Origin of the sequence: Paenibacillus contaminans, from assembly GCF_003285015.1 — a bacterium.
GTDB classification, from domain to species: domain Bacteria; phylum Bacillota; class Bacilli; order Paenibacillales; family NBRC-103111; genus Paenibacillus_V; species Paenibacillus_V contaminans.
In genome coordinates this window covers 114,562-321,617 of sequence record NZ_QMFB01000008.1, presented here as the reverse complement: position 1 = coordinate 321,617, position 207,056 = coordinate 114,562, and the positions used below count along the sequence as shown (strand labels likewise).

The following is a 207,056-nucleotide window of genomic DNA, read 5'->3' as shown; positions in this document are numbered from 1 at the left end:
GGCCGCAGGCGCTGCTGCGCTAGCCGCGGGCCGCCGCTGTGCCGCGGCCGCGACAGCGCTCGCAACGCGCGGTGCAGATCGCTGCACTGCCGCGCCGGCGCTCGGCGGCATAACGCCCGCCGCTGCTCCGCTTGTACCGCCGCTTTCGCCGCCCTGCCGCTGCGCCGGGGCTGAGGCCGCTGCCTGCGGCCGGCCTACGGCCGCAGCGCTCAGCCTTCCTGTGCTGCGAAGCTCCATCGGTTGAACGGCTTGTCCGGCCGCCCTCCCGACAACTGCTTCCATTGCAGCGCTGTCCGGATCGCTTTTAGGTGAAGCTGCGGCGCTCAACGGCCTTGAACTCCTGCCTGCAGCAGGCGAACCAGGGGGAACTGTTCTCGCCGCTATATCGCTGTTACCGGCGATCCGCTCCCGCTCGTTCCCTATCTCCATGCCGGAAGTAATACTGCTTTTCCTGCGTGCATTCAAAATGATCGGCATACTCTGCGAGCTGGATTTTAACCTGGCTTGCGCCGAATCATTACTTACTTGAGCTCTATCATGATGAACGGCGTCCATATCCGAGCTTAACCGGTTTGCGCCGCCCATCCTTGTCAGACGCTTGCCCGGTATCAATCCTTGAACCGTTTGCAGGTACCGCTGACCGTCTGTTCCCCCGTTACCCCGTCCAATATCGGTAACCGGCCTACCGGAAACAATCGTCTCTTCTGTTCTCGAAGCGTCATGCATCGATTGTCGCCCGACCGGCTGCCGATTGCTTGACGAAGCCGGGCTTCCCTCACGTTTCGACGCCGTATTCGACGAACTTGCTGGCGGAACCTCGGGAAACGCTTTGTGCCCGGCATTGTCCGTTCTTAGCTGCAGTGCAGCACCGGAAACGCCGGCAGCCCTCGCACTTTGCGCAGACATGTCTCTAGAGACCGTTCTTGCCTGGATTCCCGAATCATCCGTTAAAGCCGGACTGGACGGCACACCCCTAGCTGGTGCAAATGCCTCCGAACTCGAATCGCTGCGAAGCTCCGCTTTCGAAAACAGCCGTTGCATCGGCACCGACGATTTCCCGATTTCAGAAATCGCACGCTCTCTTTTGACAACTGTACTTACAAAACTGAACGGCTCCGCATCCGTTTCACCCGCAACATTCAACGAGCGTTTTCCGCTAATCGGCTCCTTGACTTTATCGCCCGAACCGGCGGCACGCTTGCCTTGAATCGGCTTAAGCTCTCCTTCAACGCCGTCTGCGGCTTCCGCAGTCGAGCTTCGTAGTAACGCTAGTGAGCTGCGATGCAAAATTCCAAAACTGGCGGACACAGAAGCATGATCACCTGACCGCTTAAACCGTACGGGAGTATCAACTTCTGCGGCAGAAAACGGATGACGCCTTGTAGTTAGCGAATTCGGAGCAAAAACACTGCTTATTCCGGCATCTCGCTCAGGCGCTAGTCGAATCATGCTCTCGTTCGGCCGCTGCTTAATCCCGGCTTTCGACGTTCGGTTAACGTCCGTGACGCTTGCCCCTCCGCTATTCCGATCAAATCGGGCATGAAGAAGCGTCTCCGCCCCCCCAGAATTGCTAGGGAACATTCCACCTTCGCCGCGAATCGCCCGCCGCGCCACGATTCCTGCACCTTGTGCCATCGGTGGAACAGGTGAGCCGATTTGCCGCCCGAGCTGTTTCTTCTTCTCATGGAGCACCAAAGATTGACCCGTCTTCAGCTCCGCTTCGGCCATTGGCTCTCGAGACTGAACGAGAGGAATTCCGTTTCGTCTTAAGACTGCAGCCGGAGAAGCCGAATCACCCTGAAGCCGGCGAAAAGATTCATTTTGGACAACCGCAGCCGTATCCTGGTTTTGACTGGATCTGAGGTCAGCCGTCCCCAGCCCGTTCATTCTCTTCCGTCTCGCAGGCTCGGAGCGAAAAGCATTCGATTGCATGGAAAGGATCGTTGTATCCGCTGAGGAATTTCGTGTTGCCTGAGCAGCAGCAAACTTGCCGCGACTGCCGGTTTCCGCAGTCGTCAGCTCCGGATTCCGCTCGCCTGACCGTCTTTTTTCGGACTGCCGAAAAATAGCTTCAACATTGCCCGGACGCAATAGCGTCTGTTCTCCAAAGCTTCCCGAAGGCCGCTTTTTCCAAGAAACAGTCTCCAAGCGAGGATTCGACATTCCGCCAAAACCGCCCGCAACCGTAAAAAGCGATCGTTCCGCCACATCCATCAAAAACGGCCTGCGATGCCCCGCGGTAATCCCTTTTCCGGTATGAAACGGTTGCCTTGTGTTATTCGGCAGCGGATCATTCCCGATCGATTCTCCTGCATTTTGGCGAGGAGCGACATCCTCCTCCATCGTATCTAAGGACGAAACTCCAAAACGTTTTGCTGCTGCCGCAGAACGTGAAAAACGATCTTTCGGCGGATTGGCCGTAGTTGGCCCGTCCGGGATATGCTTCTCCTCAGTTGCGGGAACCGTAAGTCCATCGTTAGCTTGCTCTGCCGCCGACTTGCTTGACGGAACGGTACGCACATCACTGGAATCGTCCGCAGATATTGCCCTAACACTAACGTTTGCGGGATTGCCGGGCAGCGCCCGTCCGACTGCGGAAGCATTTTGTACAGAAGGCTCGCCGACCTGATGATTGTCGCGTTGAACGCCTTGTTTTGCCTGTAAACGCTCTTGTCTAAGCTGGAAACGGATCGCCGTCCATGTGCTTGGGACGTTCCAAAGGCTAGCCCTGACAGGGGGCTGCGTTTGTTCTTCTCCATCAACAGCGGATGTCAGGAAAGCTTTTCGCCTTTGAACGGCTTTCAAGCCCATGACTGCCGGAATGGGGGAGTTCTCCCCAGTTCCGCTAAAAGCTTGACTCGTGCGGTTTTTACCCGTTGCTGCGTTTATGAAAAGATTATCGAAAGCTTGATCCGGTCCCTGGCTGCGAAGAGCCCTTGCTTCCGTTCCGGGCTTTCGATCCCGAATCCTGCCGGTTTCAGGAACAAGCTCATTTGCTGCCGGTGATGCGGGTGAGGCCGATCGAGGCCGGTCATCTTCCCCATCAACCGGTATGTTCCGGGCTTGAAAAGCCGGATTTGTTTTTCTATGTATAAATATATGTGGAAGAATGACACCGAAATCCGATTGCACAGTCGTCGGCTGCTTGGCTTTCAGCACTGCGGGAATATCGATCGAATTCGTTTGTTTCGAAGCCGAAGAAAGCAAATCGCCGGCAGCATCTTCTCTTGATAAGCTGGCGGAAGGCAGCGGGTGTACCGCGCCATCCTCCAAGCCGCCAGATCTTTTCCTGATAAGTTGCGCGACTGACAGCTTATCTCGAGTCGATAAAGAAGACGGTGTTTCCGCCTGCGCATCCGGCCATTCCGGCGTCATACCGATTTTTCTTCTAGTAGCGTTATCACGAGCTTGAGCTTGTCCGGACGCGACCGACCGCCTAGTATCCAAGGATCGGTTCGGATCGTAAACAATTTCTCCCTCGTTAGATGTACCTTTGCGTCCGGTTGTGAAGTTTCCTTCTCTCCCGCTTTTGGATGCCGATAAAAGCTTGCGATTATTTCCCCTTGCCGCACTGCTTGTGCCGGGCAAAGCTTCGCGCCCTTTTCGGGCAGCTTCCGTCTTTGCGCCTTGATTCCGTTTGCTATGTACAGCCGAGCCTTTAGCGGTTCCATCCCGATTATCGGCGGCCTGCTTATCAGGTCCGACTTGCTTTATGATTGTTGCAGCGGCCGAATTAACGGTTTTGGCAGTGCCGCCCGTTCCTCTGCCGTTCATTTTGCCTAACTGTTCCAACAAAAATCGTTTGCTGGCAAGCAAGCCCGCTTGTTCGCTTTGCAGCGTCTTCAGTTGGGCTTCCAGACTCGACCATATCGTATCAAACTCGCCTTCCCCGTCGCCTTGCTCTTCGGAGTTTCGAAAGACGAGCTCCAATCTGCCCAAAAAAGCATTTCTGTAAAAACCGTATTTGCCCATGATGCGCTCGGCAAATTTGCGATTCCCACCTGTCGCCATAACGGCAGGCGGCTTCGTTTCCTTCACCTGCACCATCGTGCGCGCTCCACGCTTACGCTTCGCTCCCGCCTCCGGCTTCGACGCGCTTGCTTCGCTCTCGTCCACGCCTTCGCGTGACGCTCCGCGCTTCCGCTTCGCTGCTCCCGCCTCCGGCTTCGACGCGCTTGCTTCGCTCTCGTCCACGCCTTCGCGTGACGCTCCGCGCTTCCGCTTCGCTGCTCCCGCCTCCGGCTTCGACGCGTTTGCTTCGCTCTCGCCCACGCCTTCGCGTGACGCTCCGCGCTTTCGCTTCGCTGCCCCCGCCTCCGGCTTCGATGCGCCTGCTTCGCTCTCGACCGCGACTTCGCGTGACGCTCCGCGCTTTCGCTTCGCTGCTCCCGCCTCCGGCTTCGACGCGCCTGCTTCGCTCTCGCCCACGCCTTCGCGTGCAGCTCCACGCTTACGTTTCGCCCCCGCCTCCGGCTTCGACGCGTTTGCTTCGCTCTCGTCCACGCCTTCGCGTGACGCTCCGCGCTTCCGCTTCGCTGCTCCCGCCTCCGGCTTCGACGCGCTTGCTTCGCTCTCGTCCACGCCTTCGCGTGACGCTCCGCGCTTCCGCTTCGCTCCCGCCTCCGGCTTCACCGCGCTTGCTTCGCTCTCGCTCACGCCTTCGCGCGACGCTCCGCGCTTTCGCTTCGCTCCCGCCTCCGGCTTCGACGCGCTTGCTTCGCTCTCGACCGCGACTTCGCGTGACGCTCCGCGCTTCCGCTTCGCTGCTCCCGCCTCCGGCTTCGCCGCGCTTGCTTCGCTCTCGACCGCGACTTCGCGTGACGCTCCGCGCTTCCGCTTCGCTGCTCCCGCCTCCGGCTTCACCGTGCTTGCTTCGCTTTCGCCCGCGACTTCGCGTGACGCTCCGCGCTTACGCTTCGCTGCTCCCGCCTCCGGCTTCGACGCGCTTGCTTCGCTCTCGCCCACGCCTTCGCGTGACGCTCCGCGCTTACGCTTCGCTCCCGCATCAGGCTTCGACGCACCTGCTTCGCTCTCGACCGCGACTTCGCTTGACGCTCCGCGCTTCCGCTTCGCTGCTCCCGCCTCCGGCTTCGACGCGTTTGCTTCGCTCTCGTCCACGCCTTCGCGTGACGCTCCGCGCTTTCGCTTCGCTCCCGCATCAGGCTTCGACGCGCCTGCTTCGCTCTCGCCCGCGCCTTCGCGTGACGCTCCGCGCTTCCGCTTCGCTCCCGCCTCCGGCTTCACCGCGCTTGTTTCGCTCTCGCCCACGCCTTCGCGTGACGCTCCGCGCTTTCGCTTCGCTGCTCCCGCCTCCGGCTTCGATGCGCTTGCTTCGCTCTCGCCAACGCCTTCGCGTGACGCTCCGCGCTTTCGCTTCGCTCCCGCAACCGACTTCGACGCACCTGCTTCGCTCTCGACCGCGACTTCGCTTGACGCTCCGCGCTTCCGCTTCGCTGCTCCCGCCTCCGGCTTCGACGCGTTTGCTTCGCTCTCGTCCACGCCTTCGCGTGACGCTCCGCGCTTCCGCTTCGCTCCCGCCTCCGGCTTCACCGCGCTTGTTTCGCTCTCGACCGCGACTTCGCGTGACGCTCCGCGCTTCCGCTTCGCTGCTCCCGCCTCCGGCTTCGCTTTATTCGCACTGCTGTCGATGCGCCGCGAATCGCCCTTGTTCATTCCAACAACCCCATTACCTTCCACATCTTGCTGTGAATCGTCTTCAAGCCATTGTGCACAAGGTCAATGGATTCGATTGCGACGTTGTTGTTGGTCGCGTTAAAATCCGGACCGGCCCATTTGACCGGGTACGCGTCGAAAAAATTCCACCGGCAAACCTCGTGCCCCGAACGGCTGTACATAATTATGGAACCGTTCTTACGCTTCACTTTGCCTGCAATGACGCTCTCGTACCATTCCCATAGGTCGCCGGATCCCGTCAAGCCGCGCTTCAACACAATTTTGGGAAACTTCGTCTGCTTGGGAAACTGATGCACGTAGTTGTTGACGCCGCCCTCCTGATATTCTTGAAGGGCAGTTTCCGCCTGCAGCCCCGTCACTTCGGAAAATCCGCCGACAAGTAGTCCGTCCAGCTCGACTTTGAAACGAAATGCGCCGTTAATATTATGAAGCCTTCCATCTAACATTTACATCGTCACCTCTTGCCGAACACGTCGAACGGATTGTCCGGCCTGTTTCCATCGTCGTTCAGGTTACGGTTTATTCTTGATATTTCCTCACACCATTTGCGGCGGTCGCGATGCTCCATTGACATGATTTCATCGTGCGGCCAGTGATAGTAATATGCGATAAAACCGGCTTCCTCGTAAATCTTATCAACGGGGTATCCGACTAAACCACCGCTGTTTCGGTTAAAAAAGGCAGCTCAACCTCGTGCTCATGCTCGCATTTCGGACACATGACATGAGCTTTTAGCGGCTCGATGTCGTTAATATGCCGGTAGAAGTTTTGCAAGAACGCCAGATCCGCCGTAAACAAACGCTCGATCACGCGCGTATCGATCGCCCGCAAATCGCCGAGCTTCGTAATGACGCGGGCAAGCAAAATAATCGTCAAGTAACCGGGATTTTGCTGCACGCGCTGATCCCGCATCGGCAAAATTTCGTCCGCCGCCGTCGCCAAACGCATAACGCCGCGCTTGTGCAGCGTGCCGTTCTCGTCCACGTACCCTCTTGGAAGCTCAAATTCATACTCTGTCGTAAATGCCATTATGAATCCTCCCTGCGCGCTGATTAACAAGTAACATAAAAGTTCCGAGCGATAATCCTTGTTTATAAAGATAATGAGGAAAATGTGATTAGTAGTGAGTCAAACCTCACTGTTTCTCGCCGAAAACTCATGTTCCGAACGGTTAATAAGGCAAACGAAACAAATAGTGAGGAAAGCGCAATTATTAGTTTCGTTTCCCTCATTAGTTGCTGAAATCCTGCCGTTTACCGGCTGAATAATGAGGGCAGCCTCATTATCAGTGAGTTTTTCTTCATTAAAAGTGCACGGTCAAGTCATCAATTGTAGATCTGACTTGAAGTTATCCCGCTTACCTTCACTTATTCCGCACTTTCTGCGCACTAACTCCAACGTTTACCAGAAACGGGCGACATAAGACGAAAACAAGAGCCGCGAATGGAGATAACCCCTGATCCGTCTCTTGTTTTCAGTCTTCTCGCGGAACGCTACTTCGTACGGGTCATGCCCTCATGCGCCAGTTCGAGCACCTCGATGGCCACTTCGGAGCCGGTTCCGTTGAAGTTAGGAGCCGTATATTTGGTCGGCCACGCCTCGATGACTTGCCAAGTCGCGACGTCCGAGCCTTCCTCGTTGATTGCGATAATCGTTACGGTTTTTCTTTGGATTTTGCCTTGAACCGCCTCCGCAAGCCAGTTGTACATATCCATCGAGTCCGTTACGCCCCATTTGAGCGTAATGTTGCCGTACTTCGTAAGACCGGGCAGCTTTCGCGGCGTCGTCGTTTCGTTGCCTTCACGATATTCGATGACGGATACGGAAGCGTCAAAGCCCGAAATTTCGCTAAAGCCCGCTTGTTGAATGCCTTCTACCTCAACCCGGAATCTAAAATTTCTATATGGATCTCTACGTTCGCCAGGCATACTATTCCCCTTCCTTTAAATCGTTCAAAGGGTTCTTGCTGCACGCATATCCCGGCCGGCAAACGCACCGCGCCTCCGGCGCCGCTGCCGATCCCTCGGCTCCGGCCCTCTTTCCCGACCGACCGTCAGAAGATTCCCCTTGAACACGAATGTTATATCAAAAAGTGCTATTCTTCGCGTGTTTTCTGCGTGATGCGGAAGATGACGAACTCGGCCGGTTTGACCGGCGATACGCCGATTACGCAAATAAGGCGGCCATTGTCGATATCGTCCTGCGTCATCGTGCTGCGTCCGATATTGATATAGAAAGCCTCGCCCGGGCTTCCGCCCATGAGCGCGCCGTCGCGCCATACGCGAGTCAGGAAAGCGTCGATCGTCCGGTGAACGCGCGCCCATAGCTGCTCGTCGTTCGGCTCGAATACGACCCAGTTCGTACCGTTCTTGATCGATTCTTCAAGGAAAATGAACAAGCGGCGGACGTTGACGTATTTCCACAAGCCGTTCGAGGAAAGCGTCCTTGCGCCCCATACGCGAATGCCTTGTCCCGCGAAGAAGCGGATCAAGTTGACGCCGAGCGGGTTCAAAATGTCCTGCTCGCCTTTGTTATACTGCACGTCCAGGCCTACGCAGCCGCGCACGACTTCGTTAGCCGGCGCTTTATGTACGCCGCGGGACTGGTCGGAACGCGCATAAATGCCTGCAATCGAACCGGACGGCGGGATGAAAATATTCCGTTTATCAAGCGGATCGAACACCGAAAGCCATGGATTGTACATAGCCGCATATTGCGAGTCGAAAATGTTGCGATGCGTCAACACGTCCTGCACCTTCGTCTTCTCGCGCGGAATGTCGAGAATGGCAAAACGGCTGCCGAGGTTTTCGCAATGCGCGACAAGAGCAAGCTGCACGTTCGGATCCGTTACGCCCGGAATCGCCATGATGCTGACGACGTCGTTGTCGATGAACGACTGGATGCCGGTTCTTCTGCCCGGACCGCGGTCGACGCCCATAAAATCGCTTGCCGCCAAATTGGCTATGGAGCCGTCGCTGCCGCCCGAAAGCGCGATTTGGAATTTCCCTTCGGACTCGTTTAATCCGGATAACGATTCGAATGGCGCAACCGATCCGAGATCGCTTCCTCTGCTTATGTCTTCGACCTTGATAATATTGGAGCGCGAAACGATTTTATCGATATGGTTTGCCGCCGAAACGTTAAGCGAAAGCTTCTCGAACGATTCCGCTTCGTCGCCGTAGAAAACGTGCATCGTAAATTCGCAGGTCGTCAGAACCTTTGCAGGCAGCAGGTTCGTATCGATCACATCGGCTTCGCCCTCAAGCGGAGCTGCAAGCTCGATGATATTGTCCTGCGAGGAGACGATTTTGTTATACTGCTTGACGCCGCCCGCTTCGAAAGCAACGACGTCGCCTACGTTGAAGCCTGCATTGTTTTTCACTTTGTATTGCTTCGCTTCGCCCGGCGTTCCGAGAATTTCGTAAATTTGCGTTTTGGCTTTGCTTGCCGGTACGAGTACGGCGCGAATTTGATTGCCCCATGCTCCCGGGTTTTTAGCGGTAATGCGAAGCAGCTCGGACTCCTTGTTTCCGGCGTTAGCCGCAGGCTTCGCATCGGAAGGCGCAACACGCATAATAAAAGCGCGGGATCCTCCGTTCAAGAAAAAGTGCTCGACTGCATAAGAGAGAAACCGATAATCACCAAAAGCGTTTTCCGACAGGTAGCTGCCGAACAAGCGATGAAAATCGGCAACGCTGGTAACAAGCTGCGGAACGCCCTCCACTTCGCCGCGCTGTGCAAGGCCGATAAAACCCGCCGTGCTGGTGCTCGCTCCCTCGAGCGGCTGCGCGCCGCTGTCAAACTCTTCGACATACACTCCAGGCGATAAGTATTCAGCCATTATTCCCCGGTTCCATCGTTTACGCTCGGCATCGTTTAGAAGCAATTATGTATGCGTAAAGGAAACCAGTTCTCTCCTTTCTGGTAAAAAAATATTATGTAGACGCCCATAATGCGGCGTTCTGCCCTAACGAACCGGATCCGGTCGCCGCGACATCGGCACCGGCTTTCACATACCATCGGCATAAGTATATTCGCCTAAAATGAATACAGCGTTTTCATAATCCGGAGCCGTTTGGCATACAGCATTCATGCTCCGAAGATTCGAGTTATTCCGACAAGAACATTCCGGCTTTTGTCTTTAAATTGACGGGAAAAACAGGGAATACTGTAAAAAGGCGCATTACTGAAACTATTATACTTGCAAAAGCAAACCATGACTATAAGAGTATAATAAAATTACCTAAAAGTTTGTTAAAATTTCGCGAAAACGAAAGTTTATGTCGAGAATCGGTCACATTTTGTTAACATTTGCCGAAATGCAAAAAAAGGTCTATACCGTCTAGGACGGAAGACCTCTTTGCTTGCTTCCCGAATTATTTCGGTACGTCCTCCCGATAAATGGCTTGGAACGGCTGTTCGGGGTAAAGATTCGTCTTGCGCTGCTGCGGAAAGGCGACCCACCGTTTCTTATCGGGATCGTACAGCTTCCACGTTCCGTCCGCTTCCTCCGTCGTCAGCAGGCTGCCGAACGGCACGATCCGGCCGGAGGTTTCCGGAAGAACGCTCCTCCCCTTCCCCGGCGTCCATTCGAACCACTTGGGCTTATCGCTTGCCGGCCGTTCGGAAACGTATATCTTTTGGCCCGCTGCCGCAACCGTCGCCCCTGTCGTCTCGAGCTTTCGTCCGTCCCGCATAACGAACTCCGTTACCGCTTTGCCGTCTCGCGTTTTTGTCCAAAACACCCCGTCCGGCCGCGGGATAATAGGCAGCTTCAACGCCTGATATTTATCCGCCAAAACAGTCGTCGCAAAGTCCCGGATAACGGCCGTTTTTCCTTCCCCGTCCATACTCCAGCGATCGATCCGGATCGTTTCGGCCGCTTCATCGTACCTTTGCGTCAGCAAATAAAGCGTGCGTTCATGCGCATCGAAAGCCATCGCGTTGAAATAGCCGCCAAGCTCGCTTGCGGCGACCAGCGTCTTCGTCCGGCCGGACGGAATATCGTACAGCTTCAATCCCTGATAGTCGACATAAGCAATTCGCTCGTCGTCCAGCCAAGCAAGAGGCAGATTCATAAGCACATCCGGAAAATGCATCGGACTGCGAACTACCGCAGGCGGCTGTCCCGGCCGATCGAGCACAACCGCATAATAACGTCCGCCTTCATCCGCGTTAGGACCGCCCATCTCGATCATTCCGAGCGCCCTTCTATTATCTGGCGAGAAGAGGATGAAATCGTAATATTTCGCGTATGCCGATTCCAGAACCGGTTCGCCTGAAGGGAATTGCCGCCATTTCCGCTCCGGAACCTTACTCAGTCTGACGCTTCCATCCCAATGCTCTCCAAAATAGCTGCCGGAAACGGAAAATATATTTTCCAAATTCACATGCCACTCTGTAGCGCCGTCCGGAACGGTTATCGATAAACGGCGATCATCAAGCCATTTGCCCGCCGGCCCCCTCACCGACGGATCGTTGCCGTATACGGCGATATTCGCCCTATCCGTTCTTATCGGCTCGGAAAACACAAGCACCGCTTCCTTCTCCCTTTCGGGCATCAGAAGCTTCGTGCTAAGCTCGTTTCCCTGCAGAAGCAGCATGTCTTTGCCGGCAACCAAATCAGGCTCTACTTCGTAAACAAGCTTCCGATCGCTGCGCTTCAGCGTGATTGGCGGAATATCGCCGAAGAAGATCACGGCTTCCTCCCGTATACCAGTAACGCTCCCTTTGTATCGAATATTGGATCGGTCCAGCTGCGTCTGTTCCTTTTCCAACTTTAGCGTTCCGCCTTCCGCCTTAATTTGCCTTGTCAATCGTTCCAGCGTCATCTCGTCGCTCGTCCCGAACTTCACGAAGAAATAGATCTCTTCCATGTAGAGCGCGTACGTTTCCGGCTTTTCGGGCAATGACAAGGGCGGCAACATGGGCAGAGGCTCGGTGCCGAAATTGACGATGCAAGCGGAAGCGCCGCCGAACTCCCCTCCGTCCTCTCCCCGGTTCAATTGACAGATCGAAAGCTCCGTCAACGATTCCGCAACTCCTCGTTCCTTCCCGGGCGAAGCTGGCGGCGTCGAATAAGGCGTTGCATTTGCAGCGGACGGACTGGCGCTGCCCGGAGAAGCGCTCGAAGGCGAGGGACTTGCGGATTCAGCGCCCGTTTCGCCGCCGCGATTTTCGCATGCCGCCATGATTGCGAACAGCGACGTAAGCAGAACCGCATACATCAACCTTTTTAGCCAGCCGTCTATTTTTCCGTCCGTATAACGAGATCCGGCTAAGCCTTTCTCAAACCTCTCTCCCATTACATCCCGCCTTTCCGTTCCCCTTTCCGTTCGAGGGATATCGCCTTTCTTAATAAGACGCCATGCGGGTAATTAGGTTGCAGTACATCGGCCTAGTTTTTGTAAAATCCATCCCGAACCATTTTCCAGGAAGCAAGCCGTATTCCCTCCGTCTCAAGCAGCCGTTTAATATCCGGATCGATTAAGAGAGCATACTCCATTTCCCGTTTCCGGTAATGAGGGGTTACGGCTATCAACTCCTCCGAAACATATGAAGGATGCGTCGTCAGCTGCGTGATGCCGGGCTTCAAGCCCGTCAATTTGCCGATAAGCTGTTTCTTGACATCGTCATAGCTCTCCCCGGCGTTATACGGATAGGGAAGCCCGATCAAATCGTCTATCAACGGAACGCCCCGTCCTTTCGCAAACTCAATTCTCTCGCAAAACACCCGCTATTGGCTATCGCTGAAAGACGGCTCCTCTACGATTTTCAATGGCAGATTAAAAGGCACGCCGTACTTCCCGCATAATTCGAGAGCGATTTCCAAAAAATCGCGTCCGGCGAACAGCCCGAACAAACTTCCCGCATGGCTGTCGGCATGCGTCGGCTGGATGCCTGACGAGATGACGGCTTGCAGCTGGGCCTCCAATTCCAGCCAAACTTCCTCGGTGTCGGCATTTTTTTCTAAAAGCTCTGTGTCTTGATGAAAATAACCGTTCGCATCGGTCAAGCTGTGCAAACGCCTTTCTCGATAAACGGGCATATACGCATTGCCGGTCAGCGTAAAATGAACGCCGATATCCGTTATCCCGTTCCGCACGCACAAATCCGCCGCTTCTCTCGCCGACTCGCACGGCATCATAATCGATGCGGAGGTTATCGCTCCTTTTTGAAACAGCTCGCAAATCGCCCTATTTGTCGATTGTGTAATTCCCAAGTCGTCCGCATTAACGATCAACAGCCGCTCATTCGGACCGTCGCTTAATTTTTCATTCACGTGTTTTCCCCCTTGATCGGAAATGAAAAACCGGGACTATCGCGTCCCGGCCTCATTTTTAGCTATTCGTTTTCTACAATACCGATGGTATTAATGATCGATCCAAATCCGTTACAGGCAAATAAATCTCATTTGTACAGAGCAGACTCAATAGGATCCCTCCGAGCGATTGCACAGGAAATAATTTCCTTTCCATTGTAGCGCACATCATCCGTTTCGATCAATGATCGGATTCATAAAATTATCCCAGCATCGCCACCTGCCGCTTGTAATGATCCTCCAAAACGATGCACGCCATCGCTTCTACGACCGGAACGATTCTCGGGCAAATGCACGGATCATGCCTGCCCTCAGTCACGATAATCGTTTCTTCGCCGTTTACCCCTATCGTTTGTTGCGGCACGGATATGGAAGAGGTCGGCTTTACTGCCACCCGAAAAACGATTTCCGCTCCGCTGCTTATCCCTCCGATAATGCCGCCCGAGTGATTCGTAATAAAGCCGGAAGCGTCCATTTCATCGTTGTGCTCGCTGCCCAGCATGCCGGATGCGGCAAATCCCGCTCCGAATTCGATCCCTTTAACCGCGCCGATCGACAGCATCGCTTTGGCCAGCTCCGCATCCAGCTTGTCGAATACCGGCTCGCCCAAGCCGGGCTTCACTCCGCGAATGATGCATTCCACAACCCCTCCGCAGCTATCGCCGATCGATGACAGATGCTCGATTTTTTCGATCATTTCGGCCGCCGCTTCCGGATCGGAGGCGCGGACCGCATTTTTCTCGATTTCGTTCTCGTCGAAGGTCCGGCAGCGAATCCCAGCCGCTTCTTTGGTGTAGGCCAGCACTTGAACCCCGCGACGCTCCAGCAGCTTCCGCGCCACTGCGCCGCCGGCCACTCGGCCCGCCGTTTCCCTGCCTGACGCCCTGCCGCTTCCTCGGTGATCGCGAATGCCGTATTTTTGCAAATAGGTGAAATCCGCATGACCCGGGCGGAACGAATGCTGAATATCCGTATACGCCTCCGGTCTCATGTCTTGATTGTGCAAGATGATAAATAACGGCGTCCCCGTCGTTTGTCCCTCAAACATTCCGGACAGGATGTGAACGACATCGTACTCTTTACGAGGAGAAGTGACGGAAGACTGGCCCGGCTTTCTTCTGTCCATCTGCGCTTGAATATACGCTTCGTTCAGCTCCACGCCTGGCGTTACTCCGTCGACGATGACGCCGACAGCCGCTCCATGGGATTCGCCGAAGGTCGTAATTTTAAATGATTCACCAAAACTATTTCCCGCCATCTCTTATCCCTCCCGTCTTTTGCTAAATACCGTTCCGACGCCTAACTCCGCTATCCGATCGAAAAAGTCCGGGCATGTTTTGGATACGCAGCCGGGGTCGGCGATGCGAATGCCGTCGCTTTTCATGCCGATCAAAGAGAGGGCCATAGCCATACGATGGTCGTCATAAGTATCGAGAAGCGCGGCTTGCGGCCGGCCGGGATATACCGTCAAGCCGTCGGGATGCTCGTCTACCCGAATGCCCAGCTTGCGAAGCTCCGTGCAAATGGCCGCAATCCGGTCGCATTCATGGTGCCGTATGTGGGCGGCCCCCGTTAACGTGATCGGCGCATCGGCAAATGGAGCCAAGGCGGCGATCGTCAACGTTTGATCCGACCATTTTTGCATATTTAGAACAAATCCTCCGCGAAGCCGATCGGTTCCGGACACCTCGACAAAACTTTCGCCGCGCCGGATCGAGCACCCCATACGTTCAAGGACGTTAACGATCTCAATATCCGGCTGCGAAGCTTTGACGGTAACGCCGTCGATTCGTATACGGCCGTTCGTTATGGCGGCAAGCGCCCAGAAGTAGCAGCAAGTCGAGACGTCGGGCTCGAGCGCAAGCGAACGTCCTTGATACCTGCCGCGCGGCACCGAAATCGTTTGTCCGTCAGGGAGCGCTGAAGCCGAAATGCCGAATGTTTCCATCATCCGAAGCGTCATCTCGACATAATCGCGCTGCACGATCCCCCCTTCGATTTGTACGGTTACAGGCGTTTTCGCGTAAGGCGCAGCGATCAGAAGCCCGCTCACGAACTGACTGGAGAGCGAGCCCGGAAGGATGCAGCTTCCTCCGTCGAGACCTTTCGTTTGCATGGTAAGAGGCAAGCAGCCCTCCGCGTTTTCATAGCGGATATCCGCCCCCATCCCCGTCAATGTATGAAGCAGCGGGGCTAGCGGCCTTTCACTCAGCCTTTTGCTGCCCGTCATTTTCCACCTGCCGGATCCTGCTGCGAGCGCAGAGGGCAAAAATCGCGCAATCGTCCCGGCCGCCCCTACATAAAGCTCGGCATACTTATTCGGCCAATCCCCTCCACCCCCTTGAACGATAGCCGTTTCTCCCTCCACTTCAATATCGATACCGAGCTGGCGCAAGCTGTTCAAGCACCAATAAGAGTCGTCGCTCTTCAAAATGCCGACCAGCCGCGAAGTCCCTTCCGCTAAAGCGGCGATTATGAGCGCCCGGTTCGTGAGGCTTTTGCTGCCCGGCATCGTGATCGTTCCGTCCACTGCGCGCTTCGGCGGTATAATCGAAACCTCTTGCCACTCGCCGTACCGGGACCATGGCGATCGCGTTTCAAAATTCGGTTCGTGCATGGCTTTGTCGTTCATCCCAAACACCCTCTCCGTTTGTGATCATGTTTGCTCTTGATTATAATGAGGGAGATGGAATAAGTGAAATCGCAATAATCACACTTTGACATAGAGGTGCTCTATATCATGATCAATATGGATTGGTACCGCATCTTTCTGTACACGGCCCGCAACGGGAATTTGACGAAAGCCGCACAAGAGCTGTATATCACGCAGCCGTCGGTAAGTTATGCGATCAAACAAATGGAAGAGGCGCTTGGGCTGAAGCTTTTCAACCGGCTGTCGAAGGGAGTGGAGCTGACTCCGGAGGGGCGCGCGCTGCTGAATTACGTGGAGCAATCATTCTCGTTGCTTGATGCGGGGGAGAAAAAGATGCACGCGCTCAAACATTTGGCGGGAGGAGAGCTTCGCATCGGCGCGAGCGACTCTTTGTTCAAGCATGTTTTGCTGCCGGAGCTGAACAGATTCCGGACCGAATATCCGCAAGTCAGAATACGGCTGTCGCACGGCAAAACGACGGACATCGTCCAGCGTCTGGAGGACGGACAAATCGATTGCGGTATCGTTCATTTTCCGATCGCGTCGCCGCAGCTCGATATTACGCCGCTCGCCGCCATTCAGGATTGTTTTGTCGCAGGCAGCTCGTATCGGGAGCTTTCGGGCCGCTCGCTTTCCGCCGGGGAAATGGCCGATTTGCCCTTGCTGCTCTTGTCCCAGGGAAGCAGTACGCGCCGCTTCGTCGAACAGTGGTTTCATTCGCAGGGCTTTGCCGTCGAACCGGATATCGAGCTGGGCAGCATCGATCTTCTCATCGAGTTCGCCGGCTTGGGGTTTGGCGTGGCGTTCGTTACACGTTCTTTTGTGGAAAAACAATTGAGGAGCCGAAAATTGTTCGAGCTGCAGCCGGCTGAGCCGATCCCCGCCCGAACCATCGGAGTCGCGGTGCGCCGCGATCTGTCTTTATCCTTGCCGGCCGAACGGTTCGTTCGGGCGCTGATCGACGCGTTCCGGTAACGCACCGTTCGAAGCTCCGCAGCGCAAAGCGCTTCGCCGCCAGCCTCCAGAAGCACGAACGCTGCGGCTTGTTACAGCCGCAGCGTCCCCAAGTTCAATTCGGTTCCTTCCAGGAGCTGCAGCTTCCGAACGTCATGCCGTTTGCCGGCTTCGATGCGCAGCTCGGCCTCGAAGGCCTTGACCCGGCCGGACGGAAAAGCAACGGCAACCTCACCGCGTTCGTCGCTTCGCGTACGAAAAACCGGCAGCAGCATAGCGCCGCGCTTGTGGCTGCTGCCGAGCGGCGTCACCAGCTTAAATCGCCCTTGCGTCTTCAGCTCGGAGGCGATTTCGCAAAGCTCGGTTCCTTTTGCGTTTACTCCTTGAAGCAGGAAGATGTCGCCGGGATGAATCGGTGCGGATAAATTGCCTACGGCAATTTCATCTTTTCCTTTGTCCGCCGCTTCCTCCGCCAACCGGGCTCGGCAGCAATCCTCCGACAGCAAGCTTGCCGTCACTTGGACGCCTGCCAACGGACGGTTCAACTCATCCCGCAAGCAAGCCCGTATCAGGGTGACGCCGGACGGAAACGGATATTGCGGCAGCGGCTTGAGCGGCAAAATATGAATGCTGCCCGAACTGCCGGAGGATATTTGTACGGTAACTCCGAAATAAATGTCCGATGTTACAAGCAGCGTGTAATCGCCTTCGGCGATATCCGTAAAAACGAACAAGCCGCCTTCCTTTCGGACCGGCTTGCGAAGCGTTCCCATAAGCGCCACCTCGGTCCCGCCCCCAAGAGGCGCACCACCCGTAAACGAGTCGATCAGCCTCACGGCAAGCGAGAAACCCGAACGAATTTTGACGATTCGTTGCAGCTCCATCAAAAATCCTCCTTATCCCTTCGATCAAGACACACTCCAAAACGGTTACCCTTCAATTCGAATATCCCGTTCAAGCACCGGCTTCGCCGTTTTGATCCGGTTGGAGTCGATGTTTACCGGCCCGACCGTGTAGCTGACGGAAAGCCTGTACGGATTGTCCGCAAAGTTCCACATCCGCGTGAGCGTCTCGGCCGGTATGCTGTCCATCACGATGCGCACTTCCTCGTTTTTCTCCGCCAGCGAGCCCTGCAGCATGGAACCGCGCAGGATGGCGTTATCGTAAATGACCTGCATCGCGCGGCCCAAAATCCGATGCTCGTCAAGCGCGCGAACCTGCAGCTCCGCCGTCGAATGCGGCGTCAGCAAATAACACAGATCAACCGTCATCGGCGGATACTGAATCGCGTCCTGGCTGCGTTTGATCATATGGGTTTGCCGGTGCTCGCCGTTCTCTTTGATATTGTACAAGTAAAGCGACAGCGACAAGTCCCCCTTGTCCGCCGGCGAAGCGAGACCGATCAGCTCCGGCTGCCGGATCGGCTCCGGCGTCATCTGTTCACGCAGCAGCTTAAGCAGCGATGCGCCTACGTCGGCAATTACCGTAAAATCGGCCATGTCAGCCCCTCCGTTCTATTCCACAAGCAAATCATTGTATACGCCGAGCTGCTCCTTCAGCACCATCGCTCCGGATTTGGCGATTTCGTGAATCGCCGCTTTCAAAATATGCTTCATCCCGATCGGCTCCCTGCGCTCCGCAGCGAGAAAAGCGGCCGAAACGACCGTGTTTTTGATGTTCCCGCCTGCAATCTGAAACGTGCGGCCCAAAAAGCGAAAGTCGACGTCGTCCGATAGCGGAGCTTCCTTCGGAAACATGGAGCGCCAAATTTGCTCGCGGTAATCGGCATCCGGAAAAGGATACTTGATCACATAGTTCAGCCGGCGCATGAACGCCTCGTCGATGTTTTGCAAATAGTTCGTGGCAAGCACGGAAATCCCCTCGTACTCCTCCATCTTTTGCAGCAAAAAGGCGACTTCCACGTTCGCGTACTTATCATGCGAGCTTTTCACCTCGGAGCGTTTGCCGAACAAGGCGTCCGTCTCGTCGAAAAACAAAATCGCATTACTGAGCTGCGCTTCCTGAAATACTTCCTGCAGGTTTTTTTCCGTCTCGCCTATGTACTTGCTGATGACCTGCGACAGATCGATTTTGTATATTTCCAGCCGAAGCTCGCTTGCGATCACTTCCGCCGACATCGTTTTGCCCGTTCCCGGAGGCCCCGCAAAAAGCATGCTCAACCCTTTGCCGTACGACAGCTTGCGGTCGAAGCCCCACTCCCCGTATACGACATGGCGGAACTTCATCTGATTGCAGGCGTTCTTCAGCTGCTCCTTCTGCTCCGGCGGCAAAATGACGTCATCCCACGTGTACCGCGGCGTCAATCGGGTCGCCCTTTTCTCCAGACGATGCTGAACCTGCATGTAGCATGCACGATAAAGCTCGTCCTCGCCGATCGCAGAGCCGGCTCCGTTCGTCCAATCCGCGACATCGCGGGCGGTCGCAAGCGCCGCACGAATTTTGCCGGGCGTCAGCCGAAACTTCCCCGCTGTGACTCCCCAATCCACATTCGACGCTACGCGATGCGAGGCGCCGAACGTTTCCCACAGCGCCTTCCGAGCCAAGTTGTCCGGAATAGCGAAGGATACCTCGATAAAGGCCCCTCTACCTGTTAACGCAGCCGGCCGCCAGGCTTTTTCCGATAAGAGAAAAATGACGCCATGAAAGCTTCGTATTCCGCTGATCAGCTCATCCAAACGCGCCCATGAACCGCGTCCCTGCAAAGCCTCCTGCTCCTCCGGCAGTACGCTCTCCTCGGGGATAAACGTATGTACGTTCGTAAATGCGATGACCGCCTGCAGCAAAATCGCTTCGCGAAACACATGCTCGAGCCATAAGTGAAACGATTTGCTTTTGCCGGATTCATCAGACAGTAACTTAAGATCGACTAACAAAAGCGGCTGTTCGTAGTGCCTGCAAAAGTGCATGATCTGCAGCTTTTTGCCGGCTCCTTCGGGCCCGTGCAGCAGGAAAACGACATCCCGCTCCTCGTCCGTCTTCCGGCGTGACGCATCCATAAAGGTCCTCATCCGCTCCTGGATGTCGAAATCGAGCAGCAGACCGGGAACCGAATCCGAAGGATAACGCATGCTAGCGAAGGCAGCCATCGTTTCGTCCAAGCTTTCCTGCTGCGTCAGAAATCGCACGATCCGTTCGTCCAGCTGAAGCGGCCGTGTCAGAACGGGTCTCGACTCCGCATCCGCACTCGCCCTAAACATATAGCGCATCAATGGACGCTTCGGCGAAAACAGGCTGCGCGAGTCAAGCTTTTGCTCCTCCGTAAGATCCAGCAGCTTGAATATCAGATCGATGGTCGGAAACCTGCACGTCACATCGTCCTGCAGAAACCCGAACAGCTTCTCGTACTTCCTGTCCAGCTCCACCGCCAAGCAGAAAACGATCGCCTGCGCCTCAAGTCCGGACAAGTCGAACATTTCCGCCAAATAAGGAAGAGGCAAATAAACCCCGGCCCTTGCGCTTATCCCGATTTTGCGTTCGATGGTCTCGTCGAGAATAGCCAGCCGCAGCTCCAATTGTTTATCGGCTTCGTTCGCCTCCACCCGCCCGGTCCGGCCTCCCTCCGCCTGAAGAAGCCCCGCGACTTCATCCTCGGTAATGACAAGCCCGCGAAAAGGATCCATCGCCCGGTCGCGCTCGCCCCCGTTCTGCCTGCCCCATGCCAGCCGAATCAGCAAGTCGACGCGCTTCAGCTCATCCGCCAAGTGTTCCCAGCCGCCGGCATATCCTTGCCGTTCCGGAATACCGCTCCCGACCTCAAACGATTCCGTAAGTTGTTTAGCCATATCATCCCGCCCGCCTCGCAAGGATAAACGCCTGTCGGCGTCTTTGACGCCATACGTTTACCGTAGAAATATAAGCAATTATCATGTGAAACCTATAAAGCTTATATTTTAAGGATAAACGGCTTCACCGTCCTTTTAAGGACTGGTGCGTTTACCGGTGAAATATCAGGCTTAAGTAGTTGTGAAACAAATAAATTCTGATATTTTAAAAAAGCCCAGACCTAGTCCGGACTTTCATAACCGATGTTCATTGCTTTTATCGTATCGCCCCGTCACACCCGCGTCAAGAATTTTTCCAGATGGGGGTCAGGCTGGAAATCCCCTTTCGGCTGCGCAAAGAAAAAGCATCCTCCGCCAACAGCTGCGAAGAGATGCTTGACTCTTATCCGCGTTTAACGCGGGAAAACACTTTGCGCTGGGCAGGCTCGCCGTCGTTTTTATTGCTTCTAAGCAATGCCGCGGCATGTACTTGATGCGACGCGTCCGCTTTGCGCTGGGCGCTTTCCGCGAGCGGCGCCACCGTGAAGGAGGCCGCCTTCCTGCCCATATCGTCCGCTTCCTGCTCCAGGCCGCGGTCGTCGTTCACAGGCACGCCGTTCACCATCGTATTCGCCCTCACTCTGCCCTGCCGCTGCTGAACGACATGCGCCAGCTCGTGGCCAAGCAGCTCTTGACCCGACTGCGAGAACGGGTCGTATTTGCCGGGAGCAAAATGAACGTCGCTGCCCTTCGTATACGCCAACGCGCCTATGTCCGACGCTTCGCTGCCCTCGTGGATTCTGACACCCGAAAAATCCGCCCCCATCGACGATTCCATTTTCATCCGGATGTCGTCCGGCATCCCGCCGCTCGGGCTCTTGCGCTGCGAAGGCTGCTCGCGCTTCATCTGAAGCTCCTCTTCTTCACCCTCGGAGCCTTCCAGATCCATCCGCTGCACAGCCGCATCGCGCTTCATCTGAAGCTCCTCTTCTTCACCCTCGGAGCCTTCCAGATCCATCCGCTGCACAGCCGCATCGCGCTTCATCTGAAGCTCCTCTTCTTCGCCCTCGGAGCCTTCCAGATCCATCCGCTGCACAGCCGTGCTCTTCATCTGCAGCTCCTCTTCTTCACCCTCGGAGCCTTCCAGATCCATCCGCTGCACAGCTGCGCTCTTCATCTGCAGCTCCTCTTCTTCACCCTCGGAGCCTTCCAGATCCATCCGCTGCACAGCCGCGCTCTTCATCTGCAGCTCCTCTTCTTCGCCCTCGGAGCCTTCCAGATCCATCCGCTGCACAGCCGCATCGCGCTTCATCTGCAGCTCCTCTTCCTCGCCCTCTGAGCCTTCCAGATCCATCCGCTGTACCGGTTGGTGCAGCGAGCTTGCCAGCATCCGCTGTACAGCCCGGTTGCCGGCCGCTTGCTGAAGCTGAGCGAACGAGGCGCCCGGACCGCCGCTTACATCCGTACGGACCGTATCCGGACTCTTAGCGTTCGCCGTGGACGGGGCGCGATAAGTACGGGCCTTTTTGCGATCATATTGATGCACGAGTATATCCTCCTGAACGCGGGCTCAGCCTTTTGCGGGACATGGAGCAGTCAATCCAAAGCATGGATTTTCCGATTATCAGCCACTTCGCCGCCATCATCATCCAAATGTTTCCGCCGCATCGATTTTCTTTCATCGTAGCCCGTACAATGCCGTACGTCAAGAGCCAACTCCACGTTACCGAAGACAAGGAAAACGCGCAAACAGGAGCTATTGAAGACAAGATATCATCCTTTCGCTTAAACTCCTACGGTCTGAACGCCGACTTCATGTAAAGCACCGGCAAAGACTCGCCTATTATCGCATCTACATGATTATATGGAAGCTACACCGCATCTATTTATGTTATGTTACCTAACACAATTTGGCGCGATATTATTAATTCCCCGCATTTTTATCGACAACCCCAGGATTTTGTGTTATGTTTTATAACATCTTCTTTCAACAAACAGACTATGACGGAGGACAAAAAGCATGATCCGATCTCTTCTGCTTATTCAACCGCCTGCGGCGAACGATACGAACCCCGCTCACGCGCTGCTCGGAACCGGCATTCAAGTTCGAACCCAAGACATTCCCGCACCGATTCCGCAGCAAGCCGAACGATACGATGCCGTTGTTCTGAACGTTGCCCCCAGCCAGCTTAAGGCCTATCTGTATCCCAGAGTAAAAACGCCCGTGCTTTGGTGGTGCGAGGATCACGATCCCGATTCCCCTCCATTCCAGCCGGAGATCGAAATCGACGGGATTCTTTGCCCGCAGATGACCTCTTCCGAGTACAAATGGCTGCTATACCTGGCAGTCGGGCATTATCGGCAGCGCGAGCAGCTGCTTTTCAAGCTGGAAGAACGCAAATGGATCGAGCAGGCCAAAAAAATCGTCTGTGAAATCAAACATTTGAATGAAGCGGAAGCGTATGAATTTTTGCGAAAACAAGCGATGAACGAACGCAAAAAAATCGCCGACGTCGCCATTTCCATCGTCAACGTATACCAGCTGCTGCGTAAGAGCAAATAAACCGGCTAGAAACAAAGGACTCTCCCGTAAAAAAAGAGTCCTCTACTCCCTCATTTTGCGAGCGTGGTATTTTCCGAAAACAAGCATTCCCCCGCACGCCCCGCATAAAGCGTTCAACATATCCCACTGCGAATCCCAAATATCTCCTTGAGCGCCAAGCATCCGATCCGGATCTTTGTCCATCATCGCCGTAGCGGCAAATTCCAATATTTCATAAAATGCGCTGTTGGCCAGCGATATAAGAATCGCTATGGCAATCAGCCATTTTTGTTTCGTGACGATATGAAATCTGGCGAGCACTTCCCTGGCCAGAAACACTACAACGATGCCCTGAACGATATGACCTAACCTGTCAAAATGATTTCTGCTCAAATGTAATGCTTCCTTAATGGTGTCAAACGGCGGAAAATGCTCGTACGAATAGTGACCGCCCATCGACATGATAATGCCGCTCAGCCAAATGAATTCGTAAACCGGGCTCGAAAACCGGAATTTTCGGTACGTAAAAACCAAGATGGTTACCCCGATTATTGCGGGTCCGACCTCCGCCCCCCACGTCCCCCAGTTAGTCGGTTTAACGGCGGACCATATTACCGCGCAAACGAAGCTGATCAGCAGCCACACATGCAGCGCGCTTTTGTTTTTTCTTTCGCTTATATATTTCATTGCCGACTCCCTCGCAACCAGTTTTATTTAGTTATTTCCAAGCCCGCAGCCAATTCGAGACGACTTACCAAGGCAACAAGGATAAACAAAAGATAAGTTCGATACATGCATTCCCTGCAGGTTTTGAGCCGCTTGCAAGATATTATTACCAATTAACGATAAACGACTCAACGAAAAAGGGACTGCCTCTGCAGTCCCTTGACGGTTTTCACATACTATTCAACTGCCGAACGATACCCGTATATCGAGAACCTCCGACCGGCTGCCGAGCCGAAGCGGCGGCCCCCAGCTGCCGAAGCCGGAAGAGACGATGGCATGCATCGCTTCCTTGCGCAGGTAGCCCCAATCGAGCTCGAACAAACGCCCCGTAATAAAATGATTCGGCACCATCTGCCCTCTATGCGTATGGCCGGACAACATCAAATCGACACCCGCCTGTGCAGCGATTCCAAGCTTATGCGGCTGATGGTCCAGTACGATTACAGGAAGCGTCCGGTCGACATCGGCGAGCAGCTCGTCCAGCCCCAGCCGTCCCTGCTTCGTAAAACGTTCCGCCGCATAATCTTTGCGTCCGACGACATAAAAACTGTCCGCCACATGCACCGACCGGTCGACTAGCACCTCGATGTCGATCGCCTTCATCCGCTCGACATATTCCTCAATATGGCCGCCGATATACTCATGGTTGCCGAGCGAGGCGTAAACGCCCAGCGGAGCTTGAAGACGCCCGAGCACCTCCGCCATATTTTCACGGACGAACGGTTCGATGCTGTCGTCAAGAACATCGCCAGGAAGCAAAATAAGATCGGGCTTCATCTCCTCGATCCGCTCGACCAAACGGCCGAGATGCCGTTTGCCGACGATCGTGCCGAGATGCAAGTCGGAAGCGACCGCAATGCGCAGCTCGCGCATGGATCCGGCCTGCTTCTCGATCTCGATATCGTAACGGCGGATGACCGGGCTCCATGCATTCCACGAGCCGCGCAGCAGCAGAAGCAGCAGCAAAACGACGACTCCGACCCCTATGCCTTTAACGACGGTGTCATAATCGGCGCCTCCCGCCACTAACAGCCATCCCGCAATATCCGCAACCGGCAAAAGAAGAATACAAAAGAACAAAACGCCAAGCCCGTATGAGCCGACCAGCTTGATCAACGTGTACACGCGGTAAGGCAGCGCTCTTCGCAGAAGCATCGCCAGCAAGTAGCCGAGCGCGACGAACAAATAAACCGCCCAGAACAGGCCTGCGGGCAAATCCGGGAAAAACGCATGCCACAGCATGCTGCCGTTCCAGCCGATATACCAAATAAAGCCGGCGAACAAACCCAAGAACAATGCGATCATTAGCAACGTGCGTATTTTCATCGTAGGGCGCTCCTTGAGGAAGATAAGTATGCAATCGAAGCAAAGCGGCAAACAATAATCGCATTACTTGGCATAAAGATGGATGCTGCGTATATACTCCCCTACCATCGTTTGAAGGGCGGAAATCGCATCTTCGATGGACGCCTTGCCGGACAGCTTCTCCATCACAAGCCGGATATAACGGTCGCAGTTTTCCTTGAGCGACGGCTGCACGCCGCGGAAATCCTCCAAATAAGCCGGAATGAAATAGCAATCCAGCGAGCTCATCGCATAGGCGAACGGAACCTCCCGATCGTCGCCCTCCTGCCATGCCTTCAATATATCGTACAAATTGCTTAAGGCAATCATGCCGAGTCTGTACGTCCTTCTTGCATATTCGTATTGCGCTTGATCGATCAATTCCTTCTCGAAGCGCTTCTTATTGGTTTCATCGAGTAAATAAAGCGCGCCGCCCCATTCGGAAGCGAATTTCAACCAAAACGCCGCATCCGCCGGCAAAATATCGATCCGAATCCGTTCATCGAAAACGAGATCGGGATTCGCCGCCAGCAATCGTCTCGCCTCTTCCGCCAGCGCTTGTTTATTTTTCACATCTTCGCTCATTCATCGTTCTCCTTAGCTTAAGCTTAGCCGTACAGCTTGTCTTGATAAAAATAATTAGGCGTCGCCATCGTATCCGTGTAATTCTTATGAAAAATATGCGTCGTCGCGGGAGATACCGGAGGGATCAGCCATGTCCATTCTCCCGAAACCGGGCGGCCGCAAGCGCGCTCCTTGTCCTCGAACCTGGCGAATTGCTGGGCGGCCGTATGATGGTCGACGATCGAGACCCCGTTCAGCTTATACGAATGCAGCACCGCCACATTCAGCTCAACCAGCGCTTTGTCCCGCCATAACGACGATTCCCGGCTCGTATCCAGCCCCATGAGCGAAGCCACCTTCGGCAGCATATCGTAGCGGTCCGCATCCGCCAAATTGCGCGCTCCGATTTCCGTTCCCATATACCAGCCGTTAAACGGCGCCGCCTTGTACGAAATCCCGCCGATTTCAAGACGCATGTCGGATACCATCGGCACGCCGTACCACTTTAGCTTCATCTCCGCAAAAGCCGGCATATCCGGATGCTCGAGCGGAACCTCCAGCACCAATCGCTCCGGGATGTCAAAAAGCTGCGGCTCGCGGCCGTCGACGCTCAAGACGAGCGGAAGCACGTCAAAAAGCGTACCCGCCCCCTCCCAGCCGAGCGACATGCATAGCTTCGTGAAGGCAAGCGAAGCCGGGTCGCCGAGAACGCCGTCCGCCGTCTCGTATCCGGCGTATCGGATAAGCTGATGATTCCATATGCGCAGCTGCCGGTCTTCATGATGCGCGGGTTTGAAAATCGTGATGACCGGACGTATTTTCCCGTCATTCGTAGCCGTTTCGATATGCTTGAGCAGCGCTTCCGCCGCTTCGGCTTCCGTTTCGATATGCCGCGCATCGCAAACGTACAGCGATTCCCAGAACAACCGGCCGATGCACCGGCTGCTGTTGCGCCATGCCATCCGGGCGCCGTGCTGAAGCTCTTCCGCCGTATGCTCGTAATATCCATTGTCGCCGATCGCCCTTTTAACCTCGGCAAGCCGTTTCTCGATTGCGCCGGCAGGCTTTCCGAGCTCCTCATAACACACGCGAATGAATGCTTCCGCTTCTTGAACGAATGTCTCCGTTTCTTTCAACTTATATGGAATGGTTTTCATGTTGTCCGTGCTCCCGTCCCTGCAGCAGATCATGTAATAAGTCCTTAAGCCCTATTATAACATGCGTCAATAGATAGAAGACAAATGAGGCGGAATCGTCGAAATATTGTGCGGAATTCGAACGACAGCGTTAAGATAAACATTTACACCCTTCCGTCGGCCGGGTCACAGGCTATTATGAGAAACTCGGCACGGAGTCGCGCATTTTCGTTAAAAAACGCCCGACGTATGTCCGGTGCCGCTGCCGCGTTACGATATGCAATCGCAAAAAACCGCCGGACGCGAAGTCCGGCGGTTTTCTCCCTTACACGATTACAGGTTGTTGAAGGTGTCGGTCAGAATCGGCACGATTTGCGATTTCCGCGATACGACGCCTTTCAGAACGGCTTTGTTATCGGCCAGCGTAACGTTGTACGCTTTCTCTACGGCGCTTGCCTTGCCGCCAAGAGCCAAACCGATGGAATCGTTGTTCAGGATATCCGTTACGACGAACAGGAACAGATCCAGTCCTTTTTGCTCGATGATTGCGTTCAGCGCCGCTTCGACTTCCGCTTGACGGGACAACACGTCGTTCGTATCGACCGCGTTCACTTGCGCGATTTCCACTTTGTAGCTGCCCATCGTAAATTCCTTTGAGTCGAGCGAAATGAGCTGCGCGATCGTTTTGTCGCTCAGATCCGCGCCTGCCTTCAGCATGTCCAGACCGTAGGTTTCCGCGTTCACGCCGGCGATTTCCGCAAGCTCGCGCGCAGCGGCTACGTCTTCCGCCGTGCAAGTCGGCGATTTGAACAGCAGGGAGTCCGAAATGATCGCGGACAACATCAAGCCGGCTACCTCTTTCGAGATGGCGACGCCGTTTTCTTTATACATTTTATTTAAGATCGTCGCTGTGCAGCCTACCGGCTCGGCGCGGTAATAGAGCGGATGGCTCGTCTCGAAGTTGGCGATACGGTGATGGTCGATAACTTCCAGCACGCGTACTTGATCGATGTCGGCGGCGCTTTGCTGACGCTCGTTATGGTCGACCAGGATGACGCCTTCCGCTTCGTTCGAAACGGTTTCAACCTGGCGGGGTGCCGCCGTTTGGAACGTATCCAGCGCAAATTGAGTTTCCCCGTTCACGCTGCCCAAACGGACTGCTTCAACGTCCGCGCCCAGCTTCGTTTTCAGATCGGCATAAGCAAGTGCGGAACAAATCGAATCGGTATCCGGATTTTTATGTCCGAAAATAAGTACTTTTCCCATCAAAATTACTCCTTTGTCGTCTATTAATCGGGTGGCTACCCTTTTTACATTGTACTGCAAAATATTATAACGTTAAATTCTATTTATTCCAATCCCTATACTGTGAATAATTTGCAAAGTTATTCCTGCCGAAGCTTCCGAATAAACAAAAAAAGAGGGTTGCCCCTCTCCCTCTTTCGCTCCTTATGTCTGCTCGCGCCCCCATGATCCTACTGCGCCGTGTAACCGCCATCCACCATCAAGCTGGAGCCCGTCATGAACGATGCGTCGTCGCTGGCGAGAAACAATACCGTTCTGGCCACTTCCTCCGGCTTGCCTAGACGCCCCATCGGATGCAAGCTTATCAGATGCTCGTTGATCGCTTCGCTGCGTCCGGCAATAAGCGGCGTATCGATATAACCCGGACAAACGGCGTTGACGCGGATGCCCGATTTGGCGTACGTGATGCCAAGCGTTTGCGTCAGCAGCTTCACGCCGCCCTTGGCTGCGGAATAAGCCGTAACGCCGGCTTTGCCCACGTGGCTGTGGATCGATCCGCAGTTGACGATGGCTCCGCCCGTGCCTTGCTTGAGCATTTGCTCGATCACGTACTTGTCGCAAAGGAAAACGCCGGTCAAGTTTATATCGATCGTCCGCTGCCAAGCGTCGCTGCTTAACTCATGCGCAGGCCCGTCTTTAGCGATACCGGCATTGGCGAACAAAATGTCAAGCTTGCCGTATTTGCCGACCGTCCCTGCGATCATCGCTTTCACTTCGTCTTCCTTCGTAACGTCGGTCTTGACGAATAACGTATCGTTGCCCTCCGCATTCAAACGGTCGGACAACTCTTTTCCCCGCTCCGAGAAGTCGGCAATGACCACCTTCGCCCCTTCCGCAGCAAAAAGCCGCACGGTAACCTCGCCGATACCGCTTGCTCCTCCCGTAACGATCGCTACTTTGTCTTTGAATCTCACAGCAATCTCTCCTTTTCCATTAATCATTTCGCCCCCGGTATTGTCTGCATATCCGCATGAATTTATTTATTCGTCAAACGCTCGGAACCCATGCAAAAGCTTCGGCCGATTACAACCTTTTATCGGACCGAAAACAACCCTTTATCGGGAGTTGCCGTCTTATGATGGTATGATGAAGAGGAAATAAGACAAAGGAAGTGCTTGGCTCGTGGACTTTTCCTGGAAACGGAATTTATTCATTTTGTGGGTCGGATGCTTTCTGGTCAGCATGGCGTATTCGGTTTCCATTCCGTTCATGTCCATCTTCCTTCAGGACGATTTGGGCGTCGACAATCATTTGGAGGCTTGGACCGGAGTTATTTTCGCCATTACCTTTTTGGCAGGGGCTTTGATCGCGCCTTTCTGGGGTTCGCTCGCCGACAAATACGGACGTAAACCGATGATGCTGCGGGCGGGCATTTGTTTGTCGGCCTGTTATTTTTTGTACTATGTAGTGAGCAATCCGTATGAGCTGATCGCCGTAAGAATTGTGGAAGGCTTGCTTGCTGGTTATATTCCTTCAGCGGTTGCAATGGTGGCGACGAATACGCCGGAGAAGCATCTCGGTTACGCGCTCGGCACCATCTCGACGGCCAGCGCCGCGGCAACCATCATCGGACCGCTGCTAGGCGGCGTGGTCAGCCACTACGTCGGGCCCCGCGATACGTTCATGCTGTCCGGCTGTATGGTTTTCGTCGCATTCGTAATCGCGTTGTTGTGGGTAAAAGAGCCTTCACTCAAGAAATCGGAAGCCAAACGTTCTTCGGTTTTCCAGGATTTCAAAGTGGCGGCTGCCAACCGCACCTTGATGGGCGCGCTGCTTATCGTATTCATTACGTCGACATCGATCATGATAATCGAGCCGCTTCTGACGATCTACGTGCTGAAGCTCGGCTCCAGTCAGTCGTCGGCTTCGCTGCATGCCGGCATTATTTTCTCGGCGGTCGGTTTTGCCACCTTGATTGCCGCTCCCCGCTGGGGAAGGCTCGGCACGCGAATCGGCTACGAAAAAGTGCTGTTCATCGGTCTTATCGGCGGCGGAGTCGGAAACCTGCTGCAAATTTTGTTCCACGACCTGGTCGGCTTCGGCTCGCTGCGCTTCGCTTACGGCCTGTTCTTCGCCGCCGTTTTCCCGGCGCTGAACGCCTTTATCGCGAAAAATACCGATCCGGACTTCCGCAGCCGCGCCTTCAGCTTGAACCAGTCGGCCAATCAAATGGGGCTGCTACTCGGCCCGTTAATCGGCGGGGTTGCCGCCACTCAAATCCCGATCCCGATCGTATTTGTCATTACCGGGATCATGCTGCTCGCGGTCGCCGCGCTTTTGAAAATGCCGAGATTTTCAATCTCCAAAAACAGATCCGCCGCAAAAGAAACTTCAATCTGACCATCCATAACGGGAGCGTGTTTTTATGATTCCTTCCTTATTCATTTCACATAGCTGGCCGATGCTGGCATTGGAGCAAAACCGGTACACCGGCTTCCTCGAAGGCTTGGCAGCCCAATACCCGGCTCCGAAAGCCGTCGTCCTATTTTCCGCGCATTGGGAAAGCGAGGTCGTGACCGTCGGTTCAACCGATGATAGCTTTGAGACAATATACGACTTCGGGGGCTTCGCTCCCGAGTTGTATACGCTCAAGTATCCCGCCAAAGGCTCGACGACCATAGCCGCAGCGGTCCAAAGCGCGTTCGAGCGCAATGGAATCGCGGCGCAATCGGATTCGCAAAGAGGATTGGATCATGGCGCATGGATTATTTTGAAGCGGATGTTTCCTGCCGCCGACATCCCGGTCATTCCCGTATCGGTCAACCCTTTCCTGCCGCCGGAGCGGCAGCTTGAAATCGGGGAAGCGCTCCGCGGCTTCGGCGGCGAAGACATCATGGTGATCGGCAGCGGCTCGATCGCGCATCAATTCGGCTTCGGCATGGATCCCGCAATGGTCAGACGCAAATCGATGGAGTTCGAGGCATGGATCGTGGAGACGGCGGAACGTCGCGACGTCCCTGCTTTGCTGAATTACCGGCAGCAAGCGCCTCACGCCGCCTTTACGGTACCGCGGCCCGAGCATTTTGTTCCTCTGCTCATTGCCCTCGGAAGCGGCGCCGGCAGCGCCGAACCGAAGACGCTGTACCGCGAGCAAGGCGACGAATGGTTCGGCCGCGTTGCGATTGAGTTTTAACTTGGATGTGTTCAAAGAAATTAAAGTCTTAGACTCGTCTAGCGAATTAAGATCCAATTGCTTTGAACACATTATCCTTATTGGCTGCAATCCAAAACATACCCGAAATGTTTAAACGGACGAGATTTTGATCGCCATTATGAAAGTAGGCAATAAAAATGAGTTGAATCCCAATAAGCAGATAAAAGAAGGCATTCATTTCGTCTGCCGTAAAGCGTTCTACGTTTTGATATCCAGCGACAAGGTTCTCTAGTAGGGTAAACCAATGATTGCGAAAGCCATTATTAAGAAAATCGCTCATTAGGATACCTGTTGAACAATAACCGATATCAAAGATGCGCAACCCAATTGTCGCTATCTCAAAATCAATGAATCCAACCTCTTCGTTACTGGTTAAAAGCATATTGCCTGGATGAGGGTCTCGATGGATAAGTTGCTTAGGAAGTGAATTGCATTTTTCTAAAAAATTCTCATTGCATTGTGCCAATATTTCATCAAATTTTTCGAGTTCCTTCTCGTCTAAAATTGATTTCACTGTCGGGATGGCCCAAGTGTTAAGTTGATGTTTAATATCCATCTCATGAAAGTGATCATAAGTATCCAATCGTTTTAGTGCCTTGTGTAGGAGTGCAATACCTTTACCATATTGATAGGCAATGGGTCCATCGATAGAAGTAGCAATTGCCCCAGGCAAGGGCTTATATAGGCAGTAAAACTCATTGCTATTCTGAGCATAATATTTGTTCCTGAGAGTAGCGATTGGACTTGAGGAATGGATCCTTTCCTTAGACAAGACTTCGGAAATAAGTAGTTCTTGCTCGATCTTATTCTCATTCTCTTTTCTCTTTAGAAAATATGGTTGTGCCCTCGTATCCTCAAACCCAATTACCCAATCGCTCATGTTTTGAATTTCGCCGCTAACCGTAATGCCCCAATTCTCCGAAAGCACTTTATTTATTTGCTCTTTCGATAATTGCTTCATAGTTTTGCCTCCTTCATTAGAAGCCCGAATATCGTTTGCCTACATTTTAGCTAACTCATTTAGGTAAGTTCCGCTAATTGCTTAAACGACGTCTCTACATTCATGTTCGTATATCCCATTACAAAGGTGTTGGCATAAAGCTCCCCCCCATATTAGAAATCATTCCTGAAAAGTACGTCATGATCAAACCTATTTATCCCAATTTATCTTTTATTCATTCTGTAAAAAAGGGAAACATTACTTTTACATAAAAAAGCCATTTTGAAAAGATTACCGGAATACTTTCCGACAATTTAAAAATGGAGTGCCGAAACCGTTCTCCGGTCGGCACTCCATTTTGTATATTCAGAGGACTAGCAAATGCAAGTCTTTTTCTTGATTCCCGCTCTTCCCGACTCTTCGATCTTGCGAATGTAGTCATAGGCCATCGGGACTTTACACGCCGTATTTCCTACGTCGACATGAACTTTGCCGACTTCTTCCGCCGTGTCCTTCGCTTCTACTCGCAGCGCATCGTAATAAGCGCCTACGGAGATAACGAAGTTGTTCATTACATAGCGGACACGGTTTCTTTCGGAGTGGATCGTCCGGCGAACGCGTTCCAGCAGCCCGCGAATTTCCTCCAAATCAAGCTCTTCGTCCGGCGCCATCGAAACGTAATTCGCATAAACGTTCCAGCCGCAGGCAGCGATAATTTCGTCCGGCGATTCGATCCATTCCACAGCCAATTCATGCGCATACGGACTTTCTGCCGCCACACCCGCAACCGTATATTCGGCAAGCGCATGCCAGTAAGCTTTTCGAACCCAGTCCTGAAGCCGTTCCTTCGTCATCGTCCGCGGGTTAACCGTAAGCCCGGCCAAATACATGGCGTCGTGATTTCCGGATTCGTAAAGCGACAATGCCAAGTCTTGATCCTTCTTGACCGTCTTGACCAGCTTCTTCATGTCGCCGATCTTCACGCCGAAAAACGGCTCCTGCGCACCGTGACGCAAGTATGTTTTCTTCGTTTGTTCGGTTCCCATTTCCTCCAAGCTTCGCATCACTTCTTCATATGTCACAAGATCACCTTCCCGTTGCCGTAAGTATTCGTTAGCGCAAACTTAAGATCCTCGCATGATATCATTATACAGAAACCGCGGCGGGCTCCGCCATTCCTTTTCTTTCAAGAGCTTGTCCGCGTTCCCCCGAAAAAAGAGAGCGAAAGCCGTCCCGCCAAAACGGAGGTCTTCGCCTCAGGAATTGCCGTCCTTGGACCCCGGCGGACGCAGCACCTTGTTCTGCATTTGCCCGGCGCCTGCCGAAACCAAGAACGCGTTTGCAAAAGCGAGCCCGTACACGCGCCAATCATACGGATCCGCACCAACCGCCATTTGCGCCATAATGAGAATGAAAAACGCCACGACGACCGCGTACAAATCGGTAGGCAGCCAGCGCGCGACCCGATCCATCAAGTTTTTCGTATATTGAACGATAAAAAAGGTAAGCAAGGAAGCTCCCCCCATAGCGGAGAGAGCTTCCCACGTGAATAATTGTCCTTCCATAGGGATCACCCTTTCCACTATCATCATATGACGCGGAGGCGATCGCCGAAAGGTTCAAACATCTACTCTTTTTCCGATAACCTGATAAAATACAAGGATAAACGGCTGCAGGCGTCCATCAAGAGCTGGCGCGTTTACCGAGAAAATCGAACAATCAGCAAGATTTCCTTCCTTGTGTGAGATTTTAAAAAATCTTTAAAATTCTTGTTAGGTTTCTCCACTTTCCGAAGTCTATTTAGAAGGTCGCGATCCTGCATGATCACGGAGGGTTATCTTGCTCAGGGAAAATATGCGCTCATTGAATGAAAATACGCTGGAGGAACGGTCCGACGCCGATTTAATCGCGCAAGCGCAAAACGGAGAAAGAGAGGCGTTCGGCGAACTGTTCAGAAGGCACCACGCCAAGGCGCACGGATGGGCGCGGTCGCTCGTCCGCGACACCCATACTGCCGACGACATCGTCCAAGAGGCGCTGATCAAAGCATTTCTCCATCTTGGAACGCTGATGAACGCCGAGCGATTCCTGCCTTGGCTGCATCGGATCGTAAAAAACCAGGCTTACGACAAGCTGAAATCGTCGCAACGGGAGCTCCCTTTTTCCATCCTGCTTCCTCATGACGGAGGTCGGGAAGAAGATGCGAATTGGCGCAGCATCGATCGTATTTTGTACCGGCTGCATAAACGCAATAAGCTGGACTCCCCGGACGGCGACCCTGCCGTAAGACTCGTTCGAAACGAATGGTACGAGACGATGCTGCACCTTCTCCAGTGCCTTACGAAACGGGAACGCGACATTTTCGAATCGTATTTTTTCGAGCAGCTGACGCCTAAGGAAATCGCCGAGCTGTTTCGAACGACAACCGACAATGTGTACATGGTCCTTTCCCGGTCCAAAAAGAAGATAACCCTGGAACGGATTCGCAGCGATCTGAACCTATACCTTTCACAAAGAAGGCTGGGTGAAAAAATGGCACGGCAAATGTTGAAGAAGCCGAGAGTGCTTCATTGGAAATCGCCTGTTTATTGGTCCCACGAGCCCTGGACGACAGCGGGCTTTAACTTGTACGGCCTGCTCGAAGCTACCGGAAAAAGCGAATTACCCGTATCGACGGTGCTCGGTCTGACGGGTCAATCGTTTCGCCTGAATATCGTGAAGGAAACGATCCATACAGCCGGAGCGACGCTGTACGATTGGAATCGCGTCATTCCTTCCGCGATGAGAAACTTGGGCTTCTCCTGTTCGACGGTCGGAGGCCCTTCCGGGCAAAGCTTTCCCCGGGCCGCGGCGGCCGCGCCTTCCGGCGAAGCCTTGACGGAAGCTTTGGCTTTCATCCAAAGCACACTGGACCAAGGACATTACGTAATGTCCTTCGATCTAACGCTGCCGGAATTCGGCATCATATACGGCTATAACGATGACCGCCGAGAGCTGTATGTCGGCGACGTCAACGTAAGCTTCCACCGCAAGCCCGAGGAAGATGAAGGCATGCCTTACGAACGGCTCGGCAGAATGACGACAAATACATTGTTTGCGCTGTCCATTACCGGACAGGAAGATTTGACGCAGGAAGAAGCGCTCGCGGGAGCGATCCGTTCGATTACGGAACACGCGAACGGCAGCGAGCCCGCCTTCGAAAATTGCGCCAACGGTTTGCAAGCCTATGAGGCGTGGATCGCCGCCTTCGAAGGGGGCGCGGTCGACGATGCCGGCAATTCCTACACGACGGAGCTTGTGCATGATGCAAGGAAATACGCCGCGTTATTTTTAAGGGAAACGGCCAATGATTGGAGCGGCCTCGAAAAAGCAAAGATTTCGGCGCTTCTGTCCGAAGCCGCCAGCAGCTACGAAAGCTGCGCACAGTCGTTCAGGGAGCTGTGCCGGATGTTCCCATTTGCGGGCAACCGCCTGCCGCCTAACGACCGCTCAAACGCCTCGGCTGCGATCAAGCTGCTGCGGGAGGCAAAGGCCGCCGAGGAGGAAGGACTGACGGCCCTGCAGGAAATCGGCGTTATTTTATCCAGCACGTAGCGAGCAAGAAGTTGTACGGGCATCTCCCGTACCAGTCCGCTCCACTCTATTTGCAAGCACTCCGGTTCATGCTGCTGTTTGACGAACATATGGGAACTATCGGGAGAATCTCTCGTTAGTTCCCTTTTTATTTTGATAAAATTTAACTGACTATTGTCAGCCGGGTGATTGATTTTGACAATAAAAGGTGATATTATACTCTTCGTCACTACCTGACTGCGGTAAGGTAAATAACGAAATAGGTTGGCGGGGGACAAGATGAGCCGGAGAGAGGAAATCAAAAAAATCGCGGTCGAGCATCTGCTGCAATACGGATACGAGGGTACGAAGCTGGCGGACATCGCCCATGAAGTGGGCATCAAGAAGCAATCGATTTACGCGCACTTCAAGGACAAGAAGGAATTGGTCGTCGAAATCCACGAGGAAGCGACCAAGCAGGAAATTGCGTTTCTGACCTCGTTCTTCAGCGATCATAAGGGAGAGCCCCTGCAGAAGCTTCTTCATACGTTCGTCATCGAGATGGGGAAGCGTTACGCCGACAACCGAAACGTCAAATTAATGTTTCTTATGGCGTTTATGCCGCCGGATCAGCTTAAGGAGCTGTTCCTGACGATGTACGAACTGTATTCGCATCATCTGCTTCATTTGCTTGAGCTGGCCTTCCAGCAGGATCGCAAGATCAAGGTGAAAGCGAAGGACGGCGCGCTTGCCGTCCATACGATATACGAAGGTCTGACCGCCAAGCTCATTTTCGACAGTCCGGAATATTTCATTCATGCTGCGGAAACGACTTTCTCCTTGCTGTGGCAGGGGCTAATTCATAAAGAGGAAGGGTAAACAATTGTTATGCTTGCAGAAAATAAAAAGCTGTCAGCCATGGAATCCGATTCCGTTGGAAAAGTATTCGTCCGTTATTTGATCCCTTCGCTTATCGGCATGTTTATGATGTCCATCAACGTCGTCGTCGACGGTATATTTGTCGGTCATCGTTATGGAGAAGTCGCGCTGGCGGGTGTCAACGTCGCGGTTCCCGTCTTCTCGATTTACTTCGCCGTGTCCCTCTGGATCGGCATGGGCGGCGCCGTGTTATATTCCAGACATCTCGGCGCCAAGCAGGTCAAGGAAGCGCGTTCCGTGTTTACCCATTCGCTTGCGCTTATTTTCGGCTTGACCTTGCTGCTGGCCGGAACCGCTTATATGTTCCGCGAGCAGCTCGCGCTGTTCCTCGGAGCCAATGACGAAACGATGCCTTACGTCATGGAATTTATGACCGTGCTGCTCGGGTTCGGCTTCATTGTTACCGTACAAAATACGTTCAGCATTTTTGTCCGCAACGACGGCAATCCGAACCTGGCGATGATTTCCCTGCTCGTTACCGCCGCTTGCAATATCGTCATCAATTACGTGCTGCTGTTCGTCCTGGACTTCGGCGTGTCGGGCTCGGCTTGGGCATTGATCGGTGCGGCTGCAATCGGCACTTGCGTATTGTTGACGCATTTCCTGCGCAAGGACAGCATGCTTCGTTTCGTGAAGTTCCGCTTCTCCTGGGAGCTGATCAGGAACACGTTTACGATCGGGCTTCCCAGCTTCGTTGCGGAGCTCGGCATCTCGGTATTCACGGCCGGTTACAATATGGCCATGGTTCGCTGGGCCGGAACGGTCGGCGTATCGGCCTTCTCGATGCTCAATTACGTGCACAGCGTCATGCTGATGCTGTTCATCGGCATGGGGGCCGGCATCCAGCCGCTGCTCAGCTACTATCGCGGAGCGAAGCTGCGTTCCCGCGAGCGGGAAACGATCCGGCTTGCCGTCAAAACGGCGATAGGCATCGGTCTGGGGGTTTATCTTGTCGGTTTGCTGGCCGCCGACGGCATCGTCTCGATGTTCGGCTCGTTCTCGGCGGAGGTTCGCCAAATGGCGGCGACCGGCATTCGTTTGTTTTTCCTCGCTTACTTATTCATGGGCGTCAACTTTGTTATGATGACCTATTTTCAGTCGACCGAGCAGGTCAAGATGGCGACTTGGATTACCGTGGCGCGCGAAATGCTGCTGATGGTCGCCATTCTGCTGACGCTGCCGCATCTGATCGGCACGACGGGCATATGGCTTGCGATTCCGATCTCGGAGCTGGTCGTCGTCGTTACCGTTTATGCCTACATCCGCAGACGTACGCGCAGCGTGCCCGAGGCAAGAGCGGTGTCGTAGCTTTATGGGGGGATGCTTGCCGGTTTTAGCATTCCCCTTCCTGCGCACCGATGATCGCCCTGACCACCTGCTTTACGCCGCGTTCCAAGCCGTCGATTTTATGCAGCAGCTCGGGCTCCCTTTCGTAAGCGTCGATCGCGCGAAGAAATCCGTCCTTATCGATGCCGTATTTGGCCGCAAGGTCATAGGCGGATTTTCTTAAGAGCCTGCAATGCTCATCGCGAGTTATTTGCTTTTGCATCTAATCCGCTCACCCCTCCAAACGGAACGTTTGTTCGTATATTTACTTTATTATATGCGAACAACACGGAAACAATCAAAAGAAAAGATCAGGGAATTTTACCCTGATCCGATACATGCTCATTTACCCGGGATTGGAACAATCAGCGGAGGATATACTTTCTGACAAATAAATAAAGGACTCCTTTCGGAGTCCTAACGGTGAATTGATTTGGTCAATCTGTCCTGAACCTTACTTTGAATCTTAGGCTTTGCCTTCATTGACGCTATGCAGTGCTAGACTACATAATAGTCTCTGCGGCACATCCCCTCGCTTCTTTTTAGATTCAACAACAACTTTCCTCGGTTGTATTCGTTAGGTAGCCCAACGGAACCACACCTCTCTTTTCACCGTTGAAAATAGGATGTCCCTGAATCGCAAACGTTATTCAAGTTTTTTCAATGGTTTCTTCTCTTTACTTAGGAAGCGTCATTTGCAGGAAATGCGGGAACGTTTCGACGACTGCAGCCCCGCTGTATGTCTGAAATGCCGCGCTAAACGCGCTGATGGGCGCCAAGTGAACCGCATCCAGCGGAATCCGATATTCGATGGCCGCAGTGGATGCGGAATACCCGGTCGGCTGAACCGGAATGTCCGGGTAGCGCACGACAGACTTCCAATTCCAGTCGCTGCCGCTTCCCGCGTATTCGAACAATGCCCCGTCTTCCACCATGAAGTCCGCGCCCGTCGATACAGCCGGTCCCCATGACGCCGATTGATAGCCGGTACCCTCATTATTGTCTGTATTTAGCAGCAGCCTTCCCTTATTGCCGGTCAACCCCGTTCCTTCTATTAGAACGTTCAAATGGTGTCCGTCACCGACCGCGTTGATCCGATGAATATTGCCGGTACCCGTTGCCGATGAAGCCGCGCCGAGTCCGGACCAGTCCGCCGTCGAGCCGTCCGCTTTGATGAGTCCTCCCCGGAAATCCATGTGCAGCAAGCTTTCGGTAGCTCCCGGAAGTACTTTAGGCAATGTCTCCGTTGTCGTTGCCCCGGAATACTTCATGTAGGCAGCGGTAATTTGACTGAACGGATAAAGCTTATTTCCGCCGACGGATGTCAGAAGCTCCAGCGGAATCGACGCTTCCAAAACGGTTCCCGCACCGTTAACCGCATATTGAATCGGATCGGCGGCCTGCTCCCACGCCCAAACCGTCCAACCGGCGCTGCTCCACGGATCGCCTAGATGCTTCAGCAGCGTCCCGTTTTCAATGATAAAGTCTGTGCCCGTCTGGGCGTTGCCGGACCATTCCGGGAACTGGTATCCGGAAAACGCGTTATTGTCCGTATTCAAAATGATGCGTTGTCCCGGCGTATGTAATCCCGTTCCTTCAACAAGCACATTGAGGTTCGTTCCGTCAACGGCCATGCTCAGCTTCGTAATCGAGCCCGTTCCCGTAACGGATAACGCGGCCGTCCCGCTCCACTCCGAGCCGTCCCCGTCAACCGTAACGGGTACGTATTTCATCAAATCGTACGATTTCCCGAAATTTGCCGCGCTAAATGCCGTTGACGGCTGGAACGGCAAGTAACCACTCATCGTTCTCCAATCGTATGCCGGCGGGAAATACAGCAGCTTCATGCCGAATGAAGGGAGAAAACCGTCCGACCATGCCTGCTCGGCCGAATAACGAATCAGCTCCGGCTGAAATGGTGTATTGTAATCCAGCGTAAACACATGGAAATTCGTGTTGGGCTGATTCACAGTTTTGCCGGAGCCGTCGCGAACAAGCGTGCCGTCTGTGTTGAATTGGAAGCGCGCCTTGTTGATCACATCGCGCTTGCTTGCGTAATCCATTTTTCTCGGATGGTCATAAGGCGTGTAAACGCCGTACATTTCCGCGTTGCCTACGGGAACTTGCCCCGTTTCGTCCCACATCATATCGCCGACCCATGTGTTTACGTAGCTCTCGAACAGCACGGCATCGACGGAGGAGCGAATATCGTAATCCCCGCCGCGCATGAGATGCACGCCGCCGCCGGAAAATACGATTTTGTCCGGATACTTTTGCTTGATTTTTTGCACAAGCTGTCCCATGCCCCAAGCTTTGTCCTTATGAATGACTTCCGTCACTTCCACGGTATCCAGATAAAATCCGTCGAAACCGCGCGCCACCAAACCGGGAAGCAGCTCGTCGAGCACTTTCTTCTGCCAGTTCTGGTTCGTCGGATCGATGAAGCAGGACGGCCAGTTCAAATCGCATTCCGGATTGCCTTCGCTATCCTTGAAGAAGATGTCCGGCGAATTTCCTTCCCTTGCATCTTGACCGACCGAAATATAACCCACGATAAAAATGTCGGGATTGATCGCTTTAATTTCGTTCAGCTTCTCGGGGGAAACCGCACCGGAGAGCGCCAGCAGGTCATAACTCGCAAACTCCGCGGCATCGATCGAATCCTCCACCGTATAGTTAAACAACAAATCGGTAACGGCGTTCCAGTCGCCTGTCGATGCCGGAACGGAGGGATAAGCCGTCGTCGAACCCGTCACGGCAAGGCTCGGACCCGAGCTGTAGCCATCCGTATCGAAAGCTTCCACCTTATACGTATACGTCTTCGAAGGCTCCAGCCAGCCGTCGGTGTAGGAGGCTGACGTCGTCCATCCCGCATATTCGATCTGATCTCCTTTGACGCGGTATACCTTATAGCCCTTAATCCCGTTATTGTCCGCAGACGGCGTCCAATTGATCTGCAGCTTGGTGCTATGCTGATTGGACACGTTTAATCCGGTCGGCACGGACGGACGCTCCGCATTGGCCGCCTTTATCGTATATGCGGCGAATGCGCCCGTTTTGGCCGGGAGCCGCTCCGATTTCGAGTAATAATTGACGAAGCCGATCTTAACGGAATTTCCTGACGACAAGCCGAGATCGCTGAGCGGAATTCGCGCCTCGATAACGTTGTCCGTCTTCACGATCTGCCCGCTCCCGACATATTCGGCTTCCTGATTCCAGCTCCAATCGGTCCCCGTCCCCGTATAGCTCAGCAGGCTCGCTTTGTCCTTCTTCGCATTGCGTACCTGACCTCCGACAGTGACCGGCTCCAAATGGACGCTTGTTTCCAAAAGGAAATCCGCCCCGCTGTCCTCGTCCCAGTTCGGCTCCCGATAACCTGTGGCAGCGTTCCCGTCCGTATTCAAATAGAAATCGGAAGTCAAAGCCGAAAGCCCGATGCCCTCGACCAAAACATATAAATAAGAAGCGTCGTTTGCCACCTTTAGCGTATGTACGGTCGTTTGCTTGCCGCGGATCAGCGGAACGGTATCGTTCCACTCGTCCTTGCGTCCGTCTGCCTGGATCGAAGGATACCAAGCGGCTTCCGCCCGATGAACGGGAATTCCTCCCGTCAATAACAACAGGGCAAGCATGCCGGTCAACCATTTTTTCCACATTCGCAATTGCCTCCTTTTCATTTGGCTCGCTTTTTGGTCAATTTCTATATGAAAATCCGCTTAACAGTAAGCGCTTACAGACAAAAGGAAAAAACGAGACGCAAGGTGCAACCCTTACTTTCCACGCTGCCCCCATGCGCCTCCGTCCTCATCGCTATCCGTCACGGAATCATATTCCCGAGTACGTCACCCCGTTCTACCGTGCCAGTTTACCCTGCTGCCTTCCGTGCTGCCTTACCGTTCCCACCCGATCGTTTGAAACGTATTCGTTACCGCCGATTCATTCGCTTTCAAACAAGTCAGCGCGCTAAGCAAACCGTCTTCCAGCGGTGTTTTGGATTGTTCCTTGCCCTTCATGATTTGAATGAAGTTATGAAGCAGCTTCGCGTCGCCGCCCCCATGCCCGTCGTAAGCGTTCACGTCAAGCCGGTGCGTGACGGCGCGCGGCTCATGATGCATATGCACCTTCAGCTCGCCGGTGTACCAGTCGAATTCCAGCGTTCCCTTGTATCCGATCAGCCGCGCCCCTCGCTTCCCGGCATCCCGCCGGACAAAAAAGTTTTGCGAGTAAGCCACATGCATGCCCGACTCGTAACGAATCAGCGCGCTTCCCGAATCCTCGTTGCCTGTATCCTCCGCAAAGCAGCAGTATTCGCCAATTCCATTTACGATCGTGCTTTCCGGACAAGTATGTTTTTCTTCACATTCCGTACATTTTAAACCCGCCTTGCGGTCGCCCTTGAATATCCGTTTCGACTTCATCGCGCACACCGTTTCCGGCTTCAGACCGACCAAATAGTTGATATAGTTGAAATCATGAGTCGCCTTCTGCAGAAAAAGACCGCCGGTAATACGCTCGTCCCGATACCAGTTGTGGTAATAAACGCCGCCGTACGGAACGTTGTTTACCGCTTGAACATGCTCGACCGTGCCGATCTGTCCCGAGTCGACGATCTGCTTGGCCAGCTCCGCGAGAGGCGTGTTTCGCAGCGGAAACGATACGACCACTTGCGAACGGGAAGCCTCGTAGCCTTGCTTCAACCGGTATAAATCCTCAAACGTCGTCGCTACGGGCTTTTCGAGAAATAGCGGCAAATGGCGCGTTAGCACCTTTAGCGCCATCTCGGTATGCAGGTTGCAGCGGGTGCCGATGACGACGCCGTCCAGCGCCTCGCGCTCCAGCATGTCATCCGCATGTTCATACCACGCGATTTCTCCTGCCCCGACCGCCCTCTCCGTTCGCAATTCCTCCCAGCGCGGATCGGCGACAGCCGTTATCCGGCAGTCCGGATCTGCCTTGTGCAGTTCTTCAAAAACGTGACGGACCCGCAGTCCGTATCCGATGATGCCGATTTTCATTATGCGTTCATCCTATTCTCTTTATCGATTGCGGAATGCCCTATCATGATGGAAGCGACTATTCCTTGACGGAACCGAGTATGATGCCATGTACGAAATATTTTTGCAGGAAAGGGTACACGATCAAGATCGGTACGATGGAAACGACGATCTTGGCCGCATTAAGCGTCTGATTCGACATCTTCGTCAGCAAATCCATTTTGGTATGATCGATTTTCTGCGCGCTGATCTGCACGACCAGCTGCTGGATGTATGTTTGGAGCGGATACTGCTCGGGCGTCCTCATAAAAATCAATCCGTCAAAAAACGAGTTCCAATGCGTAACTATGCTGAATAACGTAATCGTCGCCAAAGCCGGCGCGGACAAAGGAATGAAAATTCTTAGCGCCATGTACCAAGGCCCCGCTCCGTCCATATACCCCGCTTCGCTTAGCTCGTTTGGCAGGCTGCGGAAAAAATTCATCAGCAAAATCACGTTAAACACAGGCACCGCACCGGGCAGAACGAGAGCCCATATGGAATTGAACAGCCCGAGCGATTTCATCAGAATATATAACGGAATGATGCCGCCGCTAAACAGCATGCAGAAAATAAGAAACCACATATACGAGTTGCGGAACCGGAATTCCCGGGGCGCCCGGGACAAGGGATAAGCCATCAGCACGCAAAGCGCAAAATTGACCGCTCCGCCGAGCGCCACCCTTTTGAGCGACACGATAAACGCCTTGATAAAAGAAGAATCCGACAAAATGATATAGTAGGAGCTAATATTAAACCCGACCGGCCAGAACGTAACCCGTCCCGCCGCGGCAAACGCCTTGTCGCTGAGAGAAACCGCAACCGTATGCCAGATCGGCCCTAGAGACATGCACGCAACCAGCGTCATGAGGATAATTAACGCCGCATCCGCCAAGCGCGAAGCCATCGTTCGGCTCTCAACCAATCTGCTCACCTGCTTTTCTGTTGTAAAGTACGGAATCATTGGAGTCCTATATGTTATAAAAATTAGAAAATTCGATAGTTGGCGAAACGGTAAGCCAGCCCGTAGGAGAAAATAATAAGCACGAATGAAATGAGCGATTTCATCAGCCCGACGGCGGTAGCAAGACCGTACTGCGCCTGCAGCAGCCCCGCTCTGTACACGTACGTATCGATAATATCCGCCGATTCGTATACCATCGGATTGTACAAATTAAAGATTTGATCGAAGCCCGCGTTCAAAATATTGCTGATGCTCAGCGTCCCCATCAAAATAACGGTAGGCAGCAGCCCCGGAAGCGTAATATACAGCATGCGCTGCCCCCGTGTCGCGCCGTCGATCGCCGCGGCTTCATATAACGAAGGATTGATGCCCGTAAGCGCAGCCAAATAAATAATGGCGCCGAAGCCGAATTCCTTCCATACGTCGCTCGTTACGAGAAGCGCGGGAAACCACTTATTGCTTGCCAGGAAGAGTATCCCTTCTCCTCCGAACAAACGGATGACCCGGTTTACAATGCCGTCCAAAGACAGCATCTCCACGAGAATCCCCGCCAGAATAACCCAGGACAGAAAATGCGGAATGTACACGATCGTTTGCACCCAGCGCTTGAAAAGCCTCAGGCGCAGCTCATTCAAAAGGATTGCGAACACTAATGGCACGAGCAGATTCATGACGATTTTCATGCTTGCCAGAAAGATCGTGTTGTAAAAAATAATCCGGCTGTCCGTCATCTCTAGCATATACTGAAAATTTTCAAGTCCGATCCACGGCGAATCCCAAATGCCGAACCCGAGCTTGAAGTCTTGAAACGCGATAACGAGCCCGAACATCGGTATGACGCTGAATATGAACAGCAGGACGGTACCGGGCAGCAGCATCAGATGGTAATGTTTCTCGAAAGAACGGTATCTCACGGCTCCCACCCCATTTTTGGCATTGCGGGGCGGCGCATCGGCACAAGCTTAAGCTTCGACAGGCTGACGGCTCATATCTTATTGCTCATTGCCCGTCTCCATGCTCGCACTTTTGCTTTTTGCTCATGCTCATACGCCTGCCCCGGCATTTTCGTTCTATTTTTGCTTCTTCAGCTCGGCTTCGATTTCCGTGATGATTTCGCTGCCGCCTTGGCTTTTCCACTTCGTGACGAAATCATCGAAAGCTTCGATCGGCTCCTCGCCCATAATGATTTTGTACATCGTCTCGGTTTCCAGCTTAATCAGATTCGCCCATTTGCGCTGCATCGTTTTGGTCGTTGCCGTAAATTCGTTGAACACCTTCCGGTCCACGGGCTGCATAACCGCATCTCCGCCGTTTAAGTAAGCATACGGCGGCGGCCAGTCAGCCGCGTTGCTTTTCGGCTTGGCGTTATCGCGCTGCCACTGCTCGAATACGACCCGGTCGCCGGGTTCCATATCCTCAGGCTTCACTTCGCCTTTAATGGCCTTCTTCAGCTTGATGTTCGTCTTCTCCACCACATCGGTGTCCACGTAAGTCGTGTACAACGGATACAGAGCCGCAATGAGAGACGGGTCCAGCTTCGTAAAATCGTCCAGCCGCTCCTGAGCGAGCGCTCTTTCCTTCTCGTCGGCGCTCTTCAGGCTGTAACCGCCCGTATACCAGTTAATGTACGTCATAACCGCGTCCGGATACTTGAAGCCTTTCTTCACGACGACGAAATGCGAGCTGATCGGCACCATGTGCGTATTCAGCTTGCCGTCCGCATCGGCGATCCAGTATGGCTTCCAATTCGCCGAAGGATCGTTCGTGACGGATTCGGCCAAGTTCCACGGCGCCCACCAAGGACCGAAAAACATACCCGCTTCCCCGTTCGATACGAGCTGATTCGGATCCTTGCGCAGCGCAAACTCCTTATCGATCAAGCCGTTCGCATACATGTCGCGCAGCTTGGCGATCGCAGCCCTCGCCTCCGCCGTCGTCGAGCCGTAGGCAACCGCACCGTTTTCCCCTTTCACCCAAAGGCCGGGATACGCGTTATAAGCGGCGAACAGTCCCGTGAAATCGTGCATCCCTGCATAGGCGTTCGAGTACAGCGAAGCGCCTGAACCGGTCAAGCCTATCGTATCCGCTTTGTTGTTACCGTTCGGATCACGCTGGACGAAAGCCTTTGCAATCGCTTCCACATCAGCCATCGATTTCGGTGCCGGAATATTGAGCTTATCGAGCCAATCCTGTCTGACCCACAGCAAGCTGATCGATTCGGCCAATCCGCTCAAATTGGGAAGCGCCATCAATTTGCCGTCATAGGTCGCTTTGGCTAACGCTACGCCTTTGGTCGCTTCGTACTTGCTCTTCAAATTCGGCTGCGCGTATTTGTTGTAAACCTCGGTCAAATCCTCAAGCTGTCCCGCTGCGGCAAGCTGGCGGAACGTCGTTTCGTCGACGAGCATGACGTCCGGGATGTCGTTGCTGGCGATTGCGAGCTGCTGCTTCTGCACGAAATCTTGTCCCGTCGCATACCATGCCACTTTAAAGTCGATATTCGTATGTTTTTTGACGAAACGCGAGAACGAATTGTCTTCGATCGTTTCCCCCTCAGGCAGCTTCAATCCCGGCGGCACGTCCTTGGCGATCGTAATTTGAACCGGTTCTTTGTACTTGTAATAATTGAAATCCTGCTTTTCTTCCTTTACGGCCGCCTTTCCGCTTCCTTCGTCCGTCTTTGCCGGCGACTGGACCGGCTTCTCTCCGGGTTCTTTGCCCCCGCTGCATGCCGCAGCAGTCGTGACGACAAGCAGTCCGGCTATTACCGATCCGACTCGTTTCCCCCATCTGCTCCCCTTCATGTTCTCGCCCTCTCTTCTGATGTTTTGGCTGTAAATCTATTATTAGTATAGGGTAAACGCTTTCGCTCAAGGGACCACATCGGTCTTCACTTTCCGCCATTATTGTCTCCACTGCAAAAAAGGCGCAATCCGGTAGACAAGATTGCACCTGTTTTCGTATCATTTGTGACCTGTCTCTTGTTTGCGATAGACGCTTGGCAGCATGCCGGTCGCGCCGCGAAACACTTTGGCGAAATATTTGACGTTCGGGTACCCCGATTGGGCTGCAATCCAGCCGATCGATTTGTCCGACTGCCGAAGCAGCTCCTTCGCCCGCTCGATCCGCAAATCCCGGATGTAATCGTTGAACGTAGACCCCGTAAAATCATGAAAGCAGCGGCTGAAGTAGCTTCGGCTCATTCCTACCAGCTTCGCGATTTGCGGCATCTGCAGCTCTTCCTCCAGATGCGTTCGGATATAGTCCTGCGCCTTCAGAATGCAACCGACCACTTCGGACGAATACGGCAGCGTCCGCGCCGATTCACAGGCGGCATGGCGCAGCCGCTCCAGCCACTCCGTCCATTGCCGCCAGGTAGCCGGCCCGTCCGTATCCATATACGAGCGTAGCTCCGGCATAAACAGCAGCCACCGGGACACCGCCGCTTCGAACAACATCTCGATCCGTTCGGGCGCAAGCCGCCGCTCAAGCATTTCCTCTAGCAGCATGGCGAACCTTTCGTCATCGACCATCCAATCGACCGAGCACCATTTTTCCTTCAGCTCCTGCAGCTCCTTCTTCCCGGTTTCGAACGATCCGCTCCTGCCGGTAGACTCCAGGCCTTCATAGAAATCGTTAGCGGCCGGACTTTGCGCCTCGCCCGCCTGATCGTCCTCGGCAATCCGCTGCGTAATTCGCTGCAGCACTTCATCCATGCGGTCCTCTTCCAGCTCCACCTTCGTAATATAGTCGAGCGCGCCGAGGCGGATCGCTTCCTGCGCGTATTCGAATTCATGATGAAACGTCAGCACCACCATGCGGAGCTTCGGAAACATCCGTTTGGCCTCTCGCATAAGCTCGATTCCCGACATGACCGGCATGGCCAGATCCGTAATTAATAAATCTACCGGATTGTTCTGCAGGAAAGCCAGCGCCTTCTCCCCGTTGTTGACGTCCCCCACTACCCTCAGCCCATGCCGGCTCCACGGCATAATCGTAATAAATCCGTTGCGCACCAAATGATCGTCATCCACCACAAGCACGTTAAGCACCGCCGTCCACCTCCTGTAGTATAGGCAGCCGGAGCGTAATGACCGTTCCCGTATCCGGCATGCTTTCGATTGTCAGCTTGGCGTTCTCTCCGAATCGAAGGCCGACGACCTTCCTCACATAATTCAAGCCGATGCCGAATCCGGCGCTTGAAGTTTGCTCCGAATCCGTATCCCTCAGCTTCCGAAGCTGCTCCTCCGTCATCCCGATGCCGTCGTCCCTTACCTCGATCAGCGCATCCGAGCCTTCCTCCGTAATGCGGATCCCGATCCGCCCGTCTTCCTTCAAGCCGTGCAGAATCGCGTTCTCGACAAGCGGCTGCAAAATAAACCGGGGGATCACCCAATCCAGCATCCGTTCTTCGGCCTCGATATCGATCTCGTATTGAAAATGGAACCGGACGGCCTGCACCGCCATATAATTTTGGAGCGCTTCCAGCTCGTCGCGTATTTTCGCGGTTTCGCCCTTGTTGAGATTATAGTGAAGAATTTTATTTAACGTCGAAACAAGCTTGTCGATCTCCTTTTGTCCGCGCATTCTGGCAAGCCACCGGACCGTATCGAGCGCATTATACAGAAAATGGGGATTAATTTGATGCAGCAGCTTTTCTACCTCCAGACGCGCTTTGCGCTGTTCCCTTTGCTCCGCTTCCTGCAGCAGCTCCTCGATCCGTAAACGCATGGATTCGAAGCTGTTATGAATGCGGTCGAATTCCATAATCGAAGCCGCCTGTCCGCCGCTTTCCGGCTTCGCATACGGAACAAGCCTCATATCCTGCGACAGCTTCTTCAGCGGCTCATACACCGACCGCCACAAAATCCAGGCTACCAGACAACCTGCCGCCAGCGAAAGGATCGTCAGCACGACGAATTGCAGCAGCCAGCTTCGTAGCTCGCTGTCATAGGAAGCTTTGGGGATGGCGGCGACCAATTTCCAGCTCTGCTTGTCGTTCGTTTCCTCGAAAAAATAATGTCCTGCGTACCGGTCCCGATCGCCGTCACCGGATGCATAAAGACTTCCGGAAGGAAACGACGCTTCATCCTCGCTGAACAGAATCCGCCCTTCGGCATCGACAATCAGATGCGCGGTATCGGCCGCCGATTGCTCCATGTTCATAAGCGATTCAGCCAGTTTAAAGCTCGTTTCTATGTAGACATATACCGAATCATCGTTGGACAAATCGATCGTGCGAACGATGGAGAACACCTGATGACCGTCCCACGGATTCAGGGAAAGATGCGGCCCGTTATACGATATCGAGCCGAATTTGGACAGAACGGGCAGCTTAAGAATATCGGCATTTTTCTTGATGCTGTAATTTTCGAACATAACTTGTCCGGAATCCGCAAAATAATAAAAAGCGAGGCCCATGGAAGGGTTCGTAAACGTAACGAGACTGAGCTCGTTTTTGATTTCATCGTGAAGCTGTTTCTTTTCATACACGTCCGCTTCCAAATAGCGGTCGAGATTTTTGCCGATCCGCCCGTCCAAGGCAAGCTGCTGGGAGGCATGATTAAGCTGATCCAGCGTGCTCTCCAGCGAGAGCATGACTTGATGCAGATTGCTTCGTACGCCTCGTTCGGCTTTATTCTCCAGAACCGAGTATATCGAAGCATAAGATACGGCGCCAATCAGCCCAAGCGGCACCATGATCGCCACAATCAGCAGAATCGTAAGCCGGTTTTTAAACGAATACGGCATAAAACGTTTGATCGGCACCATCGTTTCATCCTCCCACAGCCCATTGCTTTTGCCAACCTCATACTCCGGTTCAAGGAAAGCGGACGGAGCGATTTTACGGATACTCCTCGCAGACCGAATTATAATCGATAGGTCAAAAGACGATCAAGAAGCAAAATGCAAACGGACAAAAGGAAAGGCGAAAGCTTATTTATATTGTTTTTGATATGACAGCGTTTACAAAAGGCGACGGATCCTTGAAATGACGGGCTCGTGCGTGATACACGAGCAGGCTTTATTAGCCCTTAAAAGTCCAAAAGAAAGAAAGGCGGTTTATTGGCCGCCTTCTCGTTTAATCCCAATCGTATCTTTCTTCTTTCCAGGGATCGCCGTACATATGATAGCCGTTTCTTTCCCAGAAGCCCGGTTTATCCTTGGCCAAAAATTCGATACCGCGAAGCCATTTGGCGCTCTTCCAGAAATACAGATGAGGCACGACCATGCGCACCGGATACCCGTGCTCGGGCGACAAAAGCTCGCCGTTATGCTTAATGCCGAAAAACGACGTCTCCGCCATAAAATCCTCCAGCGGCAAATTCGTCGACCAGCCTCCCTCCGCATGCAGCATGACGAACTTCGCATCGGGCTTCAGCTTGATTTTATCCATAATCGTGGCGACCGCCACGCCTTCCCAAACGTTATCGAGCTTCGACCATGTCGTCACGCAATGAATGTCGTTATGAAACAACTTCCGCGGAAGCGCCATAAACGTTTTATACGATATCGCCGCTTCTTCCTCCACTAGACCGAAAATGCGGAGATCCCATTTGCTCATATCTCTGTAGTACGGCACATCCCCGTAATGAAGCACCGGAAAGCTTTCCGTTTGCTTCTGCCCCGGCGGTACACGGTCCTTGTGCTGCTGCACGTTCGTTTCGCTCATGGCCGCCCTCCCGTTTCAAAAATCGTATATTGACGATAGTATAACCGATTTTGGCTGGCTGCACTTACATTTTTCAAGACTTTTCGACACAATATTTGCTATTTCGACATCGATAATGCTCAAATGACAACATTCAACACTTACAAACCATCCGAAGCTTGTGCTAAAATAATCATATTGTACATTCAAGCAGTTGTACTATTGGAGGAACGATCATGAAACGAAAACCCGTTTACCCTATATTCCTGTTGCTGTTCATTTTCGTCTCGCTCATCGGCCTTGCCATCTGGCAGCAATCCGCTTATCTGCTGTATGCGGCAAGCGCAATACCGTTTATTATCGTGCCCTTCCTGCCGGATATGAGCTCCATTCAGAAGCTGAAGGCTTCCGCGAAAAATAACGACGTTCAAATCTATAAGCTGGCTACCATTGAAGGAGCGCCGGCCAATCATTTGATCGTTCAGTTTCAGCCCGGTATCGTAAACTGGAACCGCAAAATGCTGTATATCAACCTGAAAAATATTCCTACCGTATCCAAGGATTTATTCGCTCCGGATTCCGCATCCGTACCGGTTCTTACGTTCGATTTGGAGCTTAACAAGCGCAAGCCGGACTTAATCGGCATCCGGCTTCAGAATATTAAAGAGCGGACTTCCAGCTTTTCGTTTACAACCGATGAAATAACGAGATTCGTCGTTCGCTTGGACGATTTGACGGAGCATGCCGCTCCTTCCTTGCCCATTTCCGCTCCGCATACGACAGGCAACCGCATGCAAGCATAGGACTTCATCCATCCATTAACTTTCCCGAAGCCCCGGATTACGATCCGGGGCTTTTCGCATTTTCCGCTCCTATTGAAAATACCCTGAAGCCTCCTGCACGACACGCTGCATCGGCAAATGATACGGGCATTTCTCCTCGCACAGCGGTTTCTCCCGGCAAGGCTCGTACTCCGCGCACGACAGCAATTTGCCTTTATGCTTTTGGTAGAAAGCGTCGCCCTTCGGCAGCAAGCCGAACGTTTGGCGCACTTGGCTTGATATCATCATATCCGGAATGGGGATTTCCAAAGGACATGAGCAGTAATTGCACCTCCGGCAATTATGCTCGCCAAGCTGTTCCGCCAGAAGCTCAAGCTCGCGCTTTTCTTCGTCTCCGACCTCTAACTCGAGCGCGGCCAAATTTTGCTTCACTTCATCCACGCTTATCATCCCCGATATCATGACGTGCACGTCCTGACTGTACGGGTAACGAAGCGCTTTGTCGACCGGCTGGATGAATCCTCCCGACAACGGCTTCATCGCAACGCGGCCCATGTCGAGCTCTGCGAGCTTCGGAATCAACTCCTTGAGCGCGAACGGCTGAGCCAGATTCAAATGGAACAGCACCTGATCGAACTTGCCGGACGTTATCCACTTGGCGAGCAGCTCCGGTCGATGACCTGTAATGCCGATATGGCGAACCTTGCCCTGCCGTTTCGCTTCAAGCGCAGCCTCGTAGGCGCCTTCCGATTCCATCGCTTGTTTAAATTCATTTACATAGTTCACGTAGTGAATCTGCAGCAAATCAAGCGTATCGGTCTGCAGCCGGTTCAGGCTCCGCTCGATTTCCTCCTTGGCGGAGGCGTAATCGCGTTTGCCCGTTTTGGTAGCCAAAAAGAACTCGTTCCGCCGCTTTCCGATGCAAGCACCGACGATTTCCTCGCTCTTGCCGTATGCAGCAGCCGTATCGATGTAATTGATTCCCCGATCGAGCGCGTAATTAAGCGCAGCGTGCGCCTGCTCGAAAGGCACATGCGGCAGGTTCATCGCACCGAAGCCGAGCGCGGAAACCTTATAACCGATTTTGCCGAATTGTCTATAACGCAAAAAAGCTCCCTCCCTTTGCCGCCGATTGTCGATTGTCATGGCTGGTCAGCTTCCTATGTATGGCCTAAAGCGCAAAAACGCCGTCTCGCCTATTATATCACGGGCCGCCGCCCTAGACGACGCTTATCCGCCTGCGTACGACGCAGACAGCAAAACCCCGCCTTCCAAATAGGCGGGGCCGCGCAAAACGGCTATCAGCTTCTGCGTTCGTTTTCTTTATCGCCGTTATCTCGATTCCGGTCGTCATATCGCCGATTGTCGTCATCATCCTTCTTCCTGTCGTCTTCCTTTTTCTTGTCTTCTGTTTTCTTCCGTTCGTCTTCCTTCTTCTGCTCTTCGGAATTTTTTCGTTCCTCTTCTTTCCTCTTCTCTTCGGCCTTTTTCTTCTCTTCAGCCTTTTTCCGCTCTTCTTCCTTCTTCTTCTCTTCCTCTTTCTTTTTCTCCTCTAGTTCCTTCTTTTTCTGCTCTTCTCTCTTTTTCTGTTCTTCCTGTTCTTTCTTTTTGTCTACCCCTCTGCTCTTATCATCCTGCTTTTTTTCATCGTCATTATCCTTTTTGTTCCGGTCGTCGTTATCGTCTTTCCGTTTATCGTCCTGATTCTTCTTGTTGTCGGTTTGTTTCTTCGGATCGAACGTGGGACGTTGAAGCGCCTGCTTGAAGGATGGAGACGGCGTCGGAGTAGGCTTTGCGGTTTGCTTGCCCGGTGTTGCACTCGGCTTTGGCTTCGGCGTAGGCGATGCTTTTCCGTTCTTCTTGTCGTCGTCTTTCTCTTTCTTTTTCTCTTCCTTCTTCTGCTCGTATTTTTTGTTCAGTTCTCCCGATTTTTCTTCGGTCACGAGCGTTTTCAGGTTTTCCTTGCTCAGCTTGTTCGTATTGATCAGCTCGTTCAGACCGCCGGCTTCTTTGGCGATTTCATGGACGGACGTCTTCTTGAGCGTATCGATGCTCACGTCCTTCCCGTTTTCTTTGGCGCTCAAGTATACGGAATATTTTCCCGGCGACAAATCCGCTTCTTTGGCAGTCTCGCGCAGCTCCTTCGGAACGGGGAACGATTTGACCTCATACTTCTCCGCATCGTCCGGATGCGTTTGTTTAATGTGCTCGGTAACCTCGCGGCGCATTTGCTCGCTAATAATCGAATCGTTCAGCTTCGTCGTTTCGCTGATCAGCGCGCTCGTTATGATGATGTCGCCTTCCCCCTGCTTCATGACCTCCAGAGTTTCGGCTTTCGTTAGAACGGCATCCGCAACCTTATCGAGCTTTAAACCATCAAAAGCAATTCCTTCTATCAGCTTTGACCCGTCTTCGTTCAAGCCCCTCATTTCGCGCACCTTCTGCTTTTCATCGATGCCGAGCTCGATACTGGGGTTAATGTCCATGGATACGTACGCTACAACCGATTTATCCGCGAACCAATCCGACCACCCAGCAAACAACACAAGGCAAAATACGACTGCAGCAGCCGCTGTGGAAGACAGCGCGATAATCGGTTTTTTGGCGCCTAATTCTCGCCTGGCAAAAATAATTTCTTCGCCGACTTGGCATTTCCGACCATTGCGCCGAATTTTCTCGAACGACCCTTCCGGCGTCATCACGATCAGACTGTCGTCCGTCAGCTCCATGACGACTCCCCTATTCATCCCGTTCACTCCTGTTCACTACGATGTCATCGATATGTAAGTATTCCCGTAAATACGGATACGGGCCGTTGATGATGAGCGCTACGGCGATGATAAACTTCCGGTTTCGCTCCAGCGTTTTGCGGGACACCCCCGCAATTTCCATCAACTCCTTTATCGGCATCATCCGTTTGCTGAGCAGCGACCGCATCATCAGCGAATCCTGCGCCAGCATAAAGCCGATAGCCATAAGCATTTGGCGGGAATCCGAATGCTTCGGGGACATTTCGACCAAATCGGCAAAACGGATGTCAAACTCGGAAAGCACACCGCTCAAATCGGTAATTTCGCTCTGCCGTTCTTCCATTCCTTTCTGTTTCTCGAACTGTTCGATTGCCTGATGGATCTCCACCGGGTTGACGATATTGTCCTCGTCGTCGTAAGCGTCGAACGAGCTGTAAGGCACATTCTGCGCAAAACGCTGTTCCTTGCGGACATAATCGATCAATCGCCTTCGGATGACCGTTTCGGCAAAGCTTAGGAACGATCTGCCAGCGCTCGAGGAAAACTGGTTAACCGCTTCGTTGAAGGCAACAAGCGCAATGCTGAACTCATCGTCTCTTGCGGGATCGATGTATCGTTTACAGAAGCGGCTGGTTACTTTCGCCACATAAGGCTGGTAATCGGTAATAAATTGGTTGCGCAAGCGCAAATCGCCCTCTTGAATGCGTTCAACCTGCTGTTCAGGCGTCATCGCATTCGTTAATTCCGGACGGTGAGACTGGCTTCTTCCCAGAAATCGTTTAAATAAGACCAGTAACAAAAAATCCACCTCACACTATAGGTTTCGCGACTCAGTAGCAAGTTGCGGGGGTACGGAAACCGTCAGACAAAATATGTTCACATAGGTCTAAAGTCTCAATCTATCGTTTTCGTCTCAATCATGCCATTCGCAGCTAAAAATACCCGTTTGTTAGGGTTGTTGTTAAGCTTTACATTGCACATTTTCAGCTTGTGTTCTTCCACCTCGACAAGCTCCCATTCCGACGAATCCGTCAATCCGCGTTCCTTCAAAAATTCCGCATATGTATCCGCAGCTTCCGTAAGCTCTTCCCAGCTCTTCGTCCCGTAAAACGGGATGTCGTAGCGGTTAATCAGCATGCATGTATATAGTTCCGATGTTTGTTTATGCTTCAGCACGAATGGCATACATTCCCCATCCTTCATCACGCGATTTGGATGACTCTATCGTTTCTCCTGGCGACAACCTCTATCATTATAGCATATCCATGCAAGCATCCGTACTTTTCGGCGTAATAGCATGGCGCTTCCGTATCTTCAGACGAATACACAGGTCAAAATGTTCACTATTTTTTTCCTTTGCGGCATTTATTTTTTCTATGCGGAAAGCCGGCCTCGCAAGCGGTTGCACGGAGCGGCGGATTGAAAAAAAGAAAACGTCCCGCTTGGGACGTTCCCGATATATTCGGCTTGCCCGCCGCCGCTTCGGCCATTAATTGCCGCGAGCGGAAGCATTCCGCTGAAGCAGCTTGCTTTGCCTTCTGCCCAGCACATGCAGCCGCTTCTTAAGCTGTTCTTCCCATTCGGCATCCTCGATCTGCTTGGCGACCATCATCAGGTCGAGCGCCATGTCGATCTGATTCCGCACGATGTCGAGCGGATCCTGATCTTCATTGTTTACGCAATTTTCAAAAAGCTGATTGCCGTCCTTACGGTCCGCGTACTCGTGGAAATCGACTTCCGACGCTCCATCGCCGTGCGCGTATTCCGCCAATATTTCGAACTCGGGCTCCACCAGATGGTGAACCTCGATACGGTGACAAACCGGGCAAAGCAATATCGGCACGTTATGGATGTGCGTCCGGATATGCTTGAGCGTTCCTTTCGTTCCTATCATGCTTGCTCCGCAGCAAAAACTCATCACACAACCTCCCCGTCAGTAGACGTTCATGTCTACATACTTCTCCTCCGGGGACGCAAATTCCTCTTTTTTCAGCGCATACATCCGTTGAAAGTTCATTCCTGCGTTAACAAATCTATACAGTCCTTCCGTGCGGGAAAGTACGGAATACCGGCTGGTCGAACCCTTTTAAGGCGTTTCGCCTGCTGCGGAGTTTGTCACATAAGAAGCAAATTCGCCCGGCAGCAGCTTGACGTTATTGTCGTGCCAATAATAGCGAAGGCCGTCATAGTAGATGATGTTCCAATAGCCTATCGCATCCCCGGTGTCCAACACAAAAGGATATGCCGTCGGATCGCCGTTTCTTGTGGCAGGCGAATAGTCTTGCCGCTCTTCGCTCCGTTTCAGCATAGCTACGAATATCGAAGCGCTGTCCGCTTTCAGCTCCTTTAGCAGCTTAAAATCCGTATAGCCTTCATAGAGCCGCGCAGACGATACCTTCCGCTCGTCCGGCTCAAGCGACGCCGCAAGCTCCCGGATTTTCCGGTCGTCCGCGTACAAACGGTAGCCGTTATATGCTTCCGGATCTTGAACGGCGACGAACGAGCGGTCGGGATAACCGTTCACCTCGTAAACGACCGTCCCCTTGGGCAGGAATGCAGCATCTCCTTCTTTCGTCTTGTAACCCGAATGATGAACGTTATCCGCGACGTTGAATTTCACTTTGCCTATTTCGCCGCCTATTTGTGCAGGATCCGTAACGACTGCGCTCCATTGGCCGGTATACGAAATCCCGTTCAGCTTGAGGAAATCGACCCAATCGATGATCGTCTGACCGCCGATGCTTCGGCAGCCTGACAGCATCGCAAGCGTCAGCAGCAATGCGAGAAACGCAATGATCGGCTTTTTGATAAGCGCCACCCTCCGATTCTTGTTCTGCTAACTTAGACGGGAAATACGGCAAAAGGTTACGGCGGCATAACAATATTGCCGTCTCGCCCGTTACATTTCATTTCCACTTTCCTAAAGGCCGAGGTATTGTTTGCGGCAGCAACACGACCTCCAAAGGCGGCCGTTATCGCTTCACGATGCCGCATAAAAATGTCCCGCAAGCCATCTTTAAAGTAACGCCACCTGACTTTAGTTTCCATGCAAAAAGCCCTCCGGCTCGTTTAGGCGAGCTGAAGGGCTTTTATGTAAAGTGCAATTAATTACTTAGCTACAAGCGTGCTTTCGCCCGGTTTCCAGTTCGCTGGGCAAAGACCGCCGGATTGCAGAGCTTGCAGAACGCGAAGCGTTTCGTCAACGCTGCGGCCTACGTCGTTGTGGTTAACGACTTGGTATTTCAGTTCGCCTTCCGGATCGATGATGAACAGACCGCGCAGGGCGATGCCTTCTTCTTCGATCAGAACGCCGTAATCGCGTGCTACGGATTTCGTCAGGTCGGCTGCAAGCGGGAAGTTCAGCTGGCCGAGACCGTTTTGCTCCTTCGGCGTGTTGATCCAAGCGCGGTGGGAGTGTTTGCTGTCTGTGCTGACGCCGAGAATTTCCGTGTCCAGACGTTCGAAGTCGTTCGCCGCATCGCTAAGAGCGGTAATTTCAGTAGGACAAACAAATGTGAAATCGAGCGGGTAGAAGAACAGAACCAGCCATTTTCCTTTGTAATCGGACAAAGATACCGTACCAAAGTCTTGTCCAGTTCCATAAGCTACGTCCATTTTGAAATCGGGAGCCGGTTTACCAACCAAACGTTCTGCCATGATTCATTTCCTCCTTTAAATGTAGCTGCCTGAACGGCAACAAATATCTCTGGTGAAAAACTCACAAGTAAAATCGTATCATCCAAAAAAATGAAAGTCAATGATTTAACTAATTTCTTTCTTAAAATTATTATAAATAACTTTGAGAAGTAAAAATGGTCATGTTCCGCCGGGTCACCGTCCGCGATCAACATGGCTGACTGCCCTGTTATCCGATTTTGCCCGACTATTTGTAAGCTTTGCCGGGCGTCTGCCGCAGCAATTCGAGTTTGCCTGCTTATGGGCGGATATAGGCGACGGGCATGTAAAAATCCCGGCCTGATACGGACCGGGATAGGTAAACCAGTATTATTTGCGGATTGCAGCGACGATCAGATCGCCCATCGCCGTCGTGCCGATAGCCTTGCTCTTATCGACCGCGATGTCACCGGTACGGTGGCCGGCATCAAGCACTTCTTTGACTGCGCGCTCGATTGCGGCAGCCGCATCGTGATAGCCGAACGTCAAACGGAACATGAGCGCAACGGACAAGATGGTTGCGATCGGGTTGGCGATGCCTTGTCCGGCAATGTCAGGCGCGGAGCCGTGCACCGGCTCGTACAAGCCGAAGCTGCCTTCGCCCAGCGAAGCGGAGGAAAGCATGCCGATCGAACCGGTCAGCATTGCCGCTTCGTCGCTCAGAATATCGCCGAACATATTCTCCGTCACGATAACGTCGAAGCTGGAAGGACGGCGAAGCAATTGCATCGCGCAGTTGTCGACGAGCACGTGATCCAGCTCGACATCCGGGTAGTCCGCAGCTACGCGGATTACCGTTTCGCGCCACAGGCGGGACGTTTCCAGTACGTTGGCTTTGTCTACGGAAGTAAGCTTTTTGCGGCGCGTTCTAGCGATTTCGAAGCCTTGACGCGCAATGCGCTCGACTTCGTTTACATTATAAACGCAAGTATCTACCGCTTCTTGGCCGTTAGCCGTTTCGCGGCGGAATTTCTCGCCGAAGTAGATACCGCCCGTAAGCTCGCGCACGACGATCAGGTCGGTTCCGTCGAGAACTTCAGGCTTCAGCGTGGAAGCGTCCTTCAGGCAATCGAAAATGACAGCCGGACGAATGTTCGAGAACAAGCCGAGTGCTTTACGGATGCCGAGCAAGCCGGTTTCCGGACGCGTCTCCTTCGGATTGTTATCCCATTTCGGTCCGCCAACGGCTCCAAGCAGAACCGCATCGGCTTTCTTACAAATATCGAGCGTTTCTTGCGGCAGCGGCGTTCCTTTCTCATCGATCGCGATCCCGCCGAACAAGCCGTGCTCGGTTTCGAATTTGTAGCCGAATACTTCTTCGGTTTTCGTAAGTACCTTCTGCGCCTCGGCAATCACTTCCGGGCCGATTCCGTCGCCGGAAATGACGGCGATTTTTTTCACTTCTGCCATGTGTCGTTCACCTCTCCAATTCAATTACTTTTGTTTTATCATAAACACTATCATTTTACAAAGATATAAAAGCTATCGAACTGATAGCCTATACCTATCACTCATGGTATGGAACGTTTCCATCGCCGCCCCGTAAGTAACGGTATCGTTATCCGATCCGATTACCACCTTAATGATGGAGGCGTACGTATGCAAACCGTCAAATCCGTTTTTATTGTCGCAGGCAAAATATTGTTGTCGGCGGCAATCATCATTTTGCTTGTGCTCATCGGTTTTTTGATTTACGCCGCAGTGCAGCTGATGGCCGGCCGCAGCGCCGACGATGTTCTCTCCTATACGTCCATAAGCCTGTCGCAAATGTCGATTCAGGGGTTCGCGTTTATTATCGGCACACTGATTATGTACGCGGCCTTCGACCGCAAGCATGGCTGGAGCCTCGGGCTGAAGCAACAAAAACCGTTCCGGCTCGCGGTCGAAGGTTTGGCCGCAGGCATTCTGCTCATGACCGTTTCCGCTCTGCTGATTTGGTTGTGCGGAGGCGTTTCCTTCAACAGCGTCACCTTCGATAATACCGTATTGGCCTCGATGTCGAGCGGCGTATTGTTGTTTACGATCGTATCCGTTAATGAGGAGCTGTTCTCAAGAGGTTATTTGCAAGGGCTGATCAAGCATCATTTCGGCGGAACGGCTGCGATCATCGTTCCTTCCCTGCTGTTCGCCGCGCTTCATCTGCAGAACAACAACGTCCTCGACAATCCGCTGCCGCTGCTTAATTTGTTTCTGGCCGGCATCGTTCTGGCCGTCAGCCGCGAATGGAGCGGCGGCTTGTGGATGCCGATCGGCCTGCATCTGACCTGGAACTATTTTCAAGGTTATGTTTACGGCTTCGAGGTATCCGGCAACAAGGTGGACTCACTTATTCATTTGACGCGTGAAGGCAGCGATACGATTTCCGGCGGCGCGTTCGGGGCGGAAGGCAGCTTGCTGACCACGCTTGTACTGCTTGCCGGCACATTTGCAATCATGCGGTACTACCGTACGCCCAAACTGCCGGTAAGCGGTGAGCCTAAGCGGCAATAAAACGTTTCGCAGGCTGCTAGAGAGCGAGTTCATTTTCCGCACCGCTTAATCCGACAAACGTCGATTTCTTTTGCAAACGAACGGAAGCGAGTGGTAAAATGATAGGAAATCACACATCCATTTCCGAATAAGGAGAACCGACATGAACTATACATTTTCCAGTACCATGCAGGCGTTTCAATCCAGCGCCGTCCGGGAAATTTTGAAGCTGACGCAAGGCAAGTCGATCATTTCCTTTGCCGGAGGACTTCCCGCGGAGGAGCTCTTCCCGATGAGCGCGATGCAGGCGGCGTTTAACCGCGTATTCGAGATGGGCAATCATTCGCTGCAGTACGGCCTGACGGAAGGTTTTATCCCGCTGCGCGAAGCGATCGCGGAACGGATGCGGCGCAAAGGCATGAACGTGACGAAGGATGAAATGCTCCTCACCACCGGCTCCCAGCAAGCGATCGATTTGCTGACCCGCGTTTACATCGATCCGGGCGACGTCATTCTCGTTCAGCAGCCGACTTACTTAGCCGCACTGCAGGTGTTTCAAGCCCGCGGCGCGAAGGTCGTTTCGGTAAGCGGGGACGAGGAAGGCATGGATCTCGACGATGCCGCCCGCAAAATTGCCGAATACAAGCCAAAGCTGCTTTACGTTTGCCCTACGTTCTCCAACCCAACCGGCTACGTCTGGAGCGGGGAACGCCGTCAAGGCCTGCTTAAGCTGTGCCGCGACAACAATGTGCTTATTCTTGAGGACGATCCGTACGGCGAGCTGAAGTACGACAGCGGCGAATCCTACCCTTCGATTTTCTCCTATGAGGACAAAGCGGAAGGCTCAGCGGTCGTATACACGAGCACTTTCTCGAAGACGGCGGCTCCCGCCCTTCGCACCGGCTGGGTGATGGGCGATTCCGAGGTGATCCGCAGCATGGCCAAGGCGAAGCAGGCTTGCGATCTTCACTCCAGCACGATGGACCAAATGGCGCTGTATCAACTGCTAAGCGGCTTCGATCTGGACGGGCATATCGAAACGATTCGCGGCCATTATCACGGCCGCATGAAGCTGATGACCGAGCTTCTGGAAGGGCTGCGCAAATACGGACTCAAGTGGAACGCGCCTAAGGGCGGCATGTTCCTGTGGCTCGAACTGCCTGAAGGGCTGAAAGCTGAGGAGCTGCTGAAGGAAGCGGTCCAGCAGGGCGTCGCCTTCGTACCGGGCTCCAGCTTTTATGCCGGCGAGCCGAAGTACAACACGATGCGAATGAACTTTACGCACGCCGACCGCGATACGATGACGCTGGGCATGCAGCGTTTTGCAGCCGCGCTTGAGCTCGTTCAGAGCAAGCAGGTTTAGCTTAGCGAGTTCTAGTGAAACGGCAGCGTCTTTGATACCACGGTGCAACAGCGTATATGGAGCCGCTCATGCGAAACCCTTTGCCATAAACGACAGGAACCTTCGGTGCCGCCTTTTAGCGGTTTCGAAGGTTCTTTTGCATGAACCTATTTATTCATCGAACTCCAGCACGGAATCGCCGCTGATCATCGTTCCGTTATTTTTCCCTTCGCAAATCTCTCTCATCGAGCCGGGTTTATCGAAATTAAACACATGGATCGGCAGGCTGTAATCCCGGGCAAGGATGAAGGCCGACTGGTCCATAATTTTCAAATTATGCCGGATGACATCGTTATAATGAAGCGATTTATATTTTCTCGTCTCCTTGACGTATTTCGGGTCGGCGCTGAGCACGCCGTCAACTCCCTGCTTTGCGACAAGCAGCGCTTGGCAGTTCACTTCGATCGCCCGCTGCACGGAAGGATAGTCCGTCGTTACGTAAGGCTGCCCGTTGCCGCCGGCAAAGATGACGATGTAGCCTTTCTCGAGATGATGAATCGCCCTTAGCCGAATGAATGGCTCCGCGACCGAGGCGAGCGGGATTGCGGTCATGACGCGAACCTCTTTGTTCGTCTTCGCTTTCATGGCCCCCCTCAGCATCAGACTGTTGATTACCGTTGCCAGCGTGCCGATATTATCCGCCTCCGCCCGCTCGATTCCCCAGCTCTCCGCCATGCTCCCGCGAAAAATATTGCCGCCGCCGATCACAAGCGCCACCTCTACGCCCATATTAACGACCGACATAATTTCGGTCGTGATGTGGTCGAGCTTGCCGGGCTCGAAGCCGAATTCGCCGCTTCCCGCAACCGCGCCTCCGCTTAGCTTGATGAGGACCCGCCTGTACCGTTTCATCCGCACACCTCCATTATTAATACTGCCGGGATCGCAAGAAGTTATGTTTACCGTGATTTAAGCCGCTTCCATGATATACAGATAAATAAAAAAACACTAAAGCCATAAATAACTTTAGTGTCCGGAGCAATGAAAATATGAATAATGGAACCGGCCTTCATCAGCTGTCCCGATCCCCGGCTTCCGCTTCATTTTCATTCCCCCTCATTTGAACGGCAAATTAGAACTATTGTACTTCTACATCCTTCCAAATACAACCGGCGTCGTGCGCGAAGCTCAACTTTATTTTTGAATCCGCTCTTGATCGGGTCCTGTGCATAATTCCATCCGTTTCCGTAAACCGTATAACTGTTTTCATCATTAATTGGAGGTACGATCGATGAACACTTTTCGCGCCAAAGAAATCGCCGCTTCGCCCGTAATGGCTAACGTTACGTACGACGGAAAGCAATGCTACATTCAGCATGTAAACGAAACGGATGAAACGGCCCGCATTTATCCGCTCGACCAGCCGGAAAACGAATTCGACGTCGCGGTCAGCAGCCTGATCGAACATTAAGCGGAATATGCAGCGGAGGCCACAAGGATAAACGGCTTCGCCGTCTTGTAAGGACTGGCGTGTTTACCGGAAAATTTAAACATTCAACGAAAGATTTCAAAAAAAACCTCCAATTAACGCTACTATTTAGCGAATTGGAGGTCTTATTTTTAATCCTCGGACAAGCTGCTTTCCTTCAAAATAACGTCGTGCGCGCCGCCCTCTACGAGGCTTGTTGCGGACACGAGCGTAATTCTGGCCGTACGCTGCAGCTCTTCGATCGACTTGGCGCCGCAGTTGCACAGCGTCGACTTGATTTTGCCGATCGTTTTGTCGAGGTTTTCCCTCAAGCTGCCCGCATAAGGAACATACGAATCGACGCCTTCCTCAAAAAGAAGCCCCGACTTCCCGCCCGTGTCATACCGCTGCCAGTTGCGCGCGCGATTGGAGCCCTCGCCCCAAAACTCTTTAACGAAATTGCTGCCTACCTTCAGCTTCCGGGTAGGACTTTCGTCGAAGCGTGCGAAGTAACGGCCCATCATGACGAAATCCGCGCCCATTGCCAGCGCAAGCGTGATATGGTAATCGTGGACGATGCCGCCGTCGGAGCAAATTGGAACGTAAACACCGGTTTTTTCAAAGTATTCGTCCCTGGCCGCCGCCACTTCGATAAGCGCCGACGCTTGCCCTCTGCCGATCCCTTTTTGCTCTCTCGTAATGCAGATGGAGCCGCCGCCGATCCCGACCTTGATGAAATCCGCTCCCGCTTCAACCAGGTAAAGAAAGCCTTCGCGATCGACGACGTTCCCCGCTCCGATCTTGACGTCGAAATTCGCTTTTACATATTGAACGGTTTCGCTTTGCCATTCGCTATAGCCGTCCGACGAGTCGATGACAAGCACGTCGACACCCGCCTCGACCAATGCAGGCACGCGTTCCTTATAGTCCTTCGTGTTTATGCCGGCGCCGACCAAATAGCTTTTATTACCATCAAGCAGCTCGTAAGGATATTCTTTATGCGCCTCATAGTCCTTTCGGAACACGAGATACTCCAAATTTTGATCCGCATCTACGATCGGCAAGCAATTCAGCTTATGCTCCCAAATCAAATCGTTCGCTTCCGACAGCGTAATCCCCGAATTCCCGTAAATCAGCTTCGAGAAAGGCGTCATAAAATCGCTGACCTTTTTGTCCATCGCGTCGCGGCTCATTCTGTAGTCGCGGCTCGTTACGATTCCGAGCAGCCTTCCGTTAGCCGTACCGTCGTCGGTAACCGCAACCGTCGAGTGGCCTGTCTGTTCTTTCAATGCCAAAACGTCCTTGAGCGTATTATCCGGCGTAAGATTGGAACGGCTGACGACAAAGCCGGCTTTGTAGCCTTTGACCTTGCGAACCATCGCCGCCTGGTTAGCTGTCGTTTGCGAACCGAAGATGAACGAAATGCCGCCGCAGCGCGCAAGCGCAACCGCCATCCCATCGTCGGAGACGGATTGCATGACGGCCGATGAGAACGGAATATTAAGCGATATTGCCGCCTCCTCGCCTTTCTTGAACTTGGTAATAGGCGTGCGCAGCGTCACATTTGCCGGCGTGCAGTCTTTGGTCGTAAGATTGGGCAGCAGTAAAAACTCACTGAATGTTCGCGACGGTTCCGTGTAATAAAATGCCATTTTGGTTTTCGTCCTCCTCTGTAATAGAAATTGCCTGGTTACGACTAGTGTCAAGTCCCAAATCCGATGAAGCCGATCCTCTAGATTTGGGTAAATTTTTACGATCATACACCGATGCCGGAAGGAAGTCAACCATTTTTTGCACAAGGATAAACGGCTACCGGCGTCTTTGACGCTGGCGTTTACCGAGATTTAGAGCCGCTTCCACGATATACTTTCTGATAAATCAAGGATAAACGGTTATGCCGTCTTTTAAGGGCAGGCGCGTTTATCGGGAAATTGAACAATCAGCAGAGCTATACTTTAAAAACAAAAGCGGAGCACCCGTCAGCCGGGTCTCCGCTTTCCTTCGAACAATTGCACTCGGTTTTATGCTACCAGCACTTGAATGTCCATCGCGCCGATCCCATCCATAATAAGAGGAATCGTGAGCGCCTTCCGCGGACCGTCCGTCATATCCGCCCATTGAATCACCTTCGGCGGCGTGATGTCCACGCGCACGCCTTGATTGAACAGCATGGTGCTTGCATTACCGGAGATCATATTGCCAAGCTCCGATATCGCACTGCGGCCCATGTCGTCCATTTCGTTCAGCACAAAGCCCCCCATCATTGCCGATACTAGTTTGAGCGCTACCTCTTCATGAAGCTCGAACATGATAACGCCGTTCATTTGACCGGTTAATCCGATTTCAATCCACAAATATTTTTCGGCAAATTTCACTTCCCTCACGCCCAGTTGGCCGGTTGTCGGACGAACCGCGATCATCTGCTCGATCACGATTCTGGCAGATTCCAAAAAAGGATTGATGTACTCCGCTTTCATGTCTCCGGTCCCCTTCTCGACAATATCCCATTAATGGAAAACTCACTTCTCCCATTATAAACGAAACAATTAGGTCTCGTATACTGGTTTACTCGGATTTTGACGAATAACCGCGAAAAACGTCCCTAGTTCTCTCGTTACATAAAGAATACTTGCGATCATCGGGCTAGGCCGTTATGTCTGCAAAGTCTGATTTTCCTCCGTCACATCCGCATGCCGATTGCATTGCCGGAGCTGTACCGCCGAAGACCCCGGTAAAAAAATGCCGTACCGGCAACCGCCAGTCCTACTGCCGCCCCGACTGCGCCTAATGCGAACGCCGGCTGAAACTCGCGGATCCAGCCGATCGGCAAATAGCTGATGAAGCCTGCCGGCACGGCAGTAAACAGGAGCAGCCTGGCAAAGCCGCGGAAAATATCGGTCGGGTACGTCGAAAACGTAATGAACGTAATAAACAACTGCTGCCCTAGTCCCTCCGCGTTGCCGATGTAAAAGGCGAGCGACTGCGTAGCCACCATAAAAAAGACGAATATCACCGTGCTGATCAGCATTGCGGAAACGAAGCGAAGCAGGCCCGGCAGCGAAACATCCCCGAAGATGCCGAATAAAAGAAGGCCGAACACAAGATCGCCGATCGCCGTGACCGACATCCGGCTGACCAGAACGTTAAGCAGCACCGGCTTCGGCTGGGATAAATAAAGATCGAGCTGGCCGGTCGCCACGATATTCGCGATTCGCGTCATGTTGCCGAAGAAGATGGCGGCGAGGCCGTAGCCTGCGGTACCAATGGCCCACATGATCATGACGTCATCCTGCTCCCAGCCGTTGACGATCGGAAATTGCTTGAAATAAATGCTCCAGAAAAATATCCATACCAGATTATTAATAAACATCATGCCCGCCGTCATAATGAAACTCATCCGAAATTCCATCGCACCTGCGGCATTCAGCTTCCAGGACGTCCAGCAAAACTTCAGCCAGCCCATTTTTCGTTTATCCGCCGTTGACATTAAGCCTCTTCGCTCCTTTCCGGTAAATGAACGCCAGAAGCGCCGCCAAAACCGCTCCCCACACAAGCTGTACGCCAATCATATGCTGCAGTGCGCCCGCATCGAAGCGAACGGCCGTTTTGGCCGGAAAATAGACGATCGTCTGAAAAGGCAGCCATTCGCAAATACGGCGCAATGCTTCCGGAAAAAGCTCGAGCGGCAGCAGCATGCCCCCGATCGTAAACAGCAGTTTATCGTACACGAGTGTCAAGCCTTGCGTCTCCTCCACCCAGAAAGCAGCCAAGGCAAGGCACATTCTGATGATAAAATTAACCGTATACGCCAATGCCGCGACCGGCCAAAAAGCAAGCGAGCCCCAGCCCAAGTCGGGCGGGCCGATTAGGGCGAGCCCCAGCAGGCTGCCCAGCGTCAGGTTGATCAGCAGCTTGACGGACGCCTCCCCCATATACGTGGCGTATTGATAGCCGATATAGCTGAACGGCCGGGTCATCAGATAGGCGATAGCTCCCGTTTTCACCTCTTCCTCTACCGTCGTCGTAACGCGGGGAGAAGCCATGATGATCGATTCCGACACAATTAAATACCAAATCATTTGTCCGAACGTATAACCTGCGATCCGCTCCGTTCCCATCCCCCCGTAAGTCACCTTCCAGAGCTGGATCAAAATATAGAGAATGACAAGCAAAAATAAGGACCGCAACAACGCGTCGAAAATATAAGCGAACTGGTTGCGGACGGTCACTTTGCCGATCGCCGCATATTTGGCCAGCTTAAGCCGGTTCATTTGACCGACGCCTCCTTCCGTTCCGCCGTTTCTTCCTTCTCCGCCGCATACAGCTTGGCGATCGTTTCTTCCAGCGGCGGATCTTGAATCGTCACATCGTCGATCCGGCATCTGGCCGTCAGGAAGCCCAGCACCTCTTCGATCGAAACGGCCGTCGTGTCTACGGAAAGCTTAAGCGACGTCCCGTTTTCGATGACCCGGACGCCTTGAAAATCGATGCCCTCAACCGGCTCCTTCAGCTTAAGCTCGACGGTTTTATATTTCAGGAAGCTCGACTTCATGCTGGCAACCGAGTCGTCAACCGCGATTTTCCCGTGGTTGATGACGATCGCTCTATCGCACATTTGCTCGATATCCCCCGCATCATGCGTCGTCAGAAAAATCGTGCAGCCTTCGCGACGGTTCATTTCGAGAATGACCTCACGGATCGTCTGCTTCACGACGACGTCGAGCCCGATCGTCGGCTCGTCGAGAAACACGACTTGCGGCCTGTGCAGAAGCGCCGCAGCTATTTCGCAGCGCATGCGCTCGCCCAGCGACAGCTTCCGCACCGGAATCGGCAGGAACGGCTCCAGCCCGAACCGGTGGATGAGTTCGTCTCTGCGGTTAAGGAAATTCGTTTTGCCCAGCTCGTAGATGCTGCCCATCAGCTCGAAGGAATCGGTCACCGGCAGATGGTACCACAGCTGCGATTTTTGGCCGAAAACGGAACCGATCCGGTACGCGAGCCTGCCGCGGTCCTTCCATGGGCAAAGTCCGAGAACGTCGGCATAACCGCTTGTCGGATGCAGAATGCCGGTCAGCATTTTGATCGTAGTCGACTTGCCCGCGCCGTTCGGGCCGAGAAAGGCGACCTTCTCCCCTTCGTTTACTTGGAACTCGATGCCTTCGACAGCCCGCTTCTCGGCATATACGGGGCGAAGCAGCGATTGCACGCTGCCCCGCAAGCCGGGCGGCTTCTTTTTGATTGCGAAAGACTTGCAAAGCCCTTCGACCTTGATGACAGCCATGTGTTCCTCCCCCTTTCCGATAAAAAACAAAAAAACCCGCACAGCTTCGCCCCTAAAGGCGGAACTTGCGCGAGGTCTTTTATCCCTACGGTGTAGCGCCGCTATCGCTGCGCCGGCTTCGCTTGGTTCGGCGCCGCTCGCGCCGGATCCCTAGAAGCCCTTCCACTTAATTGCTATATGCTACCACATGGGGTAAGCCGTTCGCAACCGTTTTTTTACATCGAATGCCGGTAAATCGGAATAACGTCAGCCTAACAGATTTCGAACAGACGGATTTTATCCGATCCGCTCCGCACGCATTGCCGAATGAGGAAGCACAATGTTATCGGATTCCGTCCACAGTACGGCGTCGAGCGATTTCATTTGATCGATCGCAGCAATCCATTTCCTTTGATCGCGTACCTTAAGGTTAAAGGTAAGCTCGATTACGGATTTTCCTTCATGCTCGTTTGAAATTTTGACATCGGACATACATGAAATATTTATGATTTGGATGCCATGCTCGTCGAATATCGATGCGATCTTTCCGATCACACCCGGGTAATCCAGCGTCTTCACCGTCATATCGCGATATCTCCGGTGCCGCATCAAATGCTTCTCCCATTTATTAAGCAGCAGGAGGCTGGCCAGCACCAATAAAGTTGCGAACAATGCCGCATATATAAAACCGGATCCGATGCACAAGCCTATTGCGGCTACCACCCAAACGGAAGCTGCCGTCGTTAATCCGCTGATCACGGAGCCGTTGCGGAGAATCGCCCCCGCCCCGAGAAAGCCGATGCCGCTAATCACTTGGGCCGCCAAACGCGCCGGATCGATCCGCACGTTCGGCTCGTTCACGAAATCGGAAAAGCCGTACATCGACAGCAGCATGATGGTTGCGGACCCGAGGCATACGAGAATATGCGTGCGAAAACCGGCGGCATGATTGCTAAACTCCCGTTCCAAGCCGATCAATCCGCCGAGTATGACGGCACTCAGCATTCTGAACAGCAGCTCTAGATGTGTTATGTGCCAAATATCCGTTACCTGGGGCACGCTCAACACTTCCTCCGTAAGTCATAAAATGAATCGCATGACACATCGGTACAGGCAACCGTCCGCATCTTCCAACGGAATTGACCGGCCTCCCCGAACGACAATTTTTTCTATCAATCGAAGTTCGCAAAAATACCTTGTTTGCTGATCGGCAGCCCGGAAGCATGCAAATGCGACGTATCGCCAAGCGCCAATAAACGAGGAACCGCCCATTGTTCCGAACGTTCGTCCATCAGCAGGGTCGTAACGGAGCTCGGCGCTTTCCAAAAGCCCGTCCATACGGTCGGAACCGGCAGCCCCAGCAAATGCGAGATCCACGTAAGGCCGAATCCGAGATGGCAGAAAACGGCGATCTTGTCCCCATTCCGCTTGATGATCCGGTAGCGTCCTCCCTCTCTTGCATAACCAAGCGATTGCATAAACCGATCCGAATTATCCGTCAGAAGCGCGTTCTTCGAGTGGAAATCTCCGCCAGCAAAGGGCCCGAACCGGTGCCATTCATCGACTTGCCGACGCTCAAGCCCGCGGACGATCTCTCCGTCGACATTCCATGCCGCTCTGCTTTGGCCATCCTCTCCGGTTACGTGCCAGCCTTCCAGCTCGGCCATCCACGGCTCGAAGACAGGCTCGATCTCCAGCAGCCGTGACGTATACTGCATCGTATGCACGGCTCTTGGCACGGGAGAGCTAAAGATGCGGTCGATACCCTCCAGCTTCAGCCGCTCGGCCAGCGCCTTCGCTTCCTTATGTCCGGCCGCCGTTATCGTATGATTGGCGTAGTCCGGATCCGCATGACGAATGATGTAAATGCGCATCGAATGGAACTCCTTATCTGGTTTGATTTACTCCGGGTACGGATACTTGACTTCCTTGGAGCCGATATGCAGCGTCCCGTCTTTTTGTATCGTCAGGACGTTAACCGCAGAGCATGTTCCGGCAATCATGGCAACGCCGTTCACAAACGTATAATGCGGCAGCACTTGCTTCACCTCCGGATGAGGATGCACATGGTGGTGACCGGCCAAGTTATACAGCTTTTTGCCATTTGTTGTGACGCGGCGGGCCAGCTCGCGGAATTGCGCGGCATGCCGCCGGTCGAAATACTCCTCCGGCCCCTCGATCCCGTTATGGGAGAACAGCAGGATGACCGATTCCGGGCATGCCGTCATTTCTTGCTCCAGCCATTCAAAAGCTTGTGCTCCGATCGTGCCTTCACAAGTCCCATAACGATGCTTGCCGTCTTCGCCGACGTACGTATCCAGAACGATGCAGCGGATGCCGAATTCGTCGTTGCGCAAGACGAACGAACAGTTGAACCGGCTTCCGGCGATTTCAAGTCTGTCCTGATAGCCCATCTCGTTCACGACCGCATCATAACCCGCTTCCAAGTCGTGATTCCCCAGAACGAACGCTTTAGGCGCTTCCATTCGATCCCATTGCTCTACGAACGAACCCAGAGACTGCTTGACTTCGATTACATCGCCCGTACAAACGACGAGATCCGGCTTCTCTATGTTGACAATATCGACGCTTTGCCGCAGCTTGTCGAGCGACGCATAAAAATGGCGCTCTCCGTAAACGGCTCCCTCAGCTTCCGGCCGCCCGGTTACATGGTCCTTCAAATGCACGTCCGTTATCCAATACACGGACATATCGGTTTGCTTCAACATTGTTCTCCACTCCTCATGGCTATTCTTTTACCGATCCCAGCACGATGCCATGTATGAAGAAACGCTGCAGGATCGGATATAACAGCAAGAGCGGCAGCATGCTCAGCATCACTTTAGCGGCGTTCAAGCCTTGGTCCGACATTCGCAGCATAAGCTCCATCTGCTCCGGATCGATGCTCTCGGTTTGCATATTTTGCACCATAAACAGGTTGATGTACGTTTGCAGCGGCAGCTTCTCCGTGCTGTGAATAAGCAGAAGCCCGTCGAAAAAGGCGTTCCAGTGGCCGACGAAGCTGAACAGCGTGACGGTCGCAAGCGCCGGAAGCGACAGCGGAATATAAAGCATGATCATCTTATACCAGGGGCCGGCTCCGTCCATCTCTGCGGCTTCATCCAGCTCCTTAGGCAAGTTTCGCATGAAATTCATAAGCAGGATGACGTTAAACACCGGAACCGCTTTCGGCAGCACCAACGCCCACATCGTATCGAGCAGCCCGACCGACTTCACCGTTATATACCATGGGATCAAACCGCCGTTAAACAGCATCGCGATAACGAGCGCCCACATGTAGATATCCCGTCCTTTGAACCTGGCCCTCTCCCTCGATAAAGGATAGGCGAGCATAACCGTCAGAACGAATTGAAGCAGCCCGCCGAGCAGCACCCTTTGAATCGAAACGCCGAAGGAAACGAAAAACTGCTTGTCTTCCATAATCGCCTTATAGTTGGAAAGCGTGAAATCGATCGGAAAAACGGTCACTTTCATCGCTCCAACCGCCGCTCTGCCGCTGAACGAACTCGCAAACGCGTTCAATATAGGAAACAGCGACATAAAGGCAATGGCGATAAGCACAAGATGAATGAGAAGATCGGTCATTCTGGTTGTTTTACTTTTGCCGTAAACGTGCAAATCCGTTACCTCCCCTTTAGAAAATCCGGTAGTTCGCAAAGCGCGCTGCGAGTTGGTAAGAAATGACGATCAGGACAAAGCTGACAACCGATTTCATCAAGCCGACCGCACTGGCAATGCCATATTGCGACTGAACCAATCCGACGCGGTAAACGTAAGTATCGATTACATCTCCCGATTGATAGACAAGCGGATTGTACAGATTCAAAATTTGTTCGAAGCCGGCGTCAAGGATATGACCGAGACCGAGCGTGGATAAGAGAACGATTGTCGGCAAAATGCTCGGCAATGTGATGTTCGTCAGTTTGATCCATCTGGAGGCGCCGTCGATCTCCGCGGCTTCGTACAAGGAAGGGTTTATAGCCGTTAGTGCGGCCAAATAAATGATGGCGGCGAAGCCGAATTCCTTCCAGATGTCGCTGACGACAAGAACGGCCGGGAACCATTGGTTGCTGCCGAGAAACAAGATCGGCTCGATGCCGAACAAACCTAAAAATTGATTGACAACGCCTTTAAGCGAAAGAATGTTCAGCATAATGACCGAGAGCAGCACCCAGGACATGAAATGCGGCAAGTATACGATCGTCTGCACCCACCGCTTGATGATTCGCACTCTGGCTTCATTGAGCAGCAGCGCGAAGGCGAGCGGAACGATAATGTTGGCGATCATTTTCAAAACTGCGATGAAAAGCGTATTGTACAAAATGATTTTGCTGTCGGATATTTGAAACAAATAGCTGACATTGTCGAGTCCTACCCAAGGCGAGCCCCAGATGCCTTTGGCAGGCAAATACTTCTTGAAAGCGATGACCGATCCGAGCATCGGGTAAAAGCTGAATACGGCAAGGATGATCATCCCCGGCAGCATCATCAGGTGATAATTAATTTGGGTACCTTTATTGTTCATGCGCCTCTCTCCGTTCCAGCCGTCACTTGCCGCTTAGGCGCTTGATTTCTTCGGCAACTTCCTTCGTGATTTGGTCGCCGCCCTGTTTTTTCCACTCGTCGACGAACGTTTCGAAATAATCGAGCGGCTTGTCACCGATGATGATGCGCATGAACGCTTCATTCTCAAGCTTGGTCAAATTCGCCCATTTCGTCTCCATTCCCTTAGTGATTCCGTAGTACTCGTTATACACTTCCATCGTAAGAGGACTCAAGACGACTTTGCCGCCGTTAAACATGTAGATGACGAACGCCCATGCGGACGGCTGGGCTTTTAACGCCTCGTAGCCTTTCTTGTAATTATCGAATATGTCGATGTCGTTCGGCGGCAAATCCTCCCGCTTGTAAGTGCCGGCGGCGGTCGCCTGCAAGTTTTTAATCCGATCGCTGAATGTCGACCGCTCGCGTATTTGCACTTGAATCGGACGAACGGTCCAAGTGAAGCCTGTCTTATTCGTATATACGGCAGGAGCTCCCTGCTTGCGATTGTCCATCTCCGCCATCAGGTTGACCACTTTAACGACGGCTTCCGGGTTTTTCACGCCTTTTTTGATAGCGATGACTTTCCCTAGCGGGTTAGGCTGCCTGGAATAATACTTGCCGTCGGAGGCGACGAGAATATGCGCGTTCCAATCCGTTTTGGGATCGTTCTTAACCGAATCGGGGAATGCGATAGGCGCATACGATTGCCCGAATACGATGCCGGCTTTGCCGGCGTATATGTCTTTGGTGAATTGCTCGGGTTTGATCGTGCCGAACTCTTTATCGATCAAGCCTTTTGCATACAAGTCGCGGATATTGGCCAGCGCTTGTTTCGTTTCCGGCTGCAGCGAGCCGTATACGATGTTGCCGCTTGCATCTTTCCGCCAAATTTTCGGAAACGATTGATTTGCGGCAAACAGCAAGTCGAGCGAGTTATAAGCCATCGAATTCGTCACAAAGTTAGAGGTGCTCTGAATGCCGTAAGTATCTTTTTTCCCGTTCTGGTCGGGATCGTTCTCGATGAACGCCTTGGCTGCTTTCTCCAAGTCGGCCATCGTAATGACATCGGGCAGCTCCATGTTAACGTTCTTCAACCAATCGCGGCGAATCCAGACGACGCTGTCGTTATCGCGCGCGGGTACGGTTGACGGCAGGGCAAGCAGTTTATTGTTATACGTAACCTTCCGCATGAATTCCGGACCGAAATCGCCATACAGTTTCTTTAACGTGGGAGAAGCGTAGTCCTCATATACTTTCGTCAAATCTTCCAGCATATCCGATTCGGCAAGAAGCTTGTATTGCGCTTCGTTGACGAGTAGCACGTCGGGAATGTCATTGCTGGAAATAAGCAAATTCACCTTCTGCTCATACCCGGCGCTCGGCACTTCGAAAGCATGCTTGAACTTGATATTGAACTTCTCTTCGTATAACTTGGTATACTCGTTGTCCACCAGCTCGCCCTCCGGCCACTTGATCCCATCGGGTATGGAATAACCGATATTCAATGTGACCGGTGACTCGTATTTGCCGAACGGATCCTTGGCGCTAGCTTGAGAACCCTGTTTCGCTCCGTCCGGCGTCTCCGGGGATGCGGCTTCCTTGTTCCCGCTGCACGCTGTGAGGACGAGAAGTACGCCGGCAAGCATGATGACCAGACTGCCTTTCCGTTTCTTCATGTAAAACACCCCTCCGATATCGCAATGTATGATGTACGCTCCTATTATAAAGGCCTTGTTTTGCGACCCGTGAGGGAGAAACGGTTTCAGCAATGTAGAAAATTGTTTTAATTTTTACGCCAATTTCCTAACCTGCCGGCAGCAATTTTCACCCTCTATCTTTTGCAGAGCACCGGTTCCCGTTTCCTTACAGAGGACGGCTTCGAAACTCCGACGGGAGCAATCCCGTTTCCTCGCGGAACTGCCTGCTGAAATAACGATGGTCCAGGAAGCCGCATTCTTCGGCGATGGCCGCGATCGGCTTCGCCGTCCGAGCCAGCAGCTCCTTCGCCCGAGCGATACGCAGCGCCTTCAAATAGTCGTTGAATTGCTCGCCCACAATATCCTTGAAGGCTTTGCCGAAATACCCCCTGCTCATCTTCAGTTCTATAGCGAAGTAGCTTTGCGATATTTTGGCGTCCATCTCGCTTTCCATCGTTTCCTTCGCTTGCAATATTCGAACAATGACGTCCTCGGGATATTTGGCAATCGGCATCGATTGACGAAGCAATAAGCGAAAATCGGCTATGAACGACTCCCAATCGTCCCAGGATTGAATCCGTTCGGCCTTTTTCGTCCATTCGCGCAGCTGGAAAACCTCCGCTTTCCGATTCCATTCCGCCAGCAAATCGAGCAGCGTTTGGCGCAAAGCCGGTATCGGCGGGTTTATATCCTCCAATTGTCCGCATAAATCGGCATACTCCGCCTCGCTAGCGACCCAATGGAGGGGAAGCCAATTGCTTGCATGCCGCTGCAGCCTCCGCTCGTCTTCCTCATCCCATTCGACGGATTCGGCCGCAGACGAACGGTTCGCTCCGCTGATTTTCCGGATATTCTGCAGGATTCGCCGCAGCGATTCCTGCATATTGTCGCCTTCGATTTCCGTTTTCACAATGTAATCCAGCGCGCCGCAGCGCATGGCGTCTTGAATGTATTTAAAATCTTCATGACAAGTCAGCACCACAAGATGCACATTCGGATAATGCTCCCGCACATGCCGCATAAGATCGAATCCGTTCATGACGGGCATTGCCAGATCGGTAATGACAAGATCGACCTCCATCTGCTCCAGCAATTCGATCGCTTTCTTCCCGTTGCCGGCCTCGCCGACGATCCGAATGTCGAATTGCTCCCACGGCATCGCGGCTATAAAACCGACTCGGACAAAATATTCGTCCTCAACGACGATTGCGTTTATCATATTACGCCTCCTTCAACCTCATCGGGATAAGGAACCGGATTGTCGTTCCTTCATGCGGGCGGCTCTCAACCTGAAGTCTCGCCTCTTCCCCGTAATGCATCCGCAGCATCGTGTTCACGTAAGACAGTCCGATGCCCATGCCGACTTTTTCCCGCTCCGGAATTTGCCGGAACAGCTTCTCGATCTGCTCCTCGCTTATGCCGGGGCCGTTATCCTGCACTTGTACAAGAATCGAGCCGTTTTCGACGATCGTTATCGAAAGCCGGATCGAGCTGCCTGCCTCCGACTGTCCGTGATAAAGCGCATTTTCAATAAGCGGCTGCAGCAGGAATCTCGGAACCGGCACGTCCAATGCAGCCGGATCGGCATGAATGTCGACCGTAAACTCGTAGTTATAGCGAATTTGCTGCAGCTTCACATAATCCTTGAGCGCATCGATCTCATTGCTCAGCTTCACCAGTCCGCCTTCTTTGCCGAGATTGTACCGCATCAGACGCGTAAATACGGCAATTAAATTGACGATCTCCTCTTGGCCGTTCGATTTGGCCAGCCACTGTACCGTATTAAGCGTATTGTATAGAAAATGGGGATTGATCTGCGCCACCAGCTTTTCAACCTCCAAATACCGCTTGTCCTCCTCTTTCTGCATAAGCTCCGTCAGCAGCATGCTGATCCGAACCCGCATGTCCTGAAACTGCAGCAAGACCTCGTCAAACTCCGATATTCGCGTCAGTACGATTTTTCGCCCGTTCGGCACATCCTCATGGCTGCGGCTTGCTTTCACTTTGTGAATTTCGCCGTTCAGTTTGGCAAGCGGCTTGTAAACCATTTTCCAAATCGACCAGCCGAGCACCCCGCTAAAAAGCAGCGAAACGACCGCAATCATCATACTGATCAAGAGCCAGCTTTTCATCTCGGCGCGAAACGCTTGCTGATCGACCAGCGAATACACAAACCACCCCTGCTCCTCGCTGTATTCGCGAAACATATAATAGCCGTTTGCCTGTGTATACTCACGTCCGCCGAAATCGACAGGCAGCACCGTTCCGCCCGGAAACACCGTCTCATCCTGACTGAAAACGACCTTTCCCTTGGCGTCCGCGAGCAAGTGGAACATTTTCAACCCATACTGCTCGCTGTTTAGCAGCCTTCCATAAAGCTCGTTATTCGTCTCCACGTAGCTATATACATTCGACCGCTTCGGAATGTTTATAGGGCGGGACAAGGAAAACACATAGCCGCTTCGACCGGAGAGCGACGCATGCGGCCCATAAAATGCAACCCCTTTTACATAAGATAATTCCGGCAACTGCTCAACGCCTTGGTTCGGCAAAACCGACTGATTTTGAAAATAAATGTCATTGCCCGGCTGCGTGTAATAATAAAACAATCCTGTATCGGGATTTGTAAAATTGACAAGATCGAGGGTTTTAAACACGGTCTGACTGAGCATGTAACGTTCCATCGTATCCTCGGATTGAAAGTACAGCTGCAGATCGTTGGAGGAAAGCTGTTGCGACACGTAATTGAGGTTTGCGTACGTTTTCTCGATATTCGAACGGACTTGACGCAGCGTGCTTTGAACGCCGTTCGCTATTTTATTGTCCAGTATGGAATAGATGACATAATAGGAGCCGATGCCCATTAGCACGATGGGGACAACCGTACTAAGCAGCAAAACGACCGTCAAGCTTTTTTTCAGCGAACGCGGTTTCTTGTAAAAGAACCTTTTGAATACGCGGGCATATCCGGCATCCACCTTCTAATCTCCTCCCGGACGATCATTTGATTTTGTATCCATGGTACAATCCGAATGTAACACCGTCAATCATCCGATCGATACCCGATTTGCGCAAATGATATTCGATTCCGGAGGTACGTCGGTCATTAATCCTGCTTCTATGCAACCCTCATAAGGTTAGGCATGAAGCTTTTGCAAGCAACTCCGCTGATTTTTGCTTCCAGTTTCCCATAAAGTATGGAGTTCCTTGCGCGCTTCGTGTAAAATGCTGTTCATGCAGCCATGTCAAGCTTCATGAGGGGAGGAGCGGTTTGATGCCGGGATTTTTGATCGATTTGGACGGAACGATGTACGCGGGGACAAGGCAAATACCCCATGCGGCATCTTTCATAAAAGCTTTGGAGGAACGCGGCTGGCCTTATCTGTACGTTACGAACAATTCGTCCCGGACGCCGGAGCAGGTAGCGGCGCATATTCGCGATATCGTCGGTATTGACGCCGATGCCGAATATGTACTGAGCTCCGCACAAGCGGCCGCATCTTACATAGCGGAGCGGCAGGATGGCAGCCGCGTGTTTGCGATCGGCGAAGCCGGTCTGCGGCAGGCGCTGACCGAAGTCGGACTCGAGCTTGTCGAGCGCGATCCGGACTTCGTCGTGCAGGGCATCGACCGCGAGTTTACGTACGCCAAGCTGGAAGCCGCCGTACGCCACATTGCGGCTGGAGCCGGATTTATCATGACGAATCCCGATCACCTGCTTCCGGGCGCGCATGGCTTAAGCCCCGGCGCAGGCTCTTTGGGCGCGGCCATTCGCATGGCGACGCAGATCGAGCCCGTCGTCATCGGCAAGCCGTCCCCGATCATTATGCGCTACGCCGTCGAACGGCTCGGATTGCCTGCCGGCGATATTTGGGCGGTCGGCGATAATTTGCGCACCGATATCGGAGGAGGCATTGCGGCCGGATGCCGAACCGCGCTTGTGCAAACCGGCGTAGCCACATCCGCCAACGTCGATGCGCAGATCGCAGAAACCGGATTCCGGCCGGAGCTCGTTTGCCGCGACCTTGCCGAGCTGCTGGAACGGCTTGACGGCTAGACCGATGCCGCAAACAGGCCTCTGCAGCACCATGAATAACTTTATTGCCGTACTGATCGGCGATTGATCGAGGAGGAGCAATCCTTGAAGAAGCTATTGTTTGTATTGCTTGTCGCCATGCTCGTTACGGCTTGCGAAAGCAGCCCCGGCGATACGGATAAGCAAGAGCCTGGACCCTGGGAAATCAGCGAAAAACTGCTTGAGTTAGCGTCCGAATCCAATATCGCGGAGGCTCATAACGTTCTGGAGTCGATAGGGGCGCAGGAGATAAACGAGGTTTTAATCGGCGTATTGGGCCAGTGGCATATTTATCATTTTCCCCACAAGGAAGATCTTGAACTAGTCCAAATGCTGCTCAAGCAAGGAGCCGATCCGAATACGCTCGACGACACCGGTCAAGCCGCCGTTTTTTTGGCCAGAAGCTCGGATATGCTGGAAGTATTCGGGGAGGACAGCCGGACAAGCCTTCATGTAAAAACGCGGGACGGCGCTACGCTGCTCGTACAGGCGATCGGCGCTAGAAATGACAAGAAGGTGGAATACCTGCTGGGGAAAGGCGCGAATCCGAACGAAAAAGCGGAAATCGCGGGAGGCGATGTCGTCAGCCCCATTCATTTTGCGATTCAGTATGATGACGACCTGAACATCGTGAGGCTTCTGCTTGATCATCCCGATATCGATCTGAACCAGAAGAACGAAGAGCATATGACGCCGGCCGAGTGGGCGAAATACCTGGACAAGAAGGTAGCTGCCGCATGGATTCGGGAAAAGGAGACCGCCTTGCGGCATTCCTGACTTCGANGTGGGCGAAATACCTGGACAAGAAGGTAGCTGCCGCATGGATTCGGGAAAAGGAGACCGCCTTGCGGCATTCCTGACTTCGACGAACGAACGTTTTTAATACACGCGGATTCGTGTACTCGCATGAAGAGCTCGTTTTTCGGGAATTGGATGGGTCGGCGAATTATGGCACGCCAAGGATAAACGGCTTCGCCGTCCCTTTAAGGACTGGCGCGTTTACCGAGGTTGAGAGCTGCTTCCACGATATACTTTCTGCCCTGAAATAACGATATTTTCGTTTATCAGCGGTGCCGCGAAACGACATGAAAGTCTGATAAACGAAAAAAAGGACAGCCGAGATCATCTGGTGATCTGGCTGCCCTTTTTTTATTATTTCGCTTTTTTCGTCAAGGCGACCAGCAATGCCAGTGCCCCGAGCACAAGTCCGGCGATCGATAAGTAAAGCGGCAATGACGACGCTTCTTTATCCTCCGTTCCGCCTGCAGAAGCCGACGTCGTGTTGCCGTGGCTGTCCGTCGCCCCGTTCGCCGGCTTCGCTTTTACAGCAGTAACCGATGCAGGCGTTTTGGCATCCGGCGCTCCCGTCCATTCGACGACCGTTCCGTTCTTGTACGTTTGGTAGGCTTTCCACGTAATTTGAGCCGCCGCATCTTCAACTTTGCCTTGCATATTGAACTCGACGAACTCAGTCGGCATAATGCCCGTATCCGTCGCCGTCCATGTAATGCCGGTGACTTTGCCTTCCCCGTCCTTCGCCATCTCATACTTCCAGCCCGGCTTCGGTTCTACTCGCGAAATCGCCACGTCCGTCGTTGCAAATTTCACTTCAACCTTCGTCGTCGGGCTTTCCTTGTCCTCGCTCGGCACGCGGACCGTAAACTTCTCGTACGCTCCCTGCGTCGCTTCCTTCGGAAACACCGTAACGTGCGCGCTCGCGGCGCCCGCCATCAGCATGATTGCCAGCAAGCCGGCAAACACTAAAATAGACATCTTTTTCATCTTGCATCAGACCCTTCTTTACCTGGAGTTTGTTGTCGATTTTCTCTGTACGATATTGGCTAAAAACAGCTTAATCGAAAACCGGCGTTTGCGGCATGACTCGAAAGGGCTATTTGTGCTACAAAATTGTGAACATTTCCTTCTATTCCACTCGGAATTTACATTAAGATAAGTTTAAGAATTCCCTCTCCCATTTATTAAGAACTGCAAGTTATACTAGACCATATCGCTTCAAAAGGACGGCAAGCATAATTGCGAGTCTTTAGCATTTTCAACACGTGCTTCTCCCGGAGCGCGTTGCGGCGCTGCATGGCGACGGTCAGACCCCAATGTCCTTGGCGTAGACGGGCAGCCGGCCCGCCGCATAAGCATTATAGGTCTAATGGCGATAAGCGTTTAATCTGCGCACATAACGGACATCAGATTTTCGGAACGAAAGCGAGTGTGAGCATCCTTTGGCTAACGAAACGGTTTTGCTTGTAGACGACGAGAAGGAAATCCTCGATCTGCTCGACATCTATTTGAAAAACGACGGCTATCGCACGTTACGGGCCCTCAACGGCTTGGAGGCGCTCGATATTTTGCAGAAGCAGGAAGTCGATTTGATTATTCTGGATATTATGATGCCCCGGATGGACGGCATTCAGGCGTGCCTGAAAATTCGCGAGCAGAAAAATATGCCGATCATTATGCTCTCCGCGAAAAGCGAGGATATGGACAAAATTTTGGGGCTCAGCACGGGTGCCGACGATTATATGACCAAGCCTTTTAATCCGCTTGAGCTGATGGCGCGCGTCAAATCCCAGCTTAGAAGATATACGAGGCTGAACGTACCCGTTCCCCACAAGGAGCATGAGATCGAAATCGACGAGCTGACGATTAACACCGCCACGCATGAGGTGAAGGTCGACGGCCGGGACGTCAAGCTGACGCCTCGGGAATTTGCGATCCTGGAGCTGCTGGCCCGCAACCGCGGCATCGTATTCAGCATCGAGCGCATCTACGAGAGCGTGTGGGGCGAATCTTTTTTCGAGTCGGACAATACCGTCATGGTGCACATCCGCAAAATCCGCGAGAAAATCGAAGAGTTTCCGCGCAAGCCTAAATATATAAAAACCGTCTGGGGGGTCGGCTACAAAATTGAAACTTAATTTTTTTCCATTCAACATGTTCGGTGACCTTACCCGGTTTGCCGCACGCATGACCAAAGCAGCGAGAATCAACATGCAGCGAAGCATTCGGCTGCAGCTCATTTTTACTTTTTCCGTATGCGTCGCTGCGACGATGCTTACCTACTCGATCAGCAATTCCTTCCTGCGCCAATTCAATCAGACTGCAACAATTCAATACAATACATCCGACATCGAAAATACGGGGCGCGAGCTTGCGGATTTCATTCGCTGGAACGACCGTACGGCGCAGGACCTGCAGGAATATATCAACGAGCCGCGCTTCGGCGACCAGTACAAAATCATGTTCATCGATCCAGAGGGAAGGGTCATCTTCAAAAACAGCAAGGTGACGGAAACCCAAGTCGACGTGCACTCGCTCGTCCGCAATGCGATGGATCGCAGCAATTACGGCGTCTGGACGAAGGGTAAAGAAGTGACAAGCTTCTATCCCGTCGAAGTGCAGGGCCAAAAAGGCTATATGGTCATAAGCGGCGTCCCCGAACCGTATTTGTCCTACTATTACAGCGATTCTTCGCTTGCCATGTTCGCAGCTGCCGCCGCTTTCATCTTCTTATTTTATTGGATGACCAAACGCAAAATGCGCTACATCGAGGAGCTCGCCCAAGGGCTTATGGAAATATCGCGCGGCAATTTGAATTATCGGGTCGAGCAAAGAAGCAAAGACGAGCTCGGCACGCTCGCCAGCCATATTAACCATATGACGGAAGAGCTTCAGCGGACGATCGAAGAGGAGCGGCGGGCCGAACGGACGAAAAACGAGCTGATCACGAACGTCTCGCACGACCTTCGTACGCCGTTAACGCTTATCATGGGGTATTTGCGGCTCCTGAAGGACAAAAACTTCGAAAACGAGCAGCAAGCCGAGACCTACATGAACATCGCCTTCAGCAAATCCGAAAAGCTTAAAGGCCTTATCGACGACTTGTTCGATTATACGAAGCTGTCCAATCACGACATCCGGATGCACCAGGAGAAGGTTTGCCTGAACGAGCTGCTTGAGCAGCTATCGGAGGAGCTTGTGGGTTATGCGGAGGAGAACGAGCTGAAGCTGCGCCGTATTTTGCCGCCTGAGAAGCTGATGGTGACGATCGATGCGGATAAAATGATCCGCGTCTTCGAAAATTTGCTGACGAACGCGGTCAAATACAGCCTGAAGCCCGGCGTCGTCACGGTCGCCATGACGCGCGAAAACGATCATGTGCGAGTATGCGTCACCAACTTCGGCGATCCGATCGCCAAAGAGGAGCTGCCCAAACTGTTCGACCGCTTCTACCGGGTCGACGCCTCCCGCTCCTCCGCCAGCGGCGGGACGGGCTTGGGCCTCGCCATCGCCAAAAGCATCGTCGATGCCCATAACGGCGAAATTTGGGCGGAAAGCGAAGAAAGCGAAATCCGCTTCTGCGTCAAGCTGAAGCTGGCGTAACGCGTCTGGCTGAGGCGGACGCGAGGCTTGGAGCAGAAGCTCGCGCGATGCGTAAAAGCTGAGGCTAGCGCCATGCTTCGGGCTGACGCGGGCGCGATGCGTCAAACTGCAGCTGGCGCGATGCGTAAAAGCCCCAATCGGCACTTTTGTGTCGGTCGGGGCTTTTTGCTTTCTCCCTTGATCGTTTTCATCTGTTCAAGATAAATATCAATCGTCGACGGGCTTCGATGCGACCTTTGCTTTGCCGTTCCCGTCCCCTGATGCGGCCCTCTAACGGTCGACATGCCTTGCCTCGAGCATACTGAGCAGAAACGCCAGATCCTCCGGAAAGCTGAGCGGCAATATCTGCAGTTCCTCCGATGATTTCCAGGCGATTTCGTGAATGAGCCCGTCCGGATCCTGGATCGTCGGGGTGCCTCCAATGATTTCGCACTCGAAGTACTGAACGGCGTACGCCGTCCCGAATGCCGTCCCTTTTTTCTCTAGCAGCCGCTTGCCTACCGCGACATGGTAGCCGGTTTCCTCCCATACTTCGCGTGCGCAGCACTGCTCGATCGTTTCCCCTTCTTCCATGCCGCCTGACGGAACCGACCAGCTTTTGGTCTCTTCCGGCTTCCCCTGCAGTACCATTAGCACTTTCCTTTGTTCATTTATGCATACGGCAGCAGCACCTTCCCATTTCATCAGCGTTCCTCCCTCCAACAAAGTCAACCATGCCATTTAGCACTATGCTGATTGACGTAAATCGTCAGTAATTTAAGGGCTGCCTAAATCTGTAGATAGCCTATACCCATTCGTTCGTCTGACCAGTATAGGGGGAGTTTTAACGGAAGCTAGCGCCGTTAACTTGCTTGAAACGGGCATGTCCCAACTCTAACGGAAATGCCTACAAGCCGCGCAAAAAGCTCAGCGACGCTCTTCCCTTGTCGCGCAGTTCGTTCAAATCGGCGTACATGCATTCCACGGACAGCCGGCCTTCATAGCCAGCATCGCGAAGCGTCGCAAGCAGCGACGCAAAGTCGACGCCAGGCGGGGCTTCTTCGCCTTCCACATCCATGTTCCGTCCGTCTGTTTCGCCAGGAAAAAGCCGGTCGCGATCAGCCAAATGAACATGAGCGAGCAAATCCATTTCGACCGCTTCCGTTAGGCTGTCATATTCCTCCCGTTCAACGAACATATGGTACGAGTCGGCAAGCGCCTTTACATGCGGCGAATACTGCTTGGCCGCCAGCTCCGTCGCCTCCTCAAGGGTCCTTACTATGTTCGTCTCCTTGCGGCTGATATGCTCGACGGCCACGACGATGCCGTTGTCCGCCGCATGGCGCTCGCTCAGCTGCACGAAGCGCTCGAACTTCTCCAGCGCCGTATCGCGCGCGAAGCCCTTCGGCGCCAAACGCTGCTTCGCGCCGCCGAGCACCGCCGCTTCGCCGCCGAAGTCGCGGATCGCACGCATGGTCAATTCGAGATGCGCATCCAGCGCTTCCGGATCGGCATCCGGGCCGACCAGCATCACGTCAGGCGGAACGATGCTGTTGAACACCGGAACCGGCAGCCCGCTTGCCGCAATAAGCGCTTTCGCCCGAACCGCGTCAGCTGGCGTAAGCCTCGAAACGGCCCAAGACGGCAATTCGATGAAGTCAAAGCCCGCATCCGCCGCCGCCGCGAGCCCTTCCTCAAGCTGTCGCAGCAGAATCGCGCTCTCTTTCGCATCTCCATCCGCTCTCCTCATCAGCAAGCAGCAACCAATTTCCATCCGCAAGCCCTCCCCATCCGAATCTATGTCTATAGCATGTGTTAAAAAAATAAAAAAGCGGTCATCAGCATCCGCCTTCTGTATGCGATAAAACGTCAACTTAAAATCGCTTTGTTTTCAAATGCTTTCCAATATAGCCGATGCAACATTTTTTATTCGCCTTATTCGGCAAAAAATGTATCCTTCCGCAATAATTTCCCGTAAAGCCGATGTGATCGAAGAAATACTCGGTTTCACCGCTGGGCATACGGAACTTTCGCAGCTTCTTTAATTCTGGGTTCTGCTGCACGGTTTCCGACTCTGTACGGGCGTTAAAGCCTAGTTTTTGCGGGTTATAATCCGTATCATCGTCCCCAAAATATACGTTCATACGCTGAAGTCTGATCAACACCTGTACCAAGTGAAATTTCCGGGAGTCCTCTATTAACTGATCCTTAACACTGTCTTTATTATCCCATAAGTCTTGTCCGGAGGAAATATGCTGAAAGAATGTGCTCGATAGTCTCGCTTTGCAAGAGCGCAATCTGATCAACATTCGAAATATTATTCAATTGAACTTCGGTGCTGATTTTGTCTTCTATATCCGGATCAAGCACTATATAGATTCCATTGAGTAAATATTCCTTCCACATTTTATCCATTTTGATGTCAATCTTGCTAGGGTCGAACGGTTTGATACTGCTATCGGATTCCAAGGTTTCCGGGGGTTCCGGGCTATCCGGCTCGACATCGGAAACGATAACTTCTATGTCATTCTCGCTGAAATACTCCAGGATACTTGGAATTTCATCATCCGTCCGGTTCTGGATTGTAATAAGAATAAAGAAAGGTTGATCTGATTCCCTTGTTCCAGCGCTATTTTCTTTAGTTGTTCGAGATCGTTCTGATGTTTTTGGAGCAACATATCGTGTATATCCTCCTCATATGGTAAAGAATAGTGCTAAAGGAAGGAGTGCCAGCCATGCAACAACCCACTTACAAAATCGAAATCGGAGTAACGCCCAGCGAGAGAGATAATCATATGCAGCCTTATTACTGAGTCTTGTATGCCTACTACGACACTTGGTGCAATGAAGCAGCCGGTTGGGCCGGAACGCCGGAGTCAGCCTGGGAGGAAGCCTATCATTTTTTTATCCGGTACAAGAAACCCAATCAATAGTATTGTAACCCGGCAATACCCAATCATCCAGTACTTTGTTGCGCGAGTGCATGTACAGCCTGAGAGCTCTCAGCATGAGGCAGGGTACGCTTAGCCGCCGTTTTGTGATAAAATCTCGTTGTGGAACTCAATGACAATAGAAGTCCTATTCCTGAACGAAATGACGGTGCTAAACGTGGCGGAACATAATGAACAAGCCGGAAGCTGTCCGCTATGCGGAAAGGATAACGGCTGTGCGGTTCTCACCGGCAAGCCGATCGAAGCGTGCTGGTGCAGCACAGCGGGCTTCCCTCGCGAAATTTTCGCGCTTATCCCTCCCGAAGAACGGGGCAAAGCCTGCATCTGCAGCGAATGCCTCCGCGCCTTTAAGGAGAACCAGACGTTCTAATAATCCTTCCAGCCGAATACTTGCTCATATTGCCGGAGCTCCCTCGCAGGCAGCCAACGTATGCTAATTTTACAGCTATTCGTCATGCCGATCGTGAAATCGCTGCCTGCTCATCGAAACAAGCCGTTCTCCGCATGGCCAAAAGGGAAAAGGGCGTCCCGCGATAAACGGAACACCCTCCCCCGCATGTAATTCGCTCACCCCGCTAGGACGCAAAATGAACTTCTTTCACCAACGCGACTTTGCGAATCAGTTCCCCGGCATCCTCGTAAGGATTCCACAAGCTTTCGGCGCATAGCGCAGCGGGGAACCACATGTGCTTCTCCCAGAGGCCATGCTCGACCAGAGCTTCTGCCGATACGCGTCCGGCTCCGCTCTCCAAAGCCACTTTTAACGTGTCCAGCAGTTGCGGCAAATTTTTCATCCAGTAAGCCTGCTGATGCTTCCACTGCCGATTCGCCCGGTCTTGCTGTCCGGACATCGTTTCGATGAAGGAAGGTTTCGCTTCTCCAAGCACAATAACGCCCTTCTGATGTTCGAAAGCAAACCAGTTCAAGAACGTGCAGCCTTTAATCACAAGTCCGAAATCTTCCTCCCGCCCCCGCAATCCGCTTATAGTAGACGTATATTGCAATGTTTCCGCGATCGTCTCGGAATCGGCCGCTTCGTAATGATACGGGAATGCCCCCGCATCCTCCCACGTAATATTAACCCGCGGATCAAGCTTCTCCAGGTAGGTATAATTTTCCCGGATCGAAGTCGCATGCAGACCGAATTTGATCCATAGGTCAGGATGCTTCTCCAGCATTTTGCCCGAAATATGATTGACCCACTTGACCACCAGCTCCGCAATCGGCTTATCCCCAATGTGCTTGTCATTCGTTTCCGTAAACGTCTGAAAATAAATGCCGTCCCCGCCAAGATGCGCATATTGCGTTTCATACGTTTGCAGCACGCGCTCCGTCCACTTGTCCAGATCCTCCGGATCGTCAGGGTTGCATGTCTCTCCCCAGCTCCACGAAAAGCCCCAGATCACCTTGATACCCCGCGAATGGGCGTAATCCGTTACCTCTTTGGCATTGATCGGCGCAAAATCGTTCCAGATCGTAATAAAATTCAATTTCCACTTCGCCATGTTGTCGATGTAGGCACGATAATCGTAAATGACATGCCCCCAAGTCCAAAAGCCTCTGTCCGCGATGGCTGGAGCGCTCGACGCTTCGTAGGCCGGCATCTCTGCCGTAAAGTTTTTTTTCTGCTGAAAAATGTCGTCGTCGTTGGCATCCAAATAGTAGTGTTCGAAATCATTTACCGCGTACAAAGCGCCGTTCTCGTCCGTGCCGGCCAGAACGATCATTTGCCGCTCCGGGTTTAACGGGCTTTGCGTTACTTTGATCTTATATCCTTCCGCTTTGGGATGCGGCCGGATCGTTCCGTTGTCCGCCAGTTCCCTGATCCATTCGCTGGAATGAACGGTACCCAGTACGATCAGATTGTAGTCCTGAAGCGTTTCCCGCTCCTCGCTGTCCGAGTGCAAGGTCATCAAATAAGGGACATACGGCTGAACGATATTGTACAGCACATGCAGCGCATGTTTTTCGACTCCGTCATACTTGCCGTGAACAATCGTCCAACGGGTTCCTTCGTGCGTGATCTTATCCACAAGAACGCCTCCTCATACTCGCTTTTCTCAATCGAATCGTATCAGGAAGCGCCTGCACTGTCTTTGACCATAACGGCTAATCCGTTGTTCCTTTTTTGCGATTGCCGATCATTTGCCGATAGTCCGTGGGAGATAACCCGAAGCTTTTGCGAAACGCCTTGCTGAACGTATGGATCGACTGGTAGCCCAGCTTGTCCGATATTTCCGTCACGCTGCAATCCGGCGCCTTCAGCCATTCGACGGCTTTCTCGAACCGTTTGCGATTGAAATACTGCTTGATCGTAAGCCCCGTCTTCTGAGAAAAAAGATGCGATAAATGGGAATAGCTGTAACCAAGAGCTTCGCCAAGCTGCGAAAGCTTAAAGATCGCGCCGTTCTCCAGGTTGCTGTCGATGCGATGAATAATTTCGTACACGACGTCTTGATTCGCATCCGCGCCGGTCTGACGGGAATACTGCTTCTCCCAGCTGTCGAAAAAACTCCGGTAAACGAAAAAAATAATTTGATGCACATACGTTTTGATCAGTTCGTCCGAATGTTCCTTCAGATTGATCAGCTCGTTGAAAATACCGAGAAACGGCGTTTCCAGCCCGCATTTATCCGCCGCAACCGGAAACTTTACCTGATCGAGCATCCGCTGAATATGGGCAAAACGGCTGTACCCGCCGTGCGAATCGTCGAAGCCGAAACCGATATAGTAATAGCGGAACGGGTCACTGTCATCCGCATGGCCGTTGTGAATGTCTCCAGGCAAGCTTAAATAAATGTCGCCGGCTTTGACTGGATACTGGCTATAGTCGCTGCTGTAATGCCCGCGGCCCGAAGTGAAATACGTGATTTCATAGCAGAATTGAAAATGACCGCCGATCGAAAAACCGGAGCCGGTGCTCAGATCGCCCACCTGGTACAGCAGAATAGCGTCGTATGGCCGCGGATCGTTGTAGTACACGTTATCGAAATGAAATTTGGTCAATCTGCCCGCAGCTTTCCACTTGTCTGGCATATGGTCTGGACTCCTTGTCATTGTGCTGCTCGCGGCAACAAAGCGCGTTACAACCATTGTACCCTTACGGCCCGAAGGCCGCCACTGCCGATGCGCAGAATGAAGATCGTTTCGTGCAAAAACCGCATACGTTGGCCCTCCCCGTTTGGAGCCGCTCACTCGAACATAAAAAGAAACCGGCCAATACGATTTCGCAAAATCGTACTCGCAGGTTTCTTTCGATTCGCCGCTAATGGATATCCTTCTTCTTGAACCGTCCGCCCTTGACGTCATGGATATTGCCGACCGCCATAAACGCCGCAGGGTCGATGTCGTCGACGATCGATTTCAGCTTCGCTTCCTCGAGCCGGGTAATTACGCAGAAAATAACCCGCTTGCTGTCTCCCGAGAAACCGCCTTCACCGTGAAAATACGTAACGCCGCGTCCGAGCCTTGCAACCAGCGCGTCGCCGATATCCTTAAAACGTTCGCTGATGATCCAAACGGCCTTCGATTCGTCGAAGCCCTCGATCGTCAAGTCGATCATTTTGAAAGCAATGTAATAGGCGATAAGCGAATACATCGCATGATCCCATCCGAACACGAAGCCTGCGCTGCCCAGGATGAAGAAGTTAAAAAACATGACCACTTCGCCTACGGAGAACGGCGTCTTCTTATTGACCAGAATCGCGACGATTTCCGTACCGTCCAGCGATCCCCCGAAACGTATGACCATCCCTACGCCGATACCGAGAATAACGCCGCCGAACACGGCCGCAAGCAGAGGGTCGATCGTTAACGGCGCAACCGGATGAAGCAAGGTCGTGCCTATCGACATAATCGCAACGCCGAACAGCGTTGAAAGCGCGAAGGTTTTACCGATTTGTTTGTAACCGAGAAATAAAAACGGCAAGTTGAGTAAAAATAAAAAGATGCCGAGCGGCAAGCCGCTTACATGCGATACGATGATTGAAATGCCGACAACGCCGCCGTCGATAATGTTATTGGGAACCAGAAAAATTTCCAGACCGACCGCCATGAGGGCCGCCCCCAACATGATAAAAAACGCCCGTCTTGCAACTTGGGCAAGCCCCATTCTTTGGTGCTGCAGCGGTTTATTCTTCTTCATTTGCAACGAGTTCGATGTCATGCTCCCGCTTCCCTTCCTCTTCCGAATTCACTCCGCACAAGCCGAACTCCGCCTTCAATTCTTTGATAATGAGCTCGTTTGCGGATATTTGTCCAAGCAGAAATTGCCGCACCTCCTTCAATTCGGCTAGTTCCGATTGCTGGCAATATGCTTTGCTGCGTACTCGCAGCCGCTCCAAATAATGCTCGATTTTCGCCTTGCTATAGGTTTGAGCCAAGACATTCATCCTTTATAACATGATAATTATATAGTTACCTATATATTATTATATAATAACACATCCATAATTACAAAAACTTTTCCCTCTATCCCCATCGCCTTTCATCTAAACGCCCGATCGGGTAAAATTGGAACTAAGCAAGCCAAACGCTGCGAAAGGAATGTTGACCTATGCTTAAAACGATCGGCTTTTTGCATGCCCATCATTCCAACGCCGGTTTTTTCGAGGCGGCCGCTTCCGGTCCCGTCCGCTTCCTTCACTTCGCGGAGCCGGGCATCGCCGAACGCCTCGCCAATGATCCCGCCTTCGATAGCCGTCATGCGAGAGCCAAGCTGAGCGAGCTTATTCATTGGATCGCCGATTGCGGCGCAGACGCGCTGCTCGTAACCTGTACCGAATATTGTGCGCTGCTTCCGGATTCCGATTTCTTCCGCATCCCCGTCTTGCGTTTGGACGAGCTGTTTTTCGAATCGCTCCATGCCGCCGGACGTCCGGTGCACCTGCTGTTTACGAATCCCGGCACCGTCGAGCCGACAATGGCCGCCCTGCGCCGCTGGAATGCCGACCGGAATCTGGAGCCGGACGTCGCCTGCAGTCTCATTCCCGATGCGTTCAAACTGCTGATGAACGGCGAGCGCGATGCTTATCTGGAACGTCTGGCGGAAGGCATTCGTACTGCATCTGCAGAACTGCCGGGCGATGATAAAAGCCGAGGAACCCGAATACTTGCCGTCGCGCAGCTTTCCATGTCCGGTGCGGGACAAGCCTTTGAACAGGAATCCGGTATCCCCGTGCTCGATCCGCTGCAAGCGGCGCTTGACGCGCTGCTTGCAGCGCCACATCCGGAAGGCGAAGGTGAATCGCGATGAATATAACGATGAATACCGATTTATGCCGATTGCTTGCGATCCGGCATCCCATTATCCAAGCGGGCATGGCCGGCGGACCGACGACGCCCGGCCTTGTCGCCGCCGTCTCGGAAGCAGGCGGGCTCGGCACTTTGGGTGCCGCCTATATGAAGCCTTCCGATATCCGCGAAGCGATCGCGGCGATTCGGAAGCTTACAGACCGTCCGTTCGGCGTCAATCTGTTCGTCACGTCAATGAAGGACGATTGGAGCCGCAACGGCGAGGTTCAGCCTGTGCTGGACTCCATGCGGCGCAAGCTATCGCTCGATCCGGCAGGCAGCTCCGCCCCGCCGGCAACTCCCGACTGGGTGGACGCCCAAATCGCCCTTCTGCTTGAAGAGCGTGTTCCGGTCATCAGCACCGCTTTCGGCGTTCTGCCCGAGAGGGAAGCCTTGGAGGCCCAGCGCCTCGGCATCCGGAACATCGCCATGGCGACCACGGTGAAGGAAGCCCGTCAGGCCGAGCTTGCCGGCGCCGATGCCATCGTCGCTCAGGGCGCGGAAGCGGGCGGGCACCGCGGCACGTTCGACGTTTCCGCCAATCCGCTCGGCGCGAACATCGGCACGTTGGCGCTCGTGCCGCAAATCGCCGATGCCGTCCGCATACCCGTCATCGCTGCCGGCGGCATTATGGACGGACGCGGACTTGTCGCTGCGCTTGCGCTTGGCGCACAGGGCGCGCAGCTTGGCACCCGCTTCCTTACCGCCGCCGAAGCCGGCACGCATGCGGCTTACAGGGAGTCGCTGCTCGGCAGCGATGCGGAAAGCACAGCGATTACGACCGCTTTTTCCGGCAGGCCCGCACGCGGCATACGCAATTCGTTCGTCCGCGACTTCGAGCAAGCCGGCTTGCCGCCTCTGCCCTTCCCGTCGCAAAACACCGCAACCCGCGATATACGCAACGCCGCAGCCGCTCAGCATAACGCCGAATATATGTCGCTATGGGCCGGACAAGGAACGTCGCTCTTGACAAACGGCCAAGATGCCGGGCAAATCATCCGGGAAATCGTACGGCAGGCCGAAGCAATCATCGGCTGAAGCGCATCTTCGAAGCGATATTCCGCAAAAAAGATGCTCCGTATCGTTGCCTGCCCTTATCGCATGTCATATAATGATCTACAACATTACCGCGTTAACGGAATCCTATCGTGAAAGGAGGCAACGGCGAATGAACATCAATCAGCTGGAAACATTCATTACCCTTTCCAAAACCATGAGCTTCCGGAAAGCGGGCGAGCTGCTCAATTTGACGCAGCCTGCCGTATCGGCGCAAATCAAAAGCCTGGAGGATGAATTCCAGACGACGCTGATCGACCGCAATCAGCCGGTTACGCTTACGGACAGCGGCCGCGTTTTTCTCGAACATGCCTATAAAGTCGTCCGTACGGTCGAAGATATGCGGCAGCGGCTGGCGGATCTGGAAAATACGCCGCAAGGCCATATACATCTCGGAACGACGACGTCGATTGCGATGCAAATATTGCCGCGTGTGCTGTCTTATTTTCAAAATCAGTTTCCGATGATCAAGACGACGATCCACTCCATGCCTTCTTCGCAAATCATGACGAGCGTCGAGAACGGCTCCATCGACATGGGCATCGGGTATTTATTCGAGAAACACCCCGGCCTGGAAACGTCCGTCCTCTATTTCGATACGTTCGAGCTTGTCGTATCGACCAACCACCCCCTCGCCCGTTACTCGCATACGACTGTGGAGGAGCTGCGCTATATTCCATTCATCATGCTGTCCCCGGATACGGCAGGAAGAAGATTCGTCGATCAAATTTTTCAACGGCTCAACATCGTTCCGCAGGTTGTCATGGAGCTGTCCAGCAGCGAGGAAGTCAAAAGGATGGTCGAGCTGAACCTTGGCGCGGCAATCATCTCCAAAATGTCGGCGGCCAACGAAGTTCGTCTCGGCACGCTCAAAATGATTCATGTAAGCGAGCTTGAAATCAGCCATCCGGTCGGCGTCATTTATAAGTCGGGCCGTTATTTGAATTCGGCGATGCAGCAATTTTTAAGTGACTTGAAGGGAATGCCCGAAACCCACTTTATCGGCTCCGAGTAGACGTCCAAGGCCGGCGGTTGCAGCACGTGAAAACGGTTATACTATCCCGGTACGAAAACGACGCGGAGTTTTTACTTTTCGAACAGCGGAGGCTACACTATGAAATTTGATCTTCATACGCACCACGAACGCTGCGGCCATGCCGTCGACACGATACGCGACTATGTAGAAGCAGGCATCAAGCACGGGCTGCAGGTGATCGGCATTTCCGATCATTCTCCTTTTTTCGCCCGCAAGGAAGATCATGCCGAGCCGTATATCGCAATGGCCAAAAGCGAGTTTTCCAACTATGTGGAAGAAGTTTTGCGGCTTAAGGAAACGTACAAAAATAAAATCGAGGTGCTGCTCGGCGTCGAGTCCGATTTTTTTCCGGAGCATGCCGACGTATACCGCGCCGTTTACGACAAGTACCCGTTCGATTACATTATCGGCTCCGTCCATCAAACGAACGGTGTCAGCATATTCAATAAAAATCGCTGGAAGGGGCTCTCCGAGGCGGAAAAGGTTGCGGTCAAGGAAACGTATTACGACCAGATCAGACAATCCGCGCAATCCGGCATGTTTCAAATTCTCGGGCATATCGACGCGATGAAAGGGTTTTATCCTTCCTTTTCATCCATACAGACGAAAGCGGTCGAGGATACGCTGAAAATGATCGGCGAATGCGGCCTGGCGATTGAAATCAATACGTCGGGCAATACGAAGGATTGCGGCGGCTGGTATCCGTCGGACGATATCCTCGAGCTTGCGCTTCACTACGGCGTCGAGGTTACGTTCGGCTCCGATGCGCATAAGCCGAGCCGTGTCGGCGACGAATGGGAGCAGGTTAACAAGCGGCTTAAAGAAATCGGCTACCGGGAATGGGTCTTTTTCCGGCAAAAGCAAAAGGTAGTCGTACCGTTATAACAAAACATACGCATAAAGCCAGCCGACCTTTGAGGGTCAAGCTGGCTTTATTTGCGTTCCTTGAGCTGTTTGCTGGAGCACACCCTATTCCGCCCCAGCCTCTTGGCTTCGTATAACGCGGCGTCGGCCTCCGATAACAGCTCGCCTGCAGGCGTGTCCGGGAAAGATGCCGCGCCGACGGATACGGTAGCCGTCAGACGGTTGCCGTTCGGCAGCCGGTAAACGTAAGATTCCGCTGCTTGCCGGATTCTTTCGGCGATTTCGAGAGCCCGTTCATGCGGACAGTCCGGTAAAATAATCGAGAACTCCTCGCCGCCGATGCGCGATATCGTGTCCTGGCTGCGCATCATGCCCGAAAGCATACGTCCGAATTGGGCCAGCACCGCATCGCCGGCGCCATGGCCGTAAGTATCGTTGATCTGCTTGAAATGATCGATGTCGAGAAGCAACAGAGACAGCGGCCGCTCCTGTGCATATACTCTCGTCAAGGCGGCTTGATAAGCGGTATTGAACGATCGCCGATTATTCAGTCCGGTTAAAAAATCTTTAACCGACGCGTCCTTCAGCTTCATCAGAGTCGCAGTCGATCGATTCAAATGACTGACCAAATAGGCGGTAAAATACCCTCCGCTGATGCCTACGCCCAAATAAATCGGGAGATATTCCAAGCTTCGCATTCCGAACGAATACAACATGCCTGCGCTTGAAATAACGGAAAAAGACAGTAAAAAAATCGTCCAGCGCGGCCACAGCGATGCGATGCGTTCCGCGGCCATCCCTGCGACCGCACCGAAGATGATAATGCTGACGCTGCCGGTAATGGACGCATGATTAAAGCCGCCAAAAAAAAGTACCCTGCCCAGCGCCACGATAAGACCGGCAGGCAGCGCTGCGGTCAACCCGCCGTACTGCGCGGCGACCATCACGGCCAAATAGCGCAGGTCAAGACGAGTCAGCTCGTCCAGCACCAAGCTGTAGCTCATCAGCACGATGCCGAAGCCGCCGCTTAATGTGCCGAAGAGCAGCTTGCGTCTGTTCGACGCGCGGATATCGACAGGCCGGTTTCGGAACAGCTGAGTGACCACGAACAAATACGCTGTGAGCAAGGCCATATTTGCAATTAAATTTTTGAGCACGTTCCACCTGCCTGTTCAATCGCTTAAGCTTATGACTGACTCGTTAGCAGAATTCACAAAACCGCTTAAGCAGCCGGCTTTTGCGAATGAAAAACCCAAAACCGGCTTCCCGCAAAGCTCACGGCAAGCGTGCACACCGTAGCAACAACCTTTCCTAATGCTTCGGATAGTCCCATTACCGAGACGAATACGTACAGCAGTACGATCGACAGCAGCAGCGTCACGCCGTTCAGGACGACGAATCTGACGATTTGCTTCCGCTCCGATTTCGGCCGGCTGCCCGCCTCCGCGGCGGCAGGGCGGAACGTCCAATTCCGGTTCCACAAATAACTGTTCAGCATCCCGCTCATAAATGACAACACTTGAGCCGGTACGTATCCCAGGCCGACGCCGGTCAGCGCAAAAAAAACGGCCATATCGATCCCTGTATTGAGCAGCCCTACAAGGTTGAATTTGATAAACTGCAGCAGTCCCTGCGACTTGGTCATGTGATTAACGCCCCGTTTGCGTTTGGTCTCGATCGGTCCCTTTGTTTCGGGTGACCTCACCTAATCTTATCGGAAACGATGCTCCAGAGCAAACGGCGGATAAACGCGGAGCATGCAGTTTTCCAAGCAAAATTCTTACCGCCGCGAAATTGATAAAAAATGACATGCAGCACCCCAATGTCTTTGGTAAAATATACATAATTGTTATCCTGCCGGCAGCGATGTATACGGGGATTTATTTCTTAGAGGATACCAAAAAACGATGCGAGGAGAATCGTCTTGCTTACTTCCCTTGAACACATGCAAATTCCGGTTCGTCAGATGGACCGGGCCATCTCATGGTATACCGAGTTTTTGGGCTTTCGATTGAGCAGCCGCGACGGCGACCGAATCGCCTTCCTTACTTTGCCGGAAGGGCCTCTTCTGATGTTATGGCAGACGCAAGACGATTCGACATATGCGCACTATACGGTGAACGGTACCGACTTTCCGGTGCTGTTGTACCGAACGGCCAGAATTCACGAGCTTCATGAAACGCTCGTAAAACACGATACGCGGATCCAACTGTACCAGAATGACGGATTTGGCTGGGTCCTTAAATTTTATGATCCGGAAGGAAACCTTTGGGGCGCCCTTCAGTTTCATGCGCCTCCCGGCAAACCCGAAAACGAAGCTTCGTAGATTAGGCTCCATAACATGCATAAGGGTACTGTCTCAATGGTCCCTTCCCCGCTCGTCGCTTGCATATACTGGAGTCCGAATTTGCCCGCTTGGAATCGAGTCCGGCTTCTTTTCCTCGCATGGAGTCCGAAAATGCCCGCTTGCAGCGGCTATTCGGCACTGCAGGCCGGAAAATCCTTGCTCCAAGCAGGCCAATTCGGACTAGAGCGCAGGGGGAAGCTTGATGCCCTGCTCCAAGTCGGCAGATTCGGACTACAGCCTGCGGAGCTGTTTCGATGGCAGCAGGTCTCGAATTCAGGCGAGCAAAAAAGCTTCCTTACCGCCCTAGGAGCGGTCTGGAAGCTTTTTTTGTATAAATATTAGGACGGGCTCATAGAGTCGTTCTCCGGACGAAACAAGGATAAACGACTTCGCCGTCCTAAACGCTTTCGAAGAAAGCGACTTCGTAAGCATAAGCTAAGGACAAATCGCGTTTACCGGGAAATGGAACAATCCGCCGAGGATAACCTTTCTGACATTCAAGAATAAACGGCTCCGCCGTACTTTGGGACGTGCGCGTTTACCGTTGAAATATAACCGCCCCTCGCGCAGCAGCGCGGGAGCGGCCTTGCAGCTGCGCCTTTTCCGGCGGTCAGCTGTAGAAAAACCATGTAGGGAACCAGCGAAGCACATACATGACGTACGACTTGCTGACGATCATTCCCGATAAAATCGGGTAAAACAGGACGAACAGTGCGATCGAGACGCCTACGTACGCATATGCTGCCTTTTTCCAGCCCGGCTTACGCTCGATCAGCGTCTTCAATCCGTACGTGATGCACAAGATCATGAAAGGCACCATCGCAAAATAATGGTAAATGAACGTCAGCCGCGTTACGAGCATCCACGGAACATACTGGGAGAAGTATGCGACGAGCACGACGATCATCCCTTTGTCGCGGCTGCGCGAGACGAGCCAAATCGTAACCGGCACGGCCAGCAGCCCAACCCACCAGACAGCCGGGTTGCCCATCGAAACGATACTGGATACCATGCCTTCTGGCAGCAAAGCCTGACCGCCGAAGTACCAGATCGGCTTGACGATAACCGGCCATTCCCACCAAGGAGAGCCGAACGAATGCGTCGCAACCAGCTTGCTGTGGTAATCGAACATGCTCTTCTGCGCGTCGATCAGCCCTTTAAGCGTATAATGTCCGCCGTCGCCCGTCAGCCACGGGATGAAAGACAGCGCATAGATGACGATAGGGATCGCGCCGAAAAACAGACAGCACCAGCCAAGCGTCGCTATCGTGCGGCGCGGGAACTGCTTGACCATCTCGCGGCACTGCTCCAGCATCGATTCCCCGTTTGCAGCGCCTTGGCCTTTAGCCGCAGCAAGCGCCCCTTTGGCCGCCTCGTATTCCCGATACCTTTCGTACAGGGACAGAAACAGCAAGAAAGCCAGTCCTGCGCCGCCATAGATGACGATCCATTTGGATGCCGCTCCGATCCCGAAAAACAATCCCGCCCAGAACAGCGGCACCAGCGTTTTACGGAACGGAACGCGGTAAAAATTCAACGTGAAATACCGGTACATGAAATAATACATCAGCATGATGAAAAAGACGCCGTACACGTCGATCGTGGCAATTCTCGTTTGCGCAAAATGCATAAAATCGGCTGCCAGCAGCGTCGTCGCGATTATCGCATAAGGCGTGCGCCGGAATATCCGCTTCGCGAATGCATACATAAGCGGCAGCATCGCGATGCCGATGACCGTTCCGACGATCCGCCAGCCGAACGGGTTCATCCCGAACAGCCAAATGCCGACCGAAATGAGCAGCTTGCCGAGCGGCGGATGCGTGTTCTCGTACGTTTGCAGACCGTGCAAATGCTCGAATGCGGTACGCGCGTGATAAATCTCGTCAAAATACGTGCCGTCGAGATAAGACGGCTTGTATTTCACCTTTTCCTGCTCGTCGAACCCTTTTAACGCATTTTCGTCAGCCGCTTCCCCTTGATTGACAATCGTAAACGGCAATGCCGCTTGACCGTCCTTTTCGAAGAAAGCCAGCTCATACAGCTCGAGCCCGGAGGTCTCGACGGTCAGCTTGGCATAACGCGCTTCCTGGCGGATTTGCAGGCTAGTCCAGGCAAATACCTTGACGTAGCTGATTTCCGCCGTTTGCGCTCCCTTTTCGGGCCAAGCGTTAAGCGAAGGTGCAAATTCCACCTTCAGCTTGCCGTCGCCGATGCCCGTATACAGATTGACGCGCTCGATCGACTTTGGCGCGCCGAAATCGAAGACGATCGTCTGGCCGCTCTTATCGGTCTTCCATGCCGTGGCGGGCGCAGTAGCCGAGCCGAGATTGACGAACGCGACTATCGCATAAATGAGCGTAATAACGCCCATCCAGAGCCCGTCTTTGCGGGATAAGCGGATATCGCCGCCGGTTCGGCTTCCTTCATCCGCTGCGGCTCCGCGATCCTCGAGCCCTGCCGCGCTTTCGCCGCCGACGCTTGCAGGCAGCGGACCGGACTTCTTCTTCTCGCCTTTGCGCTTGCGTTGTCCGGCAGCCAAGGCGCGTCCTTTGCCCGTTTCGCTCAATTGCAGATCGCCTGCCGCTTTGGCCGCCCAGCCGTCCTCCGCCGGCACCAGCTGCAGCGGCTGGACGATGCGAATGCGGCCCTTGACATAAATGTCGATGCAGACGTAAATCAGATAAGCATAAAGCAGCACGTTCGCGAGCGAGCTGATCATCAAAATCCCGTTCAGCTTATCGATCGCGGTTTGCTTCTGCATGCTCGCTTCCAGCACGTACGCCACATTGACGAAGTGGGTAAGCCCGAAGCCAAGAAACAGCTGCAGCATACGGCGATCCCGCGTGAACGCATAAACCGCCGGCAGCAAAATCAGCACGGGGAACATATAGCGCTCATGCATGCGGACACCGAGCACGAACATCGTAACGATCAGAAGCAGCGCTCCGGCGAACAGAACGGAACGGTCCTTCTCCAGCGCGCGTCCGCGGTACGTAACGTACAGCGTAACCGCAAGCGCCACGGCGATCGCGAAGTAGCCCCAGGTTTGGTAAGGCAGGAACAGCAGCTTGACGTCTTGATCGACCCAGTTGCCGCCCGTCAACGCGAATAAATTAAACGCGTTCAGCGTCGCATACGGATAAGAGCTTAGCGTTTCGCCGTACAGCTTGAATATCCAGCTTGCCGGCATATTGATTGCGAACGGCAGCGCCAGCAGCACGAACGTCACGAGCGATAGCAGCGCGCTGCGAATGATTTTAACGACCGAATGACGCAGCTCGTACCAGCCGAACAGCAGCACCGGCGTAAAGATAAGCGCCTGCGGCTTGACCAGGACGGCTAAAGCGAACAAAATCGATGCCCGCTCATAACGCTTGTCGAATATATCTTTGATGGTCATCAAGAGGAACATCGCAAAGAAGGAATCGACCTGCCCCCACACGGCGGAATTGACCCCGACGGCCGGAGCGAACGCATAGAGGAGCGCCAAGCCGAAGCCTATTCCTGCGGATAAGCGGCCGCGCGCGATCCGGTACAGCATATAAGCGGATACGATATCCGCAAAAATTGCCGGCAGCTTGATGAGCAGCAAATATGCCGGCGCGTCGAAGCCGAAGCCGAAAGCTTGCCGGATCGTCCCGATTAAGTAAAGCACGTACATATAACCGGGCGGATAATCGGAAAACTGATCCCCGGTATAAAAATGCATGATGCCGACGTCCGCAAGCCTGTCCGCCCAAGCGCGGAACGTCATCGTATCCGTCGCATACCCGGTCGTGGTCGGCGCGATCAGCAGACGGATTATGAAAGCCGCTGCGAGCGAAACCAGCACGATGCCGTGAATACGGTTCGGCGAAAGCGTTTCGAAGCCTTTGCGTCTGATCAGATAAATATAAACGAAGCCGAATAAGACCGTAAACAAGATGGAGAACAAGATGATCGGCGTCAGCGATACGGAAACATGGTCGTTCGGTCCCGTTTGCGAAACGGCGACCTCTTGCGGCTCGAACGAGACGGCTTTGAAGCCTGACGGCACGCTGCGAACTTCCTCCAGCGAAATATCGTCGAACCATGCGGTGCCGGTATTCAAGCTTCCGTAGCCCCCGAGCCTGACCGCAACCTGCAGCTCCGTCTGCTTAGGGCCGGTTTTGCCGTACAAGGTCAGCTGCTGCCACGCGCCGTTCGTGTCCTTCACGTCGGCGGACGTATCGAGAATGCCTAATACCGAGACGTTAGCGCCTTTGGCTGAAGCGCCCGCTTGCGATACCTTCGTCCAGGCGGACAGCTTGTATTTCGTATCGGGCTTTACGGCAAGCTTCTGCACAAGCTTGGCATCGTTCGGCCTGACGTTCTCGATTACGGCGGAACGAGTCCCGGTCCGGCCCTGTTCGGCGTCCATGCGAAATTTCGTTACTTCCGTTCCTTTGTCCCAAACATCCTGCTCCCAGCCCTGCGGAGTCGAAACATCCGCCGCTCCTTCCTCGAAGCCGGCGTTTTGCACCATATTTGCCGCAGCTTCCGCAGCCGCCGCATACTTGGCCCCCGGTACGCCCGCCCCCGTCCCCGAGCCGAATGCCAGAGCAGAAGTCAGCAAAGCCGAGAGTAAAATCCGTTTGCCGAATGTCATTGTCACGTTTCCCTCTCAATGATCCCGTATATGATCGGTATATTTTTTGGTGTTGCCGCGTACAACGCAAGGCGCGTCATTCCCTATTATGCCAAATTCCTCCGCCTCAGGATAGTAGCGGTTGCAACAAAATGCAAAAGGTTAAGACTTGCACTCCTTCTGACGGCTTTAGCCGCTCAATTGTTTCACAAAGGAACGAAATGGACGGAATCGCGAAGAGTAAAAACTGCGGGTTAAAAGGCTTTGTGCGGCCGCTTCGCATCATGCCTAAGGGGCTGCTCCATTGGAACAGCCCCTTGTCCGGCAATGATTATGGATGAATCCTGTTTAACAACCTGTCCATAAAGACAGCGACTTCCGCTCTTGTCGCAAGGCCTTCGGGATTCAGCATGCCTGCGTCGCCTTCGATCAAGCCTAGCTCGACCAAAGCGGCGATGCTGCCGGCCGCATATGCGGCGACTATTCCGCTGTCCGCGAAACCGCTCAGCCTTCCGGCATCTCCATTCGTTTGGAGCTCATTCATTTGGCTTAAAGCTCTAGCCGCAATCGTAAACAGTTCTTGGCGCGTGATCGCATGCTTCGGATTGAATGCATCGTCTCCTACGCCTTGTATAACGCCAAGCTGCTTGGCGATCCCAACCGCATCGTAGTAGTAGTCGCCGGCCTTAACATCTTCGAAATTCCCTTTGAACGCTGTCTTCAGCTCAAGCGTCCTGACCAAAAGCGTAACGAAATCCGCTCTCGTAATGTTCGCTTCTGGAGCGTATGTGTTCACATCCGTGCCTTGGATGATATCCCTCGCCGCCAAAGCTTCAATCGAAGCTTTCGCCCATGCATGGCTTCCGATATCGGCGAACGTTTTATTCGCGAACGCTACGGCAAATCGGCTGAAATGCTTGACTGAAAACGTTACCGTTCCCGTCGCCTTATCGTATTTTCCGTTCGGTACGGCAACGGCTTTTCCCGCTCCGTCGACGTACCAAATGACGATGGCGTGCGGGTTATTCATCTCTTCCGCCGACGGCTCGTAAGGAATGGCTACTTGAACCGGCGCATCCGGATTGCTCCATTCATGCACGTTGCCATTCACCTTAATATCCAGATCGATAACCGGACGATCACCGATCTGCTGACGTACTTGCTGCGGCAATCCTTCTTTGTCAGCAGCCCCGATTACCAGGCTTACCGTTTTGGCGGATTTCGCAGCCGCATCCTGGAGCATATTCGAAGGCAAAATCACAACCGCATGCGCGGAGACGATTTCGATTTTGGTATCCAAGCCGTTCTTCGTCAAGGCCTGCACAGGCAGCGAAATTTCAAGCTGCTTCGCGGCCGAATCGCCTTTAACTTCGATTTTGACCTTCTTCATGCCGCTAGCGTCGGCAGCAATGTCCTTTAATGCTTCTTCAAGCGCTTCTTCGCCGATCTCCGCTTTTACGGTCGAGCTCGAAGCATCCGGCTTGACGGTTACCGTCACTTTTCCTTTTTCCACTTTTGGAGCTTCAGGTTTATCCGTCGGTTCCGGAGGCTGGGCCGTACCGCCGTCATGGTCGCCCGATCCGGCAGGTTCTTCAGGATCGGTCGGCTTAACCGTTTCTTTTACCGTTATAATAATATCCGCAAATTTGGTAGCATCCGCCATGCTGGTTGCCCGTATCGTAGCGATTCCCTGCTTCAGCGCCCGTACGAAACCCGCATTCGAAACTTCCGCCACGCCTTTCGATCCCGTATCGATAACCGACCAGGTAACCGATTTGTTCGTTACATTTTCCGGAAGCACGGTTGCCGTCAACTGGAGCGTTTCTCCAGCCTTCAATTCAGCCTCCGTTTTGCCGAGCCTGACTTCCGCTACTTTCGGCTCAGCCGGCGTATCCTCCACTACGGTTAGCGTAAAGTCCGCATACTTGGTCAAATCGTACTTGCTATATGCGCGGATCGTCGCGGTTCCCGGCATAAGAGCCTCAACCATTCCCGTTTCCGACACTTTCGCCACCTTCGATGAATGCTCTCCGTATACGGACCAGATGACCGTTCGGTCGCTAACATGATCCGGCAGCACCTCTGCCTTCAATTGAAGCGTCTCGCCTGCTTTCAGCTGTCCGGATGTCCGATCGAGACGGACTTCGTCGACCTTCACTTCGGAAAGCTTGTCTACCGTAATGACGCTGTCGGCATATACCGATTCGATCACGGATTGCGCGCGAACGATTGCCTTCCCCACCTTATGTGCCGTTACGATGCCGTCTTCGCCGACGGTTACTACCCCTTCCGACGAAGCGTCATATACCGACCATGTCACGCTCTTGTTAAAAGCATTGTCCGGCTTTACCGTCGCATTCAGCTTTTCGCTTTCCCCGACCGTTAAGCTGACGCTCGGCTTATCGATCGTCACGGCTTCAGGAGGAAACTTCATGAGCTTAAACTGATCCACAATCCGATCGTTGATCGTTTTCACGACGAATCTCATTTCGTCTCCGTCGATTTCCGCGGCGACATACATTTGCACTTTTTCGCCGTCGGTTACTTTTTGCCAGCTCCGCTCGACAACCTGATAAAATTTCGGTCCGCTCGAGCCCCCGACAATATAAGTCGTGCCTTCGCCTTCGCCGACGACTTCATTGCCTTTCATCGGGTATGTGCGCAAATAAATATGATCGTGACCGTTCATGACAAGATCGACGTTAAACTCGTCGAAAATCGGTGTCCAGACGTTCCGGATATGCTCGGAATCATACATGCTTCCGTAAGGACCGCGATGGAACGCGACCAGCTTCCACTTCTTGTCCGTATTGGCCAAATCGTTACGCAGCCACTCCTTCTGCAGCTCGAAGTCGTATTCACTGTTTAGGACAACAAAATGCGCATCCTTATAATCGAATGAGAAATTCGTTCCTTTCAAGCTGTCGATGCCGTTCTGAGGATGATTGAAGTGCGCCAGAAAATCCTCGTTTTTCCTTGTCCCCGTCACTTCGTGGTTGCCGACTACGGGTACGACCGTCGTTTTCATCAGCTCTCCTTGAGCGGCATTGAACCACATATTCCATTCGTTCTCCCTGAAGCCGTCTTCCACAAGATCGCCGCCCTGCACGACAAACTCGGCATCAGGGTTATCGGCCATCGCTTTCTTCAAAATATCGCCCCAGAGCTTAAAATCAGCTTCCTTCGTCGCCTGGGAATCGCCCAGGAAAATGAACTTGGTACGCTCTCCCGTTGCCGCAGCCGTTTGGAAGAAGCCTTGTGGACTGTAATTGCCGGCGCCGTCGCCGACGCGGTACACGTAATGCGTTCCCGGCTCGAGACCTTCCGCAACCGACTTGTGGACTCTGACCGTTCCGATATCGAATGTGTTGAACATATAGCTGCCGCCGGTAAATTTCATCACGTTCGGCTGGCTGAAATCGGCGAACTCGGATGCTTTGACTACCTCGACTACGGTTCCTTCCGTCCCCGGATTCGTATGCCATGTAAATGCGCGGGATACCGTCGGATCCGCCCCCATCGTGACACTGACATTGTTAGGTACCGGACTTCCCGCCAGCTTCGATACTTTAAATTTCTCGATCGCGCTGTACATGGTTCCTTTTACCGCCTGAAGCAGATACGGGGTCTCATTCACCTCCGCGGTAAGCGCGCTTGTTTGCAGCACCCCGTCTGCATTCGTCAATCCCACTGTCGTTCCATCGGCGTACTGAACGGTCACGCCTTCGACAGACGCGCCGTTTTCGTCCGTAACCTTAAAGGTCGTTTTCATTCCCTCTACGATGCCAAACTCGTCCCAGGTCAGCTTCAGATGGTTTTTAACCGCAGCGACTGCGGGCAATCCGTAAAAGCCGAATTGCGTATCGCCCTTATCCGTAAACGTAATCGAACCGTTTTTGAATGCGGTGCTCAACTCGCCGGCAGCATCCGATTTGACGCTGAAACGGATCTGCCCCATGATATCCTGATCGGTTAAGCCGGCTTGATAGAGATTGCTGAACTGAACGCGAACCGTTCCCGATACCGGATCGATAACGGAAGACAGCTGATTTTCAGCAAGCTTGCCGCCTTTTACGACTTGCAGCGCCTCCACCTTCGAAGGATCGAAGCCGAACTCGATATGCCCGTCACGAATGGCGGACGCTTTTACCGCCTTCAGATCAAGCGAATACGTGTTGCCGGCATACACTTCATTCGGGCTCTCGTATACGATTTTCGAAGATCCCGTATCGACCGTAAATGTCCATTCCTTTTCCGTCCGGTTGCCGGACAAGTCTCTGATTTTGAGCTTCGCCTGATGTACGCCGTCCGCCAGCGGCACGTTCGGCGTATAGTGAATCTGTCCTTTCGGCGGGTAAAGCGTATGCTGCACGATTACGCCGTCGACATAAAGCCGGATTTTGTCCGGATCGATCAGCGTAGTTCCCGGATGGACGGCGGGATCGTACCCGAAATCCTCGCCGATCGCCTGAATTTTCGGCGTGCTCGTATGAACCGTACTGCCTTCGGCAGGGGTGAACTCTTTGAGAATCGGCGCATCCATGTCGTCGTCAACCGGCCCGTAGACCGCCCGGAGCTGATCGATATAAAGAACGCCGTCCGTCTTGTTGTCGTTCTTCGTTTCCATATACCGGATCGGCTGGTCCATACGCAGCGGGAGCGGTCTGCCTTGCGGCACGACGGCCTCCAAGTAACGCCAGCCGGTGAAGTCTACGCCCACGGTCTGGTCGACGAAGTCGATCCCGACCGCGGCTCCGTTACCGTCGCGGATTTGTCCGCGAAGCCAGTGCTTTTTGCCGTCTCCGTAAACCCAGACGCTTATTTTTTCCGGGTACCCTGGAATTTGGATATTCGTGGATAAGTCCTGTGCCGTAATATAGGCGCCTGACGTGCCGATCGTTTCCCGGAAATCGTACTCCAGCTTAGCGGCCTTATTGCCGAAACGGACAAAATCCTCGTTCGTTTCTTCGCTGACTTTGACGGATTGGAATCTCGCTCCGTCGCTCGGCTTGTAATTGCCTACGCCGTTTTCGAAATCTTCCAAGACTACCGGAGGAAGTCCGATGTTGACGTCCATCGACGTCTCGACGTTGTTATGCGTCACGTAAATTTTACCGCTCTTTTCCGTTTCGCCGGTCGCGGTAAACTCGCCGTTCGCATCGATCGAGCCGATCGGCCCTTCGACGCGCCAGCCGAATTTGCCATTGTCCGCCACAACGACTTGGCCGTCACGCAATGCCGCTACCGAAAGCTTTACCTTCTCCCCGACCGCAAAGGTTTTCACCTTATCCGGAAACTTCAGCTCCGTAAGCGCATCGACGACTTCGACTTTGCCGTTTCCCGTCAAGCCGTTAGCCGTAACGGTAATATCGGCGGTTCCAGCCGTAGTGCCTGCCGTAAACTTGCCGGACGGCTCAATCGTCCCCAGAGCAGGGGCAACCGCCCAATTCGGCGTTCCTTCGAAAACAGCCGGGTGCCCGTTCGCATCGACTGCAGCCGTTTGGAGCGCTATGGAAGATCCGGCAAGAACGCGTTCCATATTCGGCTGAACGACAAGCTTCGATGCCGGACCTTCAGGCGATTTATTGACCAGCAGCATACCATTGGCCGTTTTGCGCTCGCTTCCGTCCGAAGGCCGGTTCAGCACTTTCCGCTTAACCTCGCCGGGAAGCTTCGCCACGAAGGTTGCGGAGCCGCCGCCGTCCAAGCAAAGCGCATTGACGACGCCCATTTCCTTCATGATTTTGCCGAGATCGTCGTACGAAACGCCCTCGCTGAAGCCCGGCGCTCTGCCGTCGATTTCGATCATGACGACCGACCCGTCGGCTTTCGTGCCGATCCCGACCCGCGGATACAACGCTTTGTCTTCATGCGTTTGCGCAACGCCGTCTTTGACGAGCATGAAGACGCCGCCGATCGCCATTTTGACGTCCTTCCATTTGTCTTCCAGCTCAAATTTGGCCGACAGCTCGTCGCCGATCTGAAGACCGGCCAGCTCCGCACGGTACTTCCCGGATGCGGACAGGACGACTTGACCTGGCGCGAGCGTCGTGTTCCCTTTATCCTTATGAATGGCGGAAACCTTCAGCTTCATCGTTTGCCCGCTCTTCACTTCGCCTTCCAGGACGTCAAGCACCACCTCATCGCCCAAGTCGTTCGTCATCGTCGACGTATGGAAAGACGATGTATACAGCATCAACGCTTCCGAATTTTCACGCATCCGGTTGATGTGCGATATATTCAACGTTTTCGCGCCGATCGTAAGCGTTCTTTGCAAAACCGGGCTTAACCCGTAAACGGTCGTGCCGTCATTTTTCAAGCCGAAAGCAAGCCAATCCGTCGGCGCAGGAGGACTCGTCAAAATTTCGCCGTCCCCCATAAACAAGCCTAAAGGCACGCCCGTCGACATATCGTAAAAGTCGCCGTTGATCGCGGCAATAACCCGATTGCCTTCTTTATCGGCATCGTCCGCCATCTTCGTAACGCCTGTCATACCGTAAACCTTGCCGTCCGTTTTGCCGGGCTGCAAATCGAGCGACGTATTTTGCGGATCGAATTCGAGTACGTGCACCTTCTCCAAGCCCTGCGACAGCTTCATATCGTACCAGGAATAGTTCGCACCCGGCCCGATCTCCATCTTGCGCTCGTCCAACACTTGCCCGAATGCAGGCTGTGCGCCGGCAGTCGAAGCACCGCCGAGGGGAGCCGCGATCGTAAAGATCATCAATAATGAAAAAAATAAGGCCAACCTGCGCTGTGTTCGTTTCATTTTCGTTTCTTAGCCTCCTGCCTGGAATATGCGTGTGCGGGATGCCCGTAAAAAGCGAAATACCGGCATCCGCCACCTGCAACATGTCCAGTATACAAACGGATAGAGTCCAAGTAATGGAACGATATTACTTTTTATTCGCCGATCTTCTTCTTAACGAAATCTTATAATAATCCCCGGTATAAAGGTCTATCAGCGTCTTGGGATTTGCAAAAAAACGCGCTGCCTCCCTTTAAGCAGGGAAGTGCGCGTTTTAAAACTGTACGGCCTGAAAACCCGAGCCGATACCCTATAAAGAGGAACATTCAGTACACGCCGAGCTTTTTACGAAACTCGTTGGGCGTCATGCGGACGGCGCTTTTAAACGACTTGTTAAAATATTGCACTGTCGCAAACCCGACCTCATGAGCGACTTCATAAATCATCACATTCGGCCGCAGCAGAAGCTCCTTCGCCTTTCGAATCCTTACCGAATTCACATATTCGATAAACGAATAACCGGTCGTCCGTTTAAACTGGGCGCTAAAATACGATACGCTCATCCCGAAGCGTTCGCTGATTTCAGTCAGCGTGAACGATTTTCCGTAATTCTCTTGTATGTAGCCGCAAGCCATCTTGATGACAAGCTTTCCGTTATTGTCGGCAAGCGCTGCCGAACGGGCAATCCAAAGCTCCGCCAATCTCTGAAAATAGGCATCGACGCCTTCATCCGAACGACGCCTGAAGCATGGTTCGTACGGATAGCCGTTCCGCTCGAACCATTCGTGCCATTTCCGAGCAAACATGCGCAGCATGCCAAGTCCGGCTCCTCGCCTTCCTTCCTGCGGATCGCGCATCGCACGAACGATGTCCGCCTGCTCCCGCATGATGTCGGCCGGACTCCTGCCATTCAAATCGGCAAAAAACTTCTCCACTCGCTGAAACAGTCTCATGGAGCTTCGCACATATTCAAGCCGCCTGGCTGCGAGCCGAAGCGCATAAGCCAGTTCATTTCCGTTTATCGGCTTCGGCAAAAAGTCGACAGCACCGTGCCGCATCGCTTGCCGTATGAGCTCGGGATCCGAACAATCGCCGACGGCTATCGCGGCAATCGGTAAGTTTTGCTCGTCGATATGCCGAAGCAGCGACATTCCGTCCAAATTGCTTGATCCCGTATCGGTTATGAGAACGGCAGGCCAGCCCTTATCGATTTCCATGCGCGCGTTTTCTGCGTCCTCCGCTTCTCCTACAATTGCATGTCCGAATGCCCTCGCCATCTGTCCAACCGCTTCCCGTACCGACATTTCGCTACTTGCGATCATAATATGAAGCATAACGTCCCCCTCCATGCTCCGAACTTAGCATAAATCGAAAGCAGCGGGTACCCGGGAACGAGAAACTTATTAATTTCTTTATATTAGCGAAACAATAACAACGTAAGACTTTACCGCATAAAATGGCGCCGCGATTGTCCCGCTGCCTTACGGCAGCTCTTTCGTCTGAAATGACAGCGCGACATCCAATACGCCGCTTTTCCCGCCGAGCAGGCCCAGATCGCTTTTGCCGTTGCCGTCGAAGTCGCGGACGATCAGCCCGGCTCCCGGTTCTCCCCAAGGACCGAACCGCGGCGTCTTGCGGTATTTGCCGTCTTCGCCCTTTAACATGACGGTCGCCGTCATCTCGCCGCCGTCCCAGAACAACAGATCCTCTTTGCCGTCTCCGTTGAAATCGCCCAAGCGCAGCTCGCCGTCGGCTTCCGGAGCGTCGAGCCGGAACCGGCTCGCTTTCCACTGCAGCGTTGCCGGATCGAACAACAGATCGATGCAGCTGTTCGAAGCAAGCTTCGGAATCCAAAGATGCTCTGCGGTGCCTGTTCCGCCTGCTCTGCTGATCAGCCATCTTTTGTCAGATACGGACCGCACCTTCATCGGCACCGTCGGCTTAAGCTCGCCGCTTTTCAAGTAAAACCCTTGCAGCTCGCTTTTTTCCTTGGATGTACCTGCGATGACCCAGCTTCCGTCAGCTTGCCTCAGCGGATATATATCCTGCCAGTCGAACGCCGCCGCTGTTTTCCAGGTGCGGTCCAATACGAAAGCCGTGCCGTTCGAGCGGTATGCCTCGACCTTGCCGGAAGTCCGCAGCAGCCATAAATCGCTCTTGCCGTCGTTGTCGTAGTCGAACATCGCTGCTTTATCTCCTGCATCGAAGGAAGCGTCCAGCCACTTTTCCCCGGCTTGCCTAGGGAAGTTCCGCAATCCGCTATAGCTGCCCCGGATCACATTAAAACCGCCTTTCGCGGAATCGCGCACGACGATATCGGTTACCCCGTCACCGTTCGCGTCGCCTAGCCGAACGAACGTTTCGTTAGCGTCGAACCGGACGCTATACTCAGGCGTAAAGGGCACAAAATCCTGCAGCGAATAAAACGAATAACCTTTATCGCGTACGCCGGCGATCAGCTTTTGCAGGATCGACTTGCCGTTTGATGCGTAGGCGAATTCCGGCAGCCCGTCCCGCAGTACGGGATTTCCATCATTGTCGAGCACAGGCTGCAAATGACTGAATTCCAGAAAAGGATGATAGAAAAACGAAGCCAAACGCTGCCTTTTGCCGAGCTGATTCAGAATCAGCTTCTCGTCTTTATTGTACGGAATGTAGGAAAACGGAGTCGGCACATATACCGCCCCTAACGTTGCGGAACCCGCTCCCTTATTGCGGACGTTATGGTAAAAAACGTTTTTCTGACTAGGCATGCTTCTTTCGTTCTCGTAAACGATGCCGAAAAAAGAGCGGAACACGTCATCCTGCGCAGCTGCCGAGTGATAATGCGGCACTTCCCAAAACTTCGGCGTAATCCCAGCGGCTTGCAGGATTCGAACCCCGGCTTCCAAACGTCCCTCGGCAAAGGCGGGCAGGCTCGTTTCCGGTATTCCCGCCACATCGAATTCATTGCCGATCCCCGATTCGTGATGCCCGTCATCGCGTCTCGTTTGGCCGAACTGATGCGTATAACCGTGCATGCCGATGACCGCGCCGCTGCGTTCGGCATTTTTCAGTACGTTCGTAAAGGAGCGGATATAAGGATTGTCCTGGCTGTCAAGCGAGCGGTCGTACACCGACTGATCCGGCATAAAATTAAGCCAGCGCGGAATGACGCCTATCTGATAGCGCACATTGTTCCCGCTCAAGTATTCCAGCACGGTTCGCAGCTTTCCCAACTGCTCGGGAGATTCGTATTGTCCGCCCGGCCCGATATCCTCCAAGCGCATCAAAACGACCTTTGGTTCGCCGGATTCGCCGGCTGCTGTAAACAAACGGTCATAATAACCGAATAATGCCGTCACCAATAACAGGGCCATGCCGTAACGGACCCAAGCACGTTTCTTCATACGTTCGAGACAACCTCCACAAAATCCATATAAGTCCGCTTTGATCTACCTATTATTTCGTTATTCCCCCTCGAGCCATTCCTGCACGATAATACGTTTCCAGGGATAACCCCGGTTAGACGATAGCCGTTCATCGTTCAATCGCTTGGGAGCAGTCGATATAAAACGCTTTCATTAGAAGAGCAATGCGACTTTATTTTATCATTTCAAATGCGCTGTGCATACTTGAACATAATTACCTCCACTGGATAAAAATGGGTCAAAAAAGAGCACCCGACGGATCGTGTCGAATGCTCGGCGCTTATTTATTTACAACGTATAAGTACGGAAAAGACTCTCCTGCCTCAGGTCGCATCAAGCTTGCAGCTCGGATAATGCGATTTTGCGAACCTTCAGCCTCGAAAGACAAATGCCGTCTTCCTCTTCCCCTGCGCAGTAAGCAAGAAGCACCGCCTCGCCTGTAAAATGAATAGCCGTATAGCAGCAGCCGTTGCCGTCTTCTTCCCGTTCGACGGCGAAGTGGCCGCACCATGTCCTGCCGTCGTCCTTGCTGACCGCCCCGATCAGCGGCGTCCGGCCCCAGCTGTGCTTCTCGATCTTGCGCGTATTGTATGCCGGAATCGGGTTCCAAATCGCGAGCAAATCGCCGTTAAGCGGATTGCGCTTCATCGATAACGGCGAGCATGGCGATGTGAACGCAGACGGCGCAGGGGTGCTCCACGATTCCCCTCCGTCACTGGAGAACGTCTCGTACTGGCAGCCGAGGTCGGTTCGCGCCCATCCCCAAAGCGTTCCGTTCGCAAGCTCGATGACGCCCGGCTCCTGCATGTCGCTCTGCGAATGCGGCGATCCGATCGAGCAGAAGTTGCGGGCCTCGCGCCAAGTCGCGCCGTCGTCGTCGGACAAGAAGAAAAACGTGACCGCTCTGCCGTCAAACTTGCCCCACTCGCTATCGCTCGTCTTCATGCGGTGAAAGCCGGCAGGGACGACAAGTCTTCCGGACGACAACCGGACGACCCTGTCGTTGTTCGTCACGTAGTATCCTGCAGCCGGCACGCAGCATACCGGCTCGCCCCAGGTCAAGCCTTCGTCGGAGGAACGCCGCAGATGAAGCCGCATATCCTGGAAGCCGTAGCGAAGCAGGTAAAACAAGCCGATGTCGCCGTTCGTCATCCGCAGCAGCGATACGCTCATTATGTTAAGCGCATCATGATCTTCGGGCTGAGCGATGACGGAATCGCCGCTCCAAGTATCTCCTCCGTCGGACGAGAAACGGGCCGCGATGCATGCCTTCGCGATGTCGTCCGCCGAATCGCCGGTAAATCTGCTGTAGGCGAACATAAGCCGCCCGTCATATAAATCGAGAAACGCGCCTTCGCTATTTCTCGGGTTTCCCTCGACGGGACGCAAATCCAGTACGATCGTTCCTTTTTGCTCCACGCTCTCCACTCCCTGCTATAGGTTACAAAATATTAAGATGCGATTGCTTTATCTGCAAAATGGTATAACCATAATATCTTTCTTTCATAATGTAAGAGTAGCCTATCCTTAAGCAGGAATCAACCCGGAATTTTGCGAAATATTCCCCGGAACCGGAAGCCCCAAAACATTCAATCGCTTCAAATGCACAAGGATAAACGACTTCGAAGAAAGCGACTTCGTAAGCATACGCTAAGGGATGAGCGCGTTTACCGGGAATTGGAACTATCAGCGGAGGATATACTTCCTGACAATTAAAAAAAACCGGCCATTTCTGACCGGTTTTCTTTGATAACGCGCAAACTATTTCTTCGCTGCCAGCCAGTCGCCCAGCGCCTGGATTTCATCGTCCTTCAGCTTGCCTTTGTAAGCCGGCATGCCGCCTCCGCCGTTCTGGATTTTGGCCGCAATTTTATCCTTGTCCAGTTTGCCGCCGACCTTTTGCAGGTTCGGCCCCATTTTGCCGGCGAGATCCGCGCCGTGACAGGATACGCAGTTCTGCTTATAGATCGATTCCGCATTCGCCGCAGTCGTCGTAGCCGCAGGCGATCCGCTTGCCGGTGCCGATGGAGACGGCGACGCTTCCTTGCTTCCTCCGCCGCATGCGGTAAGCGCAACGGCCAAAGCCGCAGCCGATACGAGCATAGCCAATTTCTTCTTCATAATGTTAGCCTCCTTCAGAGTGCTTGATCGATACATAGATTGGTTACAACGATTGGATGATAAACCCAGTCCGCTCCCTTATAGGGTACACTTCGTAGGGTTGGCAAGCAAGTGACAAATCGATGAACCGCCTTTTACTCGCCGGCTCGCTCGTATACCCGGTCGTTCTCATCCTTGGAAACCAGCTTGTACGCTCCAGATACGGTCTCTCCGTCAATCTTGCGGCAGACCGCAGGATAAATAACGGGCTTCTGCGTCAGAAAACGGCGATCAATGGCCCCGTCGTTGCGGATCAGCAGCTCGCATATGATTCTTGCACTCTGTACGCCTTCGCGCAAATAGCGGGTTACCGCCTCTTGCTGGCGTTCGGTAAGCTTGTCGCCGGTTTGGGCGGAAGACGACGGCGCCGCTTCGCCATATATGTCGGCAGTGAAGCCTCGCTGCACGCCTGGCGTCTCCGCAGCCGCCGAAGGCTTAGGAGCAGCCGGCGGTTCGCCGAACAGATCGAACGTCAGCTGATCGCTGCTGTCCGCGAACAGATCGAGCTGCTCCATGCCGAAGCCGGGATGCCCGCCCGATAAGACAGGCTCAGGCCGCCCGACAGCGCTTGAGCCTGTCTGGCCGATCTGCTCGCGCGCCGAATCGTCCCAGCCGCCGCTTCGCGTTCCGGAAACGCCTGGAGCCGGTCGCGGCAACCGGTCAAGATGTTCGCGGACAAGCGCCTTGAGCTTGGCCGTTTGCCGTTCCAGCAGCGGCAGTCCGAGCTTGATATGCTCGGCAATGTCCGGGGGTAGCTCAAGATCTGCCGGAATATCCCTGACGGCATTCGAAAGCTTCCAGCCTTCCTTAACTTTGCCCAATATTTCGGACAACTCGTAATCGATGACCTGAAAGCCCTTGAGAATCGCCTGCACCGTCTTCGCATCGATGCCCGTATGCATCTCCAAATGATCGATGCCGAACCGTTTCACTTCCGCGGTCGCTTTATTTTGAACCGTGTGCTGGTATCGAAGCGCCCGTCCGCATTCGCACTTATATTCCTCGCTGACATGCCCGGCGTCGATATAGCCGATATAAATCCAATCGTTCAATAAACTTTCGATATCCTCGTAAGAGGCGGTTTCCGGAATGACAGCGCCTTTTTGCTCGGCCATCTGCCGCGCAAACTGCGTTCTTCTTCCGCGTTTCATCCGCTCCTCGAGGAATGTCCGCTTCTCGTCGGCCAATGTCCGAAAAATCGCGTCCCTCTCTTCAACTGAAAGCAGCTGTTTCACCGCATATCGCCTCCGTTCCGATCCGGTAGTCCGGTCTTTTTCCCATTATACCGTATAACAGGAAGGACGGGACAGCCGGTAAGCCGAAAACAGCGGCAATCGGTGTCGATTACTGCTTACATTGGGGAAGATTGTTGCACGGCTTACAACTTTTCTGCCAGTTCACGGCCTTCCGAGGGCAATTTGTTGCATGCCGTACAACTTTTCTGCCCGTTCACGGCCTTCCGAGGGCAATTTGTTGCATGCCGTACAACTTTTCTGCCCTTGCACGGCCTTCCCGGGGCAGATTGTTGCATGCCGTACAACTTTTCTGCCCGTTCACGGCCTTCCGAGGGCAGATTGTTGCATGCCGTACAACTTTTCTGCCCTTGCACAGCCTTCCGAGGGCAGTTTGTTGCATGCCGTACAACTTTTCTGCCCTTGCACAGCCTTCAGAGGGCGGATTGTTGCATGCCGTACAACTTTTCTGCCCTTGCATGGCCTTCCGGCGGCAGATTGTTGCAATGCTTACAACTTTTCTGCCCTTGCATGGCCTTCCGGCGGCAGATTGTTGCACGGCTTACAACTTTTTGCCCTTCCACGGCCTTCCGAGGGCAGTTTGTTGCATGCTGTACAACTTTTCTGCCCTTGCACGGCCTTCCGGGGGCAGATTGTTGCATGCCGTACAACTTTTCTGCCCTTGCACGGCCTTCCGGGGGCAGATTGTTGCATGCCGTACTACTTTTCTGCCCGTTCACGGCCTTCCGAGGGCAGATTGTTGCATGCCGTACTACTTTTCTGCCCTACCACGGCCTTACGGGGGGCAAATTGTTGCATGCCGTACAACTTTTCTGCCATAACACGACCTTCCGAGGGAAGATTGTTGCATGCCATACAACTTTTCTGCCATAACACGACCTTACGAGGGAAGATTGTTGCATGCCGTACAACTTTTCTGCCCTTCTACAGCCTTACGGGTACAGATATTGCACAGCCACAACTACCGCCGCTTCCCGCCGAACAACTGGTTACGTCGAGCGCATCGTCCTGAACTCCTGCGGCGTCGTTTCGTTTTGCTTTTTGAAGAAGCGGATGAACGCAAGTCCCGAGTTGTACCCGAGAGCTGCGGCGATATCGTTCACCTTCATGTCGCTGCCGAGAAGCAGCTCCTTCGCTCTCAAGTTCCGGTAATCGTTGATGTAATCCGACATGCCGATTCCCGTAATCTGCTTATACAGCCGGGAAAAATAAGACGGGTTCAGCCCGACGTGATCCGCGATCGCATTCAAGGAAATGTCCGTAGCTATATGCGCTTCAATGAAAAGATGCGCCTTCTGCACCACCTCGGAGGGCAGCTGCTCGCCTTTCGCCGCATGCCAGTCGAACAGGCAATCCGCCGTTTGCATAAAATATTGCTTCAAAAACTGCCACGACGTTTTATCGCGAAGCTCGAGCAATGGCGTCAAATCATGAGCGGCGTTCAAATAAACGCGCATGTCCTCGCTTTTGTTGATATGGGCCAAAAAGACGGCGGCCATCGCGTGATACAATTCCTTTTTCCGCTCGTACGGAAAGCTGTCGCAGGTCCAAACCTCCGTCAAATCGAGGTACAAATTGTAAAATTCGTCGCGGTGGCTGTTCTCCAGACATTTGCCGAGCAGCTGGACGCGGGCATGGTGAAAATAATCGCTTCGGCTGTCCCCAGTCGCGCCTACGTCTCCCCGTCTGATATCCGTGTCGCTTAAGATCACTTCGCTCGATAATCCGATGCCGGAAACGAAGCCGTACTTCAAACTGTGAAAACGGTCGAAAACGCCGCTCCACGCCACGGGCTCGCTGCCCAGCATGAACGATACCGGAAGCTGCAGCAGCTTTTTGCATGTCGCTTGGATTGTCTCCAGCATGCCGCTTAAGTAGGTGGCCGTCTTTTTCCAATCCGGCTCGGAGGCCTCCTGCGCCATTCGCGAATCCGCGCCGGGCTGGATGAACCAGACGACTTTGGCTTGGTCGTACACATAGGAATAGCTGCGGACGAACGGCGCCAAATATTCTTCGGCGATATTTTGAACGGCGTAAATAAGCAGCGCTTTATCCGGAGCCGTCATCATGTCCTTCCAGCCGTCGACCCGCCCAAGCAGCAAAAATACCGGCATGTCCGCACGCAGCGGCATATCGATATCTTGAAAGTGGCTTGCCAGTTGGCCGTCCGAAACCGGCTTGCCTTGCAGAAGCCCGGAAACGTACTCGCGCTGCAGCGACGGAAGCGCCATTCGCATCCGGTTGTTCGCGCGTTCGTACATTCGCCGCTGATCGAATTCCTCATCGAATTTGGCGATCGCCCGTTCGACGGAGCTTATGATTTTATCGTCGCTTTCGATCTTCAGAATGTATTCGAAGCTCCCGTACTTGACGGCGCTCTGCACATAATGAAAGTCGTTATAGCCGGTCAGGAAAATAACTTTGCACGCCGGCCACTGCGCTTTAATCTCCTTCAGAAGCTCGATGCCCTCAAGCCCGGGCATCTTGATGTCGGAGATGACGATATCGACGCGGTTGCTCTGGAGCACCTCGAGCGCTTCTTCGCCGGAGTAAGCCTTGAGAACGTCAAGCTCCAAATGGCCCGTTTGCTCGAAAAGCTCGATCAATCCGTCCACGATGATCGGCAAATCGTCGACGACCAGCAATCTGTACATGCTGACTCCTCCTCAAGCGTTTCTGAATAACCTTTATAAGTTGAACCAATGAATGCGGAGACCCTAACATGCCGAAAGGGATTTCCACTTCGCAAGCGGTATACTTGCGTCAGCTCAAGCCGAACAATATTTTCACCTGCAGCCCGCCAAGCTCCGAGCGCGCCATCGTAATGCCGAACTCGGGCCCATACCGCAGCTGGATGCGTCTGTGCACGTTGACAAGCCCCGTCGTTTCCTCGAGCCGGCCTTCGGACCGTTTCAACCGGCAATTCAGCTTGTAGATGTCTTCATCCGAAATCGCGTTCCCGTTGTCCTCCACATAAAAGGCCAAGCCTTCCGGCTCCCTCTCGCTGTGCACCCATAACTCGCCTTCCGTACGCATGTTGCCCAGCGCGTGCTTGTAGGCGTTCTCAATAATCGGCTGCAGGACGAGCCGGGGGACGCTGATATCCGGAATATCCCCGTCGAATTCCGCTTGAATGCGCTCTCCGTAACATACCGATTGCATGTCAACGTAAGTGCGGGAATGCTTCACTTCAAGAGATAGCGGGATTTCGTCTTCGTCATTGCGGGTTATGAAATGAAAATATTCGCCGATATATAAGCAAAATTGGTAAGCTTTCTCCTTCTGCCGGTCGGACTTGATCAAGCGGCATAAGACGAAGAAGCAATTGTACAGAAAATGCGGGTTGATTTGCGCCTGCAGCCGCTTCAGCTCCGAACGCTGGTTGCGGATTTGCTGCTCGTAGTTTTCCTCGATCAGTGTACGCAGCGATTGCACGGTATCGTTGAACGCTTGATATAAATACCCGAATTCGTCATGCCCCCGGTCGATCGCAATCGGCTCCAGCCTATTCTGCTGAACGCGGCGGAACGAGTGAACGAGCCGCATGAGCGGGCGATAAATGAGCCGGAACAGGAAGTACGAGAAAAACAGCACGACAAGCACGGCAAGCGCGCAAGCCCACCAGAACCAGATCCGGTATTTCTGGATCGGCCCGAGCACGTTGGCTTCGGGAATCAGACTGACCGAATACGAATTCCAAAGCGGAGAATATTTATAAACGGCGAGGTAGCTGCTGCCTTCGTACCTCACCGTCTCGTAGCCTTCTTTTTTCCCTTCGGCCTGATTGCTTCGGATGAAGCCTTCGACCGTCGCAAGCAGCGCCGGGTCGTTATCGGCTTGGATATGCCAGCCGCGGTCGATGTTGTACAGCACGCTTTTGCCGCCGATCGAGCTGCCGATTTGCGCCAGCGACTCTTGAATCTCGGAAGCGGAAAGCTCGACGGCGACGACGAAGAGCGGCTCTCGCTGCGTATTCGCCGGGTACTGCATCGATATGAACAGACGGTCGTCATAAAAAATGAACGGCTCCTCGTAAGTCCGGTTTTTCAGCTGCATCGCCTCAAATTCCTGCCGGTCGATCTCGGTTTCATACTTGGCGCTGAGCAGCGTTCGGCCGAGCAAAGGAATATAAACCCGCGCTTCCTGTATGAACGGGCTCGAGTCCTTCATCAGCATGAGCCTCTTTTGAATGTCCCATATTTTTTGCGAACGTTCGAAATGAGACAACTCGTCGCCTGCCGCCGCAATTTCCATCAGATCGTCGTCCGTCACATACTTCGGCAAATACTGAACGATTCGGTCCGCTTCTTTATCGAGCGATTCCAGGTAATATCTGGCCGTATTCAAGGTCGACTGGGATATTTCCCTGCGGATGCTGTCCGAGCCCTTGTCGTTGATCAGCCATGTAATGGCCATCAGCGGAAGCAGCACCGCCATGAACGCGGCCATAATTTTTTTGAAAATCGAAGAGTCCCTCAATTGGAAAAAGCGCTTCATCGTCCGTTCACCCGCTATGTGTTGGTTGAGAATACTGGTTTCTTATTCTTTGACACTCCCCATCACAATTCCTTTAATGAAGAACCGCTGCAGGAACGGGTACACGATCAAAATCGGAAATGCCGCCACGAAAATTTGCGCCGCCTTGCTCGTACGGTCCGACAGCTTGATGATGAGCTCCGCATCCTGCGTCTTAAGAAAACGGTAGTCGAGATTGATGATGATCGTTTGCAGGAACGTTTGCAGCGGATATTTATCGGGCTGATTCATCAGCAGCATGCCGTCGAACCAGCTGTTCCAATGGCCGACCATCGTGAACAGTCCGGTCGTGGCGAGCGCCGGCAGCGAGAGAGGCACATAAATTTTCCATAACGTCGCGAAGTGTCCGGCGCCGTCGATCCGCGACGATTCCTCCAGCTCCTTCGGCAAACTGCGGTAAAAATTAAGCAGCAAGATGACGTTGAATACCGCCAAAGCTCCCGGAAGCACGAGCGCCCATATCGTATTGATTAAACCGAGCGATTTAACCGTCAAGTACCAGGGAATAAGGCCGCCGCTGAACAAAATCGTAAATACGAACAGCCAAACGTAAAACGTCCGCAGCCGGAACTGGCTCGTTTCCTTCGACAGCGGATAGGCCGTCATAATCGTCAGAAACATGCTGATCGCCGTTCCGAGTACGACCCGTACAAGCGTTACCCGAAAAGCGCGCAAATATTCCGGCTTGCCGAACACGTTGTCATAAGCGGCGGTCGTAAAATCGACGGGCCACAGCACGACCTTGCCGGCCGAGGCCGCAGCTCCCGAGCTGAAGGATAACGCCAGTATATGAATAAGGGGCATCAGGCAGGCAAACGAGATTGCCGCCAAAATCAAGACGTTGCCCCCTAAGAACAGCCGTCTTCCCAAAGAGTTTTTAACATGCATACGGCACCTCGTAGGTTCTTAAAATATGCGATAATTCGCGAATCGGTAAGCCAGGAAATACGAAACAGAGATGAAAAGGAAGGAGACGATCGATTTGAGCAGGCCGACTGCCGTTGCGAACCCGAATTGGGACTGCTGAACACCCATTCTATAGACGAACGTATCGATAATATCGGCGCTTTCGTAAACTTGCGGGCTGTACAGGTTGAATATTTGATCGAAGCCGGCATTCAGCACGTTGCCGATGTTTAACGTAAGCATCAGCACGATGATCGGCATCATGCCCGGAATCGTAATGTTCAGCGTTTGCTTCCAGCGTCCCGCTCCGTCGATCTCAGCCGCTTCATACAGCGAAGGATTGATGCCGGTCAATGCCGCCAGATAAACGATCGTACCGAAGCCGAACTCCTTCCAGACGTCCGAAACGACCATGACATAAGGGAACCAGCGATTATCGCCCAGGAAAAATATCGGCTCGATGCCTAACAAGCCGAGCACTTGATTCACAAGCCCGCTGGACGGGGAAAGCACGTCGATCAGAATGCCGCTCAGCAGCACCCAGGATAAAAAATGAGGCAAGTAAACGAGCGTCTGGAACGTCCGTTTGATCCATGGCCTGCTCAGCTCGTTAAGCAAAATGGCGATCGTAATCGGGACGAACAATCCTGCAATGATTTTCATAACGGCAATATAAACGGTATTGAAAAAAACGCGTCCGATATCGGGATAATCAAATAAAAACCTGAAATTTTTCATCCCGACGAACGGCGAGCCGAATAGGCCTTTGGTCGGAATGTATTTTTGAAAAGCCATCAAGATGCCGGCCATCGGGATATAACTGAATACGATAACGAAAACAAGTCCCGGGATCAGCATCGCATGAAGCGGCCATTCCCGTTTCCACATGCGCGAGATCAAGTTCATCATGCACCACCGCCTACCACGATATACTTTCTGAAAAATCAATAAAGAGGGATCGTACCTTAATCCGATCCCTCCCTCCCTGCAAAGACTTATTTATTCTTCGCGTACCAGTCGTTCACTTCTTTGGTAATTTGATCGCCGCCCAGCTTCTTCCAATCGCCGACAAATTTGTCGAACTCGTCGATCGGCACCTGGTTCATGATGATTTTGTAGAACACCTCGTCACGCTTCTTCTCGAGGATCGCATTTTTCTCGACCATCGTAGGCGTCGGCGCGCCGAAAAACTTCGTTTGCTGGAACTGGTTGTTCGCTTTCATTTGCGGATAGTTCGACACGGAGCCCTTCGGACCCGAGATCAAATATTCCCACCACATGGTCGCATCGCCGTTCACGTATTTCATGGCGCGGCCGTACCGGGTTTTCTGGTCCTTCGTTTTCGCCATGCTCTCGTCTTTGTTCGCGATCGCCGTCGGGAGCACTTCCCCGTTCGTGTTCGTTTGGTTGTAAACCGTCAGCGGGTTAAGCAGCCAGTAGTTGTTTCCTTTTTCCTTGCGGTCCTTGCCGAATTCGTAAACCTTGTTTTCTTCTGTCTGGTTGTTGTCTACGACAATCCAGTTGTTGAGCAGCCGGATAACGGCTTCCGGATTTTTCGCTTTTTTGGATACGACGTAATATTGATCCGCGCCAAGTCCGATTTGCGCCTTCGCCGGCTTGTCGTCGATCGAAAGCAGCGGGAATACGCCCCATTCCTGCACGACCTTGCCGTCCTTAACCGCTCCAGCCGCCAGATGCGCCGGCGCCCATTCGGCTCCGTACACGATGCCGATGCTGTTGTTATAGAGGAGCTCGGACGCCTTTTGCGTATCCTTAACGCCGAATTCCGGATCGATCAGCCCTTTTTTGAACATATCCTGCAGCGCTTGCAGCGCATTTTTCATTTCAGGCTGGACGTAGCCGAGGACCAGTTTACCCGAACCGTCGTCAATCCACGTGTCCGTATAGGCATGGAAACCGTTCATAAAGCCGATCATCCCGGTTACGCCGTCTTTAAAATCTTTATTCAGCGCGAGTCCGTAAGCTTTACCGGTGCCCCCCGGATCCTTCGTTTTGAACTCTTCCGCGATTTTGATCAAATCCTGCATCGTTTTCGGCTCGGGCAAATTCAGCTTTTTGAGCCAGTCGGTACGGACGTATACGAACTGCGAGTTGAACGGATTGGACGATCTCGGAATGCCCATCAGCTTGCCGTCGAACGTTGCCGACTTCATTTGAAGGCCGCCGTCCATTTTCAAAAATTTCTTCGTATTTTCAGTAGCGAACTTATCGTAAACTTGGGTCAAATCCATGATCATATCGGCTTCGATCAGCTGCTGGAGCTGGGTCGCATCGACAGGGAAAAAGTCGGGAATATCGTTGGAGGCGATGGCCATTTTCAGCTTTTCCTTGAACTGGTTCGCATCTGCGGCAACCCATTTGTTCGTTACCTTGACTCCGGCGTCTTTCTCGTAAGCGTCGTATACCGCATTTTTGTCGAAGCTTTCGCCTTCGTCGAATTTCAGATACGGATCGCCTTCGCGAACCGTCGAAACCTCCAGCACCTTCTTCGTATCCGGAGACGCCGATGCGGAAGCAGCTGCCGACGGGGACGCCGATGCGGACGGCTGCGGATTGTTTTCCGTTTTGCTGCTGCAAGCCGTTGCGGCAAGACTCGTGATCAAAGCTGCGGCGAGAACGCCTTTCCCTTTCCATTTCATATTCATATGACCCCTCCTATTTCGCTTTTCGTGTTCATTAGAAGTCTGCGCGCGTTTCAGCTTCCTTTGATAGCTTAAGTATAAGAATAGATGACCGCCGCATCCATATACTACTCTTTACTTGCGATATACACCTATTGAGGGGGCAGCGGGCAGCAAAGCAGATAACCGTATTTGTGGTTCCGCGCGTTGAAGCTTTGGAGCATCGGCCGCAATCGGCCGCAATCGGCCGCAATTCCCGATACTCTTAGCATATCCGTAACGATTATCCTTATGGGGATCAAATTCGAAATGACCATCGCTACGCCAAAAACGCCGCAGCTTGGCTCAGGGCCAGCTTACGGCGTTATGTTGGCAGGGCTAAAGCTAACTCGCTCGCCGCTTCTTTCTTTGCACGGCGAATAAGCTCCTTTTACGCGCGTAAGCCACTGCCTGAGGTCGGGTCGGGGACGTCATACAGTGGCTTACTCTTACTGTTTGTTATTGCGTTTGCTACTGCTTCTGATGCTCTAGTAGGTTAACCACATCAAATTCAAGGTATAAACGCAGCTGCGCTGCATACGAACCTGCTGTTTAACTACAAGCAATCACGAAAAGCCGGGTAGCAAACCTTAGTTCAAACGTGGTCAAACTACTAGTACGCCATCATGTCTTATCTTGCAGCTTGCTTATTCATGAAGGAGTTTTAACGGAAGCTACAGCCCTTATCCTGCTTGAAAGGCCATTTCCCAAATCTAACGGAAGTTAGTGCCCTTTTTAAACCGTTTTCCCGTGAACGGATTCACCAATAGCGGCGCTCCGTTCCGTTACATTTTAAAACTGCCGTTTTCGCCGAATTAGAGGCTGTGGCTTCCGTTAGTGATCCTCATAATGAGGCAATGTTTACTATTCGTGAGGCAAACTTCACTATTTCAAGCCGAAAACCCGTGTTTTGGTGAGATAATGAGGCAAACGCAACTAATAGTGAGACAAACGAAATGAATAGTTGAGTTTGCCTCACTGATGAGCGAGAACGAGCATTTTACCTGTGAAATAGTGAGGACAGACTCATGAACAATAACGTTTTCTCCACTAGTTGCACGGTTCGTGCATAACCATTACCATATCCGCGTTTGCATTCGTAACCGGGTCATCAGTCCCTAGTTTTAGACTTGATGGTACTACCGCTGCAACATACTTCCCGCTGTTCAGCGCTTGCTGCTCGCATACCGCTTACACCAAGCCGCCGGCCGTTTGCTACACGCCCCACTCCTTGCGCGCTTCCGCCACCGGTTTAAAAGGCGTTTGGCCCCAAGCGTAGTGGCCCTTCGGCTTTTTGCCGATCCAGCGCTCGTCGACAGGCTCGGAAGCGAGCTGATAACGAGTGTCCGCACTGATCCGGAAACGGTTTGTCGTGTTATTAAGCGAAGCGTGCATCATGAACATCCCGAAAATGATCGCGTCGCCCGCTTCAAACGGGGAGGTCGCCCATTGTCCGCCGTACGCGTCCACGATTTCCACCGGATCGTCGGAAAACCAGCCGGTCGCCACATTATCGCGATCGACGTCCATTTGGCCGTACGTCTGCTTGATTTTCTCGTAGCTTTGCGAGCCGAGCAGCATCGCCAACGTTCCGAGCTCAAGCGGAATGTCGCTGAAAGGGGTCCACATCGTATAAACATCCTTCGTTCCGCGTCCCATGTAGACGATATCGTAATGCGCGCCGGTATTGCCGCCTTTGGCGATCGCGCGCGGCCATTTATAATCGTAGGTCATAGCCGGACCGCCGAGCAGCCGCTCGAAGAAAGCGAACACCTTCGGCGAATTGACAACGTTCAGAAAATGCGGAAACTCCTCCTGCAAGTCGTCGGCGCTTTTGCCCCACATGCCGCCTTTGTTTTCCGGTCCGATAACGCCTTCCTCGAGAGGTGAATTCGGGTCTACTTTACCGGCAGCCTGCAGCGATTTCAGAAACTCCATTCTCGCCGCCAGCACCTCTTCGCGATTATGAAACCCTCTGATCAGCAGGTAGCCGTCCTCTTGCAGCCGCTTCCGAAGCGCCTCCGTATCCTCCAAAATATCGTTCGAATCGCGCAGCTCCGTCAAATATTTGCCGCCTATTTCAAGCTCGCAGCTTCCGATTTGCACCTTCATCGTCGTTTCCCCTTCCTCGTTCTGAAGTGTTCTTGCTTACTTCAAGAATAAAGAAAAGGCGGGACAAAGTCGTTAATGAAAACCGTACGCCATTTACGCAAAACCGTACCGTATCGAAGCTGACTTGAACCGTTGCAATTTGCTTTCCCATAACGATTGTTGATACGCGACGAATTTACTGATGGAACAGCCGCTGATTTTTGCGCCAGTCGGAGGGCGACCAGCCCTCCAGCTTTTTGAACCAAGAGGAAAAGGAGTGCAGCTGCGTAAACCCGATCGATTCGGCGATCGTCTGCATGTCCTTCTCCGTCGAGTTCAGCAGCCATTTGGCCTCCGTCAGCCTGCATTGCTGCTGGTATTGCTTCGGCGTCATACCGAACACCTTGATGAACCGCTTGCGGAAGCCCTCCTCCGAAAGCCCGGCCATGCCGGCCAAATCGGCGATTTGCAAGCCGCTGTTCAAATTTCCCCGGATATGATCGGCGATGTGCGCGATCGACAACGCCTGCCGGTCCGTCTGGGCATGCTCCGAGATGAAAAGAAGCAGCATGGCGAGCCAAGCCGTATAATTCCGGTCCGGCTCCTTGAGCGGAGAGGATGTAACCCGAAGCCAATGGCGAAACAACTGCTCGTACTGCTCCTGGTTGAAATGCGCAAACGTAATGATCGTCGGCCCGCCGCTGCGGATTAACCGGTCGAACAGCTTTTTCGTATCGGGCGGCAGCCCTTCCGCCAAAATAACGCCGAAGCGGATCGGCGATCGGGCGTGAAACGAATGCGGGATATCGGCGGGAATAAGCACCGTTTGTCCCGCGCTGACCGAAGCCTCCGCGTTTCCGTACCGGAATGTGCCGCTTCCCTCCAAAATATTCGTAATTTCCACGCTCGCATGCTGAAAATAGCCGAAATCCTCCCAGTCCTTTCCATGCGTGCCGATAAAGCTTCTAATATGCAGCTGCTCCGCCACCAGGCTTCCCTCCAGCCGGTTGTTTTGGACTCATGGTAGCATATCCTTGGCATGTGCGCCAATGGAACTGCTATTTAGGGGTACGGGCAGCTAGCGCTACCATGTTCGAGCTTTGTTCCTCGCCGGTCAGCTTGCCGAGAAAGGGCAATATATGCTCTTGTCCATATTGATACAACAAAGCTTCCGCTTGAAGCACGCAGCTTGAAGACATTGACTTGCCTCCGCTTCTTAGTATTCGGTCCATGCCCGAACTATGTCCTCGGTCTTGATCCCCCGACCCGGAACGCCGCGATTTCGGGCCGGCTGCCTAACCGCAGCGGGATCAGGACGGTGCCGAGCCCGCGGTTGATGTAAAAGCTGCGATTCGTATCCAGCTGCTTATGGCCGATATGAAAATGGCCGTATTTGCCATGCTGCCGGCCGAACAAGCGGATTTGGCCGCCATGCGTATGCCCTGCCATGAGCAGGTCGAAGCCGATTCCGCTGCGCTCGAGAAAATGGACGATATTCGGCGAATGCCCGAGCGCTATCGTATATGCGATGTTTTCTTTCGCGGGCGGACGCGCCTCTTTCTCGTTCCCATAGAAAGCATTGTCATAGCCGCAAACCGCCACTTTGCCGCCCTTTAGCGGTACGACGGCACATTCGTTCTCCAGCGTGACGATCCCCGCTTGCCTCAGCCGCCGCATCGTTTCCGCATATTGCTCCGGGGTGTACATTCTTTGGCGTAAACCTATGTAGTCGTACCACTCGTGGTTGCCCGGTATGAAAAAAATATACTTGCACTTTATTTGGCCAAGCTCTCGCAGCACCTTCGGCAGCTGCCATAAATGATTCGTCAGATCTCCCGTGACGCAGACGATGTCGGGCTTCAGCTTATTGACCATGCCGCTTATATTTCCGTTCAAAAACGTCGTTTTGCCGTGAACATCGGAGATTTGCACGACCGTCAAATCCTGCTTTAGCGCGGAAGGACGCTTAAGCATCGTCCACGTCCTCTGTACGACCCAAGTTTGGTGAACGTAGAGGGCCAGCGCGAGCGAGATTCCTGCAGCAGCCAAAACCGCCGTCATCGTACCCCTCCTTTGAACATAGTCGCTTGATAAACAACCTATAATACGAAGAAGGCTGCCGATTTATTCATCAACAGCCTTCCCATCTCACTTCTTATACTTCAAAAGAGCTTTTCAGCGACACGATCAGGTTAAATACCGGCTTCTCCGCCGTCGTCAGCTTCGGATCCACATTAAAGTAGCCGTGCCGGAAAAACTGGAATTTATCCTGCCCCTTCGCATCCTTCATATTAGGCTCCACGAAGCCTTGCACGATTTCAAGCGATTTCGGATTGAGTTTGCTCAAGAACGAAGCGTCCACATTGCCGGCATCCGCTTCTGCCTCTCCGGAGGCTTCAACCGCGGTCGTTTGCTCTTGAACGGCTTCCTCGGCTGCCGCTTCCGCCTTCTGCGCGAACAGCGGCTCGAACAGCCGGAACTCGGCCGGCACCGCTTGGCTCGCCTCGACCCAGTGAATCGTCCCTTTCACCTTGCGGGCATTAAAGCCGGAGCCGGATTTGGTTGCCGGGTCATACGTACAGCGCAGCTCGATGACTTTGCCGTTCTCGTCCTTGACGACCTCTTCGCATTTGATGAAATAAGCGTGCTTCAAGCGCACTTCATTGCCCGGGAACAGCCGGAAATATTTCGGCGGCGGATTCTCCATGAAATCTTCCCGTTCGATGTAAATTTCGCGCGAGAACGGAATTTCGCGGCTTCCCATCTCTTCGTTCTCCGAGTTGTTCTCGGCGGGGAGCATTTCCACTTGGCCTTCGGGATAGTTCGTGATGACGACCTTGAGCGGATCGATGACCGCCATCGTACGCGGAGCCTTCAGCTTCAAGTCTTCGCGGACAAAATGCTCGAGGTACCGCCAATCGACGACGCCCGGACTTTTCGTTACGCCGGTTTCGCGGCAGAACGTACGAATCGCTTCCGGCGTAAAGCCGCGGCGGCGAATGCCCGACAACGTCGGCATGCGCGGATCGTCCCAGCCGTCGACGACATTTTCCTGCACCATCAGCTTCAAATAACGCTTGCCCATGATCAAGTCCGTCAAACGCAGCTTGGAAAATTCGTATTGATGCGGACGGCTCGGGGTCTCGCATTCCTCGATGACCCAGTCGTAAAACGGGCGCTGGTCTTCAAACTCAAGCGTGCAAATCGAATGCGTCACGCCTTCGATAGCATCCTCCAGCGGATGAGCGAACGCGTACATCGGATAGATGCACCATTTATCTCCCGTATTGTGATGAAACGCACGGAGCACCCGGTAAATCGCCGGATCGCGCAAATTGATGTTCGGCGAACCCATATCGATCTTGGCGCGGAGCACCTTCTCGCCGTCCTTGAACTCGCCGTTCCGCATGCGCTCGAACAAATCGAGGTTCTCTTCCACGGAGCGATCGCGGTACGGGCTGTTTTGTCCCGGCTCCGTCAGCGTGCCGCGCGTTTGACGCATTTCGTCCGCCGACAAGTCGCACACGAACGCCTTGCCTTTCTTGATCAGCTTTACCGCATATGCGTACATTTGCTCGAAGTAGTCCGAAGCGAAAAACAATCCGTCCCAATCGAAACCGAGCCATTTTACGTCCGCTTTGATCGCTTCAACGAATTCCACGTCCTCTTTGACCGGATTCGTGTCGTCAAACCGCAGATTCGTCCGCCCGCCGAATTCGTCGGCCAGCTCGAAGTTCAAGCAGATGGACTTGGCGTGCCCGATATGCAAATAGCCGTTCGGCTCGGGAGGAAAACGGGTGACGACCGTGTCCACTTTGCCCGTATCCAAGTCTTCCTTCACGATTTGCTTAATAAAATTCGTAGCCGCCGGCTTGTTTTCCATACGATACCTACCCCTATCTTCTCTTCAATGATATCTCTATATAATAACACAAAGTTCCATAAATTTTTCAACATCGAATCGTAGTCCGCCATTTCCGCCGAAACGCAACCATCATCCGGTCATACCGAAATTCACGATTCGCATCTATACGGGTACCTTGACCACGCATACAGAAGGAACTTACTTTACCTATCTTTTGCCGATAAAACGCAAAAAAGACCGCGACCGCACCTTGAAAAACAGATGCGGCAGCGGGCTTTTTAAGGCTACGATCAGCCCGACATGCACGGCTAGGATAAGCTTCAGTCCGCTTAGCGGATCGATTCCCAATACTTCAGATGATTAAACGGATCGATCGTTGTCCAAGGGGAATTGTTCGTTTTATAAATGCCGAAATGCAGATGCGGCACAAATTGATCGTCGGTGCCTTCCGGGCCGTAACCCGTGCTGCCGACGTAGCCGATCAACTGGCCTTTGGCGATTTTGACGCCTTTGGCCATACCGGACGCGTAAGCGGACATGTGCGCGTAATAAAATACCGTCGAGTCGTCGACTCTTACCGTCAGCCGCCAGCCGCCCATTTCGTTCCAGCCGTAGTTGATCACTTCGCCTGCGGCGACGCTGTAAATCGGCGTTCCTTTCGGCGCAAAAATATCGACGCCTTCATGCTTTCTCTCTTCGTAGCCGGATTCGCTCCAATAACGCTCGTCCGCATAGTTGTTCGAAAGCTTCTCGTACGTCCCCTTCGGCAGCGGGAAAAATCCGTCTGCGAACGTCGACGGACGCGCCGGTCCCGAAGGCTGCGTTTGTCCTGCCGATGTACGTCCGGGCACGTTAAGCACATAACCCGGTTCAATATAGTTTGGGTTCCAAATTTGCCGGTTCGCCGCAATCAGCGACTCCAGCGAAACACCTAGCTTTTGGCTTATAATCCACATTGTTTCCCCGTTCTTCACCGTGTATGTACCCGTTCCGGATACGTTCAACACTTGACCGGGCATAACCATATCGGAAGTCAGACCGTTGTCCGACTTTAACTGTTGTACGGTCGTTCCCTGCTTCGAGGCGATCTTCCATAACGAATCTCCCGGTTGCACGGTATAAGATGCCCCTAAAGCGGTTGCAGCGAACAAGGACATGGAGGCAACGGCAATAACGGTGCTTGCGAACAGTTTCCTTTTCATCCATTCAGCTCCTCTATGATGTTATGAATCTATCATAGGCTAAGGAAAGGGCAGGTTGAAAGGGAAAAATATTGGTAATTCGGCTTGAGTAGGCCTCACTTGGAACTGCCGGTAGCGGCTCTGCGGCGAATAAAAGGAAGATACAGGATAACGAAAAGGACCGCCGCCACTCCCTCCAGCGATACCAAATACCACGGCCATGGCCCCAGAAAATTGAGCAGCGAATCCCCTGAGGGTTTTTCCGCGACAAACAGGTAGTTTCCTCCCGTTATCCAATTCACCGGTACGATAACCGCCAGCAAAACGTTCAGATACAGAAGCGTTCTCCAAATCGAATGCCATGTCGGCCGGTAGCCGTAAACCCAAGTCATATATAAGGCGACCCACACGATAGCCCCGTGACCGATAAAAAAGTAAAAATAAGTGAAATGGGGAAAGCCGGACAAAATCGCCGCGGGCGTCAACAAGGCTTGAACCGCTCCGCCTACGCCTGCAAAGTATAAAAATTCATACAGCCGGTAAGAAGGATAAAACAGCATTACAATCGTCAAAATGTAGCTGATGCTGCATAGCTGAAGGGGGAGCGACTGCTCCGGAGAAAACTGCCCGTAATACAAATACCACACGTACAGCAGCACTTCCGACAAAATGAGCAGTATGCCGAGCCCAACCCTTATCGTCTTTTTCCAGCTGTCGCCGCCCAACGGCTCCCTATAGCGATAAAGAAGCAGCACAAGCAGAACGATTACGGCAAGCGGGATCAAATGCTGTGCAGTAAACATCGCGAACGGATAGCCGCTTTCGGAAAACCAGTCCATAGACACCCCTCTTTTCTTTAAACGTCTAGAACAGCTGCAGCTCTTGCGGAGAACCGCTTGGGTCTATTGTATCTTATATGCGCCACATCCGGTATCCTAAAAATTCCAAATGACTGCCTGCGAAATCGCATGCAGGGAATTCGCTTAAAGGCCTCGTTGATAGGCCCGCTCCCATGCAAGGATAAACGACTACGCCGTCTTAACGCTTTCGAAAAAAGCGACTTCGTAAGTATAAGCTAAGGACAGGCTCGGTTACCGAGAAGTCGAACAATCAGCGGAGGATATGCTTTCTGCCCTGTAATAACGATAATTCATTCATCAATGGTGCCGCGAAGCGGCATGGAAGTCTGAGACTGCAAAAAAGCCGCCGGCTGCCGGCAGCTTACTATTTGAAATGATATTGGCAGGTAAAAACTATGCCGGGTTTGCGAAGCAAAACGGTTTACCGGCTAACGCCGATACCGCCGCAAAAGCCGGTACCCCCGGCGCACGCCGTTCAAAATCATTTCCGGCACCGGAAAAGGCCGCCGGAGCAAGAGCGGCGCGTATATCGTCCGGTAAGCCGCTTTAAAATCATCCCACATTTCGCACGAATCTTGCTTCAGAAAATCCGATACGTCGACTACTTTGCCGCGTCCTTGGTCGACCATTACATTTTTGCCGTGCACGTCATGCGGATGGAGTCCCCGCTCCCTTGCATAATCGAGCGCTTCGTCTATATCGCGGATCGCCTGCTCCGGAATGCGGATCCCCCTGCGCAAGCAATCATAAAGGGTCACGCCATGCTGCCTCTTAAGAATCAAATAGTTATCCCCTGCATGGTAACAATACGAATATGCAGGATGACTGCCCAACCGTCGGTATACCTCCGCTTCCTCACCCACGCCGCCGCGGCCCGGCGCATATACCTTCACGGCCCGCTCCGGCTCGTCCGGATGAAAAAATACGGCCGCATAATTGCCCTTACCGAGCAGCTTCCACGGCTTTGGTACGAAACGCACGCTAATCGGGTGGTGATCATGCTGGCTCTCCAGATGCAGCTGCGGCAGTAGTCCCTCTTCGATAGCTTGAACCAGCTTTTTCATCGCATCCGCACTCTCCCAGACTGTCTTCGATAGTTTCATTATAACACTTGGGGAGCGCGGCGATAACATCCGTGGGTTCGGCAGCCCAAACCGAACTGCATTCGAAGAGACAGGCACGCGGTTCGGTTGACGTTTTAGTGCCGGTCTAACGCGCATCGGGCAGCCGTGGATCGCTATTCCCGAGACAAGTCCGGCGTCATTTTAACTGGATTGGTTTCTAGAATGCAGCAACTTATCGATCCGATTGTCCGTCAAAGGAGAAAGACGCTCCAATTATCCAAGGAGGAAAAAATGATGAAACGTTTGCTTGGCTCCAAACACATCGTAATAGCCGTTTTGACTGTACTGGTCGTCGCGGGCTGCGGCCAAAGCGAGCCCTCCACGGAAATGACAGGTTATGTCATTAATCGGAACGCAAGCTCGATACTGGTTGTCGGCGATGCCGGAAACAAGATGCAGAACAGTCAGACGCCGGAAGCGATGTCGCTGCGAATCGACGGCTCGACGAAGTGGCAGGGGATCGCGTCCGACAAGCTGAAGCCCGGCCATAAAGTGAAGGCTACGATCAAAGGCCCGATCGCGGAATCATACCCTTCCCAAGCTTCCGCTAACCGAATCGAGCTGCTGTCGCCCGCACAGCAAGAGCCGGGCTTGCTAACCGAGCAGGAAGCGATCGAGAAAGCGCTGGCGCTGCATTCCACAGCGGGAAGCGTATACGTTTACCGCACGGAGCTTATTGTGAACGAAAAAAATTGGCGCATCCAGCTGGACGACTATCTTCGGCCCGGAAACCCGGTTGAGGTGCGGATTGACGCCAAGCCGGACTCCGCCAAGTAATCTCCCCCTTGTTTCCTTAGCCGGATCCGCAGTCCGCGGCGTTTTAGCCCGACTTTTTCGGGCTAATCGCCCCGTGCTGGTCCACGTCGGCGCTTTAGCCCGACTTTTTCGGGCTAATCGCCCCGCGTTGGTCCACGTCGGCGTTGTAGCCCGACTTTTTCGGGCTAATCGCCCCCGCTCTGGTCCACGTCGGCGCTTTAGCCCGACTTTTTCGGGCTAATCGCCCCGCGTTGGTCCACGTCGGCGTTGTAGCCCGACTTTTTCGGGCTAATCGCCCCGCACGGTTGACCGCAGCTTGCCTATTCCGCTGCTGACGGTTAGGCAAACACAGCCTGACGAACCGTCTTGTGCTTATTTGGCAACAGGCTCCAATTTTCCAATGCCCCTTCCCTCACTCTTCGTTTCCCCGCGCTGCAAGCCGATTTTGCCCAATTGGAATCGCATCGGGATCGCTTACCCCGCCTGTAGTCCGAAAACGCCCGCTAGCAGCGGCTATTTGACTCGACACACCGGTAAATCCCTTCTCCAAGCAGGCAAAATCGGACTGCAGCGTGAACGGAACCTCAGATCCTTGCTCCAAGCAGGCAAAATCGGACTACAACGTGAACGGAACCTCAGTTCCTTGCCCCAACCAGGCAAAATCGGACTGCAGCGTGAAAGGAACCTCAGCTCCTTGCTCCAAGCAGGCCTTTTCGGACTGCAGCTTACAGAAAACCATCATAGCAGCTCGTTTCGCTGCTTCAGCATGATTCGCTCAGGCGTTCCTTTCACGTTATAAGCCGATCGTCAGATGAGCCTTGAAGGGAACCTCCTCCCTCTCGCGCCTCATGAAATCTTATTTTTGCTTTACGTCAATTTTGAGTTTCGAAACTCCCGCATCGATATGAACATTGCATGAAAAAGACGCTTTCATCCCCACTTTGAAAGTGGTTTTGAAGGCGTCTTTGCACATCTTTTGAGATGGACTCACTTTGAACGGCCCTGTTGAGACAACACTCCCCATCGTGGTCCATTGCAGCCCATTCCAGCCCTTTCCCCCGGCTCACCCGTAAGGTATTCGCGGCTCCGCCCGCCGTTAAGGGAAGAGCCGCTGCTGCACGGTCAAACGCTCGTCTTTCCGGAGTGTCGATTCATCCTCCCAGCTTACGAAAAAATCTTCCCAGATCACGTGACAAAGCGGCAGCTTGATTTCCATGACGATTCCTCTCGCTCCATCCAGCGCAAAGATGACGCAGTCGCCGATTTCCAGCACGCCGATCACCCCAATCTGAATACGATTCCGTGACCGCCTTTCGGATATTCCCACTTAATGTTTTGATGCGGACAGCCGATCCGGCAGCTCCCGCATTCATGACAGCCCTCGTAGCCGACATGCATGCGGATGTCCTCCCATTTGTACACCTCGGCCGGGCAAAAAATCGTGCAAATCTTGTCGGGGCAGCTCGTCAAGCAAACGTCCGCATCCATCACGGTCAAATGCGATTTCGTATCGGCGTTGAAACGGAGCAAATACTGCTTCTCCTCGATCGACTGGCCTTTGTTTCCGGCGCTTGTCATTTGATCACCTTCCAGGCCCGGTACAGGTCGCGGGCAATTTTAAGCTTTTGCTTCGCGGTGCCGAGATCGCGCCAAATCTGCTTCTGCTTCTCCCACTTCGACTTTCCGTCCACCGTAAACATTTGGCTGGCGGCACGGCTCATCATCGGGATATACTGCTCGAAATATTGCGGAAACTTGTCAAAATGATGCGTCGAATCCTTATATTTCTTCAAATCCTGCCCGACGAAGCCCGCCATCAGCTTCTCCCGGTAATGGCCGAGCGTCCGCTCGGAAAAATCGCCCGCGGCCTTCGCCAGCAGCACCGTCTCGGCGGCGATTCGCCCCGACGTCATCGCCATGTTCGAGCCTTCGCGGTGAATCGCGTTGACGAGCTGCGCGGCGTCGCCGGCCACAAGCACGCCGTTGCCGACGATGCGCGGCATCGAATGGTACCCGCCCTCGGGGATAAGATGGGCCAAATATTCCTGCGGCTCCGCCCCCTGGATCAGCTTGCGGATCATCGGATGCGTTTTGACGTATTCCAATAATTCGTAAGGTTTTAGTTTATGCTTGATGAGCCCGGAAAGTAACGTCCCGACCCCGAGGCTGAGCGTATCTTTATTCGTATACAAAAAGCCGGTGCCGAGAATGCCCTTCGTCGCGTCGCCGAACAGCTCGATCGTGCAGCCCTGATTTTCCTCCAGGTTGAACCTGTCCTCGATTACCGCTTTGTCGAGCTTCAAAATTTCCATCGTCGCGAGCGCCACTTCGTCGGGCTTGAACTCCCTGTGGAAGCCCAGCGATTTGGCGAGCAGCGAATTGACGCCGTCGCATAAGACGACTACATCCGCATAAACGTCTCCGTCCGGCCGGTCGGTGCGCACACCGACGACGTGGTCGCCCTCCGTAATGCACTCGAGCGCCACCGTTTCGCAAACGAGCAGCGCGCCCTGCTCGACCGCCTTCTGGGCGAACCATTGATCGAACTTCGCGCGCAGTACGGTGAAGTTGTTGTACGGCTCCTGCGCCCATTCCAGCCCTTTGTAACCGAAGGTGAGCGCAGACTCTTTATCCATCATCATAAACCGCTGCTCGACGATCGGACGTTCGAGCGGCGCTTCTTTATAAAAATCCGGGATGATATCCTCCATCATTTTGCGATACAGAACGCCGCCCATAACGTTTTTGGAGCCCGGGTACTCCCCCCGCTCCATCAGCATGACATTGGCACCCGCCTTGGCCAGCTCGTAGGCGCAGGCAATGCCTGCAGGCCCCGCCCCGACGACGATGCAATCGAATTTGTCAGGCATGTTTGGCCTCCTTCCCGCGCAGCACGCTCTGTACCGGCTCGCTCTTGAACCGTTCGATCAGCATCGGGACGATTTCGAAGGCGTCGCCGACGATGCCGTAATGGGACGACTGAAAAATAGGCGCCGCCGGATCCTTGTTGATCGCCACGATAAGGCCCGAGTTCTGCATGCCGACGATATGCTGGATGGCGCCCGAAATGCCGATCGCGAAATAAATTTTAGGCGTCACCGTTACGCCCGTCTGGCCGACCTGATGATGATGCTCGATCCATCCCGCTTCCACGACATCGCGGCTGGCCCCTACCGCCGCGCCGATCGTTTGCGCCAGCCGGTGAATCAGTCCGAAGCCTTCGGGACTGCCCAGCCCTTTGCCGCCGGCGACGATAATATCCGCTTCATCGATCCTGACCTTCTTTACGGTCGCGCGGACAATTTCGAGCACCTTCGTCCGCACGTCCTCCTCCTTAAGATCGATCGACTCTTCGACGATTTCACCGGTTCGCTGCGGATCGGGAGGCAGCGCTTTCATTACCTTCGGACGGACGGTCGCCATTTGCGGCCGGTACTTTTTGCACAGGATCGTCGCCATAATGTTGCCGCCGAATGCCGGCCGGCTCGCAAGCAGAAGCCCGGTGTCCTCTTCGACGTCGAGTATCGTCGTATCCGCCGTCAATCCCGTCGGCAAATCGGTCGCGACCGCGCTTGCCAGGTCTTTGCCGGTGGACGTGGCGCCGTAAAGCAAAATTTCCGGCTTATGCTTGTTCGTGCAATGCAGCATCGCCTGCATGAACGTTTCCGTCCGGTAATGGCGGAAAATCGGAGCGTCGTATACGTATACCGTATCGGCTCCGTAAGCGAATAATGTATCGGCAAGATGCTTCACCTCTTCTCCGATGAGAACGCCGGCCACATGCGTTTTCCGCTTGTCGGCAAGCTGGCGGGCAGCGCCCAGCAGCTCAAGAGAAACCGGCGCGATACCCCCGTCCTTCACTTCGCTGAATACCCAAACGCCGCGGTAATCGTCGAAATTCACGAGCCGCCACCTCCCTCTTCGATCGCCTGGAACAGCTCCTTCCGCTCCAGAAGAATGCCGAGCAGCGAGTCCACTCGGTCGCTTGAGCTTCCGTCCAGCATCGTGCCGCCTTGCGGCTTCTGCGGCGCCCAAACGGCGGAGACGATCGTCGGCGAGCCTTTAAGCCCAAGCTGGGCACGGTCGATTTCGCCGAGATCGGCGACAGCCCAAATGTGCGGCTGATAACGCGCCGCTTTAATCATGTTGGGGAGCGGCGAGTACGGCACCTCGTTGATCTCCTTCTCGACGGACATGAGGCAGGGCAGCGTCGAGCGGACAACCTCGTAGCCGTCCTCCAGCTTCCGGTGAATGATCGCGAAGCGTTCCTCCTTGTTGATCTCGACGATCTTGTTGACCGATGTCAGCGGCGGAATGTCCAGACGCCGGGCAATGCCCGGACCGACTTGGCCGGTGTCGCCGTCGATCGTCATTTTGCCGCAAAGAATCAGATCGATCGGCTTGATTTGCGCGATTTTGTCCAGCGCCTTCGTCAGCGAGTAGCTCGTTGCCAGCGTATCCGCTCCGGCGAATGCGCGGTCGGTAATCAGGTAGCCCTCGTCCGCGCCGATCTCGATGCATTTGCGGATCGCTTTGACGGCCGGCGGCGGTCCCATCGTCAGAACGGAAACCGTCCCGCCGTATCGCCGCTTCAGCCGCACCGCCTCCTCCACGGCATGCGCATCGTAAGGATTCAGGATGGCGGGGGCGCTGGAGCGGTCCATCGTGTTCGTTTTCGGATTCATCTTGATGATTTTCGTGTCGGGCACCTGTTTGATGCAAGCGACAATATGCAGCATATGTATTCCCACCCTCATAGGCCTGGCTATTTTTCGGGCGCCGGGCCGGACATGCCGGGTCAGTCCCCCGAATCCTTTCGCCAAAAGCCATGTAGTTCAATTACTTATCTATATTGGCAAACGGGTGAGAACATGTTTACTTTTTGAGTTGGCTGACGGCTTGACGAAACGGCGGCTTTGATGTATGCTTCATATATCTTCAATTCAAGATAATTTAGTTGAAGATAAAATTGCATTTATAAGGAGGGGAAATCGTGCCGACAATGCCCGAAGGCGATGATCCTAACCTTTCGCTTAAGCTTCTCGTCGTATTGTCCAAGGCTTACAGAAGCGTAATGGACAAGGCTGTTAAAGATATTAAGAAATGGGGACTTTCCCCCTCCGAATTCGGAATTCTGGAGGTACTGCACGCCAAAGGCAAAATACCGATCCAGCAAATCGGCGAGAAGATTCTGATTACGAGCGGAACGATGACGTACAATATCGACAAGCTTGAGAAGAAAGAGCTGCTGAAGCGAATACCTTGCGAGGACGACCGAAGGGTTGTTTTCGCCGAATTGACCGCTAAGGGCAAACAATTCATCGAGGATATTTTTCCTCAACATGCCGCAAGTATACACAAGCTGATGAACGGACTTACGGACAACCAGAAACAAGAAGCCATAAAGCTTATTAAACTATTAGGTAAAGGAGTTCATGAACATGACAACATTCAGAACGATTGACGGAATCTACAAAGGCGCTCCGTTTCACATGGTTGGGGACGGTTTTCGGGTATCGAACTATTTTCCTTCGGGAACGAATTTCGGCAGACGTTTCAGCCCGTTTATTCTAATGGATTACAACGCGCCATTCGTTTTCCCGCCAAGCACCGAGGTTAAAGGCGTCGGCGCGCATCCGCACCGCGGCTTCGAAACGGTCACGATCGCATACGAAGGACACATCGAGCATCATGACAATCACGGCAACCACGGCATAATCGGGCCTGGAGACGTACAATGGATGACCGCAGGCTCAGGTCTATTGCATAAAGAATATCATGAGCGCGAGTTCTCCAAACGGGGCGGTCTCTTCCAAATGATTCAGTTGTGGGTCAATCTTCCGCGCGCGCATAAAATGCATGCTCCGAAATACCAAGAGCTGCTGAGCAGTCAGATGGGACGTACTGAGCTGCCGGATAACGGCGGGACAGTCCGGATCATCGCGGGAGCGTACAACGGCGTCAAAGGTCCGGCTCAAACGTTTACGCCGATTCATTTGTTCGACATCTCGTTCAAAGCCGGCGGCAAAGCCCTTTTCGAGCTTCCTTCCTCTTACAATACGGCGGCAATGGTACTGAAAGGCAGCGCGAAAATAAACGGCGAAACTACGGCCAAGGAAGGCGACTTCGTCCTATTCGCTAATACTGCGGGAGAAATCGAAATTGAAGGACTCACGGACGATGCGACCGTAATAGTATTAAGCGGGGAGCCCATCGACGAGCCCGTTTACCAGCACGGACCGTTCGTTATGAACAGCAAAGAAGAAATCGTTCAAGCGTTCCAAGACTTCCAATCGGGCAAAATGGGCAATACGAATTTCTGACGACAATGTGTTTCTCATATGTGCGAACCCTGGGAACAAACTTTTAGACAGTGAAGAAACCTTGGCTGCAAGGATAAACGGCTTCTCCGTCCTAAACGCTTTCGAAGAAAGCGACTTCGTAAGCATAAGCTGGGACGCATGCGTTTACCGTTGAAATATAAGCACTTGTTATAGGAAACACATAAAGTCTTATATTTTAAAATATGAAAACCGTCCGGAAGTTCATCTCCGGACGGTCCTTTTTGTGCCAGGCCTAAAAGAAGGGACATCGATCATTCTATTCGAATTTTCAGGCCTACGTGGAGGACTTCGCGAACGAGCGCTAACTGGAAAACATGCAGCTATTTTCGTTTAAAAGGTAGAAAAAAGACATTTAACCGGAAAAACTGCAGGTAATTTCCGATTTTTCTTCGTATTTGGAAGAGTTAGATAAAATTAGCCGTAGGTTTTCCATTAAGATTTACTAATCAAGGAATACTCCGAAAATTAGCTGTATGTTTTCCATTTCGCAGAGTAACGATTTGCGTGTCCCCCCTGAAATCCGCTGAATTTATGAAGACCGTTTCATTAGTAGCGGTTTTTCTCTCTTTTCTTATACAAGCAAAACCTACTTTGCCCGATTTGCGTTCAGCAAACGATAGGCAATTGCGGCCAAAGCCCCGCCGGCCAGCGGAGCTGCAAGGAATACCCAGACCTGTGAGAGCGCGTCACCGCCGAGCAAAACCGCAGGCCCCAAGCTTCTTGCCGGATTAACCGAGGTGCCCGTTAAACCGATGCCCAAAATATGTACGAATACAAGCGTCAGTCCGATCACCAAACCAGCCACCCTGCCGTTCGATTCGGAGGACGTGACGCCTAAGATCGTATAAATAAAAACGAACGTTAATACGATTTCGACGACTATAGCCATAAAAGCGGAAATACCGATCCCGTAACCTTCACCGAAGCCGTTCTGGCCTAGACTCGTCACGGCTTTGCCTGTCGAATCCATAATCGCATAAAGAAGAGCTGAGCCTGCGATAGCTCCGATAACCTGCGATATGACGTAACCCGCAAAGTCTTTGCCCGATAATTTGCGGCTGATCAGCATGGCGAATGAAACCGCCGGGTTGATGTGACAGCCGGAAATCGGACCGATGACATAAGCCATCGCAACGATAGCTAAACCGAATGCAAAAGCGATGCCGAGATATCCGAGCTCGCCTCCTGCCGTCGCGGCGCTGCCGCAGCCGAACAGAACAAGCACGAACGTTCCCAAGCATTCGGCAATGTACTTTCTGAAAGATCCGCTCATAACATTCCTCCAGTAGCGCGTTTTTTCCATACTATAGATGATATGCCTATACAAAAACTGTACAGAACATCATTTCCATAGCTGGAAAATACGTTCGCCGCCGGAGGCGTTAAATCGGTGTTTTCGGTGTTGCCGATGTCATCCGCGAAAACGTCATCTTCACATCCTGCGGTATGTTCCCGAAACGGCTGCCGAACAGGTTCAACCCCCCTCGATTAACCGCATCCGGTTTGACCTCGAAACGGACGATGATCGGGCGGTCGTATTGCAGCTCCAAATCGCCCAGCCGCACCTCCGAGCAGGAAAATCCATTCAACTGCGAACCTTCTTGTCCGATCCGCCATTCGGTCAACCGCCCGTGCTGGGTGCCGCCCACCCACCATGTCGGAGTCAGCGTGCCTTTATCCATGCCGAAATCGCCCGGGCTTGTCCATGTCCCGATCTCCAGTCCGTTGACGGACAGCGTAATATCGGACAGCCAGTCCTCCCGGTAGCCCGGCGCTTCCGAGCATAACTCGGCGCTGACGGCTATCGCATCGAGCTTCACGCCCGGCGGCATCGGGTTCGGAAAGCGGTATTCCACATAACCGCTCTCGCTAAGCCATAACAGCCAAGTATTCGCGCGCTCCGGCAAATAGAAGGAACGAGGGTCGTCGGCGTTCCCGATCAGGCCGTCCGGGCCGACCAGTCCGCATGGAGTCGTAACCGATGCGTCCGAATACATCCCCACCGGCATAGCAATTTCCTCGAGCGCGGACAGCATGTCGCCCGGCTTCCGCGGCAGCTCCAGCAGCAGGGAATCATACACGCGAGTGCACAGCTTCTCGCGCCCGCTGCCCGCAGCCGTTTCGATAAGCCCCGCATGCTCGAGCATTTGCACATTGATCGAGACGGTCGGCTGAGCGACGCCAAGGGCTTCTGTAAGCTGCGTCACGCTTAGCGGCTCTTCGCCAAGCGCTTCCAATATGCGCAGCCGCAAATCGCCGGACAGCGCCTTCGCCACTACCTGTATTTGCGGCGGCGGTATTCGTTTAGTCGTTTCCTCCGCTTTCATCGGCATCCTCTTTCTCTTCCAGCAGCCGCTGCGCATAGCGGTGAAACCGCATTTTCTTCAGGCGCCTCGCTGCTATCCATCGCTACAATAATAATTCCAGTTTACACTCGCACTTTAATATTGTAAAATTCATATGTACATATTAAATATTTAATATAATCAAAAAAACGGAGGCGATTTCATGCTTCGCAACGATTATCCAAGACCCCAATTCGTAAGGGACAGCTGGCTCAATTTAAACGGCGAATGGGAATTCGAATACGACGACGACAATGCAGGCGAACGCGAGCGCTGGTATGACGAGCGGGCGCTGAACCGGCAGATCGAGGTTCCGTTTTGTTTCCAGAGCAAGCTGAGCGGGATTGGCGAGACGGCATGTCACGATATTGTCTGGTACAGAAGAAGCGTAACGCTTCCTGCCGCGTTTGACGGCAAACGTGCGTTATTGCATTTTGGCGCGGTGGATTACGAAGCGAAGGTTTGGGTAAACGGCAGGCTTGCCGTAACCCATGAAGGCGGACATACGCCGTTTCATGCGGATGTTACCGACCTGCTGCAGTCAGGCAGCAATACGATCGTCGTCCGGGCGCAGGACTACAGCAAGGATTTAACGCTGCCGCGCGGCAAGCAGTATTGGAAGGAAAAGTCGGCCGGCATTTTCTACACGCCGACAACGGGCATATGGCAAACCGTATGGATGGAGCCGGTATCGGACATTCGTCTGGATAAGCTGAGACTTACTCCGGATATCGACAGCAACTCGATCGACCTCCAAGCGTTCCATGCCGGGGCGATCGGCGGGAACGACGTCAGGCTGACCGTTAAAATCTCTTATCAAGGAGAAGCCGTAACGGAGGACGAAATCCGCATTCAAGAGGCGGAAGCGCATCGCTTGATCCATTTGAACGACCGGAAGCGCGACGTCGGGGCTCGCCGCTTATGGACCCCGTCCGCACCGAACCTTTATGATGCCGAGTTGACGCTGCAGGTGAACGGACAAACGGTCGACCGGGTGCAAACTTATTTCGGCATGCGCAAAATCAGCGTGGCTGACGGTAAAATTTGTTTGAACAACCGTCCGTACCGGATGAAGATGGTGCTTGATCAAGGCTACTTCCCGGACGGCATTCTAACGCCGCCAAGCGACGAAGCGATCCGCCGCGACGTCGAGCTGACGAAGGAAATGGGCTTCAACGGCGCCAGGAAACATCAGAAAATAGAGGATCCCCGCTATATGTACTGGTGCGACAAGCTGGGACTGCTTGTTTGGGGGGAAATGGCCAACGCCTACCACTATTCGCCGGCATACGTCAAACGCGTAACCAAGGAATGGCAGGAAGCCGTCGAGCGCGACTATAACCATCCGTGCATCGTGGCTTGGGTCCCGCTCAACGAGAGCTGGGGAGCGCCTGACATTTTGAACGATAAACAACAGCAGCAGCATGCATTATCCCTCTATTACCTGACAAAGTCGCTCGATCCGATGAGACCGGTCATTTCGAACGATGGCTGGGAGCACGTCAAATCCGATATTTGTACCATTCACGATTACGCGTGGAGCAAAGAAGTACTGAAGGAGCGCTACTCCACCGCCGAAAAAGCCGTTTCCGCGCTTCCCGCCAACACATGGATTTATGCAGCCGGTTACTCCTATGACGGAGAACCGATCCACCTTTCGGAATTCGGGGGCATTTCCTTCCGCAAAAGCGATTGGGAAGGCTGGGGTTATTCGTCCGCCAAAGACGACAAAGACTTCGTAGAACGGCTCGCTGCGGTCGTCCATCCGATACTCGCATCCCCGGTCGTGCAGGGATACTGCTATACGCAGCTGACCGACGTCGAGCAGGAAATCAACGGTTTGCTTACGTACGACCGGCAGCCGAAAATACCACTCGAATGGATTAAAGCGATCAACGAGGGGAAAACGCCGGTAATCGAAAGCTTGAACGATGCGGACGCCGGTAAATAACGCCTCCAGCGTATTCTACGCTTGCTCCCAACAAAAAAAACGCCCGGAGCCTCTGCACTAAGCGGACTCTGGGCGTTTCTCTTTACACGGCATAACGATACGCATGTCTCGAACGGCCGCAGCAAAATGCGGCGGCTTCATTCACCGAGGCCTTTACTCCTCATCATGTTTTGGTTGTCGCGCTCCTGTTTTGGTACGTTTTCAGGTAATGGATTTTGTCCGTCTGCACCCATCGGCAATTCGGGGCCAGCGAATTATCACGAAGGTGAAGGGCCAGCTCGTTCAACAATCGGGTGAGGGCGGACTGCTCCTGCTCTTCGATCAGAAACTCGATGCCGTACTGATAAATTTGCTGGTCCATCTCCTGAAACCACACGACAACGCCTTGAAAAGTCAGCTTCCTCCCCAAAATTTCCGTCATAAATTCAATGATGATATCCCGGTTGACCGGAAGCTTGACTACGGACAGAAAACGCAAGCCGCCGAGCCCGATGTCCTCGATCAGCACTTCCGTTTTGCCGAGCTCGACAATTCTGTCTTTAATCTGGATGATCGTCATATCCGAGCTTAATCCGTACTGTAAGGGGACGCGGAAATATTTCCGCTGATTTTCGATTTTCGGATCGTTACCCGAATTGAAGCGGTTGACAGGCAAAATTCCGCGTCTTAGCAATTCAGCCATTTTGCCTGCCGGTACGGGCTTGCTGTAGAGGTAGCCTTGGACCTGGTCGCATTTTAACCTGCGTAAAATATGAAGCTGCGCCTCTTGCTCGACCCCCTCCGCCGTTACGTTGATATGGAGCCCCTTCGCCAGCGAGATCACATTTTTGACAATGAGGAAGCCTTCGGAATCGATGCTCAGATCGTCGATAAACGATTTATCGATCTTGATCGTATTTACCTTGAAAAACCTCAAATAAGAAAGCGAGGAATACCCCGTTCCGAAGTCGTCGAGCGCAATGGCAACCCCTCTCTTCTGCAATTGCTGCATCGTCGTTACGGCTACCTGCTCGTTCTCGATCAGGATATGCTCGGTGATCTCGATCTCCAGCCATTTCGGCGTTAAGCCCGTCTCTTTAAGGATCCTGTCGATATGATGGATAAAATCCTTCTGCATAAATTGATGAGCCGAAATGTTGACGGATACGGGTACCGATGACAAGCCTAAATCCTGCCAGGTCTTGTTCTGTTTACATGCCTCATAAATGACCCATTTGCCTAAAGTAACGATAAGTCCGGTTTCTTCGGCCAGAGGAATGAATTCGCTCGGCGATACGAGCCCCCACTCCGGATGGTTCCAGCGAATGAGCGCTTCTATGCCGACGATGCGTCCGGTATATGCGTCCAGACGGGGCTGATAGTAGAGCTCGTACTCGTTTTCCAGCAGCGCTTTCCTCATGTCTTTTTCGAGCAAAAACGTTTTGTAGGTTTGGATGTTCATCGACGAATGGTAGATCTGGTAATTGTTCTTCCCCTGCTCCTTGGCTCGATACAGCGCGGTGTCCGCGTTCTTCATGAGCGCCTGGGAATCGTCCCCGTCGTTCGGATATATGCTGATCCCCACGCTTGTCGTGATGTAAAGCTCGTATTCGTCCAAAATAAACATGTTGTCTATCGATTCGATCAGCCGCTTGGCGACATCGATGACTTCGTTAAGTCCATTGACATCCGGCAGCAGCAAGGCGAATTCGTCTCCCCCCAGTCGAGAAAGCGACCCTTTCTCATGCACGCACTGTGAGAGACGATCCGAGATTTGCTGCAGCAAACGGTCGCCGATCGAATGCCCCAGCGAATCGTTGATGTACTTAAAACGGTCCATATCCAAATACATGACCGCCAGCTTTTGCTGCTTCAGCTTCGCTTCCGCCAGCGCCTGGTCAAGAATGATTTTAAAGGAACTGCGGTTAGGCAGCTCCGTGAGCTGATCGTAAAAGGCCAAGTGCTGATTTCGCTGCTCGACGCGTTTCCTCTCCGTTATGTCGCGCCCGACGGTGACGAGCCCTTTGCGGCTTCCGTCCGGGTTGAAGATCGGAACCTTGATGACGTCGAAAAAAAGAAGGCGGCCGTCCGACGTTTCGATCTTGTCTTCATAACGGGTCAGCTCCCCGGAATCCCAAACCTGCTGATCGGAGGCCGAAGTGATGGACAACAATTCGTTGAATACGTCGGATTGCTTGGACATTTCGGAATCCGTTTTGCCTACGTAGGCAACATCGTTAAGATTATAGAACGATAAGGCGAACGTATTCGCTTTCAGCCACCGGCCTTCCTCGTCTTTGAACAAAATCGAGTCCGGAATCGCGTCGATCAGCGTATGAAGCTGCTCTTCGTTGTCGCGCAGCCGCTCCTCCAATTCGATAATATAGGCGGCATTCCGTTCACCGGCGTCCAAATCGAGAAACGCACCCATAAACCGGACGGGATTTCCGTTCTCATCAAAGATCCAATCTCCCTGTGTACGAACCTTTCTTTCCGTATTATCCGAAAGCATGAAACGATGAACGATGTCGAACGGTATTTTGTTTTGCAGCGCTTCGCTGAATTTATCCTGCACCATGGCTTTGTCGTCCGGATGGATTTGCCTCCAGAACAAATCGGTATACTTGCGAAACTCGGGACTGGAAACTCCCAATTCCATGTACAGGTTTTCGGACAAAACGATCTCGTTCGTAACCAGATCCACATTCCAAAGCCCGAGTAAATCCGGCGTCATCTGCTTAAGATGCGCTCTTTGCTTAAAACTGTCTTCTTGCTGTCCGGTCGTGGTGGCGTTTCTTGACTGCCCTTTTTTGGTAGGGCGAAACATTTGAAAAAATGCCATGATTACCTCTCCAGATCCGTTTTTTTAAAATAAATGATGACGGAAAAATAAACCAAGGATTAACGGCTCCGCCGCCAGCAGGGCGGACGCGTTTACCGGGAAATCGAACAATCCCCGGAGATATACTTTCTGAGATTTCAAGGATAAACGGCGACAGGCGTCCTTGCTGCCGGCGTTTCGCAGGTTTAGAACCGCTGCTGCGACTTCCTTACCGATAAACGAACAAATGAGGGCGACGAAGACAAATAAGCGGGAATTTGCGGTTTGCGGCGGCGATCGTTGAAGGGGGCCCCTGTAAAAAAGCCGATGGCGGGGCTTCGCGCCGATGGAACCGACGGATGCTCCGACCGCTTGGCCTAAACGGAGTTTGGAAGGTTGTAGTTCGTTTGAAGCTCCCAGTTAGCCGATTATTCCGCGATAAAAAAAAGCAACCCTGTCTCTAGTAAAAAGAGACGAGTTGCTTGATTCACCATAATTCGTATGGAATCAGCAACTGGCTGGCATAATGTATTCGCATACATTGTAGCCCCTATAGCTTTGCGTCCCCAGCTTTCGCTGGGTTTGCCCATTATGTATTATTGTCTCGTACCGATGAAGCCTATCATTGCATAACGTTTATTAATCAATAGTATAGTCCAAAATTACCATAAATACAAGATTTCGATATTTATTATATATGGGTCGTTAGTTATCGTTTTCGCAAAAAACATCGCCCGCGAAAACTATTTTGGCGGCGCCGGTTTGCCGCCATTTTTTCCAGCTGCCAAGCGGAATAAGCTGGTCTCGACACGCCGCGCCGCACCTTCCGCATTCAGGCATCGCCCGAATACGCGCCGAAGCGCGCCTCTTCAGGCGCGCTTCGGGAGAATGCATTTTTATAGGAGAGCTGGAAACGCAATTAAGGGAAAATGCCTTGTTCGTATCATTTATCCGTAAATCTGACAATCGCCTTCGCAAATGGGTGAACGCCTTTGATAAGGCCCTAAAGACCTATATCATTCCTCCAGCGTGACCGGATAAAAGTCGGCGCTATTCCAAACCGCTCCTCCGCCCCAGCCGAAATATTCGGTTGCCGTCGTACCGTGATACATGCGGAAGAAGTACGCTTTTAGCTTATCGGTCACATTCGGGTCGACATTGATACTGGCAAACGGAATGACCTTGATCGTATTCCACCGGTCTTCCCCGACCATGGTGTAAGCTTCCCAGTACCCGCTGTAGCTGCTTTCCTGCACCGGGCCGCTATACTCGAGCTTAAGCGCCGCCGAGTTGCTGAAAAACACGTAGTAGGAGCTGCCGCTCATGTCGCCCGTAACGAACGTTTCGTTATCGTCGTCCGAGCCCTTCGCCCACCATTCCCCGGGAGCCGTGTCGCTCGTTATCCTTGCCGACAGATCGGGATCGAAGTTCTCATAGCCGACGTACAAATTTTCGTCATCCCATAACAAACGCACATTCGTTTGAACGGACGCCGGCTCGAGCGTATTCATCTTGAAAAACTGCGTTACCGGGTCGGCATCGGCCCAAGGTCCATCGAAGTAAACGGCGCTAGTGACCGCTTCTTTGCCTGCCGTCGTTCTGAACGCCTTCGCCTTCAGCTTCGGCAGGATGCTGTGCTTGTGCGTCAACGTTTCGAATGTCGTCTTGATCGGTTCGATTCTTGCCTTCTGCTGTTCGTTAGCCAATGCCCATGCTTCGTCGAGCGCGCTTTGCGCGGCATCCTTGATGCCGGCTTCGATAATCAGCTTGCCGATATACGTCGATTCACTGGCGTTATAACCGATCGGCGAGCTGTCGGAATTCCACCCTTGCTCGATCAGATCGTAGTAGCGTTTCATCGGCTCGGCGGCATTTCCGTACGCTTTGCGGATAAAATCGTTTTTCAGCTGCTCGATATCGGCGTCCGGGTTCCAGAACAGCTTCTCGAACAGCCAAAATTGCAGCGCATTGATGCCCCAGAACGGCCCTTTGGCATCGGTTTTGTTCTCGGGCACAATGCCCGTAATGCCCAGATCGCGGTAATACTGCATATCCGCCTGCACCTTCTCCGCGATCGGCCTTTCATAAGCCTCGGAGAGGAAGCTGCCGTAATAGTTGTACATGACGATATGGTTCGTTTTGGTCAGCCATTTTTCCAGTTTGAGCTTATAGCCGTAGTTCATGCTTCCTTGGTTGGTCGTGTTGATCGGCAGCCGCTCGTCCTCGGAAATCGGCGCCATCACGATGACGATGTTGTCTTCAAGCTCCACTCTTGGCGGGACGTCCGCGAAAAAGTAAGCGAACGTGACGATTTTCGTATTCGGATTCGTCTGCTTCACTTCCGCGGCCACTTTGTTCAGGAATGTGAAGAAAACGGTCGATTTATAATCCTCTTCGTCCGGCTGGATGACGATTCCGTCCGGCGTCGTAAACGGCGAGCGGCTCAGCACCCCCTGTTCGAAGTAATGCGTATCATTAATGCCGATCCCGACGTATTCGATCGGATGTTCGGCCAAAAATTGCTTTACGCGGCCTGCTACGGCACCCGGCACTTCGGGATGGTAAAAATTGATTTGCGTGTTTTGCGATTCCGGGATGTAATTGCCGTTCGCATCCATATTGTAGTAATCCGGGTGCGATGCGAAAAACACGTCGTTCGGCAGCCAGTAACCTAGATTGTGGCCGATGTTGAACGCCTTGACGCCCAAGCCTTCGTGACTTTCCCACTGCTCCATATTTTCGAACTCGGCCAGCTTGGCGTTCATTTTATTGCGCGCCATCATCAATTCCGTACCCGGATCGGAATGATATTCGCCGTTAGCTCCGTACCATGTCGTATGCCAGCCTCTCAGACGGAACGGCGATTTCTCCCGGTAATCGGCGTTCGCCGCCTCTATAGTAGGCTGCGGATCGTACAGCGTGCCGATATCCGTGGAACGGGTCCATAACACCCCTGCATTTTTCTCCATGAAATCGTAAGCGCCGTTCAGCACGCCCTTCGGTTCGCTGCCGATGATGTAAATCCTGCTGCCCGACTTACGGATTGCGAAGCCGTCGGAGTCTTGAAGGAAAGCGATATCGTCCGGATAAAGCCCTTCAACGGACGGCAAGGATGCCGGCGTTCCGAGAACAATCTGGAGCCGATCGTTTTCCGCTGCGTTCTGCATATTCGGTTCGCTGCCAGGCGACACGCCTGTCGCATCGGAGCCTTCGGCGTTGTTTTTCGCCTGTGGGGCGGCGTTCTCCGCCTTGCTCAAGGTGACGTCGTCGACCCAGAGCGTTTTGGTTTCTCCCACGATGAAGAAAAAGAACCAGTTATAATCGAACTGCGCATCGGCTGACGGCGTATATCTCAGCTCGACCTGCGTCCATTCGTCCGTCACCGGAAGCACAAGCTGACCCGTGCCCGGCTGCGTTCCGCCGTTAAGCAGCATTTCCTGCGCCTGCAGGACGACTGACTGCCCGGTGGCCGCCGTTCCTTTCACCCACGCTTGCAGCACGTATTCCTGCCCCCGCTCCAGCTGCAGCTGCTGATCCGTACGGGCATAAATGTATGATAGATCGCCAAGCTCAATTCGCAGGGCACGCGATCCGCTGCGCGCCACTTGGTCGTCCAGCGCGCCCGAAGGCACGTTCCAGCCTATGGGAAGGCCGTTTGCGCCAGCCATCTCGAATCCGGCATTGGTTATCAGATTATCGGTCGGCTCCGGCTGTTGACCGGAATCCTTCACGACGACATCGTCGATCCAGAGCGTTTCCGTCCCCTGTACGATAAAGAAATAAAACCAGACATAATCGAACTGCGCGCCCGGAAGAGGCGTATACTTCAGCTCCACCTGCGTCCATTCATCCGTCACGGGCAGCACCAGCTGGCTCGTGCCCGGCTTCGATTCGCCGTTCTGCCGCATCTCCGTCGCTTGAAGAACCACGGATTGTCCGGAAGCCGCCGTCCCCTTCACCCATGCTTGAAGCGTATATTCGCGGCCCCGCTCCAGCTTCAGCTGCTGATCCGTGCGTGCATAAATATACGACGCGCCCCCGAGCTCCACGCGAAGCGAATGCGAACCGCCGTGCGCGTGCTGATCGTCCAGCTCGCCGGAAGGCACATTCCAGCCGGTAGGAATACCGTCTGCGGAACCCCCTTCGAATCCCCCGTTCTGGAGCAGGTTCCAATTCACATTAACCGTGAGCGATAGCGCAGCGACCGCCTCATCGCCTGCGTTAACTTGAACGGCAACGGCATTCGCGCCGTCGGCAGCCGTATCCGGCACCGTCACGGTCCCTTCTACGGTTCTGTTCTGCTTCGCTCCCAGCTCGACTGTATCGCCCATATTTACGTGAATCGGCATGCCGCCCGTTTGCGTAAACGCAATGCTTACGGCATGATCGCCGTTATTCATCAGCGATACCCGAATCGGGTAGACGCCGCTTTTCTTCACGTCCAGCCGGTCGTTCCACAGCTGGGCGCTGACGCCGCTTGCGTCAATCGCTCCTTTATAAATCGGCAGCTCCGCTCCGCTGACCGTTTTGATCGTCTTTTGCAGCTCGGCCGCCGCGAGTTTTTCCATCTCGCTAGCGAGAGGACTTACGATGATGTCCGCATTGGCCAGCCCTTCTTTGGTCAAATATGTCTTCGCGTCCGGTGTCGCGGTCGGCTCTGGCGTCGCGGTCGGCTCTGGCGTCGTGGTCGGCTCTGGCGTCACGGTCGGTTCCGGCGTCGCGGTCGGTTCCGGCGTCGCGGTCGGTTCCGGCGTCACGGTCGGCTCTGGCGTCACGGTCGGTTCCGGCGTCGCGGTCGGCTCTGGCGTCACGGTCGGTTCCGGCGTCGCGGTCGGTTCTGGCGTCGCGGTCGGTTCCGGCGTCGCGGTCGGCTCTGGCGTCGATGTCGAAGTTGGCGTCGAAGCGCCTCCTCCTCCGGTCTCGCTGTTCGGCTTACGCTCGAACGTCGATTCGCCGCCCTTTTTGCTGTAAACCGCTTTTTCGATTACGCCCTGCCCCAGCACCTTAACGACAGCTTCCAGTACCAGAGAAGCGATCGTCGATTCGTTATCGGCGGTGAGCGTCGTACCGGCCGCTTGCTCGCGAACGTCAAGCTTGCCGACCGTCCCTCCGGCGAGCAGCAGCTTAACGCCTGCCGCTTCCACCGTTACGTTCTGAAACCTCCCTTTCAGAACCGTTTCCGCTCCCGCAGCCAGCTGTTCAGCCAACCGCACAAGCGCGACAGCCGCTCCATCGGCGCTTCCATCGCCCGCTTCGACGATCGCACCGGATGCGACGACGATCTCCATTACGGTCGTCGTTCCTTCCAGCACGATGCGAACGGTCCCCGCTTCTTTATCGATCAGCACGACGTTCAGCACGGCATTTTCGAAATGAATGCTGTCCTTGCCGCCGCCTTTTACATGGGTCTTTCCTTCTACGGTAACGTTTTCAAAAAACACGTCGCCTTCGCCGACAGACTCCGCTACGGTCAAATCGCCGGCAATGGTCATATTCCTTAGCGTAACTCCGGGCGCAGCGACGACAACATTCCCTGCAATCTCCATAATCCCGGAATCCGGCCCGTACGCGCCCGCTTTGTCGTACACCTTATCCATAGCGGCCAGCGCGCGGTCCAAAATAACGATCGCTTCCGCCCTCGTGAGAAAGCCCTTCGGCCTAAAGCTGCCGTCCTCGTAACCGGTCATCAAGCCTCCTGTCGAAACGGCTTCCACCGCATTTTGGCTCCAGTCGGCCATCTCGCCGGCGTCGGTGAAGCGCTCTGCCGCATTTCCATCCTCCGGCTTATCCGTTTTGAGCAGACGAGACAAGATCACAGCCGATTCTTGTCTGCTGATCGTCCGGGAGGCGCCGATCGTTCCCTCTCCGTCGCCTTGCAGGTAGCTTGCTTTCACCGCAATGGCAATGTCGCGGTAAGCCCAGTCGGTTTCCGCCAAATCGGCGAATGAAACCGCTGCCGGATCCTTGAAGCCGAAGGAACGGTTCACGAGCGCGGCGAATTCCCCTCTTGTAACCGTCTGATCCGGACGAAGCGTTCCGTCGGGATAACCCTCGATTTTTCCTTTCTCCAGCCACTTCCGCATCTGCTTTTCTGCCCAATGTCCCCGGATGTCGCCGGCCGGCGAGCCGAGTTCGTCTGCGCCGCCTGCTCCGTAAACGGTTTGAAAGGACGAGAGCAGCAAACAAAGCATCGTAACGATTGCCGTGAACCTTCTGAACGAATACGTACTGCGCACCTTCTTGCCAAGCTTCTGCATGGAAATCCCTCCTCGATTGCGATTGTTATCGCTTGTTATTCGAAACCGGCAAAAATGCCGTCGAACACCAGGTACAATACGGAACAGACCCAATGAACAGATTGTTCATTTAGTCATTTTGACGCAAACCTTTCCTATGCGCCTTTACCATTCCCTCTGATTCAACCATCTTCATAGAGACGATTTTGCCAAGCTTGCCGGCCCCATTCTCCAGACCGGCCGCCGCTTGGCGGCAGTCCGATCGATATTCGTGCGGAACCGCTTAGATTAAGCTTTCGGCACCGTATTCGGCCAGCCGTATGACACCGCTTCCAAAAAAAACGCCGGAAGGCGGCTTCGAACAGGCGACCGTTACGTCAAACCTGCAATCGAACGCGCATGAACGCTCCGGGAGCCGTCAAATCCCCGCAGCTGAGCGCGGAAAATAGCGGCCTGCCCTCTACGAATTCTCATAGTCGAACCACCCCCTTTTTCCGTATCGGCTATAACCCCGCTTGTTCCCTGTATTCCTGAGGCGTCACCCGATTTTGCTTTTTGAAAAAACGGATAAACGAATGCGAAGAATTATAGCCGAGCGAAGCTGCGATTTCATGCACCTTCAAATGGCTGATTTGCAGAAGCTCCTTCGCCTTCCGGTCGCGGTATTCCGATAAATAATCCGAAAGCCCGCTGCCCGTAATCTGCTTATACAGCCGGGACAGATAGGACGGATTCAGATGCACGTGATCCGCAAGATGAATAAGCGAGATATCCGTCGAAATATGGCTTTCGATATACTCGTGGATTTTTCGGACGATATCGTTCGTGCTTTCCTCCTGCTCGTTCTTGTTCCATGAGAAAATAAGCGAAGCCAGCTGGATGAAATAGCGGTTCCATTCCTGCCAGGGCACGGAATCATCGAAGACGACGAGTTTTTCCCATTCGACCTGCTCGCCGAGCTCCTTCTCCAGCTCGTATTTATTCACGAAGGTTAGAAACATGTACGACATCGCGTGGTACAGCTCGATTTTTTGCAGCCGCGACACCGTCTCGTCCGTGAAAACGGGCGCCAGCTCCTCGTACAACCGATAGAAATCATCCTCGCCGCCGTTCTCGAGGCCATGCAGCAGCAGAGGCATTTTGCTTTGAAGCTGGATGCTTCTTTTTCTGGCGCTCGGAAACGCCCGGCCTTCCTCCCGGCACGAATCGCTTTGTTCGGTAAGAAGCGTTCCTTTGCGGCCGCCCAAGCCGCGCACCAGCAAGTATTTCAGCGCCTGGAACCGGTCGGCGAGCTCCGGCCACGCCGCAGGCCGGCTGCTTAATACGAAAGAAACGGTCAATTTCAGCAGCTCCTGGCACTTGCGTTGGATCATTTCCAGCAAGCCGTCGACATCGCGGAACGTTTTCTCCCAATATTCGCCCTCCGGCGCTTTAGGCTGTAAAATCCAAACCATCTTGGACGTCTCGTATACGAGCGACAGCAACTTAGCGGATTCGGATAAAAACTCCTCGACGATATTCTGAACGGCGTAAATGATCAGCGCCTTATCGGGCGCTTTCGTCACTTCCTTCCACTCGTCCACCCGGCATATCAGCAAAAATACGGGATACTCCGCATGAAAGGGCAAGCGGAGATTGCCGAAATGCTCGGCCAGCAGCCCGGACTCCACCTTTTTGCCCTGCAGCAGCGACCAAATATATTCCTTCTGCAAAGCCGGCAGCGCCATCTTCATATGCGTCTCGGCTTTCTCGATCAGCCTTCTTTCGTCATGCTCCTTATCCAATGCAAGGATGGCCTTCTCGACGCTTTGGACGATCTTGTCGTCGCCTTCCGTCTTCAGAATATATTCCAATCCGCCTAGTGAGAGCGCGCTCTGCACATAATGAAAATCATTATGGCTCGTCAATAAAATGACTTTGCAGGCGGACCATTTACTGCGAATTTCGCGCAGCAGTTCGATTCCGTCCATCCCGGGCATGAGAATATCGGACAGCACGATATCGATCCGATGCTTCTTCATCAGATCCAGCGCCTCGAAGCCGGAATACGCTTTATACACTTCCAATTGCAAACGCTGCTCCTTCAGAAATTGCTCCGCGAGCCCGTCCGTAATAATCGGCAAATCGTCAACGATCAGCAATCTGTACAAAGCTACTCCACTCCTTCCTTCAAGGATAACCGGATCGCGGCGCGAAGACCGCCGAGCTCCGACCGCGACATCGAAAGGCCGTAATCGGCCCCGTATTTGATTTGAATGCGCCGGTGCACGTTGATAAGGCCGGTCGTGTCCTCAATCGATTGAGCCGACCGGTTCAGCTTCCGGTTCAGCCTTTCCAAATCCTCGTCCGTCAAGCCGCCGCCGCTGTCCTCCATATAAATCGTTAGATCGTCGCCGTCGTACGCCATATGAATCCACAGCTTGCCGCCGCCGAGCATTTGGGAAACGGCATGCTTATACATGTTCTCGACGATCGGCTGGAGAATAAGGCGAGGCACTCGCCGCTTCTCGTAGGCCGGATCCAGCTCGTCGAACTGAACCTGAATTCGGCCCCCGTAACACACTTTTTGAATATCGACATACGTGCCGGCATGCTTCATCTCCGTCTGCAGCGGCACTTCATCGGAATCGTCCCTCGTAATGTATTGAAAGTAGTCTCCCACGTATTGGCAGAATCGATAAGAAAGCTCAAGATCCTCGGATTTAATCAAACGGCAAAGCACGAAGAAGCAATTGTACAAAAAATGCGGATTGATCTGCGATTGCAGCCTCTTGAGCTCGGAACGCTGGCTGTGAATTTTTTGCTCGTAATTTTCTTGGATAAGCGTTTTTAAGTGAATCGCCGTTTCATTGTATGCCGTATACAAATATCCGAATTCGTCATGCCGCTTGACGTCCCCGATCGGTTCGATATCTCCGTTGCGCATGCGCCGGAACGCGCCGATCAGCCCTTTGAGCGGGCTATGGATCATCCGGTAAATCGACATCGAGAAAAACAGCACGATAAAAACGGAGAGTACCGAAACGCCGAGTATCCAGTTCCGGTATTTGCTGATCGGACCGGTGACGTAGCTTTCCGGAACGTAACTGACTAGATAGCTGCCGAGCGCTTCCGAATAGGTGTAGGAAACCATGTAGAGATCTTCGCCGAACCGCAGCGTGTCATAACCGGCGCTCGCTTCCTGTCTCGACAATTCGCTCGTATGGCTTCGCAGCGCGGCTATGATCGTCGCGTCCGTTTCGTCCGAGACGGTCCAGCCCTGCTTCAAATTAACGAGCGCCGCATTCCCGTTCGGAATGCTGATGACCTCGCTTAACGACTGCTTCAGCTTATCGACGGATAATTCGACGCCTATCAGAAACAGCGGCATCCGATTGGCGATGAAAGGATACTGCATGCTTATAAAAAGCCGGTCGTTCCAGTGCGTCAAGGCCGTTCCGTGCGTATTGTTGACAAGCTGCAGCGCATTGAACTCCTCGTCGTTGACCGTCGTTTCGATCGTCGTGCTCAGAATCGTTCTCTGGATCATCGGAATGTATGCCCGCACTTCCTGGATGTAATGGCTGTTGTATTTAATCAGATTCAAGCGCCGCTGGATCGCGACGATATTGTCGATTTTCTCGTAATCGTTAAGGAAGTTGCCCGTTGAGCCCAGCGCCATCAGATCCTTATCCACGACATACTCCGGAAGCACCCGCATCACGCGCTCTACCTCCAGCTGCAGCATGTTCAAATAAAAATCGTTTCGGCTGGCCAGCGACTGCGATATTTCTTTGCGCGTGCTTTCTGCGCCTTTATCGTTAATAATGAGCGTCAGCACATACAGCGGCGCAAGCACCGCGATGAACGTGAGCATCAGCTTGGCGAAAATCGTTTGACGGTTTTGCTTGAGCGCGTTTCGAAATCCCATGAGTAGTCCCCCCGCTTGGAGCGTGCGTCATTGTCGCTCTTACACACTCCATTATACAAGCCGGGCAGTTGAACGCCATTTATTCCTTCACGCTGCCAAGCACGATGCCCTTGATGAAAAATCGCTGGAGGAACGGGTACACGATCAGAATCGGAAAAGACGCCACGAAAATTTGCGCCGCCGTGCTGGTACGGTCGGAAATCAAACGAAGCAGCTCCAAATCCTCCGAACGAATAAATCTCGTGTCCTTCATGATGACGATCGTTTGCAGGAACGTTTGAAGCGGATAATGCTCGGGCCGGTTCATCAGTATAAGCCCGTCGAACCAGCTGTTCCAATGCGCGACCATCGTGAACAATCCGACTGTCGCCAATGCGGGCTTGGATAAGGGAACGTAAATGTTCCACAGCGTGCGAAAATGTCCCGCTCCGTCGATTCTCGCCGATTCATCCAGCTCCTTCGGAAGCCCCCGGTAAAAATTAAGCAGCAAAATGATATTGAAAACCGAAAGCGCGCCGGGCAAAACAAGCGCCCAAATCGTATCCATCAGCCCAAGCGATTTGATCGTCATATACCAGGGAATCAGACCGCCGCCGAACAAAATGGTGAAGACGAAAAACCACGTATACAAGGTCCGCCATTGAAAAGCGCGGGGCTCCTTCGAAAGCGGGTATGCGGTAACGACCGTAAGCGTCAGGCTGATCGCGGTGCCGAGAACGAGCCGCTGCACCGAAACCCAGAACGCGTTCAAATATTCCGGCTTGTTCATAATGTTGCGGTAAGCCGCCGTATTGAAGTCGACCGGCCACAAGGATACTTCCCCTGCCGATGCGGCCGACCCCGAGCTGAACGATAACGCGAGTATATGAACAAGAGGAAGAATGCACAGGATGGAGAGAGCGGTCAGAAACGCATAGTTGACTGCCAGGAACACTCTTCTTCCCGCGGTTGGACGTGATGTCAAGACGAACCTCTCCTTCCAAAAAACTTGCCGTGTAAGGCTTGCCGTTTCGCGGCTTTTTGCAAGAGACCGGTAATGCCGGTCAGAAAATCCGATAGCCTGCAAACCGGTAAGCCATCATATAAGACACCGATACCAGAATGAAGGATACGACCGATTTCATTAAACCTACCGCAGTCGCCAAGCCGTACTGCACTTTCACGATCCCCATTCGGTAGACGAATGTATCGATAATATCGCCGCTCTCGTAAACCGGCGGACTGTACAAATTGAATATTTGCTCGAACCCGGCGTTCAGAATGTTGCCGACGCTTAACGTGGCCATCAGCACGATGATCGGCATCATGCCGGGAAGCGTAATATGCCAGGTTTGCTTCCAGCGGTTCGCGCCGTCGATTTCGGCCGCTTCGTACAAGGATGGATTGATGCTGGTCAGAGCGGCCAAATAAACGATCGTCCCGAAGCCGAACTCCTTCCAAATATCCGATACGACGAGGGTTATCGGAAACCAGGTGTTATTCCCAAGAAAAAAGATCGGTTCGATGCCGAAAAGCTTCAAAATCTGGTTCACGATACCGGTAGAAGGCGATAAAATATCGATCAATATACCGCCGAGCAGTACCCAAGACAGAAAGTGGGGCAAGTAAACGAGCGTTTGAACCGCCCGCTTGAACGCCGCTTTGCGCACCTCGTTCAGCAGAATCGCAATCGTAATCGGCACGAGAAGTCCGCCGGCGATTTTCAATACGGCGATATAAATCGTGTTGAACATAACCCGGCCCATATCGGGGTAGTCGAACATCATTTTGAAATTGCTCCATCCGACCCACGGCGATCCGAAAATCCCCCTAGTCGGAATGAATCGTTCAAAGGCTATCAGAATGCCCGCCATCGGTACGTAGCTGAAAATAATGGCAAGCACGACGCCTGGCAGCAGCAAAAGGTGAAACGGCCATTCTTTGGCAAATCTCTTGATGATCACAGCGGACCTCCATTCTAGCAGGCAATGCGCGCCCGGAAAAACGCGCATTGCGCCTCTGCATGAAGCTGTCAAGCAGCATTATCGCACCGCCGCCACACACGGGATTATTTTTTACCGGTTTTGGCGTACAGCTTGTTGACTTCCTCCGTCATCGCATCGCCGCCGATTTTTTTCCAATCCTCTACGAATTTGTCGAACTCGTCGATCGGCAGCTGATTCATGATGATTTTGATGTACACTTCGTTCATTTTCGTTTCAAGAACAGGCTTTTTCTCCGTCATCACAGGTCCCGGCGCGCCGGTGTACCCGTTGATCTGAAAACGTTTGTCCTTCAAATACCCGCTCATGATCGAGAATGCGCCGCCCGGACCGGAAATTCCCCACTCGCCCCATTGCGAAAGATCGCCGCCCAAATATTTCATTACCTTGTTATACCGGTCGAGCTGATCCGCATCGCCTTGAACGAGCGATTGATCCTTGTTCTGGATGGCCTTCGGCAGCACTTCGCCGTTCCTTGTGTTCTGATCCTGGGAGAAAACGCGGATCGGATTCAGCAACCAATAGCTTTGCGCCTCTTCGGTATTGAGCAGATAGGTCTTTTTGTCTTCGTCAGTAGGCTTGGTCAATACCTGGACCCACTTGTTAAGAAGCTTGATGACGGCTTCCGGATTTTTCGCTTTCTTGGATACGACCCAATACCCGTCAACGCCGAGCTCAGCCTGAGTCATCGCAGGCTTATCGTCGACCGAGACGATCGGATACGGCACCCAATTTTGCACGACCTTGCCGTCTTTGACAGCGCCGTCCTGAAGCGGATAAACGCTAAGCCAGAACGGGCCGTACGCCACACCGATTTTGTTGGAGGCTACCAGCTCGTTCTCCTTCACCATATCTTTAACGGCGAATTCCGGATCGATCTGTCCTGCTTTATACATCTCCTGCAGCTGCTTGAGCGCGGCCTTCATTTCCGGCTGAACGCTTCCGTATACAAGCTTTCCTGATGTGTCTTTCACCCATTGGCCCGGATAGGCGTGGAAGCCGTTGAAAAATCCCGTAATGGCAAAAGCGTCGGACGCCGCATCGATAAATACGTTTTTGGTCAATGGAAGTCCGTAGGATTTGCCTGTACCGCCCGGATCCTGCTTCGTAAACGCCTCGGTAATTTTCAGAAGATCCTGCATCGTTTTGGGCTGTTGGAGTCCGAGTTTGTCCAGCCAGTCCTTGCGGATCCATATATGGGAGGCCGCGTTGTACGGGCTGTTCGTCGCAGGTATGGCAAGCAGCTTTCCGCCCTGCTTAGCCGAATCCATCTGCATGCCGCCGTCGCTCGTCAAATACGCTTTCGTTTCCGGGGACGCCGTCTTTTCGTATACGCCGTTCAAATCCATCAGCATATCGGCTTCGATCAGCTGCTGAAACTGATCCGCATTGACGAACATCAAATCCGGGATATCGTTCGAGGAAATGCTCATTTGCAGCTTTTGCTGATACTGCGAGCTGTCCGCCACCCAAAGATTTTTGATTTTGATGCCCAACTCTTTCTCGTATGCATCGGAAACAGTGTTTTTGTCCATCGTTTCGCCGGAGCGGAACTTAATAACGCCGGATTTCTCTCTGACCATGGAAATTTCCACGGGCTTGGCGCTCTCATTGCCGGCCGATGCCGAAGGCGAGCTGCTCTGTCCGGGCTCGGGCGCCTTCTCGTTCGTTTCTTTGCTGCTGCAAGCCGCTAGAAGTGCCGGAACCAACAAGCAGGATAATGCCAGTTTGCTAACACGCTTCATACTCAACCGCCCCCTGATCATTTTGTGCTGCGATGTAGTTAAACGCTTTCAGTTGAGTTATGGAAATTGTTAGAATATTTAACCCGTTAAGTTATTTTACCTAACAAAAACCTTCCTCTTACTCTTATTATAGGGAGTGGCCATTCATTGCTCTATACACTTGATTTGACATTCATGGACTTTTGTTTACGAGATTTAGGAAGTAGCTCTTTCCATAAAGACAAACGCATGCCGGCGTCTTGGACGCCGGCGTTTATCGCAAATTTAGGCTGCATTCCCCGTGCGTCGCTTGCAAGCAGCGGTGAAATGCATTGCTGAAATTTCAAGAAGAGGAGGTTGACGCCCCCTCTCCTTAATCTGCCTCCCGGTGCAGCACCATCATGGACAGCGGCTGGATCTCGCCTTCTAAGGCCGTAACGCTTCCTTCTTTCCGTAAAACGGTCCGCCGGCCTTCCGGCTCCTTACGGCTATATCGTGTCCAGTTATCGCCGCTATAGCCGCCGCCTCCGGCAAGCCCGATGCCGTCAACGACATCCAAGGAATGATTGACGATGGCGATCGTTTGTTTGCCGCCGGAACGGTATTCATGTATGGACGTATGCGGGCAATAGGTGCCGATCATAAGCGGAGTCGGCTCTGCACGCTGCAGCAGCAGGAACTCCTGGATAACCGCGCGCCGCACCGGACTAAGCAGCCCGAGCTGTGCATCATGCCCCCTGTAAGGCAAAATGAATATGCTGCCGTTCACTGCAGCCATCCCCGCGCATACGATGTCTCCGTCAGGCAGATGAATGTTCGAGAGCACGTTGACCGCGCCATTCTCATATTGAATGTCCAAGCAATCGCCTAAGCTGAGATAAGGTCTCATCCGCCCTGCTTGAATGCCGGCGTATTTACGATCTCCCGTTATTTGCTCATAAGCTTGAACGTTGCGCCATTCCGCCTGGAGCACCCCGCATAAAGAGCCGAGCCCCATGCCGCAAAGCGTATGAACGGCTTCTCCGTCCAGCAGAACGGTATTTTGGGCAAACAGCTCGCGCAATTCGGTTTCGCTGTAGTTACGCGGCGCTTGGCCGGAAAGCGCTGCGACGGCGCCCGCCTGACTCGGAAGCGCGACGGCAAACCGGTTCGCTACGCCGAAAGCGGACAGAAAGCTGCTCCAGAACGTTTCCCTCGGGTACAGCTCTTCCATAGAAGAGCCGGCAGTCGTTTGGAGCGTGTAAGAAGACTTTTCGTTCACCAGGACTTGCACCCCGGTCAAAGCTTGAACGCTCAGCCCCAGATCGGCGACGGCGTTCAGGAAAGGCTTTTCCTCGCTAAGCCATTTGTCCGCCCGCTCCTCCGGGTATATGCCGTTGCCGACCATATCCAGCACATTCAGCGTAATGCCGCGGCTTCCCAGCAATAGCGACGTTTCCAGCTGGTACCTTTGAAAGGCTCTGGATTTGGCGTACAGCGTATAAGGAACATTCTCGATTTCCGGGTAAGCCTCCGTCCCTTCCGGAATGAAAGCCGCCGTCAATGCCGACACCGCCTGAAAATCCCACCCGTACTGCATACCGGTGATTTCCCTATATGCCGGCAAATGAGGACGAATAATTGCGGCGTTTTGCCCGTCAAAAGCATGGAAGATGCCGTGCCAATCCCGGCCTTCCGCAGCATGTACGGACGGCATACTCGTCATTAATCCGATACGCGTTTCCGGCGATACCTTGTGTACCGCCTCCGCGATCTCCTCTGCGAGCTCTACGATTGTCCGCCGGCACGAGTCCAGCCATATACGCCTATATGCATGCGGATCGCCGGGCGCCAGAAGCCCTCGAACGAACGTCTCCCGATCCAGATGAGGAACCCCCGCCTGACGGGCAAATTCGCTCAAATGCGCCTCACAGAAGCAGCCTCCCCACTTAAGCGGGCCATGGTTATGAAAGCGAAAATCGTCCTCGACCCATAACGAATAGGGGCGAAGCGCCGCATAATTGGCATACATCTCTTTAATGTAACCTCGCCATTCGGGGCAAAGCGGACATACCGCTGCCTTGGCGCTCTTTCCTGTAAGATCCGTCATCAGCCGGAAATGCTGACCTTCAAGCAATGTATTGGCGGCATCATCGTGAATGAGCGAATTCAAGGGATTGATCGAGGTTTTCACGCCAAGGGGCTCAAGCTTTCGCTTCGCCCTTCCGATCGCATCCAGCCATGGCTTCGTTTCCTCATGCGTCATATGCCGAAGACTTAACGGATGAATGAAAAACATCACATCGTCGATGCCCACCGTTTTGCAAAATCCGGCCAAATCCTCCAGCCGTTCTTCCTCCAAAAAACTCAATTGCATCGCATAGCGCAGCATATAAGCGTATCCCATGCCAAACCTCCTATCCCGGCGTTCATGCACCAGGCTGTTGTTTAATCCGTTTCCAGAAACTCCGTAATAAATTGCAAGTAAGCCTTGACTGTCAAATCCAGCTCGCGGATTTCCACATACTCCACTTCCCCATGCGCGGTTCGAAAATCCGGTCCGTGGCAGAGGGCGGGAACCCCCAAGGCCCGGACAAAAATACCGGCATCGGTCACGACTTTTTTGCCTGCCGTCGGGTAATCGATGCCGCGAACGGCGGTGACCGCCCGGCGCATAGCGAGGACAGCGGGACTGTCCTTGTCGATCCGGTACCCGTCCCGCACTTTCTTCATATCGAGCCGGATGCTCACACCGCGGGCTGCGGCAATCGCATCAAGTCCGCTTCGCATGGCGCTCTCGACTTCCTCGAACGATTCCGCCGGACTATAACGTCTCACTCCGGTCAAAGCCGCCCTTTTCGGAAGCTGGTTGTAAAATTGCCCGCTCTCGATCGCGCCTACAAAAAACGACGCATACCCGATATCTTCAATTTCCTCTTGCTCAAGCGCTCCGTTCCACTGGTCAAGCAGCCTGACGATTTCGCCGGCGACCGTTATCGGATGTGGCGTTCCGGATGGCGCAGAGAGCTGATGGCAAGGCTCTCCTTCGCGTTCGATCGCAATTTCGAAGGTAGCCGAGCCTAGCTGTGCGATCGTGCAATCCGTCGTAGCGCCCTCCATGACAACTACCGCGTCCGCTTGGACGGGAACCTGCTCCAGAAGGGCGTACAAATCCTCGCCTCTGCCTCCCGGACTTTCGTGTAAACTGTTCGCAACGACGATCAAACGGCCGGGCAGCTTCGTATTCGTTTCCTTCAGGCATCGCAGCACTTCCAGCATGCATGCGAGCGAGCCCTTCATATCGCAAGCTCCTCTTCCGTACACCCGCCCGTTCTTCTCTTCAGGCTCGTCATGCGCGAGCGGCACGACGTCCATATGACCGTTGAACAAGATCGTCCTGCCTTCTCGTTCCTCCCCCCAGACGGCAACCAAGGTTGGATTGTCCGGAATAAACTCATAACGCCGAACCGAGCAGCCGACCTCAGTCAACATGCGCGCATAACGGTCCGCAACCTCTCGCGCATCGCCGGTAGCGCTTCCAATCTTTACGAGCTCCAGCGTATCTTGTACAACTCGCCGGACATTCACCTGTTCCGTAATCCTCGAAAGCGACATCGTTATGCCCTTCTTTCTCGTTATATTGATTGACCCATTATACGGACAGACTGTCAATAGCAGAATGTCCGCTATACTTGACCAAAAACGCATCAGCCCGCTTATTCGATTCCGGTCGGTCGTTTGCCGTCATATAGCGAATACCTGCGCATAGGGAAGCTTGCTGTACGCAAATCTGGTGCCGCGAGCAGCAACCTTCGAGTACGGCTCATTTCGCATGCGATCGTCCTACCGCCGTCATACAGCGAATCCCTGGGCGCGGGGAGCTGAGCGGTATGCAAATCTGGAGCCGCGAGCAGCACTCTTCGAGTACGGTTCTATTTTTGCATACGATCGTCCTACCGCCGTCATACAGCGAATCTCTGAGCGCGGGGAGCTGCGCGGTACGCAAATCTGGAGCCGCGAGCAGCAACTTTCGAGTACAGCTCTATTTTCACATGCGATCGTCTACCGCCGTCCGGAGCTGCCCCCTCCTCGCTCGTCGCTTGCGTGCGCTGCAGTCCGAATTTGCACAATTGGAATCGAGTCCGGCTCTCTTTCTTCACCTGCAGTCCGAAAACGCCCGCTTGCAGCAGCTTTTTTACTCGGTACACCGGTGATTCCGTTCTCCAAGAAGGCAAAATCGGACTACAGCGCAAGGAGACCCTCGAACTCTTGCTCCAAGCTGGCAATTTCGGACTACAGCATGCAGAGGAGATCTGCCCGAATCCGGCACTACGGCGCTTATTAATAGCCGGTGTTCGCCAGTAGTTACCTCCATCTTTGACCCACTGTCTGCTCTGATTCTTAAATGCGGCATTGACTCATTACCTGCTCAGACCGGCAATGCGGCGTTAACGAACATTCCTTTGCGCGTTAACCTCCGAAAAATGCGGATCCCCGCAGCCTTCGCAGCGTTCTATGGTCGGCGCGGGCATCCGCGCGTTTACCCCCTGCCTACGATCGGCGGCACGAAAGCCGCTTCCTCCTTGCTGGCGGGACGCAGAACGTCCAAATCGCAGCCTTCCGGCGCCTGCAGCGTATGGTCTGCGAATAACCGCGGATAGCCGCGCTTATGCTGAGCCTCAGGCGGCTGCCAAGCCGCCAGCCTCGCTGCGATTTCTTCGTCCTCAAGCAGCAACCGAACCGTCGACGCTTCGATATCGAGCTCGATCCAGTCGCCGTTCTCCACAATCGCAAGCGGTCCTCCGACCGCCGCCTCCGGTGCCGCATGCAAAATGACGGCGCCGTAGCTGGTCCCGCTCATTCGGGCATCGCTGATTCGAACCATATCGCGCACGCCTTGCTTCAGCAGCTTCGCCGGAATCGGAATGGAGCCCCATTCAGGCATCCCCATCGCCACCGGTCCGCAATACTTCAGCACGAGCACATGATCGGCGGTCACCTCAAGCTCGTCGCTGTCGATACGCGCCAGCATATCCGTATAACTCTCGAAAACGACGGCTTGGCCGCGATGCTTGAACAAGTGAGGCGATACGGCGGATTTTTTGATAACCGCTCCTTGCGGCGCTAAGTTTCCTTTCAAAATGCCCAGACTGGCACGCTCTTTAAAAGGTGCGCCAAGCGCGGTGATAACCTCGGCGGTCGATTCGTATTCCGGCATGTCCGAGCCGTAAATGCGCCCGATCGTTTCGCCGGTGCAGCCCAAGCAGTCTTGATCGAGCATCGGCATCAGATTATGGATGACCCGCCGCAATCCTCCGGCCTTGTAAAAATCGTCCATACTGTACGATCCGCTGGGCTGCAGGTTGACGATTAACGGCACCTGTTCCGTCAACTCGGCATACCGATCGATCGGAATGCGGATGCCGAGCCTGCCTGCAATAGCCGTCAAATGAATGGCCGCATTCGTCGAGCCTCCCATTGCCGCCAGAAGCTTAATCGCATTGTGAAAGGCCTGCTCCGTCATCAACCGGGATGGCGTGAGATTTTCCCGTACCATTTCGACGATTCGCAAACCTGTCGCTTCGGCCGCAATTTTGCGCCTGGCATCGGTAGCCGGAATGCTCGACGTCCCGGGCAGCATCATCCCGAGCATTTCGGACAAGCTCTTCATCGTCGAGGCCGAGCCCATGACCGGACAACCGCCCAAGGTGCAGGAAATCGACCGCTCCAGCTCCTGCCATTCTTCTTCGGACAACAGTCCCGCTTTATAGTCGTCCGAGTATTTCCACAGGTCCGTGCCGTAATTGACCGTCTTGCCGCGGAAGCTGCCTGACGAACGATGGCCGGCGGCCAATTGCAAGGCCGGGAGATCGCAGCTTGCCGCCGCCATTAGTTGGCCCGGCACCGTTTTGTCGCATTCGCATAACATCACGACGCCGTCGATCGGCTGCGAACGGACGCTTTCCTCCAAATCCATGGAAAGCAGATTGCGGTACAGCAAATCGGACGGCTTCATAAAATCGGAAGGCGTAGAAATCGTATGAAGCTCGATCGGATAACCGCCTGCCAGCAGCACGCCTCTTTTTACGTATTCCACCAATTCCTTATGCGGATAATTACAGCTGTTAAAATCGTTCCAAGCATTGAAAATGCCGATAATCGGCTTGCCCGCAAAGGTATCGGGATTATGCCCCATCGCCCGCATGGCGGAACGATGCTGAAACGTCAATTCGGCATTCTCGTTATTGAACCATTCGCTGCTGCGTAATTTCATGATGCTCCCCTTTCGCATTTGAAACGTGAAATAAGCGCCCGATATGCGGCAACCGCCCCGCCGGAAATCAGCGGCGCGCGCGATTCGGCGCTTGCGCCAAGCGGTACGCCGTTTCATGTATTATAATTTCGATGCTTAACGCATCTCTATAACCTTATGTTTACTTTCATGCACATTTCTTTACCATTTCGATAAGGACATCGTTCCCTATTGCGAAGGATTGCTTAGCGGCGCGGCCACCCTTTTGGAAATCGCTTTTCAGCATTAATCCGCGCAAAAAAAGCCGTACCCGTCTTGCATGGATACGGCTTTTTTATTCATATGCCCGGCAATTCATTCTCCGGCTTTACCCCTTTCAGCTGGCGCAGGCTGTAAAATTCATACCCTTGCTTTCGCGCCCCGTCAATGATCCGGCCGAGCGCCTCGGTATTGTCCCGCGATATCGAATGCAGCAGCATGACCGCTCCCGGATGCAGCTGGCTCATCACCTTATCGTAAGCGTACTGTCCGCCTTTCTGGGCGTTGACGTCCCAGTCCATGTAAGCAAGGGACCAGAACACGTTCGTATACCCCAGCTCTTTCGTTACCGCAAGCGTTCTTTCGCTGAAAACGCCGCGAGGCGGACGAAGAAACGTCATATCCTGCTGGCCGGAAACGCGCAGCGCCGTCTCTTTGACTTTATCGAGCTCTTCTTTGATTTTTCCGTCGGATATCGTCGTCATGTCCGGATGGCTCCAGGAGTGATTGCCGATAATATGCCCCTCCGCCGTCATTCGCTTCAGCAGCTCGGGCTGCTCGCGGACGAACTGACCCGTCACGAAAAAAGCGGCCGGCACTTTTTTCTCCTTGAGCGTATCCAAAATCCGCGGCGTAAACCCGTTCTCGTAGCCGTTATCGAACGTAAGATAAAGCGCCTTGCTGTTCGTATCCCCTAAAAAGACCGCCCCGTGCTTATCGATAATATCCTTGAAACCTTCCTCGTTAATCGAGGGGAGCTGGCCGTTTCTGCTTTTCTTGAACCCGAAATGGTAAGGACCCCGCTCTTGCGCCGAAACGGTAAACGCTAGCGCGATCGAAAGCACAAGGGCCGGCAACACCGCTATCCAAAAACGTTTCAATCGACCTACACTCCTTGCCGCATGTCATGTTCGGTAAGCTGAACGCTCAGCACCTTGCTGTATGTTTCCACACCGGCGGAAATATATGTACGATTTCGGTACAACCTTTCTCTAAGCCTCTCCCGGTTAACGGGAGCAGCCGCTTTCTATCGTCCGCGTACCCGCTAAAGCGTCTCGCTTGTCAGCCGCCCTGAGAACGGCGCCGTTCTCACAAACTCGCAGCTCGCACGTTCCGCCTCGTCGCGATAAACGCATACGTACAGCCCTTTCTCCGAAATTCCTTCAAGCTCGACGATCAACTCCCCGCTCCGCTCGTCGAAACGCGTCCCGGCGATCCTTGTTCTGGCCTTGTCCTTGCAGTAGGCGGCAATTTCGTCATATCCCCGGTAAAAAAGCGTCCAACCTGCCAGCCCGTCATGGATGCCTTCGATGATCGTCCGCCATTCTTCGGGATTTAGAACCGCGATGCGCTGCTCATGCGTCATCAGCGTCCCGAAGAAGCCGCTGGAAACGCCCAGCTTGACGGCCGTGACCCCTCTGGAGATGGCGGCTTCAAGATCGTTCCGCTCGTTTTCCCCGTTGAACACCGTACAGCTTCCCAGAAACTCGCCTGGCCCCATTCCCGCATCCGGCGTCTTATACGCGCCGAGATGATGTCCTACGGCGTTCCAGAACCGGTGATCCGGGTCCATCGGACCGTAATTGAACCCTTGATGGCCGTACGGATACGGCTCCCAGGAATAGCTGTTCGCATACCAATGCACCCCGAACGGGATAAGCGCCATCATGAAAGGCTGATCCCGCTTCAGCAGGAACGGAAGGCTGTTAAGCCCGAGCTCGTCATAGTGAATGTTGACGGTTCGCGAAGGCGTTATGCCCAGCCTGTCATAGAAAGCATCCAGCCGCCGAAAATGCTCCTGCAGCTCGCTTACGCCGTATTCGGTTCCGTCATGCTGCAGATAGATTTGATCCGGCGTTCCCTCCTCCAGCTCGTGGAAGGAATGGGCGCTGAATTCCGCTTTACGCCCGTCGTGGTAACGTTTCATCGCAGCCCCTTCGGCCTCGCCGATTTCGTTCACGAATACGCCGATATTGGGAATCCAGCCGTACTCGTTCAGAACGCGGACATAATCGAAGCTGTCGTAGGAGCCGATCGCATCGTCGACGCGGCAAACCGCGAACGGCGGCATCATCAAGCTGGCGAACGGCTTTTTGGCCGTCCAGACCAGACTTCTCCACAGCAGATCGTCCAGCCCCATCGCATGGCCGAAATGCTGCTTCATCCACAGCGCCGGCGAAAAATACAACGCCGCACGGCGACCTGCCCCTTCGCCTTCCCGGCTCTCAGCGGGCTGAAACGCAGCCGCCGCAACGCGTCCTCCTCCGGCTTCCGCAATCGGGACGAAGCCCGGCTCCATACTTTGGCGCACTGCCAAAGAAGCGCTTACCTGCTTGCGCAGCGCATGCGTGACCGGAGCGGCTTGCAGCTCCGTTATATAATGCGTCGACTCGTTGACGGTTATCCCGTCGATCGCCGCTTCTTCGAACTCCGCCGAGCCGAAAAAGGCGCGTATTTCCGGACGGGCCGAAGCCAGCGTCCCGTCGAAGCAAACCGCTCCGGCGCCGCGCTCCCACGCTTCGGCGATATCCGCCCACTGCTCGCCTGTAAGAGCTGCCGCTACTCCGTCATGAGCGAGCACAACCGCCGCGCATTCGCCGAGCAAGCGGTCAAATCGCCCCGTCGAAACGTCGGCAACCGTATACGGCATGCCGTAATGATTCAAAGCGGGAAGGATCGCCAAATCGAACAAAGCGGCAGCCGCTTCATCCGTTTCATTCGTTACCAGAACGAGCTTCCGGTTGCCCGTCGCCTCATAGCGTTCATATCTTTTCATAACGTCCCGCACGATCGATAAACACCTCCTGATATCAAAAAATAACCGTAAGCAGGAGCTGCCGTCATCAAAACGGCAAGCCCCCGCTTCCCTTGCAATATCGTCCGCTGCTCCGATTATTAAATCTAGTAGTGCTGCGCCACCCTGCTGGCAGACGGCATATAATGGTAATAATAGCAATCGACCAAACCGTCTTTGCCGTTGAACGGCAGACGCTCCTCCTCGAGCTCCTCCAGCCGTTCGGCTCTGCCGGCCAAGTAATCGCCGATCCGTTCGACCGCGGTATCGATACTCATCAGCAAGCCGCCGTAACGCACGTCCATCACATCCCAGCCGAACGCTTTGTTCGCCTGATGCCAGCATTTGCGGTGATATTCGCGCAGCGCGCGCGCTTTTACGGCAAGCTCCGGCAGCTCTTTTTCGGCAATGGCCGATAACAAGCCCCTGTCTCCTGCTTTATACGCGTCGCTTATCCGGTTCCCCATATCCGCCTTCACGCTCAGCACCGCGCAAAGCCTGCGGTACAGCTCGAAGACGAAGTTAAGCTCGCCGTTGCGTCCGGCGTAAGTTTCCATTTCCTTTTCCCATTTGGCGTAATGCTCGGACATCCCCAGACCGCGGATGTTCCGGTCGAACAAACCGGCCATCACATTTTGCCAGAGCAAGTAACGGGACGTATTGTACGTCTCCAGATTACCCGGCGAAATCCCTGGCGTTTCATCCAAATATTTGATGTTTATGAAGTCGTCGTAACGGGCTCCCGTGCAAAATTCGAACCGCCGCCTCAGCTTTTCCTCGTCCAGCTTCTCGGCGAACCCGTGCTCCGCGAACAGCTGCAGGCCGAGCATGGCCGCATGCCAATCGCATTCGGTGCCGTCGTCTCCCCACAGCGTGGCGATGATTTCCGTAACGCCTTTCCTTTTACAGACGTTCAAAGCCGCCTCCGTCGAAGCGAACGTAGCGCCGTAATTGAGGCAAAATCCTTTCCAGTTCCAAATACCGCCGGCAAACACCGGCTTAGCGCCGAAACGCTCATGACGTTCGATCCATTCCTCATAGAACGATTCGTCATAGTGATAATAATCCCAATATACTTGCTGCACGCCGGGAGGGATATTTTGGATAACCTCATCCGGAATGACGCCGTTTTTATCGTAATAATCTCCCGTCTTGGAGCCTGCGCGGAAATACATGTCGCTCCACATCATCGGCTTCAGCCCGTGCTTATCCGTTATCGCGAGTACCCTCTTCAAATGCTCGTTCATAATGTCGAATTTGGGGCTGTAGCCGTTCTTCTCCAAATAACGGCCAAGTCCGAGCTTCCAGGCTTCATCCATCCCGATGTGAATCCGCTTCGTGCGAACCGGAGAGGAAGCGGCCACGATCATCTGCTCGATGAACTCGTACGTTCTCTCATAACCGACGAGCATCGTCTCCTCATCGTCTTTAATGTCGAGGAAGGCATGCCATTTCAGAGCGTCGCGCAAATGGCTCAGCGTCTGGATGCAAGGAATCATCTCGATGCCGAACAAATCGGCATAATCATCAAGCTCCCTCAGTTCGTCCTGCGAGTAACGTCCCCGCATATAGCCGAAGTAAGGCTGCTCTTTGACATCGTAGCTGTCTTCCGCATAAAGCATGATCATATCCATACCCATCAGGGCCATTTTGCGCAGAAACAGCTTGACCGTATCCGTCTTCATAACCGCGTTGCCTTGGGATACGTCGAACATCGGCCCGTTCATCGTAAATTGCGGCGTCTCCTCGATGCGGAACGTTCCGCTCTCGCGGCACGCTTCCGCCAGCAGGCCGAGCGCCCGGTAAAAGTGAGCCTTCTTTCCGCATACGATACGAAAGCCGCTTCCATCCCCGCTTACTTCCAGCTTATCAACAGCGCCTTGCACAACCTCAACCGGACGTCCTTCCGACGTCAATTCGATACCCAGCTCCCCGGCTATAATCGCCGCGCCTTGCAGCAAACCGTCCGTCTCTCCCGTAAAATAAAGCTGCATCCCGTCTGTCTCTCCCATCCTTTGATATCGTTTGAACTCGTGTAATATTCAGCTAAAGGATTACAGCTCTTACATTAACAGTCCGAACGTCCGGAAGATATACAATCCATAATCAAACTATTGGACTATATGGTCAGATCAATTAATCTATTTTCAAAGCTCCTGAAAGCTCCCAAAGCTCTTTACCGTCAGCTCCCGCCAACTTTCCGGCACCCGTATGGAGCAACTGGGATTTAGCACACATAGTCTATAGCAAGAGGTGATTATTATGCCCGACTACAGAATTATCGTCGATCTGTCGGATCGTCATTTGTACCTGATCGACAACCATATGATCGTCAAATCTTACCCGGTCGGCATCGGCAGGATGGTCACGCAAACGCCGACGGGCGAATATACGATCATCAATAAAGCCCCGAATCCGGGCGGACCGTTCGGGGTCCTCTGGATGGGGCTGTCCAAGCCGCATTACGGCATTCACGGGACGAACGACCCTTCGTCAATCGGCAAACTCGTTTCTCACGGCTGCATCCGCATGTTTAACCGCGATGTCCTGGAATTGTCCAGTTTGGTGCCGATCGGCACAAGGGTGACGATCCGGCCATGAAGCCGGGCGGATTCGCTATTTGACGGATCCCATGTTTCTTGTTTTTACGGTAACGGAAACCTCGGTTTCGGCTTCGGCGAACGCCTTCCCCCAGTCGTCCTGCACCTGCTTCCAGGCTTCATACTGATAAGCCCTCGCATATAAGCCGAAGCCGACCGGATCAATACCGGACTTTTTGAATTTGTCCAAAAGGATCTCCAATTGTTTCTGCAACTGTTCCCCGATTTTCCGGTCAAGCTCTTCTCCACGCCTCCTGTTCTCAAACGCGAAGAGCCTTTCGCTCAAAGCTCCGACAAGGCTTACTTTAATGTCAAAGCGGAATTTGCCTCCGTCAAAGCTGCATTTGATATCGGTCTTAATCGAATCGGGCAAAATGCTGAGCTTCCCCGTATCGATCACCCCTTTTTCGTCTTCGCCGGGAATATCCACGATAAACGCGATTTCCTTCTTATTCCTCCGCTGCAAAACGCGGAGCAGCTTGTTTTCCTCCGGATCCAGCGATTTCATCAGCTTCCCGCGCTCGCTCAGCAGCGCGCTCCCGATCACTTCGATGTGGTTTTTCTTATCGATATACGCAATCGCCGGCGTTAGACCTTTTTCGAACATTTGCCTATGCAGCTGCTGCAGCGTCGTTTTAACCGTAATATTTCGCCTGTCTGCCGTTTCGATCAGCTTCGTCAAAAATTGAGGCAGCGGGGGTTTGTCCTTCGTGACGGTGTTCATAACTTCCGAAACCGGTCCGTCGACCGCGACAATTTTGGTGCTCGCCGCAAATTTGGAATCGCGGTAGAACACGTCGAACAGCGTAAACCAATCCTCGTGCTCAAGAAGCCGGCTGCCAAGCAAGCAAATCTGAAACTTTCCCCCGGCAACGAGCGAGCTGGTTTTCGTATCGATTTTTATTCTTGAGGCACGGAGCGAGGATTGCGTCGTTTCAAATTTTTCCGTCTTTATACGGGCTTCTTTGTTGAATACCGGTGCGGAGTAATAAAATTCGAGCTCGTCGTTGGCATCCAAATCGATGCCGATTATAAGTCCGATGGACATGTCTTCGAGATCGGTCTTATCCGGGCTTCCCGGAAACAGCAGCACGAGCAGCGTCAAAATAAACAAAGCACCAAGCCGCTTCATGTCGAGGCTCTCCCGCGTATCGCACGGCGCACCAGCAAATACCCCCATAAGCAGATCGGAAACGCATAAGCAATAAAGTAGTTGGCATAGCTGTTGAGCTTTTGCCATTTGTCGTTTTCATTAAAAGTCGGATGATAAAACAATAGCAGCACGAAAACCGAAAGCAAAAATACGGCCAGCGGCACATTCGACGATTCCTTCAAGCCGAATAAGCGGTTCGTGCAATACACGCTCCAATAAAGGTAAGGCATCCATGTCGTCGATACGATAAACAAGTAAAATGCCAAAAAGACGATTTCCAGCCTTTCCATGAAATGAAATTCAATGACTTTCAGAATGCTGAGCGTAGGCTCATTCGTATCGAGAATCCCATCCGGACTGAAAAAGGCGAAGCAGATGACCGTAATCGCTACGTAGACGAGCATCGTCAACGTATTGGCGACAATAACGCCGGCGGAAGCCGTCTGTTTTTTTTCCAGGAACGGATATAGCAGGAACGTCATTTCGAAGCCGATGAACGATGTGGCCGTATTCGGCACTGCCTTCAAAATCGGCCACCAGCCCTCTTTGATTACAGGAAGCAAATACAGCCAATGGCTATCCTTAAGCGCGAATAAATAGAAAAACGGCATCCATAGCAGCATGAGGAAGACGAATACGGAATACCTCCCGAGAACGCGGAGGTTGTTTCGCAATATGAGGTAAGTCGGAATCGCGAATAGCAGAAACAGCAAAGAATCCGCTGTACGCGGTAATATGAACGCTTTAATAAACAAAATCGCGCGAAAAAAAACTGTCGCCGTCAAGAAAGCGTACGCCGCCGCAAAAACTAGCGCCCCTATTTTAGCCGCCCATTTGCCGAAATAGCGCTCGATCAAATCGATGAGCGTTCCGTCCGGGTAAAACCTCATCATTTGAACGATGACAAGACTCATAGCGGTCGATAGCAGCCATCCGAAAATAATCGCAATCCAGCCGTCCGTACCGGCTTTTTCAGCCAGCTCGCGGGGCAGCTGCAAAATGCCTATGCCCATCTGCGCTCCATGAATGAGAAATATAAACTCAAGCAGCGATATGCGCTTCAGCTTGTCGTTCATCGTTTGTCCTCCTTCCCGGGACGTTCCAAGCCTGCTGGAAAGCCGATTATTTGACGGCCCCCATATATTTGATTTTGGTTTTTACGGTAACGTTGACGTCCGCAGCCGCAAGCGCCTCCCCCCACCGCTCCTGCACTTGCTTCCATTCCTTGTAACGGAATGCGCGCGCGTAGATTCCGAGTCCCACAGGATCGATCCGCTGCTTTTGGATCGTTTCGATAATGCCTTGGAAACGCGATTGCAGCTCTTCCCCGATTAAACGCTCAAGCTTTTCGGTTTCCTTTCTCACATCGTACGGGAACAGTCTCTCCAGCAAACGGACTGTCAAGCGGACATCCAGAACGAATCGGAAGCGGCCGTCGATGTAATCGGTCTTTACTTTGACGTTAGGATCGTAGATGGCCATCGTAAGCTGGTTCGGGTTGAAAATGGCATTGTTTTTCTCGACGGCCGGAACCTTTATGTTAAGCGAGATGTCTCCCTTTTCCTTGCGTAAAATATTCAGCAAAGAAGTGTCTTCGAAGTCTAGCCCGGCCGCGTAGTTCCCCTGTCCGTCCAAAAGCGCCGCACCATATACTTCAATGTTGTCCCGCTTTCTGATTTCCGAAATGGTTGCGGTAATTCCTCTGTCGCTCATTTGCCGCCTCAGCTCCTGCATCGTCGTTTTGACGGTCAAATTTCTTCTGCTCGCCGTATCGATAAGCTTGGACAAAAATAACGGCAGCCTCGGCTTATCGGCCGGATGCATTTGAATGATCTCTGAAACCGGTCCGTCTACGGCAACCACAACCGCCGTTACGCTCATTTTGGAATCGCGGTAAAAATGATCGAGAACCTTGGACCATTCTTTATGCTCCAGCAATTTTTTGCCGACCAGAATGATCTCCGTTTTTCCGTATACCGTCAAAGCCGTTACGGTCGAATCGAATTTGGCCTGTGCTTCGCGAAACGTCGTAGAGCGGAAGCCGAATTCTTCCTCTTTGTCCTTGGCCATTTTGTCAAATACGGGACTGGATTCATAGATGATCATATTGTTCCGGTCGTCGAGATCGAGACCCAGAATAAGGGATATCGTCAAATCCTCCAGGTTTCTTCGATCGCCGCAGCCGGATGCGAGAAGCGCAAACGAAACCAGCATCGTGCAAAGAACGGTAAGCCTGATCATCCGCTTTTCCTCCCCTTTATCCGTTCATGTGCGAGTATGTAGGCCAAGAGACAAAACGGCAGCGCATAGGAAACAAACATAGAGGTCGTCCCCGCCGCCTTCATCCACTTTTCGACAAGCATAAACGAAGGATCCGTCGCAACAGCGATTGCAATCAGGCCGGTTATCATAATTGCCGTATGCCCCATTATGCCAAGCTTCGGAACGAGCCGGTTCAAGCAGTAGGAATACCCGTACATGTACGGGATCCACGATGTTGAAACCATAATTAAAAATACCGACAAGAAAATGATCTCCACCCGTTCGACGAACCGTAATTCGACTACCTTCAGCAAATTTAGCGCCGGCTGATTAAACACCGTAATTTCATCCGGACTGAAGTACAGAAAGCATGCAAGCGTAATGATCAAGTAGATGATTAGCGACAACGTATTCGCAATGACGATCCCGATGGAAGCCAGTTCCTTTCTCTTTAAGAACGGATAGGCAAAAAAAGCGAACTCGAAGCCGGAGAACGACAGAGCCGTCAATCGCACTGATTTGAAAACCGGCTCCCACCCCTCTTTCAAGAAAGGAAATAGATGAAGGAGGTTGCCGTCCTGCAGCGGCATAAACAAAAAAACCGCCATGGGAAGAAACATATAAAAGACGAACTCCGAATAACGGCTCATCACGCGCATGCCTTTGACGATAATCGCAAAGGAGGGGATCGAAAACAAAATAATCAGCATATAAAGCGGCGTTCTTTGCATAATCCAGCTCTTTATCATTTGGCCGGCGCTAAACATAATCTCCATCGTAAAGATCGTAAACGCCGCTGCCGCCGTAAACGCCCCGACGGTCCCCGCCCATTTGCCGAAGTAATGCTCCAGCAGGTCGATCAGCGTACCGTCCGGCTTTCTGCTCATGATGCGGATAATGGCAAGACTGGCTGCAATGGAGGCGGCATAGCCGATAAATAAAGCCAGCCAGCCGTCCGTCCCCCCCGTCTCGGCCAACTCGCGCGGAAGCGAAAGCTGGCCGACCCCGACTTGCACGCCATTGATCAATAAAATGAATTGCATCAAGCTGAGCTCCGGAGCCCGATTGTTCATTTATCCTCACCCTTCGGCCGGTTGGTGCCTTGCCTTCTAAACTGCTGCGGCTTTGCGCCATGCGGCCTTTTCACCATTTGCCATAACGGCAAGCGGACGAACGTATCCTTCCAGTCGGAGAAACGCACGGGCGCAAACGGTATGCCGTATGGCGTGCCGAGCGTTTCCAGCGCGATAATATGCCCGATCAAGGTCATCAAGCCGATCGTGATGCCCACGATCCCGAACATCGATGCGATCAGCATCATCGGGAATCTTATCAGCCGAATGGCGGAAGCCATATCGTAATTCGGGATAATGAAAGAAGCGATCGCCGTAAACGCAACGACGATAACCATAATATTGCTGACAATCCCCGCCTGAACGGCGGCTTGTCCGATAACGATACCGCCGACGATCCCGACCGTCTGGCCGACCGGCGTGGGCAGCCGAATACCTGCCTCCCTCAGCATCTCAAGCGTCACTTCCATTAGAAGCGCTTCGAGAATCGGCGGGAACGGAACCCGCTCCCTCGATTCCCCGATCGACAGAAGCAGCTTCAACGGAATAACCTCATAATTGAAAGAGATGACGGCAATATACATCGCCGGTAAAAATATCGCGATAAGAAAACCTAAAAATCGCAAAATCCGGATAAACGTGGCGACCATCCACCGGGTGCTGTAATCGTCCACGCTCTGGAAGAACGCGGAAAACCCTGCCGGCCCGATTAGTACGCTTGGCGAACGGTCGACGACCGCTACGAATCGGCCTTGCAATAATTGGGATGCCGCCGCATCCGGGCGTTCCGTCAGTACGAATTGCGGGAACGGCGAATAAGGGTTGTCCTCGATAAATTCGACAAGCTCTCCGGTATTGATGACCGAATCGGTATCCACGCTCTCGATACGACGAGACAGCTCTTGGAGTAATTCAAGGTTTGCAACGTCCCCCAGATACAAGAGCGAGACGGTTGTCTTCCCTCTCTTACCGACGACATGCTCCGTTATTTTCAGCTCCCTATCCGGGAGGTACCTTCTAATCAAAGCGATGTTCTGGCTCCCCGTTTCGACAAAGCCTTGATGCGCACCCTTAAGAGACGCTTCCAGCTGCGGATCTTCGATCGCCCTTTGCGGCCACCCGTGCGTATCCATTACTAAAGCAGCTAAACTTCCCTCTATTAGTAAAATGCTGCAGCCCGTCAATATCGCTTTTTCCAGCTGCGCCCAGCCGTTCATTTCACGGGCATCGCCAATCGTAACCGCCGGTAATCCGTTTGGGCTGTTCTCCCCGTTTTCGTTCTGCAGCGGTCTGAGCACATTGTTGTTAATCGCATTTTTGTCGGTAAGCCCATCCAAGTAAACAAGCGCCGCTTGGCTCCCGCTCTTTTTTATAGTCAACTGCCGTACGACGAGATCCGGGGTTTGATTGAATATGGCATACAAGTGGTCAATGTTGTCGGATAACGAAACGCTTAGCGGACGATCATTGTAAGAACGGGCCGTCTCCCCGGCCGTTTTTTTCTTGGTGCCGTTCATCTTGCCGCGCATAAATCTCATGACCGCCGCCCCCTTCTCGCGAATGTTAAAAGTCAGCTTATGTCGAGACTCCCCGCTAGAATAGGATGCTGTCGGAATGGAAATGTTATGCATGTCTTTAAGGAAGCTTTCATGAAAGCATGCTAAAGAACCGTCCTGAAAATCGGACGGCTCCTTAATTGGACGGGTTAACGGTCCGTCATGAAAAAACGGCTTTCCGGCCTCAATCGTTCAAGCCGGCTCGGCAATTCGAATCCGGAACCGTTCCCGAGGCTTTATTATACGCGATCAGATTAATGGGATATCCCAACGATTCCGTCATTCTCGCTTCCAACGCAACCAGTTCCTCGATCAGCTCTTTACGATCCGCAAGATCGGTAAACTCATATTGTCCAGTCATGTTCCCCCTCCTTCCCCTTGCCGTCAGCTTCTTAAGCGGCGCATCCCTATCGTCAAACGCTCATGCTTATCTTTGGCGTCTTATTGCGTTAACCCTTATAGTTTTGTCCAAGGAATTGTACGTTAACCGTAGTTTGCGCTCTTTCTTTCCTGTACCGTTCAAGGTTGGATCGCAGGCATAGCGTTGGATACACTTAGCTGAAGGAAAGGCGGAAGCGCCGGAAAGCTGAACGTGCGCGGCACCCGGCGAATAAGCGCCGGTAGTCCGTTACGAATTCTATCGATTCTTCAGCCGCTTGACAAAATAGGCTCACTAGATTAACATAGGTTACGAAAAGTTAGTAACGAACTTTTGTAACTTCATAAACATCCAACCTTGGAAGGAATGTGACGACATGGAATTGAACCAATTGCTTGAACAACGTATTTCCGTCAATAACTTTGACCCTGCGGGCCAAATTAGCCGCGAACAGCTTGAATCGATTATTCAAGCCGCCACTTCGGCACCGTCCGCTTACAATTTGCAGCACTGGCATTTTCTTGCCGTAACCGACAAAGATCGCAAGCTTGCCCTTAAGCAAGCGGCCTACAACCAGCAAAAAATCGAGGATGCGGCAGCCGCGGTCGTCGTTCTCGGCGATTTGAAAGCTTTTGAGAAAGCGGGCTTGATCGCTGACGATTTGTCCGCCAAAGGTTACTTGCCGGAAGCATACAAAGACAACCTGATCAACACGCTGCACAATGCTTACAGCAATGAGAGCACGCAACGCGAGGAAGCGATTCGCGCCGCTTCTTTCGCAGCAATGACGCTTATGCTTGCAGCGAAGAACGACGGCTTCGGCACATGCCCGATGACCGGCTTCGATCCTCAAGCGGTTCGCGAGACGTTCAACATCCCGGCACATTTGTTCCCGGTTCTGATCGTGACGATCGGCCAAGAGCTGGAAGAAACCCGTCCGCAAAAATTCCGTCAATCGGTCGAGCAAGTAACGACGTTTAACGGCTTCTAATTGAGCGCGTTTCAGCCGACTTGTCGGCATCGTAATAAACTTCGAAGATCGTCGTGAATTTGGTAACCTCTAATAGGATGATCGATATGCAGGGCCTTTATCCGTCAGGATAAAGGCTCTGCTTTTTATGCATTGGAGGGTTTTCGCGCTTCCTGTCCCGCGGTCCGCCGGGAAATCGTCAATTATGGAGGCGTCGGCCCTTTCCTGACGGAGGTCAGCATTCCGCACCGGCCGGGATGACTTTTGTCATGTGAAACTTATGACGATTTCTACCTTTGCGATTCCAAGGCGTGCGGTAAGATTGGAACATAGGAAAACAAACGATCCTGCAGCTTGGAAGCAAAAGCTCACCGGCTCGCGCAAGCCGATCGGTTATATCCGTTAACGGGTGCCGGACCGGGGGTATTTCACATAGGAGGTATCTATTGATGAGTAATGTGCTTGAAGTTAATCGACTGGTTAAACGATACGGGGATAAAATAGCGCTGGAGAACGTCACCTTCTCGGTAAAGTCCGGGAGCTGCTTCGGCCTGCTGGGTCCGAACGGCGCCGGCAAATCGACGACGATGAAAATCATCACGAGCATTATTGAAGCGAACGAAGGAACCGCCGCCGTTTTCGGCAAAGATATCCGCAAAGAAGCGGACGCCATTCGCCGGCAGGTCGGCTACGTGCCTCAAGATATTACGCTGTATGAAAAATTGAGCGCCCGCGACAATTTGACGTTTTTCGGAGAACTGTACGGCGTCCGCGGCAAAGAGTTGAAAACTCGTATCGATGAGGTGTTGAAGCAGGTCGGGCTGTCCGAACGCGGCGACGATGCTATCAGCACCTTCTCCGGCGGCATGAAACGTCGCATCAATATTGCCGCGGCTCTGCTCCATAAACCGAAGCTTGTCATTCTCGACGAGCCTACCGTCGGCATCGATCCGCAATCGCGGAACCACATTTTCCAAATGATACGGGAGCTTAAAGCATCCGGCGTATCGATGATTTATTCAACTCATTACATGGAAGAGGTAGAAGCGCTCTGCGACGATATCGCCATTATCGACCACGGCAAAGTAATCGTGCAAGGCAGCTTGGATCATCTGCTGGGAACGTACGCGACACAGGCGATATATATGGAAGCCGAAGGACTGACGCAAGCTCCGGCTCTTCCAGGCGTCAACAAGGCATATGCCGACGGCAAGGGTTGGGTGCTCGAGTGCTCGAACGTACTGGAGACGATGGGCGGCGCAAGCAGAATTCTCGAGGAGCGAGGTTTGCCGGTCAAGTCGCTGGAAATTATGCGGCCATCCTTGGAAAGCGTGTTTCTCAAGCTCACGGGCACGACGCTTCGCGACTAGTCCATTAACCATAGAGGAGAATGAATCCCATGATATCCACAATCATCCGCAAGGAATTAAAGGTATTGCTGAAGGAAAAAGGAACGTTTTTTTGGCTGATCGGACTGCCGATCATGTTCATCGTCCTGTTTTCCTCCATCTTCAACAACGCCAAAGACACGTTCACGATCCAATATTACGACGCCGATCAATCGCAGCAATCGCAGCAAATGATCGCTCAGCTATCTGAAATCAAAGGCTTTGAAATGAAAACCGATACTACGCTTTCCCTGGACGATCAGCTAGACAAAATCAAATCCGGAAAAATGACTTCCCTGCTCGTCTTCCCGAAAGGCTTCGGCGAAAACATGCAAGCGGGCGGCGGGCGGCAAGCCGCATTCGATCTGTACCGCGATTCGACGGCAGATACCGCCGTGGCTCCGATTCGCGCGCTGCTCGACAGTTTTGCCGGCAAATCCGGCGAGGTCAAGCTGCAGGGCGTTCTGAAATCGGTCGGCATGAACGATACGCAGGTTAAAGAAGCGATGCAGCCGCCGATCGTCATCAACGAAGTGAAGGAAAATGCGGCGCAGGTAAGCGCGCTGACGCAATATATTCCCGGCTACACCGTCATGTTCGTCTTCTTCATCATCATTACAATGGTTCGCAATTTCATTAAAGACCGCGAATCCGGCATGGTTGCGCGTTTGCGCAGCACCCCGATGAAGCCGGTAACTTATTTGATCGGGATGTGGGTACCGAACATCATCGTCGTTCTCGTTCAGTGCACCGTCCTCTTGGGCTTCGGCAAGCTTGTGTATGGCGTAGAGCTTGGCGACATCGCATCGATCGCAGCCGTCGTCTTATGCCTCGCCATTTGCGCAACCGGCATCGGCCTTATGCTGACCATGCTCGTCAAGAGCGAGAACCAGGGCCTTGGCTTCACGCAAATATTGACGATGGGCGGCGCCGTACTCGGCGGATTATGGTTTCCGTACGATTTCATGCCCGACTTTATGCAAATCATCGGTAAAATTACGCCTCAATACTGGGCGCAGCATTCCTTCCAGGACATCATGGTCCGCGGCGCTCAGCTGACCGACATCCTGCCTACTATTGCCGTGTTGATCGGCTACGGTCTGCTTGGTCTTGCCATCGCCAGCCTCCGCTTCAAAAAATTTATCCAAACGGCGACACAAGGATAAACGGCTTCGCCGTCCTAAACGCTTTCGAAGAAAGCGACTTCGTAAGCATAAGCTATGGACCGACGCGCTTACCGATGAAATATCAGGCCAAAATAAACCGTCCGGGACGCAAACCGGACGGTTTATTTTTCCGAAGCATGCGGCCCGCCGACTGAACATCACGTTGCTACCGGAGCATCGCTTCGCGCAAGGCCAAAAGGAAAAGCCCCTCTCCGCATTCTTGTGGCAGCGATGGGGCTTTTCATTGTTTGCAAAAGGAATGGAATCTTATAAATACTTTCTTCGCGTAATGAATCGTGTCCATTAGCCTTTTAAATCGGTTCCTGCACCGATCCGGTCAAGCTTCAGCCATTTGCGTACATAGGGGAGTACGAAGCGGTCGCCGCCGAAACGTCCTGCATTCGCGCCGGCTATCAATATGATGAAGCCGAAAAGCGTAAGCCACGGATTCGTCGAAACCGTACCGGAAAACATAAACATGAAGTTGAGCATCAATCCGAAAAATGCCGCCGCAGTCGTAAATACGCCAAGGATCAAGCCTAGCCCGATCAAAAATTCTCCCCATGGGATGAGCACGTTGATCAATTTTACGTTCGGCAATGCGAAGCTGTCGATAAAATTGGTAAAGTTCGGGTACAGCAGTTCCTTCGTACCGCTATCGGTAAGCGGCTTCTCGATCGCTTTCTTCAAAAATCCCGAAGCGTCAAACCCGTCGCCCGTTATTTTGTGCCAACCCGCATCCAGCCACTTCCAGCCGAGATACAGTCTGACTATTGCTAATATTGCCGATGCGTACACATTTTCGCGGATCCATTTCATTACCATAAAGGCCACGCTCCTTGTTTGCCAATGTCTTCCTTACGCCTTCATCATACTGCGTATCGAATCCGGCCGTTGTGACATAAGTCACTTCATGGACGCCGATTCAAATATTTGTTGCCGGGATCGAGTCGGCTGATGATCGGATTAACTTGTCAGCGTTTTTACAGTAATCCGGGTGGAGAACGGGTTCGGAGCGTCTGATTCCATTATTAATGGAATCAGACGCCGACTCTTGAGCTGGCTCATCGGCGAAACAAGTCCGCAAACGCAAAAAAGACCGCCGTAGTACGTACGGCAGCCAAACTTGCAGCGTTTTTCTTATCGCTTGCCGGTCATGGGGCTGACCCGGTTGAGGAAGTTATTCATCAACGCGGGAAGGGAAATCAGAATGGGAGGATCGTCCGCGCTGGGCGGGTAAAGCATAACCTGCTGATGCGGAACCGGCGTATAAGGCTTTACGATAATGGGCTCCTTCGATCTGGTGCGCAAGGTTGTATTCGGAAGCAGAAAGTCCATCGCCTGCATTCCCCATGCTACCGACGTAGCCATTAAGTAGTAGGTGCCGGGTTTGACGCCAGTAAAACTGAAATCCCCCAAACCGGAAATCAGCGTCCCATGAATAGGCATTCCTTCCGGAATCGGTTTGGCGAACAAGCCGATCAATATAATACCGTTGAACGGATGCGTCGCTTGTACGGTTCCCCTAATACTGGCATGCTGCTGTGAAGAAACGATATGCGGCGTACGCCAGTCATTAAGCTGCTGCAGCGACCGAAACAGATGATCGGCTTGATGCTTCGAGTTGCGAAATTGCGACGGCGTTACGCCGACCCGTTCGGTAAATCGGGTAGTGAAGGTTCCGAGACTTTGCTGCCCGATTTCCAATCCGATATCGCGAATGCTCAAATTCGTCTGCAGCAGCAAATCCTTCGCCTTCTGCAACCGGAGCGCGGAAACGTAATATAGAGGCGACAGCCCCATTCTTTCTTTAAAAATACGCGTAAAATGGTAAGGGCTGTAAGAAACATGACCGGCCAGCCGGGAAAGCGGGAGCGGATCAAAAATATGCCGATGAATATAATCGATCACCTCGTCTATCTCCGTATACAGACCGGTAGTCATGCGCCTGCACCCTCTTCCGTCCTTTTTTTGTCAACCATATCTATCTTGCGCCGAATAATCGGTCGTTCCATTCACTTCAAAAACAGAACAAATGTTCCCATTCATATTACCACATCTTTCAATGCTTGGGAACCGCATATCGACAAAAAAAGGAAAAAAGATCGGCGGATGCATCAATTCCGTACCGCAGGCTGCATCCGGCGCGGCGCCGAATCGGATGACGACGGTCACCCTCATGCCGGATAGCGTTTTATAAAGCCTCCAATGCTTTGCGTAGCTGCTCCTTCGGCATATGTTCTCCGATCAGCACGACAACATCTTGAACGTCACCCTGAGGCGTAATTTTCATAAAATCGGCTTCCCGGTATGCGTATTGAAACAAGAAACGGCTGTTTCCTGTATCGGCGAACGTCAGTACACCCTTACCGCGGTAAACGCTAGCCGGCAGCCCGGCGATGAACCGCTCGAATTTCTCGCTGTCGATCGGCCCAGCCAAGTAATGCGTATAAACCATAACATGATCGTGCGTGTGATGATGGCGATCTGCGTGTGCCGAGTCGGCGTGAGCATCGCTATGCATGTGTGCTTCGCCGTGCGCGTGGTCGTGCGCTTCGCCATGCTCGTGGTCATTCGTTTCGCCATGCTCGTGGTCGTGCGCTCCGACATGCTCGTGGTCATGCGCTTCGCCATGCTCGTGGTCATGCGCTCCGCCATGTGAAGCATGATCGCAATCGCCTGTGCAGACATGGTCGTCATCATGAAGCGCCGCCATGCCGCTAAACGGGCCCTCCGCATGCTCCGCTTCGTCGAAAAGGCGCATATCCGCTTCGCATTTTACCGTACGTACAATCTCGGCGTACTCGTTCCAGCTGCGAATCAGCCGTTCGAGCTCCGCCAGCTCGTCCTGCGTAACGAGATCCGTTTTGTTCAGCAGCAACACCGATGCGCAGCGGATCTGATCCTGCATGAGCCGGAAGGTTTTGCCCGCTCCTCCGCGGCTTAGCTCGAGCAGATGCCGGCAGTCGACGACGGTAACGACGCCTTTCATTTCAACGCGGGCGAGCAGCGAAGCCTCCGTTACGCCTTCAAGCGTTTCGATCGGATTCGCGACGCCTGTCGATTCGATGAAAATTACGTCCGGCCGCTGCTCCGCGACCAAGTTCATGATCGCCGTCCCCAGGTCGCCGCGAACCGAGCAGCAGATGCATCCGCTCAGTATTTCGGTCATCGGCACCTGCACATCCACCAAAAGCCCGTCCAAATTGACGTCGCCAAGCTCGTTCATAATAACGGCGGGAAGCTTTCCCTGCGCCTTATAATAATCGATCGCTCTCGTAAGCAGCGTCGTCTTGCCGCTGCCGAGAAATCCCGATAATACGAACAAAGGAACCGGCTTATTCATATGTTCCATGCCCCCATCTGCAATGTATTTGTAACGCCGCCGCTTTTTCAGGTACGGTACACGGCACGTTTTCCAAAAGCGACAAAATAACGCTCCCTACTAGCATTATCAGTCAAACAATACCCGAAAAACAACTTTTATTCGTTTTTCGCCCAGGATGTTGTCCCCTTTTTATCCATGATTTCTCTCCGTTACACTAACCGCCCGGATCGCGTTTTATTGCCGCTGCATCAAATTCTCCCCCCTCATCCGTGCCGGAAATGATAAGAGGAAGGCAATAACTATTTAGACAGACGTAACTGCTTCTCGCCAAACGTTCGTCTTTGTGGCAGCTAATGAGGAAAAGGCAACTAATAATGAGGCTAGCTTCACTAGTTCTTGCCGAAAACCCGTATTCTGGTGTGATAATGAGGGAAAAGCAACTAATAATGAGGAAAAGGAAATTAGTAATAACGTTTTCCTCACTAGTAACCGATAACGAGCTTTTTACCTATTGAATAGTGAGCTTTGCCTCATTAACAATGAATTTTTCCCCATTAAACGTACGGTTAACTCACAACTTGTAGATTTTTTGCTGCTTGCAAACGTTAGATTCAATAACAGGCACATTATTTAATCCGCAGTTTAAGATCTATATTTCAAAAAAAAGACATTCTCGCCATATAGCGAAAATGTCCAAAAATAACCATCGGGCAATGCCCGTCTGCCGGTTCCGCCCGGCATGCGAACGGGGCAGCCCTGTGACAAAACGCTCGAGCCGTCTAACGCGAAAAGATACACCGGCCCGCTGGCCCGCAGCTTGCCGGCTCAGCCGAACGATCGCATGCCTATTGCGCCTCGGCTCTCAGTTCCTCTTCCTGCCGATCGGCTGCGACTGGCTTCATCCCGTCGCTAGCACATCGCCAGCGCTGACCGCGCTACCCGTCGATCGCAAACGGATCGCTTGTCCGTGCAAGCCAGCAGCGCAGCTCCCCGTCCAGCCAGTCAGCCACTACATGGCTTTTCGGATCGTTAATGTGCACGGGAGCAAGCTGGTACGGATCCTCCTTGAGGTCGTACAGCAAACGTTCGACCGGATCGTTCGGCGCATAGCCTAGGTGGACGACGTACGTGTACCGCTTCGTCCTTACGCCCCGCCAGCCGTACCGCTTGTTGTCGAGGCCGGCGGCTTCGAATTCGCGGATCGCGGGAAGCCGGCCGGGGAACGCCGACAAAAAGGCGGTGGCGACTACAAGAGCCCTGCCGCCAAGCATCGCCGGCGACAGGTCCGTCCCTTCCGCCGCTTGCGGAATTTCGCAGCCCGCCAGCGCCAGCAGCGTCGGCATATGATCGACGCTGTTCAGCAGCGCGTCGCAAGTTCCGGCGGCAATGCGCCCCGGCCAGCGGATGAGGAACGGAATGCCGATCGATTCCTCATGCCACGAATGCTTCGCCATCAGCCCGTGCGCGCCCATCAGCTCTCCGTGATCCGCCGTCAGGACGACGATCGTATTCTCCTCCAAGCCTTGCTTCCGAAGAGTATCGAGCAGGCGGCCGAACTGCTCGTCGATTCCCGTGACGGCCGCATAATAATCGCGCATGTACTGCTGAAGATTGTCGACGCCGCCTTCCACTTTCTCGCCCGTATGCGCCTTCAGCGTTTCGGGCCGCACATTCGGCCGAAGCGGCAGCGTTCCGCCTTCATAAAGCTTCCGATACTTATCCGGCACCAGCTCGAACGGACTATGCGGTGGGTTCCACGAGAGGAACAGCGCGAACGGCTTGTCCTGTGTGCCGCGCTCTGCCCGCGATTCCACAAACGAGACCGCCACATCCGTCTCGTGCTCCGGCGACCATTGCTTGACGTCGATCCTATCAGGAGAATCGCGCCAATAATGCGGCTCCAGATGATGATCGTATGCGCCGTAGGAATACCAGAAGTCGAAGCCGTGCCGCTTCGGTCCCGGCGGCGTATACGCATCCCACTCGCGGGCGCCGGATTCCGGCTCCGGCGTCACGTTTTGCTCCGGCAGATCGAGATGCCACTTGCCGATATAGCCGGTATCGTATCCGGCTTGCTTCAGCACGTCGCCGATGCCGATTTCGTCCTCGCGCAGCATGACGTCCGTGCCCAGCTTGCAGTTCGTGTATACGCCGGTCGTCAGCGGATACCTGCCGGTCAGCAGCGCCGCGCGATGCGGCGAGCAGAGCGGCGTACAGCTCAGCGCATTGTCGAACGCTAAGCTTTCGGCAGCGAAACGATCCATATTCGGCGTTAAAACCGTATCTTCCTTGCGGAAGCCGACCGCCTGTCTCCGCCACTGGTCGGCGAATACGTATAAAATATTCGGTCTATTGCCCGCTTGCGTCATGAACATATCCTCCTGTTGTCGGCTGCTTCAGGCTGCACGGGCAGCGTCGCGTTTTCCTCTCATGAATCGTTTCGCCTTTTCGGCAGCCGGCAGCCTAACCGATCATCCCTTCACCGCGCCGGCCGAAATGCCCTCGATAAAATGATCCTGCGCGACGAAATAAACGAGCAGCGTCGGAACGATCGCCGATACCGCAGCCCCCATCAAGAGTGCATACTCCGTCCCGTACTCCGATTGGAAATGCTGCATGCCGAGCTGCAGCGTGAACAGCTTGTCCGAGTTCAAATAAATGAGCGGTCCGAGAAAATCGTTCCATGAGTGCATGAACGTGAAAATAACGAGACTCGCGATTGCCGGCCGCATGAGCGGCATAAGGATACGCAAGTAAATGCCGAATTCGCTCAGGCCGTCGATCCTCGCCGCCTCCGAAAGCTCCTCGGGTATCGACATGTAGAACTGACGGAACAGAAACACGCCGAACGGACTGAACGCGCCGAGCAAAATAAGCGACCAGTGCGAGTTGATCAAGCCGAACTCCTTCATAAGGAGAAACTGCGGAATCATCATAACCTGAAACGGAATCATCATCGTCGCCAAATATACGACGAACAGCTTGTCACGCTCGGGGAAGCGCACCTTTGCGAAAGCATAGGCAGCCATCGAGCAGGTAACGACCTGCAGGCATGTCGTAATCACAGCGATTTTAATCGTATTTAAGTAATAAGTCAGGAACGGCACCTGCGTCCAAACTTTCACGTAGTTATCCCAATATATCGTGCTCGGAATCCACTGGATCGGGAACCCGAATATTTCCCCTTCGGATTTAAGCGATGCCGACAGCATCCATATGAACGGCACGACCATCGATAGCGACACGATGATCAACACCGCGTATAAAATCCCTCTGCGCAGCAGCACACCCGGATTTTTCTTGGAAGTCCCGCCTGCGCCGCCTCCGCTGCGTATCACTGCTTCCATCCCTTCGTTCACCTCGCATGCTCTAGTAGTTGACCCATTTCTTCTGACCGCGGAATTGGATAAGCGTTATGATCAAAATAAGCGCGAACAACACGTACGCCATCGACGAAGCATAACCGTATTCGTAACGTTGGAACGCCGTATAGTAAATGTCGTATACGAGCACCCGCGTCGCGCGTCCCGGTCCGCCCTGCGTCAAGACGTAAATCAGGTCGAACACCTTGAACGAATTGATAATGCCGATAATGACGGTGAAAAAAATGACCGGTGACAGCATCGGCAGCGTTATTTTGCGGAATCGGACGAAAGCTCCCGCTCCGTCCAGCTCGGCCGCTTCGTACAAATCGGCGGGAATGCCTTGCAGCCCGGCCAAGTACAAAATCATGTAATAACCGACGGAATGCCAAATATTGACGATTATGACGGAGATGAGCGCCCATTGCGACGAAGCGAACCATCCCGGGGGATTATCGATCCCGATGCTTTGCAGAAAGCCGTTGATCGGCCCCATCGTCGGATTGAACAGCAGCTGCCAAACGACAGCCACCGCGATTGTCGAAGTAATGTGCGGCAGGAACAATGCCGTACGGAAAAATTTAATGCCCCTGATCCCTTTGTTAAGCGCTACTGCCGCGACGATCGCCAAAAACAGCGTTGCCGGAACCGTAACGACGGTCATAATGATGCTGTTCAGGAACGAAATGCGGAAGCTTTCGTCCGACCAAAGCTTGATGTAATTGTCCAAGCCGATGAATCGGATCTCGCCAAAGCCGTTCCACTCGGTAAAACTCATTCCGAAGGAAGCGATGACGGGAAAAAGAATAAATACGGCGAAGCCGATAATGTTCGGCAGCAAAAATCCGTAGCCGATCAGCCGGCTGCGCCTGACCGCCGCTTTGGCGCTCTTCATGATGCTCAACCCCTTTGCGATGCGAACGGAATAACCGTTCATGACCTTGTTGCGGGTCAACAGTATAAAAGTTTACGATCGAACGATGCCCGGCCGGAACGTTCCCGGCTGCCGGGAAGGGACGCGCTTTTCATTCGAAAATTATTACGCTGCGCGCCCCATCCGCCTTTAACTTTCAGCCGATTAGCGATTACTTTTTGCCTGCGGTAAAGTCTTTGCCGTACTTGTCCGCCCATTCCTTCTGGACGCGCTCGGCGATTTTTTGAATCGTTTTGTCAACGGTTTGCTCGCCCGTAAGCGCCAGCTGGGTTTCCTGCGTAAACACCGTGTTGACGATGATATTTTTCACGCCCGGCAGGAACGGATATTCCGGATATTCTTTTTGCTCCAGGAAATAGTGCAGGTTTTTCGGCTTGCGGCTGCCGTCGCCGATATAAGCTTTCTTGATATCGTCGTTCGTATAGCCGGTCAGGAACCCTTTGGAGGCGAACTGCTTCGCGCCTTGCGGTCCGGCCAAATAAGCGAGCACTTTGTAAGCCTCTTCTTTATGCTTCGATTTTTTGTTGATCATGATCGAAACCGGGGTGGCCAGACTTGTGTTGGCAGGCGAACCTTCCGGATGCGGTACCGGCACGACGTCCCAGTCGAAATTGATTTTTTTCTCGTCCTCCGCCTGACGGAGCTGGGCAACATGCCAATCGCCGATCAGATTCATCGCGACGTTTCCTTTTTGGAATGCGGCGTTGTAGTGTGCCGAGGTCGTAATTTGCTCCGCCCACGGCATGATGGAACCGTCCTTCTCCATATCGACGCGAAGCTGCAGCGCTTGCTTGAACGGCGTCAAATCTTTGTCGATAATCGAAGCGCCCGCTTGCACCGACTGCATGTACCACGTTTGCGGCCATTGCTGCACGTAAGCGCCGTACGTTTTATTCGCGCCTTCGCCCTTGGTCATCTTCTTTGCGAGCTCGCGGAATTCGTTCCAATTCATATCGGCTTTCGGATAAGGAACGCCAGCTTGGTCGAACAGCGTTTTATTGTAGTACAGCATCCAGTTCGATTTGCGGTAAGGGAGGCCGTACGTTTTGCCGTTTACCTTCGAGCCGTCGTAAAGCGGGCCGTAGCCGGAAACGTCCGTATTGTTTTTCTTGATATAGTCGTCGAGCTCCTCGAGAATGTTCGTATCGAGGAACACGTCCATCGTGCCGCCGATCAAGTCGATCTCTTCTCCCGAGGACAGCTGCATTCTTACTTTTTCGTAATATTGCTTGACGGGAACGGTTTCGAAGTTTACCGTAATATTCGGGTTCTCCTTCTTGAACTCCTCATAAGACGCTTTCATCGTTTCCAAATCGTCGGGCAGCACCGACATGCGGAGCGTGACCGGTTTTTGCTCGCCCTCAGCGGCTCCGCCGGGCGTTGGTTCCGCTTTCTTTCCGCCGCAGCCTGCAAGGACTCCGCCGGTCAAAATGACGGACAATGCAAGGGATAACGTTTTTTTCATTGCAATTTCCCCCTTACCTTATGTTAAGATTTTTGTGTACAAGGCAATTATATCGGGCATCATGAAGGGACATAAGGTGAAAGTTTTATTCCCCTTCTTCTTTCCGTTTTCACCGCTGGGGGGTTTGCGATGATTTTTTTGACCGTGCTTTTTCTGATTTTCTCGGTGTTTTTTACGTACAAGCATTTGACCAGCGTATCGACTCGTTTCCTGTATGGAATCATGCTCGGCTGGGTGCTTTCGTTCGTCTCGTTTATTTTGTACTTAAGCAAATTCAACTATTATTACACGGTGATCAGCCGTTTTTTCGATTTCAGCCCCGGAACGTGGAATCATCTCGTGCTCGTCAATTTCAACCCGGACGTGCTTATCCGCATGCTGAACGGCGGCGTCATTTTGTTTCAGTTCTCGTTTCTGTGTTATGCGGTTTCGTTCGTAAGGCGCTCCAAAAAAGGGAAAGCGCTGTATGTTTATGCACTGATCGGTCTGATTTCAGCGATTCAGCTGCTTTATTACGATCCCGGCTTCAACCTGCTGCTGCAGGACCGGTTCGGGGGCACCGCCGCGGCAGGCCGCGACTTGTTCCAAACGGTAACCAAAACGCTTGACGCCGGCTTTCATTTTGCCAAATACGGCTACATGCTGCTCGCCTTCGTTTTGCTGCTGAACGATTATTTCAACACGCCTAAAATCAAATTTTTGAAAAATTATGCATTGTTCAACATACTGACGCTCATTCCTGTAGCCGCTATTCATGCATTAACCTTCAGTTGGGCGCCTAAGACACTGGTCAAAGCGACCGTCGTGCCGGGCTACCACAACTATTTGCAGCCGCAAATCGGCACGTACACGGGGGTTTTCAACGTTTTTCCGTATGTGGCGTTCGCTGCGCTCGCCTTCATGATCGCGATTATCGTCAAATACAGCTCGATCGAAACGTACCATCGGAACCGTGACGTGCAGATCAGCAAAAGCATCGATACCGCCTCGCTCGGCGTCAAAGCGTTCACCCATGCGCTTAAGAACCACCTGCTGGCCATCCGTTCGGAGGCGGAATTCCTGAAGGATAAGCACACGAATGACGCTGAAACCGTATACAGTCTCGAGCTGATGCTCGATTCCTGCGCCAAATCGTTCGAAAGCATCGACTATGCCGCGCACAAGCTCAAAACGATCGAGCTGAACCTGCAGCAAACCGCGCTCGATGTGCCTGTTCGTAAGGCGGTAACAAGGATTCAAGCGTCGAAGAGGCGGCAAACGCAAATCAATGTCCGGCTGACAGGCGATTCGCCGGTCGTTTATATGGACGAGTCCCATATGAGCGAAACGGTCTTTAATATCGTCGAAAATGCCCTCGAAGCTTTAGGGGACCGCTCGGACGGCGTAATCGACATCGAGATCGGCGAGCAGAACGGCTGGGGCGTAATCTCGATTCGCGACAACGGGCCCGGGGTGCCGGCGGAGCACTTGGACAGCATTTTTTCCCCGTTTTTTACGACCAAATCCTCTTTAACCAATTGGGGCATCGGCTTGTCGTACTGTCACAAAATCGTAGCGGCGCACGACGGCGATATTACGGCGGAAAGCGAACCGCAAAAAGGAACGCTGTTCAAAATCGTGCTGCCGACGATATAAATATCGTTCACAAAGGGAGGGGAATAAAACATTCCCCTTGTTTTTTCGAAAACGTATTCATAGAGAGCAATAAGGGGAGGCGGAACGTTCATGGACATGAAATCGCAAATCAAGCTTGTCGTCGTAGACGATATGGAGGCGCATCGCAGACGGCTCGAACGAATCATTGCGGAATGCCCGGACATGAAGGTTGTCGCGTCGTCGAAGTCCGGCTACGAAGCGGTGCTTGATGCGGCTATGCATCAGCCGGATATCGTTCTGATGGACATCGAGATGGAGGATGCGATGGCGGGCATTACGGCCGCGAAGCAAATTCACGAAAAGCTGCCGCATATCAAAATAATCGTACTGACGGTGCATAAGGACGACAATATCATTTTTGCCGCGTTTCAGTCGGGTATCATGGACTATGTGCTCAAGACGGCGCCGAAGGAAGAAATCGTCGAGGCGATCCGCTCCGCCTATCAAGACCGTTCGCCCATCCGGCCGATGATCGCCCAAAAAATACGCAGCGAGTTTCAGCGGGTCAAAAAGACAGAGCAAAGCCTGCTCTACGTCATTCAAATTATCTCCGAGCTGACGCCGAGCGAGCTGCAGGTGCTGAAGCTGCTGTGCGAGAACAAGCCGCGCAAAAAAATCGCCGAGGAACGCAGCGTCGAGGCGGAAACGATCAAGAAGCAAATCGGCAGTATCCTCAAAAAGTTCCAAATGGACAATATCGCCTCCGTCGTATCAAGCGTGAACGAGCTGAATATATTTGAGATTTTGAAGAAGCTGTAGAAAACGGAGGCGCGTGAGCCTTCGTTTTTTCGTTTTTATCGCTTAGTCTGACGTTATATTCGGTCTTGACGCTGCACGGAAGACGTTCTACACTATTAGTTAGTCAACTAACATTTAGCCAACTAACTAATTGCGAAGAACGGAGAAAACGATGAACCATCACCATAACGATTCGCTCACTCATCTGCTCAGGCAGGTGATGAAGCTGCACCGTCAAAGCATTCATTTGCTTACCCGCGACTTTGACGTGCATCCCGGCCAGCCGCCGCTGCTCCGCCATTTAGCCGAGAAAGACGGGCAAAGCCAGAAGGATTTGGCCGCTCTGATGCAAATCGCCCCCGCGACGCTGACGGTCATGCTCAAACGTATGGAGAAAGCCGGTCTCGTGAAACGGCTTGCGGATGAACGCGACCAGCGGGTTATCCGCGTCTATCTGACCGAGCAGGGTCGGGAGGCGCACACCGCCGTAAGGGAAGCACTGCGTGCGCTGGAGGTGCGCTGCTTCGAGCATTTTGCCGAGGAGGAGAAGGAGCTGCTGCGTCAAATGATGCTCCGTATGCGGGAAAATCTCTCGACCGTTGCCGACACGATGCAGCCGATACGCAAACGGGAGGCCGATTTATGAGGAAACTGATCGTTTATTTAAAGCCTTATTGGAAGGCGTCCGTTTTGGCGCCGTTATTTATGCTGCTCGAGGTTTACATGGATTTGCTCCAACCGAAGCTTATGGCTCAAATCGTCAATGTCGGCGTCGCCGAACGCGACCTGTCCTACATATGGCAATCCGGCGGTCTGATGCTTGGCGTGGCGGCAATCGGATTGATCGGCGGCGTCGGCTGCACGATATATTCCAGCATCGCCTCCCAGCATTTTGGCGCCGACGTCCGCAAGGATTTGTTCCGGACGGTTCAAACGTTCTCGTTCCGCAATCTGGACACGTTCCAAACCGGTTCGCTCGTCACCCGCTTGACGAACGACGTCGTACAAATGCAGACGTTCGTGCAGATGACGCTGCGCATTTTTGTCCGCGCCCCTTTTCTGTCGCTGGGCAGCGTCATTATGGCGATCACGATCAGCCCGCGGCTCGCTCTTATATTGGCGGTATCGATACCGATCCTGTTCGCCGTACTGTTCCTGATCATCCGTTACGCCTATCCGCTCTTTTCCAAAGTGCAGAGCAAGCTTGACGGCGTTAATACCGTTCTGCAGGAAAACTTGACGGGAATTCGCGTCGTCAAAGCGTTCGTCCGCTCCAAATTCGAAGGCGAACGGTTCGGCCGCGCCAACAAGGACTACATGGAAATGGCGTTGAAAGCGACGCGCGCGATCGCAATCAATATGCCGGTCATGCAGCTCATCCTGAACGCAAGCGTAGTCGCCGTGCTTTGGTACGGCGGGCATCATTACTGGACGGGCGGAATGCCGATCGGCGATTTGATCGCTTTCCTCAACTATGTGACGCAAGTTCTGTTTTCGCTGCTGATGGTAGGGATGATGATCATGTCGGTGTCCCGCGCCAAGGTTTCGGCCGAACGCATCAACGAGGTGCTGGAAACGCGTCCGGAGATCGCCGACTCCGCAAACGCAAAGCGTTGTGCGATTCGCGCCGGCAAAGTCGAGTTTACCGACGTATCCTTCGGCTACGATGCCGGGCGGGATCCGGTTCTCCGCAATGTTACGTTGACGGCCGAGCCCGGGCAAACGATCGCTTTGCTCGGTGCGACAGGTTCGGGCAAATCCAGCCTCGTCGCTCTGATCCCACGTCTGTACGAAGCTTCGTCCGGCAGGGTCGCCGTCGACGGTACCGACGTTCGCGAGATCGGACTCGATCATCTAAGAAGCCGGATCGGGATGGTGTTCCAGGAGTCCGTTCTGTTCACCGGAACGATCCGCGACAATATCCGTTTCGGCAAAACGGACGCCGCCCAGGAGGAAGTCGAAGCAGCGGCGAAAGCCGCGCAAGCGCATGACTTCATCATCAGTATGCCGGACGGCTACGATACGCTGCTCGGACAGCGCGGGGTCAATTTGTCCGGCGGACAAAAACAGCGGATTGCCATCGCGCGGGCGCTGCTCGTCAAACCCGACATTCTGATCCTAGATGACAGCACGAGCGCGGTCGATCTCGGCACGGAGTCGCGAATCCAGAGAGCGCTTAAGGAATTGATCAGCGGCAGCACTACCTTCCTGATCGCGCAGCGCATCTCTTCCGTCATGGACGCCGATACGATCGTTCTGCTGGAAGAAGGGCGCATCGTCGCGCAAGGCACCCACCGCGAGCTGATGCTTACGAGCCCGATGTACCAGGATATTTATAGGTCGCAGCTTGGGAAGGAGGATGTCGTTTATGGCTGATTCGCCTAAAAATGAAAGCAGCGCCGCCAAGCCGGCAGGTCCCGGCATGGGACATCCGCCCGGAATGCCGGGAGGACCCGGCGGAGGAGCCGCCCGGGGCATGATGCCGAAGGTGCGCGCGAAAAATACGTCCGCGACCTTGCTGCGGCTGTGGCGCTACTTGGGACGTCAGCGGGCCGGCTTGGTCGGAGTGGCGCTCCTCACCGTGCTCAGCTCCGCTACCGCTTTTCTCGGGCCTTACCTGATCGGTGTTTCGGTCGATCGTTATATCGTTTCGCGCGACGAACAAGGCCTGCTGTGGTTGTGCATGCTCCTGCTCGGCGTTTATGCATTTAGTGCGGTCATGTCATGGGTGCAAGCATTCGTGATGGCCGGCGTATCGCAGCGGACCGTATGGGAAATGCGCCGCGACTTGTTCGAACGGCTGCAGAAGCTGCCGCTCCGCTTCTTCGACAGCCGCACGCACGGCGAGCTGATGAGCCGCACGACGAATGACATCGAGAACGTCACCAACGTGCTCAATCAAAGCGTAACGCAAATGATATCCAGCGTCCTGACGCTTGCCGGCTCCCTTGTCGTCATGCTGGGGCTCAATATTTGGCTGACCTTGCTCAGCTTGGCGACGATTCCGCTTGTAGCGGTCGTAACGGGCCGAATCGCCAAGCATACCCGCAAACATTTTACCGGACAGCAGCAGCATCTTGGCGAGCTGAACGGCTTTATCGAGGAAACGATTTCGGGTCAGAAGGTCATCAAGGCGTTCCGCCGCGAGAAAACTTCGACCGAAACGTTCCAGTCGATCAACGGCAAGCTTCGCGATGCGGGAACGAAGGCGCAAATCGTTTCCGGCCTGATGGGGCCGGTTATGAACGCCTTCAATAACGTCGGCTTCGCGCTCATCGCTGCGGTAGGCGGTTGGATGGTGCTGAAGGATTGGACGACGATCGGCGTCGTGGTCAGCTTCCTGAACTATTCCAAGCAGTTCGGCAGACCGGTCAACGAGCTCGCGAACCAGTTCAACATGATCCAATCCGCTGTCGCGGGCGCCGAAAGAGTGTTCGAGATACTGGATACGGAAACGGAGTATGAAGCCGAGGAAGAATTACGCAAGCCGGATAAGGCCAAAGGCGAAGCGGCGGCAGCCGCATTGCCGGAAGCCGGAGGACGAAAAGAACGTGACGGCGATACCCGCATGCGGCATCGGATCGAGGGCGAACCGGCCTCTGGGACGCCGATTACCGAAGCGGAATCCAATAATGTCGTGGAAGCACGCAAGCAGCATCGGATCGAGGACGAAGTAGCTTCCGAGACGCCGCATGCGGAAGCGCAACACCACTATGAAAAGGAAGCACGCAAGCGGCACCGGATCGAGGGCGAAGTGACGTTCGAGAACGTATCGTTCGAATACAAGGAAGGCGTTCCCGTCCTGCGGAATGTTACCCTTCATGCGAAGAAAGGCGACACGATTGCGCTTGTCGGACCGACCGGAGCCGGGAAGACGACCGTCGTCAACCTGCTCACCCGCTTCTACGACATCGCGAGCGGTACCGTCACGATCGACGGCGCGGACATCCGCGAGATGGATAAAGACAATCTGCGGCAACAGCTAGGTATCGTGCTGCAGGACGCTTACCTGTTTTCGGATACGATCCGCGAAAATATCCGCTACGGCAAGCTCGATGCCTCGGACGCGGAAATCGAAGCCGCCGCAAGGCTGGCCAACGCCGACAGCTTCATCCGCAAGCTGCCGAACGGCTACGATACGACGCTTACCGCCGAGGGCGGGAACCTGAGCCAAGGCCAGCGGCAGCTCATCACGATCGCACGGGCCATATTGGCCGACCCGGCCATCCTCATTCTCGACGAAGCGACAAGCAGCATCGATACGCGGACGGAGATGCACATCCAGGAAGCGATGCGGACGCTTATGCGCGGACGCACCAGCTTCGTCATCGCCCACCGGCTTAGCACGATCCGCGAAGCCGATGCGATTCTCGTCATAAACGGCGGGGAAATCATCGAGCGCGGCACACACGAACAGCTGCTGGAGCAAAAAGGCTTTTATTACGAGCTGTATACGAGCCAGTTCAAACGTGTGAGTTAGTACAGAGAAGGAGCAGCCTGAATTGGCAGCTCCTTCTGCATTTACGTTTACCGTTTCAAACGCAAAATATGGATTTTTGTATCTCCTATGAACTCGCAGTTTGACTGCAGGCTTTATCGTACATTTATAGGCAGCAAACCGGCATTCAACGCATCGGCTAGTCGTCATCAATTCGAAAATCTCTGAGGATGCAGGTTCTACGCCACTGGCTCCTTGGAGCAATAGTAAGGAAAAGGTTATTGTTAATAAGGCAATCCTCACTATCTCTCTCCAAAAAAGCGTGTTCTGGGGAGATAATGAGGCAAAGACAACTATTAGTGAGTCAAACCAAATTGATAATGGCGTTTACCTCACTAACAGGCGAGAACGAGCATTTTACCGGTGGAATAGTGTGGACAGCCTCAGGAACAATAAGATTTTCTTCACTAATCGCACGGTCCATTCCTTACATGTAAGTTATTCTTGTTTACAGCCTCGGAATCTCCGTTTCACGCCAGTTGCGGCCTTACTGCGATCGACGAGCATTGATTTCTAACGAAGCCATTATTCCGCATAAGAATGGCACACTCGGTATCGCCAGCTACTGCATACGCCCCCCAGCATTCAACCTCAAAACGTAACCCCGCTCCGCTTCTCCACAGCATCCTTCAGCATCATAAACACTTCCCCGTCGGTCAGCTTCTCTTTATTGCCGATCATATCGGCGGTCGATTTGCTCAGCAGTCCATTGCTCTCCAGCTCCGCTTGGGCATTATCGAGCTTCGTATCCAAACCTGCGGCAAGAGCGATCGTCAAGCTCGCCTGCTGCAAGCTTAGCTGCTTTTTGGCCGGCTCCTCCATGCCTTTCACCGCCGCGGACGGATCGCCCTTGAAAAACTCCTTGTACATCCGTCTGACGCTGTTCATTTGGTTGACCATGCGCTGGGCGTTCGAGACATTGTCCAGCTTGAACGCTTCGTTATTGTAGGATCCGTAAGCGATGCCCATGTAAACGGCCGCTTTGAGCCCGGGATACGCTTTATGCTTCATAAAAGGCTGCAGCTCCAGCTCATAAGGCTCGAGCTCCATGCCCTGCTCGTTCAGCCGCTTCTGCATCTCGGCGATCAGCGTCTTCGACTCGGACAGCTTCCGAAACGTCATCCCCTGCTCGATGGCAAGCTTCGCCGCCGCTCCCGCAGCCTGGCCTTCGGCCATTCCGGTAGGGATGACCCGCGCGCTGCCATGCGCCAGCGTATCGTAGCTGGCGGAACGTCCGACGACAAGTAGGCCGTCGACCTCTTTCGGCACGATGCTGCGGAACGGCACCGCATACTTCAACGGGTGAACGACGACGGCTCCATTGTCGGAAGGCGACGTGCGCTGAATATCCGACGGGTACGAGCCGAAGGCGATGCGGTCCCATTGGTCGCGGTTTTCCAGCAAATCGACGACGGACAGGCGGTACTCTCCGACCATATGACGAGTCTCGCGAACGTAGAGTTCGGGAGCGATGTCATCGAGCTCGACCTTTTTAAACTCTTTATACTGCTGCAAATATGCGACGACATTCGGTATTTCCTTCTTGGCGATTTCCAGCGCCTCTTTGCGTGATTCCGGCTTAAGTCCGTCTATTCCGAAAATTTGCAGCGCATTGATCAAAATCGTACCGTCCAGCTGCCGGCCAATGTTGAGACCGCGCATTTTCGCATCCTCCGGGTTCAGCGGCATGTAGTCTTTCATTTCTTCGCCGTATCCCCAAGCGGACATTTTGCTCACGCCCGTATTGCTGTCGCTGTCTCCGTTCAAGCGTTTGCCGATGAGCGACCATGCTTCATTATCGATATTGCGCAGCCGGAAAACCGCCGTAACCGCCATCCGCGAATTTTTGTCGCCGATATCTTCGCGCCCGATCGTGAAAGGCACTCCGGCAGCGGCCGCGATATCCGCATCCTGCGTTGCGTCGATGACCGCTTTGGCCTTTACGTTCGCTTTCGTTCCGTCAGGCTTCGTAACAACGACCCCTTCCACTGCGGGGGACGAGCCTTGCTTGGCGACGAGCGGTTCGACGGCTGTCGCCTTCATATACAAATCGATATTCGTCTCCGCCCGCAAGATATCGTAGAAGGCGTTCGCCGCGGTTATGACATCGAACGAATGGCCTTCCGTCTTTTTATACCATTCCGTAAAAATCCCCTTATTAAAATGATCCTGCTCCCGGCCGGGCAGCGTAGAAGACGTCCGGTCCCAGTTCATATCGACGCTGTTCAGCCAGCCTACGGTCATCAAACCGCCCAGCAGCTCGCGTCCCTTGCTGTCGACAAGCAGCGTTTTCAACCCGTTGCGCGCTGCTGAAACCGCGGCGCTGATTCCTTCCGGATCGGTGCCGACGACTACGACGTCATAGCCGCTTTGCAGCTCGCCGACGGAATCGACCTGCTTCGTCTCCTGCCTCGCCGGCAAGCCCGACGCATTGTAGCCTGCGCCGGGAACGCCGTCGCCGTCATCCTTTCCTTTTTGTCCTCCCAATAAAAAGTAACCCGCTCCGGCCAATAATAAAACAACAATTGCTGCGACTGAAATCATCCATTTGCGTGACATGCTGCACCTCGAATATAGTAGTTGGTCAAAAATTGCTGCAAGGCAATTCCCATTTCTCCATTGCCTTTGCTTTCCGTTATGCTTGCTTACCTCAGCTTAAATCGCTCGGCGGCCCGCCATCCCCGCGCTTTTTCAGTTGGCGCAGCTGCTCCTCGTACAGCGATACGGTTTGCGCAAGCGTTATCGTTCGATCCGCGAGCGCGGAAACGACCAGCGTCAAATGCAGCAGAATGGACATGATGGCCAGAATCGCCAGCACGTAAAGAAGGGACGGCGCGTAAGACACCTGCAGAAGGCCTGCGATCCGGTCGAGCACCTTCGGGAACATGGAAACGAGCATCATCAGCCCGCTCAATCCGAGCCAAAGAAGCGAGTATTGCTCTCTCAGCCTTTTTTTGCGGATCAGACTGAGAATGACTAGAAAAAAAGCCAAGCTCAAGACGAAGCATATATAAAAAATCGATGCGGTCATACGGCTTCCTCCGCGCTTCTCCTCCGGGACTGCAGGAGCAAAATGGCCAGCGTTACCTTAATCATGTAATACACCGATTTCAGCGCCGTAATGCTCGATCTTCCATGGAGCCGGGGACGCATGCTGACCGGGCATTCGACGAAGCGGAGCCCGTGCTTGTGCATCAGCATGAGCGCCTCCACCTCGGGATAATCGGTCGGATAGCGGTCCGCGAACAGCGCGATCGCCCGGCGGCCGCAAATGCGGAAGCCGGAGGTCGTATCGGTCGCCTTGCGGCCTGTCAGGCTCGAGACGAGCATGGACAGGAAGCGGATGCCGATCAGTCTCGTCCGTGTAGACTGGTAGCCCTGCTTATCCAAAAAGCGGGAGCCGACAGCCATGTCCGCACCGCTTTCCGACAAGGCCCGCACCAGCTTGCCCAGCTCAGCCGGATCGTGCTGCCCGTCTCCGTCGATTTGCACGGCCATATCGTAGTTTCCTCTTAACGCGTAGCGGTAGCCGGTTTGGACGGCTCCGCCGATCCCGAGGTTATAAGGCAAATCAAGTACGGTGACGCCCGTTTGTTGTGCCCGCTCCAGCGTATCGTCCTTCGAGCCGTCGTTGACGACGACGATGTCGGCTTGCGGAACGTGCGCCCGGATATTTTCAATGACTTGCACGATTTGTCCCGCTTCGTTGTATGCTGGCACGATAATCAGCAGGCTGGCGTCAGACTGGCAATGCCGCATCGTGATTCCCCCTTGTTTTTCCTGTTTTTCGCCCGCCCCATTTGCCGTATAACCACCATAATACGTTGATGAAGACTATGCATTCGACGATAATAATGAGCGGCATCGACATCACGTTGTACCGGTATTCCGGCACGAAGACGAGACGGATCAGCGTCATGGTCACGACGATGACGACGAGCAGGTTCGCCGTATTCCTCCAGCGGGTTGCAAGCGCAATCGCAGCTGCGAGACCGATAAAGACAAGCCATCGATGAAATTCGTTCGGATTGACGGAGGACGGCAAAACGTTATGGTAAGGCTGATGACCGCCGCCGTAATAGGCGCTGGCATAAATGTGCTCGAGCTTGCCGATCGTGTACCATTTGAGGTATAACCCGGGCTGCGTCGAGAAGCCTTTCTTTAACCGTTCGACGGCTACTTCCATCTCCGTCTTCCCGTTCTGGTCGACAAGATCGTCATCGTAATTTTTGTACGGATACGTACCCGCCTTGAACGGATTGGCTTGCGTAGCGGTAATGACAACCTCGTTCAGCGTCACGACATTGCGTGCCCACCACGGCAATAACACAAGCGCAAGTCCCGCAGCGGTTAAGGCAAACAGCTTCAGTACGCGCTTCACATCCCGCTTCAACAGCCAGAAGAACAAATAGTTCACAACGATCAGCGGCATAAACTCCGGACGGACAAGTACGGTCAATCCCAGCAGCACTCCCGATAAGAAAGCCGGAGGCCTCGTCTGTTTACGAAACGTTATCGTTTGTACCCACACATACCCAAGCATAAAGAAAATGCCGAGTACCTCCGTCAACACCGCGCCGTTCGCCCAAACGAATGGCGGATAAACCGCAGCCGCCAAGGCGGACAGCAAGCCTGCGACGTCATTGGACAGCTCCTTCGTTATCCGGAAAATAAGCCAGAGCGATGCCAAGCTGATCAACACTTGCGCGTAGCGAACCCAGGGCAGCGGGTCATGGTCCCGGTAGTCGACGAGCTTGTACACCGTGGCCAAAAACAGCGGAAAGCCCGGCGTTATTTTCGCATTCGGCTCGGTATCCGCATATCCGTAGACCCCGTCCTCCAGCAGTTGTCTGGTCATCGCATCGTAATTGATCGAATCGGGAGACATATCGTGCTCGACCGACCGCAGAAAATCGACCCGCAGCCAGCCTCCCAGCATCAAAATAATAAACAGCGCCGTTCCCACAGCCAGCTTTCGCTTCATCTCTCCATCACCCTCCGCTTCACAATCGAAGTATAAACGAGCGATATTAACAGCCGGTAAGGAGCCGCTTGCGATCTGCTTAAGCACTTCTTAATAAAAATTAAGAACTTCGCACCGGCAAAAAGCGCAACAAAAAAAGGCGCGTATCACATACGGCCTTCTTCATGCACGATCCGCGTCGGCGGCGGGTATAAGCGGAAATCTCGTTTCGAACACGGTTTGCTCGCGGCTGCTCCGGACCGTTATTTTGCCTCCGTTCAGCTCCAAAATGCTTTTCGTAATCGCAAGTCCAAGCCCCGATCCTCCGGATTGCGACGAACGGGATTTTTCGGCCCGGTAAAAGCGATCGAAAATATGGGGCAAATCGCGCGCAGGAATCGGCTCGCCGAAATTGGCAACCTCGATGACCGCCTCGCCTCCGCTCTTCCCGATGCGGATATCGACGTATTTGCCTTCTCTTCCGTAGCGCACGGCATTTGAAATAATATTTTCATACGCCCGCATTAGATGGCTTCCGTCCGCATGCACATACAACGTCTCTTCGTCGGCGTTTATCCGGTACGACATTCCTGCCTTCGCCAAGATCGGCACAAATTCCTCGGCCAGCTGCTTCAGCAAGCCGTTTATATTAATCTTTTTCATTTCGAGCATCGGGCCTTTATCGTGAATGGACGTATATTCGAATAAATCGTCGATCAGTTTTTTCAGCCGTTTCGCCTTCTCGAAAGCGATGTTGGAGTAGTAGCGAAGCTCGACCTCATCCTTATACCGGTCGTTCTCGATCAATTCCAAATAACCGAGAATGGAGGTAAGCGGGGTGCGAAGATCATGCGATACTCCCGTAATGAGCTCGTTTTTGGACCGCTCGGCGTTTCGTTCCTCTTCGATCGATTTTTTCAGCTGCTTCGTCATGCCATTGATCGTTTCGGCCAGCAGACCGAGCTCGTCATTTGATTTGGCGGCGATTTCGTGCGTAAGATTGCCTTTGGCAATCTCCTGAAGGCCGCGCATGATTTCGCCCAAATAGCGGATCATTTTGCTGCTAAGGACGAAAAACAGAAGCAGAAAAAGTATCGCGCCGCCGACTACGAGAACCGGAATCGAACCGGTTTTGCCGATAAGCCAATTGATCGGAGGGCGGAACGTATCGATTTTCGCCAGCAGCTTGCACAACTGATAAAAAACGAATGCGGCAGCCACGGACAACGAAGCGCTAAGCACAAATATAAAAATAAATTTCCAGCGAATCGTACGGATAAAGCTGTTTCTCATTCGGATCGCCTCTGGTTCGGTAATATTCTGACGTTCGCCTCTTGCATGGATTTATGCCTACAAAAAGTCTCTTATCGAATGACCGGGATTACCCGGCTCGCACTGCGGCGCTGTATGGCGGCGGTCGGACCGCTTTCGGTCATCGGCGCCGGCAGTCCTATTCAATCACGTAGCCGATCCCCCATACCGTCTTTATAATTTGCGGGCTGCTCGGGTCTTTCTCGATTTTTTCGCGGATTTTGCGGATATGCACCATCAGCGTGTTGTTCGATTCAAGGAAAGGATCGTTCCACACCTCTTCATATATTTGCTCCATACTGAGCACGATGCCGCGGTTTCGGGCGAGCACCTCGAGAATGGCGAACTCCCGCGGCGTCAATCGGACCTCGTTTTGATCGACGCTTACTTTATGGGTGGCCACGTTTATCAAAAGGTCGTCGATAACGATTTCGTTATCGTTCTTCACGCGCGAAACGTTCAGCTGCCTGTATCTGCGGAGCTGCGATTTGACGCGGGCGATCATTTCAAGCGGACTGAACGGCTTTGTGACATAATCGTCGGCGCCTAAGCTGAGTCCTGTAATTTTGTCGATCTCCTGCGTTTTGGCCGAAAGCATAATGATCGGCATCTGCTTCTCCTCGCGTATTTTCATGCAGGCTTGAATGCCGTCCATCTGCGGCATCATGATGTCGAGAATGATCAGATCCACCTCGTGTATCGTTAAGAGCTCGAGAGCTTCGGCTCCGTTGCTCGCTTTTAGCAGCTTGTACCCCTCATTTTTCAAATAGATTTCCAAGAGATCAATAATTTCCTTTTCGTCGTCGACGAGGAGAATTGTCCCTCCGAACATGCTGAACCCTCCCGCTTCTTGGCAATGACCCTATTATACAGCATACCGTTCAATCGTAATTCTTAATAAAAATTAAGAACCTTTCCGCCAAAACAAAAAGAACCGTAACAACGGAAAGAGCGGCATTCGCCGCCCGCATACCGCATCCGATTCTATTGCTCCTGCTCTGTACTACCGGACTTCCCCATCATGATCCCCGCTTATTGCGGCCCCTCACATACACGACATCGACAAAAGGCCGAATCCGGTCCATGATGCGCTGTCCCTTAAGCTCGTCATCCCCGTCCTTGCTCGTAAAGCTGAAGTGCTTCTCCAGTGCGTCCAGCTCGTAATTCGACGTGAAAAAGGTCGGCTTTCTATTCATCCGATAGTTGAGAATCGCACCGAGCACATGATCCCGCAGCCACGGGTTCATATTTTCCGCGCCGATGTCGTCAAGGATCAGCAGATCGGTTTCCTTGAGCACGTCGATCGTTTCCTTCAGCTTTTGCGGCTCTCCGAACATGCCCTTCAAGTCCTCGGCGAAATCCGGCACATAAACGATCGCCCCGGTCATCCCGGCTTTGGCCAGCTCGTGAAGCATGTAGCACATCAAGAACGTCTTGCCCGTGCCGAACTTGCCCACCATATAGAGCCCGCGGGTCTGAAGCCCTTGCTCCTGGGTCAGTAAAATATAGTCGTTAAGCTGATCGACCGCTTTGATCCGTTCCATGTCGTTATTAAAAATTTCGTCCGCCGAATACCCTTGCTGAAGCAGCCTGTCGTCGACATAAAAGCTGCGTATGCGGCTTTTTAGCTGCTCCTGGGTCTGGCGTGCCGCAAACTTCCGGCAAGCGACCTTGTTGTCGTATATATGCGACGTTCCGGCGGCATCTTCGACCGACAGCATCGTATAGTGCCCTTCCAAATCGTTCGGGCATTTGTCCAGCCCCGGGCAGTTCACGCAGTTATTCATTTCAAGCACATATTGGTGCACTTTGTTTAAATTAAGCCTGATGTCGTCATCGGTGACCTTCGTATATTTTTGCCGCCACTTGACGATGAGAGGGTCGGCCAGCAGCTCAAGCCGTCTTTGCTCCGCCCTTTCCAAATATGCGCGGCTCGGTATCGATTTGAGCAGATCGCCTAACGATTCCATGCGCTACCTCTCCCTTCTACGTCCGATTGCGGTCCAGCCGCTGCGCCTTGCGCCGCATTTCCTCCAGCTCCTCCGGCGAAACCGGCGAGTCGTTCGGTTCGTTCGCGACCATCGGAATTTGCGGTTTTTGCTTGGCGCCGCCGCGAGGGCTGCGCTGCGAATAGCTGCCCCTGCGGTCCTTCTCCTGTGCTGCGCGCGCGGCCGCTTGTTCGCGGAAACGCATTCGCTCACGTATATATTCTACCGCTTGCTCATAGCTGACGATTTGCTTGCCGAGCATGTCCGAAGCTACCGCCTCGATCGACGACTTCGCCCACGACCGGCGATCGGCATGAATGAAATGGATAAGAACGTTGATAACCTCTTCGTTCAGCCTGTAATTCAAATCGATTTTCTCGAAAATATCCAGAACCCCGTCAGGCACGGTGCCCTGGGCGAAATACCGTTTAAGCACAACCGTATATGGCTCATTGCGGAGCAGCATATTATACTGGTGAACATTGAATAACGCTTGGAAAATGACCGGAACCTCCAAATAAAAGGCCATTTCGACGGATTTGCCGGCTTCTTCCGTCTCGTGTCCGTCTGCCGGTTTCCCTTCGGATGCGGCATCGGTACGTTCGCTCTCGTCTGCCGCAAACTTCCGCACGAAACGTTCCGTCTGCTCGTCCCGTCTTTTGTCCTGCCGGAAAAACAGATTCGCCCTATACTGCATCAAATCGATCTGCAGCTCTCCCTCTTCGTCGAACACGCCGTCCTCGTCGAGCAGGCGGCAAGTCTCCTGCAAGGACAAATTATACTTCTTCGCCACGATATTAACCGCAGCAAGCTGATCGGTCCTGTATTTGAGCGCTTCGACGCACACCCGGTTGCGGGAGCCCCGCGGAAAGCGCATAATGATTTCGCTGTACTCGAAGCCCTTGCTCGTCACATCGAGAGCCGC

Annotated in this window: 163 protein-coding genes, 1 pseudogene and 1 riboswitch (1 of these 165 running past the window's edge); of the genes and pseudogenes, 36 read left to right on the top strand and 128 right to left on the bottom strand. The window is 53.3% G+C overall.

Annotated features, from left to right (window positions below; all coding sequences use genetic code 11):
* The 11 genes and pseudogenes from DQG23_RS16280 to aroA all read right to left on the bottom strand — a co-directional run.
* A pseudogene (locus DQG23_RS16280) lies at window positions 1-5,673 on the bottom strand (hypothetical protein); the annotation flags it as partial.
* Window positions 5,670-6,140 carry a phage tail protein gene (locus DQG23_RS16275; RefSeq protein WP_113031910.1) on the bottom strand — a complete coding sequence of 157 codons (471 nt, stop codon included), beginning with the start codon at window positions 6,138-6,140 and terminating at the stop codon, window positions 5,670-5,672. The pseudogene DQG23_RS16280 and the gene DQG23_RS16275, both read right to left, overlap by 4 nt.
* An 8-nt stretch (window positions 6,141-6,148) precedes the next feature.
* On the bottom strand, window positions 6,149-6,325 hold the full coding sequence (locus tag DQG23_RS43580) for a DUF6760 family protein (RefSeq protein ID WP_337589402.1): 177 nt from the start codon (window positions 6,323-6,325) through the stop codon (window positions 6,149-6,151).
* Between the two features lie 20 nt (window positions 6,326-6,345).
* Complete coding sequence (locus tag DQG23_RS16270; protein ID WP_113031909.1) at window positions 6,346-6,723, bottom strand: phage tail assembly protein; 378 nt, start codon at window positions 6,721-6,723, stop codon at window positions 6,346-6,348.
* A 464-nt stretch (window positions 6,724-7,187) separates the two neighbouring features.
* On the bottom strand, window positions 7,188-7,622 hold the full coding sequence (locus DQG23_RS16265; protein ID WP_113031908.1) for a phage tail protein: 435 nt from the start codon (window positions 7,620-7,622) through the stop codon (window positions 7,188-7,190).
* 167 nt (window positions 7,623-7,789) lie between these two features.
* The gene (locus DQG23_RS16260) at window positions 7,790-9,535 is read right to left on the bottom strand and encodes a phage tail sheath subtilisin-like domain-containing protein (RefSeq protein WP_113031907.1); all 1,746 of its coding nucleotides are present in this window, start codon (window positions 9,533-9,535) and stop codon (window positions 7,790-7,792) included.
* 535 nt (window positions 9,536-10,070) lie between these two features.
* Window positions 10,071-11,999: a hypothetical protein gene (locus DQG23_RS16255; RefSeq protein ID WP_113031906.1), complete on the bottom strand. Its 1,929-nt coding sequence runs from the start codon at window positions 11,997-11,999 to the stop codon at window positions 10,071-10,073.
* Between the two features lie 92 nt (window positions 12,000-12,091).
* The gene (locus DQG23_RS16250; protein WP_146762318.1) at window positions 12,092-12,382 is read right to left on the bottom strand and encodes a polysaccharide deacetylase family protein; all 291 of its coding nucleotides are present in this window, start codon (window positions 12,380-12,382) and stop codon (window positions 12,092-12,094) included.
* Between the two features lie 48 nt (window positions 12,383-12,430).
* On the bottom strand, window positions 12,431-12,976 hold the full coding sequence (locus tag DQG23_RS16245) for a ChbG/HpnK family deacetylase (protein WP_158560553.1): 546 nt from the start codon (window positions 12,974-12,976) through the stop codon (window positions 12,431-12,433).
* A 241-nt stretch (window positions 12,977-13,217) separates the two neighbouring features.
* The gene (aroC, locus tag DQG23_RS16240) at window positions 13,218-14,273 is read right to left on the bottom strand and encodes a chorismate synthase (protein ID WP_113031903.1); all 1,056 of its coding nucleotides are present in this window, start codon (window positions 14,271-14,273) and stop codon (window positions 13,218-13,220) included.
* 3 nt (window positions 14,274-14,276) lie between these two features.
* Window positions 14,277-15,647 carry a 3-phosphoshikimate 1-carboxyvinyltransferase gene (aroA, locus tag DQG23_RS16235; RefSeq protein WP_238177909.1) on the bottom strand — a complete coding sequence of 457 codons (1,371 nt, stop codon included), beginning with the start codon at window positions 15,645-15,647 and terminating at the stop codon, window positions 14,277-14,279.
* Between the two features lie 108 nt (window positions 15,648-15,755).
* Here aroA and DQG23_RS16230 point away from each other — a divergent pair, with 108 nt between their 5' ends.
* Window positions 15,756-16,643, top strand: coding sequence for a LysR family transcriptional regulator (locus DQG23_RS16230; RefSeq protein ID WP_113031902.1), 888 nt, complete (start codon window positions 15,756-15,758; stop codon window positions 16,641-16,643).
* Between the two features lie 71 nt (window positions 16,644-16,714).
* On the opposite strand, the gene DQG23_RS16225 is transcribed toward DQG23_RS16230, so the two are convergent.
* The 4 genes from DQG23_RS16225 to DQG23_RS42960 form a co-directional block, all read right to left on the bottom strand.
* Window positions 16,715-17,506, bottom strand: coding sequence for a hypothetical protein (locus tag DQG23_RS16225; protein ID WP_113031901.1), 792 nt, complete (start codon window positions 17,504-17,506; stop codon window positions 16,715-16,717).
* 45 nt (window positions 17,507-17,551) lie between these two features.
* Window positions 17,552-18,121, bottom strand: coding sequence for a Pvc16 family protein (locus DQG23_RS16220; RefSeq protein ID WP_113031900.1), 570 nt, complete (start codon window positions 18,119-18,121; stop codon window positions 17,552-17,554).
* 15 nt (window positions 18,122-18,136) lie between these two features.
* On the bottom strand, window positions 18,137-20,425 hold the full coding sequence (locus DQG23_RS16215) for an ATP-binding protein (RefSeq protein WP_113031899.1): 2,289 nt from the start codon (window positions 20,423-20,425) through the stop codon (window positions 18,137-18,139).
* A gap of 382 nt (window positions 20,426-20,807) precedes the next feature.
* Window positions 20,808-21,950, bottom strand: coding sequence for an eCIS core domain-containing protein (locus DQG23_RS42960; RefSeq protein WP_238177908.1), 1,143 nt, complete (start codon window positions 21,948-21,950; stop codon window positions 20,808-20,810).
* Window positions 21,951-22,012: 62 nt separating this feature from the next.
* Here DQG23_RS42960 and DQG23_RS16205 point away from each other — a divergent pair, with 62 nt between their 5' ends.
* Both DQG23_RS16205 and DQG23_RS16200 read left to right on the top strand, forming a co-directional pair.
* Window positions 22,013-22,225: a hypothetical protein gene (locus DQG23_RS16205; RefSeq protein ID WP_113031898.1), complete on the top strand. Its 213-nt coding sequence runs from the start codon at window positions 22,013-22,015 to the stop codon at window positions 22,223-22,225.
* Between the two features lie 199 nt (window positions 22,226-22,424).
* Window positions 22,425-22,967: an ANTAR domain-containing response regulator gene (locus tag DQG23_RS16200; RefSeq protein ID WP_113031897.1), complete on the top strand. Its 543-nt coding sequence runs from the start codon at window positions 22,425-22,427 to the stop codon at window positions 22,965-22,967.
* A 42-nt stretch (window positions 22,968-23,009) separates the two neighbouring features.
* Here the strand turns inward: DQG23_RS16200 and DQG23_RS16195 are convergent, their stop codons facing one another.
* The 6 genes from DQG23_RS16195 to DQG23_RS16170 form a co-directional block, all read right to left on the bottom strand.
* Window positions 23,010-23,633 carry a DUF2238 domain-containing protein gene (locus DQG23_RS16195; RefSeq protein ID WP_113031896.1) on the bottom strand — a complete coding sequence of 208 codons (624 nt, stop codon included), beginning with the start codon at window positions 23,631-23,633 and terminating at the stop codon, window positions 23,010-23,012.
* 219 nt (window positions 23,634-23,852) lie between these two features.
* Window positions 23,853-24,998 (bottom strand): metallophosphoesterase, encoded by a 1,146-nt coding sequence (locus DQG23_RS16190; protein WP_113031895.1) that lies wholly within the window; start codon window positions 24,996-24,998, stop codon window positions 23,853-23,855.
* Between the two features lie 63 nt (window positions 24,999-25,061).
* Window positions 25,062-25,601 carry a hypothetical protein gene (locus DQG23_RS16185; protein ID WP_113031894.1) on the bottom strand — a complete coding sequence of 180 codons (540 nt, stop codon included), beginning with the start codon at window positions 25,599-25,601 and terminating at the stop codon, window positions 25,062-25,064.
* Window positions 25,602-25,624: 23 nt separating this feature from the next.
* Window positions 25,625-26,737: a nitric oxide synthase oxygenase gene (locus tag DQG23_RS16180; protein ID WP_113031893.1), complete on the bottom strand. Its 1,113-nt coding sequence runs from the start codon at window positions 26,735-26,737 to the stop codon at window positions 25,625-25,627.
* Window positions 26,738-27,049: 312 nt separating this feature from the next.
* Window positions 27,050-27,982, bottom strand: coding sequence for a manganese-dependent inorganic pyrophosphatase (locus DQG23_RS16175; protein ID WP_113031892.1), 933 nt, complete (start codon window positions 27,980-27,982; stop codon window positions 27,050-27,052).
* 209 nt (window positions 27,983-28,191) lie between these two features.
* The gene (locus DQG23_RS16170) at window positions 28,192-28,962 is read right to left on the bottom strand and encodes an SDR family NAD(P)-dependent oxidoreductase (protein ID WP_192894598.1); all 771 of its coding nucleotides are present in this window, start codon (window positions 28,960-28,962) and stop codon (window positions 28,192-28,194) included.
* 181 nt (window positions 28,963-29,143) lie between these two features.
* Between DQG23_RS16170 and DQG23_RS16165 the strand changes: the two genes are divergently transcribed.
* Both DQG23_RS16165 and DQG23_RS16160 read left to right on the top strand, forming a co-directional pair.
* Window positions 29,144-30,361 (top strand): MFS transporter, encoded by a 1,218-nt coding sequence (locus DQG23_RS16165; RefSeq protein ID WP_113031890.1) that lies wholly within the window; start codon window positions 29,144-29,146, stop codon window positions 30,359-30,361.
* 25 nt (window positions 30,362-30,386) lie between these two features.
* Window positions 30,387-31,154 carry a DODA-type extradiol aromatic ring-opening family dioxygenase gene (locus DQG23_RS16160; protein WP_113031889.1) on the top strand — a complete coding sequence of 256 codons (768 nt, stop codon included), beginning with the start codon at window positions 30,387-30,389 and terminating at the stop codon, window positions 31,152-31,154.
* Between the two features lie 46 nt (window positions 31,155-31,200).
* Here the strand turns inward: DQG23_RS16160 and DQG23_RS16155 are convergent, their stop codons facing one another.
* The 3 genes from DQG23_RS16155 to DQG23_RS16145 all read right to left on the bottom strand — a co-directional run bounded on the left by DQG23_RS16155 (window position 31,201) and on the right by DQG23_RS16145 (window position 33,680).
* Window positions 31,201-32,136: a phosphotransferase enzyme family protein gene (locus DQG23_RS16155; RefSeq protein ID WP_113031888.1), complete on the bottom strand. Its 936-nt coding sequence runs from the start codon at window positions 32,134-32,136 to the stop codon at window positions 31,201-31,203.
* A gap of 353 nt (window positions 32,137-32,489) precedes the next feature.
* The gene (locus DQG23_RS16150; RefSeq protein ID WP_113031887.1) at window positions 32,490-33,197 is read right to left on the bottom strand and encodes a DNA alkylation repair protein; all 708 of its coding nucleotides are present in this window, start codon (window positions 33,195-33,197) and stop codon (window positions 32,490-32,492) included.
* 174 nt (window positions 33,198-33,371) lie between these two features.
* Window positions 33,372-33,680 (bottom strand): hypothetical protein, encoded by a 309-nt coding sequence (locus DQG23_RS16145; RefSeq protein ID WP_113031886.1) that lies wholly within the window; start codon window positions 33,678-33,680, stop codon window positions 33,372-33,374.
* Window positions 33,681-33,954: 274 nt separating this feature from the next.
* On the opposite strand from DQG23_RS16145, the gene DQG23_RS16140 reads away from it, so the two are divergent.
* The 3 genes from DQG23_RS16140 to DQG23_RS16130 all read left to right on the top strand — a co-directional run bounded on the left by DQG23_RS16140 (window position 33,955) and on the right by DQG23_RS16130 (window position 37,914).
* Window positions 33,955-35,709: an RNA polymerase sigma factor gene (locus DQG23_RS16140; RefSeq protein ID WP_113031885.1), complete on the top strand. Its 1,755-nt coding sequence runs from the start codon at window positions 33,955-33,957 to the stop codon at window positions 35,707-35,709.
* A 258-nt stretch (window positions 35,710-35,967) separates the two neighbouring features.
* A complete protein-coding gene (locus tag DQG23_RS16135; protein WP_113031884.1) occupies window positions 35,968-36,546 on the top strand; it encodes a TetR/AcrR family transcriptional regulator in 579 nt (192 codons plus the stop codon).
* Window positions 36,547-36,555: 9 nt separating this feature from the next.
* Entirely contained in the window at window positions 36,556-37,914 is a 1,359-nt protein-coding gene (locus DQG23_RS16130) for an MATE family efflux transporter (RefSeq protein ID WP_113031883.1), read from the top strand.
* 25 nt (window positions 37,915-37,939) lie between these two features.
* Here DQG23_RS16130 and DQG23_RS16125 read toward each other — a convergent pair whose 3' ends face one another.
* The 9 genes from DQG23_RS16125 to DQG23_RS16085 form a co-directional block, all read right to left on the bottom strand.
* Complete coding sequence (locus DQG23_RS16125; RefSeq protein WP_113031882.1) at window positions 37,940-38,155, bottom strand: hypothetical protein; 216 nt, start codon at window positions 38,153-38,155, stop codon at window positions 37,940-37,942.
* Window positions 38,156-38,609: 454 nt separating this feature from the next.
* Entirely contained in the window at window positions 38,610-41,588 is a 2,979-nt protein-coding gene (locus tag DQG23_RS16120; RefSeq protein WP_158560552.1) for a fibronectin type III domain-containing protein, read from the bottom strand.
* A 234-nt stretch (window positions 41,589-41,822) separates the two neighbouring features.
* Window positions 41,823-42,947 carry a Gfo/Idh/MocA family protein gene (locus DQG23_RS16115; protein WP_113031880.1) on the bottom strand — a complete coding sequence of 375 codons (1,125 nt, stop codon included), beginning with the start codon at window positions 42,945-42,947 and terminating at the stop codon, window positions 41,823-41,825.
* Window positions 42,948-43,005: 58 nt separating this feature from the next.
* Window positions 43,006-43,890: a carbohydrate ABC transporter permease gene (locus DQG23_RS16110; RefSeq protein ID WP_113031879.1), complete on the bottom strand. Its 885-nt coding sequence runs from the start codon at window positions 43,888-43,890 to the stop codon at window positions 43,006-43,008.
* A 62-nt stretch (window positions 43,891-43,952) separates the two neighbouring features.
* Window positions 43,953-44,843 (bottom strand): ABC transporter permease, encoded by an 891-nt coding sequence (locus DQG23_RS16105; protein WP_113031878.1) that lies wholly within the window; start codon window positions 44,841-44,843, stop codon window positions 43,953-43,955.
* Between the two features lie 156 nt (window positions 44,844-44,999).
* Complete coding sequence (locus DQG23_RS16100; RefSeq protein ID WP_113031877.1) at window positions 45,000-46,733, bottom strand: extracellular solute-binding protein; 1,734 nt, start codon at window positions 46,731-46,733, stop codon at window positions 45,000-45,002.
* 159 nt (window positions 46,734-46,892) lie between these two features.
* Window positions 46,893-47,981 (bottom strand): response regulator, encoded by a 1,089-nt coding sequence (locus tag DQG23_RS16095; RefSeq protein ID WP_113031876.1) that lies wholly within the window; start codon window positions 47,979-47,981, stop codon window positions 46,893-46,895.
* Window positions 47,974-49,701, bottom strand: a complete 1,728-nt coding sequence (locus DQG23_RS16090; RefSeq protein WP_113031875.1) for a cache domain-containing sensor histidine kinase — start codon at window positions 49,699-49,701, stop codon at window positions 47,974-47,976. The genes DQG23_RS16095 and DQG23_RS16090 overlap by 8 nt, the downstream gene beginning before the upstream one ends.
* Window positions 49,702-50,011: 310 nt before the next feature.
* Window positions 50,012-50,602, bottom strand: coding sequence for a sulfite oxidase-like oxidoreductase (locus tag DQG23_RS16085; protein WP_113031874.1), 591 nt, complete (start codon window positions 50,600-50,602; stop codon window positions 50,012-50,014).
* A gap of 215 nt (window positions 50,603-50,817) precedes the next feature.
* On the opposite strand from DQG23_RS16085, the gene DQG23_RS16080 reads away from it, so the two are divergent.
* The gene (locus tag DQG23_RS16080) at window positions 50,818-51,384 is read left to right on the top strand and encodes a hypothetical protein (RefSeq protein WP_113031873.1); all 567 of its coding nucleotides are present in this window, start codon (window positions 50,818-50,820) and stop codon (window positions 51,382-51,384) included.
* A gap of 69 nt (window positions 51,385-51,453) precedes the next feature.
* On the opposite strand, the gene DQG23_RS16075 is transcribed toward DQG23_RS16080, so the two are convergent.
* From DQG23_RS16075 to leuB, 9 genes are all read right to left on the bottom strand, one after another.
* Window positions 51,454-52,470: an aldo/keto reductase gene (locus tag DQG23_RS16075; RefSeq protein ID WP_113031928.1), complete on the bottom strand. Its 1,017-nt coding sequence runs from the start codon at window positions 52,468-52,470 to the stop codon at window positions 51,454-51,456.
* A 194-nt stretch (window positions 52,471-52,664) separates the two neighbouring features.
* Entirely contained in the window at window positions 52,665-54,110 is a 1,446-nt protein-coding gene (locus tag DQG23_RS16070; protein ID WP_113031872.1) for an anti-sigma factor domain-containing protein, read from the bottom strand.
* Entirely contained in the window at window positions 54,103-54,912 is an 810-nt protein-coding gene (gene sigI / locus DQG23_RS16065; protein ID WP_113031871.1) for an RNA polymerase sigma factor SigI, read from the bottom strand. The genes DQG23_RS16070 and sigI overlap by 8 nt, the downstream gene beginning before the upstream one ends.
* 95 nt (window positions 54,913-55,007) lie before the next feature.
* Window positions 55,008-55,298, bottom strand: a complete 291-nt coding sequence (locus DQG23_RS16060) for a hypothetical protein (protein ID WP_113031870.1) — start codon at window positions 55,296-55,298, stop codon at window positions 55,008-55,010.
* 304 nt (window positions 55,299-55,602) lie between these two features.
* Complete coding sequence (locus DQG23_RS16055; protein ID WP_113031869.1) at window positions 55,603-56,031, bottom strand: hypothetical protein; 429 nt, start codon at window positions 56,029-56,031, stop codon at window positions 55,603-55,605.
* A 168-nt stretch (window positions 56,032-56,199) separates the two neighbouring features.
* Complete coding sequence (locus tag DQG23_RS16050) at window positions 56,200-56,931, bottom strand: hypothetical protein (RefSeq protein WP_113031868.1); 732 nt, start codon at window positions 56,929-56,931, stop codon at window positions 56,200-56,202.
* A 47-nt stretch (window positions 56,932-56,978) separates the two neighbouring features.
* On the bottom strand, window positions 56,979-57,161 hold the full coding sequence (locus DQG23_RS16045) for a hypothetical protein (RefSeq protein ID WP_113031867.1): 183 nt from the start codon (window positions 57,159-57,161) through the stop codon (window positions 56,979-56,981).
* A 60-nt stretch (window positions 57,162-57,221) separates the two neighbouring features.
* A complete protein-coding gene (locus DQG23_RS16040) occupies window positions 57,222-57,770 on the bottom strand; it encodes a peroxiredoxin (RefSeq protein WP_113031866.1) in 549 nt (182 codons plus the stop codon).
* 348 nt (window positions 57,771-58,118) lie between these two features.
* On the bottom strand, window positions 58,119-59,198 hold the full coding sequence (gene leuB / locus DQG23_RS16035; protein WP_113031865.1) for a 3-isopropylmalate dehydrogenase: 1,080 nt from the start codon (window positions 59,196-59,198) through the stop codon (window positions 58,119-58,121).
* A gap of 189 nt (window positions 59,199-59,387) precedes the next feature.
* On the opposite strand from leuB, the gene DQG23_RS16030 reads away from it, so the two are divergent.
* Both DQG23_RS16030 and DQG23_RS16025 read left to right on the top strand, forming a co-directional pair.
* A complete protein-coding gene (locus DQG23_RS16030; protein WP_158560551.1) occupies window positions 59,388-60,278 on the top strand; it encodes a CPBP family intramembrane glutamic endopeptidase in 891 nt (296 codons plus the stop codon).
* Window positions 60,279-60,420: 142 nt separating this feature from the next.
* Window positions 60,421-61,620 (top strand): aminotransferase-like domain-containing protein, encoded by a 1,200-nt coding sequence (locus DQG23_RS16025; protein ID WP_113031863.1) that lies wholly within the window; start codon window positions 60,421-60,423, stop codon window positions 61,618-61,620.
* Between the two features lie 150 nt (window positions 61,621-61,770).
* Here the strand turns inward: DQG23_RS16025 and pyrH are convergent, their stop codons facing one another.
* Entirely contained in the window at window positions 61,771-62,511 is a 741-nt protein-coding gene (gene pyrH, locus DQG23_RS16020) for a UMP kinase (protein WP_113031862.1), read from the bottom strand.
* Between the two features lie 379 nt (window positions 62,512-62,890).
* On the opposite strand from pyrH, the gene DQG23_RS16015 reads away from it, so the two are divergent.
* Window positions 62,891-63,070 (top strand): small acid-soluble spore protein H, encoded by a 180-nt coding sequence (locus DQG23_RS16015; protein WP_113031861.1) that lies wholly within the window; start codon window positions 62,891-62,893, stop codon window positions 63,068-63,070.
* A 149-nt stretch (window positions 63,071-63,219) separates the two neighbouring features.
* Here DQG23_RS16015 and DQG23_RS16010 read toward each other — a convergent pair whose 3' ends face one another.
* The 13 genes from DQG23_RS16010 to DQG23_RS15950 all read right to left on the bottom strand — a co-directional run bounded on the left by DQG23_RS16010 (window position 63,220) and on the right by DQG23_RS15950 (window position 77,568).
* Window positions 63,220-64,719: an IMP dehydrogenase gene (locus tag DQG23_RS16010; RefSeq protein ID WP_113031860.1), complete on the bottom strand. Its 1,500-nt coding sequence runs from the start codon at window positions 64,717-64,719 to the stop codon at window positions 63,220-63,222.
* A gap of 369 nt (window positions 64,720-65,088) precedes the next feature.
* Window positions 65,089-65,544, bottom strand: coding sequence for a chemotaxis protein CheX (locus DQG23_RS16005; protein WP_113031859.1), 456 nt, complete (start codon window positions 65,542-65,544; stop codon window positions 65,089-65,091).
* A gap of 203 nt (window positions 65,545-65,747) precedes the next feature.
* Window positions 65,748-66,554: an ABC transporter permease gene (locus DQG23_RS16000; protein WP_238177907.1), complete on the bottom strand. Its 807-nt coding sequence runs from the start codon at window positions 66,552-66,554 to the stop codon at window positions 65,748-65,750.
* Window positions 66,538-67,338, bottom strand: coding sequence for an ABC transporter permease (locus DQG23_RS15995; RefSeq protein WP_113031858.1), 801 nt, complete (start codon window positions 67,336-67,338; stop codon window positions 66,538-66,540). The genes DQG23_RS16000 and DQG23_RS15995 overlap by 17 nt, the downstream gene beginning before the upstream one ends.
* On the bottom strand, window positions 67,335-68,348 hold the full coding sequence (locus DQG23_RS15990) for an ABC transporter ATP-binding protein (protein ID WP_113031857.1): 1,014 nt from the start codon (window positions 68,346-68,348) through the stop codon (window positions 67,335-67,337). The genes DQG23_RS15995 and DQG23_RS15990 overlap by 4 nt, the downstream gene beginning before the upstream one ends.
* 276 nt (window positions 68,349-68,624) lie before the next feature.
* Complete coding sequence (locus tag DQG23_RS15985; RefSeq protein WP_113031926.1) at window positions 68,625-69,332, bottom strand: MgtC/SapB family protein; 708 nt, start codon at window positions 69,330-69,332, stop codon at window positions 68,625-68,627.
* 167 nt (window positions 69,333-69,499) lie between these two features.
* A complete protein-coding gene (locus tag DQG23_RS15980; RefSeq protein WP_113031856.1) occupies window positions 69,500-70,201 on the bottom strand; it encodes a histidine phosphatase family protein in 702 nt (233 codons plus the stop codon).
* A 27-nt stretch (window positions 70,202-70,228) separates the two neighbouring features.
* Window positions 70,229-71,056 (bottom strand): metallophosphoesterase family protein, encoded by an 828-nt coding sequence (locus DQG23_RS15975; protein ID WP_113031855.1) that lies wholly within the window; start codon window positions 71,054-71,056, stop codon window positions 70,229-70,231.
* Window positions 71,057-71,075: 19 nt separating this feature from the next.
* Window positions 71,076-71,966 (bottom strand): carbohydrate ABC transporter permease, encoded by an 891-nt coding sequence (locus DQG23_RS15970; protein ID WP_238177906.1) that lies wholly within the window; start codon window positions 71,964-71,966, stop codon window positions 71,076-71,078.
* 16 nt (window positions 71,967-71,982) lie between these two features.
* Complete coding sequence (locus tag DQG23_RS15965; protein WP_113031854.1) at window positions 71,983-72,873, bottom strand: ABC transporter permease; 891 nt, start codon at window positions 72,871-72,873, stop codon at window positions 71,983-71,985.
* A gap of 22 nt (window positions 72,874-72,895) precedes the next feature.
* On the bottom strand, window positions 72,896-74,569 hold the full coding sequence (locus DQG23_RS15960; RefSeq protein WP_113031853.1) for an extracellular solute-binding protein: 1,674 nt from the start codon (window positions 74,567-74,569) through the stop codon (window positions 72,896-72,898).
* 187 nt (window positions 74,570-74,756) lie between these two features.
* Window positions 74,757-75,809, bottom strand: a complete 1,053-nt coding sequence (locus DQG23_RS15955) for a response regulator transcription factor (RefSeq protein WP_113031852.1) — start codon at window positions 75,807-75,809, stop codon at window positions 74,757-74,759.
* Window position 75,810: 1 nt separating this feature from the next.
* Window positions 75,811-77,568, bottom strand: a complete 1,758-nt coding sequence (locus DQG23_RS15950; protein WP_113031851.1) for a cache domain-containing sensor histidine kinase — start codon at window positions 77,566-77,568, stop codon at window positions 75,811-75,813.
* Between the two features lie 296 nt (window positions 77,569-77,864).
* Here DQG23_RS15950 and DQG23_RS15945 point away from each other — a divergent pair, with 296 nt between their 5' ends.
* Both DQG23_RS15945 and DQG23_RS15940 read left to right on the top strand, forming a co-directional pair.
* Entirely contained in the window at window positions 77,865-78,647 is a 783-nt protein-coding gene (locus tag DQG23_RS15945; protein ID WP_113031850.1) for a TIGR01457 family HAD-type hydrolase, read from the top strand.
* An 84-nt stretch (window positions 78,648-78,731) separates the two neighbouring features.
* A complete protein-coding gene (locus DQG23_RS15940; protein WP_113031849.1) occupies window positions 78,732-79,442 on the top strand; it encodes an ankyrin repeat domain-containing protein in 711 nt (236 codons plus the stop codon).
* A 375-nt stretch (window positions 79,443-79,817) separates the two neighbouring features.
* Here DQG23_RS15940 and DQG23_RS15935 read toward each other — a convergent pair whose 3' ends face one another.
* Window positions 79,818-80,447, bottom strand: a complete 630-nt coding sequence (locus tag DQG23_RS15935) for a YcnI family copper-binding membrane protein (protein ID WP_113031848.1) — start codon at window positions 80,445-80,447, stop codon at window positions 79,818-79,820.
* Window positions 80,448-80,902: 455 nt separating this feature from the next.
* Here DQG23_RS15935 and DQG23_RS15930 point away from each other — a divergent pair, with 455 nt between their 5' ends.
* On the top strand, window positions 80,903-81,598 hold the full coding sequence (locus tag DQG23_RS15930) for a response regulator transcription factor (protein WP_113031847.1): 696 nt from the start codon (window positions 80,903-80,905) through the stop codon (window positions 81,596-81,598).
* On the top strand, window positions 81,588-83,063 hold the full coding sequence (locus DQG23_RS15925) for a HAMP domain-containing sensor histidine kinase (protein ID WP_113031846.1): 1,476 nt from the start codon (window positions 81,588-81,590) through the stop codon (window positions 83,061-83,063). The genes DQG23_RS15930 and DQG23_RS15925 overlap by 11 nt, the downstream gene beginning before the upstream one ends.
* A gap of 270 nt (window positions 83,064-83,333) precedes the next feature.
* On the opposite strand, the gene DQG23_RS15920 is transcribed toward DQG23_RS15925, so the two are convergent.
* Together DQG23_RS15920 and DQG23_RS15915 are read right to left on the bottom strand one after the other, a co-directional pair.
* Complete coding sequence (locus DQG23_RS15920) at window positions 83,334-83,750, bottom strand: NUDIX hydrolase (protein WP_192894600.1); 417 nt, start codon at window positions 83,748-83,750, stop codon at window positions 83,334-83,336.
* A 199-nt stretch (window positions 83,751-83,949) separates the two neighbouring features.
* The gene (locus tag DQG23_RS15915) at window positions 83,950-84,816 is read right to left on the bottom strand and encodes a sugar phosphate isomerase/epimerase family protein (RefSeq protein WP_113031844.1); all 867 of its coding nucleotides are present in this window, start codon (window positions 84,814-84,816) and stop codon (window positions 83,950-83,952) included.
* Between the two features lie 1,289 nt (window positions 84,817-86,105).
* Here DQG23_RS15915 and DQG23_RS15900 point away from each other — a divergent pair.
* Window positions 86,106-86,363 (top strand): cysteine-rich CWC family protein, encoded by a 258-nt coding sequence (locus DQG23_RS15900; protein WP_238177905.1) that lies wholly within the window; start codon window positions 86,106-86,108, stop codon window positions 86,361-86,363.
* A gap of 205 nt (window positions 86,364-86,568) precedes the next feature.
* On the opposite strand, the gene DQG23_RS15895 is transcribed toward DQG23_RS15900, so the two are convergent.
* The 4 genes from DQG23_RS15895 to DQG23_RS15880 form a co-directional block, all read right to left on the bottom strand.
* Window positions 86,569-88,026: a hypothetical protein gene (locus tag DQG23_RS15895; RefSeq protein ID WP_113031840.1), complete on the bottom strand. Its 1,458-nt coding sequence runs from the start codon at window positions 88,024-88,026 to the stop codon at window positions 86,569-86,571.
* A 76-nt stretch (window positions 88,027-88,102) separates the two neighbouring features.
* A complete protein-coding gene (locus DQG23_RS15890) occupies window positions 88,103-89,029 on the bottom strand; it encodes a helix-turn-helix domain-containing protein (RefSeq protein WP_158560550.1) in 927 nt (308 codons plus the stop codon).
* Between the two features lie 229 nt (window positions 89,030-89,258).
* Window positions 89,259-90,104 (bottom strand): YitT family protein, encoded by an 846-nt coding sequence (locus DQG23_RS15885; RefSeq protein WP_420330235.1) that lies wholly within the window; start codon window positions 90,102-90,104, stop codon window positions 89,259-89,261.
* 19 nt (window positions 90,105-90,123) lie between these two features.
* Window positions 90,124-90,375: a hypothetical protein gene (locus DQG23_RS15880; protein ID WP_113031837.1), complete on the bottom strand. Its 252-nt coding sequence runs from the start codon at window positions 90,373-90,375 to the stop codon at window positions 90,124-90,126.
* A 173-nt stretch (window positions 90,376-90,548) separates the two neighbouring features.
* On the opposite strand from DQG23_RS15880, the gene DQG23_RS15875 reads away from it, so the two are divergent.
* The 4 genes from DQG23_RS15875 (at window position 90,549) to DQG23_RS15860 (ending at window position 94,262) form a co-directional block, all read left to right on the top strand.
* Complete coding sequence (locus DQG23_RS15875; protein WP_113031836.1) at window positions 90,549-91,247, top strand: hypothetical protein; 699 nt, start codon at window positions 90,549-90,551, stop codon at window positions 91,245-91,247.
* Window positions 91,244-92,323, top strand: coding sequence for an NAD(P)H-dependent flavin oxidoreductase (locus tag DQG23_RS15870; protein WP_113031835.1), 1,080 nt, complete (start codon window positions 91,244-91,246; stop codon window positions 92,321-92,323). Before DQG23_RS15875 ends, DQG23_RS15870 begins: the two co-directional genes overlap by 4 nt.
* Window positions 92,324-92,453: 130 nt before the next feature.
* Window positions 92,454-93,356 (top strand): LysR family transcriptional regulator, encoded by a 903-nt coding sequence (locus tag DQG23_RS15865; RefSeq protein ID WP_113031834.1) that lies wholly within the window; start codon window positions 92,454-92,456, stop codon window positions 93,354-93,356.
* Window positions 93,357-93,455: 99 nt separating this feature from the next.
* Window positions 93,456-94,262 carry a histidinol-phosphatase gene (locus DQG23_RS15860; protein WP_113031833.1) on the top strand — a complete coding sequence of 269 codons (807 nt, stop codon included), beginning with the start codon at window positions 93,456-93,458 and terminating at the stop codon, window positions 94,260-94,262.
* A 47-nt stretch (window positions 94,263-94,309) separates the two neighbouring features.
* On the opposite strand, the gene DQG23_RS15855 is transcribed toward DQG23_RS15860, so the two are convergent.
* The gene (locus DQG23_RS15855) at window positions 94,310-95,398 is read right to left on the bottom strand and encodes a diguanylate cyclase (protein ID WP_113031832.1); all 1,089 of its coding nucleotides are present in this window, start codon (window positions 95,396-95,398) and stop codon (window positions 94,310-94,312) included.
* A gap of 65 nt (window positions 95,399-95,463) precedes the next feature.
* Complete coding sequence (locus tag DQG23_RS15850; protein WP_113031831.1) at window positions 95,464-95,886, bottom strand: GtrA family protein; 423 nt, start codon at window positions 95,884-95,886, stop codon at window positions 95,464-95,466.
* A 279-nt stretch (window positions 95,887-96,165) separates the two neighbouring features.
* Here DQG23_RS15850 and DQG23_RS15845 point away from each other — a divergent pair, with 279 nt between their 5' ends.
* Together DQG23_RS15845 and DQG23_RS15840 are read left to right on the top strand one after the other, a co-directional pair.
* On the top strand, window positions 96,166-96,567 hold the full coding sequence (locus DQG23_RS15845) for a VOC family protein (RefSeq protein WP_113031830.1): 402 nt from the start codon (window positions 96,166-96,168) through the stop codon (window positions 96,565-96,567).
* 132 nt (window positions 96,568-96,699) lie between these two features.
* Window positions 96,700-96,930 carry a hypothetical protein gene (locus DQG23_RS15840; protein ID WP_113031829.1) on the top strand — a complete coding sequence of 77 codons (231 nt, stop codon included), beginning with the start codon at window positions 96,700-96,702 and terminating at the stop codon, window positions 96,928-96,930.
* A gap of 268 nt (window positions 96,931-97,198) precedes the next feature.
* On the opposite strand, the gene DQG23_RS15835 is transcribed toward DQG23_RS15840, so the two are convergent.
* The 20 genes from DQG23_RS15835 to DQG23_RS15740 form a co-directional block, all read right to left on the bottom strand.
* Entirely contained in the window at window positions 97,199-101,215 is a 4,017-nt protein-coding gene (locus DQG23_RS15835; protein ID WP_113031828.1) for a glycosyltransferase family 39 protein, read from the bottom strand.
* A gap of 310 nt (window positions 101,216-101,525) precedes the next feature.
* Entirely contained in the window at window positions 101,526-107,963 is a 6,438-nt protein-coding gene (locus tag DQG23_RS15830) for a phosphodiester glycosidase family protein (protein ID WP_113031827.1), read from the bottom strand.
* Window positions 107,964-108,268: 305 nt separating this feature from the next.
* Window positions 108,269-109,276 (bottom strand): AraC family transcriptional regulator, encoded by a 1,008-nt coding sequence (locus tag DQG23_RS15825; RefSeq protein ID WP_158560549.1) that lies wholly within the window; start codon window positions 109,274-109,276, stop codon window positions 108,269-108,271.
* Window positions 109,277-109,423: 147 nt separating this feature from the next.
* On the bottom strand, window positions 109,424-111,331 hold the full coding sequence (locus tag DQG23_RS15820) for a DUF2334 domain-containing protein (protein WP_113031825.1): 1,908 nt from the start codon (window positions 111,329-111,331) through the stop codon (window positions 109,424-109,426).
* 354 nt (window positions 111,332-111,685) lie between these two features.
* Window positions 111,686-112,771 carry a sialidase family protein gene (locus tag DQG23_RS15815; RefSeq protein WP_202865922.1) on the bottom strand — a complete coding sequence of 362 codons (1,086 nt, stop codon included), beginning with the start codon at window positions 112,769-112,771 and terminating at the stop codon, window positions 111,686-111,688.
* A gap of 342 nt (window positions 112,772-113,113) precedes the next feature.
* The gene (locus tag DQG23_RS15810) at window positions 113,114-113,473 is read right to left on the bottom strand and encodes a c-type cytochrome (RefSeq protein WP_113031824.1); all 360 of its coding nucleotides are present in this window, start codon (window positions 113,471-113,473) and stop codon (window positions 113,114-113,116) included.
* 134 nt (window positions 113,474-113,607) lie between these two features.
* A complete protein-coding gene (locus DQG23_RS15805) occupies window positions 113,608-114,747 on the bottom strand; it encodes a DUF3895 domain-containing protein (RefSeq protein ID WP_238177903.1) in 1,140 nt (379 codons plus the stop codon).
* 1,007 nt (window positions 114,748-115,754) lie between these two features.
* Window positions 115,755-117,419 carry a response regulator gene (locus DQG23_RS15800; RefSeq protein WP_113031823.1) on the bottom strand — a complete coding sequence of 555 codons (1,665 nt, stop codon included), beginning with the start codon at window positions 117,417-117,419 and terminating at the stop codon, window positions 115,755-115,757.
* Between the two features lie 109 nt (window positions 117,420-117,528).
* Window positions 117,529-119,262 (bottom strand): sensor histidine kinase, encoded by a 1,734-nt coding sequence (locus DQG23_RS15795; protein ID WP_113031822.1) that lies wholly within the window; start codon window positions 119,260-119,262, stop codon window positions 117,529-117,531.
* Between the two features lie 42 nt (window positions 119,263-119,304).
* On the bottom strand, window positions 119,305-120,189 hold the full coding sequence (locus DQG23_RS15790) for a carbohydrate ABC transporter permease (protein ID WP_113031821.1): 885 nt from the start codon (window positions 120,187-120,189) through the stop codon (window positions 119,305-119,307).
* An 18-nt stretch (window positions 120,190-120,207) separates the two neighbouring features.
* A complete protein-coding gene (locus DQG23_RS15785; RefSeq protein WP_113031922.1) occupies window positions 120,208-121,113 on the bottom strand; it encodes an ABC transporter permease in 906 nt (301 codons plus the stop codon).
* 89 nt (window positions 121,114-121,202) lie between these two features.
* Entirely contained in the window at window positions 121,203-122,867 is a 1,665-nt protein-coding gene (locus DQG23_RS15780; protein WP_192894599.1) for an extracellular solute-binding protein, read from the bottom strand.
* A 1,236-nt stretch (window positions 122,868-124,103) separates the two neighbouring features.
* Complete coding sequence (locus DQG23_RS15770; RefSeq protein ID WP_113031818.1) at window positions 124,104-125,000, bottom strand: phytanoyl-CoA dioxygenase family protein; 897 nt, start codon at window positions 124,998-125,000, stop codon at window positions 124,104-124,106.
* Window positions 125,001-125,175: 175 nt separating this feature from the next.
* Window positions 125,176-125,967: an AraC family transcriptional regulator gene (locus DQG23_RS15765; protein ID WP_238177902.1), complete on the bottom strand. Its 792-nt coding sequence runs from the start codon at window positions 125,965-125,967 to the stop codon at window positions 125,176-125,178.
* Window positions 125,968-126,037: 70 nt separating this feature from the next.
* A complete protein-coding gene (locus DQG23_RS42145; RefSeq protein ID WP_158560548.1) occupies window positions 126,038-126,178 on the bottom strand; it encodes a hypothetical protein in 141 nt (46 codons plus the stop codon).
* A gap of 40 nt (window positions 126,179-126,218) precedes the next feature.
* Window positions 126,219-127,040: a metallophosphoesterase gene (locus tag DQG23_RS15760; RefSeq protein WP_113031817.1), complete on the bottom strand. Its 822-nt coding sequence runs from the start codon at window positions 127,038-127,040 to the stop codon at window positions 126,219-126,221.
* 94 nt (window positions 127,041-127,134) lie between these two features.
* Window positions 127,135-128,862: a glutamine--tRNA ligase/YqeY domain fusion protein gene (locus DQG23_RS15755; RefSeq protein ID WP_113031816.1), complete on the bottom strand. Its 1,728-nt coding sequence runs from the start codon at window positions 128,860-128,862 to the stop codon at window positions 127,135-127,137.
* 311 nt (window positions 128,863-129,173) lie between these two features.
* Window positions 129,174-130,046 (bottom strand): LysM peptidoglycan-binding domain-containing protein, encoded by an 873-nt coding sequence (locus DQG23_RS15750; RefSeq protein ID WP_113031815.1) that lies wholly within the window; start codon window positions 130,044-130,046, stop codon window positions 129,174-129,176.
* Window positions 130,047-130,141: 95 nt separating this feature from the next.
* Window positions 130,142-130,864 carry a YwaF family protein gene (locus DQG23_RS15745; protein ID WP_113031814.1) on the bottom strand — a complete coding sequence of 241 codons (723 nt, stop codon included), beginning with the start codon at window positions 130,862-130,864 and terminating at the stop codon, window positions 130,142-130,144.
* Between the two features lie 449 nt (window positions 130,865-131,313).
* Complete coding sequence (locus tag DQG23_RS15740; protein WP_113031813.1) at window positions 131,314-131,949, bottom strand: serine/threonine-protein kinase; 636 nt, start codon at window positions 131,947-131,949, stop codon at window positions 131,314-131,316.
* A 291-nt stretch (window positions 131,950-132,240) separates the two neighbouring features.
* Between DQG23_RS15740 and DQG23_RS15735 the strand changes: the two genes are divergently transcribed.
* Window positions 132,241-132,786: a DUF3221 domain-containing protein gene (locus DQG23_RS15735; protein WP_158560547.1), complete on the top strand. Its 546-nt coding sequence runs from the start codon at window positions 132,241-132,243 to the stop codon at window positions 132,784-132,786.
* A 391-nt stretch (window positions 132,787-133,177) separates the two neighbouring features.
* On the opposite strand, the gene DQG23_RS41810 is transcribed toward DQG23_RS15735, so the two are convergent.
* From DQG23_RS41810 to DQG23_RS15710, 6 genes are all read right to left on the bottom strand, one after another.
* The gene (locus tag DQG23_RS41810; protein ID WP_146762316.1) at window positions 133,178-133,366 is read right to left on the bottom strand and encodes a hypothetical protein; all 189 of its coding nucleotides are present in this window, start codon (window positions 133,364-133,366) and stop codon (window positions 133,178-133,180) included.
* Between the two features lie 495 nt (window positions 133,367-133,861).
* Window positions 133,862-134,038, bottom strand: a complete 177-nt coding sequence (locus DQG23_RS42570) for a hypothetical protein (RefSeq protein ID WP_192894597.1) — start codon at window positions 134,036-134,038, stop codon at window positions 133,862-133,864.
* A gap of 5 nt (window positions 134,039-134,043) precedes the next feature.
* Window positions 134,044-134,343 carry a ferredoxin family protein gene (locus DQG23_RS15725; protein WP_113031810.1) on the bottom strand — a complete coding sequence of 100 codons (300 nt, stop codon included), beginning with the start codon at window positions 134,341-134,343 and terminating at the stop codon, window positions 134,044-134,046.
* Window positions 134,340-135,635 carry an FAD-dependent oxidoreductase gene (locus DQG23_RS15720; protein ID WP_113031809.1) on the bottom strand — a complete coding sequence of 432 codons (1,296 nt, stop codon included), beginning with the start codon at window positions 135,633-135,635 and terminating at the stop codon, window positions 134,340-134,342. Before DQG23_RS15720 ends, DQG23_RS15725 begins: the two co-directional genes overlap by 4 nt.
* Window positions 135,628-136,668 carry an electron transfer flavoprotein subunit alpha/FixB family protein gene (locus tag DQG23_RS15715; protein WP_113031808.1) on the bottom strand — a complete coding sequence of 347 codons (1,041 nt, stop codon included), beginning with the start codon at window positions 136,666-136,668 and terminating at the stop codon, window positions 135,628-135,630. The genes DQG23_RS15720 and DQG23_RS15715 overlap by 8 nt, the downstream gene beginning before the upstream one ends.
* A complete protein-coding gene (locus DQG23_RS15710) occupies window positions 136,665-137,504 on the bottom strand; it encodes an electron transfer flavoprotein subunit beta/FixA family protein (protein ID WP_113031807.1) in 840 nt (279 codons plus the stop codon). Before DQG23_RS15710 ends, DQG23_RS15715 begins: the two co-directional genes overlap by 4 nt.
* 263 nt (window positions 137,505-137,767) lie before the next feature.
* Here DQG23_RS15710 and DQG23_RS15705 point away from each other — a divergent pair, with 263 nt between their 5' ends.
* Complete coding sequence (locus DQG23_RS15705) at window positions 137,768-138,229, top strand: MarR family winged helix-turn-helix transcriptional regulator (RefSeq protein WP_113031920.1); 462 nt, start codon at window positions 137,768-137,770, stop codon at window positions 138,227-138,229.
* Window positions 138,207-139,088 (top strand): pirin family protein, encoded by an 882-nt coding sequence (locus DQG23_RS15700; protein WP_113031806.1) that lies wholly within the window; start codon window positions 138,207-138,209, stop codon window positions 139,086-139,088. Before DQG23_RS15705 ends, DQG23_RS15700 begins: the two co-directional genes overlap by 23 nt.
* A gap of 607 nt (window positions 139,089-139,695) precedes the next feature.
* Here the strand turns inward: DQG23_RS15700 and DQG23_RS15695 are convergent.
* Window positions 139,696-140,382, bottom strand: a complete 687-nt coding sequence (locus DQG23_RS15695) for an MIP/aquaporin family protein (RefSeq protein WP_113031805.1) — start codon at window positions 140,380-140,382, stop codon at window positions 139,696-139,698.
* Between the two features lie 109 nt (window positions 140,383-140,491).
* The gene (locus DQG23_RS15690; RefSeq protein ID WP_113031804.1) at window positions 140,492-141,436 is read right to left on the bottom strand and encodes an ArsR/SmtB family transcription factor; all 945 of its coding nucleotides are present in this window, start codon (window positions 141,434-141,436) and stop codon (window positions 140,492-140,494) included.
* A 181-nt stretch (window positions 141,437-141,617) separates the two neighbouring features.
* Here DQG23_RS15690 and DQG23_RS15685 point away from each other — a divergent pair, with 181 nt between their 5' ends.
* A complete protein-coding gene (locus DQG23_RS15685; protein WP_113031803.1) occupies window positions 141,618-143,405 on the top strand; it encodes a glycoside hydrolase family 2 protein in 1,788 nt (595 codons plus the stop codon).
* A gap of 163 nt (window positions 143,406-143,568) precedes the next feature.
* On the opposite strand, the gene DQG23_RS15680 is transcribed toward DQG23_RS15685, so the two are convergent.
* From DQG23_RS15680 to DQG23_RS15615, 14 genes are all read right to left on the bottom strand, one after another.
* On the bottom strand, window positions 143,569-146,226 hold the full coding sequence (locus DQG23_RS15680) for an EAL domain-containing protein (RefSeq protein WP_113031802.1): 2,658 nt from the start codon (window positions 146,224-146,226) through the stop codon (window positions 143,569-143,571).
* 485 nt (window positions 146,227-146,711) lie between these two features.
* Window positions 146,712-146,802: riboswitch (cyclic di-GMP riboswitch) on the bottom strand.
* Between the two features lie 419 nt (window positions 146,803-147,221).
* Complete coding sequence (locus tag DQG23_RS15675) at window positions 147,222-152,462, bottom strand: DUF4838 domain-containing protein (RefSeq protein WP_113031801.1); 5,241 nt, start codon at window positions 152,460-152,462, stop codon at window positions 147,222-147,224.
* Between the two features lie 482 nt (window positions 152,463-152,944).
* A complete protein-coding gene (locus DQG23_RS15670) occupies window positions 152,945-154,591 on the bottom strand; it encodes a response regulator (protein WP_113031800.1) in 1,647 nt (548 codons plus the stop codon).
* A gap of 2 nt (window positions 154,592-154,593) precedes the next feature.
* Window positions 154,594-156,351 (bottom strand): sensor histidine kinase, encoded by a 1,758-nt coding sequence (locus tag DQG23_RS15665; protein ID WP_113031799.1) that lies wholly within the window; start codon window positions 156,349-156,351, stop codon window positions 154,594-154,596.
* 79 nt (window positions 156,352-156,430) lie between these two features.
* Window positions 156,431-157,315 carry a carbohydrate ABC transporter permease gene (locus DQG23_RS15660; protein WP_113031798.1) on the bottom strand — a complete coding sequence of 295 codons (885 nt, stop codon included), beginning with the start codon at window positions 157,313-157,315 and terminating at the stop codon, window positions 156,431-156,433.
* A 79-nt stretch (window positions 157,316-157,394) separates the two neighbouring features.
* Window positions 157,395-158,294, bottom strand: a complete 900-nt coding sequence (locus tag DQG23_RS15655; protein ID WP_238177901.1) for an ABC transporter permease — start codon at window positions 158,292-158,294, stop codon at window positions 157,395-157,397.
* 104 nt (window positions 158,295-158,398) lie between these two features.
* Window positions 158,399-160,078 (bottom strand): extracellular solute-binding protein, encoded by a 1,680-nt coding sequence (locus DQG23_RS15650; protein WP_113031796.1) that lies wholly within the window; start codon window positions 160,076-160,078, stop codon window positions 158,399-158,401.
* Between the two features lie 352 nt (window positions 160,079-160,430).
* Window positions 160,431-162,443 carry a hypothetical protein gene (locus tag DQG23_RS15645; RefSeq protein ID WP_113031795.1) on the bottom strand — a complete coding sequence of 671 codons (2,013 nt, stop codon included), beginning with the start codon at window positions 162,441-162,443 and terminating at the stop codon, window positions 160,431-160,433.
* Window positions 162,444-162,484: 41 nt separating this feature from the next.
* Window positions 162,485-163,651 (bottom strand): M20 family metallopeptidase, encoded by a 1,167-nt coding sequence (locus DQG23_RS15640; RefSeq protein WP_158560546.1) that lies wholly within the window; start codon window positions 163,649-163,651, stop codon window positions 162,485-162,487.
* 347 nt (window positions 163,652-163,998) lie between these two features.
* Window positions 163,999-164,244 (bottom strand): hypothetical protein, encoded by a 246-nt coding sequence (locus DQG23_RS15635; protein ID WP_113031793.1) that lies wholly within the window; start codon window positions 164,242-164,244, stop codon window positions 163,999-164,001.
* 332 nt (window positions 164,245-164,576) lie between these two features.
* Window positions 164,577-166,310, bottom strand: a complete 1,734-nt coding sequence (locus DQG23_RS15630; protein ID WP_113031919.1) for a dihydroxy-acid dehydratase — start codon at window positions 166,308-166,310, stop codon at window positions 164,577-164,579.
* A gap of 317 nt (window positions 166,311-166,627) precedes the next feature.
* Complete coding sequence (gene pdaA, locus DQG23_RS15625; RefSeq protein ID WP_113031792.1) at window positions 166,628-167,428, bottom strand: delta-lactam-biosynthetic de-N-acetylase; 801 nt, start codon at window positions 167,426-167,428, stop codon at window positions 166,628-166,630.
* 164 nt (window positions 167,429-167,592) lie between these two features.
* Window positions 167,593-169,335, bottom strand: coding sequence for a hypothetical protein (locus DQG23_RS15620; RefSeq protein ID WP_113031791.1), 1,743 nt, complete (start codon window positions 169,333-169,335; stop codon window positions 167,593-167,595).
* A gap of 113 nt (window positions 169,336-169,448) precedes the next feature.
* The gene (locus DQG23_RS15615) at window positions 169,449-171,335 is read right to left on the bottom strand and encodes a family 20 glycosylhydrolase (RefSeq protein ID WP_158560545.1); all 1,887 of its coding nucleotides are present in this window, start codon (window positions 171,333-171,335) and stop codon (window positions 169,449-169,451) included.
* 268 nt (window positions 171,336-171,603) lie between these two features.
* On the opposite strand from DQG23_RS15615, the gene DQG23_RS15610 reads away from it, so the two are divergent.
* The gene (locus tag DQG23_RS15610; protein WP_113031789.1) at window positions 171,604-171,942 is read left to right on the top strand and encodes a L,D-transpeptidase; all 339 of its coding nucleotides are present in this window, start codon (window positions 171,604-171,606) and stop codon (window positions 171,940-171,942) included.
* A gap of 15 nt (window positions 171,943-171,957) precedes the next feature.
* Here DQG23_RS15610 and DQG23_RS15605 read toward each other — a convergent pair whose 3' ends face one another.
* From DQG23_RS15605 to DQG23_RS42565, 6 genes are all read right to left on the bottom strand, one after another.
* Window positions 171,958-173,073: a Ger(x)C family spore germination protein gene (locus tag DQG23_RS15605; RefSeq protein WP_158560544.1), complete on the bottom strand. Its 1,116-nt coding sequence runs from the start codon at window positions 173,071-173,073 to the stop codon at window positions 171,958-171,960.
* Window positions 173,070-174,170 carry a GerAB/ArcD/ProY family transporter gene (locus DQG23_RS15600; RefSeq protein ID WP_113031787.1) on the bottom strand — a complete coding sequence of 367 codons (1,101 nt, stop codon included), beginning with the start codon at window positions 174,168-174,170 and terminating at the stop codon, window positions 173,070-173,072. Before DQG23_RS15600 ends, DQG23_RS15605 begins: the two co-directional genes overlap by 4 nt.
* Before the next feature lie 46 nt (window positions 174,171-174,216).
* Window positions 174,217-175,335, bottom strand: a complete 1,119-nt coding sequence (locus DQG23_RS15595; protein WP_113031786.1) for a Ger(x)C family spore germination protein — start codon at window positions 175,333-175,335, stop codon at window positions 174,217-174,219.
* Window positions 175,332-176,429, bottom strand: coding sequence for a GerAB/ArcD/ProY family transporter (locus tag DQG23_RS15590; RefSeq protein ID WP_113031785.1), 1,098 nt, complete (start codon window positions 176,427-176,429; stop codon window positions 175,332-175,334). Before DQG23_RS15590 ends, DQG23_RS15595 begins: the two co-directional genes overlap by 4 nt.
* Window positions 176,426-177,967: a spore germination protein gene (locus DQG23_RS15585; protein WP_113031784.1), complete on the bottom strand. Its 1,542-nt coding sequence runs from the start codon at window positions 177,965-177,967 to the stop codon at window positions 176,426-176,428. The genes DQG23_RS15590 and DQG23_RS15585 overlap by 4 nt, the downstream gene beginning before the upstream one ends.
* Window positions 177,968-178,169: 202 nt before the next feature.
* Window positions 178,170-178,346, bottom strand: a complete 177-nt coding sequence (locus DQG23_RS42565) for a hypothetical protein (RefSeq protein ID WP_192894596.1) — start codon at window positions 178,344-178,346, stop codon at window positions 178,170-178,172.
* A 394-nt stretch (window positions 178,347-178,740) separates the two neighbouring features.
* Between DQG23_RS42565 and DQG23_RS15580 the strand changes: the two genes are divergently transcribed.
* The 3 genes from DQG23_RS15580 to DQG23_RS15570 all read left to right on the top strand — a co-directional run bounded on the left by DQG23_RS15580 (window position 178,741) and on the right by DQG23_RS15570 (window position 181,888).
* Window positions 178,741-179,355: a nitroreductase family protein gene (locus tag DQG23_RS15580; protein ID WP_113031783.1), complete on the top strand. Its 615-nt coding sequence runs from the start codon at window positions 178,741-178,743 to the stop codon at window positions 179,353-179,355.
* 428 nt (window positions 179,356-179,783) lie between these two features.
* Entirely contained in the window at window positions 179,784-180,704 is a 921-nt protein-coding gene (locus DQG23_RS15575) for an ABC transporter ATP-binding protein (RefSeq protein WP_113031782.1), read from the top strand.
* Between the two features lie 29 nt (window positions 180,705-180,733).
* Window positions 180,734-181,888 carry an ABC transporter permease gene (locus tag DQG23_RS15570; RefSeq protein WP_113031781.1) on the top strand — a complete coding sequence of 385 codons (1,155 nt, stop codon included), beginning with the start codon at window positions 180,734-180,736 and terminating at the stop codon, window positions 181,886-181,888.
* Between the two features lie 303 nt (window positions 181,889-182,191).
* On the opposite strand, the gene DQG23_RS15565 is transcribed toward DQG23_RS15570, so the two are convergent.
* From DQG23_RS15565 to DQG23_RS15530, 7 genes are all read right to left on the bottom strand, one after another.
* Complete coding sequence (locus DQG23_RS15565; protein WP_113031780.1) at window positions 182,192-182,713, bottom strand: DoxX family protein; 522 nt, start codon at window positions 182,711-182,713, stop codon at window positions 182,192-182,194.
* 315 nt (window positions 182,714-183,028) lie between these two features.
* Window positions 183,029-183,832: a helix-turn-helix domain-containing protein gene (locus DQG23_RS15560; protein WP_113031779.1), complete on the bottom strand. Its 804-nt coding sequence runs from the start codon at window positions 183,830-183,832 to the stop codon at window positions 183,029-183,031.
* Window positions 183,833-184,082: 250 nt separating this feature from the next.
* Entirely contained in the window at window positions 184,083-185,234 is a 1,152-nt protein-coding gene (locus DQG23_RS15550; protein ID WP_238177900.1) for a CobW family GTP-binding protein, read from the bottom strand.
* A gap of 917 nt (window positions 185,235-186,151) precedes the next feature.
* Window positions 186,152-187,585, bottom strand: coding sequence for a sulfatase family protein (locus DQG23_RS15545; protein WP_113031776.1), 1,434 nt, complete (start codon window positions 187,583-187,585; stop codon window positions 186,152-186,154).
* A 102-nt stretch (window positions 187,586-187,687) separates the two neighbouring features.
* On the bottom strand, window positions 187,688-188,563 hold the full coding sequence (locus DQG23_RS15540) for a carbohydrate ABC transporter permease (RefSeq protein WP_113031775.1): 876 nt from the start codon (window positions 188,561-188,563) through the stop codon (window positions 187,688-187,690).
* A gap of 22 nt (window positions 188,564-188,585) precedes the next feature.
* Entirely contained in the window at window positions 188,586-189,473 is an 888-nt protein-coding gene (locus tag DQG23_RS15535) for a carbohydrate ABC transporter permease (RefSeq protein ID WP_113031774.1), read from the bottom strand.
* A 190-nt stretch (window positions 189,474-189,663) separates the two neighbouring features.
* Window positions 189,664-190,977: an ABC transporter substrate-binding protein gene (locus DQG23_RS15530; protein ID WP_113031773.1), complete on the bottom strand. Its 1,314-nt coding sequence runs from the start codon at window positions 190,975-190,977 to the stop codon at window positions 189,664-189,666.
* 129 nt (window positions 190,978-191,106) lie between these two features.
* On the opposite strand from DQG23_RS15530, the gene DQG23_RS15525 reads away from it, so the two are divergent.
* The 5 genes from DQG23_RS15525 (at window position 191,107) to DQG23_RS42955 (ending at window position 197,851) form a co-directional block, all read left to right on the top strand.
* On the top strand, window positions 191,107-192,612 hold the full coding sequence (locus tag DQG23_RS15525) for a sensor histidine kinase (protein WP_113031772.1): 1,506 nt from the start codon (window positions 191,107-191,109) through the stop codon (window positions 192,610-192,612).
* A 90-nt stretch (window positions 192,613-192,702) separates the two neighbouring features.
* Window positions 192,703-193,392: a response regulator transcription factor gene (locus DQG23_RS15520; protein ID WP_113031771.1), complete on the top strand. Its 690-nt coding sequence runs from the start codon at window positions 192,703-192,705 to the stop codon at window positions 193,390-193,392.
* A 151-nt stretch (window positions 193,393-193,543) separates the two neighbouring features.
* Window positions 193,544-194,017 carry a MarR family winged helix-turn-helix transcriptional regulator gene (locus tag DQG23_RS15515; RefSeq protein ID WP_113031770.1) on the top strand — a complete coding sequence of 158 codons (474 nt, stop codon included), beginning with the start codon at window positions 193,544-193,546 and terminating at the stop codon, window positions 194,015-194,017.
* The gene (locus DQG23_RS15510) at window positions 194,014-195,747 is read left to right on the top strand and encodes an ABC transporter ATP-binding protein (protein WP_113031769.1); all 1,734 of its coding nucleotides are present in this window, start codon (window positions 194,014-194,016) and stop codon (window positions 195,745-195,747) included. Before DQG23_RS15515 ends, DQG23_RS15510 begins: the two co-directional genes overlap by 4 nt.
* Window positions 195,740-197,851 (top strand): ABC transporter ATP-binding protein, encoded by a 2,112-nt coding sequence (locus tag DQG23_RS42955; RefSeq protein ID WP_238177899.1) that lies wholly within the window; start codon window positions 195,740-195,742, stop codon window positions 197,849-197,851. Before DQG23_RS15510 ends, DQG23_RS42955 begins: the two co-directional genes overlap by 8 nt.
* 609 nt (window positions 197,852-198,460) lie before the next feature.
* Here DQG23_RS42955 and DQG23_RS15495 read toward each other — a convergent pair.
* From DQG23_RS15495 to DQG23_RS15460, 8 genes are all read right to left on the bottom strand, one after another.
* Window positions 198,461-200,428, bottom strand: a complete 1,968-nt coding sequence (locus tag DQG23_RS15495) for an FAD-dependent oxidoreductase (protein WP_113031768.1) — start codon at window positions 200,426-200,428, stop codon at window positions 198,461-198,463.
* Window positions 200,429-200,519: 91 nt separating this feature from the next.
* Window positions 200,520-200,900, bottom strand: coding sequence for a DUF2304 domain-containing protein (locus DQG23_RS15490; RefSeq protein WP_113031767.1), 381 nt, complete (start codon window positions 200,898-200,900; stop codon window positions 200,520-200,522).
* Window positions 200,897-201,628, bottom strand: a complete 732-nt coding sequence (locus DQG23_RS15485) for a glycosyltransferase family 2 protein (RefSeq protein WP_113031766.1) — start codon at window positions 201,626-201,628, stop codon at window positions 200,897-200,899. The genes DQG23_RS15490 and DQG23_RS15485 overlap by 4 nt, the downstream gene beginning before the upstream one ends.
* Entirely contained in the window at window positions 201,609-202,853 is a 1,245-nt protein-coding gene (locus DQG23_RS15480) for an ArnT family glycosyltransferase (RefSeq protein WP_113031765.1), read from the bottom strand. Before DQG23_RS15480 ends, DQG23_RS15485 begins: the two co-directional genes overlap by 20 nt.
* A 162-nt stretch (window positions 202,854-203,015) precedes the next feature.
* On the bottom strand, window positions 203,016-204,125 hold the full coding sequence (locus tag DQG23_RS15475) for a sensor histidine kinase (protein WP_113031764.1): 1,110 nt from the start codon (window positions 204,123-204,125) through the stop codon (window positions 203,016-203,018).
* A 157-nt stretch (window positions 204,126-204,282) separates the two neighbouring features.
* Window positions 204,283-204,975 carry a response regulator transcription factor gene (locus tag DQG23_RS15470; RefSeq protein ID WP_113031763.1) on the bottom strand — a complete coding sequence of 231 codons (693 nt, stop codon included), beginning with the start codon at window positions 204,973-204,975 and terminating at the stop codon, window positions 204,283-204,285.
* 187 nt (window positions 204,976-205,162) lie between these two features.
* On the bottom strand, window positions 205,163-206,113 hold the full coding sequence (dnaI, locus tag DQG23_RS15465) for a primosomal protein DnaI (protein ID WP_113031762.1): 951 nt from the start codon (window positions 206,111-206,113) through the stop codon (window positions 205,163-205,165).
* Window positions 206,114-206,129: 16 nt separating this feature from the next.
* On the bottom strand, window positions 206,130-207,056 hold the 3' portion of the coding sequence (locus tag DQG23_RS15460) for a replication initiation and membrane attachment family protein (RefSeq protein ID WP_113031761.1). 603 nt of this gene lie beyond the right edge of the window; the window shows 927 of its 1,530 coding nt (coding positions 604-1,530); its start codon lies off the right edge, out of view; it ends in the stop codon at window positions 206,130-206,132.

Bases quoted from the DNA above. Each gene is read 5' to 3' on its own strand.
- DQG23_RS16275 (WP_113031910.1), bottom strand. From the start codon at position 6,140: ATGTTAGATGGAAGGCTTCATAATATTAACGGCGCATTTCGTTTCAAA.
- DQG23_RS16270 (WP_113031909.1), bottom strand. From the start codon at position 6,723: ATGGCATTTACGACAGAGTATGAATTTGAGCTTCCAAGAGGGTACGTG.
- DQG23_RS16265 (WP_113031908.1), bottom strand. From the start codon at position 7,622: ATGCCTGGCGAACGTAGAGATCCATATAGAAATTTTAGATTCCGGGTT.
- DQG23_RS16260 (WP_113031907.1), bottom strand. From the start codon at position 9,535: ATGGCTGAATACTTATCGCCTGGAGTGTATGTCGAAGAGTTTGACAGC.
- DQG23_RS16255 (WP_113031906.1), bottom strand. From the start codon at position 11,999: ATGGGAGAGAGGTTTGAGAAAGGCTTAGCCGGATCTCGTTATACGGAC.
- aroC (WP_113031903.1), bottom strand. From the start codon at position 14,273: ATGGCGGGAAATAGTTTTGGTGAATCATTTAAAATTACGACCTTCGGC.
- aroA (WP_238177909.1), bottom strand. From the start codon at position 15,647: ATGAACGACAAAGCCATGCACGAACCGAATTTTGAAACGCGATCGCCA.
- DQG23_RS16230 (WP_113031902.1), top strand. From the start codon at position 15,756: ATGATCAATATGGATTGGTACCGCATCTTTCTGTACACGGCCCGCAAC.
- DQG23_RS16225 (WP_113031901.1), bottom strand. From the start codon at position 17,506: ATGGAGCTGCAACGAATCGTCAAAATTCGTTCGGGTTTCTCGCTTGCC.
- DQG23_RS16220 (WP_113031900.1), bottom strand. From the start codon at position 18,121: ATGGCCGATTTTACGGTAATTGCCGACGTAGGCGCATCGCTGCTTAAG.
- DQG23_RS16215 (WP_113031899.1), bottom strand. From the start codon at position 20,425: ATGGCTAAACAACTTACGGAATCGTTTGAGGTCGGGAGCGGTATTCCG.
- DQG23_RS16205 (WP_113031898.1), top strand. From the start codon at position 22,013: ATGGATTTTCCGATTATCAGCCACTTCGCCGCCATCATCATCCAAATG.
- DQG23_RS16200 (WP_113031897.1), top strand. From the start codon at position 22,425: ATGATCCGATCTCTTCTGCTTATTCAACCGCCTGCGGCGAACGATACG.
- DQG23_RS16195 (WP_113031896.1), bottom strand. From the start codon at position 23,633: ATGAAATATATAAGCGAAAGAAAAAACAAAAGCGCGCTGCATGTGTGG.
- DQG23_RS16190 (WP_113031895.1), bottom strand. From the start codon at position 24,998: ATGAAAATACGCACGTTGCTAATGATCGCATTGTTCTTGGGTTTGTTC.
- DQG23_RS16185 (WP_113031894.1), bottom strand. From the start codon at position 25,601: ATGAGCGAAGATGTGAAAAATAAACAAGCGCTGGCGGAAGAGGCGAGA.
- DQG23_RS16180 (WP_113031893.1), bottom strand. From the start codon at position 26,737: ATGAAAACCATTCCATATAAGTTGAAAGAAACGGAGACATTCGTTCAA.
- DQG23_RS16175 (WP_113031892.1), bottom strand. From the start codon at position 27,982: ATGGGAAAAGTACTTATTTTCGGACATAAAAATCCGGATACCGATTCG.
- DQG23_RS16170 (WP_192894598.1), bottom strand. From the start codon at position 28,962: ATGATTAATGGAAAAGGAGAGATTGCTGTGAGATTCAAAGACAAAGTA.
- DQG23_RS16160 (WP_113031889.1), top strand. From the start codon at position 30,387: ATGATTCCTTCCTTATTCATTTCACATAGCTGGCCGATGCTGGCATTG.
- DQG23_RS16155 (WP_113031888.1), bottom strand. From the start codon at position 32,136: ATGAAGCAATTATCGAAAGAGCAAATAAATAAAGTGCTTTCGGAGAAT.
- DQG23_RS16145 (WP_113031886.1), bottom strand. From the start codon at position 33,680: ATGGAAGGACAATTATTCACGTGGGAAGCTCTCTCCGCTATGGGGGGA.
- DQG23_RS16135 (WP_113031884.1), top strand. From the start codon at position 35,968: ATGAGCCGGAGAGAGGAAATCAAAAAAATCGCGGTCGAGCATCTGCTG.
- DQG23_RS16130 (WP_113031883.1), top strand. From the start codon at position 36,556: ATGCTTGCAGAAAATAAAAAGCTGTCAGCCATGGAATCCGATTCCGTT.
- DQG23_RS16125 (WP_113031882.1), bottom strand. From the start codon at position 38,155: ATGCAAAAGCAAATAACTCGCGATGAGCATTGCAGGCTCTTAAGAAAA.
- DQG23_RS16120 (WP_158560552.1), bottom strand. From the start codon at position 41,588: ATGTGGAAAAAATGGTTGACCGGCATGCTTGCCCTGTTGTTATTGACG.
- DQG23_RS16115 (WP_113031880.1), bottom strand. From the start codon at position 42,947: ATGAAAATCGGCATCATCGGATACGGACTGCGGGTCCGTCACGTTTTT.
- DQG23_RS16100 (WP_113031877.1), bottom strand. From the start codon at position 46,733: ATGAAGGGGAGCAGATGGGGGAAACGAGTCGGATCGGTAATAGCCGGA.
- DQG23_RS16090 (WP_113031875.1), bottom strand. From the start codon at position 49,701: ATGGTGCCGATCAAACGTTTTATGCCGTATTCGTTTAAAAACCGGCTT.
- DQG23_RS16085 (WP_113031874.1), bottom strand. From the start codon at position 50,602: ATGAGCGAAACGAACGTGCAGCAGCACAAGGACCGTGTACCGCCGGGG.
- DQG23_RS16080 (WP_113031873.1), top strand. From the start codon at position 50,818: ATGAAACGAAAACCCGTTTACCCTATATTCCTGTTGCTGTTCATTTTC.
- DQG23_RS16070 (WP_113031872.1), bottom strand. From the start codon at position 54,110: ATGAATAGGGGAGTCGTCATGGAGCTGACGGACGACAGTCTGATCGTG.
- DQG23_RS16060 (WP_113031870.1), bottom strand. From the start codon at position 55,298: ATGCCATTCGTGCTGAAGCATAAACAAACATCGGAACTATATACATGC.
- DQG23_RS16055 (WP_113031869.1), bottom strand. From the start codon at position 56,031: ATGAGTTTTTGCTGCGGAGCAAGCATGATAGGAACGAAAGGAACGCTC.
- DQG23_RS16045 (WP_113031867.1), bottom strand. From the start codon at position 57,161: ATGGAAACTAAAGTCAGGTGGCGTTACTTTAAAGATGGCTTGCGGGAC.
- DQG23_RS16040 (WP_113031866.1), bottom strand. From the start codon at position 57,770: ATGGCAGAACGTTTGGTTGGTAAACCGGCTCCCGATTTCAAAATGGAC.
- leuB (WP_113031865.1), bottom strand. From the start codon at position 59,198: ATGGCAGAAGTGAAAAAAATCGCCGTCATTTCCGGCGACGGAATCGGC.
- DQG23_RS16030 (WP_158560551.1), top strand. From the start codon at position 59,388: ATGCAAACCGTCAAATCCGTTTTTATTGTCGCAGGCAAAATATTGTTG.
- DQG23_RS16025 (WP_113031863.1), top strand. From the start codon at position 60,421: ATGAACTATACATTTTCCAGTACCATGCAGGCGTTTCAATCCAGCGCC.
- pyrH (WP_113031862.1), bottom strand. From the start codon at position 62,511: ATGAAACGGTACAGGCGGGTCCTCATCAAGCTAAGCGGAGGCGCGGTT.
- DQG23_RS16015 (WP_113031861.1), top strand. From the start codon at position 62,891: ATGAACACTTTTCGCGCCAAAGAAATCGCCGCTTCGCCCGTAATGGCT.
- DQG23_RS16010 (WP_113031860.1), bottom strand. From the start codon at position 64,719: ATGGCATTTTATTACACGGAACCGTCGCGAACATTCAGTGAGTTTTTA.
- DQG23_RS16005 (WP_113031859.1), bottom strand. From the start codon at position 65,544: ATGAAAGCGGAGTACATCAATCCTTTTTTGGAATCTGCCAGAATCGTG.
- DQG23_RS16000 (WP_238177907.1), bottom strand. From the start codon at position 66,554: ATGTCAACGGCGGATAAACGAAAAATGGGCTGGCTGAAGTTTTGCTGG.
- DQG23_RS15995 (WP_113031858.1), bottom strand. From the start codon at position 67,338: ATGAACCGGCTTAAGCTGGCCAAATATGCGGCGATCGGCAAAGTGACC.
- DQG23_RS15990 (WP_113031857.1), bottom strand. From the start codon at position 68,348: ATGGCTGTCATCAAGGTCGAAGGGCTTTGCAAGTCTTTCGCAATCAAA.
- DQG23_RS15985 (WP_113031926.1), bottom strand. From the start codon at position 69,332: ATGCTGAGTGCCGTCATACTCGGCGGATTGATCGGCTTGGAACGGGAG.
- DQG23_RS15980 (WP_113031856.1), bottom strand. From the start codon at position 70,201: ATGCGCATTTACATCATTCGTCATGCGGATCCGGACTACGCCAATCAT.
- DQG23_RS15975 (WP_113031855.1), bottom strand. From the start codon at position 71,056: ATGTTGAAGCAAACCGATATGTCCGTGTATTGGATAACGGACGTGCAT.
- DQG23_RS15965 (WP_113031854.1), bottom strand. From the start codon at position 72,873: ATGAACAATAAAGGTACCCAAATTAATTATCACCTGATGATGCTGCCG.
- DQG23_RS15960 (WP_113031853.1), bottom strand. From the start codon at position 74,569: ATGAAGAAACGGAAAGGCAGTCTGGTCATCATGCTTGCCGGCGTACTT.
- DQG23_RS15955 (WP_113031852.1), bottom strand. From the start codon at position 75,809: ATGATAAACGCAATCGTCGTTGAGGACGAATATTTTGTCCGAGTCGGT.
- DQG23_RS15945 (WP_113031850.1), top strand. From the start codon at position 77,865: ATGCCGGGATTTTTGATCGATTTGGACGGAACGATGTACGCGGGGACA.
- DQG23_RS15935 (WP_113031848.1), bottom strand. From the start codon at position 80,447: ATGAAAAAGATGTCTATTTTAGTGTTTGCCGGCTTGCTGGCAATCATG.
- DQG23_RS15915 (WP_113031844.1), bottom strand. From the start codon at position 84,816: ATGGAAATTGGTTGCTGCTTGCTGATGAGGAGAGCGGATGGAGATGCG.
- DQG23_RS15900 (WP_238177905.1), top strand. From the start codon at position 86,106: ATGACAATAGAAGTCCTATTCCTGAACGAAATGACGGTGCTAAACGTG.
- DQG23_RS15890 (WP_158560550.1), bottom strand. From the start codon at position 89,029: ATGCCAGACAAGTGGAAAGCTGCGGGCAGATTGACCAAATTTCATTTC.
- DQG23_RS15885 (WP_420330235.1), bottom strand. From the start codon at position 90,104: ATGGGGCTTGCCCAAGTTGCAAGACGGGCGTTTTTTATCATGTTGGGG.
- DQG23_RS15875 (WP_113031836.1), top strand. From the start codon at position 90,549: ATGCTTAAAACGATCGGCTTTTTGCATGCCCATCATTCCAACGCCGGT.
- DQG23_RS15870 (WP_113031835.1), top strand. From the start codon at position 91,244: ATGAATATAACGATGAATACCGATTTATGCCGATTGCTTGCGATCCGG.
- DQG23_RS15865 (WP_113031834.1), top strand. From the start codon at position 92,454: ATGAACATCAATCAGCTGGAAACATTCATTACCCTTTCCAAAACCATG.
- DQG23_RS15860 (WP_113031833.1), top strand. From the start codon at position 93,456: ATGAAATTTGATCTTCATACGCACCACGAACGCTGCGGCCATGCCGTC.
- DQG23_RS15850 (WP_113031831.1), bottom strand. From the start codon at position 95,886: ATGACCAAGTCGCAGGGACTGCTGCAGTTTATCAAATTCAACCTTGTA.
- DQG23_RS15840 (WP_113031829.1), top strand. From the start codon at position 96,700: ATGCCCGCTTGCAGCGGCTATTCGGCACTGCAGGCCGGAAAATCCTTG.
- DQG23_RS15835 (WP_113031828.1), bottom strand. From the start codon at position 101,215: ATGACATTCGGCAAACGGATTTTACTCTCGGCTTTGCTGACTTCTGCT.
- DQG23_RS15830 (WP_113031827.1), bottom strand. From the start codon at position 107,963: ATGAAACGAACACAGCGCAGGTTGGCCTTATTTTTTTCATTATTGATG.
- DQG23_RS15825 (WP_158560549.1), bottom strand. From the start codon at position 109,276: ATGCTTCATATTATGATCGCAAGTAGCGAAATGTCGGTACGGGAAGCG.
- DQG23_RS15820 (WP_113031825.1), bottom strand. From the start codon at position 111,331: ATGAAGAAACGTGCTTGGGTCCGTTACGGCATGGCCCTGTTATTGGTG.
- DQG23_RS15810 (WP_113031824.1), bottom strand. From the start codon at position 113,473: ATGAAGAAGAAATTGGCTATGCTCGTATCGGCTGCGGCTTTGGCCGTT.
- DQG23_RS15800 (WP_113031823.1), bottom strand. From the start codon at position 117,419: ATGTACAGATTGCTGGTCGTCGACGATTTGCCGATCATCGTGGACGGA.
- DQG23_RS15795 (WP_113031822.1), bottom strand. From the start codon at position 119,262: ATGAAGCGCTTTTTCCAATTGAGGGACTCTTCGATTTTCAAAAAAATT.
- DQG23_RS15790 (WP_113031821.1), bottom strand. From the start codon at position 120,189: ATGCATGTTAAAAACTCTTTGGGAAGACGGCTGTTCTTAGGGGGCAAC.
- DQG23_RS15785 (WP_113031922.1), bottom strand. From the start codon at position 121,113: ATGAACTTGATCTCGCGCATGTGGAAACGGGAATGGCCGCTTCATGCG.
- DQG23_RS15780 (WP_192894599.1), bottom strand. From the start codon at position 122,867: ATGAAATGGAAAGGGAAAGGCGTTCTCGCCGCAGCTTTGATCACGAGT.
- DQG23_RS15770 (WP_113031818.1), bottom strand. From the start codon at position 125,000: ATGAAGGTGCAAATCGGAAGCTGCGAGCTTGAAATAGGCGGCAAATAT.
- DQG23_RS42145 (WP_158560548.1), bottom strand. From the start codon at position 126,178: ATGTCTTCAAGCTGCGTGCTTCAAGCGGAAGCTTTGTTGTATCAATAT.
- DQG23_RS15760 (WP_113031817.1), bottom strand. From the start codon at position 127,040: ATGACGGCGGTTTTGGCTGCTGCAGGAATCTCGCTCGCGCTGGCCCTC.
- DQG23_RS15755 (WP_113031816.1), bottom strand. From the start codon at position 128,862: ATGGAAAACAAGCCGGCGGCTACGAATTTTATTAAGCAAATCGTGAAG.
- DQG23_RS15750 (WP_113031815.1), bottom strand. From the start codon at position 130,046: ATGAAAAGGAAACTGTTCGCAAGCACCGTTATTGCCGTTGCCTCCATG.
- DQG23_RS15745 (WP_113031814.1), bottom strand. From the start codon at position 130,864: ATGGACTGGTTTTCCGAAAGCGGCTATCCGTTCGCGATGTTTACTGCA.
- DQG23_RS15740 (WP_113031813.1), bottom strand. From the start codon at position 131,949: ATGAAAAAGCTGGTTCAAGCTATCGAAGAGGGACTACTGCCGCAGCTG.
- DQG23_RS15735 (WP_158560547.1), top strand. From the start codon at position 132,241: ATGATGAAACGTTTGCTTGGCTCCAAACACATCGTAATAGCCGTTTTG.
- DQG23_RS15725 (WP_113031810.1), bottom strand. From the start codon at position 134,343: ATGACAAGCGCCGGAAACAAAGGCCAGTCGATCGAGGAGAAGCAGTAT.
- DQG23_RS15720 (WP_113031809.1), bottom strand. From the start codon at position 135,635: ATGCCTGACAAATTCGATTGCATCGTCGTCGGGGCGGGGCCTGCAGGC.
- DQG23_RS15710 (WP_113031807.1), bottom strand. From the start codon at position 137,504: ATGCTGCATATTGTCGCTTGCATCAAACAGGTGCCCGACACGAAAATC.
- DQG23_RS15705 (WP_113031920.1), top strand. From the start codon at position 137,768: ATGCCCGAAGGCGATGATCCTAACCTTTCGCTTAAGCTTCTCGTCGTA.
- DQG23_RS15700 (WP_113031806.1), top strand. From the start codon at position 138,207: ATGACAACATTCAGAACGATTGACGGAATCTACAAAGGCGCTCCGTTT.
- DQG23_RS15695 (WP_113031805.1), bottom strand. From the start codon at position 140,382: ATGAGCGGATCTTTCAGAAAGTACATTGCCGAATGCTTGGGAACGTTC.
- DQG23_RS15690 (WP_113031804.1), bottom strand. From the start codon at position 141,436: ATGAAAGCGGAGGAAACGACTAAACGAATACCGCCGCCGCAAATACAG.
- DQG23_RS15685 (WP_113031803.1), top strand. From the start codon at position 141,618: ATGCTTCGCAACGATTATCCAAGACCCCAATTCGTAAGGGACAGCTGG.
- DQG23_RS15680 (WP_113031802.1), bottom strand. From the start codon at position 146,226: ATGGCATTTTTTCAAATGTTTCGCCCTACCAAAAAAGGGCAGTCAAGA.
- DQG23_RS15675 (WP_113031801.1), bottom strand. From the start codon at position 152,462: ATGCAGAAGCTTGGCAAGAAGGTGCGCAGTACGTATTCGTTCAGAAGG.
- DQG23_RS15665 (WP_113031799.1), bottom strand. From the start codon at position 156,351: ATGGGATTTCGAAACGCGCTCAAGCAAAACCGTCAAACGATTTTCGCC.
- DQG23_RS15650 (WP_113031796.1), bottom strand. From the start codon at position 160,078: ATGAAGCGTGTTAGCAAACTGGCATTATCCTGCTTGTTGGTTCCGGCA.
- DQG23_RS15645 (WP_113031795.1), bottom strand. From the start codon at position 162,443: ATGGGATACGCTTATATGCTGCGCTATGCGATGCAATTGAGTTTTTTG.
- DQG23_RS15640 (WP_158560546.1), bottom strand. From the start codon at position 163,651: ATGTCGCTTTCGAGGATTACGGAACAGGTGAATGTCCGGCGAGTTGTA.
- DQG23_RS15630 (WP_113031919.1), bottom strand. From the start codon at position 166,310: ATGAAATTACGCAGCAGCGAATGGTTCAATAACGAGAATGCCGAATTG.
- DQG23_RS15615 (WP_158560545.1), bottom strand. From the start codon at position 171,335: ATGCAGCTTTATTTTACGGGAGAGACGGACGGTTTGCTGCAAGGCGCG.
- DQG23_RS15610 (WP_113031789.1), top strand. From the start codon at position 171,604: ATGCCCGACTACAGAATTATCGTCGATCTGTCGGATCGTCATTTGTAC.
- DQG23_RS15605 (WP_158560544.1), bottom strand. From the start codon at position 173,073: ATGAAGCGGCTTGGTGCTTTGTTTATTTTGACGCTGCTCGTGCTGCTG.
- DQG23_RS15600 (WP_113031787.1), bottom strand. From the start codon at position 174,170: ATGAACGACAAGCTGAAGCGCATATCGCTGCTTGAGTTTATATTTCTC.
- DQG23_RS15595 (WP_113031786.1), bottom strand. From the start codon at position 175,335: ATGATCAGGCTTACCGTTCTTTGCACGATGCTGGTTTCGTTTGCGCTT.
- DQG23_RS15590 (WP_113031785.1), bottom strand. From the start codon at position 176,429: ATGAACAATCGGGCTCCGGAGCTCAGCTTGATGCAATTCATTTTATTG.
- DQG23_RS15585 (WP_113031784.1), bottom strand. From the start codon at position 177,967: ATGAGATTTATGCGCGGCAAGATGAACGGCACCAAGAAAAAAACGGCC.
- DQG23_RS42565 (WP_192894596.1), bottom strand. From the start codon at position 178,346: ATGACTGGACAATATGAGTTTACCGATCTTGCGGATCGTAAAGAGCTG.
- DQG23_RS15580 (WP_113031783.1), top strand. From the start codon at position 178,741: ATGGAATTGAACCAATTGCTTGAACAACGTATTTCCGTCAATAACTTT.
- DQG23_RS15575 (WP_113031782.1), top strand. From the start codon at position 179,784: ATGAGTAATGTGCTTGAAGTTAATCGACTGGTTAAACGATACGGGGAT.
- DQG23_RS15570 (WP_113031781.1), top strand. From the start codon at position 180,734: ATGATATCCACAATCATCCGCAAGGAATTAAAGGTATTGCTGAAGGAA.
- DQG23_RS15565 (WP_113031780.1), bottom strand. From the start codon at position 182,713: ATGGTAATGAAATGGATCCGCGAAAATGTGTACGCATCGGCAATATTA.
- DQG23_RS15560 (WP_113031779.1), bottom strand. From the start codon at position 183,832: ATGACTACCGGTCTGTATACGGAGATAGACGAGGTGATCGATTATATT.
- DQG23_RS15550 (WP_238177900.1), bottom strand. From the start codon at position 185,234: ATGAATAAGCCGGTTCCTTTGTTCGTATTATCGGGATTTCTCGGCAGC.
- DQG23_RS15545 (WP_113031776.1), bottom strand. From the start codon at position 187,585: ATGACGCAAGCGGGCAATAGACCGAATATTTTATACGTATTCGCCGAC.
- DQG23_RS15540 (WP_113031775.1), bottom strand. From the start codon at position 188,563: ATGGAAGCAGTGATACGCAGCGGAGGCGGCGCAGGCGGGACTTCCAAG.
- DQG23_RS15535 (WP_113031774.1), bottom strand. From the start codon at position 189,473: ATGAAGAGCGCCAAAGCGGCGGTCAGGCGCAGCCGGCTGATCGGCTAC.
- DQG23_RS15530 (WP_113031773.1), bottom strand. From the start codon at position 190,977: ATGAAAAAAACGTTATCCCTTGCATTGTCCGTCATTTTGACCGGCGGA.
- DQG23_RS15525 (WP_113031772.1), top strand. From the start codon at position 191,107: ATGATTTTTTTGACCGTGCTTTTTCTGATTTTCTCGGTGTTTTTTACG.
- DQG23_RS15520 (WP_113031771.1), top strand. From the start codon at position 192,703: ATGGACATGAAATCGCAAATCAAGCTTGTCGTCGTAGACGATATGGAG.
- DQG23_RS15515 (WP_113031770.1), top strand. From the start codon at position 193,544: ATGAACCATCACCATAACGATTCGCTCACTCATCTGCTCAGGCAGGTG.
- DQG23_RS15510 (WP_113031769.1), top strand. From the start codon at position 194,014: ATGAGGAAACTGATCGTTTATTTAAAGCCTTATTGGAAGGCGTCCGTT.
- DQG23_RS42955 (WP_238177899.1), top strand. From the start codon at position 195,740: ATGGCTGATTCGCCTAAAAATGAAAGCAGCGCCGCCAAGCCGGCAGGT.
- DQG23_RS15495 (WP_113031768.1), bottom strand. From the start codon at position 200,428: ATGTCACGCAAATGGATGATTTCAGTCGCAGCAATTGTTGTTTTATTA.
- DQG23_RS15490 (WP_113031767.1), bottom strand. From the start codon at position 200,900: ATGACCGCATCGATTTTTTATATATGCTTCGTCTTGAGCTTGGCTTTT.
- DQG23_RS15485 (WP_113031766.1), bottom strand. From the start codon at position 201,628: ATGCGGCATTGCCAGTCTGACGCCAGCCTGCTGATTATCGTGCCAGCA.
- DQG23_RS15480 (WP_113031765.1), bottom strand. From the start codon at position 202,853: ATGAAGCGAAAGCTGGCTGTGGGAACGGCGCTGTTTATTATTTTGATG.
- DQG23_RS15475 (WP_113031764.1), bottom strand. From the start codon at position 204,125: ATGAGAAACAGCTTTATCCGTACGATTCGCTGGAAATTTATTTTTATA.
- DQG23_RS15470 (WP_113031763.1), bottom strand. From the start codon at position 204,975: ATGTTCGGAGGGACAATTCTCCTCGTCGACGACGAAAAGGAAATTATT.
- dnaI (WP_113031762.1), bottom strand. From the start codon at position 206,113: ATGGAATCGTTAGGCGATCTGCTCAAATCGATACCGAGCCGCGCATAT.